Origin of the sequence: Nonomuraea sp. NPDC049141 (assembly GCF_040648415.1) — a bacterium.
Classification (GTDB): Bacteria; Actinomycetota; Actinomycetes; order Streptosporangiales; family Streptosporangiaceae; genus Nonomuraea.
This window is the reverse complement of sequence record NZ_JBEZDR010000001.1, coordinates 1-230,686: the sequence shown is the minus strand read 5'-3', so window position 1 is coordinate 230,686 and position 230,686 is coordinate 1. Positions and strand designations below refer to the sequence as shown.

The following is a 230,686-nucleotide window of genomic DNA, read 5'->3' as shown; positions in this document are numbered from 1 at the left end:
TGAACAGCATGAGCACGACCACGGCCGACGCCCCGCTCAGGATCGCCGGCGTCACCCGCAGCCCGGGGCGGGACTGCTGGGTGGGAGCGGTGTGCCGCACGGCCGCGGTCGGGAAGTCCTGCTGCTGGTAGTCGTTCATCTGAATGGTGGCGCGGAGACCCGGTCCGTCAGGGCCGGGAGGAAGCGCCATCCCTCCTTTCGAAAACAGTATGGAAAGTCTCGGTCACGTTCGGTAATGTGTGCGGTGGGTGAGGGTGTTGTGACAGGAGGTGCATGATGGCGATCCGCCGCTCCGCCACCAAACGGCACGGCCTGCCCACGGTCGTGCAACTGCGGCTCACGCCGACACCGGCCCAGGCCGACGCGCTGGCGGCAGCGGTGTTGTGCAATCAGGCGGCCACCGTCGTGTCCCGCCTGGCGTGGCAGCACCGGATCTTCGCTGTGGTGGAGTTGCATCGGCTGGCCTATTACGAGGTGCGGGCGCAGGTGGCCGGGCTGGGTGCGCAGGCGGCGGTGCGGGCGATCGCCCGGGTCGCCGGCGCGTATGCCAACCGGCGCGCCAGCAAGAAACGCGCTCACATCTTCCGCCCGCAGGGCGCCGTTCCTTATGACGCCCGGTTGATGAGCTTCAACCGTGACGCCCGCACCGTGTTGCTGTGGACCCCCACCGGCCGCGTCACCGTCCCCTACACCGGCCGACCAGAAGACCTCAAAGCCGTGGAGACGCTGCCGCTCGGTGAGGCCGATCTGGTCTGCCGGCGCGGGGTGTGGCTGCTGCAGGTCTCCCTCGCCCTGCCCAAGCCGGTGGCGCGTGAGCCGGTCGGCGGCTTCGTCGGGGTGGATCAAGGGGTGGCGAATCTGGCGGTCACCTCCGATGGCGCGGTGCTGCCTGGCCCGGCGTTGGCCGGTCCGATCGGCGGCAACGGTCATGTCCGCACGCTGCGGGAGCGGCGGCATCGCCAGCGTCGCCGGTTGCAGAGGAAGGGCACGTCGGCGGCGCGGCGGGTGCTGCGCCGTCTGTCCGGGCGTGAGCACCGGATGATGACCGACCTCAACCATCAGATCAGCAAGTTCGTGGTGCGTGAAGCCGAACGCACCGGCCGTGGTGTCGCCCTGGAGGATCTGCAGGGTATCCGCGGTCGGGTCAGGGCTCACCGGCTCCAGCGACGCACCCTGCACACCTGGGCCTTCGCCCAGCAGATCACGTTCACCCGCTACAAGGCCGCCCGTGCCGGGGTCGCGTTTGTTTTGGTCGACCCTGCGTATACGTCGCAGGCGTGCCCGGGGTGCGGGTGTGTGTCCAGGGCGAATCGGCCGGCGCGGGGCCGGTTCGTCTGCACCGGGTGTGGCCTCGCTGGGCACGCCGACCACATCGCGGCCCGCAACATCGCCACACGCGGCATTGCGGGCTGGGCTGCCATCAACCAGCCACACGCTACCGGCCTCCCTTCAGCCAGACGGGACTGCGAGAGCAAACCACCGGCTTCAACCGGTGGTAGTTGATTGCGCCTTCTGAAGGGTGTCGGCCACTGCGCGGGCGGTCTTGAGAGCGGTGTCCCGGAGCTGGGGGGTCACCTTCGTTCGCTTCGGATGGCTGACCTCCACCTGGATGATCACGTTGCTGATCCGCATCCATATGGTGGTGGTCGAGGTGTGGGTGATGCCGGCTTCCTTGTCCTGGGCGGCCGCCTCGTCGCCCGCGCTCACCTTCCTGATGTGCGAGGTCGTCACCGTCTGCTCGCTGCCGGCCGCCCCGTCGCGAGCCCGTACGGCCTGCGTGAAGGCGCGTTCGGCGGCCTTGACCTCGCTGGAGTGCTTGACCTTGAGGTTGATGGACGTGGTCTCGAGGAGCCCGCCGAGCCCGACCGACCAGTAGCACTCGCTCTCGTCGTAGAGGCGGGGCTGCCGGGAGCGAGAGCCGGGCAGGACGCGCCGCGCCTGCTCGTCGGTCAGGAGCGAGCACGCCTTCGGCGGGCGGCCGAAGGCGCCGTCGCCCCTGGCCGGATTGGTCGGCGGCGCCGTGCTCGTCGTCGGAGCGGGCGCCGCGGTCGAGGCGGGCTGGGCGACGTGGGTGGCCGGCGTCGTGACGGCGGGGGAGCCCTCGGAGCCGCCGGAGCCGTTGAGGAGCACGACCGCCGTGACCACGATGGCCGTACCCGCCGCCAGTCCGCCCAGCACGTATGGTGTGCGGCGGCGTGGGCGCGCCCGCACCGGGACCGTGGCGGGCGCGGTCTCACGCGGCCGGACGGGCAGCGGGACCGCCAACGACTCCAGGTGCGCCCTGATTCCCTGCGGGTGCGGCCGGGCGGCCGGGTTCCGGTCGAGCATCGCCAGGAGCAGGCCGCCGAGCGGGCCCGCGTTGACGGGCGGCGGCGGGGGCATCGTGAGCACGGCCGCGACGATCGCCATCGCCGAGTCGCGCTCGAACGGCGCCCGGCCTTCGGCGGCCAGGTACAGGGTGGCGCCGAGCGACCACAGGTCGGCCATCGGGCCCGACGGCTCGCCGCGCAGGTGCTCGGGCGCGATGTAGCCGGGGGAGCCCGCGACGCCGCCGGCGTGCGCCGCGGCGGCGGCCGTACCCGCGCCGGGGACGTCACCCGTGTGCGCGGCGATGCCGAAGTCGGTCAGGACGACCTCGCCGAGGTCGGTGATCATCACGTTGCCCGGCTTCACGTCCCGGTGCAGGATGCCGCGGCGGTGGGCGGCCTCCAGCGCGTCGAGCACGCGCAGGCCGATCGTGGCGACGTGGCCGGGCGGCAGCGGTCCGCGTTCCTTGACCAGATCGCCCAGGGACCTGCCCGCGAGCAGGTCCATGATGATCCAGGGCTGGCCGCCCTCGGAGATCACGTCGTGCACGGTGATGATCGACGGGTGGTTCAGCGCCGCCGCCGCCCTGGCCTCGCGCAGCGTGTCGACCAGGGCCCGCTGCTGGTCCTGGCCGGGCGGCAGCCGTACCTCCTTGACCGCGACCTCGCGGTGCAGCAGCTCGTCACGCGCCCGCCACACCGTGCCCGCGCCGCCCGCCCCGAGCGGGGCGAGCAGCTGGTAGCGTCCGGCGATCACGCGCATGGTCAGGAGGCCTTGGCGTCGAGGTTCGCGGCGAGGAACTTGGCGGCCTGCGCGGCCTTGTCCCGCAGGGCGGCGTCCTTGGCCACGTCGTGCACGAAGCGGAACTCGCCCACCATGTTGCCGGTGCGGAAGAGCACGTGCACCTCGACCTCGTGCTTGTTGCTGAACTTCACCCTGGAGATCTCGTACGCGATGGCCTCCTCGCCCGCGCCGGGGATCTCGAAGACCTCGCCCTGCTTCTCACCCGTGCCGCCTCGGCCCGCCTTGTCCTCGGCCTCCTTCTTCGCCCCGGCGACGTGCTCCTGCGCGAGCGTGGTCTCGTAGCCGTCGCCCTGCGGCGGGTACAGCCAGAGCGTCAGGAAGACGCTCAGCTGCTTGCCCGCCGGCGGGAAGCCCGCCGTCGCCCACGTACATCTGAAGGTCGGGTCGGTCGACGAGGTGAGGAACGTGCCGACGAGCCGGGTCGCCTGCTCCTTGGTGAGCAGCTGGCAGGGCCGGGGCATCTTGGAGAACTTCCCGGCCGGCAGCGTGGCCGCGGGGGAGGAACTGGCCGACGCCGAAGCCGAAGCTGACGCGGTCGGCGCCGCGCTGGTCGGGGCCTTGCTGGGCGCCGGTTTCGTGGTACGCGCCGCCGCCGGGGTGGGCCGCGGCGACGGCGTGGCGGAGGACCCCGTGGTGAGGATGAGCGTGACCGCGACGACGAACGCCACGACCACGGCCGCCGCCGAGCCGTACGCGGCCGCGCGCGAGACCACCCACGCGGGCGCGGGCGTTCTGACGGTGGCCGCCGCGTGGCCCGCGACCCGCTCCAGCCCCCGGCGCAGCGCGCGCACGTCGGGCCGGTGGACGGGGTCCTTGGCCAGCAGGCCGAGCAGGAGCGGGGCGAGTTCGCCCGCGCGCTGCGGCGGCCTCGGCGGCTCAGTCATCACCGCGCCGAGCGTGGCCATCGCGGTGTTGCGCTGGAACGGCTGTACGCCCTCCACCGCCGTGTAGATCGTCGCGCCGAGCGAGAAGAGGTCGGACGGTGGCCCCGGCGCGACGCCCTCGGTCAGGCATTCGGGCGCGGTGAAGCCGGCCGTGCCCACCGGTACGCCACCCTGTTGGGCGGCCGCACCCGTCGGAGCGGCGATGCCGAAGTCGGACAGCAGGATGCGGCCGTCATCGGCGAGCAGCACGTTGCCCGGTTTGACGTCGCGGTGGAGCAGGCCGCGCGTGTGCGCGGAGGCCAGCGCCGACAGCACGAACAGGCCGACGGAGGCCGCCCACGCCGCCGACATCGGTCCGCCGGTCTTGACGGCCTGGTCGAGGGAGCGCCCGCGGACCAGCTCCATGACGATCCACGGCTGGCCGCCGTCGTCGATCACGTCGTGGATGCCGACCACCGCGGGGTGCCGGATCCCGGCCGCCGCGCGGGCCTCGTGCAACGTACGGTGGCGCAGCGCGGCCTGGTCGGCGGGGGAGAGGTTCGGCGGGATCAGCACCTGCTTCACCGCCACCTCGCGGCCGATCATCGTGTCGTGCGCGCGCCAGACGATGCCCATGCCGCCGCGGCCGAGCTGTTCGAGCAGCTGGTAGCGGCCGCCCACGAGTCGCGGTTGGTTCATTGCCTCACTCCTGGCGGTTCAATGCCTCGGCCAGCCGGCGCGCGGCGTCGCGCGCTCCCTTGCGCAGGGCGGCGTTGTTGCCGATCTTGTTGACGTTGACATAACCGATCTCGACGTTCACGTTGCTGAGCCGGAAGATCACGGTGACGTTCTCGGCGTTGCCCTTGGGGCTGACCAGTTCGTAGCCGAACGCCTCGTCGCCGATGCCCTTGATGTCCTGGACGTTCCGGCGCTGCTGTTTGATCGGCTTGGCGAGGCCGATCTCCGGCCAGGACCACGTGATCTCCGCGTCCTGGCCGCGGAGATTGCGCAGGTTGACGTAGTTCTCCTCGGCGTCCTCCGGAACCGCGCTCCACCTGTCGGTCCCGCTGGAGTCGGTCAGCACCGCTGCGGACAGCCCCGTGCCGCGGGTGGTCCACTCGCACGAGTCACCGTCGCGCCTGCCCTTGCCCACGCCGGGCGCGAGCTTGGCGACCTGGGCGGGGGTGAGCAGGGTGCACAGGTTCACGGCGGCGGTGAACTTGGGCGTCTTCTCCGGCTCCGGTTCCCTGGTGGGGGTGGGAGCGGGGGTGGAGGCGGCCGACGTGGTCGGCGCCTGCTGCTTCACGGGCTCCGCCACGGGTTTCGCGGGCGTGTCCGCGGGCCGCAGGGCCACGAACGCGACAGCCGCCACCGCCGCCGCGACGACCGCGCCGCCGACGACGATCGGCAGCCGGCCGGCGCGCCTGGCCATCGGCTGCGTGGCCGCCAGCGCCGGCCCGCCCTCCGCGACCCGCCGCAGCAACTGCTCGGCCGCCTGCGGGACGGGTCTCTGGTACGGCTCGCGGGCCAGCATCAGCATCAGCACCGGTCCGAGGTTCCCGGCGCGCTGGGGCGGCCGGGGCGGCAGGGTCAGTGCGTCACGCAGCACCGACATGGGAGAGGTGCCGACATAGGGAGCCTGGCCCTCCACGGTCGCGTAGAGCGTGGCGGCCAGCGACCACAGGTCCGACTCGGGCCCGCCGCGCTCGCCGCGTAACCGCTCCGGGGCGATGAACCCGGGCGACCCGATCAGCAGTCCCGACTCGGTGATCGTCGCCTGGTCCTCCAGCTTGGCGATGCCGAAGTCGGTCAGCACCACCCGGCCGTCGTCGGTCAGGTACACGTTGGCGGGCTTGACGTCGCGATGTTGGATGCCGTGCGCGTGGGCGACGGACAGCGCCTCCAGCACCCGCAGCCCGAGCGCCGCGGTGCGCTCCGGCGACCACGGCCCCTCGGCGGCCACCGCGTCCTTCAGATCGCGGCCCCGCAGCAGCTCCATGACGATCCACGGCCGCCCGTCCTCGGACAGCACGTCGTGAATGGTGATGATGCCCGGATGCCGCACCTGGGCAGCCGCCATCGCCTCGCGCATGGACCGCTGGAGTGCCTCGGCCCGCTCGGCCGGTGCGAGGGACTGCGGGAGCAGCACTTCCTTGATGGCGACCTGGCGATCGAGCAGCTCGTCGTGAGCGAGCCAGATCGTGCCCATGCCACCCTGGCCGAGCGCTCGTAGCACCCGATAGCGGCCTGCGATTTTGGAATCCCCCAGACCAGGCACGCTGGAGACCATAGTGTTCAGCACTTTCGGTTCGCTATATTTCCGTCCCGTACGCGGTAACAGCAGCCCATTTGTAATGATCGTCGAGTTTAGGGGTGGCCATGATCCAGGGCCCGCAGGCACCGCAGGCGCCACCCGTACCTCCGGCCTCGTACTGGCCGGATGGGGGCGGCGAGCGGCCCGTCACGTCGAAGGCGCCAGGCTGGGCCAAGGCCGTGCTGGCGGGGGCCGCGACGGTGGCGGTGCTGGGCGGAGGGCTCATCGCGGTACGGAACGTCGGCCAGGAGGCCGCTCCTGTCGCGCTGCCGACCCCCTCGTTCGACCTGCCCTCCGACCTGCCTTCCACGTTGCCTTCCACGCTGCCGTCGTCGCTCCCCTCGTCGTCCGGGTTGCCCTCGGCGGCGCCCTCGTCGGACGCGGCGGAGACGCCCGCGGCTACCTCCACCTTCCCGCCGCTGAAGGCGGTGCCCGAGGTGTGCGACCTGCTGCCCGCGAGCCTGACCACGCGGCTCGCGCCCAAGTCGCAGTCCGAGCCTGGCGTCCAGAAGGACGGGTATGGCGCCCTGCGCAAGGGCTGCGAGTGGACGCAGAAGGCCAAGAACATCAGGAACGGCATCCTGGAATCGCGGACCATCTTCCTGGCCGTCAACGTCTGGCCCAGCGTCGAGGACGCGCGGGAGGACGCCGACTTCAACTTCGACTCGATGAAGGACATGGCCGGCACCAAGGAGGACAACCCCGCCCTGCGCTTCCTGAGCACGTACGGCGAGATGAAGGACCTCGACGGCATCGGCGACGAGACCCACGCCATGTACACCCAGAACCTCAAGGGCACCACGAACGTCTGGGCGTACATCGTGATGGGCAACACGACGATCAACGTCCGCTACTTCGGCACCGACAACAAGGACGGCCAGATCACCGCCCAGGGCGCGAACACCAAGCCGGTCGCCGAAGACGTGCTCATGAAGGGCGCCCAGGAGGTCGCCGAACAGACTGTCAAGGCGCTGACACGCTGAGGTGATTGGACGGCGGCCACGCGACGACTTAAGGTCGTACGACATGACGTCAGACGATCTCCACATCAGGAGAGCGGAGGAGGCCGACGCGGACGAGCTGTTCGCCTTGGCCAGGGAGTTCGGGCTGACCTTCAGGCCCGAGCGCAAGGCCTTCGACGCGGCGCTGCCGCAGCTGCTGCGCGACGACGACGTCATGCTGATCGCGGCCGTGGTGGGCGGGCGGGTCCAGGGTTACCTGCTGGGGTTCGTGCATCTCACGCTGTTCGCGAACGGGCCCGTCGCCTGGGTCGAGGAGGCGATGGTGCAGAGCGGGTCGCGCCGGCAGGGCATCGGCCGGGCGCTGCTGGTGGAGTTCGAGGCCTGGGCCCGCTCCAGGGAGGCCGGTTACGTGGCCATGGCGACGCGGCGGGCGCCCGAGTTCTACCACGCGCTGGGCTACGAGGCCTCGGCGACCATGTTCAGGAAGGTCCTCCGCTAACTGCAGGTCCCGCGGTCGTTTTCTGTCGCCGCCGGATGGCATTCTTGGGGCGTGAGCATCCATGCGGTGAGTCCGCTGTTCGTCGGCCGCGCCGCGGAGCTGGGCGTGCTCGACGGAGCCCTGGCCGGTGTCCGGACCGGCGCGGCGGCCACCGTGCTGGTCGGCGGCGAGGCGGGGGTCGGCAAGACGCGCCTCATCAGGGAGTTCGCCGATCGGGCCGGCGAGGCGATGGTGCTCGTCGGCGGCTGCCTGGAGCTGGGCACCGAGGGTCTGCCGTTCGCCCCCTTCACCGCGGTGCTGCGTGGCCTGGTGCGCGAGCTCGGCCGCGACGGCGTGGCGGCCTTGGTGCCCGGCGGCACCACGCGCGGCCTGGCCCGGCTGCTGCCCGAGTTCGGCGAGCCCGACGGCGACGGCCCCGAGGCCCGCGCCCGGCTCTTCGAGCAACTGCTCGGCCTGCTGGAGCGGCTGGCGGAGGACCGGCCGGTCGTCCTGGTCATCGAGGACGCCCACTGGGCCGACCGCTCCACCCGCGACCTGCTCTCGTTCCTGGTCCGCTACCAGCGTTCCGACGTACGGCTGCTGATCGTCGTCACCTACCGCTCCGACGAGCTGCACCGCACCCACCCGCTGCGCCCGCTGCTTGCCGAGCTGGGCCGCGTCGACTGGGTGGCCAGGCTGGAGCTGCGCAGGCTCACCCGCAGGGAGGTGGTCGAGCAGGCGGCGAGCATCCTGGAGCGCGAGCTGTCCGACCTCGACCTGGACCTGGTCTACGCGCGCAGCGAGGGCAACCCGCTGTTCGTGGAGGCGCTGCTCAGCGAGTCCGGCGCCGGCGAGGCGCTGCCGGAGTCGCTGCGCGACCTGCTGCTCGCCAGCGTCGAGCGGCTGCCCGACGACACCCAGGAGCTGCTCCGCGTGGCCAGCGCGGGCGGCCAGCGCATCGAGCACGACCTGCTGTCCGCCGTCGCCGGGATGGACGACGGGGCCCTGTCCAACGCGCTGCGGCCCGCCGTGGCCGGCAACGTGCTCGTCGTGGACGGCGAAGGCTACTCCTTCAGGCACGCGCTGATCCGCGAGGCGCTCCACGACGACCTGCTGCCGGGCGAGCACACCCGCCTGCACACGCGCTTCGCCGAGGCGCTGGAGCACGACCTGTCGATCCTGCCCGCCCCGCGCGGCGCGATCGAGCTGGCCCACCACTGGCACGCCGCCCACGACACCACCTGGGCGCTGGTCAGCGCCTGGCACGCGGCCGCCGCCGCCCGCCGCTCCACCGCCTACGACGAGCAGCACAGGATGCTGTCCCGGGTGCTGGAGCTGTGGGATCAGGTGCCCGACGCCGCGGAGCGCATCGGCATCGACCGCGTCAACGTGCTCCGGCAGACGGCCACGGTCGCCCACCTGACGGGCGAGTACGAACGCGCGATGGGCCTGGCCAGCGCCGGGCTCGCCGAGATCGACGAGGCGGCCGAGCCCGCCACGGCCGCCAGGCTGCTGCGGCAACGCGGTCTCACCGGCTACGACCTCAGCCGCCCCGGACACGTCGACGATCTGCGCCGTGCGGCGTCGCTGGTGCCCGACGACCAGCCCGGTCTGCGGGCCCAGGTGCTGGAGACCCTGGCGCGCATGCTCTACGACGGCTGGCAGGAGAAGATCTCCACGGCCCGGCTGGCCATGGAGATCGGCCACGAGGTGGGCGACGCCAACACCGAGGCGCACGCGCTGATCACCATGACCTGGGCGCGCTGCCAGTTCTCCGACATCGAGGCCAACCTGGGCGGGTTCGCCGAAGCGCGCCGCATCGCGGCCTCGGCCGAGGCCTACAACGCGATGCTGCGCGGCGCCATCTCCGAGTCCGACGTGCTGGAGGGCGCGGGGAGGCACGAACGGGCCGCCCAGGTCGCCCGCGACGGCGTCGCCGAGGCCGAACGCTACGGTTTGGCGCGCACCTCGGGCACGTTCCTTTCGATCAACCTGGCGGAGCCCCTGATGTCGCTCGGGCGCTGGGACGAGGCGCTGGAGGTGATCGAGCACGCCCTGGAGCTCACGCCGCCGCCGCCCTACCGGGCCAGCCTGCAGGGGATCGCCTCCGACATCGCGCTCGCGCGCGGGCGGATCGATCAGGCCGAGGAGCTGTTCGCGGCCTCGCGCAGCGTGCTGATGCGCGGGCGGTTCCGTGACCAGAACGTGCTGCCGCACGCCTGCAGAGAGGTTGAGCTGCTGCTGGCGCGGGGGCGCCTGGACGAGGCGCGGGAGGCGGCGGCTCGGACACTGCGCGAGCAGGATCTGCTGGCCAGTCCGCGATACGCGTGGCCGGTGCTGGTGACGTTCGCGCGGCTGGGCGGGGAGATCGGGGCGGAGCTGCGGTCGGTCGCGGGGTGGCTGGAGGCCGCGGGCGACTACCAGCGGGCTCTGCGTCTCACCTACCTGGCTTTGGCGGGCCTGTCCGAGGCTGACCTGGAGACCGGCGCCAGCTCAGGTGCAGGGCTCGGCGCGGGGCCGGGTCCTGGCTCGAGTGCTGGGCTCGGCGCGGGGTCGAGTCCTGGCTCGGGGGCTGGGCCCGGCGCGGGTTCCGGTCCTGGGAGTGGTGACGGCTTCGGCGGCGGATCCGCGGCGGATTCTGGGGCCGGTCTCGATGACGCGCGGGTCAAGGCGTGGGACGCGGCTGCGGAGGCCTGGGCGGGGCTGCGGCAGCCGTACTCCGAGGCTCAGACGCTGGAGGGCGCCGCCCGTGCGGCGCTGGAGGCCGGTGATCGGCAGGGGGCGGGGGTCAGGCTGGCCAGGGCCCGTGAGCTGGCCGAGCAGCTCGGTGCGACGCCGCTGGTCGAGCGGCTGGACGCGGTCGCCCGGCGAGGCCGGGTCGCCGTCGCCGACGAGCCGGCGCCCGACGGGCTGCCGTTGGGGCTGACAGCGCGTGAGCTGGAGGTGCTGCGGTACGTGGCCGAGGGGCGTAGCAATCGGGAGATCGCCGGGGAGCTGTTCATCTCGGTCAAGACCGTGAGCGTGCACGTCTCCAACATCCTGGCCAAACTGGGCGTCGCCTCCCGTGGCGAGGCCGCCGCCGTGGCCCATCGGATCCGGCTCTTCGCCGGGGCGTGATCGCCTTCACGAAGGCCGCTGGGCCGCGACGTCAACCGGCCGTGGTTCCGCCGAGGCTCTGCGGCATCAACCGACTGTGGGTCCGTTGAGACTCTGCGACGTCAACCGGCTGTGGGTCCGTTACGGCCTGGCGACTTCAACCGGCCGTCGGGCCGCTACGGCCCGGCGGCGTCGGTCGTGCGGTCAGCCGGTGAGCTGGGCTTCCAGGCGGTAGCCGTCGACCGTGACGTACACCTGATCGCCGGCGCGGGCGTTGAGGCGCATGAGGACCGGCTGGAGCGAGTCGAACACCGGTTGGTGGCCCTGCCAGACCAGCACGATGGCGTTGTCTCCCGGGCCCGTGACCGACAGGAGGGTGCCGGGGCGCATGCCGAGCTGCGTGGCATACCCCTCGGGCACCGGGACCGGGCCGCCCCGGAGGTGTTCGTTGGTGACCTCGATGCGCTGCCAGCGGCGCGGGTCCGACGACGGGCCCGGCAGCGGGGGCGGCGGGGTGGCGGGAGTGCCCGCGAGCGTGCCCGGCAGCATGGCGGACCGGCCGCCCGAGAGAGCGGACAGCGTGGCGAGGGCCGCCGAGGGGTCGATGGACTTGCTCTCGGCCGCGGGGATGGGCTGGCCGCCCCGGTGGTGGTGGCCGTTGGCTCCGGGGGTACGGCGGGGAAGCGGCTGGGCCGGTGACGGCTCGGACGCGACGGGGTCCGACGTGTCCGGCAGCGCGTCGAACCAGGCCTTGGCCGAGTGCGCGCGGATGCCCAGCTCGCTGAGCAGTTCCACGACGTCGGCGTCGGCGGGCTGGCCGGCCAGCAACTGCCTGGTACGGGCCTGCAGGCCGTGCAGGTCGCCGACCACCAGCCAGCCGTCCTGGAGGCGGCGGTCGGGCATCAGCGTCACGAGCACCCGCCAGAGCGGCGTACGCAGCGAGGGGACCATCACCGGGTGGGCCGGGTCGGCGCCGATGAGCTGATCCTGGGTGGCGGCGGCGCCGAGCCACTCCGTCAGCCGGAACATGTGCCCGGTGACCGGCGCCGACTCCGACGAGCGCAGCCAGTGCAGCACGCGTTCCTCGGCCGTCCGCTGCGCCTGGGAGAGGATGTCCCGGTCGACGAGCATCTTGTGGGCGAGCGTACGCAGGCTGACGGGGTCTTCGGCGAACAGGCGGTGTACGGCCACCGCGAGGGCCAGCTTGTCCAGGCTGCGGAACAGGCTGTCGACGACTCGGACCATGGCGTGGTCGGTCTCGGAGGGGGCGGGCGTCGCCGGTGTGGCGTTGGCGGCCGGCGCGGGGGCGCCGTACGCGCTGCCGTTGCCCGGAGCGCCTGCCGCCGGGACGGGGCCGGTGTGGGTGTCCGCGTTCGGGGTGCGGGGCGTTTTGCCCAGGTCGCCGGGGAAGCCGCCTGTGGTGGGTGATCCGTTGCCTGCGGGCGTTCCGGTGCCAGGCTTGACCGCGGGGAACTGCCCGGTGCCTGTGACAGATCCAGGGGCGAACAGTCCGGCGGCCGGGAGCGGCCCGGTTTGGGGCTTCCCGCTGGGTTCGGCGCCCGGGAGGGGACCCTGCTGGGTCGTTGCGTCAGGACGGTCGGCGACGGGCCCGGTGTGCGGGCCGCCAGGGGTGCCCGGGCCGCCAGGGGTGCCCGGGCCGCCAGGGGTAAGCGGGCTGCCAGGGGTGCCAGGGCCGACAGGGGTAAGCGGACTGCCGATCGGCGTTCCGGCCTGAGGGCCGGCGGTGGGGTGCGGACCGGTGTGCGGGCCGGCGGTGGGGTGCGGGCCCGTGTGCGGACTGGCAGCAGCGTGCGGGCCGGCGGCGGCGTGTGGGCCGGTCCGATCAGGGCTCGCGTTGCCTGGGGCGTTGGCGCTCGGAACCCCGGGGCCGGGGAGGCCGGTGCCCGGGAAGCCGCCGCCCTGCTGGCCGGCCGCGGGAGGATTGGCGCCTGAGGGGTTCGTGTCCTGGCGGGCCGCTTGGGGGCCGGACTGGGGCTGCGGAGCGGCCAGCGGCTGCGCGCCGGTCGTGGGCTGCGCGCCGCCCTTGTTGTTCTGCGCCGGGAACGAGCCGGTCTGAGGCGGTCCGCCCGGTGCGGGGGATGAGCCGGTCTGGGCAGGTCCGCCCGGCGCCGGGAATGAGCCGGTCTGAGCCGGTCCGCCCGGCACGGGGAACGAGCCGGTCTGGCGGGGGGCCCCGCTCTGAGCGGCGAAGGAGCCTGTCTGGGGTCCGCCTTGGTCGGCGAAGGGACCCGTCTGAGCAGCACCCTGGCCGGGGAAGGAGCCGGTCTGGCGTTGAGCGGTGCCGTTCTCGTGCGCCACGGGCTGCGGGCCGGTGTGCACCGGGCTCTGGGCCGGGCCTCCGTCGCGCTGGCCGGGTACCGTGCCGCGCTGGAGCGGGCGGGTCACCTCTGGGTGGCCCTGGACCGGCTGCTGTCCCGGGTGCGCGCCGGGCCGGGCCTGCGGCGGGCCGGGCTGCTGGGCGGACTGGCCGGGTTCGCGTTGGACCGGGATGCGGCTGAGCACCTCGCGGAACACCGAGCCGATCACCACTTCAGGCGTGGCCGACGGGGTGCCCAGGTCGCCGGGCGAGAGACGGCGCAGTCGCTGCCAGCCGCCCAGGCCGGTGATCGCCGTCCTGGTGGCCTCCGGCCAGCCGGGCAGCGCCGGGTCGATGTGGTGCACGGTCAGCGCGGGCAGCAGGTCGGCGAGGGCCATGTGGTCCCAGCGGGACGAGGCCAGCAACGCGAGCCGGTCGCAGATCCAGTCGAGTCCGGCCGTACTGAGAGCCCTCGACAGGGCGACGGACGACCACCACCCGGCGGGCAGGCGCGGATCGCCCAGCGCCTCCGCGACTTGCTGGGGACGGCTCCAGCGCAAGGCAGGGACCAGGTCGCTCAGGCAGATCGATGACTCGACTTCCATCGGCGGACCTTATCCTCCCCAGTGAGCCGCGTGTTGCTACTCAATACGCATGTGGTTAATGGTGCAGCCTACGCGGCAAGCTATCAATCGGTGTGAATAGGGTAAAGAAGGTTCAGCTCCAAACCGTACCGTGGCCGACCGCCCACCAGGGCCACACACTCGGCTCCGGCCCGGCATCCGGCCTCCAAAGACTGCCCTTCACCGGCACCGTTCAATCTTGCTGTGAGATATCCCGCAGCGAACGCGTCGCCCGCTCCCGTCGAGTCCACGACGTTCGCTGGAACCCCAGCTGTCGCAGCCGTCACCGTGCCGTCCGAAGCTGCCAGAGCGCCTTGGGGTCCCAGCTTGACGATCGCGGTGCCGTACCTCTCGCTGAGCAGTTCGGCGGCGCGCTGAGGGGTCGGCGCTCCGGTGAGCAGGAGGGCCTCGTCCCGGTTGGGGATGATGAGGTCGGCGGGCGCGGATTCGCGCAGGAACCGGTCGATGCCGAACTCGTGCAGGAAGCCGGTCGAGGCGGGATCCATGCTGACGGCCACCCCGGCGGCGCGCGCCTCGGCCATGGCGAGCCTGGCCAGCCGGAGCCCCGGCTCGGCGAAGAGCGTGTAGCCGGACAGGTGCAGGCGGCCCACGCCGTCGAGCAGGGCGCCGTCCCAGTCCTCGGCGGAGATCCGGCCGCCCGCGCCCCGGTTGGTGAGGAACGATCGTTCGCCGGTCCGGTCCACCATCGCGATCACGATCGCCGTCGGATGGTCGGGGTCGACGCGTACGTGCGGGCGCACCCCGGTCTTGATCAGCTCGGCGGTGTGCCACTCACTGCTGTCGTAACCGAGCCTGGCCAGCAGCCGTACGTCGGCGCCCAGGTGGGCGGCCCAGGAGGCGGTGTTCGCGCCCGAGCCGCCGGGACGGAGCACGATGTCGGCGGCCGTGTCGGTGCCCGACATGACCGGTGTGTCGTGCAGGGCCACCACATCGGTGACGACGTCGCCGATGACGAGGAGGCCGGTGCCGGTCACGCTCGTGACCAGGAGAGCGCAATCTGGGCCGCGAGGGTGACGTTGCCGCGGACCGCGGCCAGGTTCGCCTCCAGGGAGGCACCGCCGGTGCCGTCCACCAGATAGCCGAGGAGGAACGGGGTGATCTTCTGCCCGGTCACGCCCTCGCGGTCGGCGGCGGCCAGCGCCTCGCTCAGCACGCGGTCGTGCAGGGCCGGGTCGAGCTGCTGCTCCACCGGGATGGGGTTGGCGACGATCAGCGCGCTCTCCTGGCCGCCGAACGCGTCCTGGCCGCGCATGATGGCCGCGGCCTCGTCGGCCGACTCGATCCGCCAGTCGATCGGCTCGCCGGAGGAGTGCAGGTAGAAGCCGGGGAAGGTGTCCGTACGGTATCCCGCCACGCTCACGCCGCGGGTCTCCAGGCGCTGGAGGGTCGCGGGCACGTCCAGGATCGACTTGACCCCGGCGCACACGATGGTGATCCGGGTACGCGCGAGCGTGTCGAGGTCGGCCGACTCGTCCTGTTCCTGGATCCAGCCCCGGTGCACGCCGCCGAGCCCTCCGGTGGCGAAGATCCGGATGCCCGCGCGGGCCGCCAGGAACGAGGTGGCCGACACGGTCGTCGCACCGCTCGCCTTCAGCGCCGCCGCCACCGGCAGGTCGCGCTGGCTCAACTTGCGCAGGTCCGACTCGGTCGCGATGCGTTCGAGCTCCACGTCGTTCAGGCCCACGTGGGCGACGCCGTCGAGCACCGCGATCGTGGCCGGTACGGCACCCGCCGCCCGGACGATGCCCTCGAGCTCCCGGGCGACCTCCAGGTTGCGCGGCTGCGGCAGACCATGCGAGATGATCGTGGACTCCAGGGCAACGACGGGAGCGCCGGTGGCGAGGGCTTCGGCGACCTCGTCGGACGGCCGGAGGATGGGGTCGGCGGCGCGGTGCATGCGGGTTTCGTGCTCCCTTGTATGGCGGCTTAATGGAACGGTCTACTTTACGTAGTTTGTTCAGATTAAGCACGTTACGGAGGGACGGGCCGCGCGTCCACCGATGATCACACGAGGAGCATGACACCCGCGAGCGAGACGGCCCCGACCAGGCCGGTGGCAATGGCGCCGAGCAGCAGCGCGCGCCCGCCCTTGACCAGTATGCGGGCGTCGATCCCCGTACCGAGGCCGAACAGGGCGGCGGCCATGAGAATGTTCGTGACCTGGGGGATCGCGGTGGTCACGGCGCCGGGGACCAGGCCGGTGCCGCGCAGCGCCACCATCGCCAGGAACCCGGCCACGAACAGCGGGATGATCGGCGGCCGCTTGCTCCGGCCGGGGGCATCGGTCCCGGCGTGGCGGCGGCGGTACGAGGTCAGGGCGACGATCGGGGCGAGCAGGATGACGCGCCCCAGCTTGACGGTGACGGCGGTGACCAGCACACCCGAGGCGGCCCCGATCGCGGCCACCTGGGCCACCTCGTGCACGGCGGCCCCGGCCCACACGCCCAGCTGCGTCGGTGACAGCCCGAGCCAGGACGCCGCCAGCGGCAGGAGGGCGATGGCGGTGGTGCCGTACAGGACGACCACGCTGAGCGCGCTGGCCGCGTCATCGTCGGAGGAGTCGTCGGTGCTCTCGCGCATGGCCGCGATCGCGGCGGCGCCGCAGATCGAGACGCCGGTGGCGACCAGCAGTGACGTGCCCGGCGAGAGGCCGAGGCGGCGGCCGATCAGCGGGGTCAGCGTGAACGTGACGCCGGTCGCGAGCACCACGACGGCCACCGTCCGCCACCCCAGCGCCAGCACCTGCGGCACCGCGATCTGCAGGCCGAGCAGCACGATCGCGGTACGCAGCACCCGCTTCGCGACGAACCGCAGACCGGGCTTGAGCCGCTCGCCGACGCCCACCAGGTTCGCCAGCGCCGCGCCCGACACGACGGCGACGACCGCGGGGCTGAGTATGGGCACGAAGTGGTTCACGACCAGCGCGAACACCACCGCCACCGCCGCCGCGCCGACACCAGGCAGCCGGCGCTCACTGCTTGGGTCGCCACCCAGGGGACGATCACCGGGCGGACGATCGTGCGGCAGGCGGGCGGTGAAGGTCATGATCCCAGTGTTCTGAGTGCCGGGAGGGCTCGGTAGCCATCCGTTGCCTGGGAGGTCATAGCCTGTGGCTATGAGTACGCTGCCGGATCTCGACTCGCTGAAGCTCCTGGTCGACGTGGGCGAGCTGGGCAGCCTGGGGCAGGCGGCCAAGGTCGCGGGCATTGCCCAGCCGTCGGCCAGCAAGCGGATCGCGCACCTGGAGCGCCGCCTGGGCCTGCCGCTGCTGGAGCGTACGCCGCGCGGGTCCACGCTGACCGCCGAGGGCAAGATGGTGGCGGGCTGGGCCGCTCAGGTGCTCGCCGCCGCCCAGGAGCTGATGCGCGCCGCCCAGGCGGTACGGCACAGCGGAGCGGCCCATCTGCGGGTGGCGGCGAGCATGACGGTGGCCGAGTACCTGGTGCCGCGCTGGCTGGGCGAGCTGCAGAACCGCGAGCCTGGCGTCCAGGTCGGCCTCGATGTGGTGAACTCCGCCGACGTCGCCGCCCGGGTGCTGGCCGGGGAGGTGGAGCTGGGCTTCGTCGAGGGGCCGAGCGTGCCCGAGGGACTGGCCAGCCGCGTGGTGGGCACCGACCGGCTGGTGGTCGTGGTGGCGCCGGGGCATGCCTGGGCGCGCCGCCGTACCGCGCTCAAAGGGGCGGAACTGGCCGCCACGCCGCTCGTCGTGCGCGAGCCCGGGTCGGGCACGCGGGAGACGCTGGACGTGGCGTTCAGGAGCCTGCACCGCGCCAGCCCGCGGCTGGAGCTGGGCTCGAACTCGGCCGTCAAGGGCGCCGCCCAGGCCGGGTCGGCGCCCGCGGTGCTCAGCGGGTACGCCGTGGAGGCGGAGGTGGCCACGGGACGGCTGGTCGAGGTGCCGCTCGCGGGCCTGAACCTGGTCAGGAGCCTGCGCGCGGTGTGGCGCCGCGGCCGCTCACTCGCCGCCCCGGCCGCGACCCTTCTGGCGATCGCCAGCCGCCCATGAGCCGTTTTGCCGTTATGGCACGGGAAGTTGTCCATCCATCGAACACCGGCTGATGCTGTCCCGTCCCCGGCAGGAAAGGCCCTTTCGATGCATGTCTTCGTCACCGGCGCGAGCGGATACATCGGCGGCACCGTCGCCGCCCACCTCCTTCAGGCCGGCCACCTCGTCACCGGCCTGATCCGCGACCCGGCCAGAGCCGAGGAACTCGCCCGGCTGGGCATCCAGCCGGTGGTGGGCACCCTGGACGACACGGCTGTGCTCGCCGAGCAGGCCCACCGCGCCGACGCCGTCGTCAACGCGGCCAGCAGCGACCACCGCGGCGCCGTCGAAACGCTCATCGCCGCACTGGCCGGGTCCGGCAAGGCCCTGATCCACACCAGCGGTTCCAGCATCGTGGCGGTCGGCACCCAAGGCGAGGCGTCCGAAGAGATCTTCAACGAGGACGTTCTCGATGCGGGCTCCGCCTGGGAGCCCGACCATCCCATCCGCAAGGCCCGCGTCGCCATCGACCGCTTGGTCCTGGGCGCCGCGGAGCAAGGCGTGCGCTCCGCGGTCCTCTGCGACAGCCTGATCTACGGACCCGGACGAGGCCTGGGCCGCGACAGCGTCCTGATCGCGGCACTTGTCCGCCAGGCACGTTCCGGCGGGGTGGTCCGCCACGTCGGGACCGGCCGCAACATCTGGTCCAACGTCCACATCGACGACATGGCCGCGTTGTATCTCCTCGCCCTGGAGAAGTCGCCCCCCGGTACCTTCTATTTCGTCGAGAACGGTGAGGAGTCCTTCGCCGCGATGACCGGCGCCATCGCCCGCTCCCTCGGCCTCCCCGGCCCACAGCCCTGGAACCCCGCCTCCCCGGACAACGTCTGGGATCCCCAGTTCGCCGGCCACGCCCTGGGCTCCAACAGCCGCGTGCGCACCACCCGTACGCGCGATCTCCTCGGCTGGAGCCCGCGGCACCGATCCGTCACCGACTGGATCACCGGCACCGACCTGGTAGTAAGGGACGAGACGAAGCATCCGACAGAAGAGGCGCGCTCATGACGAGTCAGTTCACCGGCTTGAGGATCGCGGTGACCGGCGTCACCGGCAACCTCGGCGGGCGCGTCGCCCGGCGGCTCGCCGCCGCCGGCACCCCGCAGACCATGGTGGTCCGCGACCTGGATCGGGCCCCGCGACTGCCCGGGGCCACCGCGGTTCGCGGCGGGTTCGGCGAGCGTGACGCGCTCCTGCGGGCCCTGGACGGCGTTGACCGGGTCCTGATGGTGTCGGCCTCGGAGACGCCCGACCGCCTCCAGCAGCACCGCACCTTCGTCGACGCCGCCGCCGAGGCCGGTGTCGCCCACCTGGTGTACATCTCGTTCTACGGCGCCGCCCCCGATGCCACGTTCACCCTCGCCCGTGACCACTGGGCCACCGAGCAGCACATCCTGGCCAGCGGCTTGGCCTTCACCTTCCTGCGCGACAACCTCTACGCCGACTTCCTGCCGGCCATGGTCGGTGCCGACGATGTCGTCCGGGGCCCCGCCGGACAGGGGCGAGCCGCGGTCGTCGCGCAGGACGACATCGCCGATGCCGCCACAGCCGTACTGCTCGATGCTCCCGAGCACGCCGGAGCCACCTACGACCTGACCGGCCCGCAATCCCTCACCTTGGCCGAAGTCGCCGCGATCCTGTCGCAGGCGACCGGCCGCGTCGTCACCTACCATCCCGAGACGGTGGCGGAGGCCTACCGATCCCGCGCCTCCTACGGCGCCCCTGACTGGCAGGTCGACGCCTGGGTCTCCACCTATACCGCCATCGCCGCCGGCGAACTCGACGGGGTCAGCGACGCCATTCCCCGACTGACCGGCCGGCCCGCCACCCCGCTGGCCGAGGTCGTTCGCGCCTCTTAGCTACAGCTTTCGCATGGCGCTGAGGGCCCGACGCCCACCTCCCGGCGGTCTCCTCCAGGACGGCGGCCCCGACGCCGTCGGCCTCGACCTTGCCGCCGACGCCGCTGAGCACGCCGGGCGCGTGGGCCTCCTGATCGCCGCGCCTGATCAGCAGCCAGCGGCCGTCTCGTTCCAGGAAGACCTCGACGTTCACCACGAAAGCCGGGCGTCCGCCTCTGGTGACACAGGCCGTGTGATCGTTCGTCATGCCTCGGCACCTTACGGCGGCGATCAATCGGTATGGTGCGGATATGGGGTCCTATGACGTCGTTGTCGCGGGTGGCGGGCACAACGGGCTGGTGGCGGCCGCCTACCTGGCGCGGGCCGGGCGGCGGGTGCTGGTGCTGGAGCGGCTCGGGTACGTGGGCGGCCTGGCGATCTCCGCGCGGCCCTTTCCGGGGGTGGACGTACGGCTGTCGCGCTACTCCTACCTGGTCAGCCTCCTGCCCACCGAGATCGTCCGCGACCTGGGGCTCCGCCTCGACCTGCGCCGTCGCCGCTACTCCTCCTACACGCCCCACGGCGACACCGGCCTGCTCGTCGACGACGGCGACGAGGGTGCCACCGCCGCCTCGTTCAGGGCCGTCACCGGAGGCGACGCCGACCGTCGGGCGTGGGAGGAGTTCTACGGACTGACCGCCGAGGTGGCCCGGGTCCTGGCGCCCACGCTGCTCGAACCCCTGCGTACCCCCGCCGAGATCGAACGCCTGGTGGGCGCCGAGGCGTGGCGGGACATGTTCCAGCGGCCGATCGGGCAGGTCGTGGACGAGCGGTTCCGCGACGACACCGTGCGTGGCGTGGTGCTGACCGACGCGTTGATCGGCACGTTCGCCGACCCCGCCACGGACCTGCTGGCCAACCGGTGCTTCCTCTACCACGTGATCGGCGACGGGACAGGCGACTGGAACGTGCCGGTCGGCGGGATGGGCGCGGTGTCCGGGGCGCTCGAAGCGGCCGCCAGGCAGGCGGGGGCCGAGATCAGGACCGGGGCGGAGATCATCGGGATCTCGCCGTCGGGTGAGGTGGCGTTCCGCACGGACGACGGCGAGCACACGGTCACGGGGCGGCACGTGCTGGTCAACCTGCCGCCGGCCGTCCTCGACCGGCTGCTCGGCGCGACGCCGGAGGTGCCCGAGGGTGCCCAGCTGAAGGTCAACATGGTGCTGAGCCGGCTGCCGCGGCTCAAGGACGCCTCGGTGGACCCGCGAGCGGCCTTCAGCGGTACGTTCCACATCAACGAGAGCCGCGACCAGCTGGCCAGGGCCCACGGGCAGGCGGCCCGGGGGCGGATCCCGGATCTGCCGCCCGCTGAGGTCTACTGCCACTCGCTGACCGACCCGTCGATCCTCGGCCCCGAGCTGCGGGGGCGGGCGGAGACGCTGACGCTGTTCGGGCTGCACATGCCTGCGCGCCTGTTCCGGGAAAATCCGGATAAGGCGAGGGATGAGGCGCTCAAGGCCACCCTGGCGTCCATCGACAGCGTGCTGGCCGAGCCCATCGAGGGCTGCCTCCTGCGCGCCCCTGACGGCACGCCCTGTATCGAGGCCAAGACGCCGGTCGACCTGGAGAACGAGGCGGGCCTGCCCGGCGGCCACATCTTCCACCGGGACCTGAGCTGGCCGTACGCGGAGGAAGGCGGCTGGGGGGTGGAGACGGCGCACGAGCGGATCCTGCTGTGCGGCGCCGGCGCCCGGAGGGGCGGCGGCGTCAGCGGCATCCCCGGCCACAACGCGGCGATGGCCCTACTGGCCTGAAGCCTCTTGGTCCGAGACCAATCGGACGGCCACGGTCATGGCCGCGGAGGCCAGCTCGGCCGGCGGCAGGTCCATGCCGAACAGCTCCGGCACCGTGGCCAGGATCAGCGCGAACACCGCCAGCCGCGCCTCGAACTGCACGACCGCGTCACCCCCCGGCCGGCTCAGCACCGACAGCAGCGTGATGATGCGCTCCTGCATCCGGTCGCCCACCGACGTCTCGGCGAACACCCCCTGGTTCACCTGCGCGAACCGCATCAGCGGCCGCCACCGGTCGTCCAGCAGCCCGGCGATCCGCCGCAGGATCTCCTGCCGGGCCTCGAACGTGTCCGGTTGCGCCCGCGCCCACTCCCCGAGTTCGTCGAGCGAGGAGATGAACCCGTCGGCGATGCTGGCGAGGATCTCCTCCTTCGTCCGGAAGTGGTAGTAGAGCGCCGGCCTGGTGATCTCCAGCCGCTCCGCCACCTCCTGCAACGTGGTCTTGTCGTAGCCCCGCTCGGCGAACAGTTCCATCGCGACCCGCTGGATCCGCTCACGTGTGTCGGTCCGCCGCCCTGCCATTCCACTCCCGTCCACTTGACGGCCGGGCCCCGCATTGCTTACTTTCACGTAAGTAAGCAATGCGAATCCGGCTTTGTAGGGAGCAAGACTATGACCCAATCCTTCCCTGTCCCGCGCACCTGCCCGTATGCCCCGCCGCCCGAGTACGAGCGGATGCGCGAGGAGGCGCCGCTCGTACGGGCCTCCCTGCCCAACGGCGACGTCTGGCTGGTCACCAGGTACGCCGAAGCCCGGCAGGTACTGAACGGCCAGGGCATCAGCACCAGCCCCGCCACCCCCGGCCACCCGAACAACGCGTTCACCGCCGAGGAACCGACCCAGGAGCAGCGGGAGGTCATGGAACGGTTCAGGGTCGGCCAGTTCATCGACATGGACCCGCCTGAACACGGCCGCTACCGGCGGTTGCTCATCCCCGAGTTCACCGTCCGGCGCGTCAAGGAGATGCGGCCCGGCATCCAGCGGACCGCCGACCTGCTCATCGACGACATGCTCGCCAAGGGCCCGGACGCCGAACTGGTCGCCGACTTCGGGCTGGCGCTGCCGTCGCTGGTCATCTGCCAGCTGCTCGGCGTGCCGTACGCCGACCACGAGTTCTTCCAGTCACGTACCCGCACCATGGTGTCCAGCGACAACCCGCAGGCGGGCTTCGCCGCGATCCTGGAGATCAAGGGCTACCTCGACGATCTCGTCACGGAGGCGGAGAAGCAGCCCAAGGACGACCTGCTCGGGCGACTGATCACGGCGGGGGAGGTGAGCCACGACGAGATCGTCGGCATGATCTCGCTGCTGCTCATCGCGGGCCACGAGACCACCGCCAACATGATCCCGCTCGGCGTCCTCACCCTGCTGCGCCACCCCGGTGAGCTGGCCCGGCTGCGGGAAGACCCGGGACTCTGGCCGATGGCGGTCGAGGAACTGCTGCGCTACCTGTCGATCGTCGACTGGGTGGCCTTCGACCGGGTGGCCGTCGAGGACCAGGAGATCGGCGGTCAGCTCGTCAGGAAGGGCGAGGGCATCTTCGTGCTCGGCGCCTCGGCGAACAGGGACGAGCGGGCCTTCGAGCGGCCGGACGAGTTCGACATCGACCGCGGCGCCCGCCACCATGTCGCCTTCGGTTACGGCGTGCACCAGTGTCTCGGCCAGAACCTGGCCAGGGCCGAACTGGAGATCGCCTACCGGACGCTGTTCGAGCGCATCCCGTCGCTGCGTCTCGCGGTGAACGAGGAGGAGGTTTCGTTCAAGTACAGTCAGGTCATCTTCGGGGCGAATGCCATGCCCGTCACGTGGCGGGACTCATGAAACATCCCCGAAATCGTTCATAGCGTTTTCATGATGGGGCCTTAGCTTAAGAGCATGAGTGAGCCTGCACGGTTGCTGGTGGTGGACGACGAACCCGCGTTGCGCGAGGCGTTGCAGTCGAGCCTCGAATTCGAGGGCTACAAGGTCGTCACAGCGAACGACGGGCAGGCCGCGCTCGACGAGCTGGCGCGCGAGACGTATGACGCGGTGCTGCTCGACGTCATGATGCCGCGCCTCGACGGGCTGACGGCCTGCCGCAGGCTCAGGGCCACGGGCAACCACATTCCTGTACTCATGCTGACCGCCCGCGACGCGGTCGGCGACCGGGTCTCCGGGCTCGACGCGGGCGCCGACGACTACCTGGTCAAGCCGTTCGAGCTCGACGAGCTGCTGGCCAGGGTCCGCGCCCTGCTGCGGCGGGGCGCGCTGCACACCGGCGCCCCTGAGGTCACGCTGAGCTACGGCGACCTGCGCATGGACCCCGACACCCGCGAGGTGACCAGGGGCGAGCGGCGGCTGGACCTCACCAGGACCGAATACCTGCTGATGGAGCTGTTCCTGTCGCACCCGCGCCAGGTGCTGACCCGAGAGCAGATCCTGGGCGAGGTGTGGGGGTTCGACTTCGAGCCGACGTCCAACTCGCTCGACGTGTACGTGATGTACCTGCGGCGCAAGACCGAGGCCGGTGGCGAGGCACGGGTGATCCACACCGTGCGCGGGGTGGGGTACACGCTGCGAGCGGCGCCGTGAGGAAAGGCAGTCTGCGCTCCCGGATGACCATCCTGGTCGCGGCGGCGGTGGCGATCGCGGTGGCGATCTCGGCGGTGGGCTGCTGGTACATCGTCCGCAGGGAGCTCTCCTATCAGCTCAACGAGTCGCTGAAGCAGATCCACCCGCCGTGGAAGGCCATGAACGACGCGGCGCGGCATTGCTCGGACCAGCCCGTGGACACCGGGGGGCCCGGCGACGGCGGCCCTGCTTGGGCCGAGCCGATGCAGCTCGTCCTCGCCAACGGCACCCGCTGCGTCATGGGCAACACCGCGATCAAGGTCACGCCGCACGACAAGACCATCGCCACGTCGTACCCCAACTCGCAGGAATTCTACGACGGCTACTACGACGACGGCACCCCGGTGCGCGTGCTCGCCACCAACGTCGACAAGGGCGCGGCGCTCGTGGTGGCCAGGCCCCTGGCCGAGCTGAACGGCACGCTGCGCAATCTGGTGCTCATGCTCGCCGGCGTGGCGGCGCTCGGCGTGCTCGTCGCCGCCGGAGCCGGCCTGCTCGTCTCGCGTACGGCCTTGCGCCCCGTCGGCCGCCTCACCAAGGCTGTCGAGCACATCGCCAGAACGGAGGATCTCAATACCCGCATCCCGGTGCGGGGCAATGACGAGATCGCCCGCCTGAGTGCCTCCTTCAACGCCATGACCACCGCGCTGACCGGATCGCGTGAGCGCCAGCAGCAACTCGTCGCCGACGCCGGCCACGAGTTGCGGACCCCGCTGACCACCCTGCGTACCAACATCGACCTGCTGCTGCGCAGCGAGCAGACCGGCCGCAGCCTCGACCCCGGCGCCAAGCAACGGCTGCTCGTCAACGTCAAGGCCCAGTTCGCCGAGCTGTCCACGCTGGTCGGCGACCTGCTGCAGTTGGCCCGCGGCGACACCGACCACGAGCCGCACATCGAGCTGGAGTTCAGCAACGTGGTCCGGGCCGCGGCCGAGCGGGCCCAGCTGCGCGGGGCCGCGGTCGCCACCGATCTGGCCCCCTGGTACGTCGTCGGCGGTCCCGCCTCGTTGGAACGTGCCGTGCTCAACCTCATCGACAACGCCGCCAAGTTCAGCCCGGACGGCGAGGTCCAGGTGACCTTGCGCCAAGGCGAGCTGACCGTACGCGATCACGGTCCCGGCATCCCCGAAGAGGACCTGCCGCATGTCTTCGAGCGCTTCTGGCGTTCGCCGGCGGCGCGTGGCCTGCCCGGCTCCGGGCTCGGGCTGGCGATCGTCGCGCAGGCCGTGGCCGAGACCGGGGGAAAGGTGCGCCTGGAGAACGCCCCCGGCGGCGGCGCGATCGCGATCGTCGAACTGCCCGGGAATCTCACCCCGCACTCATAATCGGCTAAGTCGCGTTAAAGACCCGAACGAGAGATTCGGGTCATGCACACAACACTCAAGACCCGCCTGGTCGAGGTGGTCGTCCCGGTCTACAACGAGCAGCGGGCCCTGCGTGACAGCATCGGCCGGCTGCACGCCTACCTGTCGGGGACTTTCCCGTACGACTACCGCATCACGATCGCCGACAACGCCAGCACGGACAACACCTGGCAGCTGGCCATCGAACTGGCCGCCGAGCTGCCCCACGTGCGGGCCGTACACCTGGACGGCAAGGGACGCGGGCGGGCGCTGCGCCAGGTGTGGTCGGAGAGCGACGCGGACGTCGTCAGCTACATGGACGTCGATCTGTCCACCGACCTCGACGCGTTCCTGCCGCTGGTGGCGCCGCTGCTGTCGGGCCACAGCGACCTGGCCATCGGCACCAGGCTGGCCAGGGCGTCGCGGGTGGTGCGCGGGCCGAAGCGCGAGTTCATCTCCCGCTCCTACAACCTGCTGCTCCACCTCATGGGCGCCAGGTTCTCCGACGCACAGTGCGGGTTCAAGGCCGTGCGCACCGAGATCGCGCAGGCGCTGCTGCCCGCCGTCGAGGACGAGCAGTGGTTCTTCGACACCGAGTTGCTGCTGCTCGCCGAGCGGCACGGGCTGCGCATCCACGAGGTGCCCGTCGACTGGGTGGACGACCCCGACAGCCGGGTGGACGTCTTCCAGACTGCCAAGGACGACCTGCGCGGCCTGTTCAGGGTGGCTCGAAAGACGTTGTCCGGCGCGGCCCGCATCCCGGTGCCCGCCCGGGTGTCGCAGGCCCAGCTGCCGCGCGGCATGGCCGCGCAGCTGCCCAAGTTCGCCGTCGTGGGCGCGGTGAGCACGCTGGCGTACCTGCTGCTGTTCTCGGGGCTGCGGCAGATGATCCCGGTGCTTCTGGCCAACGCGATCGCGCTGCTGGTGACCGCCGTGGCCAACACCGCCGCCAACCGCCGCTTCACCTTCGGCGTGACCGGGTCTGCAGGGGCCATGCGGCACCAGTTCGAGGGCCTGATCGCGTTCCTGGTCGGGCTGGTGCTGACCACCGGCGGCCTGGCGCTGCTGCCCGACACCGTCTCCCACGGCGTGGAACTGGTCGCGGTCGTCGTGGCCAACGCGCTGGCCACGCTGGTCCGCTTCCTCCTGCTGCGGGTCTGGGTCTTCAATCCGAGCCGGAGCACGTCATGACCATGACCCTCGACCACCGCCGCTCTGTTTGGCGCGCCGCTGTTTGGCGCGGCGCCCCGGAAGATCCTCGCTGGTCCCGGCCCGCGCTCTGGATCGTCCTGGCCGTCGCCTTCGTCCTTTATACGTGGGCGCTGAGCGGCAACGCCAACGAGTACTACTCCGCGGCCATCCTGTCGGGCACCAAGAGCTGGAAGGCGTTCTTCTTCGGCGCGCTCGACTCCGGCTCGTTCATCACGGTCGACAAGCCGCCGCTGGCTCTGTGGGTGATGGGGCTGTCGGCGCGGATCTTCGGTTTCAACACGTGGAGCATGCTGATCCCGCAGGCGCTGGCCGGCGTGGCCTCCGTCGGGCTGGTCTACTCGTCGGTACGGCGTGCCTTCCCCGTTCTTCGGCCCGCGTCTGCCCACTCGGAGGTAGGGCAGGCGCATGTGGCCGCCCTGATCGCGGCCGTCGTCATGACGCTCACGCCTATCACGGTGGCGATCAACCGCGACAACAACCCTGACACCATCCTGGTGTTCCTGCTCGTGCTGGCCGCGTGGTTCTGCCTGGAGTCGCTGCGGACCGGGCGGCTGCGGTCGCTGTTGGTGTGCGCGTTGTTCGTCGGGCTGGCGTTCAACGTCAAGATGCTCCAGGCGTACGTGGTCGTGCCTGCCTTTGTCCTGGCGTACCTGCTGTGTGCCCGGGTCTCCTGGGGCAAGCGCGTGGGTCACCTGCTGGCCGCCGGGGCCGTGATGGTGGTGTCGAGCGCTTGGTGGATGGTGATCGTGGACCTCCTGCCTGCGGACTCGCGGCCTTATATCGGTGGTTCGACCGACAACTCCGTCTGGGACCTGGTCATCGGGTACAACGGCCTCGGGCGCATCTTCGGTCAGGGTGGCGGCGGGCCGGGTGGCGGCGGTGGCGGTGCGGGCGGGTTCGGCGGCGGGGGTGGGGCCTCGTTCGGCGGTGCCGCCGGGGCCGATCGGCTGTTCAACGAGACGATGGCGGGTCAGATCTCCTGGCTGCTGCCGTTCTGCGGGCTGGCCCTGGTGTTCGCGCTGACCGCGCGGTGGCGACGCGCCAAGCTCCTTGCGCCGCAAGGGGCCAACACCGCCCAGTGGCGACGCGCCAGGCTCACTGCGCCGCAGGGGGCTGACACGGACACGAACGCCGTCGCAGTCGCCGTCGCTGAGCCATGGGCCGCTGCGGGCGCGAGCACCGCCGTCAAGCCTGAGGCGACCAATCTTGAGGTGACCACGCCTTGGGTCGGCCTGGTCACGCCCGAAGGCGGCACCGCGTCCGAGGTTGGCACCGCGGTTGGCGCCGCGCCCAAGGTCGGCGCCGCGCCCAAGGTCGGCGCCGCGCCCGAGGTCGGCGCCGCGCCCGAGGTCGGCGCCGCGCCCGAGGTCGCTGCCCCGCCCATAGCCGTTGGCGCTTCGGGGGCCATCGGCACTTCGGGGACCGCCGGTCAGCCCGGGGCAAGCCTCGCCGCGTGGCTGGTCTGGGGTGGCTGGCTCGTGGTGCATTTCATGGTGTTCAGCTTCGCCAGCGGCACCTTCCACCCCTACTACACGACCGCCATGGCGCCGGCCGTCGCCGCCATCACCGCTTTCGGTGGGCTGGCCATGTGGGACGCCTACCGGCGCTCCTCCCAGGTGTGGGCCTGGGCGCTGCCGCTGGGGGTCGCCGTCACGGGCGTGTGGTCGTTCGTGGTGCTCCGCCGTACTCCCGACTTCGTGCCGTGGCTGGCCTGGGCAGTGCTCGCCGCGACCGTGGTCGCGGTGGCGGGACTGGTGCTCGCCAAGTTCCGCAAGGAGATCGCGGTGAAGGCGGCCGCGGTCGCGCTGGTGGCGACGGCGATCGCCGGGCTCGCCGGACCAGCCGCGTTCGCGGTGTCGCCCCTCGGCTCGCAGGTCAACGGCAGCAACCCGACCGCGGGACCGTCCAGCGGCGGAATGGGCTTCGGCCCCGGTGGCGGCGGCTTCCGCGGCCAAATGCCGTCGGGCGAGATGCCGCAGGGCCAGTTCCCGCAGGGGCAGATGCCGCAGGGGCAGATGCCTCAAGGCCAGATGCCGCAGGGCCAGGACGGGCAGGGCCAGGTCCCGCAGGGTCAGGTCCCGCAGGGCGACGGGCAGGGCCAAGATGGCCAGGGCCAGAACGGGCAGGGGACGGAGCGGCGGTTCGGTCGGATGGGCGGCGGCGGTCCCGGTGGCGGGATCAGCAGTTCCATGGTCTCCTACCTGGTGGCCAACCAGGGCAAGGCCGAGTGGCTCGTCGCCGTGAGCAGCGCCATGCAGGCGTCCTCGACCATCCTGTCCACTGGCAAGCCGGTCCTCGCCATGGGCGGCTTCACCGGCAGCGACCCCGCCATGACCGTCACCAAGCTCAAGGACCTCGTCTCATCCGGCAAGCTCCGCTACGTGATGGCCGGCGGCGACGACCGCGGCGGCCCCGGCAGAGGCAACAGCGAGGTCACCACCTGGGTCCAGGCCAACTGCAAGGCCGTGACCGGCCAGGATGGGCTCTACGACTGCTCTTCGTGATCCAGTCAAGGGGCGCCGCGTTTTGCAGCGACGCGGCGCCCTAGAACAGGTCTTCAAAGGGACAGAGAGAGCTTCCAAGGGACCGACGCTCTGTCGTCGATCCGCCGGCCTACGGGATCTCGGCCTCGTCTACACGGTGAACAGCATGAGGATCCTTATGCGCCTGTATGTGACCCGTCGCATCAGACCAATCCTTGGCTGGATCCCGAAAGCGGGTCTCGGGTAGCGACTCATCGGCCCGAACCGGCAATCGGCCTGTCCTGAACGCACCCTCTGTCCGGCGACTGCACGATCTATCACTCCATGGACCCCTGCATGCGCATATGTCGACATGTAGTACGGATCATGCGGTAAGTCGCATTCCGTCACTCTTGATCACGAAAATCGATCTTGTTTCCGTTTTATCTGGAGCTTACGCTCGGTCCGTTTGGCAATCTTGCTCCGAACCGCACGGTCGGGGGCCTTCGGGCTCGTGCCGGGTGAGCTGGGGCTTCGTCCGGTGCCGTGAGGTGCCTCGCGTGGTTCGGAGTGTGACGGCGTATGCGCCGCTTGCTGTCATGGCCTTGTGCTGTGCTGGTTCTTGCCGCCCTGCTGCCCGGCTTGTTGTCGCTTGCCGCCTTCCCCGTGGCCGCGCAGGCGCGGGTGATCAGTGAGACGGCGGATGCGCAAGCGAAGCTGGTCACGCCGAAGCAGCTGATGGGCTCAGGCACCCATGTGCCGAAGTCCGTACGTACCTCTGCCGACCAGCCTCCCAGGGGAGGTGCTTCCGCTGAGCGGCGGGAGCGCGTGCGGGGTGCGCTGCCGTTGGAGGTGCGTCCTGCGGTGCGGCAGCAGGCGGCGAAGTCAGACCTTCCGGCCGGAGTGCAGCGTGCGGAGCTGGCGGATCAGCAGACGTCCGGTGACACCTGGCCGCTGATCGATGACACCTATCCGGAGACCGGGTCGTTGGTGAGCGCGACGCCGCTGCTGGTGCTGGAGTACACGAAGATCGGTGTGGGGTCGGTCAACGACAAGGGTTTGAGCGTCTCGTTCAAGATCTGTGACATTCCGGAGGAGCCCGACCCGATTCCGCCGTTCCCCGCCCCCACGCCGACATGTGTGGAGTCCGGTGAGCTGGGGTGGGTGCATTCCTGGCGGGTTCCGGCGGGCGAGCTGAAATGGGGCAAGGAGTACAAGTGGTCGGCTCATGTGCGCGACCTGGACAGCGGCAGAACGGCCGACAGCGCCGAGATGCTGGTGACGACCGGGGCGCGGCAGCCGTTGACCAGCCCGCATCTGGGGGAACGGGCCAGCGAAGGCCAGGAGTTCGCGCCGATCGTGGGCAACTACACCTCCAGCTTCGTGGACGCGAAGGTGGCGGTGGCCGGGCCACCGCTGTCGGTGGCGCGCACCTACAACAGCCTGGACGCGCGTACCGATGGAATCTTCGGGGCGGGCTGGTCGACGCAGTGGGACATGAAGGTCCTCGCGGAGCGGCAGGGTACGACGGTGACAAGCCTGCTGGTCACCTATCCGAACGGGCGCCGGGTGCGGTTCGCCAGCCGGGGCAACGGCACCTATCAGCCGCCGCCGGGAATGCATGACGCGCTGGCCGACGTGACGGGCGGCGGCTGGCGGTTGATGGACGCGTCGTCGAACACCTACACCTTCGATGCGGCAGGCCGGCTGACGAAGATCGCCGATCGGCGGGGACGCAGTCAGACGCTGACGTACGCAAGCGATGGCACCTTCAGCCAGATCACCGGCGCCGGCGGTCGAGCGCTGCATTTCACCTGGAACGGGCCGAGGGTGGCGACGGTGTCCACCGATCCGGTCGATGGCCAGGCGTTGACGTGGTCGTACACCTACGTCGGTGGCAATCTGTCCACGGTGTGCGCGCCAGTGGCGGCGCCGAACTGCACCAGCTACAGCTATGCGGATGGGTCGCGGTATCGCAGCCTCGTGCTGGATTCAGAGCCGGTGGGGTATTGGCGGCTGGGCGATGGCGAGTATGAGGGCGCCGAGAATTTGGGCAGCAGCGGCGGGACCGGCGTGTACTACGGCGTCACGGTGGGGCAGCCGGGTGCGCTGGAGGGCAGCACGGACACGGCGGTCGGGTTCACCAAGTCTGCGATGGAGCTGCCGTTCTACGCGCTGTCGCGGGCACGTGATCAGGTGTCGGTCGAGGGTTGGTTCAAGACCTCGCAGAACGGCATCATCTTCTCCGCTGGCCAGTCCAGCTCCCCGTCTGGCGCCACCGGGCCGGTGCTGTATGTGGGCGTGGATGGCAAGCTGCGCGGCCAGCTGGGTGAGATCATGAACAGCTCCGGCGATTACGTGTACACGCCGATCACCTCGGCCGCGCCGGTCAACGACAACCAGTGGCATCACGCGGTGCTGACCGTGTCCGGCCAGCAGCAGAAGCTGTACCTGGACGGCCAGGCCGTCGGCCAGGTGAGTGGACAGATGTATGAGGAACATCGCGAGTTTGCCTATGTCGGCAGTGGTGATCGTGCCAATTCCTGGTCGGAATTCCCGGGCGGGCAGACGGCTTCGGGCGCGTTCGCGTTCAAGGGGTCGATCGATGAGTTCGCCGTCTATGACAAGCCGCTGACCGACGCGGAGATCTCCGCGCATTGGGCGGCCCGGACCAAGGTGGCCAACAAGCTGACGCAGACCACGCTGCCGTCGGGCCGGATCTGGGCGAAGAACACCTACGACCAGGCCACCGACCGGCTCAAGACACATATCGACCGGAACGGCGGCACCTGGCAGCTCGGCGAGTCCGAGATCGACTGGCTGACGCGGGAAACCAAGATCACGGTGACCGACCCACGCAACGGCACTCTGGACTACGTCTATGACCCCGGACGCGGTGACCGGCTGGTGTACGAGCAAGATCAACGCGGCGCCAAGACGAGCTACGAATACGACACCGGCGGCTTCGTGGCGAAGGTGACCGACGGTAATGGCAACGTCTTCCAGCGATGGAATGACAAGCGCGGCAACCCGATCCAAGGCAACTCCTGCCGTACAACGACGACCGACTGCCAGAACGCCTATGCCAGCTATCACGTCAATGAAGACGACGAGTTCGACCCACGCAATGACCAGATGCGCGTCTACCGTGATGCTCGTTCGGACGACGCTGACAGCGACACCTATGCCACTAAGTGGGAGTACAACCAGTATGGCGAGCAGCTCAAGGAGACAACTCCGGCCACCTCGGACTTCCCCAACGGCCGCTCGACCAGCGTGGCGTATACCAACGGGAGCGAGGCCGCGATCGGTGGCGGCACCACTCCGGCAGGCCTGATTGCCTCGCAGACCGACGCCCGTGGCAACGCCTGGACCTACCGCTACACCGCGGCGGGCGACCTGGCCGAGCAAACCAGTCCAGCGGGCCTGCTGACCAAGCTGACCTATGACGCCCTAGGTCGCGTGCGCGAGAAGTCCGAGGTCTCGCAGGCGAACCCGGACGGAGTGAAGACCACCTTCACCTACGACGGGCAGGGCCGTCCATTGACGCAGACGGAGCCTGGCGTCAAGAACGAGGTCTCCGGGGTCACGCACACCAAGCGCACCACGTACGCCTACAACCCGGACGGCAACAAGCTGAGCGAGACGATCGCCGACCTGACCGGCGGCGACGCCGAACGCTCGACCATCTATACCTACGACGGTCTCGGCCGGGTGGAGACGATCACCGACCCGGGTGGCGGCGTGGTCCGGCAAACCTGGAACACCCTCGGCAAGCTGGGCACGGTGACCGATGCGCGGGGGGCCGTGGTCGACTACGGCTACAGCGAGCGCGGAGAGTTGCTATCGCGCACGCTGAAGGGCTGGACCGATAGCCCGGTCAACCCGAAGCCGGCTACGGACGTGGTGCTGGAGTCGTTCACCTACGACGACGGCGGGCGTCTGGAGTCCCAGGTCGACGCGATGCTCCGCACGACCACGTTCAGGTACTTCAAGGACAACCTCCTCGACCAGAAGATCGCCACCGGCGTCAAGCTGAACGATCCGACCAACGCCCCGCAGGATGTGGTGCTGGAGGACCACACCTACGACGCGGCGGGCAACGAGCTGACACTGGTCACCGGCGGCGGCGAGGCCATCACCACCGACTACGACTACGACGCCGCCAGTAGGCTGACCTCGCAGACCTTCGACCCCGCCGGTCTGGCCCGTAAGACGGCCTTCGTCTACGACGCCAACGGCAACGTGCTCAAGACGACTCGTACCGGCACCGGATCCAGTCGCGCTGAGATCACCGAGTACGCCTACAACAAGGTCAACCAGCTCACCAAGACCACGGTGGAGAACGGTGATCAGGACCTGGTCTCCACCACCACCTACGATGACCGCGGCCTGGCCATCGCCAGCACCGACCCGCGCGGCAACGCCACCGGCGCGAACGCGGCCGACTTCACCACCACCATGCGCTACGACGCGCTCGGCCGCCTGATCGAGGCGAGCGGCCCGCAGGTCAAAGTCGATAAGGCCGGCACGTCCAGCGACGCCCACCCCACCGCCCACGTCGGGTACGACGTGCTGGGAGCCAAGACTCACGAGACCGACGCCGAGGGCCGTACGGTCACCTCGGTCTTCGACAAGGCCGGACGGCTGACCAGCCAGAGCGCCCCCAGCTACACCCCGCCCGGCGGCACCGCCGTCACCCCCACCACCGCACATACCTATGACACGGCCGGTCAGCTGATCACCACCACCGACCCGCGCGGCTACGTCACGACGTTCGAGTACGACAAGCTCGGCCGCCAGGTCCGCATCACCGACCCCGCCCCGGACGGCCAGACCCCCGGCCGGTCCATCATCGAGTACGACATGGCCGGCGAGAAGCTGGCCACCGTCGACCCGACCGGCGCCCGCAGTGCGGCCACCTATGACGGGTTGGGCCGTCAGATCACCCAAACCCAGATCGAACGCAAGCCCACCGCGGCCGTCTACACCACCGACCTGACCTACAACCAGGCGGGCTTCCTCATCAAGACGGTCGCCCCCGGCACCAAAACCGTCACCACGGACTACACGCCGAACGCCGCCGGCGAGGTCGAGAAGCAGATCGTCGCGCAGGGCACGGCCACGGCGACCACCACCACGATGAAGTACGACCTGGCCGGCCGCCTGATCAAGACCGCCGACCAGCGAGGCAGCTCCACCACCACCGAGTACGACCTGGCCGGCCGCAAGATCGCCGCCAAGGACCTGGAAGGTTCGACCATCCGGCGCACCACCAGCGCCGGCTACGACCCGGCCGGCAACCAGACCAGCCTCACCTCCGGCGAGGGCCACACCACCCGGCAGACCTTCGACGCGCTCAACCGAGTCACCTCACTGATCGAGCCGACCTCCGCCACTGACTCGATCACCACCAGCTTCGGCTACGACGCCGCCGGCGCCCGGACCCGCCTCACCGACGGCCGCAGCAACGCCACCTGGACCAGCTACAACAGTCTCGGCCTGGCCGAAACGGTGACCGAACCGGCCACCACGGCCCACCCGGCCGCCGCCGACCGTACCTGGACCACTGGATATGACGCGGCCGGCCATCCCAATGTGGTCATCCAGCCCGGCGGGGTGCGCATCGACCGCACCTTCGACCACCTGGGCCGCCTCACCAAGGAAACCGGCGCGGGTGGCGGCGCGGCGAGCGCTGAGCGTACCTTCGGCTACGACCTGGCCGACCGCCCCACCACCATCGGCGACCTGACCGTCGACTACAACGACCGCACTCTGCCGCTATCCGTCAAGCGCGGCGCCACCCAGTTGACCGGCTACGCCTACGACGGCCTCGGCAACCCCCGCCAGCGCGTCGATGCCGCCGGCGCCGCCACCTTCACCTGGGACGCCAACAACCGCCCGGAAACCGCCACCGACCCGGTCACCGGCCGCAAACTCACCTACGCCTACGACGGCGCCAACAACCTCGCTTCCCTGACCGCCACCACCGGTACCACCACCGTCGACACCCAGATCTTCACCTACGACTACCTGAACCGCCCCGAATCCCAGACCTTGCGCAAGGGCAGCAGCACCGGCACCCAACTCGCCAAGATCACCTACGGCTGGGACAAGGACGACAACCTCACCACCAAAACCACCGCAGGGTTGGCCGGAGCGGGCACCAACACCTACGGCTATGACCACGCCGGCCGCCTCACCTCCTGGACCGCACCCGGCGGCGCCATCACCGCCTACGAGTGGGACAAGTCCGGCAACCGCACCAGGGCCGGCAACAAGACCTACACCTACGACGAACGCAACCGCCTGACCACCGGCGACGGCACCGACTACGCCTACACCCCACGTGGCACCCTGGCCAGCCAGACCAAGGCCGGCGTCACCAACCAGCTCACCTTCGACGCCTTCGACCGCCTCATCGCCGACGGCGACTCGCTGTACAGCTACGACGCCCTCGACCGCGTCACTTCCCGCATCAAAGGCGCGGCCAAGCAGAATTTCGCCTACGCCGGACTGAGCAACGACCTGGCCGCCCTCACCGACAGCAGCGGCGCCATCCAGGCCAAGTACGGCCGCGACGCAGGAGGCACGCTCCTCGGCCAGCAAGAGGGCACCAACCCCGCCCTGGCCACGCTGACCGACCTGCACGGCGACCTAGTTGCCACCTACAACACCACCGCGCTGGCCACTACCACCGCATACGACCCGTTCGGCACCGTCACTGCCCAAACCGGCGTCAAGACCACCATCGGCTACCAGGGCGAATACACCGATCCGGACACCGGCAAGGTCAACATGCACGCTCGCTGGTACCAACCCGGCACCGGAGCCTTCCCCAGCCGCGACACCGCCACCCTCAACCCCAGCCCCTCCGTTCAGGCCAACCGCTACACCTACGCCAATGCCTCACCAATGACCGGCATCGACCCCACCGGCCACGAAAGCATCATCATCTCCGGCGACGCGGTCGGCGGCACCTGGAACTCCCCCTACACGCCAGGCATCGACTACCAAACAGCCGTCGACTACTACGCCCAGCACGGCATGATGATTGGAGGAGGCGGCACAGGAAGCGGACTGTGCATCGGCAGCTGCGGCTCCATCGGCAACTACTCAGGAGGAGCCATCGCCTGCGACATCTGGGGATGCGCAGGTGCCGAGGTCGATCCGAGCTGGGCCCGGATGATCGAACTGGAGAAGGAGAAGAAATTCTGGTTCGGTGACGACGAACTTGCGAGGCTGGGCTGGAAGGTCATGCATAACGGCAGGCCAGTCGAGAAGGGCGTGCCTTATTGGAAGATGTCGAAGGAAGCACAAGACTACTTCCTGGAGCTCTACGTGCCTTACTTCGAGTCCGCTGATGAATATCAAACCCTTGCAGGACTGGCAATGCTGGCAGCTGGCGACCTCGACCAATACATAGTGTCCGGCCCGGCTGCGGGGGATTTGACGGCGAAAAGGGCAGGAATCCCCGAATGGCTCAAGGGCGTATTCAACAGCATGCAGAACGGAGTAGGGGCTGCCGTCCAATTCATCAAAGATCTCGGTGCCAAGGCGATCGAGATCGGAGTAAAAGCCTTCCGTAAGCTCTACCCTTACATACCCAATAACATCGTCGCCGCTATGTTCGCCAATAGCAACCTCAGGGAAGTGGAACGCGACGTCATAGCCTGGGCTGATTCGGTAAAGGGAAATTGCGGCACACATCGGGGGATGTTGATGTGTACTGGGATGCCGGATAAGTATATCCCGAACGGGCGTAGCGGTTATACGATCGCCGGTGTATTCGTCACCAGGCTATGGTCAAAGGACATCGATGCGGACCTTGCCAAACACGAGAAGATTCATCGCGACCAGTGGTACTACTATGCCAATCAAACCGGATACTGGTTCGCCTTTCCCATTCTCTATGCGGCCGCCGGATTCGACGCATGCAAGAACCGCTTTGAAATAGAAGCGGGCCTGGGTGACGGCCAGTACCGCTGTTGACATACCGTAACGCTGTCGCGAGGATCCATAGCATGAAGAGGACCATAACCTTTCTGGCGCTCAGCTTCCTGGTGGTGGCCTGTGGCTACGGAAGCCCGGCGCAGATGGGCGCGACCGGGGTCACCGTGACTGCCAACGGGCAGCTCGTGATGGTGACGTCCTGGTGTGCTGGGAGCGCCCCGGACGGCGTGCAGGTCTACCGTTACGACTCTGCTGGCGAACTGCAGGACCAGGCAGACATCAAGGCGCCGTCGCTGACCGGCGGCAGCGCCTCCCTGAACTTGGAGGAGATACCCGCCGGGTGGTCTCTCCGGGAAGGAAACCTGAAGTTCGAGGACGGGGTGAAGTATAGGGTTGCCGCCTATTCCTCGAAAACTAATGCCATGTTCAGATCTGTTGATTTCACGACCAAGGTGAAGAAGGATGTTCCGCTCGACAGAATTTTGATCCAGGATTATCTGCCCGACCGTGACAAGAATGTCCTTCTGACTGACGGCGAGTTCAAGGCGCGGGCGCGACTCTATTGCTGAGCAAAGTGTGCTCACGAAAAGAGGCTACAGGGGTCTCGCATCGCGTCACCTTGGTGGCGACCTCAATGCCGTGCCGGCGGGTCATAACAGCTTGGGCTTTCTTCTCCACTCTTGCGGCGCCTGCGCCTGCCACGCTTGATGCGCTTCTAGCGTTTTCGCTCGTTCGTCAGTAAGAGGACTCTTCCTCGTTTCTTCCGAGGGTAGGGCTGGTTGGTGTGCCGCGATTGAGGAGCGCCGTAGTCTGGCATCATCTGACTTGCCCTTTCGGACCAAAAAGAAGGGCGCACGCAGTGATCGATCTTGGGCCGGGCATCCCGCTCTGGTTGAGCGGGATCCTCGCCGTCACGGTTCTCCTTGGGTGGCTGGGCGTCGCTGCCGCCAAGGTGATCAAGGAGTTCATGCCGAGCGGCAGCAGGGATCGCATGGAGCTTTGGTACACGTTTCTTGAGCACCGCCGAGCCCAGGGCCCCGGCGTTGATTCGATTTGTCGAGTTCCGGCATGTTGATCAGATGTTGTAGACGGCGAAGGCGGCATTGTGATCGAGCAGGTCACGGCGGGCATGGGCGATGTTGGCGCGGTCTGCCAGGCGCATGGTGCTGATGACCAGGTTGCGGAAGCTGGCCAGGACTCGGGGTACGGCACCGGTCCTGACCTGGGGAATGGTCCTCGCGGAAGGTGACGTCGCGGACCCAGTGGAGACGATTTTCCACGGTCCAGTGCGCGCGTTCGTAGTGGTTGAGGTGAGCGTACGGCAGGTAACTGATCGCCGACTTCATCATCGGTGACACCTGCCTGGACGGGACCGTGGTGCCCCGCAGGCGGGCAAGCCCCAAGAGTGATCTTCAAGCTCCATTCCTCTGACCGCACGCGAATTGGGGCGGAGCCGGCGGTCGGGGAACCTGGAGTCCAGGTTCCCCGTCGCCTAGAGCGTTCGATCAGGCGATGTCGAATTCGCCGTCGTTGACGCCTGCGAGGAAGGCGGTCCACTCCGATGGGGTGAAGATCAACGGTTTGTCGGAGCGGTGCCGGGAGTTACGGACCGCGATCACCCCTGGCAGGTTGGTGGCGACCTCTACGCAGTTGCCGCCGTCCCCGCCGCTGTGGCTGCTCTTTCGCCATTCGGCGTGCTGAAGGTTGAGGGAGTCACTGTGGGCCATGCGTCATCACGTCCTTGATGATGTTCAACGATAGATGGTGCGGGTAGGCCTCCGAGCGGACGCAATCGTAACGCCGCAGGACGCCGGAGATAATGGCCCGATCCTCATACGCTCGGCCGTGTGGTTGCGATTCCACGTACACCGTCGATGGTGTCCCGTGTCGCTCGGCGATGATCAGCCCGCCGAGCAGCCCCGCGTATGCCCCGGCGTTGTACGGCACGACCTGTACGGAGATCTGGCGATGTTGAGCCAGTTCCAGGATGTGGGCGAGCTGGTTTCGCATCACCTCAGCGCCCCCGACCGGCCTGCGCAGGACTCCCTCGTCCATGATGGCGGTGACCGTCGGCGGCTTGTCCCTGGTCAAGACTCTCTGGCGTTGCATGCGGGCTTCGGTGCGTTCGTCCACCTCCTTGGGGGTGATTCCGGGTTCGGCGGCGAACAGTGCGCGGGCGTATGCCTCGGTTTGCAGGAGTCCGGTTACCAGCATCGGCTCCCAGCTGCGTAGCGCTGTGGCCTCCTGCTCCTCATCGAGCCAGGCGCGGAAATGCTCGGGGCTGCCGGCCCAGGTCGTACGCACATATAGCTGTCCGAAGTCCTCGACGCCGAACTCGGTGTCGAGGAGGTCGGCGAGGTGCTGCGTCGGGCGGCGCCGACCCTGTTCGATCATGCCGATCTGGCTTTCGGAGTAGCCGAGCCGGTCGGCCAAGTCGCGTTGTGTCAGTCCGCCCGTGGTGCGGAGCCGCCGAAGGAGGTAGGCGAACGCGGCTCGCGGGCTCTCGTCTGGGTTAATCTCCTCGGTTCTGGACATGGACCTCCGATCGTAACTCTCCGCGCTGAAATGGATACGCAGCGAGCCTACAAAGAGTGTGGTGTGACTGTGGGGTGATTTTGCTGTCACTCTCTGTTCGCGATCGTCATTCTGGTGAGGGCCAGCCCAGCCGGAGAGCGAGGTAAGAACGTGAACGCCCACAAGCCCACCGTCCAACCTGTGGGCGCGCAGCCGACCTCCTCACTCGCGGATGAGTTCGCCGCCGAGCTCATCCAGGCCCTTGCTCGGCGGCACAACATCCCTGCGTTCGCTCTGCCACTACGAGGCGACCAGGTCACCATCTCGATCTACATCGGCCTGCTGGTCCACACCGACGGGACTCGGCTCTGGTGGCTCGTTCCCAACGCCCGTGAGCGCCCAGCGCCGCTATGGACGTACGCCGTCACTGTCCAGGCCGCAGCGGAACGGCTCGCCGCCCATTACCACGAACTGGGCAGCCGCCCCTTGGCCGAGTTGCTACCCGCAACCGGCAGGGAGATATGGCGCGGAGCCGCCTACTTCGCCCACAGCCCGCGCCCCTAGACACCGACAGGCCCCTCGTTGGGCACGCGGACGCCCCCGTGGTTACCGCATGCCTGACGGGGGGGCTACCAGCGCACCTATTCACAGCCACCGAACGGTACGTGGTCATGGCGTTCACACTCAGCTTCCTCAAGCGCTTCTGCAGGTCTTTCCGCACGTCAGATGCCGCGCCCAAGTACCTTTACTACCCGCCGACGTGGTCACCGGGCGGCCTGATGGAGAGCCCCGCGCATGTCGAGCAGGCCCTGCACTGGGACCTGCCCGATGATCCAGTCATCATCGGGCAGGCTCGCGATCTGGTCCGCGACACCCTCACCGCATGGAATCTGCACGACCTGATCGACGACATCACCCTGGTCATCAGCGAGTTGGTCACCAACGCGCTGATCCACGGAGCTCCTCCGATCAGGCTGTGCTTGGACCTAACCCCTGAGGCGGTGACTGGGCACGTCTATGACCAGGGCGCTGGACGACCTCGATGTCTCACGGTCCGGCACGATTCAGACCACGGTCGCGGCCTGTCGATCGTGGCTGCTCTCACGGACGAATGGCGGTACGAACTGGCCCCCTGCGGTGTGGGGAAGACCATCTGGTTCAGCCGCAGTCTCGAACCCGCATCCCCGCCACCACATTCCACGTGAGAGTCCGGCGGCAGAAGAGGACATGCCCCGAGCCGGTCGTGTTCGGGTCCGTCGAGGAGGCACGGAGCGCCGGAATCGAGATCGTCTATCAGGACCTCGCGCCCTGCTGACCGATCGCGCGCCTATCAGCCGGTGATCGGCGCGTTCACGGTCAGTGTCTCCTCGCCGGCGGGCCCGTTCAGCCGGATCGAGAGCTCCCAGACGCCGGTCATCGGGAACAGCTCGCCCTCGGCAACGAAGTGGCCGGGCTCCGGCTTGCGGGCGGTGATCTCTGGCATGGCGTGGCCCATCGCGGGCATCACCACGGACACGGCCACGCCGTCCGGATCGCCCGAAGTCAGCCGTACGTCCACGGTGACGCGTCCCGTGGTTGGCCGGTCGATCGAGACGGTGCCGACGTAGCGCGTTCCCGTGATGGGCTGACGCAGCGGGTCGGGGGCCGAGTTTCTGCCCACGATGAAGAACGCCGCCACCGCCACCGCGAGGACCGCGACGGCCACGGCCGCCCGCCTCACGACTGGCTCTCCGACGCCGTGACGTCCCGCCTCATGACGGACTCCCCGATGCCGTGACGTCGACGGTGAAGGGCACAGTCACGATGCGGTCGCCCGTCGCGTACTGGGCCCAGGCGAAGTACCGTCCCGCCGCCGGAAAGCTGAAGGTGAAGTGCAGCCGGGGGCCGGGTGAGCCCATCTCGTGTACGTGTCCGAGGAAGGCGCCGTCCTGGCTGCGTACGATCAAATGGCCGGTCATGCCCAGCCAGGGACGCACAGTGCCCGACGTGCCGAATTCGATCGTCGTTGGGCGGCCCACGACGGGAGCGGCGGGTCGTAGGAGCGGCGGGGCAGCATCAACGGGCGGTTCGGCCACAACAGACGCGACAGGTTCGCCGCCGACGCGGAACTCCCCGGTGACGAGTTGTCCGCCGGAGTCCTCACGCTCCAGCTCGGCATAGGCCAGATACCGGCCCGGCCGGTCGACTCGCATCATTACCTCCAACCGCCCCGGCGCCGTGCGCAGCGGGTGCACGTGGCGGAAATAACGCCCGTCTTCGCTGGTCACGATTACGTGGGCGAGGGCCTCGTGGTGGAGGACGAGATCGTCCACAGGCCGTCCGGTGGATCCGTCGATGAGGTCGAACCGCAGCGTGAACTCCTCTCCGGAGGCTGGGCGAGCCGGGGCCGTCACCACACGGCCCTGCGCGAACGGGCGCCCGCCGGTCAGCGCCCCGGCCGCCGTCCCCGCACTCGCCGCCACCGTGGGCGCGGCGCCGTCGGGCGGGGGTGCGGGCAGCATCGGCTCGAAGATGACGGTCACGGCGGCTACGGTCAACCCGATCGTGGCGCCGCCGGCCAGCAGCATCGCCGGACCGGGCCGGGCCAGTGCCCCGGTGAGCAGGCCGCCCACCATCAGCAGGGCCGCCACGAGCAGGCCGCCGTAGATCAGCAGCTCTCCGGCCGACCCGCGGTCCACCAGGACGCGGAACGGCAGCACGGCGACCTCGTTCCCGGCCCGCAGCGTGAGCTCGTGCGGGCCGGTCGTGTCCACTTTGAGCTGGATGTACTGAGGGTCCCGTGCAGCCCGCGCCACGCCCGTCACCGTACGGCCGTCCGCGACCGAGCGCACCTCCAGCCCGACCGGCAGGTCGGTCACCGGCTGGAAGGCGATGACACCGATCAGCAACGGCCCGGGCACCCGCTTGCTCCCCTTGATCACGACCGCGAGTTCCGTGCCGGCGATCGTCTGGGCGATCCGCAGATCCGCTCCGGCTGAGACATTGTGCGCGGCGGCCGGAGCGGCGCCCGCCAGCATCAGGACGGCGGCGAGACAGAGGACCCGGAGGACTCGGATCATGCCCGGTCGGCGTCGGCCGCGCTGGTCGGAACCGGCCCGGCGTCGGCCGCGCCAGAAGGAATCGGTTCGGCGTCGGCCGCGCCGGACGAAACCGGCTCGGCAGCGCCCCCGCTGGCCAGAACCGGCTCGGCGGTGACCGCGTTGGGCAGGAACAACGCCCCGAGCGCCAGCCCGATCAGCCCAGCCACAATCGGCGCCCCGGTCCACAACTCGGGAACAGCAGGCAGCCCGCCGGCCGCCACCGACGCGGCCCCGATGTACATCGACCACGTGAGGAACCCCGACAACCCGGCGAACGCCCAGTAAGCCCCCCGTCGCCCACCCGAAGGCCGCAGCCACCGGATCAGCAGATCGCTCACCAGGCCCGCAGCCACGAACGTCAGCAGAATCGACAGGTTCTCGAACGCGGTCTGCGCACCCGACATCAGAATGCCCACCGCATGCAGCAGAGTGACACTGCCGAACGGCAGACTCCACCGACGCGCCAGCAGCAGCACAGGAGCGAGCGTGACAACGTTGCTGATGACCATGGCACTGGCGATCCGATCGGCACGCGTGCCCTCCACGGAGGAGAAAGCGTCGACGATGCCCGGCCCGCTCCACTGCAGCGCATCGGCATACCCCAGGAACAGCGACACCAACGTGGTCGCGAACGCCAGCCCGACCAGCGCCGGGAGCAGCCGGCCGAGCGAGGGCCGCGGGCCCAGGTCGGGGGCCTTCCACGCGGAGCGGAGCGGGGTGGTGATGATGAGCATCATCGTCACGATCAGCCCGAGGTGCGAGGGGCTGAACAGGATGTCGATCGTGGTCTCGATGCCGAGGAAGGTGTGCCACATCAGGTCGAAGAGACCGAAGACGGCGAACGCGGGTATCGCGAGCAGCCCGGCCAGATAGCCCATGGGCACCGCCGCCACCCCCTGGCGGCCGGTCCGGGTGTTACGCCATACCTGCCAGATGATCCAGCCGGCGACCGCGGCGAACCCCGAATAGAACGCCGCGTGCCACGGCGTGAAGAACGTCTCCAGCTGCGTCAGGTTCGTGTGCGCCCAGGCGTCGATCATCAAACCGATGCCGAACCAGACCCCCAGCAGGGCGGTGACCAGGTCCGTTCTGGGTGACACCCACCCGCGCTGCTCCCCCGAGTCCGCGAGTAATCGCCGTATTCCGGCGTTGGCCATAGCCATGTCGAGGCTCCTCTCTTCTAGATCAAATCTTGGCAGACATAGCTGGGAGTCGCGAAGATCGGGGATTGACAACGATGTCAACCCAAGCGCTTGATAGTCCTATGTCGTCGGCACCACTGCTCGAAGCCCGGGAGATCGTCAAGAGCTACGGCCAGGTCGAGGCGCTGCGCGGCGCGGACTTCACTCTGTCACCCGGCGAGGTCGTGGCGCTGATCGGCGACAACGGAGCGGGCAAGTCCACGCTGGCGAAGATCCTCTCAGGCACCGAACGGCCGGACTCGGGGGAGATCGTCTTGGACGGCGAGCCGGTCGCGTTCGGGTCCGTCGAGGAGGCCAGGAGCGCCGGGATCGAGACCGTCTACCAGGACCTCGCGCTCTGCCCGGACCTGAGCCCGGCGGGCAACTTCTTCCTCGGCAGGGAACTGCTCAAACCGGGCCTGCTCGGCCGACTCGGCTGGCTCGACAACGCCGCCATGCGCGGCCGTACCAAGGAGGCCTGTGAACGGCTCGGCGTCCAGCTCAAGTCACAGGTCGCGCCCGTCTCCACGTTGTCGGGCGGGCAGCGGCAGGGTGTGGCGGTGGCGCGCGCGGTGACCTGGGCCCGGCGGGTGGTGTTCATGGACGAGCCGACCGCCGCGCTGGGCGTCCTGCAGACCCAGCGGGTGCTCGACCTCATCCGTGGCGTCCGCGACTCGGGCGTGGCCGTCGTGCTGATCAGCCACAACATGCAGGACGTGAAGGCCGTCTCGGACCGGGTAGAGGTGTTGCGGCTGGGGCGCCGGGTGGCCAGGTTCGACACGGCAAGGGTGTCCATGGAGGACCTGGTCGGCGCCATGACCGGCGCGATCGAGCACGAGAACGGCAGGTGAGCGCCGTGGAGCGGGTAGAGGCGGGCGACCAGGCGCGGCTGGGGACCAGCAGGTGAGCGCCATGGACCGGGTACGGCTGCGGGACCGGCAGGTGGTGTGGATCGCCGCCGTGCTGGCGGTGCTGCTGGTGACCTTCTCGGTGCTGCGGCCGGGCAGCTTCGCCACCTCCTTCAACCTGCTGAACCTGGTCAGCGACGCCGCCATCCTGCTGCTCCTGGCCACCGGCATGACGTACGTGATCATCACGGCGGGCATCGACCTGTCGGTCGGCGGGGTGCTGGTGTTCTCGGCCGTGGCCGCGACGAAGATCATGGAGGCCACCGGCTCGCTCCTGCTCGGCGCGGCGACCGCCGTACTGACCGGTCTGGTCTGGGGCCTGCTGAACGGCGTCCTGGTCGCCAAGGGCCGCATCCCGGCGCTGATCGTGACGCTCGGCACGCTGGGCATGTCGCTCGGCGGCGCGCTGCTGCTGACGGGCGGCGTGGACCTGCGCGCGCCCGGCGACCTCAACCTCGGCCTGGGGCTGGCGCGCTGGCTCGGCGTGCCGCAGATCGCGTGGATCTGCGCCGCGATCACCGCCGTGCTCGCCGTCGCGCTGGCGCGCACCCGCTTCGGCCGCCACACGTACGCGATCGGCTCCAACGCCGAGGCGGCCCGCCGCGGCGGCGTGGCCGTGAACAGGCATCTGATCAGGGTGTACGGCCTGGCGGGGCTGCTGGCGGGCCTGGCCGGATACCTGTCGCTCGCCAAGTACGGGATCACCGGCGTCTCCGCCCACTCCACCGACAACCTCCAGGCCATCGCGGCCGTGGTGATCGGCGGCACCTCGCTGTTCGGCGGCGTCGGGACCGTGGTCGGAACCGTCATCGGGGTGTTCATCCCGGTGGTGCTGCAGAACGGGTTCCAGATTCTCGGGGTGCGGCCGTTCTGGCAGCAGGTGGTGGTGGGCGCCGTGCTCGTCGCCGCCGTCTATGTCGACCAGTGGCAGCGCGGCAGGCGCGACCAGTAAGGAGACGACCATGCGCAAGGCTTTGGCACTCGCGACGCTGTTGTTCACCGTCGCGGCCTGTGGTGGTGGTGGGACGACAACCCAGAGTGAGCCCATCAAGATAACGCTCATCCAGGGCCTGGCGGGGGAGGAGTTCTACGAGACCATGGCGTGCGGCGCCAAGGCCAAGGCCAAGGAGCTGGGCGTGCAGCTCGACGTACAGGGGCCGCAGAAGTTCGACCCGACGCTGCAGACGCCGATCGTCAACTCGGTCATCGCCGGCAAGCCCAGCGCCATACTGATCGCGCCGACCGACGTGAAGGCCCTCATCGCGCCGCTCACCCAGGCCAAGCAGCAGGACATCAAGATCATTCTGGTGGACACGGTGGTCGAGGACCCGAGCATCGGCCTGTCCAGGATCAGCAGCGACAACGTCAAGGGCGGCGCCGCCGCCGCGAAGGCGCTGGCCGAGCAGATCGGCGACAAGGGCAAGGCGCTGGTCATCTCCACCGACCCGGGCGTCAGCTCGGTGGACGCCCGGATCAAGGGCTTCGAGGAGGAGATCAAGGCGAACCACCCGGGGATCTCCTACCTGGGCGTCCAGTACTCGCACAACGACGTCAGCGAAGCCTCCAAGATCGTCAACGCGGCGCTGGCCAAGGACCCGGACCTGGCCGGGATCTTCGCCACCAACCTCAACTCGGCCACCGGCGCCGGCTCCGCGCTCCAGCAGGCGGGCAAGCTGGACAAGGTGAAGATGGTCGGCTTCGACGCCGGCCCCGCACAGGTCAAGCAGCTCCAGGACGGGGTCGTGTCGGCCCTCATCGCCCAACTGCCCGGCGAGATCGGCGCGAAGGGCGTCGAGCAGGCCGTCGCCGCGGTGAAGGGCCAGCAGGTCACCGCCTCGATCCCGACCGACTCCACGATCGTCACCAAGCAGAACCTGAACAGCCCCGAGATCCAGAAGGTGCTCTACAAGGCAGGCTGCTGAAGGCCGATAGGCTGGCCCGGTGCGGAGTACGAGCCGGGCCGAGCAGGCTGACCATCGCAGGGCGGAGCTCCTGGAGGCCACCCGCAAGGTGGTCCTGGAGCGCGGCCTGGCCAACACCCGGATCGCCGACATCGCCAAGTCCATCAACGTCAGCGGCGGCCTGATCCACTATCACTTCGCCACCAAGGAAGAGCTGATCACCGCCATGCTGCGGGCCACCCTCGACATCGAGGGCGCCCGCCTGGCGGAGCTGGCGGCCGGCCCCGGCACCGCGATCGACCGTCTGGACCGGGTCCTGCGCTACTACATCCCCGAGTCCCGCTCCGACCAGAGCTGGCTCCTGTGGATCGACGCCTGGAACACCGCCCTCCGCGAGCCGACGGTCAGCGAGATCATGCTGGACCTCGAATCGGCCTGGCTGGCGGCCCTGACCCAGGTTCTCGCCGAGGGCACGGAGTCGGGCGAGTTCAGCTGCGCGGACCCGGCGGCCTCGGCCGAACGCATCGACGCCATGCTGGACGGCCTGATCATCCGCTACACCCTCCATCCGGAGGTGCTGACCCGCGCGCGCCTGCTGGACCACGCGCGTACGGCGGCGGCCAGAGAAGCCGGCATCGAGCCGACGGCCTTCGCATAGGGAAGGCGCTTTCCCGGGTGGCCTAAAAAAAGCGCCTAGGCCGGCAGCGCGGCCAGGAGGAAGGCAAGGCGCGCGGCGGCACCTTCGACGTCGTCCGTCGTGCCGAGCCGGTAGCCCCACGAGGTGATGAAACTTCCACTCTCGGAGAGGGTGACGGTCTCGGCGAGGGTGGCGGAGAAGCGGTTGCGCACCGACACATAGGCGGGGTCGCTGGAAAGAGCGAGATTCTGTACCGCCAGGTCGGCGTGACGTCCCGCGTACCAAGCGAACTGCTCAAGGTTGAGCGCGGTATCAAGCATCATCCGTCACCTCCGCAACGTCTCCGCGACAGAATTGCACGATCTTGTGGCGGGAGGCAAGCAATTGCGGCGGTTAATGTGAGGATTGTTTTCGATAATCGTCAAGAATGCTGATGATGACGTCCCGGCCGCCCTCGTCGAACTCCGCGCACTTGGCGTAGTCCTCGAAAGCCCGCACGTAGAAGGCGATGTCGTCGGGGTCCCGCAGCACCAGGTCCTTCGTCATGGTGGCCAGGCCGATCATGGCCTCGTTGTAGATCCAGAACCCGTTGATCGGCGACGAGGGGATCTCGGTGGTGAACGGGATCACCCCGAACTCCACGTTCGGCAGCGTGCTGACCGCCAGCAGCCGGTCGAGCTGGCCGTGCATGACGTCGAGCGGGGCGATCCGGGTGCGCAGCGCCGACTCCGTCACCACGAACCTGAACGTGCGGCTGCGGTCATAGAGGATCTCCTGGCGCTGCATCCGTACCCGGACCGCCGCGTCGATCTGGTCGGCGGCGCTGTAGAGGCGCTTGACCTTGCGGAACACGTGCCGGGCGTACTCGGAGGTCTGTAGCAGCCCGATCACGATCGACGGCTCGAACACCCGGAAGAGCTTGGTGCGCGCCTCCAGGTCCCGGATGTCCTCCTGGAGCGCGGCCAGGCCGCTGCGGTGCCGCTGCTTCCAGTCGTCGTGCCGCTCCAGCAGCGCGATGGATTGCCTGATCAGGTCGTCCGCCGTGTCCGGAGGCGCGTTCACGGCGGCCGCCCAGACGACCACGTCGTCCTCTGTGGCGGTCTGCCGGGCGTTCTCCAGGCGCGACACCTTCGACGGCTGCCATCGCAGCCTTTCGGCCAGCTCTTTGCCCGAAAGGTGAGCGGTCTCGCGCAGCTGGCGTAGCTGGCTGCCGAGGTCGATGCGCGCCTGCTGAAACGACGTCACCGCATGAGGCTAGACGGGGTTGCGTGGATCATGCCAGACCCGGTTTGCAATTGTGATCAATCGATCGCGAAGGGTTTGCTGTCGCTGCTGGGGAAATCGGTTGCCGGAGTTTCGGACAGGACCCGGCGGGCGATTTCGGTGATGAGTTCGCGGGGGACCTCCACCGCCGTCTCGCCGTCGAGCACGTCACGGAGATCCGCGAGCGCTTCTTTGTCGGTGAGTTCAAGACCCTGGATGACGATCGTGCCCCGATCCGTCTCGTACAGGGTGGGGCAGGCGCCCGCCTCCGATGTGGAGCCGAGGAACCGCATGCGCATGACTATCCTTCCCCGAGTATTGCAATTGCGCGCAATTGTACGACTCGGGAGGATATATGTGATCGTTTTGGGAAAAATAGGTATTTAGGGACGGTCGAGAAGTCCTCCCATGAACTCCTGAGCCCTCGCGAACAGGGCCAGCGTGGTGGCGTGCAGCAGGTCGCCGATGTCCCTGGGCGCCTGCCCGGCGCAGGCCCTGGCGTGGCTGCCCTCCAGCACGATGCCCAGCTTGAAGCAGGCCAGCACGGCGTACCAGTCGATGGCCGACAGGTCGCGCTCGGACAGCGCCGTGTAGTAGGCGACGAGTTCGCCCGGTTGCGGCAGCCCCGGGACGTGGTCGTTGTTCGACGGCCAGGTGGCCAGCAGCCAGCCCAGGTCGAGCAGCGGGTCGCCGATCGTGCACATCTCCCAGTCGACGATCGCCGCCACGCGCGGGCCGTCGTGGGCGAACATCAGGTTCGCGAAGTGGTAGTCGCCGTGCATGACCCCTGGCGTGAACGTCGCGGGCCGATGTTGCTCCAGCCACTCGGCCGTCTCGGCGAGATGCGGGATGTCGGGTCCGGGGTAGCCGTCGAGCCGGCCGTAGGAGTCGAGTTCCTTGAGCCAGCGCGGCACCTGCCGTTCCAGGAACCCGTCGGGCCGGCCGAAGCCGGGCAGCGCGGCGGGATCGACCCGACCCAGCTCGGCCAGCGCGGCCGCCGCCTCCAGCCCCATCCGGTGCCGGATCGCCGGATCGGCGGCGTGCGGCTCGGGCAGCCCGGTCGACGGGTTGAACCCGTCGACCGGCTCCATCAGATAGAAGACCGGCTCGTCCGCCGTCTGCGCGGCCACCAGCCTCGGCGCGGGCACCGGCGTGTCACGCAGCACCGCGAGCACCCGCGCCTCCCGGCGCAGCACCTCGTTGCTCTTCTGCCGGGCGTGCAGGGGAGGTCTGCGCAGGATGTACGGGGTGCCGCCGCGCTCGAAGCGGACCATGACGTTCTGCGTGCCGCCGAGGACAGGGACGGCGCCGCTGATGACACCGCCCGTCAGGCCCTGGGCGTCCATCCAGGCGCCGAGCGCGCCGAAGTCGATGACGCCGACGTCGATGTGGGTGGAGGTCATCGCCGCCCTCTTGTAGAATGATGTTCTAGTACCCTATGAGACCCCCGTTCGAGCGGTCAACCGAGCGCCTGCATGAACGGCAGGAACTGACGGCTCCTGTCGCCAGGCAGGTCCCCGCCCAGCACCATGAGCGAGACCTGCCACGGGTCGCCGATGCCGTGCTCACCAGCCCATCTGACCAGGCCGTCCTTGGCCAGGTCGAGATCCAGTCGCACGACGCCGCCCACGTGCAGGGCCAGATCGCCGATCAGCGCCTCGGCGGTCTCCTGGTCCCGCGCCACGACCGGGCCGATGACGACGTTGTCGTCGTTGCGCCACGCGTGGCCGAAACCGCCTTCGGTGATCCGCACCTGCTCCCCGAAGCCGAACATCCGGCGCAGCAGCGCCGACCTGTCCGTGCCGAACACCTCCGCGTCCAGCGCCAGAACTTCGTCGAGGTCCGCCGCCGTGGCGGGCCGGGTCCTTCCGGAACGCTCGCCCCGGAATACGCCGGTGTGCTTGGCGACCCTGCCGACGGTACGGAAGCCGAGCCGCTCGTACAGCGGGCGCCCGTTCTCGGTCGCGTGCAGCGACACGACGCGGTCTCCCGCCTCCCGCAGCGCGTGCTCCATCAGTTTGCCCGCCAGCCCCTGCCTGCCGTACCGGGAGGCGGTGAGGACCATGCTGATCACGGCGTGGTCTCGGCCGTAGCGGGTCAGGATGGTCGTCGCGGCCAGGCCGTCCCCGTCGGGCGCGTCGATCCCGTACACCTCGCCGACCTCGAACAGCAGCCCCCACTTGTGCCGCTCGGGCGGCCAGTCACGGTCCTGGGCCAGCCGGGTGCAATCGTCCAGGTCGGTGGGGGAGAGCAGGCGCGGGTTCATGCGGGACATCTTCCTGGTCCCCGGCCGGTCGTTCAAAACGATTTACTGAGCGTGTGGATTGTGTTGTGGCGGTGGATGTGGGTGGGACGACGATGAAGGGCGGACTCGTCGGCCGTGACGGGGCGCTGTTGTACGTGGAGCGCCGGGCCACGCCGCGTGCCGAGGGCCCGGAACGGGTGGTCGCCGCTGTCTCGGCCTTCGTCACGGACTTGTCCCGTCCGCGCCCAGTCGGCTCGGACGGTGCGGTTCTGGAGCCTGTCGCAGTGGGGCTGGCCGTGCCGGGGCTGGTGACGGCGACGCACGCGGTGTTCTCCGCCGCGCTCGGCTGGCGTGACGTCCCCGTGGAGGCGTTCACCCAGGTGAGCCTGCCGGTCGCACTCGGCCACGACGTGCGCTCGGCGGGGGAGGCCGAACTGGCGTACGGCTCCGGAACGGGCACGATCGCCGATGCCCGCACGGGCTCGACCAGCGGCACCGACACCGGCACCGGAGCGGGCGTCGATGCCGGTGCCGACGCCCGCTCCGGTGCCGGTGATGTGCTGTACCTCCCCATCGGCACAGGTATCGCGGGCGCGGTGGTCCTTTCCGGGCGTCTGTACGGCGGGGCCGCCGGCTGGGCGGGCCAGATCGGCCACATCCCGGTATGGCCCGACGGCGTCCTCTGCGCCTGTGGCCAGCGCGGCTGCCTGGCGGCGTACGCCTCGGCCTCGGCCATCGCGGCCCGCTGTGGCGAGGACTCCGCCGCCGACGTGGTCGCCCGCGTGGCGACGGGAGACGCCCAGGCGACAGAGGTGTGGAACGAGGCAGTGGAGGCGCTGTCCCTGGCCCTGGCGACGTACACCCTGCTGCTCGACCCCGCCCTGGTCGTCATCGGCGGCGGCCTCTCGCTGGCGGGCGACACCCTGATCGCACCCCTGCGCACCCGCCTGTCGGCCCGGCTCACCTTCCGCCATCCGCCCGCCCTGCGCGTCTCCACTCTCGGCGTCCACGCGGGCCTCATGGGCGCGGGCCTCATGGGCTGGCGCGCCCACGAAGACCACGTATGAACTGCTGAGTGCGGTCGGCGAACGCCGCGCTACCGGTCACCATGAGCGTCCGGGAAACGTGCTTGATCACGGTTTGGTGTCGCGCGACCGGCCGATCTTGACGTGGGAGCACCCATGAGACGTTATTAGAACGTATGTTCCCATTTATCTAGGAGGTCCTCGTGCGCCACCGACTGGCTCGCCGATTAGCCGCTTACTGCGGCGCCGCCGGCCTGATCACCGGCCTGCTCACTGTCGCGGCCCCCGCCGCCTCGGCGGCCGACACCACGACCGACCTCGGGGTGACCTTCGACTCCTACACCGCCGACCTGGCCGTCGGCGGCGGCCAGGTGTTCGTCCCCGCCGACGACCGGATCATCGTGGCCGACACCGAAGGAAACCTCACCGGCGGCGTCGTCACCGGCCTGTCCGGCGTCCGCGAGCTGGCCATGAACGCGGACGACACCCGCCTGTACGCGGCGCTCACCGGCTCGAACGAGGTGGCCGAGATCGACACCGCGAGCCTCGCCGTCATCCGGCGGATCGACCTGTCGGCCCACCCATGCCCGTCCACCCTGGCATTGCTGGGCGAGCGGCTGTGGGTGGGGCACGGGTGCGACAACGGCCCTGGCGGCGTCGTCAGCCTGGATCTGAGCGCGGCCACACCGGCGCCCGTGGCGGTCGGGGGCGAGCACCTGCGCGCTCCCGTGCTCGCGGCCGCCGGCGACACGCTCGTGGCCGGCCGAACCAGGCTGCACCACGCCGACATGCTGGTATACGACGTCGGCGGCGGCACCCCGGAGCTGCGCGGCACGATCGACGGCAAGCAGTGGCGCATGGACTACCTGCGCGACCTCGCCCTGACCTCCGACGGCACCACCCTGTTCGCCGCGGCCGACACCCCCGGTCACTTCACCAGGTACGACACCAGGACCCTGGCGGCGACCGGCACCTACGGCGACGGCTGGGACGGGTACCCGTCCGCCGTGGCGCTCGGCTCGGACGGCGCGTACGTCGCGGCCGGACGCCAGTGGGGCAGCACCGACCTCACCCTCTACGACGCCGCGACGGGCGCGGAGCTGTTCGCGGCCGACCAGCCGGACGCCGAACTGCTCCCGGACGGCGTCGCGTTCTCCGGCACGGACGTCTTCGCGCTGCTGCGCAGCTCCACGGATCGGCTGCTGCTGTGGCGGGTGACGGGCGTCGCGCTACCGGCCACCAAGCTCACGGTGACGGCCCCCGCGGATGCGTACGCTGGCTCGCCGATCACCGTCGAGGGGCGGCTCACCCGCGCCGACGGCGAGGCGCTCGGGCTCAAGTCGCTCACGGTGATCCAGTACCTGCCCGGCTGGACGAAACTGCCGATCACCGGCGTGACGACGCGGCAGGACGGCACGTTCACCTTCCAGGACACGCCCGTCTTCGAGCTGCCGCCGTACGTCGGCGAGGTGATCTACTGGGTGTTTTGGGACGGCGACGACGGCCACCGCCGCAGCAGCGCCTCCGTCACCGTGACGGTCAAGCACGAAGCCACGCTCACCCTGACAGGGCCGCAGTCCGGCGTCGCCGGCACGGCCGTGGAGCTGAGCGGCGTCCTGACGGCGGGCGGCAGGCCGCCCTCTCCGGGGTCCACGCTCACCGTGCAGCGCACCCTGTACGTCAAGGGCACCAGCGGTAAGGCCGTCAAGCTCCCGCCGGTAAGGGTGAACGCCGACGGCACGTACACATTCACCGACACGCCCGCCATCGCCGGCAGGTACAGCTACCTCGCGTTGTGGTCAGGGGACGCCGCGGCCGGCCCGGCCAAGGCCACCCATCAGATCATGGTCGAGTGAGCTGACGGCCATGCCCGGCCATCGGGCCGGGCACAGGGAATCCGTCACGGAAACTGGGATCCTACGGGTCAGCCCACGACACGCTCTGGTGTGTCCAGCCAGATGCGCTGGCCCTCGGGGGTGACCGTCATCCCGAAGCGGTCACGACCGGGCTCACCCCAGCTCACCCACTGGAAATAGGCGTCCACGGCCTCCTGCCATACGGCCCGGTCGCCGATCTGGAAGGCCTCGTACTCCTCACGCTTCGGTTCCCAGGTCGCCGCCGCCCACTGGTCGCTGCCGCCGATCACCCACATGCGGAAGAAGTCATCACGCCGGTAGGTGGCGGAGCGGAGCCCGGTCAGCGCCGAGATCGCCAAGTCGGCTCCGGCAGGGGCGTGAGCGATGGCGCGCGGATCGATCCTGGTCTGGAACTCGCGAGCGGTCGCGGGGTCGACGTCGCTGAGTTCGGCTGGGCGCTGAGAGCGCATCATCATGTACGAGGCGAACCCCGGGAAGCGGCCGGTCGCCGTACCGTCCGGACCGACCACCAGCCGAAGCGCGTGGTCGGTGCCGAAGCCGGGGCAGTACGGAGCCACGATCACCGCACTGGGCCGGGACTGCTCGACCCAGGCGTAGGGCACGGTGTGGATGCCGCAGGTGACATGCACCCGGTCATAGGGGCCGCCGTCAGGCAGGCCGTCGGCCCCGTCGCCGGTGATCAGGCGCGGCTGCACCCCGGCGGCGGCGAGGTTCTTGGCGGCTCGCTCGGCGACGGCGGCATCCACCTCGATCGACGTCACGCTGCCCTGCTCGCCGACCAGGTGAGACAGCAGGGCGGCTGTCCAGCCGGTGCCGGTGCCGATTTCCAGGATCCGATTGCCAGGGTCGGGGTCCAGGAGCTCCAGCAGGTGCGCGACTGTGCTGGGAGCCGAGGACGACGACGTGTACTGCCTGGACGCGGCCCTGATGTCGGTCTTGCCGTCGTCGAGCTGGGTGACGATCGAGTGCTTGGAGTAGACGGTCTCCCACCACCGGCCGGGATCGGCATCACAGTCGATGATGAACGGCTCGTCTTCGTCTGCGGCGGCCAGCGCCACGGCTGGGATGAACAGGTGGCGGGGCACCGCGCGGATCGCCGCCTTGACGGGCTGCCCGATGTCCCCGCACACGTCGGCGTGATCGATCAGTCGCTCGATCCGCTGAATGGTGTCGTCGTCCATTACTTCTGGCCGTCTTCAGGGTCCTCGGCATGTGAGCCGCCGGGCTTGCGCAGCTGGTCGAAGTTGCCTCCGGGATCGGGCTTGAACGGCTCGTCCTTGGGGCTCTTAGGGTCTTCGTGCTTGCCCACGTTGATCTCCTTCTCCGGACTGGCCATCCCGTCGTAACCGTACGACTACAGACTGAGACCAGACAAGCGGATTCCGCCATCAGGGCAGCAGCGTCGCCGGTACGTCGATCGGCTGGACGCGTAGCTGCTCGCCGAGGGCCTTGGCCTGGGGATCCATGCGGGGGCTCGCCGCCACACCCCTGCCCAGCAGGCCGTGGACGACGAAGTTGAGCGCGTGGAGGTTCGGCAGCTCGTAGCGGGTGATCCGGTAGGCGGCCAGGCCGGGGAGGAGCTCCTTGAGGCGGTCCGTCGTCAGGTGCGCCGCCAGCCAGTCGTACCGCTCCGCCGTGTCGACCCAGACGCCCAGGTTGGCGTTGCCGCCTTTGTCTCCCGAGCGGGCGCCCGCGATGCGGCCCAGCGGGGTGCGAACAGTGAGCGGAACGTCCGAGGCCCCCATGTTGGTGGCTCGCTGTGCTTGCGCGGGTGGGGGTATCTCCTCGCGGTCCGCGAACGATGGCGCCTGCTCGTCGTCCACGGGCAGCGGCACCTCCTCTCCGTCCAGAAAGACGCGGGGACGCACCTCCGAGGCCGGTACCAGGACCGGCCAATACACCCCGTACGGCGACGCGTTGCCCGGCGGGGTGAGGCCGTAGAAGCCGGGGTAGCTGGCCAGCCCCGTCTCCACCACGGCTGAGGAGAAGGCCCGGCCGGCGCGGCGCTGGTCGGCGTCCATCACCGTGATCCGCAGCAGCCCCCCGTCCTCCAGCGTGACGTCCACCGAGTCGAACGACTCCCGGGGGATCCTGGCCCAGAGTGCCTCCTCCGCCAGGCGGGCCTTGGCCTCGAGGTCCAGGCCCGTCAGCACCAGCGTCATCGTGTTGCGGTATCCGGCCAGGTAGTTCACCGCGACCTTGAGCGTGCCGGGCGGCGGCTCACCGCGTACGTTCGAGACGCGGACCCGGTCGGGGCCGTCGTCCGACAGGGTGATGGTGTCGAAGCGGGCCACCACGTCCGGCCCGAGGTAGCGGGGCCCGGCGATCTCGTAGACGAGCTGGGCCGTCACCGTGCCGATCGAGACCAGGCCGCCCGTCCCCGGGTGCTTGGTGATCACCGAGGAGCCGTCGGCGTGCAGTTCGGCGATGGGGAAGCCGCAGTGCGCCAGATCCGGTACGTCCTGGAAGAACGCGTAGTTGCCGCCCGTGGCCTGGCAGCCGCACTCGATGATGTGGCCCGCGACCACCGAGCCCGCCAGGGGATCGAGGTCGCCGGGCCCCCAGCCGTACCGCCAGATGCCGGGGCCCGTCACCAGGGCGGCGTCCGTGACGCGGCCCGTCACCACGACGTCGGCGCCCGCCGACAGGGCCGTCGCGATCGGGCGCCCGCCCAGGTAGGCGTTCGCGGTCAGGGGTGGGGCAGGCGCCTTCTCGCCGGTGTCGGCGTTGGTCAGGTCCAGGTCGCGGCCGATGAGGTCGTCGCCGGTGACGTGGGCGACCCTGGGGGACAGACCGAGGCGGGCGGCGAGCTCGTGTACGGCGGCGGCGCACCCGGCCGGATCCAGCCCGCCGGCATTTGTCACGATTTTTATGCCTTTATCGAGACAAGTGGCCAGGACCTCTTCGAGCTGCGCCAGGAACGTCGGCGCGTAGCCGGGGCGGCCCTTGAGGCGGTTCCCGGCCAGGATGAGCATGGTCAGCTCCGCCAGCCAGTCGCCCGTGAGCACGTCGATCGGCCCGCCCTCGACCATCTCCCGCGCGGCCGACAGCCGGTCACCGTAGAAGCCACTGCAGTTGGCGATGCGCAATGTCATGTGCCGGGAACCCACTTGGCCGGGCGCTTCTCCATGAAGGCCGCGATGCCCTCCTGGCCCTCCTCGGAGGTGAAGCGCTGGGCGGAGAGCGCGCTCATCTGCCGCAGCCCCTCCTCGAACGACACCCCCGGCAGGTCCCTGACCAGCCGTTTCGTGATGGCCAGCGCCTCCGGACCGCCCTTGAGCAGCATTCCGGCGTAGTGCCGCACCGCCGCGTCGAGCTCCTCGGCGGGCACGGCCCGCGTCAGCAGCCCGATCTCGACCGCCCTGGCCGCGTCGAACACCTCGCCGGTCAGGAAGTATTCGGCGGCGGCCCGGGGATCGAGCCGGCGCAGGACCGGCACGGAGATCATGGCGGGCACGACGCCGAGCCGTACCTCCGAGAACGCGAAGGAGGCCGTCACCGGCGCGATCGCGAAGTCGCACGCGGCCACCAGGCCGAGCCCGCCTGCGCGTGCCGTGCCGTTGAGGCGGCAGATGACCGGTTTCGGGCTCTCCCAGATCAGCGCGAGTATCTCCGGGAACGACGCCGTCACCGGTGCGTCGCCGACCCCCGAAGCCGGCTCGACGCGCTGCTCCTTCAGGTCGGCGCCCGAGCAGAACACCGGGCCCGCGCCGGTCAGCACGATCACCCGCACGTCCGGCTCGGTCAGCGCCCAGTTCAGCCGCCGTTCGAGGTCGCCGAGCAGCCGTACGGACAGCGCGTTCCGGTTGGGCGGCGAGTCCAGCGTGATCGTCGCGATGCCGCCGGCCAGCTCCTTGTGGACCAGGCTCGTCATGCGTTCCCCTCCTGGATGATCGCCAGCACGGCTCCCGCCTCGACCTGCTGCCCCTTCTCGACGTGTACGCCGGAGACGACCCCGTCGGCGGGCGCGGCGATCTGATGCTCCATCTTCATCGCCTCCAGCACCAGCACCGCCTGGCCCTTCACCACGCGGTCACCCGGCTCGACCTCGACCCGCAGCACGCTACCCGGCATGGGGGCGAGGAGGGAGCCGGGCGCGACCTGCTCGACGGGCTCGGGCAGGCGGGGCGCGGGCGTCAGCTCGACGGAGCCGCTGGGGGAGTCGACGCAGACCTTCCCGTCGTAGTGGGCGATCTCGAACGCATGCCGTACGCCGCCACGTTCCAGGACGATCCTGGACGGCTCTGCGGTGATCAACTCGATGCCGTCGGGGAGCGGCTGGTAAACGGCCTCGGCCTCGTGGAAGACGGCCCGCAGGGGCTGCGATCGGACATTCCGCCAGCCGGAGGGCAGGCTGCGCAGGACCGGCGCGGCGGCCCGGTTGGCGGCGGCCTGCGCCAGGGCGGCGGCCAGCACGGCCAGCTCGTCGATGGGGCCGGTGCCGCTCAGGTCGTGCTCGTCGAGGAATCCGGTATGCGTGTCGCCTGCCCTGAAATCCCGATTTTTCAGTACCTTCAGCAACAAATCGCGGTTGGTGGTGAGGCCGTGGATCTGTGCGTGTCGCAGCGCCGTCGTCAGCTTCCGTACCGCCTCCTCCCGAGACGAGCCATGAGCGACCACCTTGGCGAGCATCGCGTCGTAGTGAGGGGAGACGACCGACCCGGCCTCCACCCCCGAATCAACCCGTACGTCCCCGGGCACCTCGAAGCGGCGCAACGTCCCTGTCTGAGGAAGATAGTCCCCGTCCTCCGCGTACAACCGCACCTCGACCGCATGCCCCTTGGGCACGGGCGCGGAGCCGGACAGAGCCTTCCCCTCAGCCACCTCGATCTGCAGCCGCACCAGATCGACCCCGTAGACCAGCTCGGTGACCGGATGCTCGACCTGGAGCCGGGTGTTCATCTCCAGGAACGCCACCTGATCCCCCTTGACCAGGAACTCCACGGTGCCGGCGCCGACGTACCCGATCTTCCTGGCCGCTCTGACCGCCGCCGCGCAGAGCTCGTCCCTGATCCGCTGGGTGATGCCCGGCGAGGGGCACTCCTCCACGACCTTCTGGTGCCGCCGCTGGATGCTGCACTCCCGCTCGCCGAGCGCCCACACGGTCCCGTGGCGGTCGGCCAGGACCTGCACCTCGACGTGCCTGGCCCCTTCGAGCAGCGGCTCGACGAACACGGTCCCGTCACCGAACGCCGCCTCGGACTCGCGCCGCGCCGACGCGATCTCCCGATCGAGCTCGCCGGCGTCGCGCACCACCCGCATGCCCCGCCCACCGCCACCGGCGGACGCCTTCACCAGTACGGGAAACTCCGTGACGGCCGCCGACAACGATGGCAGCACCGGCACTCCGGCCTCGCTCATCAGCCGCTTGGCCTCGATCTTCGACCCCATGGCCGCGATGGACTCCGGCGGCGGGCCGACCCACACCACCCCGGCATCCAGCACGGCCTGGGCGAAGTCCGCGTTCTCGGACAGGAACCCATATCCCGGGTGCACGGCGTCGGCGCCCGCCGCCTGGCAGGCCGCCACGATCCGCTCGATGTCCAGGTAGGTGTCCGCGGGTTTGGCACCGCGCAGCCGTACCGCGAAATCGGCCTCGGCCACGTGCGGTGACCCGGCGTCGGCGTCGGAGAAGACGGCCACGGTCTCGATGCCGAGCGACCGGCAGGTGCGGAAGACGCGCCGGGCGATCTCGCCCCGGTTCGCGACGAGCAGACGGGTGATCACGGGCGGAACACCCCGAATCCCGCCGCCTCGGGCACCGCGGCACTGTTGATCGCCGACAGGCACAGCCCCAGCACGGTCCTGGTGTCGCGCGGATCGATCACCCCGTCGTCGTAGAGCCGCCCCGACAGGAAGAACGGCAGCGACTCCGCCTCGATCTGCGCTTCCACCATGGCCCGCATGGCCGCGTCGCCCTCCTCGTCGTACACCTGGCCCCGGGCCTCGGCGGACGCCCGCCCGACGATCGACAGCACCCCGGCGAGCTGGGCGGGCCCCATCACCGCGGACTTGGCGCTCGGCCACGCGAACAGGAACCGCGGATCATAGGCCCGGCCGCACATCCCATAGTTGCCGGCTCCGTAGGAGGCGCCCATCACCACGGTGAGGTGCGGCACGGTCGAGTTCGACACCGCGTTGATCATCATCGCGCCGTGCTTGATGATGCCGCCCTGCTCGTAGTCCTTGCCGACCATGTAACCGGTGGTGTTCTGGAGGAACAGCAGCGGAGTACGCGACTGGTTCGCGAGCTGGATGAACTGGGTCGCCTTCTGCGATTCCTCACTGAACAGCACCCCTCGCGCGTTGGCCAGGATCCCGACCGGATAGCCGTGCAGCCGCGCCCACCCCGTCACCAGCGAGGCCCCGTACAGCGGCTTGAACTCCTCGAAGTCGCTCCCGTCCACGATCCGCGCGATCACCTCGCGCGGGTCGAACGGCACCTTCAGATCCTGCGGCACGATCCCGAGGAGCTCCTCCGCCGGATATCCGGGCTCTTGTACGGTCAGCGGGGCGGTGCCGAGCTTGCGCCAGTTCAGCGACCGGACGATCTGCCGCCCGATCCGCAGCGCGTCGTGCTCGTCGAGGGCCAGGTAGTCGGCCAGGCCGCTGGTGCGGGCATGCATACCGGCCCCGCCGAGCGACTCGTCGTCGGACTCCTCGCCGGTCGCCATCTTGACCAGCGGCGGTCCGCCGAGGAACACCTTGGCCCGCTCCTTCACCATCACCACGTAGTCGCTCATCCCGGGCACATAGGCCCCGCCGGCCGTGGAGTTGCCGAACACGAGCGCGATCGTCGGCACCCCCGCTGCCGACATTCGCGTCAGGTCACGAAATATCCGCCCGCCCGGGATGAAGATCTCCTTCTGCGTCGGCAGGTCCGCGCCACCGCTCTCCACCAGATTGACGTACGGCAGGCGGTTGCTCAGCGCGATGTCGGCGGCCCTGAGCGACTTCTTGAGCGTCCACGGGTTCGACGCGCCGCCCCTGACCGTGGGATCGTTCGCGGTGATCACGCACTCGACGCCCTCGATCACCCCGATCCCGGTGACCACGCTGGCGCCCACCGGGAAATCGCTGCCCCACGCGGCCAGCGGCGACAGCTCCAGGAACGGCGAGTCGGGATCGACGAGCAGCTCGATCCGCTCGCGGGCCAGCAGCTTGCCTCGTCTCCGGTGCCGCTGCACGTACTTGTCGCCGCCGCCCGCGACCGCCTTGGCCTGCTCGGCGTCGAGCTCTTCCAGCTTGCCCAGCATCGCCGCGCGCCGCTCCCGATAGTCGGCGCCGCTGGGATCGAGCCTGCTCCGGATCACACGCCCTCCTGTTGCCAACCTGACGCCGACGTCAACCCGATGGCCCTGGCCCAGAGCTTGGTGAGCAGCTCCACGGCCGTCCGCTCGTCCGCGCGTTCGCCCAGGTCAAGCCAGACGTGGGCGAAGTGCTCCACCATCCCGCCCAGCATGACGGCCGTCAGCCGGGGATCGAGCGCAGGGTCGGCCAGACCCTGCTCCTGCAGCCGCCTGAGCCCCTCGGCGCCGCGTCGTACGAACACCTCGCGCAGTTCCAGAAGCAGCCCGCGCAGGCTCTCCTCGGCCGTGGCGGCCTGTTCGAGCATCCGGACCAGCCGCGAGTTGGCCGCCCAGGCACGCAGGTAGAGCCGGTTGGCCGCCTCGATCCGCGCGTACGGGTCGCCGGGCACGCCGGGACCCACGACGCTGGCCGTGAACATCTCCCCGACCACCGCCGCCGCCACCTCGCCGAACAGCGCTTCCTTGGAGTCGAAGTAGGTGTAGAACGTGCCGTGCGAGACCCCGGCCCGCGCGCAGACGTCGTCGATGCGCACGGATTCGTAGCCGTGCTCGTCGAACGCGTCCCGGCCCGCCCGCACGAGCGCGTCCCTCGTACGCCGGCCTCGCGCGGTGAGCTCGGACTTGACGATCACGTCAACTAGCGTAACCCGCCGCCCTGGCACGCGAAAAGCCCTCCGCGACGATCCTTTCCGTCGTGGAGGGCTTGATTCGGCTATGTCAGGTGCAGTGGCTCCAGCCGGACTTCCAGGACGCGGTTCCCCAGGATCCGCCCCAGATCACGCACTTCTTGACGGCCGCGACTCTGACCGGGCCCGCGTAGGCGGTGAACTTGCCCGGGTTGCCGCCGCTGCCACCGTTCTGGACCTGGAGCGTGGCGTTCATCGAGACCTTGCCGGGATACACCAGCTTGGACATCGTCACCACGCAGTTCTTGCCGTTGCCGTACAGCAGGTAGATCGTCGCAGAGCTGCCTAGTGCGTGGCTGTCGATCACCCTGTAGCCGGAGCCGCAGACCGCCGTCGCGTTGTAGGGGTTGGGCTTGGGCTGGACGGTCGGCTTCACCGTCGGCTTGGGGGTGGTCTTCGTCTTGGTGGCGGTCGGCTGGGGGAGGCTCTCGGTCGGACCCTCGGTGGGCTTGGTCGTGGGATCGGGGTCCGGGTCCACCATGTCGGTGGGCTTGGCCTTGGTGGGCTTGGTCGTGGGCTTCGGCTCCGGCTTGTGGGTCGTGGGCCTCGACGTCTGCGGGACCGTGGGGACGGTGACCGGGACCTGGTTGCTCGGGTCCTGGATCACCTGCTCCTTGGTCTTGGTCTTCGTGGGCTCCGGCTCTTCCAGGGTCGGGACCGGCTGGGAGACGACCGGGCTGTCCTCCGTCAGGGGCGGCTCGACCGGCTGGCCGGCGCCTGAGCCGTCGGTGGGGGTGGCTTCGGAGGCGGCTTCCACGTTGATGACCTTTTGCGCGGGGTTGCTGTTGGCCTGCACCACGACCGCGCCACCCACGACCAGCAGGGCCGCCGCGGCCGCGCCGGTCAGGGCGAAGGTCAGGGTACGGCGCTGCTTCGCCGAACCGGCGTCAGCCGCCTGCGGCCCCTGCCCCGGACCGCCTGGACCACCCGCGTTTGGCCCGCGACCGCCGGGGCCGTATGCCGGGCCGCCCGCGCCGAACCCCGGAGCGCCGCCCTGTGCCGGCACGCCGCCCATAGGCTGCCCCGGAGCGCCCGCTCCCTGGGGCATGGGGCCCTGCCGCATCGTCGGACCGTTGGGTGCTCCCTGGCTTCCGGGAGGCATGCCTTGGCCGCTCGGCCCGCTGCCCTGCGGGCCGCCCTGGCCGCCCTGGCCGTACTGTCCGCCCTGCCCGCCCGGAGCGCTGCCCTGGGGGCCGCCCTGGCCGCCCGGCGTGTTGGCGTACGGCCCGCTCTGACCGCTCGGCGCAGTCCCGTGCGGGCCGCTTTGAACGTTCGGCGGGTTGCCAGGCATCCCAGCCGAACCGGCGGGCATGCCCTGGCCGCCGCCGGGCATCCCAGGGCCGGTCGGGCCGGTGCCGTGCGGCGTTCCAGGTGCGGCGGCCGGGCCGGTCGTCGAGGGGCCGCCTGCCGCCGCCATGGGGGCCGGGGCGCCGCTCTTCGTCGCGCCGGGGTGGCCGAAATGGCCGATCTGACCCGTCTGAACGGGCTGGGAGGCGGAGCCGGGCTGCATCCAAGGGCCGGGGTAGGAGTCCTGCGGGTTGGCTCCCGGCTGCGGCCCCGTACCCGCCTGGGCGCCCGCGACGGCGCTCATCCGGGCACCCGTGGTCAACGGGTCCACGGCCGCCGGAGGCGCCGGCTGCCCCGTCAGGCGCACGATCAGCTCGTCCGCGCTGGGCCGCTGCGACGGGTCCTTGGACAGGCACGCCGCCACCAGCTCGCCCAGCGCACCCTCCATCGCGCCCAGCTCCGGCTCCTCGTTCAGGATCCGGTTCATCACCACGGGAATCGAGTCGGCGCCGAAGGCGGGCTTGCCCGTCGCCGCGAACACCATCGTGACGCCCCAGGCGAACACGTCCGCCGCCTCGGACACAGCGGCTCCGCTGAGCTGCTCGGGCGCCAGGTACGACGGCGTCCCCATGGCCATGCCCGTCGCCGTCGCCCCAGGGGAGTCCAGCGCCCTGGCGATGCCGAAGTCGATCACGACGGGACCCTCGGGCCCCATGAGGACGTTCGCGGGCTTGAAGTCGCGGTGCAGGATGCCGGCCCGGTGGATGGCCGCCAGCGCGGTCGCCGTACTGATCGCGAGCCGCTCCAGCGCCGCTCCCCGGCGCGGGCCCTCGTTGATCACCATCTCCCGCAGGGACGGCCCCGGCACGTACTCGCTCACGATGTACGGCCGGCTGCCCTCAAGGTCGGCGTGCAGCACCGGAGCCGTGCAGAACCTGGCCACCCGCTGCGCGACCGAAACCTCGCGCAGGAACCTGGTCCTGGCCTCGGCGTCGGCCACCAGCGCGTTGTGCAGCAGTTTGACCGCCACCTGCTCGCCGGTGTCACTTTGGCCGAGGTACACGATTCCCTGGCCGCCCTCACCAAGCCGGGCGACGAGGTCATAGGCCCCCAGCCGCCGCGGGTCGTCCGCCGCCAACGGCTGGTGCTGATTCACGCTGTACCCCCAAGACCTCGCATAACAAAACGATAGATGGGGCAAAAGCTACCAGCGTGACCCTTGGGGCGTTGCCCAGACCTGTCAGATGTTTCCCCTTTTGACGCGACATGTCAGTGTTTTCGGGCAGGTCGTGTCCACATTGACCCTGCTAGGTCACGGCTTGGTGAACTCAGATCGCTTTGCCCGGGTTGAGCAGGCCGAGCGGATCGAACACCGCCTTGATGCCCTGCTGCATCTCCTGGGCCACCGGTCCGGTCTCCAGCGCGAGCCAGCGCCGCTTGAGCAGGCCGACCCCGTGTTCGCCGGTCAGCGTGCCGCCGAGCTGCAGAGCGTGCTTGAAAACGTCGTCCGCCGCGGCCCACACCTCGGGCGGCGGCTCGACCGTACCGTGCTCGAAGATGAAGACCGGGTGCAGGTTCCCGTCACCCGCGTGCGCGACTGTGGCGATCCTCACACCATGCCGTACGGCGGCCGCCTCGATCGCCATGATCATGTCGGGCAGCACCGAACGCGGCACGCAGACATCCTCCACCAGGCACGCGCCGAGGCGCTCCTTGGCGTCGTAGGCCATCCTGCGCAGCCCGATCAGCTCCTCGGTCTCCTGCGGGCTGGAGGAGACCGCCACGAACGACGAGCCGTTGTCGACGCACAGCTGCTCCATGCGCTTGACGACGGCCTCGCTGTCCGACGCGTCGGACTGGCCGATCAGCATGGCCATCGTCCCCGGCTCCAGGCCGATGTTGCGCCAGTCGTCGATCGCCTCCAGTGTCGCCCGGTCGAGCAGCTCCATCAGCGACGGCTGGCATCCGGCGGCCATGATCGCCGACACGGCCGCACCCGCCTCACGCAGCGAGCCGAACTCCGCCGCGAACGTGGCCGGCGGCGCCGCGGGCGCCCTGCGCAGCCGTACCGTCGCCGCGGTGATCACGCCGAGCGTGCCTTCCGAGCCGACGAACAGCCCGGTCAGGTCGTACCCGGTGACGCCCTTCATCGTGCGGCGGCCCGTCTGGAGTATCCGGCCGTCGGCCAGCACCACCTCCAGGCCGAGCGCGGAGTCGCGGGTGACGCCGTACTTCACGCAGCGCAGCCCGCCGGCGTTGGTCGCCAGGTTGCCGCCGATCGTGGAGATCTCGTACGACGACGGGTCGGGCGCGTACATCAGCCCGTGCTCCCTGGCCGCCCGGTCGAGGTCGGCGGTGATCACGCCGGGCTCGACCACGGCGATCTCGTCGGCGGGGGAGAGCTCCCTGATCGCCGTCATCCTGGCCAGCGAGAGGATCACCGACCCATCGCCGGCGGTGGCGGCGCCCGCCAGTCCCGTACCGCCGCCGCGCGGCACCACAGGGACCCGGTGCTCGGTCGCCCACCTGAGCGTCGTGACCACGTCGTCACGCGAGGTGGCGAGCACCGCGGCCAGCGGCTTACCGGGTTCGAGGAACGTCCGGTCGCGGGCGTAGGAGTCGATCACGTCGGAGTCGGTCAGGACACGGCCCTCAGGCAGGGCGTCCACCAAGGCATCAAGAGGTCTCACATGGGAAACCTTACGGTTTGCGCCTACCGCGGCTAAAGGCCAGACTGCCCAGGTGGAAGTGATGTGCCCGGTATGCAGCCAATCTGACCAGGTCTCCGCGGTCCCTGGAGTGGTGGCGGCGGGCACCACCTACCGGATCGGCCGCGTCCGGATGGCCGGCACGCGCGACATCGTGGACCTGCCGATGGCGGCCTCGCTCGGCGCCTCGAAACATCTCATGAGCCGTACGCAGCTGGCGGTCTGGCTGTCGTTCCCCAGCCGCCACTTCACGGCATGGACCAGGAACCAGGGGTACATCCTGCTCGGCGTCGCCGCCCTGGTCCACCTCGTGGTCGCGCTGGTGATCGCGATGGGCAAGGACGCGAACTGGACCGAGGTGCTCCTCGCGCCGTTCTGCCTGACGGGGTTGTTCTGGGGGTTCGGGCTGCTGTTCGTGCTGGGGTCGTACGGGGCGCGCAAGCGCGACCTGGCCGAGGCCCCGGCCCGGGTCCAGGCGCTCGCGGTGTGGGAGAGCCTGCGTTACTGCGCGCGGGACAACGTGGCCTACGAGCCGGGGGTCGGGGTGTCGTTCCACCCCAGCGAGACCCGTGAGTACATCTTCGGCTTCCGCCAGAGCCGGACCGCCTCGCAGTGACTTCCGGTACGGCAGGTGGGCCGTACCGGAAGTCACTGGATGGGTGTCAGGCGCGCTCTTCGGCCACCGCGCGGACGCAGACGGCCAGGCCGGTGATGGCCTGCTCCAGCTCGTCCAGGTCGGGATAGGTGGGGGCGATCCGGATCGTCCGGTCGTCGGGGTCCTGGCCGTAGGGGTGGGTGGCGCCCGCCGGGGTCAGCGCGATCCCGGCCGCCTTGGCCCTGGCCACCACCTCGCCGGCATGCGACACCTCAAGGCTGATGAAGTAGCCGCCCTGCGGGCTCGTCCAGGTGCCGAGGTCGCCGAGCTCCTTGGCCAGCACCCGGTCGACGAGCTCGAACTTGGGCCACACGAGCTCGGCGTGCTTGCGCATGTGCGCGGCCACACCCTCGGCGTCGCGCAGGAACTCGACGTGCCGCAGCTGGTTGAGCTTGTCGGGCCCGATGGACTGCTTGGCGGTGTTGGCCAGGAACCACTTGACGTTCGCCGGCGAGGAGCCGAAGAACGACACCCCGCTGCCCGCCATCGTGACCTTGGACGTGGAGCCGAACACGAAGGTCCGGTCGGTGTTGCCGTGCTCAGCGCACAGGGACAGGAGGTCGGCGAGCTCGGCCTGCGTGTCGGTGAGGTGGTGGACCGCATAGGCGTTGTCCCAGAAAATCCTGAAATCAGGCGCCGCAGTGGACATGGCGGCCAGCCGCCGGACGGTCTCGTCGCTGTAGGTGACACCGGACGGGTTGCTGTACTTCGGCACACACCAGATGCCCTTGACACTCGCGTCCTCGGCGACGAGTCGCTCGACGACGTCCATGTCGGGGCCTTCGCCGTTCATCGGCACGGGCACCATCTTGATCCCGAACCGCTCGCAGATCGTGAAATGCCGGTCATATCCCGGCACCGGGCACAGGAACGTGATCTCCGGCTCCTCCACCCACCGCCGCTCGGCCCCGGGGACCTTGGTGAGCAGCGCGTGCACGATCGTGTCGTGCATCACGGCAAGACTGGAGTTGCCGCCGACGACCAACTGCTCGGCGGGCACCTGCAGCAACGGGCCGAACAGCTCCCGCAGCTCCGCCAGCCCCTGCAGGTTGCCGTAGTTACGCCCATCGGTGCCGTCCGCCGCCTTGTAGGACGTCGGCAGTTTGAGCATGTCATTGGCGAGATCCAGCTGTCGCGGCGACGGCTTCCCCCGGGTCAGGTCGAGCGAAAGGCCACGCTGGACGAGGTCGGCGTAGTCGCGCTGAGCGTTCACTGGTATCTGCTCCTCCGATCGGGTCGGATACGAAGGATAGAAGACGTACGGCCCTGAGCAGGAATCGGTCCGCGATATGGATGCCCGGCGGCGCAGAAAGGACGTCCGTTATTTGGGGGAACGCCTGCAGGAGAGGATCTTGGACTATAGCTTCGCGGCATGCGTGCGCGATCAGCGATGTTGAGCAGCGAAGTGCCCTCCTCGTCCCGGATCATGAACTTCACGTTGGTCGAGACCGCGGCTGGGCCGCTCGTGGTCTGCGCCGACTCCAATTACGGAGGAGTGTGGACCTGGGATCCCCTGCGAGATGTGTGGCAGGAGCGGCCGCTGGCCTTCGCCTGCGGTGGGGACCCGCTGGCCGCCCAGTATCCCGATGCTGCGAACGACATTCATTCGGTAGCCGCGGTCATGTCCGGCGGCCGCGTGGTTCTGGCGGCGGGAGGCGACGAACAGGGAGTCGCCTTCTGGGACTTGGAGAGCGGCGAACTGATCCGGGGCGCACGTTTCGATGACCCCTATCTTGCGGCCATCACCGAGGTACGAGGCGAAGGGTCGCCGCTGTTCGTGAGCGCCACGCAGTACGCGGAAGAGATCCTGGTATGGGGGCCGTCCGCGGAGGCGCCCGTGGAACTGCTCAACGAGGTCGGTCGCATCGCCTGCCTCACTGCCTCACACGGCCTTGGCTTCTCGCTGGCGGCGGCGGGTGGGATGGACGAAGGGGCGGCGGTGTGGGGTCTGCCGGCGGGTGGGGAAGTGCGGACGTTCGACACCGACGAGAAACGTGTACTGGCCGTCTCGTTGACGAAGCTGGCTGGTGACCCGCTCCTGGTGGCGGGGATCGAGGACGAGATCCACGTGTGGAGCCTGGCCGACGAGCACGGGGACGATCCCATCCATGACCCGCTGACCGGCCATGAGGACGCCGTCCTCGCTGTGGACACGGCCGTGATCGACGAGCGTGTCCTGGCAGTGAGCGGGGGCGACGACGCGACAGTGCGTCTCTGGGATCTGGCGACCGGCACGCAGCTCGGCGATACTCTGATCGGCCACGGGGGAAGCGTTGAAACGGTCCAGACCGCCATCCTCAATGGGCACCACGTCGCTTTGAGCGCGGGCCGGGACGGCCGAATCAATATCTGGGACCTACAAGCCATAGCGCGGTAGAGGACCCATGCGGATCTGCTCGAGTGCTCACGCCCAGGTGACGGACCGAGAGCAGTCCTGCGCCCTGGGCACAGCAGCGGCAGCGGCTCGGAGTTGATCGAACCGCTACCGGATGAAGCTGCCCGAGATGAGAAAGCAACTCTTTATGCGTGATCAAGGCGGTCCGCTCGAAGGCCTGTGGAGGGCGGTGATTGACGCCCGCCCACCTTACGACCTCGTGGCGACGCCAGGTGGTCGTTGAGTCAGCAGCCGCCGATGCTGCAGAGCTTGGCGGCCATCTTCGTGGCGTCCGCCTGGTGCTTGGTCAGGGTTCTGATAGCCGGGGCGTCGTTGTGCAGGTCCCAATAAATAGCCACAGCCGCACCCTTGCGTACCGCGACGAACTGCTGGGTCTGGGGTACGGGATTGGACTTCGTCTTCTTGGTGGCCCTTGAGGCGCCCACCGAGTCGTCACCGATTTTCGGGTCGATTACCTTGACCAGATTGCCGCACTTGGTCAGGCGGGTGCGGAACTCGGTCAGCAGTTTCTCGGCGGCGGCAGCCTTCGCGAAGAGGAAGACCTGCTCGCCGCGTTCGGTGCTGCGCTTCTCGTCACCGTCCATTCGCGGGTCATAGGTGAGGTCGCGGCGGGCGATCCAGTCCTTCTTCAGCTTGGCGTTCGAGCACTGGATGTTTTCCACCTCGATCAGATTGCTGCCCTCGTTGAGGAGCCAGTGCTCATGCTTGGTGTCCTTACGGGCCTCCTTTTCGTACAGGAGGAAGTTCTTCGGGATCGACGGCGCGGCCAGTGCCGCCGCCGGCGGAAACAGCAGGGCCGTAATCAGTGCGCCGCCGGTCAACAGGGTGATCTTCTTTGTGTTCATGCGGAGTTGGATGCCGGCGAGCGGGGAAAGGTTCGGGACTTAAGTGAGGAATTCGGCTGGGGCGTTTTGCTGGACGAAGGTTTCCAGCTCTGCTAAGGACAGGCCCGGAGGAGTGGCCACGATGAGCCGGTCCACGCCCAGGTCGGCGTACGCCTGGACGGTGGCGGCGTCGAGGCGGCGGGCCGGGGTCACCGAGATGTGCAGGGGTCTGGTCGACACGGCCCTGAGTGACTCCAACTGGGCGGCCGTGCCGCGCAGACCCAGCATCCAGCCGTACCAGCCGTCGGCCAGTGCGGCGGCTCGGCGGTGGGCGGCCGGGGTGTGGCCGCCGATGACGACGGGGACCGGGCGCTGGAGGGGGCGGGGGTAGGCGTCCACGTCCTTGAAGGAGACGTGCCGGCCGTCGAAGGCGGGCTTGTCGTCCTGCCAGAGGGAGCGGATGGCCGCCAGGTGCTCCTCGACGCGGGAGCCCCGGTCGGGCATGGGGACGCCCAGGGCGCGCAGTTCGGGCTCCAGGTAGCCCGCGCCCACGCCGAAGATCAGCCGTCCGCCGCTGAGGACGTCCACGCTGGCGAGCTGCTTGGCGAGGACCAGCGGGTCGCGCTGGGGGAGGACGATGATGCCGGTGGCCAGCAGGATGCGCTCGGTGTGGGCGGCCAGGAAGGCCAGCGAGACCACGGCGTCCAGGAGTGGCGCGTCCGGCTCCAGAGGGGACCCGTCCACGCGGGGGCTGGGCAGGACGACGTGGTCGGCGGTCCACAACGACTCGTAGCCGAGGCTTTCGGCCAGCTTCGCCACGCGGGCGGCACCCTGGCGGTCGGCGGCGGCGAAGCCATTCGGCATGTGCAGGCCGATAGAGGGGGACATATTGCGAAAGGCTAGGGGAGTGGGGGTCGATCCACCACAGACGATCTCGCATGGGTTCCATGCGTGACATGCATGCCGTACGGACCGGAAAAGGCGCGCCAGGCAAAGACGTGTGCGACGAATGTTGAAGAATTGCTTCCCGTATGGCAATCGTTGGCGTGGAATTGGAGGATCGGGGGCAGGCCACACTCCGCATAGGAGGGAGCACTCGTGACGACTGTTCGCGAGACCTCGATCGAGCAGGTCAGGCGCCGGCGCATCGGGACCGTCATCGTGTCCTGGCTGTCGACGACCGACCACAAAGTCATCGGGTATCTCTATCTGATCACCTCGTTCGTGTTCTTCCTCGTCGCGGGTGTCATGGCCATGGTGATCAGGGCTGAATTGGCGCAGCCGGGGATGCAAGTCGTGAGCCAGCAGCTCTACAACCAGCTGTTCACCATGCACGGCACGATCATGCTGTTGTTGTTCGCCACGCCGCTGTTCGCGGGATTCGCCAATGTGGTGATGCCCTTGCAGATCGGCGCGCCTGACGTCGCGTTTCCCCGGCTCAATGCGGTCGCCTACTGGATGTTCCTGTTCGGCGGGCTGATCGTGCTGGCCGGATTCATCACGCCGGGTGGGGCCGCCGAGTTCGGCTGGTTCGCCTATACGCCGTTGTCCACCGCCACTTATACGCCGCACATGGGCGGCGACCTGTGGATCATGGGGCTCGCGCTGTCGGGACTCGGGACCATTCTCGGCTCGGTCAACTTCATCACCACGATCATCGGGCTGCGGGCGCCCGGCATGACGATGTTCCGGATGCCGCTGTTCACCTGGAACACGCTGCTGACCAGCATGCTCGTGCTCATGGCGTTCCCCGTGCTGGCCGCCGCGCTGCTGGTGCTCGAATCGGATCGCAAGTTCGGCACGCACGTCTTCGACGCCGCCAACGGCGGGGCGTTGATCTGGCAGCACCTGTTCTGGTTCTTCGGGCATCCCGAGGTGTACATCATCGCGCTGCCGTTCTTCGGGATCATCACCGAGGTGATCCCGGTGTTCAGCCGCAAGCCGATTTTCGGGTACGGGGGGCTGGTCGGGGCGACGATCGCGATCGCCGGACTGTCGATGACCGTGTGGGCGCACCACATGTTCCCCACGGGTCAGGTGCTGCTGCCGTTCTTCTCGTTCATGACGTTCCTCATCGCGGTGCCGACCGGGGTGAAGTTCTTCAACTGGATCGGCACGATGTGGCGGGGCCATCTCAGCTTCGAGACGCCGATGCTGTTCGCGATCGGGTTTCTCGTGACGTTCCTGCTGGGTGGCCTGACCGGGGTCATCCTGGCGTCGCCGCCGCTCGACTTCCACATCAGCGACACGTATTTCGTCGTCGCGCACTTCCATTACGTGGTGTTCGGGACCGTGGTGTTCGCCATGTTCTCCGGGTTCTACTTCTGGTGGCCGAAGATGACCGGGCGGATGCTCGACGACCGGCTGGGGAAGGTGCATTTCTGGACGCTGTTCATCGGGTTCCACACCACGTTCCTGATCCAGCACTGGCTGGGGGCGATCGGCATGCCCAGGCGGTACGCCGACTACAGCGTGGCCGACGGCTTCACGGGGCTGAACGAGATCTCGTCCGTCGGGGCGTTCCTGCTCGGCGCCTCCACGCTGCCGTTCCTGTACAACGTCTGGAAGACGGCCAGGCGGGCGCCCAAGGTGACGCTCGACGACCCGTGGGGCTTCTGCAACTCGCTGGAGTGGGCGACTTCCTGCCCGCCGCCCCGGCACAACTTCACCTTCCTGCCGCCCATCCGGTCGGAACGGCCCGCGTTCGATCTGCACTATCCCCACCTGCCTGCGGAAGAACTCGAAGACAAGCCCGAGGAGGAACTCGAAGACAAGGAAACCGAGGAGAAGCCCGGCTGACCGGTACCTGCCACCAAGGCCGGCAAAGCCGGGCCTTCTCCGAAGCAGGTCGTGGTGCTTGTGTGGAGATGACGTTTCGCCCATCTAAGGAGATCGGCGATGACAGGCACAAAAACGCCCTTCACCCCTGAGACGGCCCCCTGCGGCAAGAAGTCCGCCGGTGAGCGCCTCATCGACGACGACGGTTACGGCCTGGTGATCCGCGACCAGCTCTTCGACTGCGGTTGCCGCAGGATCCGCCACGAGTACCACGACGGCAGCATCCATCTCTCCGCCATCCGCCATGACGGCAAGCGGGTGAAGGACCCGATACAACCCGACCACGGGAGCTGATCGCACATGATCGACGTGCTCATCGTCGGAGGAGGCGGAGCGGGTCTGCGCGCGGCCATCGCGGTCGCCGAGACGGACCCCGAGCTCACGGTGGCGGTCGTGTCGAAGGTCTACCCGATGCGCAGCCACACGGTCTCCGCCGAAGGCGGCGCCGCCGCGGTGATCGGCGTCGGCGACACGCTCGACGAGCACTGCTACGACACGATCTCCGGCGGCGACTGGCTCTGCGACCAGGACGCGGTCGAGGCGTTCGTCCAGGAGGCGCCCCGCGAGCTGATCCAGCTGGAGCACTGGGGCTGCCCGTGGAGCCGCGAGGACGACGGCCGGGTGGCCGTCCGTCCGTTCGGCGGCATGAAGCGGATGCGCACCTGGTACGCGGCCGACAAGACCGGTTTCCACCTTCTCCACACCTTGTTCCAAACAACACTGAAATATCAGGACATCGTGCGGTACGACGAGTGGTACGTCACCAAGCTCATCGTCGACGACGGCCGCGTCCACGGCGTCGTGGCCGTCGAGCTCAGGACCGGTCGCATCGAGACCATCGCCGCCAGGACCGTCATCCTGGCCACCGGCGGGTGCGGCCGGGTCTTCCCCTTCACCACGAACGCGGCGATCAAGACCGGCGACGGCATGGCCCTGGCCTACCGGGCGGGCGCGCCGCTGAAGGACATGGAGTTCGTCCAGTACCACCCGACCGGCCTGCCGTTCACCGGCATCCTCATCACCGAGGCGGCCAGGGCGGAGGGCGGCTGGCTGATCAACAAGGACGGCTACCGCTACCTCCAGGACTACGACCTGGGCAAGCCCACCCCGACGCCCAAGCTCCGCAGCATGGAGCTCGGCCCGCGCGACCGCCTCTCCCAGGCGTTCGTGCACGAGCAGGAGCTGGGCCGCACGGTCGACACCCCGTACGGCCCGGTCGTGTACCTGGACCTGCGCCACCTGGGCGAGGGCAGGATCGACGCCCGCATCCCGTTCGTCCGCGAGCTGTGCAAGAGCTACCAGAACCTCGACCCGGCCACCGACCTCATCCCGGTCCGCCCGGTCGTGCACTACATGATGGGCGGCGTCCACACCGACCTCGACGGCGCGACGCCGATCACCGGGCTGTTCGCCGCCGGAGAGACCGCGTGCGTCAGCATCAACGGGGCCAACCGGCTCGGCTCGAACTCGCTCCCGGAGATCCTCGTCTTCGGCCGGAGGGCGGGCCTGGCCGCCGCGAGCTTCGCGAAGGAGCATCAAGAGAAGAGCGAGCACCAGGCCGTACGTACACAGGGTGATGACGAGCGGCGGCGGCTGGAACGCGTGCGGGACGGATCGGGCAAGGGCGAGCGGATCGCCGACCTGCGCGAGGAGATGCAGCACACGCTGGAGGGCGCGGCCGGGATCTACCGTACGGGCGGTGTGCTCGCCGCGGCCGTCGACACCCTCGCCGAGCTGCGCGAACGTGCGGCGGATGCGCTCGTCGACGACTCCAGCACGACGTTCAACACCGAGCTGATCAACCTGCAGGAACTGCACACCATGCTCGACGTCGCGCAGGCCATCGTCGCCTGCGCGCTCAACCGGAAGGAGTCGCGCGGCGCGCACCAGCGCACCGACTTCTCCGTCAGGGACGACTCGGCCTATCTCGCGCACTCGCTGGTGCACCGCGCGCCCGACGGCACGCCGTCGGTCGGCCTGCTGCCCGTGACGATCACCCGCTGGCCTCCGGGGGAAAGGGTCTATGGACGTGACTGACACCGAAGAGTCCGTACGGCAGGCGGCGGTCACCCGCACGATCCGGCTGGAGATCGCCCGCTACCGGCCGGGGCAGGACAGCGAGCCGGTGTTCCAGGGCTACGACGTGCCGCTGACGACCGACTGGGCCGTGCTCGACGGCCTGAACTACGTCAAGGACCGGCTCGACGGCAGCCTGTCGTTCCGCTGGTCGTGCCGGATGGGCGTCTGCGGCTCGTGCGGCATGACCGTCAACGGCGAGCCCCGGCTGACCTGCGGGACCTTCCTCACCGAGTACGGCGACGGCCCGATCAGCATCGAGCCGCTCAAGGGCTTCCCGGTGATCAGGGACCTGATCGTGGACATCGACGACTTCCTGGCCAAGCTGTCGTCGGTGCGGCCGTGGCTCATCAGGGAGGGCGAGGAACTGCCGCTGACCACGGAGTACGCGCAGACACCCGAGCAGCTCGACGCCTACAAGCAGTACAGCATGTGCATCAACTGCATGCTCTGCTACTCGGCCTGCCCGGTCTACGTGCTCAACCCCGACTTCCTCGGCCCGGCCGCCATCGCGCTGGCCCAGCGCTACAACCTCGACTCCCGGGACATGGGCGACCGGTTCGACGTGCTCAACCTGGAGGACGCGGTCTGGGGCTGCACGTTCGTCGGGGAGTGCACGCGGGCCTGCCCCAAGCACGTGGACCCGGCCGAGGCGATCCAGCGCTACAAGCTGACCGCGGCCCTGCGCTCGGTGCTGCCCTGGAGCAAGCGATGACGAGACCACCGCCCTGGAGGAAGCGATGACGAGCACGTATCGCCCGCCGCGGGACGCGTTCTGGTTCGCCCGTACCCGCAACTACACCCTCTTCGTGCTGCGCGAGCTGACCAGCGTGCTGGTCGCGTGGACGATCGTCTTCCTGCTCCTGCTGGTCGGCGCGCTGCTGGGCGGCACCTTCCAGGACTTCACCGCCCTGGCCGCGCAGCCCTGGATGATCGCCGTCAACGTGGTCGCCCTGCTCGCGACCGCCTTCCACGCCGTCACGTTCCTGAATCTCGCTCCGAAGGCCACGGTGGTGCGGCTCGACGGCTGGCGGGTGCCCGCCTGGATGATCCAGGGCGGCAATCATTCGGCATGGCTGGCGCTGTCCGTCCTGATCGCCTACTTCATCATGAGGTCACCGTGAAGCGGACGATCGAGCCGTACCTGTGGCTGCTCTTCAGCGGCGGGGGAGTGGCCGCAGCCCTGGTGCTGCCCGTGCTGGTCCTGCTGTTCGGCGTGCTCATGCCGCTCGGCGTGATCGACTGGCCGACCGTCGGGCACCTGCGCGCGCTCCTGGACAGCGTCCTGGTACGGCTGGCGCTGCTGGTGGTCATCGTGCTCTGCCTGTTCCACGCGGCGCACCGGATCCGCTTCACCAGTGAGGAGCTGTTCGGCATCGCCAGGTACGACTTGCTCATCGCGGTGCTCTGCTATGGCGGAGCCATCGTGGGCGGCGTTACCGGCGCATTGCTTTTGTTCTAGTTTCATCACATTTCAACAGGGCTCTTTACGTTGGCTTTACTCACCCTCTAAATTCGCGCATTGCACCCTGTGGCAATGCGCCCGGCGATCCCGGGCAGAGAGGGTTATCAGTGCCCAGCAGAAAGCGCCTGTTAGCAGCATTCCCCGCGGTCGCCCTTCTCAGCGCCGCTCTGACCGGTCCCGCCGCCCCTGCCTCCGCCGCCAGGTACGAGCCGGGCGCGTCCGACTTCTACATCAACTACGCGCCGCCCAGCGTCGAGGAGACGCCCGACGAGCCCCTCCTGCCCAACCAGAAGGCCCGCTCGCTCAACCCCGCGCAGAAGGTCGACCGGAAGTTCGTCAGCGGTAACCCGGCCGCCGCCCGAGTGCTCGCGGCCCGCGAGAACGAGGCGATCAGGACCGGGCTCAACCCCGCCGACTTCATCTTCAAGAAGTCCAAGCAGACCCGCGTCGCCAAGCTGCTGACCGTCCTGGTCGAGTTCAACGAGCAGGCCAACGACGACTTCTCCGGCTACAACCGCCTGCGCACGGTCAACAGCGCCCCCGGCGACTGCGTGGTCGAGCCGGCGGGCACGGTCAAGAACGGCCCGCTGCACAACAACATCCCCAACCCCGCGACGTTGCCGCACAAGGACAACAACAGCTTCTGGGTCAAGGACTTCAGCACCTCGCACTTCAACACGATGCTCTACACCGACAAGGGCATCACCGAGCGCGTGCGTCCCGACCTGAAGGACCCGCGCGACGGCCGCGCCGGCATCGACATCTCCGGCTTCACGATGAAGAAGATGTACGAGGAGATGTCCAAGGGCGCCTACTCGGTCACCGGCTCCGCGGTCGGCTGGATCAAGGCGCCGCACTCCGAGGCCTGGTACGGCGCGGCGGCCTGCGGCGGCGCGCCCCAGGACATGACCGGCCACCCGGACAACCCGCTCGGCGCGGGCCAGCTCGCCATCGACACGGTGGACGCGCTCGCCAAGAGCCAGCCGAACTTCCCGTGGGCCGACTACGACGTCGAGGACGTCTCCGACGCCGACGGCGACGGCAACTTCAGCGAGCCCGACGGCGTCATCGACCACCTGGTCCTGGTGCACGGGGGCAAGGACAAGTCGTCCGGCGGCGGCGCCGAGGGCACGTACGCGATCTGGGCGCACTCCAGCGCCGTGGCCGGCGGCTACAAGATCCCCGGCAGCGACAAGAAGATCTCCAACTACATCGTGCAGCCGGAGGACTCCGGCGTCGGCGTCTTCGCCCACGAGTACGGCCACGACCTCGGCCTGCCCGACCTGTACGACACCTCGGGCGCGGCCAGCTCCGCCGTCGACTTCTGGGACCTGATGTCGAGTGGCTCGCACTCCGGGCCGATCTTCCAGTCCATGCCGACCCACATGGGTCTGTGGGACAAATGGGTGCTCGGCTGGGCGAACCCGAAGGTGTTCGAGCCCGGCGACGCCGCCAAGCTGGTCACGGTCGGCCAGTCGTCGCGGACGCCCAAGCTCACCCAGGACGGCGTCCGGGTGAACCTGGCCTCCACGCCCCTGAAGATGGTCGACCCGCACAGCGGCGCCAACGCCTGGTGGACCGGGCTGGACCAGGAATGGGCCAACGTCCACCTGGCCCGTGACGTGGCCGTACCCGCCGGGACCGACCTGCGGTTCTGGATGTGGAACAACTACGAGATCGAGCAGGACTGGGACTTCGGCTTCGTAGAGGTGTCGACCGACGGCGGCGAGACCTGGACCCAGCAGAAGGTCTACGACGAGGCCGGCAACGAGGTCACGACCCCCGACGGCTACCCGGACCCGAACAAGAACCTCAAGACGTTCGGCGACAAGAAGTACGGGCTCACCGGCAACACCGACGGCTGGCGGCACGACTACGTCAACCTGACCGCGTTCGCCGGTAAGACGATCAAGCTGCGGCTCACGTACAACACCGACGCGGCCTTCACCCCGCGCGGCTGGCACGCCGACGACTTCCAGCTCACCAACGGCGGCGCCGCCGTGTGGAGCGACGACGTCGAGGGCGGCGACAACGGCTGGAAGGCCACCGGCGGCACGTTCACCAACACGAGCGGCCAGGGCTGGACGATCAACAACGGCTCGCGCGAGGTGTCCCGGTTCTACCTGGCCGAGTGGCGCAACTTCGACGGCTTCGACAAGGGCCTGCAGTACGCCTACGACACCAACTACTCCCGTGACGGGGCGTGGAAGGTGGAGAAGGTCAAGTACAACGCCCCCGGCCTGCTGGTGTGGTACCGCGACTCGACGTTCACCAACAACTCGATCGCGAACAACCTCAGCCTCCCGCCGAGCATCGGCTCGAAGGGCAGCCTGCTGATCGTGGACTCGCACTTCGACCCGCTGCGCCGCACCGGCACCGCCGCGCAGAAGGACCCGTCGAGGCATAAGAACCTCGACGGCCGTACCCAGACGTCCAACGCGGCGTTCTCCTTCGGCAAGACCTATCCGCTCAAGGAGTGCCTGGAGGCGGCGGACGAGCCGTTCAGCGAGTACTGCACGGACATCCCGGCGCTGAAGGGCGTGCCGAACTTCACCGACGCCAAGACCTGGTACCCAGGTCTGGAGGTGCAGAACGGCAGCCTGTTCTACCGGGACTTCGACGCGTCGACGGTCGTGCCGTCCAAGGGCGACCAGCCCTACAGCACCCGCGTCGTGAACCTCGACGGCACCCCCGCCACCGAGCTCTACGGCACGGACCTGGGTGGCGGCCAGGTGGCCGGCTCCGGTAATCCAGGCGACGAGGGCAAGGCGCTCGGCGTCCAGTTCAAGCTGGTCTCCCCGCTGCCCGGCAATCTGGGCGCCATCGTCCAGGTGATCCCGCCGAAGAAGTGAACAAAAGGGGCCGCCGGTTCACCCGGCGGCCCCATTTGATCGACCACAGGTAGGGCCCTCTGCACCTAACATTGGTGACCATGAGCGAACTGCGTACCAAGGCCGCGCACACGGAGGCGATCCTCCAGGACCGCCGGGTGGCGGTGGTGGTCAACACTCGCTCACGCCGGGGCCGCCGGCACTACTTCGAGGTGATCGACCAGATCCACGCCCTCGGCTTCGAGCCGATGGCCGAGCTGTCGGTCTCCAACCCCAAGCGGCTGCGCAGCCTGCTCGACCAGGCCCTCGAAACCCAGCCCGATCTGCTGATCGTCGGCGGTGGCGACGGCACGTTGTCGTCGGCCGTCCGCCATGTGGCCCACCGTGACGTGGCGCTCGGCGTGCTGCCGCTCGGCACCACCAACAACTTCGCCCGCAGCCTCGGCCTCCCGCTCGACCTGGCCGGGGCGATCGGGGTGTTCGCCACCGGCAAGGTGGCCGACATCGACCTCGGCATGGCCGGTGACCGGCCGTTCGCCAACCTGGCCAGCTTCGGCGTGTCCGTCGAGGTGGCGGGCACGGTCAAGCCGTGGCTCAAGCGCATCCTCGGCCGCCCCGCCTACCCGCTGACCGCGCTCCGCGTTCTGCCCGGCCACCGGCCGTTCCGCGCCTACATCACGGTCGACGGCAAGCGCCACGAGCTGTTCACCCACCAGCTCAACATCGCCAACGGCCGCTTCCACGGCGGCTGGCAGCTGGCCAAGGACGTCAGCATCGACAACGGCATGCTGGTCGCCTACCAGCTCGGCTCGGGCAAGAAGCTGCGGCTGCTCGGCGAGACGCTCGTGCGCGCCACCACCGGCCGCTGGCGCAGCCTGGCGGGCGGGCCGTTCGTGATGGGCAGGGAGATGCTCCTGGAGACCGACCCGCCGATGGCGGCCGACGTCGACGGAGAGGTACGCCTGCTCACCCCGATCCAGCTCCGCGTGGTGCCGAACGGCGTACGCGTCATGGTCCCCGGCGACTTCGACGACCGCTGACCCCCAGCCGGCCGCATTTTCCACACCTACCGCTCCCTCACCGGCACCGCGAGCTCCCCCGGAAGGCCCCGAGCGATCGCGGCTCCCATTCCCCGGAAGGCCCCATCGCGGCTCCCGTTTCCCAGAAGGACCCCAGCCGAAGTACGGCGGGGAGTGCGGAAACATGGGCCAGCGGCATCGCGACCGTCACTCGCCGAGGCGGCGGTACGCGGCGGCCAGCGGATCCCCCAGGTCACGCGGCGGCGGAAAGACGCGCGGCAAGAGGTCGGACGCCACCGCGGCGGAACGGCGTTCGGGCCGGTGGGCGGTGGCACCCGGGGCGTAGAAGTCGGCCAGCCGGTCAGCGAACGGCACATCCCGCACCAGAACCGGCTCCGGCTCCGGCTCCGGCGAGGCCAAGGATCCGAGCAACTGGTCGCGGCTGCGCCCGCGCCAGGCCAGCACCAGGAACGGATCGTCGTCGAACGACTCCGCCAGCAGGTACAGCACCGCCGACAGATGCTTGCACGGCATCCCCCAGTCGGGGCACGAGCACGCCATGTCCAGGTCGCGAGGGAACAGGTCGATGCCCAGCGCGGCGAACAGCTCCTCGATCTCCGTCGGCATCTCCCCGGCCAGCAGCTTGGCCCGGTAGACGGCCTGCGCCGCGATCGCCTCCTCGATGGCGGTCCAGCGCTCCTCGTCGTACGCCTCGATCTCGATCGTGATCTCGTACGGCTTCCGCCGCGAGCCCTGCACCGCCGCCCTCACCACGCCGGAGGCGAGGTCGATCGACAGGACCTGGCCCGCACGGGCGTAGGCGCGGCCCCGAGACAGGCGGCCCTTGTCGCAGACGCGCTCCAGGATGTCGATGAAACGCCGCGACCACCAGGTGGAGCCGATCGAGCCTCGCTGCGTGCGCGCCCGCAGGCCGCCCTCGACCCTGATCGGCTTACCGGCCTCGAACCACGCCATTCAGCTCACCGCCTCGGCGGTCAGGCGGAAGACCTCGCGCAACTCGCCGGTGGACAGGTCGGTCAGCCAGTCCTCGCCGGTGCCGACCACGCGTTCGGCCAGCGACTTCTTGCGTTCGATCATCTCGTCCACGCGTTCCTCCAGCGTGCCCGCGCAGATGAGCTTGCGCACCTGTACGTTCTTGCGCTGGCCGATGCGGAAGGCGCGGTCGGTGGCCTGGTCCTCGACCGCGGGGTTCCACCAGCGGTCCACGTGGATCACATGGTTGGCCGCCGTCAGGTTGAGCCCGACGCCCGCGGCCTTGAGCGACAGCAGGAACAGCATCGGCTCGTCATCATGCTGGAAGCGGTCGACCAGCCGGTCGCGCGTCTTCTTGGGCAGCCCGCCGTGCAGCCAGAGCACCGGCCGGTCGAGCCGTTGGGCGAGATAGGGCTGGAGCATCGTCCCGAACTCGGAGTACTGGGTGAACACCAGCGCCTTCTCACCCTCGGCCACGATCTCCTCCGCGAGCTGCTCCAGCCGGGCCAGCTTGCCCGACCTGCCCGACAGGAGCGAGCCGTCCTTGAGCAGGTGGGCGGGATGGTTGCAGACCTGCTTGAGCTTGGCCATGGCCGCCAGCACCAGGCCGCGGCGCTCGATGCCCTCACTGTCGTCGATCTTGCCCAGCATGTCGTCGACGACGGCCTGGTACAGGCTGGCCTGCTCGGGCGTGAGCAGACACCACTCCTTGACCTCCATCTTCTCCGGCAGATCGGAGATGATGGACTTGTCGGTCTTGACGCGCCGCAGCACGAACGGGCCGGTCGCCCGTTTGAGCGCCTGCATGGCCTGCTCGTCCTGGCGGGCCTCGATCGGCTCCTGGAACCGGGTCCTGAACCGCGATCGCGACCCGAGCAGCCCCGGATTCGCGAACTCCATGATCGACCAGAGCTCGGCGAGATGGTTCTCGACCGGCGTGCCGGTCAGGGCCAGCCTCGTGCCCGTGGGGATCGCCCGGACGGCTTGGGACTGCAGGGTGCCGCTGTTCTTGATCGCCTGGGCCTCGTCGCAGACGACCCGCCGCCACTCGACCCCACGCAGCGTCTCCAGGTCCCGCTGGGCCGTGCCGTACGTGGTGATCACCAGGTCGGCGTCGCCGATCGCCTGGGCGTCGCGGCCACTGCCATGGTGCACGTACACCCGCAGCCCCGGCGCGAACCTGGCCGCCTCCCGTTGCCAGTTGCCCACCAGCGACATCGGGCACACCAGCAGCGTCGGCGTCTCGGACCGCTCGTGGACCAGCAGCGCCAGCGTGGTGACCGTCTTGCCCAGCCCCATGTCGTCGGCCAGCACCCCGCCCAGCCCCAGCTCCGACAGGAAGCTCAGCCAGGCCAGCCCGCGTTCCTGGTACGGCCGGAGCGTCGCGTCCAGGCCGGTTGGCGTGGCCATCGGCTGGAGCCGCCGTTCGGCCTGCCCGGACAGCAGGTCGCCAAGCACGCCGTCGGCGTCGATCTCCAGCAGCGGCAGCTCGTCGTCACCCTGGACCACATGACGCAGCAGCTCGGCCGCGGGCAACTCGCCGCTGCGCTCGCCCCCGACGGCCTTCAGCGCGGCTTTCAACTGGCGGTCGTCGAGCTCCACCCACTGCCCGCGTACCCGCACCAGCGGCACCTTCAGCCGGGCCAGCTCGGCCAGCTCCTCCTCGCTGATCGTCTCCCCGCCGACCGCCAGATCGATCCGGAAATCCACCAGCTCGCGCAGCCCGAACCCCTGAGCGGTGGCCGCGCTCTGCGTCTTGGTACGGGTGGTCAGCTTCAGCCCCAGCCTGGTGCGGCCGGCCCAGCGCGGCAACTGCACCCCGAACCCGGCGGCCTGCAACAGCGGTGCCGCCTGCCGCAGGAACCCGAACGCGCCCGCCGTGTCGAGCTCCAGCCCGGTCGGCTCGGCGACCCGAAGAGCCCGGTCGAGCTCGGGATACAGGCGTACGGCACGGCCCAGCCCGGCCAGCAGCTCACGCTCCGGCCTCCTGGGCAGACCGGTCACCGGCTCACCGCTCCACACCCGGTCGGCGGTCACGTAGAGGCTCGGGTCGTCGGCGGCCTGCAACGCGAGCTCCACCCGCCAGCCCCGACCGCTGTTGACGCTCTCCGCGCGGCTGTCGCTCTCCGCGCGACCGGTGCGGTCAGCACCGTCCGTGTCGTCAGCGCGGCCCATGCCGACGGGAAGGTCGGTCCCTGCAGGGGTGGTCTCGGCACGGTCGGTCTCGGCACGGTCCGTCCCAGTAAGGGCGGTCCCAGTTAGGGCGGTCCCGGCAAGAGTGGTCCCGGCAAGAGTGGTCCCCGCCAGGGCGGCGTCAGCAAGGGCGGTGCTGGCTGGGCGGTCGAGGTCGTCGATGGGCTCGAGCAGTCGGAAGCACACCCGGGCGGCTCCGTCCGCGGCGGTCACGGAAGCCCGCCACTCCTCCAGCTCGCGGCGCAGCTCCGGGTTGTCCGGGCAGGTGTCGTCGTCGCCGGTCAGCGCCGCCAGCCACCGCTCCTGGCCCGTGCGGGGGCTGGTGACGAGCGGCTCGCCGAGCGCCGCCCTGACGAGCGCGTCGGTGAACGCGTCGAGCGCCGCCCCGAGAACCTCCACCGATGGGCGCTCGATCTCGGAAGTACGGCAGGCGGGCGGCATGGCGAGAGCGAGGTCCCGGAAGTAGGCGGCATCAGCCCCGCTCAGCACCGCCCGCCACACAGCGCGCCCACCGGCCGCAGCCTGTGCGGGGTCTTCGCCCCAGGGGATGAGCTGGGGGATGACACGACCCCGCCGTACCAGATCGCGGGCGAACTCGGCGACCACGGCCCAGTGCCGGACGGTGGCGGCCCCGGAGTGTTCGGCGAGCACCTGCAGCGCGTCACCGGTGGCAGGGACGACAGCCGGCACCTGCCACAGATGCAGACGCGGCCGGGCAACCCCGGACAGACGCCCAGCCTCAGGCGAGGCCAGCGGCTCCTTGACAGAACCGGGCAACAGCAACCGCAGGTCACGCACGATGTCCTTGGGGAAGGGCGCGAGGTCATCGGGCGAGGTGGCGGAGGCGGGCGCGAGGTCACCGGGCGTGACGGCGGAGGCGGGCGCGAGGTCGAGCAGGTCGATGAGCGCGGCAACGGAAGCCGCGAACGGGTGCGGGCGTGCGGCTCCAACACCCGTCCCAGCTGGCGGACGGGTGATCGGGGCACCAGCACCCGTCCCGGCGGGCGGACGGCCGATCGGGAGTCCGGCAGGCTGTGGGCGTGCGGCGGCTCCAGCGGCTGGACGGCCGATCGGGAGTCCCACAGGTTGCGGGCGTGCGGCGGCTCCAGCGGTTGCCTCGGCGGCGGCGGGTGTCGCCGAGGCTGAGGCAGAGTGCGGGAGGGCGCCGGCGGTTGTCCCGGTGGCCGCGTGGCTGGTTGGGGCGGCAGGGTGCGGGGTGTCGTCGGTTTCCTCTGCCCAGAAGGCGAGTGCGTCTTCTGCCCAGACCCCGTGAACGACCAGCATCTCGGCAGGGTACCTCGCCTAGCGGAAGATCAGGTTGGTGTCGAGCGTCACCGCGAACGGCTCCGGTAGCGGTAGCGGCAGCCCGGCGGCGGCGACGATCGAGGCGCGGTATTCGCCCTCGTCGAGCCCGTAGAGCAGCCTGACCGACGGAGGCGTGGAGAAGTCGTCGAGGACCAACATCATCGGGACGCCCGCCCGGGCGTACTCGGCCGGCTTGACGTCCAGATCGTCGTCCCGGCTGTCGGAGGACACCACTTCGACGACCATCAGCGTGCCGTATCCGTACGCCTGGTTGTCGTCGAACTCGGGGCTGTCCGGTGGTGTGATCAGCAGATCGGGCAGCCGTTTGTCGCCTCGATGGGGCGGGATGTGAACCGCCCAGGTCTGGTAGAACTCCCAGCCGTTCTTCCGCTTGACGTCGTAGAGCTGGTCCGACAGACGGTCGACCAACACGCAATGCCGCATCTTGGCCCGGGGACTCACATAGATCCGTCCACCGACGATCTCCGGTCTCAGACCCTGACCGACGAGCTTCTCCCACACCTGTTCGCGATGGAGCTCGTCTTCCGTGGGTCCTGATGCCCCCCATCCCGGCCCCCACGTGGGTGCGGCGGCCGCCGGGTGCTCCGGACCCAGGGCGGCGCCGTGCCCGGGCGTGATGCCGGTGGCCATGGCGGTCATCCTTTCGCTCGCGTCATCGAATGTGCCCAGACCCGGCAGCCCGGCGAGGGCGCCTGGCCTAGAGGAAGATCGGACCGGTGTCGAGGGCGATCCCGAACGGCTCCGGCAGCTTCAGCTGCTCGCCCTCATCCACCTTGGTCATGCTGCGATATTCGCCGTCGCGCGGATCCGACAGCAGGGTGACCGTGCGAGGCTCGGCGAATTCATCGACGATCAGCATGAGGGGGACGCCCGCCCGGGCGTATTCGGCGGGCTTGACTTTCAGATCGTCGTCCCGGTTGTCGCAGGAAGTGATCTCGACGGCCAGGATCGTGCCGTCGCCGTCGGCCTGGTTGTCGTCGAACTCGGGGCTGTCCGGTGGTGCGATCAGCAGATCAGGGATCCGTTTGTCGCCTCGATGGGGTGGGATGTGAACGGCCCAGTTCTGATAGAACTCCCAGCCCTTGTCGATCGCGAACTCGAAGAGCTGCAGCTGAACGCGATGGACCAACTGCGCATGGCGCCTCTTCGTTGAAGGGCTCACTATGATCCTTCCACCGATGATCTCGGCTCTCCAGCCGTCTTCGATGAGGGACTGCCAGAGCCGTTCGCGCTTGAGCTCGGTCTGGGTCGGTCCTGACTGTCCCCAGCCTGGACCACGACCAGGCCAACGCTCAGGCGCGGGCGCGCGCCCACGTGACTTTCTGCGCGTCGTGCTGGTGGCCACAGCGGTCATCCTTTCGCTCGCGTCATCGAAAATACTACACTGCGTGACCGTTCATTGACTGTATGAAAGGGGCTCATGATGGGGTTCTCGGCAGGCGAGAAAAGGTGGCGCGAGCGGCTGGGCAGCCTGCGTGACGTGGTCAGGCAGGAGCTGGTGAGCCGTCAGCTGGCGGCCCATCTCCCGCCCGCCCCGGCCGGAGTGCTGGACGTGGGATGCGGGCAGGGCACCCAGGCGCTCAGGGCCGCCGCCCAGGGGCATCGCGTGACCGCGCTCGACGCCTCCGGCGATCTGCTCGGGCTGCTGAAAGAGCAGGTCGAGCCGGGGATGGCCATCGACGTCGTACAGGCGCCCGCCGAGCGGCTGGGTGAGCTGTTCGAGCCGGGGAGCTTCGACGTGGTCCTCTGTCACGGCGTGCTCATGTACTTCGACGACCCCGACCCGCTCCTGGCCGCCATGGCGGGCCTGCTCGCGCCCGGCGGGCTGCTGTCACTCCTTGTGCGCAACGGCGACGCGCTGGCCATGCGGGCCGGGCTGAGGGGGGACTGGGCGGCGGCCCGGGAGGCGTTCGACGGGAGCGGCTACACCAACCGTCTGGGCGTGGTGGCGCGGGCGGACCGGCTCGACGACCTGACGCGGCGCCTGGCCGTACAGGAGCTGGGCGTTCTGGAGTGGTACGGCGTGCGGGTGTTCGCGGACCTCGCGGCCGACGACGCGCCCCTTCCCGATGACCTGGACCTGCTGCTGGAGTGTGAGGAGCGGGCCGGGGCGAGCGAGCCTTATCGGCGGGTCGCTCCGTTGGTCCACGTCATCGCGCGGGCCGGTCATGCCAAGTAGAGTAAAGGTATGAATCCTCCCGGATCATGGTGCGAGCGGCCTAAGCCGCAGGCTCCTTCGTGTGAGCTGCCCTCCCCGTGGAGCAAGCCGAAGAAGCCCGACAACTGGTGCGAGGTTCCTAAGTCCCCGGTCCTGTCGGTCGTCGACTTCCTGCTGCGGGCCGCCAAGCGGTGATAGAAAGCCAGTTCGCTGGGTAGTCGCCTCCTCGGCAGAGGAGGTGACGTGAACGACACCCACAAGCTGGTCAATGATCTCTCCGAGCAGGTCTCCCGGCTCGTGAGGGATGAATTGCGGCTGGCCCGGCTGGAGCTCACGCGGAAGGGCAAGCGGGCGGGATTCGGCGCGGGCCTGTTCGGGGCGGCGGGAATGGCCGCGTTCTTCGGTGGCGCGACCCTGGTGGCCACCGTCATTCTGCTTCTCGCTCTGGTGATGCCGGCATGGGCGGCTGCCGCGCTCGTGGCCGGAGTCCTGTTCATCGTTGCCGCGGTTCTGGGACTCATCGGCAAGAACCAGGTGAAACAGGCGACGCCGCCGCTGCCGGAAGAGGCGATCGCCAGCGTCAAGGCCGATATCGACATGGTCAGGGAAAGGGCCCGGCGATGAGCGAGACGGACCCTGAACACAGCGACCAGGGATATGTCGAGCAGCACGCGGGGGACGTGGGTGCTCGCCGGACGAGGGTCGGCATGCCGACGGACCACGAGTCCGTCAACGTGCCCCCCACCAGACCGGGCGCGGCGGAGAACGCGCTGAAGGCGGAGGCCGCCCGCCGGGAACACGAAACATTCATCCCCGAACCCCCCATGGCGGACGACCGGACCGAGGCGACGGAGGCCCGGGAAGGTGAGACGGAGTCGCTGGGGGCGGGGTCGGACGACGATGACGACGAGGAAGAGGACGACGTGCGAAAAAACATCAAGGACACCCGCGAGGAGCTCGGCAACACCGTGGCGGCTCTGGCCGACAGGACGGACGTGAAGGGACGGGCGAACGACGCGGCCGAGGCGGCGAAGGGCAAGGCCGCCGAAGTGGCCGAGGTCGCCAAGGACAGAGCGGTAGAAGTGGCCGAACTGGCGAAGGACAAGGCCGCCGTGGTGGCGGATGTCGCGAAGGACAAGGCCGCCGCGGTGGCGGACGTCGCGAAGGACAAGGTCACCGAAGTGGCCGACAAGGTACGAGACGTCACGCCCGACCAGGTCAAGGACGCCGCCGACAAGGTCGCCACCGAGGCCAGGAAGCGCCCCGTGCTGGCCATCGCCGCCGCGGCCGGCATCGTGGCCCTGCTCCTGCGCCGGATCATGAGGCGCGGCAGGGCCAAGTGAGCCCCAGAGCCCGATAGCCTGCCTCAGTGATTCGTCGAACGGCCGCCACCGCACTGCTCGCCCTGCTCGTGATGGGGATCGGCACGAGTTGCGGCGCGGGGTCGGCCGTCAGCGACTACGGCCAGATCTTCAAGGGCGCCAAGGGCTCGACCGTCAACGTGGAGGTCGGCACGGGCCAGCGGTTCTCGCTGGCCGTCGCCGACAACCCGTCCACCGGCGACCAGTGGCGCCTCCTGGCGGTGCCGGACGCCAAGGTGGCCTCGTTCATCAGCAAGGAGTACGTGAGCGAAGGCGGCGGGCCGGGCTCGGGCGGCACCAGCTACTTCGTGTTCAACGGCAAGCAGCCGGGCACCACCGAGATCAGGCTCCAGAACTGCTGGCGCTGTCCGAGTGCCACGCCGAGCCCCACTCCGGTCGACGCCCAGAGCAAGGAGCAGTCGGGCGAGGCGATATTCTCGGTGATCGTCAAGTAGGGCAACCGCTGGGGAGAGCTGTGGATTTCTTGCGAGTACGCGCCTCCACCGACGGCGCGGAGACGATCTCGTGGTGGACCGGCGACGTCTACGGCTGGCAGCAGGACGACGGTCCCCACCACCTGTTCGGCTTCGAGGGCGTCAACGTGGCCAGGGCGGTCGAGGTCGATGGCGGCTGGCAGCTGCTGACCAGGGAGGCGGCGGCCTACCTCGACCCGAAGTCCCGCGAGATCCTCACCACCTGGGACAACCCGTTCACCGAAGAGTCCGTCGAGGTCCAGCACGTCTTCAACGACCCGGTCAACCAGCGGTTCGGCGCCTACCCCGTGCCCACCACCAGGCTCGGCGACCAGGTCGTCTACAACGCCGACATCCGGCTGGCCTACCCGTCGCCGCTCAAGGTCGCCGACTATCCCGACAACTCGGCCAGTGACACCTACCGGGCGCTGGAGCTGTTCCAGTTCTTCGCCTCGGCCAAGGAGCTCGACTCCGGCGTGCCGAGCGTGCCGAGCGTGTTCTCGTGGTGCCGGGTCTCGCCGTGGCTGCCGTGGATGGCCATGGGGCAGCGCCAGGGCGGCCTGGTGTACCACTGCCGGGGCCACAAGACGACAGAGGTGCCCGACCGGCTCCGCGCGCACGTCGGTGAGCACTTCCTGCACGCGCCCGCGGAGTGGTCGGCGCCCAACGTGACCAGCTGGACCGCTTTCGCGGCCAAGGCCGCCCAGTAGAGCCGAGAAGCCGGCCCGATAGGTAGGGTCGGTCGGTGAGCAACGACCTGTTCTGCGAGATCGTCGCGGGCGAGCGGCCCGCCCACATCGTCCACTCCGACGAGGTCGTGGTCGCCTTCCTCGACGCCCGCCCGGTCTTCAAGGGCCACGTGCTGGTCGTACCGAGGCTCCATGTCGAGACGTTCGGCGACCTCGGCGATGTCGGCCCGTTCTTCGAGCGGGTCCAGTTGGTGACCCGCGCGGTCGAGGAGGGGCTGGAGGCGGCGGGCACGTTCGTCGCGATGAACAACCGGATCAGCCAGAGCGTCGCGCATCTGCACGTCCACGTGGTGCCGCGCAACCCGAAGGACGGGCTGCGCGGTTTCTTCTGGCCACGCACCAAGTACGCCTCGGAGGAGGAGGCCGGCTCCTACGCCGAGCTGATCGCTAAAGCGCTTCCTGCGGGATGACCTGCTCGGCCTTCGGCGGCCGGGTGACGAGCGGCAGCACGATGGCCACCAGCGCCATGATCCCGATCACGGTGAACGCCGTCGTGTAGTTGTCGCCCGAGATCAGCGCGGCCGCGAGCAGCGGCCCGACGATCCCGCCGACGCTCCACGCCACGATCATCAGCCCGTAGATGGCTCCCGCGTTGCGCAGGCCGAAGAAGTCGCCCGCGGTGGCGGGCATGGTGCCGAACCCGCCGCCGTAGCAGAGGTAGACCACCGCCGACAGGATCGCGAACACCGCCACCTGCGAGGCGTGGCCGAGCAGCAGGAAGCAGACGCCCTGCAGGCCGAGCATCCCGGCGAAGGCGAACATCCGCCCGGTCCGTTCCGAGAACCAGCCCCAGAAGATCCGCCCGGCGCCGTTGAACAGCCCCATGACGCCGGTCAGCGTGGCCGCGGCGGCCGCGGTGTAACCGGCGATGGACGTGGCGGCCGAGCTGATCACCGAGATGAGCGCGATGCCCGCCGTGACGTTGAGGCAGAGGATGGCGGCCAGCAGGTACCACTGCGGTGTACGCAGCGCCTCACCCTGCGTGTACTCGCGCCCGCTGGCGGCGATCCGCCCGGCCGCGGCGACCTGGTAGCCGGCCGGCGGGTTGCGGAAGAAGAACGAGCCGATCAGCGTCATCACCAGGTACGCGACACCCAGCGTGAGGAACGCCCTGGTCGGCACCGCCGCGTTGGCCTCGACCAGCCGCTGCGCGACGGGCGAGGTCACCACGGCGCCGAAGCCGAAGCCGCCCACCGCGATCCCTGTGATCAGGCCGCGCTTGTCCGGGAACCACTTCTGCAGCATGGCGATCGGCACGATGTAGCCGAGCCCGAGGCCGAAGCCCGCGATGACGCCGTAGCCGAGGATGAGCAGCCACAACTGCGCGTGGTCGGTGGCGAAGCCGGCCAGCAGGATGCCGATCGAATAGAGCACGCCACCCGCCATGGCGACCGGCCGCGGGCCGCGTACGTCCTGGATCCGGCCGCCGATGTAGGTGCCCAGGAAGATCATGCCGATCGTCACCGAGAACGGCAGCGCGGCCTCGGCCTTGGTGAGGTCGAAGTCGCTCACCTTGGCCTGGAGCGCCTTGGAGAACACGCTCCAGGAGTAGACGGCGCCGAGCGCGAGCTGGAAGAGCACCGCGGCGCCCGCGAGTAACCAGCGATTCATACGACTCTCACCACCGCGTTGTAGTCGGGGATGCCCGCCTGCGGCGAGCGCTTGTGCCGGTCGATGAGCACCTCGCCCTCCGGCCAGTGGACCTGCAGGTTGCCCGGTGCGACGGGGGCGTGCACGACCCGGCCGGTCAGCTCGCCGGTCTCGCTCCTCAGCCGTACCGGGTCGCCGTCCTTCAGGCCGAGCCGGTCGGCGTCGAGCGGGTTCATCAGCACGGCCTCGCGGGTGGCGCCGGTGAGGGAGTCGCGCTTCTCGTACACCATGGAGTTGAACTGCTTGCCCCTGCGGGTGGTGACCACGAACGAGCCGTCGGGGCGGTTCAGTGGCGGCACCTCGACCACCGAGAAGTGCGCCCGGCCGTCGGCGGTGGGGAACTTCCAGCCCACGCAGAGCAGTGGGCCGCCGTACTGGAGGTTGTCGCCCTTGGCCTTGAGGTCTTCGATGCCGGCGTAGGAGGGGACGGAGCGGGCGATGTCCTCGCGGATCTGCGGGGTGCCGGTATAGCGCACCTGTTCTGAAATTTCGGGACGTGTGCGGGCGGCCAGTTCGGTGGTGATCTTCCACTCCGGCCACGCCTCCGGCACGCGCGGGCCGGGGATCTCGGGGGAGAAGATGATCCGCCGCTCCGTGGAGGTGGCCGTGACCCCGCCGATCATCTCGTACCGGGTCTGGGCGGGCAGCAGGAGCACCGCGGCACCGGGCTCCACCAGCATCTGGCTCGACAGGCAGATGTCGATGTGCACCCGCAGCGGGATCCGGGCCAGCGCCTGGCGGCAGGAGGCCGGGTCGGGCAGGACCTCCAGGAAGTTGCCGCCGCTGGAGATCAGCACGTCCAGGTCGGCCGCCAGCATCTCGGGCGCGGTACGGCCGGGCGACGAGGGCACCTCGAAGCCCCACAGTGCCGCGAACGTCGCGGCGTTCTCCGGGGTGACGGCCAAGCCGCCCGGCAGTGCCGTGCTGTAGGCGCCCATCTCGGCGCCGCCCTGCACGCCGCTGTGACCGCGAATCGGCATCAGCCCGGACTTCTCGCGGCCCACGAAGCCCTTGCTGAGTCCCAGATTGATGATCGACCGGACGTTGTCCTCGCCGAACTCGTGCTGGGTGATGCCCATCGACCACACCAGCACGGCGGTCTTCGCCTCGAAGAGCATCTTGGCCAGCTCGCGCATGTCGTCTTCCGACGCCCCGGAGACCGCGCTCAGCTCCTCGAACGAGCGCTTGCTGAGGGACTCGGCCAGCTCCGGGTAGCCCGCGGTGTGCGAGTCGACGAACTCGTGGTCCACCCAGTTGTTCTCGATCATCATCTTGAGCACGCCGCTGAGGAACGCGATGTCGCCGCCCACGTTCACCAGGAAGAACCGGTCGGTGATCCTGGTGCCGAAGACGGCGCTCTCGATGTTCGACGGCACCCAGTACTTGTCCATGCCGGGCTCGCGATAGGTGTTGACCACCGCGACCTTCGTGCCCTCCTTCTTGGCGTGGTAGAGGTACTTCATCGCGACCGGCTGGTTGTTGGCCACGTTCGAGCCGATGAAGACGATCAGGTCGCTGCCGATCCAGTCCGTGTAGGAGCAGGTGGTGGCCGCCACGCCGAGCGACCCCTTCAGCGCCACGGTCGACGGCGAGTGGCAGATCCTGGCCGCGTTGTCGATCGAGTTGCCGCCCAGGGCGCGCACGGCCTTCTGCGCGGCGAAGTAGTTCTCGTTGGGTTCGCCGCGGCTGGTCATGTAGAGGCCGAACTTGTCCGGGCCGGCCTGCCGGAGCCGGTCGGCGGCCAGGTCCAGCGCCTCGTCCCAGCCGATCCGCCGGAACCCGGCGTCGCCGCTCTCGCGCAGCATCGGGTACGGCAGCCGGCCCAGGTCGCGTAACTCGGCGCTGCTCATGGCCGACAGCTTCGACACGTCGGACAGCAGCCCGCCGTCCAGCGGCGGCATCGTGTTGAGCCGCAGCAGCCGCAGGCGGATGTTGCACAGATGGACCTCGTCCATCGTCCAGTCGCGCATGCCGGTGGTGCCGAGCGCGCAGCCGTCACAGGCGCCGTCACGCAGGATCCGCCAGGCATACCGCCGTTGACCGCGGTTCTCGCGGACGGCCTTCCAGATCTCGAGGTAGTTGTTGGGCTTCTGCTCGCCGAGCCCGAACGGTTTCAGGCCGGCCCAGTTCTTCGGATCGAGGCCCATGACAGAACTCCTTGCCGTTTGTCGGAACGTAGATCCGGACTGTCAAAGCGTCAAGGTGGCCAGTAAGCTCCGGCGGCGTGGAGTACCTGGTCGGATTCGCCGTGGTGACCGTGCTCGTCGGCGTGCCCGCGATCGTGCTGTGGCGGGTCCTGCGCGGCCGGCGTGAACTGGGCACCAGCCCGGCGGAGCGGGCCACGTTCGAGACCCTGCACACCGCGTCCCTGGCGGGGCCGCCGCTGCGCGCCGGGCTGACCGAGGAGGGCGCGCAGAAGGCGTCGCGGCACCTGCGTACGCTGCTCGGCTCGTCGGCGCTGGCGATCACCGACGGCGAGCGGCTGCTCGTCTACGACGGCGCGGGCGAGCACCACGCGAGGCAGGCGTTCGAGCACGCGGGAGCGACGCTGAAGGATGGCCGCATCCAGGTGCTCGCCATCGAGTGCGAGCTGCTCGAATGCCCGATCAGGCACGCCGTGGTCGTGCCGCTCAGCACCGACGACCGGGTCGTCGGCGCGCTGGCGGCCTACGGTCCGCACGGCTCGGCGGGGCTGGTCAAGGCCGCCCAGGTGGTGGCCGGGTGGGTGGACTCCCAGCTGGAGCTGGCCGAGCTGGACCGCTCCCGCACGCTCCTGATGGAGGCGGAGGTACGGGCGCTGCGGGCGCAGATCTCGCCGCACTTCATCTACAACTCGCTGACCACGATCGCGTCGTTCGTCCGCACCGACCCGGAACGCGCCCGCGAGCTGCTGCTGGAGTTCGCCGACTTCACCCGCTACTCCTTCCGCCGGCACGGCGAGTTCACCACGCTGGCCGAGGAGCTGCGCTCGATCGACCGCTACCTGATCCTGGAGCGCGCCCGCTTCGGCGACCAGCTCCAGGTGACGCTCCGTATCGCCCCCGAGGTGCTGCCCGTGGCGGTGCCGTTCCTCTGCCTGCAGCCGCTGGTGGAGAACGCCGTCCGCCACGGCCTGGAGAGCAAGAACGGCGTCGGCCGCATCACGATCGTCGCCGAGGACGCCGGAGCCGAGTGCCGCATCGGCGTCGAGGACGACGGCCTCGGCATGGAGCCCGACAGGCTGCGCCGCATCCTCGCAGGTGAGGTGGCCCCCGCGGGCGGGGTGGGGCTGGCCAACGTGGACGAGCGGCTCCGCCAGGTGTACGGAGACGAGTACGGACTGGTCGTCGAGACGGGCCCCGGCGCGGGCACGAAGGTCAACATCAGGTTGCCGAAGTATCACCCCGGCGTCTCAGCCCGTTGACCTCGATCTTTGTTGTCTGTTTTATCACTGTCTATGGCACAACTCCGGGTCCTCGCCGTTGACGACGAGCTACCCGCTCTGGAAGACCTGTCGTACCTACTCCGCGCCGACCCCCGCATCGGGGAGGTGGCCACCGCCAGGGACGGTGCCGCGGCGCTGCGGCTGCTCGACCGTGCCATCGCCGACGGCCGGCCCATCGACGCCGTCTTCCTCGACATCCGCATGCGCGGGCTGGACGGGGTGGTGCTCGGGCGGCTGCTGTCGCAGTTCGCCAATCCGCCGCGGGTCGTGTTCGTCACCGCGTACGAGGAGCACGCGGTCGACGCCTTCGAGATCAAGGCCGAGGACTACCTCCTCAAACCGGTGCGCCCGGAACGGCTGGCCGAGGCGATCAGGCGGGTGGCCGTCTCGGCCGACATGCCGGTCGAACTCGGCGAGTCCGACACGATCCCGGTCGAGCTGGGCGGCGTGACCCGGTTCGTGTCCAGCGCCGACGTCGTGTACGTCGAGGCGCACGGCGACTACGCCCGCCTGCACACCGCCACGGGCAACCACCTGGTCCGCATCCCGCTGGCCACGCTGGAGGAACGCTGGGCCTCGGCCGGGTTCGTCCGGGTGCACCGCAGCCATCTGGTCGCGGTCAAGCACATCGAGGAGCTGCACATCGACTCGGGCAAGTGCACGGTCCGGGTGGGCGACACCGAGATCCCGGTCAGCCGCCGCCACACCCGCGAACTGCGCGACCTGCTCGTCCGCAGAGCCAAGAGAGGACGGCTGGAGTGAGCCCGGAACCCCGCCCCGCCCGCCGGGTGCCGCTCGCCCGCCACGACACGGCCCGCCGGGTCACCGTGACCAGCCCCAGGACCGCCGCCGCGCGCCGCCCGCGCTACCCGGCCACCCGCGAGATCGACGAGCAGACCCATGTCGGCGAGGTGTACATGCGTTCGCTGCTGCGTACCCAGTTCCGCCTCGCCCTGTTCGTCTGCACCGTGTTGGGGTGCGTGGTGGGTGGCCTGCCGCTGCTGTTCCTGGCCATTCCGGAGCTGCGCGAGGTGGACCTGCTGGGCATCCCGCTCCCGTGGGCGGTGCTCGCCGGCCTCATCTATCCGGCCTTCGTCGTGGGCGCCTGGCTCTACGTACGCCAGGCCGAACGCAACGAGCGCCACTTCGCCGACCTGGTCGAACGCCCATGAGCCTGATCGCGGTCGTCGTCGTGGTGGTGGCGGCCGTGCTCATCGGGGCGTTCGGCATCCGGTTCTCCCGGACGACCTCAGACTTCTATGTCGCCTCCCGCTCGGTCACCCCGCTGTGGAACGCCTCGGCGATCGGCGGCGAGTACCTGTCGGCGGCGTCGTTCCTCGGGGTGGCGGGGCTGATCCTTTCCTTCGGCGCCGACATGCTGTGGCTGCCCGTCGGCTGGACCGGTGGCTACCTCGTGCTGCTCGTGCTGGTGTCCGCGCCTTTGCGCCGGTCGGGGGCGTACACGCTGCCCGACTTCGCCGAGGCCAGGCTGGAGTCGATGACCGTACGCCGGACGGCCAGCGTGCTGGTGGTGCTCATCGGCTGGCTCTACCTGATGCCCCAGTTCCAGAGCGCGGGCCTGGTGCTGCGGACGGTCACCGGGGCGCCGGTGTGGGTGGGCGGGCTGCTGGTGGCGGTCGTGGTCGCGGTCAACGTGCTGTCGGGCGGCATGCGGTCGATCACGTTCGTGCAGGCGTTCCAGTACTGGCTCAAGCTGACCGCGCTGGCCGTGCCGCTGGTGTTCCTGGTCATGGCCTGGCACGCCGACGGGCGGCCCGCGGTGAGCGCGGCCGACGCGGTCACCTGGCAGGTGCCGCTCGCCGGCGGCAAGGAGTACGGCCTGTACTCGACGTACTCGCTGATCCTGGCCACGTTCCTGGGCACGATGGGCCTGCCGCACGTGCTCGTCCGCTTCTACACCAACCCGGACGGCCGGGCCGCCCGCCGCACCACGCTCGTGGTGCTGACGCTGCTCGGCGCGTTCTACCTGCTGCCCGCGCTGTACGGCTGGCTGGGCCGGATGTACGCGCCCGACCTGGTGCGGACCGACGCGGTCGTGCTGACCCTGCCGGGACGGATGATCGGCGGCACCCTGGGCGACCTGCTGACCGCGCTGGTCACGGCGGGGGCGTTCGCCGCGTTCCTGTCCACCTCGTCGGGGCTGACCGTGTCGGTGGCCGGAGTGATCGCCCAGGACCTGCTGAAGGGCGGCGTCCGCTCGTTCAGGGCCGCGACGCTGATGGCGGTCGCGGTGCCGCTGGGCCTGGCGCTGTGGGCGCGGGCCCTGCCGGTGGCGGACGTGGTGGGGCTGGCGTTCGCGGTGGCGGCCTCGTCGTTCTGCCCGCTGCTCGTGCTCGGCATCTGGTGGCGCCGGCTCAGCACCACGGGCGCGCTGGCCGGGCTGTTCGTGGGCGGCGGCCTGGCCAGCGCGGCGGTGCTGGCCACGATCACCGGCGGCCCGTACGACGGGATCGCCGGCGCGCTGCTGGCCCAGCCGGCCGCCTGGACGGTGCCGATCGCGTTCGCGGTGATGGTGTCGGTGTCGTTCCTGACGCCGCACCGGGTCCCGGCGGGCGTGGCGCGGACCATGGTCCGGCTGCACACACCCGAGAACCTCGACCTGGACCGCGGCGACTGGCGGCCCCGTTCGTCCTAAGGGGGCAGTTCGCCGGACCCCCGGGCGACCAGTTCGACCGGGACCTCGACCCGCCGCGGGGTGTCCGAGCGGTCCAGGAGCAGGTCCACCGCGCTGCGCCCCAGCCGCGTCACGTCGTAGCGCACCACCGTCACCCCCGGGTTGAACACGTCCGCCAGGGCGAAGTCGTCGAACCCCACGTACGCCGGGCGTTCGGGCCGCTCGCGCAGCGCCTGGAGGATGCCGATCGCGGCCCGGTTGTTAGTGGCGAAGAACGCCGTCGGCGGGTCGGCCAGCTCCAGCAGCCGCGTCACCTCCTGCCCGGCCCGCCACGGATCGAACACCCCCCGCACCACCAGCGACTCGTCCACCGGCACCCCCGCCTCCCGCAGCGCCGCGCGGTAGCCCGAGGCACGGTCGTGGACCGAACTGAACGCCTCGTCGTCGGAGATCAGCCCGATGCGCCGGTGCCCGCGCGCCAGCAGGTGCTCTGTCGCGATCCGCCCGCCCCTGACGTCGTCCAGCAGTACCACGTCCGCCTGCTCCAGGCCGTGCGGCACCCGGTCCACGAACACCGTGGTGAGGCCGCCGTGCTCGCCGAGCCAGCCGTGGTCGGCGGCCGACGGCACGATGATCAGCGAGTCGACCCCCCGGGCGTACATGGACTCCACGAGCATCCGCTCCCGCTCCGGCCGCTCCTCGTACGAGCCGAAGACCACGAGCGCCTCGTGCTCGGCCGCCGCCGCCTCCACCGCCTTGGCCAGCCGGGAGTAGAACTCGTTGGAGATGTTCTCCATGATCAGGCCGAGCGTCAGCATGGTGGCGCGGCGGGCCAGGCGGCTGGCCGCCTCGTTGCGGCGGAAGCCGAGCGCGCTGATCGCCGCCTGCACCCGCTGCTGCACCGGGGCGCTCACATGCGGCTCCTGATTGACCACTCGCGAGACGGTCTTCAGGCTCACCCCCGCATGCCGAGCCACGTCAGCCATGGTCGGTTTGGCTGTCATATGGTGCCCCCATGGATGATGAATGGATCTGTGGCCGGCTGGGCGAGGACGAACCGTGGATGCTGGGCGCGGTCAACCCGCCGGTGTTCGAGAACTCCCTGTTCACCTTCGAGACGGCAGGTGAGCTGGGCGAGGCCATCAAGAACGAGGACGAGCGCTACGTCTACTGGCGGGGCACCAACCCGACAGTCGATCTGGCGCAGCGCAAGCTCGCCGCGCTGGAGCGGGGGGAGCGGGCCAAGTGCTTCGCCTCCGGCATGGGCGCGATCGCCGCGACCATCTCCTCGCTGGTCAAGGCCGGTGACCACGTGCTGGTGCTGGGCGCGGTCTATGGACCGACCACGCAGTTCCTGCGTTACCTGGAGAAGTTCGGCGTCACGCATACGCACGTCGACGATCTCGAAGGCTGTGACAGCGCTATCAGGGCGAGCACCCGCCTACTCTACTTCGAGTCTCCCTCCTACATGGCCTACGCGGTCGTGGACATCGCCGAAGTGACCGCGTGGGCGCGGGAGCGCGGGCTGGTGAGCGTGATGGACAACACCTGGTCCACGCCGATCTTCCAGAAGCCGCTGACGCTCGGCGTGGACCTGGTCGTGCACTCGCTGTCGAAGTACATCGGCGGCCACAGCGACCTGGTCGGCGGCGTGGTGGTCGGGCCGTCGCGGCTCATCAGGCCGCTGGCGCTGACCGAGTACCAGCTCTACGGGGCGGCCATGTCGCCGCACGACGCGGCCAAGGTGATCAAGGGGCTGCGTACGCTGCCGGTGCGGATGGCGGCGCACCAGGAGCGGGGGCTGGCGGTGGCCGGGTTCCTGGCGGAGCATCCGGCGGTGCGGACGGTCAACTATCCGGGGCTGCCCTCGCATCCCGGCCATGCGCTGGCACTGCGCCAGATGTCCGGCTTCTCCAGCCTGTTCAGCCTGGAACTGGCCACCGACTCCCGGCCAGCGGTCGCAGCATTCATCGATTTGTTGCGATATTTCAGGATCGGTGTGTCTTGGGGAGGGTTTGAGAGTCTGGTCAACGCGCCCGCGCTCTCGACCGAGGAGAGCGTACGCGCGACCATGGGCATCCCGATCGGGCTGGTCCGCCTGTCGGTCGGGCTGGAGCCTGCCGACACGTTGATCAAGGACCTCGGTCTAGCGCTGGAGGGTGTCGGTCCCCTAGCGTGATTGACAGCGCTGTCGTACCTCTCTGGAGGCTCAGATGAGAACCCCCCTGCTTGCGGCCTGCACCGCCGCGACCCTGATGCTCGCGGGCTGCGGCTCCGGGTCGTCCTCGGGAGAGGTACGGCTGCGCATGATCGAAAGCCTGACCAGTCCCGAGCGGACGAAGCTGATCAAGACCTTGATCGCGGACTTCGAGAAGGCGAACCCGAAGATCAAGGTGGAGCTGATCTCGCCGCCGCTCGACAGCGCCGACCAGAAGATCACCCAGATCCTGCAGACGAAGAAGGGTCTGGACGTGCTGGAGGTCCGTGACCACACGGTCAAGTCCTTCTCCAACAACGGCTGGCTGGCCGAGCTGCCGACCACGGACTGGGCCGGCTGGCCGGACCTGACGGAGCTGGCCCAGAAGAAGGCGGTCGAGGTCGGCGGCAAGCCGTACCTCATCCCGTACGGCTTCTACGAGCGCACGCTGTTCTACCGGACCGACTGGGGCATGACCCAGCCGCCCACGACCTGGCAGGAGCTCTACGAGGCCGGCAAGAAGATGACCTCGGGCGACAGGTTCGGCTACTCCTTCCGGGGCGGCAAGGGCGGCGCCGACTACGTGGTCCAGATGATCAGCGCCTACAACGGCGAGGCACTGAACCCCGAGAAGTCCTTCTTCCTCAAGGACAAGCGGACGATCTTCTCCACTCCCGAGGCCGTCCAGGCCGCGGACCTGTTCGTGAAGATCTTCAAGGAGACCTCGCCGCCCGACTCGGTGTCGTGGGGCTACCCGGAGATGGTCCAGGGCTTCACCTCGGGCGTCACCGGCATGCTCATCCAGGACCCCGAGGTGATCAAGACCGTCGAGGAGAGCGCGGTCAAGGCCTGGTCCACGGCCCCGATTCCCAAGGGCCCGTCGGGGTACGCCTTCCAGCCCGTCGGCTACGCGGGCTGGGGCGTGACGTCCTTCAGCGAGCACCCGAAGGAAGCGGTCAAGCTGGTGCAGTTCCTCTCGGAGGCCAAGCAGAGCATCGCCTTCGCCAAGGGCAACTCGCTCATCCCGATCTCCAAGCAGGCGCAGAGCGACCCGCAGTTCTCCCAGGGCGCCTGGAAGGCCTACCTCCAGGCGCAGCAGGACCCCAAGCAGGTGATCACGATCCGGCCGGTCGACTACCCGGGCTGGAGCCAGTTCCTGGTCGACTCCGACCGTGACGTGCAGGCGCTGCTCACCGGCAAGAAGACCACGGCCGAGGTGCTCAAGTCGTGGGACGCGTTCTGGACGGACCAGGCGAAGAAGGTCTCGTGAGCGTGGGATCGGCCAGACCCGCGTTCTCCGCCCGCAAGGCCAGGTTCATCGCGCTGTGCCTGCTGCCCGGCGTGGTCTTCGTGGCACTCTTCACGTACTACCCGGTGATCCGCGGCGCGGTGATCGCCTTCCAGCGCTACAACCTGTTCGACCTGACCTCGACGCCGTTCGTCGGCCTGGAGAACTTCCGGGCCGTGCTGGCCGAGGACCGGTTCTGGACGGCGCTCCGCAACACCGGCACGTGGGTGGTCGTGTCGCTGTTCTTCCAATTCGTCCTCGGCTTCGGGTTAGCGCTGTTGCTGCGGCGGCACTTCCGCGGCCGGGGGCTCTACCAGGCGTGGGTGTTCTTCCCTTGGGCGATGTCCGGCTTCCTCATCGGGCTGCTGTGGCGGTGGATGTTCAACGGGCAGTTCGGTGTGATCAACGACCTGCTGCTCAAGACCGGGATCATCGAGCACCGCATCGGCTTCCTCGCCTCGCCCGGCTGGGCGATGACCTCGGTGATCGTCGCCAACGTCTGGTACGGCGTGACGTTCTTCGCCATCATGATCATGGCGGCCCTGCAGTCGGTGCCCCGTGAGCTCTACGAGGCGGCGGACGTGGACGGGGCGTCACGGCTGCGGCAGTTCTGGCACGTGACGCTGCCGCACATCCGGCCGACGCTGGCGCTGATCGTGCTGCTGCGGATCATCTGGATCCTGAACTTCCCCGACCTGATCTACTCCATGACCGGCGGCGGGCCCGCGGGGAGCACCGACATCATCACCACGTTCCTCATCCAGCAGGTGATCGGCGGCGACTACGGCCGAGGGGGCGCGGTCGGCATGCTCATCCTCGGCCTGCTGCTCGCCTTCACCGTCTTCTACCTCAACGCCACCCGATTCGAGAAGGCCCGATGAGACGCCTGGCCAAAGCGATCGTGCTCGGTGTCTGGCTGCTGATCACGCTCTTCCCCCTCTACTGGATCGTCATCACCTCGCTCAAGCCCAAGGCCGAGATCTTCTCGTTGCCGATCAGGTACTGGCCGGGCACGGTGACGTTCGAGCACTACACGGAGCTGTTCTCGTTCGCCGACTTCGGCGTGTACCTGCTCAACAGCCTGCTCGTCTCGCTGGTGGCCGCCGGGGCGGTGACCATGATCGGCGTGCTCGGCGGCTACACGCTGGCCCGCTTCACCTTTCCCGGGCGCGGAGCGCTCATGCTGGCGTTCCTGGTCACCCAGATGCTCCCGCTGTTCATCGCGCTCGGCCCGCTCTATCTGCTGATGTCCGACCTCGACCTGCTCAACCGGCTCGCCGGGCTCATGCTCGTGTACGTCGCCATGCTGGTGCCGTTCGCCACGATCATCATGCGCGGCTTCTACGAGCGCATCCCCGTGGCGCTCGAGGAAGCCGCGCAGGTCGACGGAGCCTCCCGGCTGGTCGCCATGGTCCGGGTGGTGATCCCGGTCATGCTGCCGGGCATCGCCGCGACGTTCATCTTCGCGTTCGTGCAGTGCTGGAACGAGCTGTTCCTGGCGATCACGTTCATCGACAGCGAGGACGCCAAGACGATCCCGGTCGCCATGAACTCCTTCATCACCCAGTACGACATCGACTGGGGCTCGATGGCCGCCGCCACCGTGGTCTCGGTGCTGCCGACGCTCGTCCTGTTCGCCGCGATCCGCCGCTACATCGTCGAAGGGCTCACCGCGGGCGCCGTCAAGGGGTGACCTGCGGTTTCAGGCCGTGAGCGCGGCCATGAGCTCGTCGCGGCCGCTCGCGCCGGTCTTGCGGAAGACCGCCTTCAGGTGGTCGTTGACCGTGTGCACCGACAGGTCCAGGCGGCGGGCGATCTGCTTGGGGGCCGCGCCGTCGTGCAGGAGCTCGACGACACTGCGTTCGCGGGGCGTGATGCCGTACCACTCGCAGAACGACGGGAGCAGCAGCGGGCCGGTCGCCGCCTGGATGACGATGGCCACGTCGCCGTCGCCGTCGGGGGAGAGAGGCTGGCCCTCGATCACTGTCCAGCGGCCGAAGATGGCCGCCGGCGCGCAGATCCGTGGCCGCCAGGAATCCGGATCGCGGGCGTATGTCCGCGTGTCGAGTGACAGGCATTCCATCGACGTGTCGGCCAGCCAGTCGGGCAGGTCGCACCGGCCGGGCGTCCACATCTGCGCCAGCCACGCGCGCGCCTGCGGCGTGACCGCGCGGACTGCGTGGTCGGCGCCTATCACGATCAGGCCCGCGGGCAGCGCCGGGAACGACGGGGTCAGCGGCGCGACGGTCACATAGCGACGCAGCGCGGCCAGCAGCGCCGGGGCCAGCCGTACCGCTCTGTCCGCGTCCTCGGCGCCGAACGGCCGCCCGCCCTCCGAGCGGATCAGCCCGAGCAACCCCCACACACCGTGGGAGTCGCGCAGCAGCAGCCGGAGTTCGCAGCCCGCACCGTGCGCCAGCAGCACCTCCCGCGTCAGCCGGTCGCCGTGCAGGTCGCACGGCCCCTCGCCGTGCTGCTTGCAGCGGCTGCCGCCGCTGCCCGCGCCCACCAGGCCCACCGGCACGGGCAGCCGGGCCAGCGCGGCCGGGCGGCACGGATCGCCGTCGAGGTAGCGGCTCATCGCGAGCGCGCGGATGAGCGCCGGCTCGTAGCGGTGCCAGAAGCTGAAGGACCCGAGCCCCAGACCGGTCGCCGGGCTGGTGCCGACCAGTCGCAGCGCGTCATGACTCACCCACCGCGAGACGGCGCGCGAGATCGCCTCGCCCAGCTCGTCGGGGCTCGCACCCTGCCCCATCGCCGCGTAGAGCTCGCGGGCCAGCCGATCCTGCGATGGAATCACGCGGATCAGATCAGCATGCTGTTAGGTCTCACGACAATCGCCGCTCAGGGTAGTCATTTGAGTACGCAGAGTAAGGTCAGAATCTCCCGGTTCAGTGCGGGCCGGAACTGTCCCGAACCGTTCATCGCGTGGAAAGGACCTTTCATCGCATCCCCGCCCCAACTAGGCGCTGAGCTGCGGCGGCTCGTCGAACCACATGTCCCCGGGCCTCCACGCAGGGTAGGTTGCGCTCCTATCTTGTGCGTGATCCGCATCACAGTGGAGGGCTCGTGACGACTAAAGAACATGACGCATCCGTCTATGAAGACATCCAATCAAGCGCTGAGTTCCAGGACCTGAAGCGGCGCTTCCGGCGGTGGACGTTCCCGATGACCGCGGCCTTCCTGGGGTGGTACCTGCTCTACGTGGTGCTGTCCGGGTGGGCGCGTGACTTCATGGGGATCAAGCTGTTCGGCAACATCAACGTGGCGCTGGTCTTCGGCCTGCTGCAGTTCGTGTCGACGTTCGCGATCGCGTGGGCCTACTCCAGGCACGCCGAGAAGCGCTTCGACCCGATCGCCGACAAGCTCCGCCACGAGGTCGAGGAGAAGATCAAGTGAAGTCGGAGACCCTGGCCACCATCCTGTTCCTGTCCTTCGTCGCGCTGACGCTGGGCATCACGTTCTGGGCCAGCAGGCAGACCAAGACGGCCGCCGACTACTACGCGGGCGGCCGGTCGTTCAGCGGCGTGCAGAACGGCCTGGCGATCGGCGGCGACTACATGTCGGCCGCGTCCTTCCTCGGCATCGCCGGCATCATCGCCCTGTCCGGCTACGACGGGTTCCTCTACTCCATCGGCTTCCTGGTGGCGTGGCTGGTCGCGCTGCTGCTGGTCGCCGAGCTGATGCGTAACTCCGGCAAGTTCACCATGGCCGACGTGCTGGCCTTCCGGATGAGCCCGCGCCCGGTCAGGACCGCCGCGGGCGTGTCCACGATCACGGTCAGCATCTTCTACCTGCTGGCGCAGATGGTGGGCGCGGGCGCGCTGGTCGGCCTGCTGCTCGGCATCACCAGCCCCTCGGGCAAGGCATGGACGATCGTCGGGGTGGGCGCCCTGATGATCGTGTACGTGGTGTTCGGCGGCATGAAGGGCACCACCTGGGTGCAGATCGTCAAGGCCGTGCTGCTGATGACCGGCGCCGCCCTGATCACGATCCTGGTCCTGGCGCACTACGGCTTCAACCTGTCGTCCCTGCTGGGCGACGCGGCGACGCAGAGCGGCAAGAACGGCAGCTTCCTCATCCCCGGCCTCAAGTACGGCACGGCGGCGCAGGGCCTGGCCGGCAAGATCGACCTGATCAGCCTCGGCCTCGCCCTGGTCCTCGGCACGGCGGGCCTGCCGCACATCCTGATCCGCTTCTACACGGTCCCGACCGCCAAGGACGCCCGCAAGTCGGTGCTCTGGGGCATCGGCATCATCGGTGTGTTCTACCTGCTCACCCTGGTCCTCGGCTTCGGCGCGGCGGCCCTTGTCGGCAGCAAGGCGATCGCCGCCTCGGACAAGGCGGGCAACACGGCCGCCCCGCTGCTGGCCAAGGCCATCGGTGAGACGTTCCTCGGCTCGGCGGGCGGCACGATCCTGCTGGCGCTGATCGGCGCGGTGGCCTTCGCCACGATCCTGGCCGTGGTGGCCGGGCTCACGCTGGCCTCCTCCTCCAGCTTCGCGCACGACCTGTACGCGCACGTCTTCCGGCGCGGCAACGCCACCGAGCGCGAAGAGGTGCTGGTGGCCCGCATCTCGGCGTTCGTCATCGGCGCGGTCGCGATCGGCCTCGGCATCCTGGCCCAGGGGCAGAACGTCGCGTTCCTGGTGGCACTGGCGTTCGCGGTGGCCGCCTCGGGCAACCTGCCGGCGATCCTCTACAGCCTGTTCTGGAAGAGGTTCAACACGGCGGGAGCGGTCAGCGCCATCTACGGTGGTCTGGTCTCCGCGCTCGTGCTGGTCATCTTCTCGCCGGTGGTGTCCGGGTCGGAGACGGCCCTGATCAAGGATGCCGCCTTCAACTGGTTCCCGCTGAGCAACCCGGGCATCATCTCGATCCCGCTGGGCTTCCTGTTCGGCTACCTCGGCACGATCATGAGCAAGGAGTACAACGCGGCCAAGTACGCCGAGATCGAGGTCCGCTCGCTCACCGGCGTCGGCGCCGAGCAGGCGACCAAGCACTGACGCTCGCTGTTGGAGGGCCCGGCTCAGGCCGGGCCCTTCTGCCTGGCACCGAGCAGGTACAGCAGGGCGCCCACCAGGAGCGAGGCCAGGGCGATGCCGCCCACCAGCCAGAACCACGTGCCGTAGGAGATCCGCGCCCCGAACAGGGCGAAGGAGCCGGCGTCGTTGGAGATCAGCGGCGTCCACGAGCCCGACAGCGTGGCGACCACCCCCACCAGCGAGGCCAGGGCGCCGACGATCGAGGCCACCCAGAAGACCGCGGGCGAGGCCAGCCGCCGCGCCTCGAACTGGGTCCGGTAGCGGCGCACGATGATGAGCACGTCGATGAACAGCACCACGATCGACAGGCACCAGATGACCGTGACCGCCGCCTGCAGCACGTTGTAGACCTCGGTCTGCGCGTCGGCCGGCGCGGCCGCCGCGAAGGGCACCACGACGAACGCCACCACGGTGAAGAGCGCGGCCAGCACCGTCTGGATCCACACCGCCACGTCCGGCACCTTCTGCGCGTTGACGTGCGAGACGGCCTGGGGCAGCCGCCGGTCGAGCCCCGAGACGAAGATCAGCCGGGCGAAGGAGTAGTTGTAGACGACGGTGATGATGAAGAACATCGCCGCCAGCAGGAGCGCCACCAGCTTGCCCGCCCACTCGCCCAGCCCGATGCCGACCGCGGCCGCCACCGAGGTGATCTGCGCCGACCGGTCCGCCGGGACCGAGACCATCACGCCCCAGGTGGCGGCGAGATAGGCGATCATCACGGCGAGCGAGCCCCACAGCAGGTAGCGGGTGACCGCGCGGTCCTGCCGGATCTCCACACCCATGTTCAGCGGCACCTCGACGCCGAGCAGGGCCAGCACCGCCAGGCCGAAGAAGCTCCAGTTGGCGAAGTTGATCCCGTGCTCGGCCGACGGGCTCCAGGCCGCGAAGTCCCACGGGTTCGTCGCCGCCGCGTTCCCCTTCAGCAGGTGGGCGACTCCGGCCGCGAAGATCAGCAGGATGGCCAGGCCGTACGCGAGGAAGACGACGTTGACCACGTTCTGCGTCAGCCGGAACCGCAGCACGGCCAGCACGGCGGCCAGCACCAGGATCGCCACGATCAGCCCGCCCTGCGCCTGCACCGGCAGCCCGCCCACGGCGGGGAACACGAAGCCGAGGAACGAGATCGTCAGCGTGCCCGTGGCCACCATCACCAGCACGCCCGGTCACCACGCGCAGAACCCCGCGAAGAACCCCCAGAACGGCCCGAAAGCCTTGCTGGTCCACAGGTAGATCGAGCCCTCGCCGGGGAACATGGCGCCGAGCTGCCCGGTCACGATCGCGCACGGGATGAGGAACAGCGCGAACGCGATGATCCACCAGCCGAACGCGGCCGGACCGGCGCTCTGGATCACCGCGGCGTTCGTGATGAACAGCACGATCGCCACGAAGATGGCGACCATGTCGAACGTGGTGAGCACCTTCGGCAGGATCCCGCCCGCCACGCGCTCGGACAGCAGGTCGTCGCCGGACGTCGACATGAGCGCCCCCTCAGCAGCGTCTACCTGCCAAGATCCGCCGCGCCCCGACAGGCGTCAAGCAGCCACGTGGGCTCCACACGGAGTGTTTGACGCTTAGGTCGCTTCCTGGGGGCCGTCGTGATGGCGTCAGGAGCGAGAGGCTTCGTCCAGGAGGTGCAGTTCGTCGGTGGTCAGGGTGAGCGCGGCCGCCGTGAGGAGCGGCTGGAGCTGCCTGACGTCGCGGGCGCTGGCGATCGGCGCGGTGATCGTGGGCTGGGCGGCGAGCCACGCCAGCGCCACCGCCGCCGGTTCGACGCCCCGCTCGGCGGCCACCTTGGTGAGGGCGTCGATCGCCCGCGGCCCGTGCTCCGTCTCCAGGTACGAGGCCGCCTGTCCCGCCCGCGGGCTGTCGACCGTGGTCCCCGGCGTGTACTTGCCGGTCAGGAAGCCGCGGGCCAGCGAGAAGTATGGCGTGCTTGACAGCCCCTCCCTGGCCACCACGTCCCGTAGCTCACCCTCATAGCCGCGCTCAACCAGGTTGTACGGCTGCTGGAGCGCGACGTACCTCGGCAGGCCCTTGTCGCCGGCCACCCGCAACGCCTCCGCCAGCCGGTCGGCGCCGTAGTTGGAGGCGCCGATGTGGCGGATCTTGCCCTCCTCGATCAGCGCCCCGAACGTGGCCAGCGTGTCCGCGAGCGGGGTGTCGCGGTCATCGACGTGCGCCCAGTAGAGGTCGATCCGGTCGGTACGCAGTCGGCGCAGAGAGTTCTCGACGGCGGTGCGGATGGTCGCGGGCGCCAGGCCCTCCAGACCCTTCAGCATGCCGACCTTGGTGGCCAGCACGATCGAGTCGCGGTTGCCGCGCTCCGCCAGCCAGTCACCGATGATCATCTCGGAGGTGGACTCGCCGGTGGCCCAGTAGGGATAGACGTCGGCAGTGTCGATGAAGTTGCCGCCGCCCTCGACGTACGCGTCGAGCACCGCGAAGGACGCCGCCCGGTCGGCGGTCCAGCCGAAGACGTTGGTGCCAAGACATATCGGGAACACGGACAGATCCGTGGTGGCGATTGATCTCATCTTCGCTATTATCCGCGCACCGAAAAGGAGACTGCGGTGGCATCCCGATTGCGCGGCTGCCTGGTCGGCGCGGTCTCCTGCTTCATCGTGAGGGCGAGCCCGCCACTCAGCCGGTTTCGGCCGAGGTGGTCGGGGAGAAGCGGCTCGACGAGCGCAGGGTGGAGCTGACGATCAGGTCACGGGCGCCGGCCGACACCACGAAGGTGCCCCGAGCAGCGCGCCGTGTGGTGCGCCCACAACCTCTACGACCAGGTCGGGAAGCTCAAGGGGGTCGAGCTCTACGTGGCTGCGGGTGCGGGCGACCTGGTCGAGAACCTCGCCAACCGGGCCGCGCGGCTTGCGGGGCTGGGGATTCCCGTACGGACGCATTTCTACCGAGGCGGGCACGACCACGCCTCCTGGCGGCGGGAGCCGCACCGGGCCTACCCCATGCTCACCCGGGCCATCGGCGCCCCATGAGGTCCGCACGTACGAGGCTCTCGCCTTCACGGCATTACCGGGGGGTTATAGGTGGCGCTAGGGTGCGGCTGTGGAGGTCGGCGACGCGCGGACGCGCATCCTGGACGCGGCGGAGGAACTCTTCGCCGGTGGCGGTTACGAGGCCACGCCGACCGCGCTCATCGCCAGGCTGGCCGCGGTGCCCAAAGGGCTCATCTTCCACTACTTCCCGCGCAAGATCGATGTCCTGGTCGCGCTGATCGACGAGCGCACCCTGGTCGAAGAGGGGCATGACGTCGACGCCGTGCCCGGCGACCCGGCGGGCACGCTGTCGCGGCTGGCCCGCAGGCTGCCGCTGCACGCCTCACCGGCGATGCGGCGCATCCTGTTCCGTGAGGCCGACACGCACGGTTCGGTCAAGGAGCGGCTCGGCCGCCTCAACGGCGAGCTGATCAGCCGGGCCAGGTTCGCGCTCGAACTGGCGCTGCCGGGCGCGCGGGGCGGGGCGGCCCGGCTGGAGGTGGCGGCGGCCACGTTCGCGGCCGTACTGCTCTACCAGGAGAACCTCTGCCAGCTAACCGGCCACCAGATCGACCCCGACGCGGTCGCGGAACTCATCGCCCACTCGCTCATCTGACAGCTCGTCGAGGGCCGACTTCAGGTGGGCGAGCAGCCCCCAGACGTCGTCCATCCGCTCAGGGCAGGCCACCACGCCGAAGTCGAGCATGCCGTCGTAGGAGAAGCAGGTGATGTTCACGCCGCCGCTCAGGTCGGTCAGCACCGACAGCGGATAATACGACAGGATCCGTCCCCCGCACAGGTACAACGGGAACTGCGGCCCGGGCACGTTGCTGATGATCAGGTTGATCGGCGGGAACGTCACCGACGCCAGCCGGAAGATCATCGGGGTCGCCAGGCTGGTGATGGGCGCGGGCAGCAGCGAGCAGAGCTCGTTCAGCCAGGCGGGCGGCGCCAGCGCGAAGCGCCGCTTGGCCGCGCTCATCGTGGCGCCGACGGTCCGCAGCCGTCGCACCGGATCGGCGACGTTCGTGGGCATCGGGGTGACCATGGCGGCGATCTGGTTGCCCACCACCTCCCCGGCATCGGCCGTACGGACCGCGACGGGAACCGCGACGATCAGCGGCTCGTCGGGCAGAGCGTCACGCTCCTCCAGCCACGACCGCAGCGCCGACGTGCACAGCGCCATGACGATGTCGTTGACGCTCATCCCGTTGGCCTTGGCCACGTTCTTGACGTCCTTGAGCGAGACAGAACCGAACGACAGGTGCCGGCGTCCGCTGATCGGCCCGTTGAACGGCGTGCGCGGGACGGTCAGGCCGGGGAGTTCGGGGCGGCGCTTCCCGTCGCGGGCGAGGAACCTGGCCGCCTTGGCGATCAGCCGCGAGCCGGGGATGGTGGCGGCCAGGGGGATCGCGTCGAGGTCACCGGCCGCCTTGACGGCCGAGCGGAGGGCGCGTACGGGGTGGGTCGCGGTCTGAACGGCGGCGCCCGACAGCATGCTCACCAGGCTGGGGGCCTGGTCTTTCGCGGATCGGCGAGCCGCGTCCGGTGCCTTGTCCCAGACTTTGTCCACGACCTTGCCCGTCCCGCCCGTCCCGAGCGTCCCGTGGGCCCCGCCGGTCCCGCCCGTTCGTCCTGTCGGGCTGATCTGGCCCGTCTGTTCCGTCCGGCTTATCTGGCTTGGCGGCTGGCCCGGCTTGCAGGTGAGTGGGAGTGCATGGCGGGCGTTGGGGGAGAGGTCGAGCAGCGTGGCGAGCGTTTCCGCGCCTGAGACGCCGTCGATGGCCGCGTGATGCACCTTGGTGTAGACACCGATCAGACCGCCGGCCAACCCGTTGATCAGGTGCATCTCCCACAGCGGATGGGCCCGGTCGAGCCGGCGGGCGTGGATGGCGGCCACCGCCTCGGCGAGCTGCCGCTCACCGCCGGGCGCCGGCAGCGTCATCTCGAACAGGTGGTTGCCGATCTCGAAATCGGGGTCGGGCACCCAGTAAGGCCGGTCGAGCCCGAGCGGCACCTCCGCCAGCCGCAGGCTGAGCGCGGGTGATAGGTGCAGCCGCTCCAGCAGCAAGGCCGCGAGGTTGTCGCGGGTCACGTAGCCGTCGGCTGGATCAAGGATCGCCAGGCCCGCCACGTGAGCGGCGGTGGTCGCGGACTCGACATTGAGGAACTGGGCGTCGAGGGCGGTGAGCTGGCGCATCTGCTCTCCCTTTCTCGGAATGTGGCTACCATCACACGCGAGGATTGCCGCGACGTTTCCGCGAGAGTCTTTCAGATGAATTCGGGTAGGCCGTACGACCCTTTAGTCAATGCGCAGCTCACACCGGATCGGTGACAATTATCTATCCGTGGACAACGGAAATAGGGTGTCGTACGACGGCGCCGAAGTGATATCCGAACGGGTGGTGCGGTGTGGTCAGCGGCTGCGTCACGCCTGTCTCGTCGGTCGCCCGCGCCATCAGCTCGTACGCCCCCGCCGGCTTGGGCGCCCACTCGATGTGCCACGGCAGCCAGGCGCTGACCAGGTGCCGGCCGTGGTGTTCGGCCTGGTGCCAGCTCCGCCCACCGTCGATGCTGACCTCGACCTGGACGATCCGTCCCTGTCCCGACCACGACCTGCCGTGCAGGATGTACGGTCGACCGGCCGTCAGCCGCGCATTCCATGCGAGTTCGAAAGCGCTCTTCACCGGCTGGGTCGTTACGTCGCGGTAAAAGACGGTGTTCCACGGTGAAGTGAGCTCGCGGGTCGCCACTTCGATGTCACCCAGCCATTTGATGGACGCTATTCCCACCCATCCCGGCACCACCAGGCGTACCGGAAATCCGTGGTCGGGCGGGAGCGGCTGACCGTTCATCTCGTAGGCGACCAGCACGTCGTCCATGGCCTTGCCGACGGGGAGCGGCCTGCGTACATGCCCGTGGTCCTCGAACGGCGCGTCGAGACCGCTCGGCAGCAGATCCACGGCGTCCCGCCGCAGGCCCGCGTGCTGGAGCAGGTAGCTGAGCGGCACCCCGCGCCACCGCGCCACCCCGATCCCCCCCAGTCCCCACTGGGTGCCCGGGGCCGGATTGTGCTGCTGCGTCCCGTACAGTCGGCGCCCGTTTCCGGCGCACTCGATCGCGGCGTCGACGGTCCGTGACGGCATGGCACGAAGCTGGTCGTAGGTGTACTCGCCAGGACATCGCAGCCCCGGGCCGTGGAGCCGGAGCCGCCAGGTCGTGGGGTTGATGTTGGGGGTGTACGTATGATTCCGCACGAAAAATCGGTCTATTGGGGTGTGGTATCCCTGCCCAGCCATGGCTTCCCACCGCATCTCGGCGCTGCCGTCGTGGACCCTGAACAGGTGGGCGGGCAACGGCTTGACGATCGTCGCGAGAGCTTGCTCCATGGGGCGTCACCTCCATAGTCCGTATTTCCTACTGGGAAACCATTTAATCGCGACTCGGAGCTTCTCTCCAGCTGGTCCGCATGAGAACATGCCCGCGATTCAGACGGTGGCACATGGCGACGGGGCCATGGAGGCATGCCAGCAAGGCCGCGAAAGGTGACCGGCAGCCGGCTGACGATGGGGCTATAGACGCCTGCTGGCGAGGCCGCAAGAGGTGACCATTCGGTGGGCGACTCCTTAGCGGTCGGCAAGAGGGGGCGGTGGGTGGTGTCTGGTCGCCATGGTCAAGGAGCGACAGCAAGTTTTGGACATGGCATGGGGCCCTGACATCTCGACCTTCACGGGCGGGCTCCTAGCGTGGATCTGAGGGACACAGCGAGGGGGCCGCGATGTTCATCCAGGTGATTCAGGGACAGATCACGGACACCGGCGAGATGCGTACGGCGTTGGATCGCTGGCATGCCGAGCTCGCGCCGGGAGCGGACGGCTGGCTCGGCACGACCGCCGGCGTTACCGACGACGGCATGTTCGTGAACACGGCGCGGTTCGAGTCGCAGGAGGTGGCACGGCGCAACAGCGAGCGGCCAGAGCAGGGTCAGTGGTGGGCCGAGACCGCCAAGCTCTTCAGCGGTGAGGTGGCCTTCCATGACTGCACCGAGGTGTACATGTACTTGGAGGGCGGGTCAGATACGGCGGGATTCGTCCAGGTGATGCAGGGACGGATCCGGGACCCGCAGCGCATGCACGAGATCATCGTTCGGGGCGAGCGGGGCTTGGCCGAGGTCCGGCCTGACCTCATCGGTGGGTTCGCCGCCCTGCATGGAGACGGCGGATACACAGAGGTCGCGTACTTCACCTCCGAGCAGGCGGCCAGGGAAGGCGAGGGCAAGCCGCTCCCGGCCGAGATGCGGGAGCTCTTCGAGGCGTGGAAGGGAATGTTCGAGGGCGAGCCCACGTACTTCGACCTGCGCGACCCGTGGCTGTACTCGCCGCCCCCTAAGACCGCCTAAGGCTTCCGCAGGGCGGGGCTGACGGGACTGCTTGCGCGGATCACGTTCGCTGTGAGGAGGGTGCGTGATGCCCTGCTTGCGCGGGTCGTGTCCGGTCTGAAGAGCGTGGTGGACGTCGTGATCGTGCGGGTCACGCTGCGCTCCTAAGAGCCGGGTTGACAGCCTGTTTGCGCGGGTCGCGTTCGCTGTGAGGAAGGTGGTTGATGGCCTGTTCGTGGGGGTCGCGTTTGCTGCGACGGTCTCACAGGGCATCGTCCTCCTCCCGGTCCGCTGGTCGGGGCGCTCGTGGGCGAGGTTGAGCTGCGGGTGAATGGGCGGGAGCTCAGTTGGGGACGAGTGAGTCGAAGGGCTTGCCGGCGTTGAGGTGCTGGATGAGGGACTCTAAGCCCTGCCGGTCCCCGTTGGTCCGGAGCCAGCGGTCTACTTGGCAGGCGGCCTTGGCATACGTGTTCGGCTCCTTGCTGGCCGTGCTCAGCCACTCGTCCAAGGAGACCGGTAGTGGCGCGGTCGGTGGGACCAGGCAGCGGTCGCCGGTCGTTCGCGGGGCGAGGTAGCGGGGGTCTTCGGAGACGACTACGGCGAGGCCCTCGTCGAACCATTGCGGGATCTCTGCCCCGGAGGTGACGCGGGTGTGGAGCTCGACGTGGGACATCTCGTGTGACGCGATGACCGTGTCGAGGCCGCGGGGTGACAGCATCACCGAGCGGTCCAGGACGGCGATGCCGCGCTCCTGGTGGCCGCCGATGTGCTGGTAGCACTCCTCGGTGGTGCAGATGAGCAGGCTGGGTGAGCTCTTCCTGCCGCCGTAGAAGGTGTCGACTCTCTTGGTGGCGGCGTCGACCGTCTGGCTGACCTGTGATCGTTGCTGGGGCGATAGGTCGTGCTCGGTGTAGACGCCTGGGCGGAGCTCTGTCAGGCCATAGCAGCCGGGGCAGGTCGTGGCGGCCACGGACGGGTAGGCCACCGCCACGCCGACGATGGCGGCGACGAGCAGCACGGCCAGCGCCGCGAGAGCCCGGGTCCAGATCTTGCGGGCCCTCGGCAGGGCTCTCGATCGTTTGGGCGCCGGTGGCATGATCGCCGTCCTTTCGTGGGGGTGATGGTGGGGATTACTTTCTCGTATTTGGCTGGGGAACCACATCAACCTGTGGGTGGTCATCCTCGGGGATGACATGGGGGATGACCGGTGGGCGGGTTGGGCCGTGGCGGCATGTCGTTCGTGGGGACCGGCTTCGTGGGGATCGCCTTTGGGGGACCGGCTTCGGGGCATCGCCTTCGGGGGACCGGCTTCGTCGGGATCGCTTTCGGAGGACCAATTCCGTGGGGATCGCCTTCGTGGCGTAGCCGGATGGGCCTTCGTGTGATGAGTTTTGAGGCGCCGGGCGGTCTTCATCGGGGCCGAAAGCGACCACGAGTGGCTGGAGGAGCTACATGGGTAAGGTCATCTTCTCGATTTCGATGTCGCTCGACGGTTTCATCGCCGCGCCGAACGACGAGCCTGGGCGGGGGCTCGGGGAGGGCGGGGAAGTTCTGCACGACTGGGTGCATGGTGGCGAGTGGGGCAGCTTCGGGCCTAAGGGGATCGATGCGGAGATCCTGGGCGAGCTGGCCGCTGAAGTGGGGGCGATCATCGTCGGGCGGAGGACATTCGACATGTCGGAAGCTTGGGGCGGTCATTCGCCGGGCGGACTGCCCTGTTTCGTGATGACTCATCGGCCGCCGGAGGAGTGGGTCAGGGAGGGCTCGCCGTTCACGTTCGTCACCGACGGCGTTGAGAGCGCGTTGGCGCAGGCGCGGGCGGTGGCGGGAGATCGGGGCATCGCGATCGGCGGCGGGGCCGATGTGGGGCGGCAGTTTCTCCGTGCCGGGCTCGTCGACGACCTGCAGATCCACCTGGCGCCCGTGCTGCTGGGGGAAGGGATCAGGTTGTTCGAGATCGGGGGCGAGCAGGTCCGGTTGCGGCGGACTCGGGTGTTGGAGTCGCCGTTCGCCACGCACCTGAGGTTTGAGGTGGCGAAGAATTGACGCGCTCCCCGGGATGAGTCCCGGGGAGCCGGCGCGTTCCGCGCGGGGCGATCGGACGATGGCCGCGCCGCCCAGCCGGGAAACGCGGAGGGCTGCGCCTACCGGCCGAGGAATGCCAGCAGGCGCTCCAACGGCCAGGTGTTGATGACGTCCTCCGTGGTCAGCCACGCGCGCTGGGCGATCCCGATGCCGAACCGCTGGTTCGTCAGGTGGGGAATGGCGTGTGAATCGCTGTCGATCGAGAACTTCACCCCATGGTGCTTCGCCAGCCGTACCAGGTCGGCGGGCAGGTCGGATCTGTCCGGGAAGGAGTCGATCTCCATGGCCGTCCCGGTGCGGCCGGCCGCGCGGAAGACGGCTTCCCAGTCGGCGTCCACCTGCGGGCGTTTGCCGATCTTGCGGGTGGTCGGGTGGCCGATGATGTCGACATAGGGGTTTTCGCAGGCGGCGATGAAGCGGCGGGTCATTTCATCCCGGGACATGCTGAAGTGCGAATGGACCGAGGCCACGCACACGTCGAACTCGCGCAGGATCTCGCCGGGCCAGTCGACGGAGCCGTCGGGGGCGATGTTGAGTTCGGTGCCGTGCAGGAGTCGCATGTCGGGATATTTCTGTTGCAGGTCCGCCACCTGCTGCCGCTGCTCCAGCGCCTTGTCCAGGGTCATCCGCTGCATGGCCAGGTCAGGGGCGTGGTCGGTGACCGCGTAGTAGACGTAGCCGCGGGCGTGGCCCGCCGCCACCATGTCCTCCAGCGAGGCGATGCCGTCCGTCAGGTTGGTGTGCGTGTGCAGGTCGCCCTTGAGGTCGGCGAGTTGTACGAGGGCGGGCAGTTCGCCGCGGAGCGCCGCCTTCACCTCGCCGCCGTCCTCGCGCATGGGCGGAGGTACGAACTGCATGCCGAGCGCGGCGTAGATGTCCTCCTCGGTCTCCGAGGCGATCACCCTTTCACCCTCGAACAGCCCGTATTCCGAGAGCTTCCACCCCTTCTTCACCGCCATCTCCCGGATGGCGACGTTGTGCTCCTTGGAGCCGGTGAAGTACTGCATCGCCGCGCCCCACGACTCGGCGGGCACCACGCGCAGGTCCACCTGGAGGCCGGATGTGGTGCGTACCGACGTCTTCTTGTCGCCCGCCGCGATGACCTCCGCCACATAGGGCTGGGCGCGGAACTCCGTCATGATGGACTCGGGCGCCACGGCCAGGATGTCGATGTCGCCGATCGTGTCCTTCATCCGCCGCAGCGACCCGGCGTAGGCGATGCGCTCGGCCTTCAGCGACGTCATCACCTGCTCGGCCAGGGACATGGCGACGCCGATGTGCACCCTGCGGCCCGACTGTTCGAGCTGCTCGATGCCCTTGAGCAGGTTGGCGAGGGTTTTCGGGCCGAGCCCCTTGACGCCGTCGAGCCGCCCGGAGGTGATCGCCTCGCCGAGTGCCGCCGGGGAGTCGATGCCGTAGTCCTCGAACAGCATGATCGCGGTCTTCGGCCCCAGGGTCGGCACGCGGGTCAGCCGCCGCACCCCTTCGGGCACCCGGCCGCGCAGGTCGTCGAGCTGGCGGAAGCTCCCGCGCTGCAGGAACTCCTCCATCTTCTTGGCGATCGCCTCGCCCACACCCGGCACCCCGCGTACGTCGGCCACCGAGATGTCCTCGGGGAACCCGGCGATCGCCTTGGCGGCCTTCTGATAGCTCCGCACCCGGAACGCGTCGCCTCCGGTCAACGCGAACAGCTCCGCGTATTCGGTAAGCGCCGCCGCCGCATCATCGTTAGCCCTAGCCATGGAGCCAGCTTAGGGATCCACTCCGACAAACGGCGAGCGCGGGGCCAGGCACGGACGGAGCCGGTATGAGGCCCCGGAGCCGTCCAAGAAGCCCAGGTGACATAAAGGTGATACGCGACAGTGACGGGTCGGACGCGTACAGTGTCCAGGGAGGCCCATCGGGATCGGACGAGAGGGCCGACCGTCCAGGCGGCCGCGAAACGACCACCCAGATGGTCAAGAACACGCACGTAACGGCGCCCGACCACCTCCACCGGAGGAGCGTTCCCCTGGAGAGACCCCAGCACCGCAGGGTGGGTGGGTCCTCCCGTGCCGGCCGTAAAGAAAGCCGTGAAAACAACTCACATACGGACCTCGCGGGGGCGGTACGGGTCGGCGAGGGAGGCCAGGTTCTTGTCGGACAGGGACACGGACAGCGCGGCGAGCGCGTCGTCCACGTGGCCCGGCTTGGTGGCCCCGACGATCGGAGCGGTGACGGTCGGCTGGCGCAGCACCCAGGCCAGCGCGATCTGGGCCGCCGGCAGCCCGTGCTCCCGCGCGACCTCCGCCACCCGGTCCAGGATGAGCCCGTCGTTCGCGGGATCGTAGAGGGCGTCGATGCGCGAGTCGGAGCCCGCCCTGGTCGTCGATTCCGACGCGCCCGCGCGGGCCAGGACGCCGCGCGCCAGCGGGCTCCAAGGGATCACGCCCACGCCCTGGTCCGCGCAGAGCGGGAGCATCTCCCGCTCCTCCTCGCGGTACAGCAGGTTGTAGTGGTTCTGCATGGACACGAACCTGGTCCACCCGTTGTCCTGCGCCACGTGCTGCGCCTTGGCGAACTGCCACGCCCACATGGTCGAGGCGCCGATGTAGCGGACCTTGCCCGACCTGACCACGTCGTGCAGCGCCTCCATGGTCTCCTCGATGGGCGTCTCGTCGTCCCACCGGTGGATCTGGTAAAGGTCCACATAGTCGGTGCCCAGCCGGCGCAGCGAGGCGTCGATCGAGTTGAGGATGTGCTTGCGCGACAGGCCCCGGTCGTTGACCCCCTTGCCCATCGGGAAATAGACCTTCGTGGCCAGCACATAGTCCTCGCGCCTGGGGAAGATCTTGCGCAGGATGTTCCCCGTCACGACCTCGCTCGCGCCGGCGCTGTAGACGTCGGCCGTGTCGAAGAACGTGACACCGCCGTCGGCGGCCCGGCGGACGAGCGGCTCGGCCTCGTCCTCGGGCAGCGCCCATTCCTGCCTGGCCGGATCGCCGTAGCTCATCATGCCCAGGCAGATGCGCGAGACCCGCAGGCCGGTGTCACCAAGTCGTCTGTAATCCATACCGGTAACCCTAGGACCACGTCGCACGGCGTAAGTCAGGCGGGGGCGGGCAGGGAGTGGTGCTCGATGTAGCCGGGAAGCTTTACAGAATCCACGTGGGAAAGACGGTTGGTTCGGTGCTCGCGACGCAGCGTATCGGGGGACGAGTGAATGGTTTGGAAAGCCAGCCGGTTCCCCGGCTGCGCTTACTCGGCATTGTTCCCGCGTCCCCCATGAACATGGCCTGGCTGGCCTTCACGGCCGGGCTCCTCGCCCTGACGGTGCCGGTGCAGTGGGGGTTGGCCGGTTCCGGATCCTCGCTGACGGCCTCGGTGACGTTGCTCGCCCTGCTGGCCGTCCACGCCCAGTTCGTGCTGGGGACTCTGGCGCGCGGGTCCGCGGCGTGGTGGCTGGTCGGCGTGCAGGCGTGGCTGACGTACCTGCCGCTGGCGCTGTTCGGCGCGGCGTGGACGCCGATGTGCGGGCTGCTGGCCGGCGCGCTGCTGCTGGTGGCCGAGCGGATCCGGTCGACGGCGCTGGTGGCGCTGGCCGTGTGCTGCGGGCCCGTCCTGCTCGCGGCTCCCCGCGAGGCGCTCACGGACCGGGGGTGGGCGCTGGCCGGCCCGGTGCTCGGCCTGATGGAGTTCGCCCTGGTGAGCCTGGCGGCGCGGGCGCAGCAACTGGCCGCCGCCAGGACCGACACCATCCGTACGACCGTGGCGCTGGAACGGCGCCGCTTCAGCAGGGACCTGCACGACCTGGTGGGCCACCGGCTCACCGCCCTGGTGCTGAAGACGCAGCTCATCGAGCGGCTGGTCGAGGAGGGCAACGACAAGGCGAAGCTGGAGGTGGGCGAGACGCTCGAACTGCTGCGCACCCTGGCCGGGGACGTGCGGGCCGTCGCCCACGGCGAGCGGCGCTCCTCGCTGGAAAGGGAGATGAGCTCGGCCCGCGCCCTGCTGGAGTCGGTCGGGGTGCGCTGCCAGATCCGGGTGAGCTGCCGGGAGCTGCCCGGGGACGTCGCCGACACGCTCACCCACGCCCTGCGCGAAGGCGTGACCAACGTGCTGCGTCACGCGGAGGCGCGGCACTGCGCCATCCAGTTGCTCGAAGGCGACCAACTGGTCCGGCTGTCGATCAAGAACGACGGCGTCCGCCCGGTACGCAGAGCGGGTGAGCCCGGCCAAGGGCTGATGAACCTCACCGAACGGGTGTCCGGACTGGGCGGCTGGCTGGAGATCACCGCGGTGCGCAGCGGCCAATTCACCTTTTCGGTTTATGTTCCTCAGATAAACAAACGTGTAAAACGCACAAATGCCTATGAGATAAGCACACCTTAGTAATGTTGTGTGTTACTAGACGCCTTCTTCGCGAGTTGTCATTCTCTAATTGACAACGCACGGGAGGTCGCGTCAGATGGACCAGTATGAGCTGTACTGCCTCGCGGACGGTCGTTTCTACGACACCCTCGAGCACAGCACCGCCGAGGACGCTGATTTCCCCATCGTGCGCCGGCCGGTTCCCGAAGGATGGCTGCACGAGGTGACCGAGACCTGGTGCTATTACGCGCCGGGCGGAGCGGCGCCCCTGCCTTCCCAGGGCTGGAAGATTCACGTGTCGGCCCGTGTGGACGACGCCGAACGGGCCGTGGAGACCGTCTGGGACTACTGCATGCCACGCGGGATCGCGTTCAAGTTCCTGCGCGGTGTCCCGGTCCACGTCATGCTCAACTCCAAGGCGGCCTCGCGGGCGTCGAGCGGCAAACTGATCACGATCTACCCCCGCGACGAGGGCCAGCTCGAACTCGTCCTCAAAGAGCTGGACGAACTGCTGCGCGACGTGCGCGGCCCGTACATCCTGAGCGACCTGCGCTACGGCGAGGGACCGCTGTTCGTCCGCTACGGCGGCTTCGCCGAGCGGCACTGCCTGTCCGGCGGCGGCGAGCGGGTGCTGGCCATCGAGGACGGCGGCGGGCAACTCGTGCCCGACGTGCGGGGCGCCACGTTCTCGGTGCCTGCCTGGGCGACGCTGCCCGAGTTCCTGGAACCCCATCTCGCCGCGCGCAACGCCGTGACCACGACCGGCCTGCCGTACGAGATCGAGAAGGTGCTGCACTTCTCCAACGGCGGCGGCGTCTACCTCGGCCGTGACCAGCGGACCGGCGACCGGGTCGTGCTGAAGGAGGCCAGGCCGCACGCCGGGCTCGACACGGCGGGACGCGACGCGGTGGCGCGGCTGACGCACGAGCGCGACATCCTGCGCCGCCTGGCCGGGCTGCCCGCGGCGCCGGACCTGCTCGGCTACTTCACCCTCGGCGAGCATCACTTCCTGGTGCAGGAGTTCGTCGACGGGACCACGCTGCAACGGCGCCTGGTGCACAGGTACCCCCTGACCCGGGCGACCTGTACCCCGGACGACCTCGCCGGCTACACGGACTGGGCCCTCGACACCCTGGACCGGGTGGAGCAGGCGCTCGGGTCGCTGCACGAGCGCGGCGTGGTCTTCGGCGACCTGCACCCCGACAACATCCTGCTGACCGAGAGCGGCCGCGTCGTGCTCATCGACTACGAGGTCGCCACGCTCGCCGAGGAGGGCGGTCGCGCCGCGCTGGCCCACCCCGCGTACGTGGCGCCGGCCGACCGGCAGGGCGTCGACGTCGACAGGTACGCGATGGCCTGCCTGCGGCTCGGGCTGTTCGCCCCGCAGTGCACCATCATGCTGCCGTTACACCGGGCCAAGGTCCGGCACCTGGGCGAGATCGTGGGCGACACGTTCACCCCCGAGATCGCGCCGGCCGTGTCCACGATCGCGGGCGACGAGCGCGACGACGGTGAGATGCGCGCCCTGCCGATGCCCGGGAGCGCCCCCTGGCCCGAACTGCGTGCCGCCATGTGGCGGGCCGTCCGGGCCGCCGCGACACCCGAACGCGACGACCGGCTCTTCCCCGGTGACGTGGCCCAGTTCCAGCCGGGCGGCGGCCTCAACCTCGCGTACGGCGCCGCCGGCGTCCTGTACGCCCTGGAGGCGACCGGAGCCGGACGCTTCCCCGAGTACGAGAACTGGCTGCTCTCCCGGGCCAAGCGTCCGGCGCCAGGCTCCGGCCTCGGCTTCTACGACGGCCTGCACGGCATCGCCCACGTACTCAACCTGCTCGGCCACCGGCAGGACGCGCTCGACGTGATCGAGATCAGCCTGCGCGAGAAGTGGGACCGCCTGGAATCGGCGCTCTTCTCCGGCCTGTCCGGCATCGGACTGAACCTCTTCCACCTGGACGAACCCGAACTCGAACAGAGCGCGCTCCGGGCCGTCGACATCTGCGCGGACCGGCTCGGCGGCGCCGACGACGTCCCCGAGCTCAGCGGCGGCACGAATCCACGGGCCGGGCTCATGTACGGCTCCTCGGGACCGGCCCTGCTGTTCCTGCACGCCTACGAACGCACCGGTGACACGGCGCTGCTCGACCTGGCTGCCGTCGCGCTCCGGCAGGACCTGCGCCGCTGCCGCGCGGCCGAGGACGGCTCGCTCCAGGTGAACCAGGGGTGGCGGCTGCTGCCGTACCTGGACGAGGGGTCCGTCGGGATCGGCCTGGTGCTCGCCCGCTACCTGGCGCACCGGGAAGACGAGACGTTCGCGGCCGCACTACGAGATCTGCGGCTGGTCGCGCGTTCCGGGTTCTTCGTCCAGCCGGGGCTGTTCACCGGGCGCGCGGGCATCGTCGCCGCCCTCGGGTGCGGGCTTGGCGGGCCGGCCGACGCCCAGGTCAAGGGCATGCGCTGGCACGCGTTGCCGTACGGCGGCGGTCTGGCCTTCCCCGGCGACCAACTGCTGCGCTTCTCCATGGATTTCGCGACCGGAACGGCAGGCGTCCTGTTCGCCCTCGGCACAGTGATGGGCGAACAGCCGCGACGCCTGCCCTTCCTTGAGGCCGCCGCCGAACGGCGGCCTGACTCCCACCAGTCCCGGAAGGAGGTGTAGAACATGGTACTTCTCGACCTGCAGGGTCTCGAGACCCCGGCCAGCAGCGACGTCGCCAGCGGCGGCAGCACTCTGACCGCTCTGACGTGTCAGTCAGGCCACCCGAGCAACCTCAGTGTCGCACTTTGTCACTGATAAAAGGCGCCGATCCCCGCGCCGCTCATCGCGGCGCGGGGATCGCTCTCTTTTTATTCGTCGGTGTCTTTTTGTGGAGGGAGACCGTCGTGCGGGCCGGAGACCGGCTGGTAATGGACGCGGTACGCAAAAGCGGCCCGTGGCCCGTCGTTCTGGCGGTCACGGCGATCGCGGGAGCGGCCGGAGAACTGGCACTGCCCTACGCGGCCGGCCGGACCGTCGACGGCTTCGTCTCCGCCCGGCCCGAGACCACTTCCTGGCTGACGGCCTGTGCGGTGATCGTCGTCGGGATCATCCTCTGCGAGAGCGCCGGGGTCTGGGCGCGCGGCGCGAGCAGCGCGTACGCGGCCGCCCGGCTGCGTCTGTCGGTCCTGCGCCACGTGCTGGGCGTCGGTCCGGCCGCGATCCGCCGCTTCCCCGAAGGCGAGCTGGTCACCCGGGCCGGCCTGAACGCCGAGGAGGCCGGCCGGGCCCCCGAGTCCGTGACCGGCGCGCTGGCGCTGCTCGTCCCCACAGTGGGCGCGCTGGTGGCACTCACGCTCATCGACCCCGCGCTGACCGCGACGCTGGTCGCCGGGATCGCGCTCATCCTGCTCGTCCTGCGGGCCTTCCTGCGTGCCACGACCACGATCGCGGGCGGCTACCAGGAGGTTCAGGGCGAGATCGCCGCCCGGCTGGTGGACGCGCTCGGCGGCGCCCGTACGATCGCCGCCGCCGGGACCGCCGACCGCGAGACGCGCCGGGTCCTGGGACCTCTGGACCGGTTACGGGCTCACGGCATGGAGCTGTGGCGGGCGAACGCCTCCGCCGGCATCCAGGCGGGCCTCATCGTGCCGCTGGTGGAGGTGGCCGTACTCGCCGTGGGCGGGCTCCGGCTGGCCGCGGGCGACCTCACGATCGGCGAACTGTACGCGGCGGCGAGGTACGCGGTGCTGGGCGCGGCGCTGAGCACCGCGCTCGGCCACATCGGCGGCCTGGCCCGGGCACGCGCGGCAGCCGGCCGCGTCGCCGAACTCCTCGCCCTGCCCCCCACCCGATACGGCACCCGCCACCTCCCGGCCTCCCACGCGACCCCGGCCCCTCACACGGCTTCGGCCTCTCACGCAGCTTCGGTCCCCCAGGCGGCTTCGACCCTTCACGCGGCTTCGACCCCCCATGCAGCGGCCCCCCATGCAGCGCCGGGCGCCGACGCGCGGCCCGGCGGGCGCGGCGTGGTGGAGCTTCGGGCGGTCACGGCGGCCGGTCTGGCCGTGGACGAGCTGGTGCTCGCCGGGGGCTCCGTCACCGCCGTGGTGGGGCGTTCCGGTTCCGGCAAGTCGCTGCTCGCCGCCCTCGTGGCGCGGCTGGCCGACCCCGCCGGGGGAACGGTGCTGCTGGACGGCGTACCGCTGCCTGAGCTGGACCGCGCCGAGCTGCGGCGGGCCATCGGGTACGCCTTCGAACGGCCGGTCCTGGTCGGCGACACGGTCGGCGAGGCCATCGGACTCGGTACGGACGACCACGGGACCGTGCCCGCGGCGGCGACGGCGGCGTGCGCGGACGGGTTCATCCGCCGCCTGCCCGACGGATACGCGACCCCCATGGCGGACACCCCGCTCTCGGGCGGCGAACGGCAGCGGATCGGCCTGGCCAGGGCGTTCGCGCAAGGAGAACGCCTCCTGGTGCTCGACGACGCCACCTCCAGCCTCGACACCGTCACCGAACGCCAGGTCGGCAACGCCCTCACCGCCGAGTCCCGGGGACGTACCCGGCTCATCGTGGCCCACCGGCTGACCACGGCGTCCCGCGCCGACCGGGTCGTCTGGCTGGAGGACGGCACGGTGCTCGGCCACGCGCCGCATCACGAACTGTGGCGGGACCCGCGCTACCGGGCCGTGTTCCAGGGAGACGTCTCATGAGGCCGCTGCTGTGGCGGGCGCTGCGGCGCCGGCCGTACGCGCTGGTGCGCATCTGTCTGTGGTCGGTGCTGGAGGCGGGGCCGGCGTTCCTCATCGGGCACGCTGTCGCCCGCGCCATCGAGGACGGCTTCGCGGTGGCCCGCCCCTCCGTGGGGCTGGCCTGGCTGGCGGCGCTCGGCTGCACGTGGCTGGTCGCCGCGGTCGCCGCCCGGCAGGTCATCCTCGCCGTGGCGGCGGTCGCCGAGCCGTTCCGGGACGATCTGCTCGCTCACGTCGTCGGTGGGGCCATGCGCCGCGCCGCACACTCGATGTCCGCCCGCCCGGACACCGCCGCCGTCACCCGGGCCGGGCTCCAGGTCGAGCTGGCCAGGGACGCGTTCGCGGCGGTGGTCACCACCGTGCGCGGGTTCGCGTTCACCGTGGTGAGCGTGGTGCTGGGGCTGCTCACGCTGGCTCCGGCCGCGGCGCTGCTGGTGTTGCCGCCGTTCGCCGCCGGGCTGGGGCTGTTCCTGGTGTCGCTGCCCGCCCTGGCGCGGCGGCAGCGGGCGTTCCTGATGGCCGACGAACGGCTCGCCGAGTCGATGACGGGGATGGCCGGCGGGCTGCGCGACATCGTGGCCTGCGGCGCCGAGGACCGCGTGGGCGCCGCGCTGGCCGACCGGGTCGAGGCACAGGCGTCGGCGGCGCGCGGCCTGGCCCGCCTGACCGCCGCGCGCACGATCGCGCTCGCCGTCGGCGCCTGGCTGCCCGTGGTGCTGGTCCTGGGCGGCACGCCCTGGCTGCTCAGCGGCGGCGCCGGCGCCGGGGTCGTGGTGGGTGCCCTGGCCTACGTCACGCAATCCCTGGCCCCCGCCCTGAACGGCCTCGTCCAGGGCCTCGGCGTCAGCGGCGTCAGCCTGGTGGCCACCCTCCGCCGCATCGCCACCTCCGGACCCCTGGTCCCGTCCGTGGCCCCCTCAGGGGGCGCAGGGCGCTCGCCTGAGGTCCAGGTCCGGGCGGCGGGAGCGAGGCAGGCGCCCGCAGCCCCCATGGCGGGTCCGGGGCAGGCGTCTGCGGGCCTTCTGGAAGCAGCCCCCTCGGCAGGCGTGGAGCGCTTGCCTGAGGTCCAGACCCGGACGGTGGGAGCGGGGTGGTCGTCGATGGGTGGTGTGCGGTTGAGGGGGGTTACGTTCGCCTATGGGCCGCACTCCGAGGCGGTGATCGATGGTCTCGATCTTGACATCCCCGAGGGTGATCATCTGGCGGTGGTCGGCCCGAGTGGTGCCGGTAAGTCCACCCTGGCAGCTCTGATCAGCGGCCTGCTCCAGCCGGACGCCGGTGACGTCCGGATCGGCGGGGTCCCCGCCGCCGACGTGTCTCCCGCCGCGCGGGTGCTGATCCCTCAGGAGGCGTACGTCTTCCGCGGTTCGCTGCACGAGAACCTCACCTACCTGAGCGACGCGCCACCCCGCCAGGTCGAGGCCGCCATCACCGCGCTCGGCGCCACCGGCCTGACGGCGGGCCCGGCAGAGCTCGATCCCGGCGCCCTGTCCGCCGGGCAGCGGCAGCTGATCGCCCTCGTGCGGGCCTACCTCGCCCCGGCGAGCCTGGTCATCCTGGACGAGGCCACCTGTCATCTCGACCCCGCGGCCGAGGCGCGGGTGGAGGCCGCGTTCGCGCGGCGGGGTGGCACGCTGATCGTCGTCGCCCACCGACTCACCTCGGCCACGCGCGCCCGCCGCATCCTGCTCATGGACGCCGGCCAGGCCGTGGTCGGCACGCACGACGAGCTCGTCCGTAGCTCACCCACGTACGCCGACCTGTCCGGCCATTGGCAACCGGAGCCCGTGTCATGAAATATCCGGACGCAGCACGCCTGTCGTTCGTCGAGGACCTCCACGGCCACCTCGTCACCGACCCCTACCGGTGGCTGGAGGACGCCGCCGATCCCGCCACCCGTACCTGGCTGGCCGAACAGGACCGGCTCTGGCAGCACCACGCCACCCGCCTCCCCCTCCGCGAACACTTCCAGAAGCGCCTGACCGAGCTCAGCGTCACCGGCATGAGCACCCCGCCGGTGTGGCGCGGCGACCGGCGCTTCCACCTGTCCCAGTCCGCGGGGCAGGAGCACCCGGTGCTGTACTGCGACGACCGGCCCCTGCTCGATCCCATGGAGCTCGACGCCACCGGACTCACCACGCTGGACGACTGGCAGCCCGACTGGGAGGGGCGTCTGCTGGCGTACCAGCTGTCGAGGAGCGGGGACGAGCGGGCGGACCTGTACGTCATGGACGTCGCCACCCGCGAGATCGTCGACGGCCCGATCGGCGGCTGCCGCTACTCGCCGGTCGCCTGGCTGCCCGGTGGCGGGGAGTTCTTCTACGTCCGCTTCCACCAGGGCGTACACCTGCGCAGGCCCGGCGGCGACGTCCAGGTCTTCACCCGCGGAGCGGTCTCGTACGGCCTGCAGATCAGCGCCGACGGGCGCTGGCTGGTGATCTCGGCGGGCACCCCCGCCCGGAACGACCTCTACCTCGCCGACCTCTCCGCAGGCCCGCCCGAGCACCTCGAGCAGAAGGTGATCCAGGAAGGAGTGGCGGCGCGCAGCGCGGCGGCGGTGGGCCCGGACGACCGCCTGTACATCGTCACCGACCACGAGGCACCCCGGCGCCGGCTCTGCGTCGCCGACCCGGCCACGCCCGCCGCGTGGGAGGAGCTCGTGCCCGAGGATCCCGCGGCCGTGCTCGGGGCGTTCACGCTGCTCGACGGGGGCCGGCTCCTCGTCGCCAGGACCCGCCACGCCGTCGGTGAGATCGCGCTGCACGACGCCGCCACCGGCGAACGCCTGGGCACGGTCCCGCTGCCCGGCAGCGGCTCCATCGCCTCGCTGACCTCCCGCCCCGGCGGCGGCCACGAGGCGTGGTTCGCCTACACGGACGCGGCCACCCCGGTGGAGGTCTGGCGCTACGACGCCCGCGAGGGAACGACCACCCTCTGGTCATCGACCGCCGACGAGGCGCCGGCCGTGAGCGGTGTGGTGCGGAAGGGGTCTCGGGTGGAGAGTCACCAGCTCGAGTACGACTCCACCGACGGGACCCGGGTCCGCATGGTGGTCGTCGCGCGCCCGCACTCCGGCGGCCCCCGGCCCACGATCCTGACCGGTTACGGCGGATTCGGGATGTCGCTCACCCCCGGGTACGCGGCCGACTCCCTCGCCTGGGTCGAGTCCGGCGGCGTGCTGGCCGTCGCCAACCTGCGTGGCGGCGGGGAGGAAGGCGAGGCGTGGCACCGCGACGGCATGCTGGACCGCAAGCAGAACGTCTTCCAGGACTTCATCGCCGCCGCCGAGAAGCTGATCGACGACGGATGGACGACGCCCGACCGGCTCGCCGTCTGGGGCGAGTCGAACGGCGGGCTGCTCGTGGGAGCCGCCATGACGCAGCGGCCCGGGCTGTTCGCCGCCGTCGTGTGCTCCGCGGGGCTGCTGGACATGGTGCGGTACGAGAGGTCCGGGCTCGGGGCGACCTGGGCCGGTGAGTACGGCTCCGCGGACCATCCCGGGGAGCTGGGCTGGCTGCTCGGCTACTCGCCCTATCACCACGTCGGCCAGGGGGTCGACTACCCGGCGACGCTGTTCACCGTCTCCGGCGCCGACTCCCGGGTGGATCCGATGCACGCCCGCAAGATGTGCGCGGCCCTGCAGTGGGCGACGGCGGGAGAACGGCCGATCCTGCTGCGCCACGAGCGCGACGTCGGCCACGGCGCGAGAGCGGTCAGCAGGTCGATCAGCCTGGCCGCCGACGTGCTCGCCTTCGCCGCCGCCCACACAGGCCTGAAACCAACGCCATAAGCATTAGATCCAGCCGGACTCGCGGGCGATGCGGATCGCGTCGATCCGACTGCGCGCCCCCAGCTTCGCCGTACTGCGGTAGAGGTAGTTTCGGACCGTTCCTTCCGCGAGGAACAGCGAGGCGGCGATCTCGGACACCGTGGCCCCCTCGGCCGCGGCACCGATCACGTCCAGCTCGCGCTCCGTCAGCGGCGCCTCCGGCGGGCTCATCGCGGCGATCGCCAGCTCGGAGTCGATGACCCGCTCCCCGTCGGCCACCCTCCTGATGGCGTCGGCGAGCTGACCGGGCGGCGCGTCCTTGGCCATGAACCCCCGCACGTGCACGTCCAGGGCCCGCTTCAGCAGCCCGGGAGTGCCGACGCCGGTGAGGATGAGCACGCCGCACTCCGGCAGGTTGTCGTGCAGCTCGCCGGCGGCCTCCAGCCCGTCCTTGCCGGGTAGCGCGATGTCGAGCACCGCCACGTCGGGCCGGACCGTCTTGGCGGTGCGGAGGATGTGATCACCCCGGTCGACCTCCGCGACGATCTCGATATCCTCCTCATAGGCCAGCAATGCCACGATCGCTCCTCGCACCAGATGCATGTCTTCAGCGAGCAAGGTTCGGATCACTGTTGTCCTCACGGTCAGCCAGCAAGCCTGTGAGTCCCAAGTCTGACCTATCCGGCACCGGCTGCAAAGCGGCCGGCGACGTACCAAGCGGCCGGTCGGACACCTACAGGGGAAAGCGGGGCGTGATCATCGTCACGCCGGGCACGCTGCCGATCGAGGCCAGGGCCTTGCCCGCGTCGGCGAGCCCGATGGTCCTGGTGATGAGCTGGTCGGGGTGCAGGATCCCGGCCCTGATCATCTCCATCATCGGCGCGTAGGCGTGCGCGGCCATGCCGTGGCTGCCGAGCAGCCGCAACTCGTACCCGATCACCCGGTCCATCGGCACCGGCGTCGCCCCGCCGGGCAGCAGCCCGACCTGCACGTGCCGGCCGCGGCGGCGCAGGCTCTCGACGGAGGCCACGCAGGTCTGGGCGCTGCCCAGCGCGTCGAGCGACAGGTGCGCCCCGCCCCTGGTCAGCTCCCTGACCTGGGCGCCCGCGTCTCCGGCCGAGCCGTCGACGAAGTGCGTGGCGCCCGCCTGCTCGGCGAGTTGGAGCGCGTCGGTGCTGATGTCGACGGCCACCACGCGCGCTCCGGCCGCGGTGGCGATCATGATGGCGGACAGGCCGACGCCGCCGCAGCCGTGTACGGCCACCCATTCGCCCGGACGCACCGCGCCCACCTGCGCGATGGCGCGGAAGGCGGTGGCGAAGCGGCAGCCGAGACCGGCCGCGGTCACGTAGGCCATCTCCTCGGGGACCGGGATCAGGTTCACGTCGGCGTGGTCGATCGCCACGTATTCGGCGTAGGAGCCCCAGTGGGTGAAGCCGGGCTGGGTCTGCCGCTCGCATACCTGCTGCTCGCCGGCCGCGCAGGCGCTACAGGATCCGCAGGCGCAGACGAACGGGACGGTGATCCTGGCGCCGGGCAGCCAGTCGCGCACGTCGGCGCCGACCGCCTCCACGACGCCCGCGAGCTCGTGCCCGGGTACGTGGGGCAGGACGCGGATGTCGGGGTCGTGGCCCTGCCAGCCGTGCCAGTCGCTGCGGCACAGGCCCGTCGCCTCGACCCTGATCACCGCCCCGTGCGGCGCCGGCGACGGGTCGGGCAGCTCGCGCAGGTCGAGTTCCCCACCGAACAGGTCAAACGCAACGGCTCGCATCTCATGAGCTTAGGGTCAACTGCCGCAACTCGCGCAAGGCCTGGTGGGCGGCGGAACCGGGTTCGGTCGTGTAGAGGATGAGCCGCAGGTCCTCGCGCTCGGGGATGGACAGGACCTGGCAGGTCGTCTCGATGACGCCGACCGCGGGATGGGAGATGCGCTTGCGATGTTCCCTGCGGATCTGCACCTCGTGCCTGGCCCACAGTTCGGCGAACTCGGGGCTCAGCGCCAGCATCTCGGCGACCAACGCCTGGATGCCCGGGTCGTCCGGGTAGCGGCCCGCCGCGGCGCGCAGGTCGGCCACGGAGCCGCGGGCGAAGCGGCCCCTCTCCTCGTCGATGATGCGCTCGGCGATGTCGGGGTCGCGGAACAGCCAGCGGATGACGTTGAGGTCGTCGCGCGAGCGCGAGTCGAGGTCGCCCAGGAGCAGGCCCGCGAGCGGGTTCCAGACCAGGATGTCGTACTTGACGTCGACCACGTAGGCGGGCAGCTCCTCCAGGAAGGCGATCAGGTGCCGGACGCCGGCGGGCACGTCGCCTCTCATCCGCGGCGTCTCCAGCGCCTGGCCCGCCAGGTTGAACAGGTGAACGCGCTCGTCCTGGCCGAGCATGAGCGCCCTGGCCAGCGCGTTCAGCACCTGACGCGACGGGTGCGGGCCGCGGCCCTGCTCCAGCCGGATGTAGTAGTCGATCGACATGCCCGCGAGCTGCGCGACCTCCTGCCTGCGCAGGCCCGGCGTGCGGCGCTGACCGCCACTCGGCAGCGCGACGTCCTGCGGCGTGACGCGGGCGCGCCTGCTCCGGAGGAATTCGGCGAGTTCGGTGCGGTTCATACGTCCATCTTCCGTCAGGTTCCCGCCTGCTCGGGGAGCCGTGGGTGGTACCGCCGATCCCAGGTTAGGGAGGTCTCTCACGCTCCGGCCCGGCCCGCGTGAGGGTTGAGGCATGACGACAACAGCCCTCATCACAGGTGCCAACAAGGGAATCGGCTTCGAGATCGCGCGGCTGCTCGGTGAGCGCGGCGTCACCGCCATCGTGGGGGCGCGCGACGAAGAGCGTGGCAAGGCGGCGGCCCAAAAGCTCGGCCAGCCGTACGTGCGGATCGACGTGACCGACGCCGACAGCGTGCAGGCCGCGGCCAAGTGGATCGAGCAGGAGTACGGCAAGCTCGACATCCTGGTCAACAACGCGGGGATCGTGATCTGGCAGGAGGACGGGCGGCCCAGCGCCACCGGGGCGGAGACGCTCAGGGAGGTGTACGAGACCAACGTGTTCGGTGTGGTCACCGTGACCAACGCGATGCTGCCCCTGCTGCGCCGGGCCGAGGCGGCCAGGATCGTGAACATGTCGAGCGAGCTCGGCTCCCTGTCCATGGCGATGGACCCGGACGGGCCCATGTGGCCGCACAACTACATGCCCTACAACTCCTCCAAGAGCGCGCTCAACATGGTCACCGTGTCCTACGCCAAGGAGCTCTGGGACACGCCCATCAAGGTGAACGCCGCCAACCCCGGCTACTGCGCCACCGACCTCAACGGCCACTCCGGCCACCGTACGGCCGAGCAGGGCGCGGCCATCGCCGTCCAGTTGGCCACCCTCGACGCCGACGGCCCGACCGGCGCCTACCTCGACGATGCGGGTCCGCTCAGCTGGTGAGGTGTGGACGGGATGTCTCCGGACAGTAGGGAGGCATGGGACAAGATCTGGACAAAGAGCGATTCTCCGAGGCGGAGTACACCCGCTTCGGGGAACGTCTCCATGAGCAGCTCGCCGTGCTGCGCGAGCTGCTCGATAGACCGGGCTTCGGTGAGGGGCCGACGACGATCGGCGCGGAGCTGGAGCTGTTCCTCGTCGACGAGGCGGGCCGCCCGCTGCCGCGCAACGCGGAGACGCGCGACGCGCTCGGCGACCCCCGCGTGGTGCTGGAGCTCGGCCGCTTCAACCTGGAGGTCAACCTGACCCCGCTGCCGCTGGAGGGGCGCCCGTTCGAGCGGCTGGCGGCGGAGGTGCAGGAGACCCTGACCAGCGTGGACCGGGCGGTCGAGGGCGGCGGGGCGGTACCCATCGGCATCCTGCCCACGCTGAGCCCCGACGACTTCACCAAAGAGGCCATCAGCGACCAGAACCGCTACCGGGCGATGAGCCGGGGGCTCCGGCGGCTGCGGCTGGAGCCGTTCGTGGTCAAGATCGACGACCTGGAGCTGGCGGTCGAGGACGTCATCCTGGAGAGCGCCAACACCTCGTGGCAGGTGCACATCCGCACGCCGCCGGACCGGTTCGCCCGGCTGTTCAACGCGGCGCAGCTGGCCACCGGGCCCGTGTTGGCGGCCTGCGGCAACTCGCCGTTCTTCCTCGGCCGGGAGCTGCGGGAGGAGACCAGGATCGCGTTGATGGAGGAGGCGGCCGACGACCGGGACGTGGAACGGCGCTATCGGAAGGACGGCCGGGTCACCTTCGGGTCGGACTGGGTGCGCGAGGGGGCCTATGAGCTGTTCGAGCGGTACGTACGGGACTACGACCCGGTCCTGCCCGAGCTGACGGACAACACCGACCCGCTCGACGTGCCCGAGCTGCGGCTGCACCAGGGCACGGTCTGGCACTGGAACCGGCCCGTCTACGACCCGTCCGGCGGCGGCCACCTGCGGATCGAGATGCGCGCCCTGCCGGCCGGTCCGTCGTCCGCGGACATGGCGGCCAACACGGCGTTCCTCATCGGGTTGACGCTGGCGCAGTCGGAGCGGGATCTCACCGAATACCGGTTCGCCGAGGCGTACCAGAACTTCTACCGCGCCGCCATGCACGGGCTCGACGCCAAGCTGTCCTGGCCGGGCAGGGACGGCGAGTTCGCGGCCGCCGACCTGGTGCTCGACCTGCTGCCCGAGGCCAGGGAGGGGCTGCTCGCGGCCGGGGTGACGCCGTCCGACGCCGACAACGCGCTCGACATCATCCGGCAGCGAACCCGGCTGCGCCGTACCGGATCGGTCTGGCAACGTGAAACGCTGGCCACGTTCGGTGGAGATAGGGAGCAACTCGTACGGCGCTACCGCGAGCTCGCCCTATCGGGGCAACCCGTGCATACCTGGAGTTAGCCGAACTTTCTCGCCCCCCTGTCCGTCGAACACACCACGTGTTGGACGGAGAAGCGAGGAAGGCATGGCTGCAGCGGGGATGGTTCCGATCGACAAGACGCCCTTCACCTTGCGCAGGGCGACGGGCACCTTAGCCGAGGGGGCGGCCAAACTGGCCAGCGGCATCGGCGCCGTCTCCGTGGAGGCGGTGCTGGCCCAGGCCAACAGGACCGGGGTGCACAAGGGGGCGTCGGGGGCGCTGGGCTCGATGAACCCCAAGCCGGTCGACTGGTACGCCTTCGACGCCAAGGACCAGGACACGACCGACTGGTATCCGCAGGGCCTGACCTGCGGCGAGGACTCCGGCTCGGCAGGGGTGCCGGTGTTCGTGGCCACCTGGTACTTCAAGCCGTCGCCACCCGTGGTCGAACGCGGGATCAGGGTGAGCTTCCTCAGCCCGCGGACGCTCAAGTACCAGCACGCGCTGCTCGTCGAGGCCAAGCCGGACGGGTCCTACGGAGCGATCGACATCCACGCGGGCGGCGTGGCCTGGCACGGCGACCTGCTCTACGTGGCCGACACCTCCAAGGGGCTGCGGGTCTTCGACCTCAAGCACCTGCTCGACCTGCGCACCGCCCAGAACGATCTGGGAGATCCGGCGCGGATCGGCCGCCAGGGCGGCAAATACCACGCGTTCGGCTACCGCTACGTCATCCCGCAGAGCGACTCGTGGCGCGTCGTCACCAGCGGCCCCACCTTCTCGTTCGTCTCCATCGACCGCGGCACCACCCCGCACACCCTCATCTCCGGCGAATACCGGGAGAACGACCCCAACGGCCGGGTCGCCAGATGGGACCTGGAGCTCGGCGACGGGGCGCCCAAGGACGCCTACGTCATGGGCCTGCCGAAGATCCAGGGCGCGGTCTCGGCCGGCGACAAGTGGTACCTGAGCCAGGCGGCCGACGGCAACACCAACGGCAAGCTGCACGTCAGCACCCCGGGAAAGCTCGTCACCCGGCCCTATCCCATCGGGCCGGAGGACCTGACCATCCAGGGCGGCAGGCTGTGGAGCGTCACCGAGTTCAGGAACAAGCGGATCATCTTCGCCGTCAGTCTGTGAGGTGCTGGTAGAGCAGCTCGCGGTAGCGGCGGTCGAAGTCGTCGTACCGGGCGCGGAGCCGGCCCCCCGGCCAGTCGCCGGGCAGCAGCTCCTCGGGCAGCAGCGGGTCGGCCAGCAGATGGCGCACCACCGCCGCCGACAGCAGGAACCCCTCTCTCAGGTCCCCGGCCCGGTCGAGCGCGCTCTCCAGCCGGCGCGCCTCGGCCGCCCAGCCGCCGAGGTCCCACAGCAGAGGCGTGGGGTCGTCGTGCGGGCGGCCGTCGATCAGCGTGCACTGCGCGGTGACGCTCTCCGGCCACTCCCGCAGCAGGTTGGCCGGGCGCAGCCAGGTGCCCTCGCGCAGCTCGGCCAGGCGCAACGCGGTCATCGTGTGCCGGAACGCGGCCCGGTCGGCGGGGGCGCGGCGCTCGGTGGTGACGATGGCGATCTCCCAGGTGCCGCCCCACGGCCTGGTGTGCGGGTCGCGGCTCTCGTCCTGCCTGCCTTGGCGCTCGATGAGGCGATGGGACAGCGTGTACCGGCCGCGGGACTGGACCAGGTCACCCGCCGCCACCATGCGCGACAGCGCCACCCGCACGGTGCCCTCGGCGATGCCGAACAGCGCGCCGATGCGCACCAGATGGCGGGCGGCCAGCTGCGGCGGATGGCTGCCGAGCAGCGCGCTCAGCACGGCCGACCGGGCACTGAGGTTGTTACGCTCTTCCATCGCGTGTCGAGTATATGTAATGTCCGAAGTATGGGGCGCTATCTCATCGAATCGTTCGACAGCAGCGACCGTTACGCGACCGAGCGCTATCAGGGCGCGGCGGGGCGTAACTGGTGGAGCTGCGATCCGACGCTGCAACTGCTCATGCGGCGCCACCTGGGCGACGGCTTCGCCTGGGCCACGCCGTACCTGGAGAAGCTGGGCGCGCTGATGGGCGGCACGGTGGCCGAATGCGCGGAGGCGACCGACCGCAACCCGCCGCGGCTGGAGAAGTACGACAAGTGGGGCAGAGACGTCAGCCAGGTCGTCATGCCGCCCTCCTTCCACACGGCCCGGAACGCACTCATGGCGAACAACTTCACCTCCCCGGCCTTCGCCGACGAAGCCCGGGCGAACGGCGCGAACCCCGCTGCCCTCGCCGCGGCCTGGACGTACCTGCTCGACCAGGCCGACATCGGGATGGGCTGCGCGCTCGGCACCGGCGGTGACATGGTGGTCTCGCTGGCCGAGCGGCACGCGCCCGACGACGTGCGGGAACGGGTGCGGGCGATCTTCGCCGACGGGTTCTACTCCGGCGAGGCCGCGCAGATGTTCACCGAGCGGACCGGCGGTTCCGACCTGGCCGCGCTGGAGGCGACGGCCGTGCCCGACGGCGACTCCTGGGTGGTGTCCGGGTTCAAGTGGTTCGCCTCGAACGCCAACGGTTCCGCCTTCGTGGTGCTCGCCCGGCTCCCCGACGGCGCCGTCGCGCCGTTCCTGGTCCTGTGGGAGCGCCGGGACGGCTCACGCAACGGGGTGCGGATCAGGCGGCTGAAGGACAAGCTGGGCACCCGTTCTGTCGCGTCGGCCGAGGTGGAGTTCGCGGACGCGGAGGCGTTCCTGCTGGCCGGGAGCGGCTCCGGCTCGGGGCTCGGCACGATGATGAAGCTGACCAACGCCTCCCGGCTCGGCGTGGCGATGATGGGGGCCGGCGTGGCCAGGCGCGCGCTGGTCGAGTCGCTCTGCTACGCCAGGGCCCGCGAGGCGTTCGGCCGGCCGCTCATCGAGCAGCCGCTGATGCGCCGCAAGCTGGCCGAGCTCATCGTCGAGGTCGAGGCGGTCCAGGCACTCGTCTTCGACGGCCTCGTCGGCCCGCGCCTGCGCCTCGCGCCCGCGCTGATCAAGCTACGGGCGGCCCGGCTCGGCGTCACGGCGGCCAGCGACGCGATCGAGGTGCACGGCGGCAACGGCTACATCGAGCAGTGGCCGGTGGCCAGGCTGCTCCGCGACGCCCAGGTCAACCCGATCTGGGAGGGTGGCGACAACATCCTCTGCCTCGACGTACGGCGGGCCATGGTGCGCGAGCGGGCCCATGAGCCGTTCCTTGACCGGTTGGCGGCCGCTGTCGATCACGGCCCGGCGGGCGATTCCGCGACCGTGGATCTGGTTCGCGGCGGGATCGATGATCTGCGGAAGGCGATCACCGCTTGGTCTTCCCTGGATGCTCCGGTGGCCGAGGCGCGGCTCTATCCGCTGGCCCAGCTCATGGCCGATGTATACGCGGCGGCTGTGCTGCTGGAGCAGGCGGGGTGGGAGGAACGGGCCGGCTTCGGCGACCGGAAGGCTCTGGTGGCTCGGCAGTACGTCGAAACGCACCTTGTTGACAAGGGTCCGCTGCGCGGCATCGACCGGCCGACGGAGGATCTGGAGCGCTTCGACGATCTTCTTTCGGGGACGTTCATGGGCTGAGATCGGGTCGTCAAATAGCCTTCTTGCGGTGCGCCACATCCAGCGTAGGACCATCGGCGGGGTTGTGCTGCTGGCCGGGATCGCGGCCGTCGTCTCGTTCCGTCACATGCATGAATTGTGCTTGCGTCATGGTGAAGATCATTTCGCGGCGGTGCTCATCCCGCTCGCGGTGGATGGCGCCATCGTCGTCGCTTCGATGTCCATCCTGCTGGCCAACCGGTACGGTTCCCGCGGTGGCGTACTGGCCTGGAGCCTTCTCGTGGTCGCCAGCCTGGCCAGCCTGGGTGCGAACATCGCGGTGGCCGAGCCCAGCGTGATCGGCCGGATCATCGCTGCCTGGCCGAGTGTCGCTCTGATCGGCAGTTATGAGCTGTTGATGTCCCAAGTCCGTCGGTTGTCAGCGACCTCGAGCCGTGTACAGGACCGCGAGGAGACGCTGTCGGCCGGAGGATCGGACGTCTCCGAGGCCGGAGACGAGGTCTGTGGTGATCTGGCCCTGCCTGTGTACCGAGCTGGGCGCCCTGACCTCGAGATCGTGAGTCTTCATCGCTCTGCTTGGCGCTGGGCGCAGGAGAACCGACGTCCGGATGGAGCTCTTCCGTCTGGGAGGGTCATCGCTACGCAGTTCTCGCGTAGTCCTCGTTGGGGACGCTGGATCAAGAACGCTGGTTTGGCAGGGGACCTGGGCTGAGGTTGCGTCGATCATGGGCTGTGCCAGCGGATCCGGCTCACCCCCCACAGGCGTGGGGAACGGTGCTCCAGCAGCGCGATGCGCGCCTCCAACGTCGGCTCACCCTCACGTGGGGGTGAACCGGCGTACTGCCTCAGCTGATCTTCGGCCGCTCCGTGCTCCCCACGCCCGTGGGGTGAACCATCAAGCACGGGGTGCGGAAGGATGGAGCTGTGGTCAGCCGTGACCCGTCCGGTGCCGAGCAGTCGATCACCGTGAACCGCATCGTGGCCGCGACGGGCTACCGCCCCGACCACTCCATCGCCTCCGAGCTGCGCCTGGACACCGACCCGATCCTCGGATCGACCCGGCAGCTGGCCCCGCTGATCGAGCCCAATCAGCACTCCTGCGGCACCGTACCGGCGCACGGCGTCGACGAACTGTCCCACCCTGAGCCCGGCTACTACGCCGTCGGCGTCAAGAGCTACGGCCGCGCCCCGACCTTCCTGATGGCCACCGGCTACGAGCAGGTCCGCTTGGTTGTCGCGGCCGTCGCGGGCGACTGGGAGGCGGCCCACGACGTGCAGCTCGACCTGCCGGCGACCGGCGTGTGCTCGTCCAATCTGGCCGAAGCGCAGGAGCAGCGTGTCGGCCTGGCCACTGGAATCAGCGGAGGCCTGCTGGCCACCCCGCTGCCGCCGGCCACTGTCGGCGCCTCCGACGGTGGCGGCTGCTGCGGCTGAAAGCAGGGATCGATATGTCGGACGGATACCCCACCGCCGCCCAGAAGGAAGCTTTGCGCCTCATCTGCGACCACGGCCGGTTGCACACAGAAGAGCTGGGCCGCCGGTTGGTCAGCGCCCGGCGATCCAGCACCAACCCGGGATTCGCGCCGACCATCGCTCGCATGGCCGGCACTCTGGCCTGGCGGCTGCAGGCGCAGGGCTTCATCGCCGACGTCGGGGATGAGTGGACGACGACCGCGGACGGTCGCCGCCTGATCTCGTGCTCCACCGAGCCGGAGTGAGCTCCACCACCGACACCGCCGCCCCGCAGATCAGGGGCGGCGGTCAGCCGCGTCCCGGCCACGGATGGCGGATCGTCGCCGCGCTGGCCGTCACCCAGACCATCGGCTACGGCGTGCTCTACTACGCCTTCTCCGTCTTCCTCGCGCCGATGGCCCGCGACCTAAGCGCCACCAACGCCCAGATCGCCGCCGCGCTCACCCTGTCGATCCTGATTGCCGCGCTGTGCGCGCCACTGGTCGGCCGCCGACTGGATGCCCGCGGCGGTCGTGGCCTCATGACCGCCGGATCGATTCTTGGTACGACAGCCGTGCTGGCGTGGTCGCGGGTAGAGAGCCTGTGGCAGCTGTACGCGGTGTTCGCCGCGATGGGCCTCGCCTGCGCCATGGTGCTCTACGAGTCCGCCTTCGCCGTCATCGTCAGCTGGTTCGACGGCCCCACTCGGGAACGCGGCCGGGCCAACGCCCTGCTCGCGCTCACGGTCGTGGCCGGCTTCGCCTCCTCGATCTTCCTGCCGCTCACCGGGCTGCTGGTGGAGTGGTACGGATGGCGCCAGGCCCTAATCGTCCTGGCGCTGATCTACGGCGTGGCCGATCTATACCTGCGTCAGCCAGTGGCGCGCCGCATGCTGAAGGGCCTCCCAAGAACGACGCAGGCACGAAAGCAGAAATCGCGGGATACGCGACGCCGAAGACCAGGGTCCTCGTGCCGCCGTGACGAGGGCCGCACCACGTACTGCAGGCCCTTCGTGAGGAGTGCGGCCGGTAAGACGCTGGCGCGGTGCGCGCTGCCGTACATCACAGCCATCCCCACCGCTTGAACACCAGGAAGAGCACGGCGGACGCCAGCACCATCAGGACCAGCGCCGACGGGTAGCCGAAGGCCCACTGCAGCTCCGGCATGTGGGTGAAGTTCATGCCGTAGACGGTGCCGACGAGTGTGGGCGCGAAGAAGATCGCTGCCCACGCGGAGATCTTCTTGATTTCCTCGTTCTGGGCGTAGCTGGCTTCGGTCAGACGTTGAACTTCCGCGGTGTGCGCCTGGCCGACCAGCGTGGCTTTGATGGTGAGGGTGGTCTGGTAGAACTCGATCACCCCTTGGAGGTATTCCCTTTCCCCGTCGGCCACAGCGCGGACACGGTCGAACTGGTCGGCCATGTCGGCCACCAGCCGTTGCCCTTCAGCCGAGATGCGGGTGAGATTGGTCATCCTCCCGTAGATCGCGGCGCTCAGCGCGCCCATGGTGCGCACGGCGAGCAGCCCGTGGCGGGCACGGAACAGTTCATTGAGAAACTCCTCGGGATCGCCGACGTTTCCGCCCGTGACCCGCTGCTCCAGTTGCCACACGTCGCTGGTCATCGTCTCCACGTAATTTTCCTGATTACGGGTCAGGGCGGAGACGATCGCATAGGACAGTTCGAACGGCGTGGCGGGGTGCAGGCGGCCCGCCTCGATCCGGGTGAGCACCTCGCGGGTCTCGCGCAGAGCGGCCACTGGGTCGACCGCCGGGTTGATCGGCCCGTGGACGGTGACCAAATAGTTCCGGCCGATGAACTGGTCGAGTTCGAGGTAGTGCACGTGGCCGCGCTTCCCTCGTTCGGGGGCGTGCAGGACGACGAACACGTGGTCTGGGTAGGCGTGCACCTTGGGCACGCGGTTGCGCTCGACGCAGTCGCGGACCGCCATCTGATGGAAGCCGAAAACCTCCGCCAGCACGCGCGCGGCTTCCTTGTCACAGCTGGAGATGTCGACCCACACCAGACTGTCTTCATCGTCGAGCAGCGCCTTCAGTTCTTCAACGGGACGATCTTCAACGCCCTCATCGTTGATCAGTCGAATGTCCATTTGGTTCACCCCTCGGGCGATTCCTGTGGGTAGCCGGTCTGTGGGTGGCCGGTCCACCGAAAGCCGCCCACTCGTACTCCCACCCTCCAATGATCTCGCAACGCCAGCCATGGCGAACATCGGCAGCAGCGCCCACCCCTGAAATCTGTGCACACACGCGACCTGGCCTCCCGGCCCCGGCCGAGACGGTGCGCCGTCAATGTCGCGTCAGTATTTCCGGGCCGCGCGTCGAGATTGCGTAGCGATCAAGGGATTTCTCCAGCGACGGATCTAGCGTCCGTCATGTACGGCATTTCGCTGGAAGGAAGCAGATGTCAGAGCCCCGATTGTTCGTCCCCGTCCGGGTGGGTGCATGCGCCTCGGCCCTGCGGCTGTTTCGCACCGCTTCGGGCAAGCGGACGGTGGTCGCTTTCTCTTCGCCGCTCAGGCTGGCCAGGGTGCTCGGGACGGGTCAGCAGTGTGTTCACGGCGCCGGCAATGCGCGGCATGATCGCCGAGCTGGACGTCATCGGCATTGTCATCGACCCGGCGGGCACGATGGCCAGGCCCGCGAAGCAGGTGGCGTGATATGCGTTCTGCGGCAGGACCGGGCGCGGCAGGAGCCGCAGCCCGTCGCGGGGCCTTGGTCGGCTCGCGTGCACCGGGGGCGTGCCGCTGCCTGCGGACATCAGGCCGGGTGACGTCATCGCGGTACCGGCCACCGGCGCTTACCGCTACTCGATGGCCTCCACCTACAACCTCACCGGTCGTCCACCCGTGATCGCGGCCGCTGACGGGGCGGCCAGGGCGGTCGCCGCCGATCTGTCCATCCCGGTCCGGCTCCTCGACGGCGATCTGGCACGGCTGCCGGTGCCCGACGCCTCCTGTGACGTCGTTGTCTGCTCCCTCATCCTGTGCTGTTCCTCCCGGGTCACCGGGACGTTCCGGGAAATCCGGAGTGTGCTGCGCCCGGGTGGTGAGCTGCGTTTCTACGAGCATCAGCGCTCGAACAGGTGGCCGGTCGCGTTGTTGAGCGGCCTGGTGACTCCCCTCTGGTCGCGCGCTGCCGATGGGTGCCATCCCGCTCGCGACATCCTGGCGGAGGTGGAGCGGGCAGGGTTCGGAGTCGAGAGTTTGGACCGGTTCGCCTTTCGCGGCTTCGACCATGTCGTAGGAGTCGCCCGGCCCCGCTGACATCCCATCGAGACGCATCCATACGTTTTCTTGACGCCCTCACCAGGTCAAATAGCCCTTGACCGTCAGTAGGGTGCAATGCGTATTTATGCGGTCTTGACGGAGGGGTGACCGGGATGGTGCTGGCGAAACGGCCGGCCGAGACGGAAGGGACTCTGCGTTCTTGGCTGCTCCAGGGCCTGCAGACCGACCGCAAGCAGATCGAGCATGGTCCCCATGTGAAGCATCCGTGGTGGCGGGTGATGTGCCTCACGGGTGTGGACTACTTCTCCACGCTGGGCTACCAGCCGGGCATCGCCGCGCTGGCGGCCGGGCTGCTGTCGCCGATGGCGACCCTCCTGCTGGTCGGGCTGACGCTGTTCGGCGCGTTGCCGGTCTACCGGCGGGTGGCTGAGGAGAGCCCGTACGGGCAGGGCTCGATCGCGATGCTGGAGAAGCTGGCGCCGCAGTGGTGGGGCAAGTTCTTCGTGCTGGCGCTGCTCGGGTTCGCGGCCACCGACTTCGTGATCACGATGACGCTGTCAGCCGCCGACGCCACCGCGCACATCCTGGAGAACCCGTTCGTGCCCGACTTTCTGGCCGGACAACGGGTGATCGTCACGTTGGTGCTGCTGGCGCTGCTCGGCGGGGTGTTCCTGATGGGGTTCAGCGAGGCGATCGGCATCGCCGTCCTGCTCGTCTTCGCGTATCTGGCACTCAACGCGGTCGTGATCGCGATCGCGCTCGTGCACGTCCTGCAGGCGCCGCAAGTGGTCGTGGACTGGGAGCACGCACTGAGCGTGAACTTCAGCAGCCCGCTGGCGATGATCGGGTTGTCGCTGCTGGTGATGCCGAAGCTGGCGCTGGGCCTGTCCGGGTTCGAGACCGGTGTCGCCGTGATGCCGGTGGTCAAGGGGGACATCCCGCAGCGGATCAAGGGCACCAAACGGATGCTGACCGTCGCCGCACTCATCATGAGCGTGTTCCTGATCTTCTCCAGCTTCGTGACCACCGTGCTCATCCCGCACCAGGAGTTCGAGGAGGGCGGCAAGGCCGGCGGGCGCGCGCTGGCCTTCCTGGCTCACCAGTACCTCGGTGACTGGTTCGGCACCGCCTACGACGTCAGCACGATCGCGATCCTCTGGTTCGCCGGGGCCTCGGCCATGGCGGGCCTGATCAACCTGGTGCCGCGTTACCTGCCCCGGTACGGCATGGCGCCGGAGTGGACGGGCGCGGTCCGGCCGCTCGTGCTGGTCTTCTCGCTCATCGCGTTCGCCATCACGATCATCTTCGACGCCGACGTCGACGCCCAGGGCGGCGCGTACGCCACAGGCGTGCTGGTGCTCATGCTGTCCGCGGCCGTGGCAGTGATGCTGTCGGCCCACAAGAAGCGCCAGCACAAGGCGGCGGCTGGGTTTGCCGTGATCACGGCGGTGCTGGCCTACACGCTGGTGGACAATGTGATCGAGCGGCCGGACGGCGTGAAGATCGCCTCCTTCTTCATCGCGGCCATCATCGTCACCTCGTTGATCTCCCGCGCGACCCGCTCGACCGAGCTGCGGGTCACCGAGGTGCACCTGGACCCGCTGGCCGAGGAGTTCGTCAACGGGGCGAGCGGCGACATCCACCTGATCGCGAACGAGCCGCACCAGCGCGACCAGAACGAGTACAACGACAAGCTGCGCGAGCAGTGGATCAACCACCGGCTGCGCAGTGCCGAACCGGTCCTGTTCGTCGAGGTGACGGTGCCCGACGCCTCGGAGTTCGAGACCGAGCTGCACGTCAAAGGCGAGGAACGCTACGGCCATCAGATCCTGACCATCGACAGCTCGGCCGTGCCCAACTCGCTGGCCGCGCTCCTGCTCCACCTGCGCGATCGCACCGGTAGGGCCCCGCACATCTACTTCCACTGGACCGAGGGCAATCCAGTCGTGGCGATGCTGCGCTATCTCGTCTTCGGTGGCGGCGACGTGCCTCCGCTGACCCGCGAGGTCCTCCGCAAAGCCGAGCCGGACCTTGAACGCCGACCGCACGTCCACGTCGGCTGACCTTGGTGGCGTGCCGCGTACTAATCGCGTCAAGAATCGCGCCACGCCCGTATGGATGACGTCAAGAACGGCAAAACGGGCTTATTTCCGGGTTTTCCTTGGTCGTGAACCGCTCATCTCGGGCGGCAGGCAAGGTGTTCCGGACTGAGGAGTGGGGATGGCAGACGTCATCTTCGTCGCCCTGACGATCGCGATCTTCGTGGTCTTCGGGTTCGTCGTGAAGGCGGTGGAGCGCCTGTGAGCGCGATCAACGCCATTGGTCTCATGGTCGTCGTGGCTCTGGTGGTCTTCATGGTCGCGGCTCTGCTGTTCCCGGAGCGTTTTTGATGAGCGCGACCGCCGCAGGGATGATCTTCATCGTCTCCCTGATCGCCGCGCTGGCCTTGGTGCACAAGCCATTGGGCGACTACATGTACCGGGCCTACACGAGCACCAAGCACAACCTCGTGGAGCGTGGCATCTATCGGCTGCTCGGCGTGCGTGCCGATGCCGAGCAGAGCTGGAGCGTGTACGCGCGCAGCCTGCTGGCGTTCTCGGTGATCTCGATCCTGGTCGTGTACGGCATGCAGCGGTTGCAGGACAAGCTCCCGCTGAGCCTGGGCATGAAGCCGGTCACCGATCACATCGCCTGGAACACCGCGATCAGCTTCGTCACCAACACCAACTGGCAGGCGTACTCGGGTGAGTCCACGATGGGCTACCTGGTGCAGATGTCGGCGCTGGCGGTGCAGAACTTCGTGTCCGCGGCCGTGGGCATGGCGGTGGCGATCGCGCTGGTGCGCGGCTTCGCCCGCCGCAAGTCGGAGACGATCGGCAACTTCTGGGTGGACCTGGTGCGCGGCTCGCTCCGCGTCCTGCTGCCCATCGCCTTCGTCGGCGCGCTGGTGCTGGTGGCCGGCGGGCTGATCCAGAACTTCTCCGGCCTGCACGAGGTGACCACGCTGACCGGCGGCACCCAGTCGATCACCGGTGGTCCGGTCGCCTCGCAGGAGGCCATCAAGGAGCTGGGCACCAACGGCGGCGGCTTCTACAACGCCAACTCCGCCCATCCCTTCGAGAACTCCACCAACTGGACCAACTGGCTGGAGATCTTCTTTCTCCTGGTGATCCCGTTCGCGCTGCCGCGTACCTTCGGCAAGCTCGTCGGCCAGGTCAAGCAGGGCTACGCCATTCTCGCCGTGATGGGCGTCATCGCGCTGACCAGCGTGCTGCTCACCAATGTGTTCGAGTTGGGTGGCAACGCCACCGTGCCGCAGGCGGTCGGCGCGGCGATGGAGGGCAAGGAGGTCCGCTTCGGCGTCTCCGACTCGGCCACTTTCGCCGCCTCGACCACGCTCACGAGCACCGGTGCCGTGAACTCCTTCCACGACTCGTTCACGCCGTTCGGCGGCATGATGACGATGTTCAACATGATGCTCGGAGAGGTCGCGCCCGGCGGCGTCGGCTCCGGCCTGTACGGCATGCTGATCCTGGCCGTGATCACGGTGTTCGTGGCCGGGCTGATGGTCGGCCGGACCCCGGAGTATTTGGGCAAGAAGATCGGCGCCCGGGAGATCAAACTCGCCTCGCTGTACTTCCTGGTCACGCCGGTCCTCGTGCTGATCGGCACGGCGTTCGCGATGGGTTCGGCGGAGCAGCGCGCGAGCATGCTCAATTCGGGGCCGCACGGTTTGTCCGAGGTCCTGTACGCCTTCACCAGCGCCTCCAACAACAACGGCTCGGCGTTCGCCGGCATCACGGTCAACACGCCGTGGTATGACGTGGCGCTCGGTTTGTGCATGGTGTTCGGCCGGTTCCTGCCGATCGTGCTGGCGCTGGCGCTGGCCGGTTCGCTGGCCCGGCAGGCGCCTGTGCCTGAGGGTGCCGGCACGTTGCCGACGCACCGGCCGCTGTTCGTCGGCATGGTCGTCGGCGTGACGGTCATCCTGGTCGCCCTCACCTTCCTCCCGGCGCTCGCGCTCGGCCCCATCGCAGAAGGACTGTCCTGATATGTCAACCCCAGTGCTCGAAGCGCCGGGCAAGGCTCCCACACCCAAGCGGAACGGTCGGGTCGGCGGCGGCCTGCTCGACCCCAAGCAGCTCCTGACCTCGCTGCCGGACGCGGTGAAGAAGCTCAACCCGGTCACGCTGTGGCGCAACCCCGTCATGTTCATCGTCGAGATCGGCGCGGTGTTCACCACCCTCCTGGCGGTGCTCGACCCGTCGTTCTTCGCCTGGGCCATTGTGGTGTGGCTGTGGCTGACGGTGGTCTTCGCGAACCTGGCCGAGGCCGTGGCCGAGGGCCGGGGCAAGGCTCAGGCGGCCACGTTGCGCGCGGCCAAGCGGGACACCACCGCGCGCCGTCTGAAGAGCCGCACCTCTGCGGACTGGGACGTCGTCGGCGCTCCCGAGCTGAGGCAGGGCGACTTCGTGGTGGTGGAGGCGGGGGAGATCATCCCGGGCGACGGCGACGTGGTCGAGGGCATCGCGTCGGTGGACGAGTCGGCCATCACCGGCGAGTCCGCGCCGGTCATCCGCGAGTCGGGCGGGGACCGCTCGGCGGTGACCGGCGGCACGAAGGTGTTGTCGGACCGGATCGTCGTCGAGATCACCCAGAAGCCCGGCGAGAGCTTCATCGACCGCATGATCGCCCTCGTGGAGGGCGCGGACCGGCAGAAGACGCCGAACGAGATCGCGCTCAACATCCTGCTGGCCGCCCTGACGATCATCTTCCTGGTCGCCACCGCCACCATGCAGCCGCTGGCCATCTACTCCAAGGCGATCAACCCGGGGGTGCCGGACTCGCTCGCGCTGAACGCGAACGGGGTCACCGGTGTGGTGCTGGTGTCGCTGCTGGTGTGCCTGATCCCGACCACGATCGGCGCGCTGTTGTCGGCGATCGGCATCGCCGGGATGGACCGCCTCGTGCAGCGCAACGTGCTGGCGATGAGCGGGCGCGCGGTCGAGGCCGCGGGCGACGTCTCCACGCTGCTGCTGGACAAGACCGGCACGATCACGCTGGGCAACCGGCAGGCGTCGGAGTTCATGCCCGTGCCAGGGGTCAGCGAGCAGGAGCTGGCCGAGGCGGCGCAGCTGTCCAGCCTGGCCGACGAGACGCCCGAGGGCCGCTCGATCGTGGTGTTCGCCAAGCAGCGCTACGGCCTGCGCGAACGGCAGCCGGGCGAGCTGGCGCACGCCGAGTGGGTGCCGTTCACCGCTCAGACCCGGATGAGCGGCGTGAACCTGGACGGCCGCGAGGTGCGTAAGGGCGCGGCCACCGCGGTGATGAAGTGGGCGCGCGACCAGGGCGGGCACCCGACCGACGAGGTCGGCCACCTGGTGGACGGCATCTCCGGCTCCGGTGGCACGCCGCTGGTGGTGGCCGAGAAGGGCCGGGTATTGGGGGTCATCCATCTCAAGGATGTGGTCAAGCAGGGCATGCGGGAGCGGTTCGACGAGATGCGCCGGATGGGCATCCGGACCGTGATGATCACCGGGGACAACCCGCTGACCGCCAAGGCCATCGCGGACGAGGCCGGGGTGGACGACTTCCTGGCCGAGGCCACGCCCGAGGACAAGCTGACGCTGATCAGGAAGGAGCAGGAGGGCGGCCGGCTGGTCGCGATGACCGGCGACGGCACCAACGACGCCCCGGCGCTGGCCCAGGCCGACGTCGGCGTGGCGATGAACACCGGCACGTCGGCCGCCAAAGAGGCGGGCAACATGGTCGACCTCGACTCCAACCCGACCAAGCTCATCGAGATCGTCGAGATCGGCAAGCAACTCCTCATCACGCGCGGCGCGCTGACGACGTTCTCGATCGCCAACGACATCGCCAAGTACTTCGCGATCATCCCGGCGATGTTCGCGGCGGTCTACCCGGGCCTGGACGCGCTCAACATCATGCGCCTGGCCAGCCCGCAGTCGGCCATCCTGGCGGCGGTCATCTTCAACGCCCTGGTGATCATCGCGCTGATCCCGCTGTCCCTGCGCGGCGTGCGCTACAAGCCGGCCAGCGCGGCCAAGCTGCTGTCGCGCAACCTCTACCTGTACGGCCTGGGCGGCATCATCGCGCCGTTCATTGGCATCAAGCTCATCGACCTGCTGATCCAGTTCCTTCCGGGGATGTCGTAATGGAACGTCTACCTAGCTTGCTGCGCCAGCATCTCGCCGCGATCAGGGCGGTCGTCGTGCTGACCGTGCTGCTCGGCGTGATCTATCCGCTGGTCACCACCGGCGTCGCCCAGGCCCTGTTCAACGGCAAGGCCAACGGCTCGATCCTTCAGGCCGGCGGCAAGGACGTCGGCAGCGCGATCATCGGCCAGAACTTCACCGACAAAGACGGCAACCCGGTCAAGAAGTACTTCCAGTCTCGCCCGTCCGCCGCCGGTGACGGCTACGACCCGACCTCGACCAGCGCCAGCAACCTGGGGCCCGAGGACATCGTGGACACGCTGCCGGTGCCCGGCGCCAAGGACGAGGAGGGCAACCCGGACGAGGGCAAGCAGTCACTGCTCACCCAGGTCTGCGCCCGCTCCAAGGCGATCGGCGAGCTGGAGGGCGTCAGCGGCGCCCGCCCGTACTGCACACCGGACGGCGTGGGCGCGGTGCTGAAGGTCTTCCCCGACCACGCCGTCAGCGTCAACCAGGCCTGCCCGGCGGCTCCGTTCGTGGCCACCTACCAGGGGCTGAAGGTGGAATGCGGCAAGCCCGGCAAGGACTACGCCGCAGGCCGAACCGTCCCGGTCAGGGGAGACGCGGGAACCCCCGCCGTACCGGCCGACGCGGTGACGGCCAGCGGCTCCGGGCTCGACCCGCACATCTCGCCCGCCTACGCCGAGCTCCAGGCGCCACGTGTGGCCAGGGAGCGCGGGATCGCGCTCGACAAGGTCAAGCAGCTCATCGAGGCGAACACCACCGGCCGGACGATCGGCTTCATGGGCCAGCCCGCGGTGAACGTGCTCGAACTCAACCTGGCCCTGGACAAGGTGTGACATGAGGGGGCGGCTGCGGGTCTACCTCGGGGCGGCCCCCGGGGTGGGCAAGACGTACGCGATGCTCTGCGAGGGCCGCAGGGGGCTGGAGCGCGGCCGGGACGTGGTCGTGGGTTTCGTCGAGACCCACGACCGCGCCCGCACCGCCGCCCTCCTGGAGGGCATGGAGGTGATCCCGCGCAAGACCATGACGCACAGGGGCGCGAGGTTCACCGAGCTGGACACCGAGGCGGTGATCGCCCGCGCGCCCGCCGTGGCGTTGATCGACGAGCTGGCGCACACCAACGTGCCGGGTTCGCGCAATGTGAAGCGCTGGCAGGACATCGACGACATCCTGGACGCCGGGATCGATGTGATCTCCACGGTGAACATCCAGCACCTGGAGTCGGTCAACGACGTGGTCCAGGAGATCACCGGCGTGCCGCAGCGCGAGACGGTGCCGGACGAGGTCGTACGCCGCGCCGATCAGATCGAGCTGGTCGACATGTCGCCCGAGGCGCTGCGCCGCAGGATGGCGCATGGCAACGTCTACGCCCCGGAGAAGGTCGACGCGGCCCTGTCGAACTACTTCCGCGTCGGCAACCTCACCGCGCTGCGCGAGCTGGCCCTGTTGTGGGTCGCGGGAAAAGTCGATGACCAGCTCGATCGCTACCGCGCCGAGCACGGCATCGCCAGCACCTGGGAGGCGCGCGAGCGCGTCGTGGTCGCCCTGACCGGCGGCCCCGAAGGCGACACGCTGGTACGCCGGGCTGCCCGCATCGCCGCCCGCACCAAGGGCGCCGACCTGCTGGCCGTACACGTGACCAGCGCCGACGGGCTGGCCGGAGCCGATCCGGCCAGCCTGGCCCGCCAAAGGTCGCTGGTCGAGGACATGGGCGGCACCTACCACCAGGTCGTCGGCGACGACATCCCGGGCGCGCTGCTCGACTTCGCCCGCGGCGTCAACGCCACCCAACTCGTGCTTGGCGCTTCCAGAAGGGGCCGGTTCGCCCAGCTCTTCTCCCGAGGTGTCGGGGTGGAGACCACCGCCCGATCGGGCTCTATCGACGTCCACATGATCACCCATGACGAGGCCAAGAAGGGCCGCCGGCCGCCGGCCCGCTCACGCGCCGCGCTTACCCGCACGCGCCGGTCTGTCGGCTGGGTGATGGCGGTGGCCGGGATGCCCGTGTTGACGGCCGCGCTGTCGCCGTTCAGGGACGTGCTGTCGCTGCCCAGTGAGATCCTGTTCTTCCTCTGCCTGACCGTCGGGGTGGCGCTGGTAGGCGGTATGTGGCCGGCCATCACCGCGGCCGTCGGTGGATCGCTCCTGCTCAACTGGTTCTTCACGCCCCCGATCGGCCAGTTCACCATCAGCGACCCGGAGAACTTCTTCGCCCTGGTCGTGTTCGTCCTGGTGGCCGCTGCCGTCAGCACCATCGTGGACATCGCCGCCCGCCGCACCAGGCAGGCCGCCCGCGCCAGCGCGGACGCCGAGCTGCTGTCGACCCTGGCCGGGCACGTGCTGCGCGGCCAGGCCGCTGTGCCGTCCCTGCTGGAGCGGATGCGCGAGACGTTCGGCCTGACCTCGGTCACCCTGCTCGAACGACGGCCCGGGGCCGCCCGCACACCCGACTACCAGTCGGATCCGGACGCGTGGCGGATCGCGGCCACCTTCGGCGGCGCCCCGCCCACCTGCCCCGGACAATCCGACACCGACGTGGTCATCGACGACGACATGATCCTGGCCGCCCAGGGCGGACCGCTGGACGCCGCCGACCGCACCGTGCTGGAGGCGTTCGCCGCCGAGGTCGCCGTAGCGCTCCGCCAGGAACGCCTCCAGCACGAGGCTGAGCAGGCCCGACCGCTGGCCGAGGCCGACAAGATGCGCACCGCGCTGCTCGCCGCCGTCAGCCACGACCTGCGCACGCCGCTGGCCTCGGCCAAGGCAGCGGTGGAGAGCCTGCACAACACCGACGTCGCCTGGTCAGAAGAGGACCGGGCCGAGCTGTTCGCCACCGCCGAGGAGTCGCTGGACAAGCTGGATCGGTTGGTGGCGAACCTGCTCGACATGAGTCGCCTGCAGGCCGGGGTGCTCGGCGTGACCCCGCAACCGCTGGCCCTGGAGGAGATCGTTCCGCGCGCCATCGACGATCTCGGCCCGTTGCGCGACCGAGTCGAGGGCGACATCTCCATCGATCTGCCCGAGATCCTCGCCGACGCGGCCCTGCTGGAGCGGGTGCTGGTCAATCTCATGTCCAACGCGGTCCGCTACAGTCCGCCGGACAAGACGGTACTGATCACCGCGAGCTGGCACGGCGACCACGTGGAGGTCCGCGTGATGGACCGCGGTCCGGGCATCCCGCCCGAGGCGCACGACCACGTCTTCCAGCCGTTCCAGCGGCTCGGCGACCGCGACAACCACTCCGGCGTCGGCCTCGGCCTGGCCCTCTCGCGCGGCCTGACCGAGGCGATGGGCGGCACCCTCGTACCCGAGGAGACACCAGGAGGAGGTCTCACCATGACCCTCACACTGCCCATTTCCAGCAGGGCGGTGACGGAATGACCAGGATCCTCGTGGTCGATGACGAGCCGCAGATCCTGCGCGCGCTGCGCATCAATCTGGCCGCCCGCCACTACGAGGTGGACATCGCCGCCGACGGCGCCGCGGCCCTGCGCGTGGCCGTCGACAGCTCTCCGGACCTGGTCATCCTCGATTTGGGGCTGCCCGACCTGGACGGGATCGACGTCATCCACGGCCTGCGCGGCTGGACCACCATCCCGATCATCGTCCTGTCCGGCAGGGCCGGCAACCAGGACAAGATCGAGGCCCTGGACGCCGGCGCGGACGATTATGTGACCAAACCGTTCGGCATCGACGAACTGCTGGCCAGAGTGCGAGCCGTCACCCGCCGCACCTCCTTCCAGGAAGCCGAGCTGGCCCGCATCCAGATCGGCGACCACGTGATCGACCTGACCAACAAGACGATCTCCAGCGATGTGCGCCTCACCCCGACCGAGTGGCAGATCCTGGAGATGCTGCTCCGCCACCCCGGCAAGCTGATCAGCCAGCGGCACATTCTCACCGAGGTGTGGGGCGCCCGCTTCGTGAAGGAAACCCACTACCTGCGCCAGTACATGGCCCAGATCCGCCGCAAACTCGAACGCGACCCGGCCCACCCTGCCCACCTGATCACCGAACCCGGCATGGGCTACCGCTTCAAACCATGACCCCGCATCCGCCGTTGCCCGCACCTGACGGCCTGGCAGGCAGCACCACGGTCTTCAGCAGGTCGACGGCCTGGCGATAGCGTTCCAGCGCGGCCTGGGGCGGCTGGGCCGCGGCGGTCCGCGGATCGTCGCCCGCAAGTAGATCAAAGCCTGTTCCAGCGCCCAGGACCAGCGCGGGCGGGCAAGAGGCGAACAGGATTCCCAGCGGCAGGCCGCGGGCCCCGCCGCACCGAACTCTTTTCGGCGAAGTCATGGCGGCCGGCGGATCCGTGTGCCCGCCCGGCACCGCGCGTAAGCGGGAAGGCCTTTCTACGATCGATGACCCCACTCTGACCATTTCCCGACGTTCCAGGCAATGGCTTTGACGCGCTCACCGCGCGTAAATAACGCGTCAGTGGCCGTAGTGAACGCGTAGGAATGTCGTAAGGAACGGCGCTCCCCGTACGCCAGGTCGTGTTACATGAAATCGTTCCCGCCGGAAAGGATGGTCGATGCGCGGGCGTCCTCTGGAAGTGCTGATTCCGGCCGGATTCGTCTGCGCGGTCGGCGGCTGTGTGATGGCCGCGATGACCGTCTCCCAGACCACGGCACGCGTCATCCTGGTGGCGGTGGCCGTCGGCCTGTTCGCGATCTGGGCGAGGCACTACCTCGCCGCGCTCGCGACGGGAGCGATGGCCTGGTGTTTTGTGACCGGCTTCTTGGTACACGCCGAAGGGGAGCTGGCGTTCGGGCCCGACGACCTCGTCAGGCTGGCGGCGCTGGCTGCCGCAACGCTCGCGGGCTACACCTACGGGCATGTGCTTCATGTCCGGCGCTCGCGTCGCCGGCTTCGCCGTCTGATGCGGGCGCGGGCAGACGCCCGTCGTGTTCCCGTGCTGCGGGTACGGTTGCATGCGCGTGCCGAAGGTGTCCGGTATCAAGCACGTTAGAAAGAGCACGAAGAGCGTTCCGGACGACCCCCATGGCTCCGTAGAGTTTTTCGACCGTTCATTTCCTGATCATGAAGAGATTCAGGCACACCCCTTTGCAACTGCCTGTCCGCGGAACCGCCTTCGCGATTCCGAATTGGCGGGCACGCCGCGTCAGGCCGCTGCGCCGGGTGCCTACCGATCCGGTGCCGGCGGTCAAGCTCGGGGCGCTCGGGTTGTGGCGGCCGCTGGTCTACCGCAACCCGGTACTGCCTGAGGGGCAGATCGACAGAGCGGCGTTCGTGCTGTGCGCGCTCATGCATCTGGATCAGGCGCTGCGGCGGCCTCCGTCGGGAACAGGATCATGCTCAGAAGGTGAGGGCTGCGGCCGGACGCGGGTCTGTTGCCCGCTCTGGAGGCTAGGACGTCGCGCAGCTCGCCGATCATCTCGGCGAGTTCGCCCGGGGTGAGCCAGACGGTGCCCTGCCGGTAGCCCACGGAGTCGGCGGTCGGGTCGGCTCCGTCCCGGTCGAGGTAGGCGTTGAACTCGGCGTGCAGGGCAGCCATGGCTGCGGCGAACCCGTGACGGTGCTCGTCCAGGGACATCGACGCGGCCATGTCGGCGTCGATTCCCGCATGCTCGCGGCGCAGCCGGTAGTGGCGCTCGACGGCGCCGTGCACGCGCTGCTCGTCGACAACCTCCAGCACTCCCGCCTCGACCAGCAGGCCGACGTGCCGGTACACCGTGGTCTTGGGGACGTCGGGCAGGCCGGCGCACAGGTCGGACGTGGTGCGGGTGCGACCGCCGGACATGGCGTGCACGATGCGCAGCCGGACCGGGTGCAGGAGCAGATCAAGGGTGTCCACGGCCCTACGATCCCATATCTGGTACCGTTCTTAAAATTGGGAATGCAGGTGCCGGTGGCATAGCGATGGGTGGCGACCCCGAAAGGCGCACTCTCGTCTCCGCCAAGTCGGCCCGCCGACAGCCAAGGAGTCAGCGATGCAAGGTCAAACGGCCGAGACAACGCCGCCAGTAGGACGGCACTACCAGGTCAGGGATCGGAGACTGTTCCTCCACCGCTCGGGCAGCGGGAGCCCGGCGGTGGTGTTCCTGCCCGGGGCCGGCTCATCCGGCATGGACGGCTTCATCGTTCAACAACGGGCTGCTGAACTCACCACGAGCGTGCTCTACGACCGGGCCGGAACGGGGTGGAGCGACCGGGCCGAGCTGCCACGCACCTCCACCCAGGTCACCGATGAGCTGCGCGAGCTGCTGCGGGTCGTCGGCGTGCCCGCTCCCTACGTGCTGGTCGGTCATTCTCTCGGCGGCCTCTATGCACGCCACTATGCGCAGCGTTTCCCTGACGAGGTGGCGGGGTTGGTCCTGGTGGAGCCCGAGCACGAGGACTACGACTCCTACATGCCCAAGGAACTGAACGAGCTGTATCAGGCATGGGACCCCGGCGAGGCGGTGCCTGACGAGTTGCCCGACGAAATCATCCAGTTCTACCGCGCCCTGTTCGCCCGGGAGATGGCCGACTGGCCGGAAGAGATCCGCGAGTCGCTGATTGAACGTCACGTCAGCCCGGAATGGCTGAAGATCGGCGGCCAAGAGGCGGCCAACCGTTATCAACTCCATGACGAGGTGCGCAACGCGGGACCGATGCCCGACGTTCCGCTGATCGTGCTCACCGCCACGGCGATCGACCCCTTCAAAGAAGCGGTTACCCAGGGCATACCCCCATCGCTCCTCCACGAGGAGGCCGAAGCCAAGACGCGGCTCTACACCGCGCTGGCCAAATCGGTTGCGCATGGCGAAAACCGCGTTATCGACGACGCCGGACACGTCTCCGTCATATTCCGCCGTCCCGACGCCGTTCTCCAAGCGATCCAAGACCTCCTCGGCAACTGATCAGGACAGCGGCTCCACGGCAGCCTCGATTCCGGCCCGGAGCTGCCTGGAAATACGGCGTAGACCCTGGCTGTGTAAGTGAGGACTCCGTGTGGCGAGGGGACCCCGATGGCTGGCAAGGGCAAGGCTGAGCTGTTCGCGGCGATCCGCCGGGCCTCGCGGGGGCTGTGTTGGCCACGTGATCCTTTGCGCTTGGGCGGCGTCGGGCTGGGTCCGGTTGGGCTGGGTGGGGCCGCGTGAGTCGAGAGTCTGGTGGGCTTGATGGCAAGGCTGGGGTGTTGGGGTCGACTGCGTCGTGATTCGGCGGACGATCTCAGTCCGGCCGTGCACGTCAGCGGATTTACAGTTGGGGCGGTTGCTCCGCACCTGGTGTGGCTTGGGCGTCCTCTTCCTCCACCCGCACATAACCCACGGAATGAACGGCCACACCCAAGATCGTGCCAACCAGGATCGCGATCCCGGCGATCGTCATGATGTGCCAGAAACCGGCGACCACCCCGGCGAACCCGAGCCCGAGCGCAGCCTGCTGCGCCACCAGCACGACAACGGAACTCGTCATGCGCCGACGATAGGTTTCATGCCGGTTCAACATGATAAGAGCGGACAAGAGCGGGATGGCCAAGGAGAAAGCGACCACGCAGATCTGGGCGGACAGATCAAGAGAAGCGGCTCCCGGGGTCAGGAACGGCTGCACCAAGACGACTCCGATACCGATCAAGCCGGCGTACATCAGGTTGTTCTGCCGAAGGGTCTCCTCCTGCTGTCCTGCAGCCCGTTTCTTCCACCATTCCCCTTGTGCGGCAGCTTGCCGCCTCCACCAAGCTTCGTCCGCGATGTTCCCGTCCATGGCGACCATTGTGCAGATGATGCGAGCCTGCCTCCACCGGCCATTGCCCCGGCATGGTGATGAACCGGCCAGGTTGCGGGTGCGACAGCGGCCGGACGCAACCGGCTGACGGGCCACTTCCAGGTGGCGCTGGAGATCGCCGCTGCGGACGGTCGTCATCTTGAGCTGCCGGTCTCCTCTCGCAGGTCAGAGCGAGAGGATCTTGTCCGGCGCGTGAGGCATGTTGGCTGAGCTTCAAGACATGGCTGGCCAGGTCGAGGGTGGGGCGATCGGTGCCGTGCTCGGGAAGTCATGTGTACGGTCGCGACCACGCTGGCCGCGACCGTACACGAATGTCGATCTTGCTGCTACTTGATGGACGTGCCGGTGACCAGCGGCAGCGAAATCGACGTGCCGACCAGGTCGACGGTGACCCTCGCCCCGGTGCCGGGTTCGACGTCGGTCCCGGTGCCGTTGCCGGTTTCGTCGAGGTTGAAGTCGTCGTTGGTTCCGGTCAGCACCAGGCCCAGCCGGTGCCCGGCCTTGAACTCGTAATCCTGCGGCAGTATCTTCCAGGTGATCTGGTACGACTTGCCCGGCGTCAGCGGTGTCGAGCGGCTGAGCGACTTGTGGTTTTGCGCGTCCAGGATTCCTCGGGTGACCACGTTGAAGCCGGAGGTCGCCGTGTTGTCGCCGGCCTTGAAATAGCAGCCGTCGTCATCGGCTGTGCTCGGGCCGACGCAATCTTCGCCGCCGATGAACTTGAGGCCTTGCGAGGCCGTCGCGGTGGTCTCGCGGTAGTTGATGCGGGTGTCCTGGCCGTAGTCGACGAGCAGGACACCCAGGTTGGCGGTCGGCTTGTCCAGCTTGACCTTCAGGTTCACCGACGGTGTTCCGGACAGTCGCGTCGAGTTCTTCAGCGGCGGGGTCAGGAAGGCCAGCCGGTTGGGGTTGGTGGTGGCGGGGTCGGCGGCCATCGCGATCTCGGTCTGGGCGGTGTCGAGGTAACTGCCGGTGCCACTCGAGGGCGTGCGGCCCAGGGAGCCGTCCTGCTGCGGCCGCAGGGTCGTCGTTCGCGCCGCGCGTGCCGGCCAGTCGGTCTGGGTGATCCAGCGGTCCGGGCCGAGCTGCACGTCGACGCGCGGCCGGCGCATGATGTCGTTGGAGATGCCCATCAGTTCGTGGTCGAACCACTTGTTGAGAGTGTTGAGCCACACCTCGCGGCGGGCCCAGAACGGGTCGAGATGCCCATACTGCGTCACCCACGCCTTGCGCTGCACACCGCGGGGCAGCTTGGCCCACCACTCGGAAAACTGGCTGCCCACCACGTTGCGGTCCTGCATGCCCATCACCGCGAAGACACTGGCGCGGACGTTGCGCGCCTTCGAGATCGGCCCGGTCCGGTAGTTGCGTTCGTCCCAGTAAGCGTTGTAGTTGCCGGTCTCATCGTCGGATTCGGTGTCCATCCGCTGGCGCATCGCCTCACACTTCTCCGCCGGATCCTTGTCGACATGCTCGGACTGCCACCTCGCCCCGCCCTTGAACCAGGTGAGGACGCCGTTGGCGTGCCCGTTCTCGTATCCGCTGGTGTAGGCCGCGAGCGGCACGATCGTCTCCAGCCCTTCCACGCCGGTGCCCGCGACGCCTACACCGAGCGCTCCCTCGTACGAGTGGCCGATCATCCCGGTACGCCCGGTGGTCCAGGAGGCTTTGACCGGATCGCCCTTGTCGTCGTAGGCGGTCGCCCGGCCGTTCAGCCAGTCGACGACCGCCTTGCCGCCCAGCACATCGGAGGCGCCATAGGAGGCCGGGCAGCCGTCGGACAACCTGGTGCCGATCATGTCGACGGACACGAACGCGTACCCGCGCGGCACGAAGTAGTTGTCGTAATACATCGGGAACTTCGTCACGTGGCCGTTCGCGTCGTACTTCTTGTGTTCAAGTTCGAAGCCGACGCCGGGGTTGTCGTAATACGGGCTTTCCTGCATGATCACCGGGACCTTGAGCCCGGAACCGCTCTCTTCCGGCCGGATGATGTCCACCCGGACCAGATCTTTCTTGCCATCGCCGTCGCTGTCGACCGACGACTGCACCCGGACGTGCTCACGGATGGCGTCCTGGTAGGAGAAGACCGGCTGCGTGAGCCCGCCGGAGACCTTGATCTCCGACTTCGCCGTCGCGGACGCGGCGGGAGCCCCGGCGATCACGAGTGGGGTTGCGAGTGCGACTGCGGCGACAAACCCTCGCCGTTTCCAATTGGACGTGGACATGGTGGCGTGCTCCTAAATCTGTTAGAAAGCTCAATTGAATGGACGGATGGTGGAATGCGGTCCTATTGGTGCCCGGCGTATCGAGATCGGGTGCCACCGGAATCCGGTAGAAATGGGCCGCGCGGTACCGGGCCCGGTCCGGTCAGCCTCGGTGGCGGGGGTCGCGGCGTTCTTGCCGGCGGGTAGGGGCGTCGGGTGAGACGCGGTGTAGCGGGCCAGGCTCTGTGTAGGCCGGGAGCAAGCCGGTGCTGGTGCCGTTCGCGGCATAGCGGGTGAGCGACGAACGGCGGCGGGAGACTATCGCCGCCATCGGCAGGGCACTGCGGCGTGGGATGGACGGGAGTCGTTCCGCCTGGTCGGCCCGCATGCCGCGGCCATGATCCGGTATGCCATCCTGCACGGCGTCGCGGACGCGTTCGCCGCAGGCGGGCAACCACAGTGGGGGCGGCCGTACGCGACCTTGTCCGTCGCCGGCCGGCGGGTCACGCGTCCCAGGTGACCGGGAGGCTCTTGACCCCGTAGATGTCCGCGGCCTCCGGGCGCAGGGCGACCTCGTCGGCCGGTACGGCCAGGCGCAGGGTGGGGAAGCGGTTGAGCAGCGCGGGGAAGGCGACGCGCATCTCGACGCGGGCCAGTTGCTGGCCCAGGCACTGGTGGATGCCGTGGCCGAAGGCCAGGTGCCCGCCGTCCTGCCTGCGCAGGTCGAGCACGTGAGGGTCGGTGAAGCGTTCGGGGTCGCGGTTGGCGGTGTTGAGAGACAGGATGACCGTCGTGCCGGCCTTGATGGTGTGGCCGCCCAGCTCGACGTCCTCCAGCGCGACCCTCTGGAACTGCTTGGCAACGCTCAGATAGCGCAGCAGCTCCTCGACGGCCCCTTCGGTGAGCGCGGGGTCGGCGCGCAGCGCGGCCAGCTGCTCCGGGTTCCGCAGCAGCGCGAAGGTGCCCAGCGCGAGCATGTTCGCGGTGGTGTCGAACCCGGCCGACAGCAGGAGCAGGGCCATCCCTTTCAGTTCCTCGTCGGTGAGGTCGCTGTCGAGCAGGTCGCTGAGCACGTCGTCGGTGGGGTTCGCGCGCTTGGCGGCCACCAGCTCGGCGAGGTACTGCTGGGTCGCGGTGTAGGCCGCGATCAGCTCCTCGTCGCTCACCTCCCCGCCGAGGAACTTGTCGATGTTGTCCTGGAAGGAGCCCCGGTCCTCGTACGGCACGCCCAGCAGCTCACAGATGACGATGGCGGGGATGGGCTTGGCGAACGCGGTCACCAGGTCCGCCGACGGCCCGGCCTTCTCCATCGCGTCCAGGTGCTCGGCGGTGACCTGCTCGACGCGCTCGGTGAGCAGCCGCATCCGCCGTACGGTGAACTTGCCCACCAGCGGTTTGCGGTAGCGGCCGTGCTGCGGCTCGTCCATGAGCAGGAACTCACCGGGCGGCGCCGGCGGGACCTCGAAGCCGCCGTAGTCGATGGTCGGGTGGTGGCCCATGAGCTCCTTGCGCGAGCTGAACCGCGAGTCGGCCAGGACCGACCGGACCAGGTCGAAGCCGGTGACCAGCCAGCCCTGATGTCCGTCGGCGAAGGGGAGGCGGCTGATCGGGCTCTGCTCGCGAGCCTGGATCAGCTCCTTCGGCGGGTCGAAGGGACAGCCGGACTGACGCGCCGTCGGCATCGTCTCGACGGTGTGAAGGGATTCGTTCATGACTTTCCTCATTTCGCTGGAGTACGTGCTCTCCTGAGGTTGCGGTGAATGGCGGCGCGGCCGCCGCGCCGCGATCTACCTGTCCGGCGCGCTGATCTGGGCCAGGACGGGCTCGTCCAGCAGAGGTCAGGAGATCTTACGGCGGTAGGTGATCATGGCGAAGACGTAGGCGACGACGAGGATGCCAACGCACCAGGCCAGCGCGATCCAGATGTCGGTGCCGACCGGCTGCTGGGTGAACAGGGCGCGGATGGCGTTGACGATGGAGGTCACCGGCTGATACTCGGCGAAGGCGCGTACCGGGCCGGGCATGGTGTCGGTGGGCACGAAGGCTGAACTGAGGAACGGCAGGAAGATGAGCGGGTAGGAGAACGCGCTCGCGCCTTCCATGGTCTTGGCCGACAGGCCGGGGATGACGGCGATCCACGTCAGTGCCAGGGTGAACAGGATCAGGATGCCGGCAACCGCGAGCCACGCCGGCACTCCCGCCGCCGAGCGGAAGCCCATCAGCAGGGCGACGAGCACGACCACCACGAGCGAGATCACATTGGCGACCAGCGAGGTCAGCACGTGCGCCCACAGCACGGACGAGCGGGCGATCGGCATGGACTGGAAGCGCTCGAAGATGCCGCCCTTCATGTCCATGAACAGCCGGAACGCGGTGTAGGCGATGCCCGAGGCGACGGTGATGAGCAGGATGCCGGGCAGCATGTAGTTCACATACGAGTCCGACCCTGTTTTGATCGCGCCGCCGAACACGTAGACGAACATCAGCATCATGGCGATCGGCATGATCGCGGTGGTGATGATGGTATCCGGGCTGCGTGCGATGTGGCGCAGGGATCGTCCTAACAGGGTGGCGGTGTCGCCGAGGAAGTGCTTGGTCATCGTGATTCCTTATGCCTTCGTGCCGACGAGAGTGAGGAAGACGTCCTCGAGGGTGGGCTGTTTTTCGACATATTCGACCTTGGCGGGCGGCAGGAGTTGCTTGAGCTCGGCCAGGGTGCCATTGACGAGGATCCGGCCCTGGTGCAGGATCGCGATCCGGTCGGCGAGGTGTTCGGCCTCGTCCAGATACTGCGTGGTGAGCAGCACCGTCGTGCCCTGCCCGGCGAGTTCCTTGACGGTCTGCCACACCTCGATGCGCGCCTGGGGGTCGAGCCCGGTCGTCGGCTCATCGAGGAAAATGACCGGCGGATCGCCGATGAGGCTCATCGCGATGTCGAGGCGGCGGCGCATGCCGCCGGAATACGTGGACGCCTTCCGCGCGCCCGCGTCGGTCAGTGAGAAACGCTTGAGCAGGTCATCGGCGATCTTGCCGGGATCCTTGAGGTGCCGCAGCCGGGCGACCAGCATGAGGTTCTCGCGCCCGCTGAGGATCTCGTCGACGGCGGCGAACTGCCCGGTGAGACTGATCGACTCGCGCACATTCGCCGCCTGCGTGGCGACGTCGAAGCCGTTGACGCCGGCCGTGCCCGCGTCGGCCTTGAGCAGCGTGGACAGGATTTTCACGACCGTGGTCTTGCCCGCCCCGTTGGAGCCGAGCAGGGCGAAGATGCTGCCGCGCGCCACGGCGAAGTCCACACCGCGCAGCACCTGCAGTTCCTTGTACGACTTCTCCAGGCCCTGCACGTGGATCGCCGGGGTTTGCTGTGTTGTCATCAGAGTGTCCTGTCTTCTTTTCCGGTGTTCTCGCCGGCGGCGTGCGCGATGGCGCTGGCGAAGCGTTCTCGCTCCCGGCGGATGTAGCTCCCCACGGAGTAGTTCTGCATGAACGCCTCGACGAACTCCACGGGGTCTTCTCCGAAGATCTCGCGGATCGGGGTTCCGTCCGCCGCGCTCTGCTCGAACAGATCGGCGAGGTCCTCGAACATCGACGCCGCGTCGGCGCCGTCCCCCGGCCCGAAGTGCATGAGGTACCGCTCCAGCGCTTCGACCGCCGTGCGGTAGTTCTCGGGAAGCGCTTTGACGCGCGCCTTGTACTGCCGCCAGCGCCTCTTGTCCTCCAGCGATCCCGTGACCACCTCCAGGTACTGCCGGGCGCGGCTCTTCGGCTGGTTCGACCCTGTGTCCATTGCTACTTGCCTCCTTCGCGGAGCTGTTGGAGCCGTTCGGTGAGGAAGCTCCAGGTCCTCCAGAACTCGTCGAGGTACTCGTGTCCCTGAGCGTTCAGGGAGTAGACCTTGCGCGGCGGCCCCTTCTCGGACGGGACCTTCTCCACGTCGACGAGGCCGCGCTGCTCGATCCTGATGAGCAGCGCGTAGATGGTTCCCTCGGCGATGTCGGAGAAGCCCTGATCCCGCAGCCACGCCGTGATCTCGTAGCCGTACGCGGGCCGGCCGGACAGGATCGCCAGGACGATGCCCTCCAGCGTTCCCTTGAGCATCTCCGTCGCCTGCTTGCCCATGGAAGCACCCCCATTCGGCTACTCGGTGCTGCTGACTACTGGTATAAAGTAGCACTGACTACCGGTACATAGCAACACCGAATAGCTGAGGTACAAGCCGAGCCCACAAGCGTGTGGGTGCAGGCGACCTGATCACTGCTCGTGAGTGAGCCCGCCGCCACCCCCTATGAGAGAAGACAGGCTGCGTCAGCCCACCGGAGATGTCGACCGCTGGCTTCGCCGCCGCGGACGCGGCGGGAGCACAGGCAACCACAAGCGCAGCCGCGAATGTTGCAATCGCTGAACACCCCATGGCCTCCACCATCGCCGACCACCCTGATACCGGGCCGTCGCCGTACTGACGCGGCCGCTGACACGACACGCAGCAGACCTGCCAGCGTCAGCAAGTGCGGCGACGGGCGGTCGGATCGGCTTCGGCTGGTGATGCGGGCGGAGGACTTCTCCCCGAGTCGGACGTAGCGGCCGAGGCTCTCGAGGTGCTGGCGGCGGGATTTGGCCTGAAGCTCGGGAGCGGTTCGTCCGTCAGCGGCCAGGTGCTGGAGAGCGGAGTGGCGCAGCCGGTGGAAAGCGGCGGGCCAGGAGCCGGACGGTGCCGGTGGTCCCTCACCTGCGGATCAGGGAGGCGATGTCGCGGAACAGCCGGTCGTGGGCGGCGGCCGCCTCCGGGGAGGTCAGATCCATGTTCTGGATGAAGCCGTGCACCAGGCCAGGCTCTTGCCGGTGCGTCACCCGTACACCCGCCTGTGCCAGGCGATGGGCGTAGGCGTCGCCCTCGTCGCGCAGCGCGTCGTGCTCGGCGGTCACGATCAGGGTGTCGGACAGGCCGCGCAGGTCTGGCGTCATCAGCGGGCTGGCGAGGGCGCGGGTGGCGGGATCCGATGCCCATTGCGCGATGGCCCAGGAGAGGAAGTCGGCGTCCAGCGCGTGTCCGGTGCCCTTGTCGACGACGCTGGGTTGCGAGAGTGTCAGGTCGGTGTTGGGACAGATGAGGATCTGTACGGCGGGCAAGAGATCACCCGCGTCGCGCGTCCTGGTCGCCCGCTGCCACGGGCTGATCCACGATTCGGAGGAGCACTTCACCCGGGCACTGAACCTGCACCAGCTGGCGGACCAGCCATACGAGCAGGCCAGAACGCACCTCGCCTACGGCGAGTGGCTGCGCCGCCGTCGCCGCAAGGCCGAGGCGCGCCCGCACCTGCGCCACACCCGGGAGGCCTTCGAGCGCCTGGGCGCCCGGCCCTGGGTTGATCGGGCAGTCGCCGAACTGCGCGCTGCCAGTGAGGCGACGCCTACCCGCCGCCGCGTCGATCCCGGCGCCCAGCTGACCGCCCAGGAACTGCAGGTCGTGCGGCTGGCCGCGACGGGAGCCACCAACCGTGACATCGCCGCCCACCTGCTCCTCAGTCCGCGCACTGTTGGGCAGCACCTCTACAAGGCCTTCCCCAAGCCGGGCATCTCCTCCCGGACGGGGCCGGCCCGGCTGAGTCTCGACCAGCTCTAGCGTTTCGTTCTCTTTGAGCGAGTTTCCGCAGATCGAGCGCAGATGCGGGTCAAGCGGGCTACGTTGTCACCCTTCGCCATTCTCCAGCGCGGATGCGTGCGGATCGGCGGCCGCCGCCAGGGCGGCGGCGATCTTGTCGGCCATGCGTTCCATGACCGCTTCGACGAGGGCCCGCTTGGAGTAGAAGTAGTGTCATCGTTCGTCTTGCTCTGCGGGGTAAAGGCAGGAGGCCGGAGTTGGCGCTGGTGGCGGCACGGGATCTGCGGGTGGATTTCCGGGATTGCCCGTTCGGCTGCAATTCCGAGCGGATCAGGTGGACGTTGCGCCTCCGGATCCAGTCCCGGTCGGCACTTGGAGTGTCCGGAGGCCGGTCGCAGGGAAGGGAGCCGGCCACTTGGGGCTTGTTATCGCAGGGTCTAACGTTGGCCAGTCCACAGGTCCCTTCAGAGCGAGGTCGGAGAGGCGGATGAGCGGCACGGGTGAGCTGGCCGTCCCGGAAGTGCCAGTCGCGGCGAGCAGGGACTGACCGCTTCGGCGCATCACTCGCCGCCTCACAGCCCCGTCCGGCGCGGACCAAGTTCCGACTTCAGCGGCTACCCGACCCTACTGCTGCTCTATTGCGCAGCCCAGCGCCCGCCGGTGCCTTGGGTCGACGGGTGTTACTTCTCGGCCGTGCCGGGTTCCCCTCTGATGGACTCCTGATAGATGTCTGCGTAGGTGCGCGAGTCCTTGACGAGGTCGTCGCAGAAGGCAGCGACGTCGTTGCCGATGAGTTCCAGGACTCCCTTGCCGGCCGCGACGCCCTCCTCGAAGAAATCGACGATCCCTGAGAGCAGGCGCCCGTCAAGCAAGTCGATCGGTCCAACCTTGAAGAAGTACCTCTGAATCTCCTTGTAGACGATCTGGTAGTCCGGCGGGAGCGCCTTGACCCGCGCCATGTGCGCCCGCCACTGCTTCTTGCCCTCGATGATGTCTTGGATGCCCATGTCAGCCTCCTAGCCGGCCCAATTTCCTTGCGACGTTCCTGTTCAACTGCTCGCGCCACCGGTCGCGATAGCTCCGAGCCCCTTCTCCGCCGGCCAGCGCCGCGCAGAAGCCCTCGATGTCGTCACCCAGCACCTCGTGAATGCTCTGCTCATCGGCCGCTGTCTCTTCGAGCAGCCCCAGAGCACCGTCGAGAATCGGCATCAGGTTTCGGCCTGTGAAGTCCGCGTAGAGAGAAAGATGACCCTTGATCTCTTCCCACGCCGCCCGGTAGTCGGCCGGCAATGCCTCGGCCCGCGCTTCGAACGTCTTCCATTCCCTGGTGAGATCGCTGCCTGTGATGGTCTCCCAGAAGTTCATCTCCCGCCCTCCTTGAGCTTGTCGATCCGTGATGTGATGTACTCCCATTTCGCCCAGAACGTCGCGAGTTCTTTGCGCCCCGCGTCGTTGAGCGCATAGAACTTGCGCGGCGGGCCCAGCCCGGACGGTCGTTTCGTCACCTGGACGAGCCCGTTCTTCTCCAGTCGCAGCAGGATGGTGTAAACCGTCCCCTCGACGACGTCGGCGAAGCCGAGTTCGTTCAGCCGACGCGTGATGGCGTAACCGTAGGTCTCCTCGCTGCCGATGATTTCAAGCACGCAGCCCTCAAGCGTGCCCTTCAGCATCTCCGTCAGGCCGTCCATCGTGTGTCCTCTTCGGTCTCCTGGTACTCCGTAGTAACGAGTACCACTATAAAGTATCACAAGGTAGTGGATAAATGTCCAGCAAGCGGCGAGCACAGACCATGGAAGCGATTCGAACGCGTCCAGCCGCGCCGCCGTCGACGATTCCGACCTGGTCCAGCTGTGGGAGGCCGCCCACGCCGGGGTGCGGCGCGACCTGGTGGCCTTTGCGCCTCAGGGACCCTGACCGTAGTCATGATGTCGAGGAGGCAGGCGCGACTCCAACCCGGCAAGGAGGGTTTGGAGTCCGAACTCGAAAGGGTCTCCAGGCGGGGAAGCGGTGGCGGAGCCGATGCGGGCTCGCAGTCGGGGGAAGGCCCGGGCGATCTCGAATACCTCGGCGGTGACCTCCCGGAGTTCCTTGTCCTGATCGGCGCCGCTCCGCCGCAGGCGGGCCCGCCAGGCCGCCTGCGCCGCCTCGCCCTGCGCGGCGCCGATCACGAACATGAGCACGGTCGCAGCCGCCTGATCGGCTTCGCCTTCGGTGAACCCGGCCGACTCGTAGACCGTCAGGGACTGCTCGTCGAAGCGAGCCTTGTTGGGTCCGTAGATGAGGTGCGTGCTCATCGCCGGGATCAGCCAGAAGTGCCGTACGACCATCGCATACGCTCCCCGTGCCAGCGCCGCGGCAGCTTCCCGCCACCCGACCCTAGCCGTGTCGGGCAGCGGGATCTCGCCGAACACGTAGTCGGCGGCGAGGACCACCAGCTTGTCCTTGCTCTTCACATAGTGATACATCGCCGATGCAGCCGATCCGAGGTGTGTGCCCAAACGGCGCATGTTCAGCCCGTTCACACCTTCGGCGTCGAGCACCTCGACGGCGGCGCGGACGATCTGCTCCTTGGTCAGCATGACGCTCAGCCTAGCCAGCGTTGAACTTAGTTCAAACCGTGAGCTATGGTGTTGAACTAAGTTCAATATGTGTTGAGGAGGTCCGTGCTCATGGTTGTCGCCCTTCAGTTCCTGCTGGCCCTGACGTACCTGATCGTTCCGCTTGTCGGCCACCGCTACGGCACCGCCGCCCAGCAAGCAGCCGATGCCGAGATCCGGCGTCAGGGCCATGATCCCGCCGTGCTGGTCAAGCACGGCCTCGACTTCACCGCCAGCACCGCCAGCGTGGTGGTGTCCGTGGCGATTGCCGTGGGCCTGGCGACGCTTGCCGTGCTGAACCTCGGTGACCAGCCGCTGCTCACCTGGGTCCTCCAGCCCGTCCTGCTGATCGCCGGCGGCTTCATCACCACCGCTCAGGTTTTCGTCGTCCGGTACGTGGAGGCCGCCCTCCGCAAGTCCGGCACCACGGACATCGACACCAAGGCGCTGATCGGGGCAGCTGAGGTGGTCTTTCCCGGCTGGTTCCGCCCCCTTGTCGTGACGCGCTTTCTCCTCACGACCGCGGGCTCACTGGCCATCCTCCTCTTGCTGGCTGTTTCCTGACCTGGCAAGCAAACAGGTCTTTGCACTGTCCCGGAGGTCGGGTGTTGGCGATGACTGCGGCGCCACGCTAGGCGTTCACGGTCCCGCGAGCGGTGTTGTGATCGGCGAGGAGGAATGCACGTATCTGGGCGGCGATGGCGGGATAGTCGGAGCTGAACCAGATCATGTGGCTGTCGGCGTGGCTTTCCACCAGTTCGGCGCGTGGTATCGCCGCGGCCAGGGATTGGGCGTGGGCGAAGGGCACCGAGCGGTCGTTGCGGGTGGCGATGACCAGGGCAGGCTGGCCGACGCGGGCGGTGCAGTCGGCCACCGGGAGCATGTCGGCGACGAAGCCGCGGCCCGAGCGCATCGAGGTGTACAGGTGGGTCAGCGTGGCGCGGTCGGCGGCGCTCAGGTGCGCCAGCACCTGGCCGACGGGAAGAAGCGACAGGTCGCGGGTGAGCAGCCGCAAGGCCGGCGCCGGCGCGAAGCGGATCGCCGTGCGCAAGAGTGCCCAGGTGACGGCTTCGACCCTGGGATGGAACACGATCCGTCCGCCGATGCGGGTGCGCCGGTCGGGCCAGGGCAGAAAACCGACCGAGCTTTCCAGGATCACCCGCTGCACGAGGTCTGGATGGAAGGATGCCATGGTCAGCGCGGTACGTCCGCCGGCGGAGATGCCGACCACCGCGGCGACCTGGTCGACTCCCAGATCCCGGCACAGGCGCGCAATGACATCGACGAAGTCCGCCACCGTGACTCCCGAGGTCAATGGTGTACGCCCGTAGCCGGGACGCGAGGGAATGAGCACCCTGAATCCCGCATCGGTGAAGACTTCCTCGCCCAAGGCCAGCTCCGCCCGCACATGACCGCCGTGGAACACCAGGACCGTGCCGGGGCCGTCGCCGTGCATCCGGTATTCCACCGTGTCCGCCCCTACGCGGGCCAGGATCAGATCCCGCTCTCCCGTAGGGCTGGGCCGATGTGAAGACCTGCCCGTTTCCGTCGCGAAAGCGTCTGTGGTCTCGTCTGCACGGTGCCGTCGCGGGAAACCGGTCATCTGCGCCTCCGGGGTCGATAGTCGTGTTAGACCTCTTGCCGACCAGACTTCCCGGCGCACCACGACCACCGTACAGCCGCTTCACCCATCGAAGGAATACGATGCACCACCCCCATCACAGGTGCTCTATGTACCCGGCGGCGACGTCGTCCGGCGGGTTGGTATACAGGTGCCGATACGGTCGTTGGCGTGGCCGAGGCGGCGCCTCAGCTCGGCCCGGTATGGCCGGAGGCCTGCGACAGCTGGAAGGCGAAGGTGCGACGGGCGTCGTGCCCGCTTGAGTAGGCCCTGCTGTTCGAGGAAGGCGACGGTCTGCGAGATCGACGCGGGGCTGACGCGAAGCCGCTGGACCAGGTCAGCGACGGTGAGAGTGCCGGAGTCGGTGACATACAGGCAGGCCAGCACCCTGGTCGCCATCCGGGGCATCCCCTACTGCTCGAGGAGCGTGGCGAAGGATTCCGTCATCTTCTGGACCGCCTGGGGGTCACTCCCATGGCTGTCTCGAGGTGCGAGCGTTGGAAGAGGGATTGATCGTCGTCGGCTGGCATGAGGTGGGGGACCTCAGCCGCTTTTCAAATCGGGACGAGCTGGCCGAGGCCCTACGCAACGCTTTCCTGACGGTCAGTCCCAATGTCATCGCCAACGGGAGAGGACAGCTCTGGAGATTCGCCACCGAGATCCAACGAGGAGACCTGGTGGTCATGCCGCTCAAATGACACCCAGGCCACATTGCCGTCGGCGAAGTCACAGGACCCTATGAACACCTTCCGCACGAGCCTGTTGAATTCCAGCAGGTGCGGAAGGTCGGTTGGCTCCGTCGGGATGCGCTGCTTGATGCGGTCAAGGACGACCTGCGCGCCAGCTTGAGCTCGATGCTCACGATATGCAGACTGGCTCAAAATGAGGCCGCGCGCCGGATCACCACGATGGCCGCAACCGGGACCGACCCCGGCATGACGGAGGAGGATGCTGTCAGCGTCGATAAGTTGCCGGAAGAGGTGGCCTTGGAGCCTGACGGCGATCCGCAGCCGCCCGGTGGCGGATGACAGGGAGCCGTCACTTCGGCGCCTGTCCGCTCCAGCCCTCGGAACCTTTTGGACCTCGGCGAGGGTGCCGCTGGAGGCGCGTACGGCTGCAAAGTGCGTTCAGGCAACCCGGATCGTTCGTGTGAACAACTACGTCCGGGGGACGGCCGCGAATCTGGAGCCGCAGGCCGAATCGGAGCGGTATACGGGCCTGCCCACTGGGGAGTGGTACTCCGCCCACATGCCGAGCCTGCCCTCCGGCGCCCTCCCTACGCGTGTGGAGCCCGCGGGTGATCAGTCGGCCTTCGACCTGAACGGGTTCTTCGAGAGCGGCCTGCAGCTCCTACCGTAGGAACGCGCTTCGCGCGGTCGCCGCTGGTGCGCGGCACGATCGCGTCAGGCGCAGGTCTTCTCCTGCGGGCTGCAGAACGTGATCTCGGGATAGGTCGCTGAGGGCTTGTTCAACAGGGGCTGGGGCTTGCCGCGCAGGTGCTGGTCGAAGAAGGCCGTGACGTACCTGCGGGTGATGTTCATGGCGCGGGCGCCGGCGATGTCGGAGCCGATGTCGATGCCGACCTGGTCGACCAGTACGCCCAGGTCGGTGAAGGACAGGTGCACGGCTCCGGTCATCAGCAGCCAGCGCTTCCAGCCGGTCAGCCCCGTCCAGACGCGCTCCCACGAGGCGGCCTCCGTACTCTTGCCCGGCGTGTAGGTCGCGGGTTTGCCCAGGAAGAGGAACGGGCGGGACAACCCGGATGCGGGGAGGATGCTCTCCACGGTTCCGTCCATGTCGATGCCGGCGCGCAGCCGGGAGTCCGCCAGCATGGCGGCGACGGCGCTCGCGCCGCCGACCGATTGACCGGCCATGGCGATCTTCGACGTATCGATCAGGCCGGCGGCTTTCCACTTCGGGTGCGCGCCGGTCAGCTGGTCGAGCACGAAGGACACATCAGCGGCCCGGCTCTTCTCCAGCTTCGCCCACCAGTCCTTGTCCTTGGTGATCTCGCACGTGACACAGGTGGTGACCCGTCCGTCCGGGAAGGTCGTGGCGACGTTCTCGTAGGTGTGGTCGATGGCGGCCACCACGTAACCCCGGCTCGCCAGTTCCTCAGCGAGGCCCGTGAGCTCGCTGCGGGGCTTGCTGTGCCCGGGAGAGAGCACCACGAGGGGCAGGCTGTGTCCGCGACCGGCGGGACGGGCGTCGGTGAAAGCGTTGGTGCGCGTCTTGCTCAGCGTGTCGGACGGGATGGTGGTGATCTTTCCGTCCTTGAGCAGCAGCTCGGACTCCTTCGCCGTCATGTACTGCGCTCGCTTGTGGCCTGGAGACTTGGCCGGGTACCACAGCGAGACCATGAGTTCGCGGTACTTGACGGTGGGAACCCAGGGGTCGGGACGCGAAGTGTCCTTCATGTACAGGGATGTGGTGCCCACTGGCTGGGAGCCGGTCGGGGCGGGCAGGAATGGCGTGACCGTCCGGGACGCTGAGGCCGGCAGGGCCTGGACGAGTCCGGCGGCGGCCAGGACGGTGACGAGTCCGGTGATGATGGCCAGTCGGCCACGCCTGCGGGGTACGCGCGGCTCGCCATGGCCGTCGTCCGGCGTGGCCAGGTTCGGGGATTCGATCATGCGGATGGACTATACACTGCGGATATATTCTCAGGGCATAAAAAGTGAATCCGCATGGAGCGCATGGATGTCAGGAGTTGCCGGGGGCCGCCGTATGCCGCAGGCGCTGGGGCGCTGGCGTGACCTCCGGTGCCGCCGTACGCTCACGTTCCGGCGACCACCCATCACGGAGGCAGCCATGACCGTACGCATGGAGCGAGCAGGCCAGGTCACGACCGTAGTGCTGAGCAGGCCGGAGGTCCGCAACGCGGTCGACCGCAAGACCGCCGACGCGCTGGTCGACGCGTTCAGGGCGTTCGAGGAGTCCGATGCGGCGGTGGCGGTGCTCTGGGGCGAGGGCGGCACGTTCTGCTCGGGCGCCGACCTCAAGACGCTCGACAACCACGTCGGCGAGGACGGCGACGGGCCGATGGGCCCGACCCGGCTGCGCCTGTCCAAGCCGGCCATCGCCGCCGTCGCCGGGCACGCCGTCGCGGGCGGCCTGGAGCTGGCGCTCTGGTGCGATCTGCGGGTGGCCGAGGAGGACGCGGTGTTCGGCGTGTTCTGCCGGCGCTGGGGCGTGCCGCTCATCGACGGCGGCACTGTGCGGCTGCCGCGGCTCATCGGCGCCTCCCGAGCGATGGACCTGATCCTCACCGGGCGTCCGGTCGGCGCCCGCGAGGCGTACGAGATGGGCCTGGCCAATCGCGTCGTCCCGGCCGGTACGGCCAGGCGGCAGGCCGAGGAACTGGCCCGCGACATCGCCCGCTTCCCGCAGACCTGTCTGCGCGGCGACCGGCTGTCGGCGCTGGAGCAGGACGGGCTGCCGGAGCGGGACGCGATCAGGAACGAGCTGCGCCACGGTCTGGTGTCGCTGCCCGACGCCGTCGGCGGCGCCGCCCGCTTCGCGGAGGGCGCGGGCCGGCACGGCGAGTTCTAGCGACCCGCCCCAACGCCGGTCCTCGCGCCCGTGCGGTCCTCGTGCCCGTGCCGGTCCTCGCGACAGCAGGGGTGCTCATGCCAGCACGGGGAAGTTCGCGCGGATCACGCCGTGCGGGTCACGGGTCCGCTTGAGGTCGCGTAGCCGGGCCAGCGTGCTCGCCGGGAAGGCCGACGCGGCCTGCTCTCCCTGGGCCAGCATGGTGTACGGCTTGCGCCCACTCGTGTACGGCACCAACTCCTTAGTCAGGCCCGCGATGCGCTCGGCCGTCTCCCGCGACGGCAACCCGAACATATAGACGGAGTACGGCTCGGCCACCCGCCCCGCGGCCCCGCCACCCTCGGCGGGCCGGGCCAGCGCCCCGCCCAGATGCCTGACCTGGACGCTGATCAGCGGGTCGATCGGCGCGCCGAGCAGCACCTCCGCCACCCCGTCCAGCCCCGTGAGCAGCTCGAACCGCCCCGTCCCCGCACTGGGATCGGTGGGCTCGGCGCAGATCGAGCCCAGCTCGGCCACCGGCATCGGCCGCCGGGTGTCGCTGATCGTCCCGCCGATCCGGTCGAAGCGGCGCAGCAGGTCGCCGGGGTGCTCGCCGAGGAAGGTGGAGTCGATGGCCACATACCCCGGCCCGCCGGGGAACTTCAGCAGGTCGAACCAGACCGTCAACTCCTCCGGCGCCTCGGCGGTGGTCTCCGCGAAGGCCTCGAACACCTCCCGGGCCCGCTCGACCGGCCACATCATCCGCCCGCCGTACAGAGAGGGGGCCGGACGCAGGTCGAACTCCACCGAGGTGACCAGCGCGAGGTCGCCGCCACCGCCCCGCAGCCCCCAGAACAGCTCCGGATCCGACGCAGCCGTCACCCTGACCCGGTCACCGGTGGCGTCGACCGCCTCGAAGGCCCGGACACTGTCGGCCGCGAAGCCGTACTTGCGCCCGAACCAGCTCAGACCGCCACCGAGCGTGTAGCCGGTCACGCCCACCACCGGCGAACTGCCCGCCAGGCCGGTGAGGCCGAGCGGACTCGCGGCGGCCAGCACCTCGCCCCACTTCACGCCCGCGCCGGCCCTGGCGATCCCGTCCTCGACGGTCAGGCCGTCCATGCGTGCGGTCTTGAGGAGGATCGTCCCGTCGGTGTCGCCGGAGGCGCCGTGGCCGGTCGGCTGGGCGGTGACCGCCAGCCCGTTGAGCCGGGCGTAGCTCACCGCGGCGGCCACGTCGTCGGCGTCGGCGGCCTCGATCACCGCTCGTACCGGCTGGTCCACGGCCAGGTTCCAGGGCTTGCGGGCCTCGTCGAAGCCCGCGTCGCCGGGGAGCAGGACCTTGCCGTTGATGTTGATGGTGTTCATGAGGTCAAGTGTGCGTTTTCCCATTTGAGGGGGACTTGGGGTTGACTTGGGGTTTGTGGATGTACGTCTGTTCGGCCCGCTTGAGGTTGACTCCGGTGATGGCGTTCGGCTCGATCTCGGCACGCGCAAGCAGCGGGCCGTGTTCGCCTTGCTGGCCCTGTCGCCGGGGCGCGTGCTGCCGCTCGACCGGCTGATCGAGGAGCTGTGGGCCGGGGAGGCGCCGGCCAAGGCGACGGCGACCCTCCAGGCGTACGTCTCCCACCTGCGCCGGGTGCTGGAACCCGGCAGGAAGCCGCGCACGCCGCCCCGGCTGCTGCTCACCCGCGAGCCCGGTTATCTGCTCGACATCGTGCCCGGACAGGTCGATGCCGGCCGCTTCGCCGCGCTGGCCGAGGACGGGCGCCGCGTGTTGAAGGGCGGCAGGTACGCCGAGGCGCTGGAGGTGCTCGACCGGGGGCTCGGGCTGTGGCGGGGGGCGCTGCTGGGAGAGTTCGCCGACCTGGACTTCGCGCGGCGGGCCGTACACCGGCTGGAGGAGCTGCGGCTGGGGGCGGCCGAGGACCGGTTCGAGGCGCGGCTGGCGCTCGGCGAGGCCGGGCTGCCGGACCTAGAGGCGCTGGTCGAGGCGCATCCCTACCGGGAGCGGGCGTGGGGGCTGCTGGTGCTGGCGCTCTACCGGGCGGGGCGGCAGGCGGACGCGCTCGGGGCGCTGCGCCGCGTACGGTCGCTGCTGGACGGCGAGCTGGGCATCGAGCCGGGGCCGGAGCTGAAGCGGCTGGAACAGGCGGTGTTCGACCAGTCGCCCGACCTGATGACCCTCACCGCACCCGGCCTCACCGCCCCGACCGCCTTCACCACCCCGGCACCCGACTCATGGGGCGCCGCCGCTCGAACCGGTACATCAGCGGACGGCCCGTTCAACGGTGACGGGACAAAGGCGGCCGGTGAGTGGCTCGTCGCGCGGGACGATCAGTTGCGGCTGGTCGAGGAGCTGCTGGCCGACGCCCGCCGGGGGAGGGGCGGCCTGCTGCTGGTGACCGGCGAGGCGGGCATCGGCAAGACGAGCCTGGCGCGGGCCGCCGCCGAGGTGGCCACCGCGCGGGGCTTCCAGACGGCCTGGGGACGCTGCCTGGACGGCGAGACGGCCCCGTCCTTCTGGCCCTGGACCCAGGCGGGGCTGATCCCCGCGCAACCGCAGGCCGAGCTGTTCGACCTGTACGACGGCGTGGTGTCGCGGCTGCGTGGCGGCCCGCTCCTGCTGGTGCTGGAGGACGTGCACTGGGCCGACGTCTCGTCGCTGAAGCTGCTCGGCCACGTCGCCGGTGAGCTCGCCCGTACGTCCGCGCTCGTCCTCGTCACGCTCCGGCCCGAGCCGGGCGAACACCCCGAGCAACTGCGCGAGACGCTGGGCGCGCTGGCGCGGGAGAGCCACCGGGTGCCGCTGGCCCCGTTCGACGCCGCCGAGGTGCTCGACTACCTGCGCCTGCGCCGGGTGAACGCGGATCCGGTGGCGATGCTCGACCGCTCGGGCGGTAACCCGTTCTACCTGACGGAGCTGCTCCGCCTGCCGGAGAACGAGCGCGACCTGGTCCCGGCCGGGGCCCGCGACGTCATCGACCGGCGGCTCGCCCGGCTGCCCGCCGCCACGCAGGACCTGCTCAGAGCCGCCGCGGTGGCGGGCAGAGAGGTGACGCTCGACCTGCTGGCCGCGCTGACCGAACGGCCGGTCGAGGAGGTCATGGCCCTCGCCGAGCCGGCCCTGGCCGTCGGCCTGCTGACCGAGACGGCCGAGCCCGCCCTGGCTCTCGGCCCGCTGAGAGAAACGACCGTGCCCGCCGCCCTGGCCGTGGGCGAACGGACCGGAAGCGCTCAGGCCGCCGACTACCGCTTCTCGCACGCCCTGGTACGGCAGGCGCTCGACGCCGGACTCACCCAGCTGGCCAGGGCCCGCCTGCACCTGCGGGCCGGTACGTACCTCGAGACCCTCCCCGGCACCGACCCCGCCCTGCTCGCCCGCCACTTCGCCGCGGCCGCGAAGCTGGGCGGCGCGGACCGTGCGGCGGCCTACGCCGTCGCCGCGGCTCGGGAGGCGGTCGCCCGTCACGGCTACACCGAGTCGGTCATGTTCTGGGAGCTGGCGGTCGCGCACCTGCCGCCCGGCGACTCGGCCGACCGCTGCCACCTGCTGACCGAGCTCGGCCAGGCCCGTCGTACCGTGGGCGACGCCGACGGCGCCCTGCATTACCTGACGGAGGCGATCGCGGCGGCCAAACGGCTCGGCGACCGCGACGCGCTGGTGACGGCGGTCTCTTCGTTCGGTGGGCTGTCGGTGTGGAACTGGCGGCCGTACGGCGTGGTGGATGAGGAGATGGTGTCCGTCCTGGAGGACCTGCTCGCGGGCCCGCTCGACGACCACGCCAGGGCGACGCTGCTGGGTACGCTCGGCGTCGAGCTCCACTACGGCCCCCGCCGCGCCGAGGGCGAACTGCTCGCCGCGGACGCCGTGGAGCTGGCCCGCGCGCTGGGCGACCCGGCGCTGCTGGCCAGGACGCTGAACAACTACCTGATCGCCGGGTTCGTCATGGGTAACAACCCCGCCCGGCTGCGCGCCGCCGACGAGATGCTGGCCATTCCGGGGCTGACCAGGGAGGCCCGGCTGGTGGCAGGGGGGCTGCGGATGTCCTGCCTGCTCCGCGCGGGAGATCTGGCCGAGTGGGAGCGCGAGCTCGCCCGCTGCGAGCGGGTCCTGGAGGAGGTACGCCGCCCCGAGCTGGAAGCCATGGTCCGGGTCGCGCAGACGGGCGGACACACCCTGCACGGCCGCTGGGCCGAGGCGGAGGCGCTGGTCGCCGACTTCCCCGACCTCAAGTACGGCGCCAGCCCGTGGGGCGCGGAGGCCCGCAGACTGGCCACGCTCTACACCTGCAGACGTGGCCAGGGCCGGGTGGCCGAGATCGTCGACGACCTCATCGCCGCGAGCGACCTCCCGCAGATGGTCCCGATGCGGCCGCTCGCCATCCTGGCCGCCCTCGACGTGGGCAAGGAGGAACTGGCCAGGGCGCTGATCGCGCGGTGGGGCACGGAGCTGCGGGACGACTGGTCAGGGGGTTTCCTGTTCCCGATCTGGGGCCTCATCGCCGCCCGGCTCGGTACGCCGGACCCGGAAGAGCTGTACGAGCTGCTGCTGCCGGTGGCCGACCAGCTCATCGTCATGGGCATGGGCAGCGGCGCCTGGGGCTCGGTCCGCGACGTCCTCGCGGCGCTGGCCGCCCGGCTGGGCCGTACGGGCGAGGCGGACGAGCACCGGCGGGTGGCGATCGATACGCACCGGCGACTCGGCCTGGCCTTTTGGGAGGCCAGGAGCCTCGCGTGAAGTGTCGGAGGCCCCGCGTATCGTGACCTCATGCCTGACATCGAGGTCGCCGGGCGCGACGTGCGCATCACCAACCCTGACAAGGTGGTGTTCCCCGGCAGCGGGCACACCAAGCTCGACCTGATCCGCTACTACCAGGCGGTCGGTGAGGGCGCGCTGCGCGGCGTCCAGGGGCGGCCGATGGTGCTCAAGCGGTTCGTGCACGGCATCGAGGAGGAGGCGTTCTTCCAGAAGCGCGCCCCGGCCAAGCGACCCGACTGGGTCGAGGTGGCCGAGCTGCGCTACCGCTCCGGGCGCAGCGCCGAGGAGGTCGTCGCGACCGAGCTGGCCCACGTCGTGTGGGCGGTCAACCTGGGGTGCGTCGACCTCAACCCGCACCCGGTGCGGGCCGCCGACCTGGCCCACCCCGACGAGCTGCGCATCGACCTCGACCCGGTGCCGGGCGTGCGATGGGGCGACGTGCTGCGCACGGCGCAGGTCTCCCGCGAGGTGCTGGCCGACCACGGCCTGACCGCCTGGCCGAAGACGTCGGGATCACGGGGCTTCCATGTCTACGCCCGCATCGAGCCGCGCTGGACGTTCGCCGAGGTGCGCCGGGCGGCCGAGGCGGTGGCCCGCGAGGTCGAGCGGCGTGCCCCCGAGGTGGCCACCAGCCGGTGGTGGAAGGAGCAGCGGCACGGCGTGTTCGTCGACTACAACCAGAACGCCTACGACCGCACGGTCGCCTCCGCCTACTCGGTCAGGCCGGTCGCCGACGCCCGCGTCTCCACGCCGCTGACCTGGGACGAAGTGCCGGGCTGCCGGCCGGGCGACCATACGATCGACACGGTGCCCAAGCGGTTCGCCGAGCTCGGTGACCCGTGGGCGGACATGGACCTGCATGTGGGCGGCCTGGAGTCGCTGCTGGAGCTGGCCGAGTCGCAGGGGCCCGCCCCCGAGCGCGAAGACCTGCCCGTCGTCGAGATCGCCAGGGCGCAGCACAAGGAGGAGGCGCAGGCGGGGTTCGAGCGGTGGCAGGCCCGGCATCCCGAGGTGGCCGCCTGCCTCCAGCCCGCTGATGTGCTGGTCGACGGCATGCGCGGGCGCAGCAGTGTGTGGTATCGCATCCGGGTCAACCTCCAGCACGTCCCGGAGGATCAGCGGCCCGGTCAGGAGCCGTTGGAGGTCGACTACGACCCGTGGACCTAGCCGATCAGAGGCGGGTCGGGCGTTCGTAGCCCTCGTCGCCGCCGTACACGTGCGAGTTCGGGTCGAGGTCCGGCTGGGTGGCCGGGCTGGTCGGCGAGGCGGTGTGCTCGATGGCGAAGTCGTCCGACGGCTCGGGCGGGTCGGGGAAGAGGTGCTCGTGCCAGCTGATCCGCCCCAGCGGCGTGGCGTCCGTGATGTGCCAGCCGGCCCGCTGGGCGGCCCACCTGCCACCCGGATAGCGCATCGGCAGCAGCATGCGGTGCAGGTGCCTGGCTCGCAGCCAGAGCCTGATCACCTCGTCCATGCCGATCACCTCCGGCCCCCCATACTCGATCACCCCCCGCTCCGGACCCGCGGCGACCAGGTCGCTCAGGCACGCGGACACCTCGGAGGTGCAGACCGGCTGCCAGGGGATCGAGCGATCCACCGGGATCGCGGGGTAGGCGGCCAGCTCGTGAAGGAAGACCTCGAGGTGCTGGTGGAACGTCGTGGAGCGGAGGATCGTCCAGCCGATCCCGCTCTCCCTGACCAGCCGCTCGGCTTCGAGCTTGTCCTCCAGGTAGCCGGTCGCGGCCTGGTCGGCGCCGACGATCGAGACGTACACCAGGTGGGGCACGCCGGCGTCCCCGGCCGCGTCGAGCAGCCACCGGGTGCCCGCGAGGTCGACGGAATCGGCTCGGTGACCTTTGCGGGCGAGGGTGGCGAGGTGGATGATCGCATCGACGCCCCGCACGGCGCTGAGCACGCCTTTGCCCCAGGCCAGGTCGCCCCACACCCATTCGATGTCCTGGCCTGGGTGCGATGCGCGGCTGAACGCCCGCACCGAGTGCCCTGTCCTGACGAGTGTGGGCACCACGGCTCTGCCCAGCGTGCCGGTTGCCCCCGTGACCAGAATGTGCATTCCCCGCCCATACCCTCAGCCTGGGAATTCTCCCGAATTGACAACGAAATTCATCGCATGCTTGGTCAAAGGGTCTGTCTCCGCCGCCTTGTTCAGGGACCGGATTCTGCGGCTCGGCGACCGGCCAGGTGCTCCTCGATGCGCTCGGTGCCCCACCAGCCGGTCGCCAGCACGATCCGGTACCGGCGGGCGATCGTCTCGCCGCGCGCCAGCTCGAACTCCCGGTGGAACGCCCACGACGGGTTGACGGCGGCGAACGGGACACTGCGCACGAACCAGTGCGACTCCGGCCCCGGCTCCGGCACGAACACCAGCGTGGAGGACCGGTCCACCTCGTCGTGCCGCCCCTGGAAGGCCAGCCAGCGGGCCCGCTGGCCCATCATCTCCTCGCCGCCGAGCCCGTCGGGGCCGAGCACCTCGCCGCCGGTGAACGAGCGCGGGCCGCGCCAGAACAGGCCGCTGTAGCCGGCCAGGGGCCGGCCGTGCGTGGTGGGGCTGCCGAAACGCAGCGGTTCGTCGCGCAGGCCGGTGAGCGTCGTGTGCCAGACCAGCTCCCAGGAGCCGTTCGCCGGATCGACCGCCTCGATGGTGAGCTCGCGCCGCTCCTCCACCCAGGGCTCGCCCCGCGAGCTGCGCCAGGTCAGCCGCCCCGACAGGCCGTCCTGGCGGACGTCCAGGGTGTCGTGGCGCATCGTGCCGTTGTTGTCCAGGTCGATGTAGCGCTGCTCTTCGCGGACGTAGGTGCCGCCGCCCCAGAAGTTCTGGCCGGAGACGTGTGAGGCGGTCAGTTGCAGGCCCTTGTGCCAGCGGTGGTCGTGCGGCCGGTAGGAGGTCACCACGTCACCGGCCAGCGTACGCAGCGGGTGGACGTACGGCTTGGGCGCCTCGAACGGCTGCGGGTCGGGCTCGTGGACGTAGCGCATCAGCTCAACGCCGTGCGCCTCGAAGATGATCGCGCTCATGAGGGGCTCCAACCGGGGGTGTCGCCGTGCAGGCTGCGGTAGAAGGGATCGCCGGGGCCCACCTCGCCCGCGCGTACGGTGCCGCCGGTCAGCGCCGCCTTGTACATCGCGGTGATCAGCTCCAGTGATCGGCGCCCGTCCCGCCCGCTGGCCCGGGGCCGCCGGCCGGCCCGCCGGTCCGCGACCAGGTCGCGTAGCTGCTTCAGGTGCGAGGTGGGCACGTCCTCAGCCGGCGGCCAGTCGATCTCGCCGGCGTGCTCGGCCGGGGTGCAGGTCCAGTCGTCGTTGGCGTAGCCGTACAGGTGGGTCAGCTCCAGCGTGGCGTCGGCGAGGTCGATGCGCAGGTGGCTGACCTGCCGCGGCGACAGGACGCTGTTGACCACCGTGGCCAGCGCGCCCGACTCGAAGCGGACCAGCGCGGTCGTGACGTCGTCGGTCTCGACGTCACGCGCCAGCCTGGCCGCCATGGCGCGGACTTCGCTCCACTCGCCGAGCAGCTCCAGCAGCAGGTCGATCTGGTGGATGCCGTGGCCCATGGCGGGTCCGCCGCCCTCGGTCTCCCAGCGCCCGCGCCAGGGCACGGCGTAGTAGGCGTCGTCGCGGAACCAGGTGGTCTGGCAGTGCGCGACGTACGGGGCGCCGAGCGCGCCTTTGGCGATCAGCTGCCGCAGGTGCTGCGCGCCGGAGCCGAACCGCTGCTGGAACACGATCGCCGCGTACGGCCCGCCCTCCTGCTCGGCCGCGGTCATGGCGTCGTACTCGGCCAGCGACAGGCACGGCGGCTTCTCGCACCACACCCACGCGCCCGCGCGCAGCGCGGCCGCCACCTGGGCGGCGTGCAGCGAGGGCGGGCTGCAGACGGCGACCAGGTCGGGGCGCACCTCGGCGAGCATGCCTTCGAGATCGTCCGAGGCGTACGCCAGGCCGAACCGGTCGGCGAACGCCTGGGCCAGCTCGGCGGTCGCGTCCACGACGGCGACCACCTCGATCTCGTCAGGCAGCGCCTGGAACGCGGGCATGTGCGCGAAGCTCGCGATCGCGCCACCGCCGACGACGGCGACGCGGAGGGGGGACGGCACGGGCGGCCTCCTTTGGAAAGCGCTTACCGGTGCACGCTATGGTGCCGGGGCACGCTTGGGCAAGTGTTACGCCGCCGCGGCGCAGGCCCTGCCGATCCCGTTCGCGGCGTTCAGCAGGGGCTCGACCAGCCGGGGGAGCTCGCGGGCGCGCCTGGCGGCCAGCACGATGCCGAGCGCCGCGATGGGCCGGCCGCCGACCAGGATCGGGGCCGCGGCCGAGCAGGAGCCGAGCGTCATCTCCTCGTACGTCAGCGCGTACCCCTGAGCGCGCACCGTGGCCAGCTCGCGGGCCAGCCGTCCCGGCTCGGTGATCGTGTGCGGGGTCGGCCGTTCGAGCACGCGGTCCAGGTAGGAGCGGACGAACCAGTCGGGCTCGAAGGCGAGCAGGGCCTTGCCGACGCCCGTCGGATGCATGGGCAGCCGCCCGCCCGTCCTGGACACGATCGGCACGGCCCGCCGACCGGCCACCTTGTCCACGTACAGGACTTCCAGGCCGTCGCGGACGGCCAGGTGAACGTTCTCGCCGGTGCTCGCGAACAGCTCCTGCAACCAGGGATGGGCCAGGTCCTGGAGCTTGGCGGGCGCGAGCTGGCCGAGCTCCCACAGCCGCAGCCCGATGCGGAGCCGCCCGTCGGGCGCGCGGCTCAGCGCCTGCCACTCCTCCAGCTCGCCGACCAGCCGGTGCACCGTGCTCAGGGGCAGGCCGCTGCGCCTGGCCAGGTCGGTCAGCGTGAGCTGCGGATGCGTGGCGTCGAACGCGCCCAGGATGGCGAGCACCTTGGACGTCACCGTGCGCCCCGCCTCGCGGGATCCGCCTGCCATGCCGCAATCTTGCATAATTCTTCCGCTGAGTGGAAGGGGTTGCTCGGATAATCGGCCGCCTAAGCAGGATGCTTCCGTCATGCGCACTCAGGTAGGGATCATCGGGGCGGGCCCCGCAGGCTTGCTCCTGTCCCATCTGCTCCATCTGCGCGGCATCTCCTCGGTGGTGCTGGAGCGGCGCAGCCGCGCCTACGTGGAGCGCCGCGTGCGCGCCGGCGTGCTGGAGCAGGGGACGGTAGACACGCTGGTCGAGGCCGGCGTGGGTGAGCGGCTGCTGCGCGAGGGCCTGCCGCACCAGGGCATCGAGCTCAGGTACGACGGGCAGAGCCACCGCGTCGCCTTCGAGAAGCTGGTGCCCGGCCGGTCCATCACCGTGTACGGCCAGCAGGAGGTGGTCAAGGACCTGATCGCCGCCAGGCTGGAGGCCGGCGGCGACGTGCGGTTCGAGATCGAGGACGTGGCCGCGCACTCGCTGGAGGCCGAGCCGTACCTGACGTTCGGCGGCGAACGGCTCGACTGCGACGTGATCGCCGGTTGCGACGGCTTCCACGGCGTGTCCAGGCCGTCGATCCCGCCGGGCGTTCTGCAGGTGTTCGAGCGGGAGTATCCCTTCGCCTGGCTCGGCATCCTGGCCAGGGTGGCGCCCTCGTCCGAGGAGCTCATCTACGCCAGGACCGAGCGCGGCTTCGCGCTGCACAGCATGCGCTCGCCCACGGTCAGCCGCTTCTACCTGCAGGTCCCGCCCGACGCCGGCGTGGACGAGTGGCCCGACGAGCGGATCTGGGCCGAGCTGAAGGCGCGGCTGGAGACCGTCCCCGGCTTCACGCTGGAGACCGGCGAGATCTTCGAGAAGGGCGTCACGCCGATGCGGGCCTTCGTCGCCGAGCCCATGCAGTACGGCCGGCTCTACCTCGCCGGCGACGCCGCCCACATCGTCCCGCCCACCGGGGCCAAGGGCCTGAACCTGGCCGTGGCCGACGTGCGCGTCCTGACCGAGGCGCTGGACCGGTTCTTCGCCACCGGCTCGGCCGACCTGCTCGACTCCTACTCCGAGTCCTGCCTGAAGCGGGTCTGGCGGGCTCAGCACTTCTCCTGGTGGATGACGACCCTGCTGCACACGTTCGACTCCGACGACGCTTACGGCAGGCGGCTGCAGCTGTCCTACCTGGACTACGTGACCTCCTCCGAGGCGGCCGCGACAACACTGGCGGAGAACTACGTGGGACTGCCATGATCAACTTCGAAGGACGGCCATGACCCATCCTCCCCACCTGAGCCCCGGCTACCGCAGCACGGTCCTCCGGGCGCCCGCGCGGCCGCCGGTGGCCTTCAAGGACGATCCCGACGCGATCGAGCTGACCGGCCCGGTCTTCGGCCACCACGAGGTCGGCGCGCTCGACGCCGACCTGACCAGGCAGCACGCCGGGGAACCGCTCGGCGAGCGCATCTCCGTCACGGGCCGCATCCTGGACTCCTCCGGCAGGCCGATCCGCGGCACGCTGGTGGAGCTCTGGCAGGCCAACGCCGCCGGCCGCTACGCCCACGAACGCGACCAGCACCCCGCCCCCCTCGACCCGAACTTCACCGGCGCCGGCCGCTGCCTCACCGACGAGGACGGCCGCTACCGGTTCGTCACGATCAAGCCCGGCGCCTACCCCTGGCGCAACCACCACAACGCGTGGCGGCCGGCGCACCTGCATTTCTCCGTGTTCGGGCGGGCGTTCACCGAGCGGCTCGTCACCCAGATGTACTTCCCCGGCGACCCGCTGATGCCCTTCGACCCGATCCTCCAGTCGGTCCCCGACGAGGCGGCCAGGCAACGGCTCGTCTCGGCCTTCTCCATGGAGCTGACCGAGCCCGAATGGGCGCTGGGCTACTCCTTCGACATCGTGCTCGGCAGCACCCCCATGGAGTCGTCATGAACCTCACCCCCTCGCAGACCGTGGGGCCGTTCTTCAGCCACGCGCTGCCGTACCCGCACGACTGGGAACTGGTTCCTCCCGGGCATCCGGGCGCGATCACGCTGACCGGGCGCGTCCTGGACGGCGCCGGCGAGCCGGTGCCGGACGCGCTGCTGGAGCTCTGGCTGGGGCGCGCCGGCGACCGCGGCGCGCTGCTGCGCGGCGACGGGCAGGTGTCCGGCTTCGGGCGCTGCGCAACGGCTCCGGATGGTTCGTTTAGGTTCCGTACGGTACGGCCTGAGGGGGCTTATCTGTCGTTGCAGGTGTTCGCCCGGGGGCTGCTGAGGTCGTTGCTGACCCGTGTGTACCTGGAGGATCGGCCTGATCCCCTGCTGGACGGCTTGGAGCCGGAACGACGGGGGACACTGATCGCGACGGCGTCGGGGGAGTCGGACCGGTACGAGTTCGACGTGCGGCTGCAGGGGGATGGGGAGACGGTGTTCCTTGACTTCTGACAGCGGGCTGCTGGCGCCGGTGCGGGCCGGTACCCGGGTAGAGGCGGCGACCTCGGACGCGGCCTGGCTGCGGGCCATGCTGGACGCCGAGGCGGCGCTGGCCCGCGCGCAGGGCCGCGCGGGGCTGATCCCCGGCGGGGCGGCCGCGCTGATCGACCGGGTGGCGACGGGGTTCACCCCCGACCTGCCGGACCTGGCTCAGCGCGCCCGGCAAGCCGCCAACCCCGTCGTCCCGCTGGTCGCCGACCTGCGAAAAGCCGTCACCGCCGCCGAAGCGACCGCCGCCGAAGCCACCGCCGAGTTCGTGCATCGGGGGGCCACCAGCCAGGACATCTTCGACACGGCGGCCATGCTGGTCGCCGCGCGTTCCGTCAGGCTGATCACGGCCGATCTGGACGCGGTCATGGGCGTGCTCGCCGGGCTGGCGGAACAGCACCGCGACACGCTGATGGCGGCTCGCACGCTGGGCCAGCAGGCGGTGCCGACGACGTTCGGGCTGAAGGCGGCCGGCTGGCTGTCCGGCCTCCTGCGCGCCCGCGACCGCCTGCGCGGCCTGCGACTCCCCGCCCAACTCGGCGGCGCGGCAGGCACCCTCGCCGCCCTCGTTGAAACCGCCCGCTCCACCGACGCCAAGCCCGTCGGATCGCCTGGTGGTGGCGTCGGCTCTGCGGGACCGCCCGGCGACAGCGCCGAGCCGACGAGATCACCTGAGGTCGGCGTTGAGCCTGCTGGGTCTTCCGGCGGTGGTGACGCGGCCGTCGGAGCGTTCGGGGGCGAGGTGGCTCGGGATGCCGAGGGTGCACAGACGCGGGTGCTTCGGCTGGTCGAGTTGTACGCCGAGGAGCTCGGGCTGGCCGCCCCGCTGGCGCCGTGGCATGCCGAGCGGTCCGTGGTCGCCGAGCTGGGCGCGGCCCTGGCCGGTACGGCGGGTGCGCTCGGCAAGGTGGCGACCGACGTGATCCTCATGGCGCAGACCGAGGTCGGCGAGGTGGCCGAGTCCTCCCGAGGCAACTCCTCGGCCATGCCGCAGAAGCGCAACCCCGCCCTGTCGGTGCTGATCCGGTCGGCGGCGCTCCAGGTGCCCGCGTACGCCCAGCTCCTGGGAGCGGCGGGGGAGCACGAGCGGGCGGCGGGCGCCTGGCAGGCGGAGTGGCTGCCGCTGCGCGAATGTCTCCGGCTGACCGGTGGCGCGGCGGAGACGGCGGCCGAGCTGGTCGCCGGGCTCCAGGTGTTCCCCGAGCGGATGCGTGACAACGCTTGCCTGACCGGCGGGCGCATCGTGTCGGAACGGCTCGCGCTCCACCTCGGCCGCGCCGCCCTCGACGAGGCACTGAGCCGTCCTGGCCCGCTGGAGGGGCCGGACGAGTTGCTCGACCCCGAGGGCTATCTGGGCGCCGCGCCGGAACTCGTCGACCGTATCCTCGCCGACTACCGGAAGCGATCATGAGCATGAAGCTGCATCACCGCGTCGACGGTCCCGCCGGAGCGCCGTTGCTGGTGCTCGGGCCGTCGCTCGGCACCACGCTCGACATCTGGGAGCCGCAGCTGAGCGCGCTCACCGAGGCGTGGCGGGTGCTGCGGTACGACCTGCCGGGCCATGGCGGCTCGGCCCCCGCAGCCTCCGGGCTGACGATCGACGACCTGGCGCGGGCCGTACTCGATCTGGTGGACGACGATCACGACGACGAGTTCGCGGTCGGCGGGATCTCGCTCGGCGGCGCCATCGCCACCGCGATCGCCGCAGGAGAGCAGGCAGCGGCACCACGACGCCGGGTGCGGAGTCTGGTGCTGTGCTGTACGTCGGCCCGGTTCGGTGAGCCGGGGCCGTGGCTGGAGCGGGCGGCGCTGGTGCGTGCCTCCGGCGTGGCCCAGCTCGCGCCGGCCCTGGCGGCCCGCTGGTTCACCGCCGGCTACGACGGCCGCTGGGTGACGGACATGCTGGACGGCGTGGACGCCGAGTCGTACGCCGCCTGCTGCGAGGCCATCGCGTCCTGCGACCTGACCGGACGCCTGCCCGCCATCACCGCCCCCACCCTGATCGTCGCCGGGGCCGACGACCCGGCCACCCCGCTCGGCCAGGCTCTCACGCTGGCCCAGGGCATTCCGGGGGCGCTGCTGCGCGTGGTGCCCGGCGCGGCGCACCTGGCCAGTGTGGAGCGGGCCGACGCCGTCACGCCCGCGATAGTCCAGCACCTGGGCGGCGATTCGAGTCACGCGGCCGGGATGCGTACCCGGCGTGAGGTGCTCGGAGACGCCCACGTCGACCGCGCCGTCGCCGCCACCACCGGCTTCACCCGCGACTTCCAGCACCTCATCACCCGCTACGCCTGGGACGAGATCTGGAACCGCCCCGGCCTCGACCGCCGTACCCGCAGCTGTGTCACCCTCACGGCGCTGGTCGCGCGTGGCCAGCTGGACGAGCTGGCCATGCACGTGCGCGCGGCCCTGCGCAACGGCCTGACGCCCGACGAGATCGGCGAGGTGCTGCTGCAGACGGCGATCTACTGCGGGGTTCCGGCCGCCAACGCCGCTTTCGCCGTCGCCCAGCGCGTCCTGTCCCAGGACTGATCCCCGGCTGCAACGAATCTGCAATGCCGCTTGGCAGCATCTTGAGCGAAATTGTCCGGCTCAAGAAAAGGATCGATCGCATGCCCAGACTGACCCAGGAACAGGCCGACCGGATCGTGGCCGGCTGGCGAAGCGGCACCGAGCTCGTCGAAGGCTGGGAGAACCCGGCGGGCCCGCTGTTCGCCAGCGGTGAGTACGCGGAAGCGGACATCACCCTCGAATCCATCCTCGCCGCGTCGGGCTGCAACCCGCCTCCTCCTCCCCCCGACCAGACCGTGGGCGGCTGCGGTACGGCGTGCACGGCCTCCGCCGGGCGCTTGTGCTGCTGACCTGACATGGGGGAGTACACCGTAAGCGACACCGTGCTGGACCGCCTGCTCGAACCATCACTGGAGCGGCTGGCGGCCCGGCTCGGGTCCGTCGCGGGCCTGGCGGAAACGGAACGCCGGGCCGTGCACGCGGGCGCCGCCAAGGCGCTGCTGGACACCGTCCGCCTGAGGACCAACCGGGTGCTGCTCCTGGAGCTGAACGCGGCCAGGATCACCGGCAGGCTCACCGGCGACGACCCGGAGGCCAGGTGGCGGGACTGGGAGTCCCAGGCGGCGAACCAGGAGTTCTGGGAGTCGCTGGGCGGCCACTATCCGACCCTGCTCCCGCGCCTGCGCCGGCTGATCGCCAACAGGTGCGCGGCGGCGATGAGCCTGGCCCGCCGCTTCGCCGCGGACCGGCCCTTGGTCACCACGCTGCTCCGGCCGTTCGAGGGGGATGAGCCGGGGGAGCTGGTGAGCGTCGAGTTCGGCGCGGGGGACAGCCATCGCGGCGGGCAGAGTGTGGCGATCCTGAGCTGCGTCGCGGGCAAGGTCGTCTACAAGCCGCGGTCCGTCGCCGTGGATCTCGCCGTGACGCGGCTGCTGAACCGGCTGCTCGCCGACGAGCCCGCCGACACGCGGATCAGGGTCCCCGACGTGGTGAACGGCGACGGTTACGGCTGGGCCGAGCACGTCGCCCACCGCTACTGCGCCGACGAAGAGGAGCTGCGCTGCTTCTACCGCAACCTCGGGCACTGGCTGGCCGTGATGCGGTTGATCGGCGGCACCGACCTGCACGCCGAGAACCTGATCGCCGCGGGCCCGATCCCGACCGTCGTGGACTGCGAGACGCTGTTCACGCCCCAGTCGCCGCCGCGCGAGTCCGGGTACGGGCTCGCGCCGGACCGGGCGGGGCGGCTGATCGGCGGCTCGGTGCTGGGCACCGGGCTGCTGCCGGGCCGGGGGCTGGCGCTCGGCTGGCGCGGCGTCGACATGTCGGCCATCGGCTCGCTGCCCGGCCAGCAACCGGTCACGGAGCTGCCCGTCATCCTCGGCGTCGGCACCGACGAGGCGCGGATCGGACTCGCGCCCGTACGCGTCCCGCTCTCGCTCAACCACCCGAGCCCGGAACCCGTGCTGATCAAGCACTGGGACCTGGTGGTGGACGGGTTCGCGCAGTTGACCAGGCGGCTCAGGAAGATCGACGAGGGCGGCGAACTGCAGGGGTGGCTTGAGGAGTTCGCCGACCTGCCGATCCGGTTGGTGCTCAGGTCCACCGAGAGCTACGCCGAGCTGCAGCGGATGCTCTGGCACCCGCAGGCGCTGCACGACGAGCCCGTCGCCCGGCGGCGCGCGGCGGACCTGCTCGCCAAGCAGGCGGCCAACGCGCCCGGCCGGCCGGACGACCCCGTGGTGATCGAGGCGGAGGTCGAGGAGCTGCTGGACGGCGACGTGCCGTTCTTCGCCACCACGCCGCGCCGCGGCCGGCTCACCGGGCCGCGTGGCACCTTGTGGGGTCCCGCCCAGGACCTGATCGCCGGGACACTGAGCCGGTGGCGGTCGGCCGACCTCGGACTGGAGCGGCAGGTGATCCAGTCCGCCCTGGTCAGCGCGTACCTGAACGAGGGCGGCGTGCCCACCCAGCGGCGCCTGCTCCCGGCTCGCCTGGACACCGACGGCCTGGACCGCAGGCGGCGGGCGCTGGCGGCCGGCATCGTGCGATCGCTGTCCGACGCCGCCGTACGCGCCGAGGACGGCACGGTCACGTGGATCGCGCCGGTGCTCAACCCGACCGGATGGGCGGTGCTGCCGCTCGGCCTCGACATGTACGGCGGGGCGGCGGGTATCGCCGCGCTGCTGGCCGGCTACCTGCGCGAGATGGAGGCGGGCCGGGCCGACTCGGTGCCGGACGTGGGGCCGCTGCTGGACGCCGTGCTGCGTTCCGTGCGGATGGCGGAGGCGCAGTGGGAGAAGGACCGGGTCGAGATCAAGACGCGCCGGCCCGCGCCCGTCGGCGGCTACCTCGGCCTCGCGTCGCGGATCTGGGGCTGGCTGCTGCTGGTCCGGCTCGGCGTGATCGAGCCGGCCGAGGCGTTCTCGCGGTCGGCGGACATCGTCCGCGAACTGCCCGCGGCCCTGGACTCCGAGCCGTCAATCGACCTGGTGAGCGGTATGGCCGGAGCGGTGGTGCCGCTGCTGCGACTCCACGAGAGCGCGGGCGACGCCGACGCGGGAAAACTGGCCGGGGAGATCGGCCGCAAGCTGGTGTCGGCGGCACGCGTACGCGGCGACACCGCGTGCTGGACGGTCGACGGCTTCCCGGACGGGATCGGCGGCCTGGCGCACGGGGCGACCGGCATCGGCTGGGCGCTGGACCGGCTGGCGGCGGCCACCGGCGACACCGACTGCGCCACCGTTGCCGAGGCCGCCTTCGCCTACGAGGAGACCCTGTACGTCCCGGAGACCGGAAGCTGGCGCGACCTGCGCGGGCCGGACCAGATCGGGGCGGCGTGGTGCCACGGCTCCGTCGGGATCGCGGCCGTCGCCGCCGACCGGCTCATGGCCGGTCGCGGCGACCCCGAGCGGCTGCGTGACCTGCTGCGGCGCGCGGCGCAGTCCAGCCAGGCCGACGGCATCGGCTGGAACCACACCCTGTGCCACGGCGACTTCGGGGCCTGGGAGGTGCTGGACCTCGCCGTCACCGCCGGGCTCGGCGCGGGCGGGCTGGACCGGCCCCGGCTGGAGGCCCACCTGCTCGGCAGCGTCGAGGAGCACGGGCCGGTCAGCGGGTTCGCCCGGGACGCCTTCGTCCCGGGGATCATGCCGGGCCTCGGCGGGGTCGCGTACCAGTTGCTCCGCATGCATCCCGAATGCACGCTGCCGTCGGTGCTGCTGCCCGATCCCGGTCCGGTGAAGGCGTCTTGAGCGCCTCCGCCGACGCCTCCGCCGACGTCCAGATGGTGTCGCCGTACTGGCAGCTCGACGACGCCGGCGACATGGGCGTCTGGCGGATGTGCCGGCGGCTGCCGGCCACCAGCCGGGCGGTGCTCGCGATCGTGGCGCGGGCGGCGCCCCGGCAGGCCGTCACGGTCTTGCTGCTCCAGCTCGTGTCGGGCGCCGCCACGGCCTTCGGCCTGCTCGCCACCACGGGGGCGCTGGAACGGCTGCTCGCCGCCGGTCCCACCGTGGAGGTGGTGGCGGCCGCGCTGCCCATGCTCGTGCTCGTCGCGGGGGCGTACGTGCTGCGGGGCGCGGTCGAGACGGCCATCGCGGCCGCCTACGCCCGGCTGACGCCCGAGGTGCGCCGGATGGCGGAGGGTGAGCTGTTCGCGGCCGGGCTCCGCGTGGAGCTGGCCGCCTACGACGACGCCGGTTTCTACGACCGGATGCAGCGGGCGCGCGACCGCGGTCTGTTCCATCTCGCGCGGGCCGTGGACAACCTGGTCGACCTCATCGGCGCGGCGCTGGCATTCGCCGCCGCCGTCACCGGCCTGGCCGTCCTGCACGCCGCGCTGCTCCCGGTGCTGGTGCTGGGCGTGTTCCCGTCGGCCTGGACGGTGCAGCGCTCGGCCCGGCTGGCGTACGCCCACATGACCCGCACGGTCACCCTGAACCGCCGGGTCCAGATGATCACCGAGCTGGGCACGCAGCGCGAGCCCGCCCCGGAGATCCGCGCCTGCCAGGCCCAGGACTTCCTGCTGCGGGAGTACGCCGAGGTGGCCGACCCCCTGCGCGACCAGGAGGTACGCGTACAGGCCGCCCACATACGCGTGGGCACCGTCGGCCGGGCGCTCACCGGGCTCATGGCCGGCATCACGTTCACCGTGCTCGGCCTGCTGCTCCAGGCGGGCTGGATCCCGCTGGCGGTGGCCGGCGGGGCGGTGATAGCCGTGCGGACCGCGAACGCCGCGCTCAGCCGGCTGGTCCACTCGGCGCACCAACTGCTGGAGCAGGGCATGTACGTGGCCGACTACCAGGAGTTCGTCGACGACGCCGCCTCCAGGAGCCCCGCGGCGACCACCCGGCCGGCGCCCGCCGCACCACAGGTGATCACGCTCAGCGGCGTCGAGTTCGGCTACCCGGGCGGCACCGGCGACGCGCTGCGCGGCATCGACCTCACCGTCCGCGCGGGCCAGACCATCGCCCTGGTCGGCGAGAACGGCTCCGGCAAGACCACGCTCGCCAAGATCATGGCAGGCCTCTACGAGCCGACGGGCGGCCAGGTGAGCTGGGACGGCGTGGACATCCGCGAGCTGGACCCGCACAGCGTCGGCGACCGGATCATGATGGTGCTCCAGGACCCGATCCGATGGCCGCACACCGCCCGCGCCAACGTCAGAGCCGGCCGTTACGACCGCGACGACCCTGGCGACCTGGCGCTGCGCGCCGCCGCCGAGCTGGCGGGCGCCGACACCGTGGTGGCGGACCTGCCCCACGGCTGGGAGACGCTGCTGTCGAAGTACTTCCGCGGCGGCCGCGAACTGTCGGGCGGGCAATGGCAGCGGCTGGCCGTCGCCCGCGGCGTCTTCCGCGACGCGCCCGTGCTGATCTGGGACGAACCGACCGCGCCGCTGGACGCCAAGGCCGAGTTCGCGGTGTACGAGTCGCTGCGCCGCCTGGCCACCGGCCGGATCGTCATCCTGATCACGCACCGGCTGGCCAGCGTACGCAACTCCGACCGGATCTACCTCCTGCACGAGGGCGAGCTGGCGGAGCAGGGGACGCACGACGAGCTGATCGCCCGATCCGGCCGGTACGCGGAGCTGTACGAGTTGCAGGCCCGGATGTACGCCGACGAACTACCCCTCAGCGGCGGTTACAGCTCCGGCCATTGACCACCGGCCAGTCGCGGCGGCCGAGCAGCTCGGCCGCACGGCGGCGGTAGACCAGCCGGGTCGGGGCGGGTGTAACGGAGTAAAGAGCCTCCCGCGTCAGCTCGTTGGCGAACTCGTACCTGCTGCCCACCACCACCAGCAGCCCCACCCGCAGCGCGCGCTCGCACTGCTCGGCCGCCACCTGCGGCGAGAGGCCGAGCAGCTCGCCCAGCAGCGCCGGATCGAAGGGGCGGCGGAGCACGGAGGCGGCCCGCAGCAGCCGCTCCACCAGCGGGCCCATCCGGCGGACCCGCGCGAGCACCGCCGCGCGCAGCGCCTCCGGCACCCCGCGCTCGCCCGCCGCCAGGCCGCGCAGCAGCTCGACGACGAACAGCGGATGGCCACGCGTCCGGCGGAGGACCTCGTCGGCCCAGTGGCCCAAGCCTGCCGCCACGGCCAGCCGCGCGACCGCCTGCGCGGGCAGCGGCCCCAGCTCCAGCCGGACGGCCGCGCGCCCGAGCGCGTCCATCGCCGCAGAGCCGTCCACCGCGCCGTCCGCTGGGCCGTCCACCACGCCCTCCGCCGGGCCCTCCGCCGGGCCCTCCGCCGGGCCCTCCGGCACGCCCTCCGCTATGCCCTCCGCCGGGCGGGCCGTCGCGACGACCAGCAGGCGGGCGCCGGAGACCCGGCGGGCCAGGTAGTGCACGAGCTCGACGGTCGCCGTCCCGGCGAGATGCAGGTCCTCCAGCACCAGCAGGACCGGCTTCCCGGCCGCCAGGGCCCGCAGGAACGCGACCACCGCCTCGTACACGGATCTGCGCCCGCCCGCCCCGTTGCGCCCCTGCCACAGCGCCGGCGCCGCCTCCGGGATCAGCCTGGCCAGCGCCTCCGCCCCATCGCCCACCATGTCGCGGAGCACGGGCCCGGCGAGCCGGGTGACCTGCGGCGCCAACGCGTCGGCGAACGGCTGGAGGAAGAGCGAACGCTCGATCTCGTGGCACTGCGCCCGCAGGACGATCCCGCCGGTGGCCCGCGCGACCCGTACCGCCTCCTCGGCCAGCCGGGACTTGCCAATGCCCGCCTCGCCCGCGATCAGCAGCACGGCGGTCCGCCCCGCCACGGCCGCCGCCCAGGACCGGGAGATCCCGGCCACCTCCACCGCCCGCCCCGGCAGCACGGCGCCCCTTTCCCGCGCGACTCCGGCCAGGGGAGCGGCACCCCCTTCCCTCGCGGTTCCGGTCAGGCGAGCGGTCGACTGTTCGCGCAGGATCGCCAGGTGCACGGCCCGCGTCTCGGCAGCCGGGTCCGTGCCCAGCTCGGCCGCCAGGATGTCGCGCAGCCGCTCGTAGGCCAGCAACGCCCGCGCGGGCTCGCCCGCCGCGGCATGCGCCCGCATCAGCAGGCGCTGCGCGGCCTCGTCGAACGGGTCCGCGGCCACCGCCGCTTCGGCCGCCCGCAGCGCCCGCCCCGGCTCGGCGATCCGCAGCGCCGCCGTAGCCGCCACGTGGCGCGCCTGCCGGAGCAGCCCGGCCGCCTCGCCCCGCGCCGCCGCCGCCCAAGGGGCGTCGGATTCCCCATCCAGTACGGCACCGCCGTCGAGCAGTTCGATCGCCCGCGTCGCCGCGGCGACGGCCACGGCCGCCTCGTCCACCGCCAACCGCCCCTCCGCCTCCGCGATCAGCGCGGTCGCCTCGTCGAGGTCCACGCTCACCGCCGGCGGCTCGCCCAGCCGGTAGCTCCGCCTGCCGCCCGTCACGGCCTGCGGGCCGAGTGTCCTGCGCAGCCTGCTCACCAGCGTGGCGACGTTCTCCACCGGCCGCTTCGGCGGGCGGTCGCCCCACAGCGCCTCCACGACGCGGTCGGTGGGCACGGCGTGGCCGCGCTCGACCGCGAGCAGTTTCAGGAGCGTCCTGGCCCGGCCGCCGACCGTCCCGCGCAGGCCGTCCCGCTCGACCGTGAACGACCCCACCAGCCGGATCAGCACTCTGCTCTCGCGTCCGCCAGTCCCATCGATCATGGTGTTCCCGCCGCCTCCCGTCTCCCCACCTAGGAGGCGTGACAGGATGTTCCACGGCGTGCGCACCTCGGTCGCCGTCAGCTGCCGGGGCTGTGTGCCGCCAGTCTCGCGTGCGCGATCGCGGTGGCGGCTTCGACCGTGGTGATGTGCTCGCGGTCCGCCCGCTCGAAGACGTCGGCGACGATCCCTCCCACGCGCTTGACCCGCGCGGTCGAGCGGGCGTCGTCGTGACCGAGCAGCCGGCCCTCCAGATACACCAGCCCTCCGGCGTTGGCGAGGAAGTCCGGCGCGTACAGGATGCCTTTCCCGGCGAGCGCGTCGGCGAGGCCGGGTTCGGCGAGCACGTTGTTCGCGCCTCCGGCGATGACGCGGCATCGCAGCCGGGGGAGCGTCTCCTCCGTCACCACCTCGCCGAGAGCACAGGGCGCGAACACGTCGCAGGAGGCCGAGACGATGTCCTGTGGTGACATCCGCCGCGCGCCGTACCGTTCGGCCACGTCACGGGCGCGTTCGCCGACGAGGTCGGCGATCACCACGTCGGCGGACTCCGCGCGCAGGAGGCGGGTCAGGTGGGAGCCGACGTTGCCGGCTCCCTGAACGGCCACGGTCGTTCCGGCGAGCTCGCCGGAGCCTCGGGCGGCGCGCAGCCCGGCACGGATCGATTCCAGAACCCCCAGCGCCGTGTACGGAGAGGGATCGCCTTTGTCGCAGACGGGCGCGGTCTCGCGGCCGATGACCTCGATGTCCGCCTGCCCGGTTCCGACGTCGTTGACCGGGATGAACCGGCCGCCCAGCGTGGCGATCAACCGGCCGTGGGCGCGCAGCAGGGCTTCGGACTTGTCGCGTGCCGGATCGCCGACGACGATGGCGGCACCGCCGCCGAGGCCGAGCCCCGCGGCCGCGGCCTTCAGCGTCATGGCCCGCGCCAGGCGCAGGCCGTCGGCGAGCGCCTCCGCCTCGCTCGCGTACGGCCACATCCGCACCCCGCCCAGTGCGGGGCCGAGCGTGGTGTCGTGGATGACGATGATCGAGCGCAGCCCGGTGGCCGGGTCGCTCCCGAACACCACCTGTTCCGCGCCTTACTCCTCGATGCGGTCGAACATCGCGGACGGAGAAGGGCGTGTTTTCGGCACACCGCGACCCTAGTCGGCGCTCCACGTATCCCAACCGGCGAACGGAGTTTCCACATCGGCCATCCAGGCGCACGACTGCGCCTCGTCGCCGGGCACCACCTGGATCCCCGGCGACTGGCCGAGCACCCATGGATCACCTTTCCGCCGCGCCCCGGCGAGGCCCGCGGCGGCGGCGCGAATGCCCTCCTGAAGCGCGGTCAGAGAGCCAGCGGCACGGGGTGAATCTCGTCGGCGGGGTGGCCCGACCGCTGGTGGATCCGCTGTACGGCCTCCGCGCTCGGCGCGTCGGACAGGCAGTAGATGAGACCTTCGTCGGGATCCGCCCAGGCCTGCACGAAGGACACTCCCTCCTCTCCCTGGATCGCGAGGTCGGCCTCGTGCGCTTCACGGAACTGCTCGTCGGTGATGCCCACCATGTTGTGGTGGACGTCCATGAACCTCGACATGGGTTCCTCCTGCTGGAGACAGCTGGCGAAATCCCTCCAAGCCTAAATCCGACATACGCCATTAATCATCCCAAGATTCATCAAATGGCATGTCAGGAAATGGTCGCTTATCCGGGTTTAGGGGCCCGCTTATCCCCTCAAAACCGCGCCTCCCTCACCTTTCCGGCATATGATCATCAACACTGTTTCCGACCTCGCGAGGAGTCCACCGTGACCGACAAGTCGGACTTGTGGGCAAACGGCATCGACACAACGCGGCCCAGCATCGCCCGGGCCTATGACGTCGTGCTCAACGGCAAGGACAACTTCGAGGTCGACCGCGCCTTCGTCGCCGAGATCGTGAAGGTCGTCCCGGAGATCTACGATGTGGCCACGTACAACAGGCAGATTCTCGGCCGGGGCGTGCGCCTTCTCTCCGAGCGTGGCATCACGCAGTTCATCGATCTCGGCTCCGGCCTGCCGACAGTGGAGAACACGCATCACGTCGCGCAGCGCGCCAATCCGGAGTCGCACGTGGTCTACGTCGACAACGACCCGATGGTGCTGGCCCACGGCCGGGCGATCCTGGCCGAGAACGACCGGACCGGGGTGGTCACGTCCGACCTGCGCGACCCGGCGGCGATTCTGAGTGACGAGACGGTCAAGCGGCTCATCGACCTGGGCCGGCCGGTGGGCCTGATGCTGGTCGGCATCCTGCACCACCTGCATGACAGCGAGGACCCGAAGGGCATCGTCGATGCCTACATGGCGGCGATCCCCTCGGGCAGCTACCTGTTCATCACCCATTTCTGCTCCGCCACCCAGGACGCGCGCGACGCGGAGAAGAAGTTCCTCGCGCTGCTCGGCACCGGCCGCTTCCGGACCCCCGAGGAGATCACCGGGTTCTTCGACGGGTTCGAACTGCTAGAGCCGGGAGTCGTCCCGCTGCCTCTGTGGCGTCCCGAGGACACCGTCCCCGAGGTGCTCAGCGTCGGTCAGCGCCTCATGTACGGCGGCATCGCCAGGAAGCCCTGACCCGCTAACGCCCGGAGCTCCGCGGGCCGGTGATGAGGAAGACCGCGAGCGCGGCCAGGCAGAGGAACCCGGCGGCGCCGAGACTCGCCACGTTGAAGCCGTGAACGGCCGCCCGGGCGGCTGCCGTGGGATGCGTGCGGAGATAGCCGGCGGCGACCGTCCCGGCGATCGTGCTGAGCAGCGCCGTGCCGAGCGAGGCGCCGATCTGCTGCGAGGTCATGACCATGGCCCCGGCCACGGCGGTGTCGGCCCCCGCGCCGAGGGTCGCGGTGCTGTTGGCGGCGACCAGCACCCACCCGGTTCCGAGGCCGACCAGCGCGAACACCGGGAGCACGTGCGCCCAGTAGCCGCTGTCGACCTGTAGGAGACCGAGGAGCGCGAGGCCGGCGGCGATCGTCAGCAGCCCAGGGCACAGCAGCGATCGCACCGGCGCCCGCATGAGGAGCGGGCTCACCAGGCGTACGCCCAGCATGAGCCCGGCGGTGAGGGGCAGGAAGGCCAGACCCGCCCGGACCGGCGAATAGCCGAGCACGTTCTGCAGATAGAAGGTGAGGAAGAACAGCGCGGCGAACATGCCCACCGCCAGGCTGAGCACCGCCAGATAGGACCCGCTCCGACGCCGGTCGAGGACCACCCGCAGCGGCAGCAGCGGCCCGGCGACCCTGCTCTGCACCCAGACGAACGCGGCGAGCGCCAGGACGCCGACGGCCAGCGCCCCGAGGGTGCTCGCCCCGCCCCAGCCGTCCGGTTCGGCTCGGGCGAAACCCAGGACCAGGGCCATCAGGCCGATGGTCGCCAGCAGCGCCCCGGCGACGTCGACGCGTGCTCCCGCCGCGCGGGGCACGGGACGGACCGCGTAGAGCACACCGGCTCCGGCGACGAAGGCGATCGGCAGGTTCACGTACATGCACCAGTGCCAGTCGAGGTAGTCGGTGAGGACCCCGCCGAGCACGACGCCCACGCCGGAGGAACTGCCCATGACGGTGCCGTAGATCCCGAACGCCTTACCGCGCTCCGCGGGCGTGGGAAAGGTGGCGGCGAGCGTCGCCAGCACGGACGGAGTCACCAGCGCCCCGAAGACACCCTGCAGAGCCCGAGAGGTGAGCAGCATCGCCGGGCCGATCGCCGCACCGCCGATCGCGGAAGCCAGGGCGAACCCGGTCAACCCGATCATCAGGCTGCGCCTGCGGCCGAGGAGATCCGACAGACGGCCGCCCACAAGCAGCAGCCCGCCGTACCCCAGAGCGAAGATCGTGATCACCCACTGCCGGTCCGGATCCGACAGATCCAGTGATCTCTGTACGGACGGCAGCGCGATGTTCATGATCGTCAGGTCCAGTCCGATCATCAGCTGGGCGGTCGCGACCGCGGCCAGCGCCCACCAGCGCCGGGGGACCGGGGCGGCGGGGTCGGAAGGAAGCCGGGAGGAACCGACTGCTGTGGACATGTCACACCTCGCGAAATTGATTGGCTCGGCCAATGTTTGTCGGGCAAACGGTAGCAGGGATCGTGGGGAGCGCCAACGGATTGGCTAGACTTTCCGCATGGAGACAGCCCCCAGCCGCCTGCGCGGGAAAGCAAGCTGGCTGATCAACAAGACCTCGCTGCACGCGCACCGGCTGCTCACCGAGGGGCTGAGTCCGATCGACGCCCGGGGCTACCACTTCGCGATACTCGCCGCGCTGGAGGAGTTCGGCCCCGCGAGCCAGGCGAGCCTCAGTCAGCGCTGCGGGATCGACCGCAGCGACACCGTCGCGATGGTCAACGAGCTCGCCGACCAGAAGCTGGTCGTACGCGCTCCCGATCCGGACGACCGGCGGCGCAACGTCATCACCATGACCCCGGAGGGCCGCCGGCGGCTCGATCAGCTCGACGCCGTACTGGGCGAGGTCCAGCGCGACCTGCTCGCCCCGCTGTCACCCGCCGACCGCGAGCGGCTGGTCGACCTGCTGGGCCGCGTCCTCGACCACCACACCCGCTCGGCGGACTGACAGGGTGGCGTGTCGGCCCATCGGCAGGGGTCACGTGCTATCCTGAACTCAGTTGCAGTTCTGGTACCCAATGAACTTTGTGTGCGCCTGACGGGACGTAGCCCCCTCAGGCGCATTTTGTTTGCCGGTCATTTCCGGATGGGTCATTTCGGCGACGTGGAGCCCGTGACGTGCGGGTTCTGACTACTGCGCCTATCCAAGAGGAGATCGACATGGCGACTGGCACCGTGAAGTGGTTCAACGCAGAAAAGGGCTTCGGCTTCATCGAGCAGGACGGCGGCGGCGCTGACGTCTTCGCCCACTACTCCAACATCGCTGCCCAGGGCTTCCGCGAGCTGCAGGAAGGCCAGAAGGTCAGCTTCGACATCACCCAGGGCCAGAAGGGCCCGCAGGCCGAGAACATCGTTCCCGCCTGACGTTACGCACAACGAGCCGGGGTTCGCACCTGAAGAGGTGCGGGCCCCGGCTCGTCGCGTTGCGGGGCCGAGTCGCGGGCGCGGCGCCCCGTGAGCGTTAATGTCGGCGAAACCGCACGTCACGTGGCCGCGAAACAGCCGGCTGCCATCCTGCCTCCATGAGCGATGCGAAAGATGTAGATCGGGCGCACACTCCTGAGCAGGCCACCGCCTCGTGGAAGCGTGAGGTCGTAGAGCTGGCGGTGCTGTTCGTCGCGGTCGGTCTGGCCCACCTGTTCGCCACTCTTATGGGGCACTCCGCCCCGGGCCCCGCGGTGCTGATCGCCCTCGGTGCGGGGCTGATCGTCTGTGCCTTCGTCCACAAACGGCTCGGCACGCGGCGCGGAACCCGGCGTCACGCCGCCGAGGTGATCGATATCGAGGGAGGCCGGCCCATGAAGCTGTGGCGTATCCGCACTCGGGTGGTCGACCGTCCGGGCCGGCTGGCGGAACTGGCCGCGGCGTTCGCCAGGCTGGACTGCAACGTCCTGGCCCTGCACATCGCCGCGACGGGCAGTAGCGCGATCTCCCCGTCCGGCTGCGACGCGCTGGACGAGTTCGTGGTCGAGACGCCCGCTCAGCTGAGTGAGAAGGACCTGCGGTCGGCGGTCGGAAAGGCCGGCGGGCTCGACATCGTCATCGTCCGCGCGTACGTCAAAGACCTGGTCGATCCCGGAGTCCAGGCCCTCGTCCTGGGCCACGCCGTCAGCGAGGATCCGGAGCAGTTGCCCCATGCGATGGCGGAGCTCCTGCGCGCCACGGACGTCCAATGGCGACTTCCCGGAGACACCGTCGCCGGCGGCGGCGAGTCCGGCACCACCATGGTGATCTCCGTCCATCCCGAACGGGCGCTCCTGGTCAGCCGCCCCGCGTTGCCGTTCACACCGACGGAGGCGGCCCGAGCCGCCGCGCTGGCCGCCAGCGTGAGACAGCGGCGCTACTCCGACTGAACGCCGCAGCCCATGATTACATATAGTCATCATATGATCACAAAGAGTTGATAGATGCTTGCTCGGGCCGTTTCGGGCGGGTGATCGCGGAGCAGGATGAGATCACCCGGGAGCGCATCCAGACAGGACGCCGGGTTCTACGGAAGGAATCGGCAATGTTCAAGAGCTGTCTGCGCCTCCCGCTGGTCGGTGCCGCCGGTGCGCTGGCCGCCACGATGGTGGCCCTTCCCTCGCAGGCCGAGGAGTGCCCGGACTCGACCACCTGTCCCACCACGGTGACCTTCACCGTGACCGCCGAGGACGGCCTGAAGGTCAGCGTGCCGGATTCCAAGCTCATCGGAGATGGCGCGGGGGGCCAGCAGATCACTGCAGTTCTTGGCCCGGTCACCGTGACCGACGAGCGGGCCGCGCTCGTCGCCACCTGGGTGTCGTCGGTGGACGCCTCGGCGGGTGGCTTCACGACGGGCGGTGGCACCCCCGCGGAGACCATTCCCAACACGGATGTTCTGTACTGGTCCGGCACCGCGAGCGCCACCACTGGTACCGGCACCTTCGTCCCCGGCCAGGTCAACGCGGCGGCCGCGCAATCGCTGAACGTATCGCGCACCGCCTACAGCAAGGTCACCGGCTCCGGTGACAACTCCTGCACATGGACCCCGTGGCTCGTCATCAACCTCCCCGCCCAAGCGGTGGCAGGCACCTATACCGGCACGGTGAACCACTCCGTCGCCTAGCTCATATGCCTACCTCGCTGTTGCGCAGGCCCGTCTACACGACGCTGATGGCGCTCCTGCTGCATGTGGTGATCAGCGCTCCCGCGGTCGCGGACTCGGGGAGCCGGGACGGGACGGGTTCGGGCGGCAGGGACGGCATCGGCATCAAGCTGCTGGAGGTCCCCGCCAACCGGATGGACGACCCGCGTTCGCGCGTCTTCATCGTCGACCATGTCAATCCGGGCACCACCTTCACCCGGAGCCTTGAGGTCTACAGCACCTCACGCGAGCCTCAGCACGTGGAGTTGTACGCGGCCGCCGCCGGTATCAGGGGTGGCCGCTTCACCTTCGCGCCGGACCGCACCTCCAACGAGCTGAGCGAGTGGGTCAGGCTCAACCGTTCGTCCGTCGACCTGCCGGCGAACGGCAGGACGCGGGTGAAGGCCACCGTCGCCGTGCCGCAATGGGCCAGCAAGGGAGAGCGGTACGCCGTCGTATGGGCACAGGTCTCCTCCGACAAACCTGGAGCGAAGGGAAACGTGAAGCTCGTCCATCGCGTCGGGATCCGCTCCTATCTCGATGTGGGCTTGGGCGGGGAGCCGCCCTCGGACTTCGAGATCGGCGAGGTGGTGCCGGGGCGAACCGAGGACGGACAGCTGAAGATCGTGGTGGACGTCTCCAACACCGGCGAACGCGCGCTCGACTTCGGCGGAGAGCTGTCGCTGTCGGACGGGCCGAGCTTTCTGCGCGCCGGCCCCTTCCCGGTCAACCGCGACACCACCCTGGCGCCCGGCGACCAGGGAAACGTCGTCGCACTGATGGGCGACGACCTGCCCGCCGGGCCATGGAGGTTCCACCTCACCCTGCGCAGCGGCCGGATCAGCCATACGGCGACCGGAACGCTCACCTTCCCCGAAAAGCCCGGAACGTCGGGCCTGCCGGGGTCATTGGACTCCCCGTGGACGCTGGCCCTCGCGGGCGCCGGGCTGGTAGCCCTCATCGCCGGGGCGGTCCTCCTCGTCGCGTTCCGTCGCTTCCGCGCGCGCCGGCCGAGTCCGACGCGAGGTTCGGCATGACTTCCCGTAATTGATGAGTGCCATTGTTTGTTTTTAATTGCCGCGGCGTCCAGCCCGACTAATCACTTAGGTGGCTTATAGGAGAGATGTCCGATCACCGTGGTGTCGGATTGGTGATGATCCTCTGTCTATGAACATTCTTGTGGCTACAGCGCCTGGCTCACGTTATCTTGTCACGGCGGATACTTCTGTGGACCGGTAGCTCAAGATCGGCAAAGGACGTCGGCTGATGAAAAGCAAGCGCGCCTGGCAGGTCATGCGGAGTTTCGCCGACAAGGCGCTCCTCAACCTGCCCGTCACGGCACTTCTTGGAATGGCGGTCCCGGGCCTGGGGGTCGCGGTCACACTTGTCGATGATCAGGCTCGCGATGCCGTTGTCCTGGCTTTATTGATTTGCGCGGCGCTCGGCGGACTTTCGATATGGCTGAGGCACACGAGCGATGGCGGCTACAAAGAGATCGCCGCGCGAATGGCTCGGACGCTCTCCGGTGGAGGCCTCCCGGTCATTGTCGCCCTCGGCCGGCTGTGCAGTAAGAACGACGCGCTCCAGGCGCAGGCCGCGGCCGATATTCTGATCCACCAGATCGTCGCCGCGGCCAGGCGTACCTGCAGTCATGCCAAGCAACCGAGCTTGACTCGGGCCGCTTACTATAAGTTCGGGCAGGATGGGTATCTACAACTGGTAAGCGCGCTTTGGGGAGTCGGCTCGCCGCGGAGCAGGTTGGGTGTCGATGGTGATCACGATAAAGATCTCCTGCAATTCGCATCGAACCATCTGCGGGTGAAGCGCGTAGATGATATTAGCGGGGAAGATTGTTTCCTCGACGTCCTGGAGATGGGGAAGCCCCGGTATAAGAGCTGTATCGCCAGCTCTGTCGGCGTCAAGGAGGCCGGTCTCAAAGAAGGGCTGCTCGTGGTGGTCTCGCCCGAGGCGAAAGCGTTCGAAGATTCGGATGTAGAAGCGCTCAGACTGCTCGGCGGAGCGCTGGCCGCAGGTCTGGCGCATGTTCGTGCTCTGTGAGACTTTGATGGCAGCGCATCGAAGGGGCAGTCAATGCAGGGAGGGAGCCTAAATGGAAAACGGACCTACTGTGAGTGACGAAGTCATCGAAAGAGCCGAGCAGGTCGCGGACGAGCGGCTTGATGTGGACGAGTATTACACCGACGTCGAACGACGCGCCGTCCTGCTGGTGGAGAAGGAAGCCAAGAGGCGCCGCGCGAGACTTGGACTTCGCTGGCGGGCGACCGGAGCTTGATCGATGGAAGTTCCCCGGGCGGCGGCGCCTCCGTGGATTCAACGGGTATGACTACGCAGCGCAGCCAGTTGCGGACCGTACGTTTGAGGTTGACTCACCTTGGGTCCGGTCAGCCGTTCTGCTCTTGGAACACGTCGGTCACGGCGGCTCCGCGCCGGATTCGCGCTGACCGGCGTCCGCCGTGGCGGGTGCCTCTGAGCTGCGCAGACCCGCGGCGGCGACGGCGATGAAGGCGCAGATCCCGAGCATGGTCGCCCAGACGCCGTGATAGGCGCCGATCACGCCGACGCGGTGCCCCGACAGGACCAGCACGAGCGCCGACACGCCGATGACCGCGCCACAGGCCCGCGAGGTGACGGACAAGGCGGTGCCGGTGGCGAGCCGCGCGGGCGGGATCTCGGCGACGGCGGCTCCACTGAGCGACGTGACCAGCACGGCGATGCCCACCCCGGTGACGACGACCGCGGGGAAGACCACCGTGAGGTAGGCCGGGCCGCCTCCGGTCGCGACCGCCAGGCAGGCCGTGGCGAGCGACAGCAGCACGACACCGCACAGCGCCAGCCTGCGATGCCCGGTTCTCGCCGCCAGCCGTCCGGCGATCGGTGCGGTGAGGACCTGCGCGACCGCTCCTGGAGTGACGGCGAGCCCCGCCTGGGTCTCGGAATATCCCCAGATCCTGGTCAGGAACAGGATGTTGGCCAGCGGCAGGGCGAACATCACCAGGCCGAGCAGGAACATCGCGAGGTTGGCCCGCTGCGTACTCCTGGCCCGGAGGATTCTCAGGTCTACGATGGGAGCGGGGTGCGAGCGGGCCCGCCGGACGAACAGCACGCCGAAGGCGACGCCCGCGACCAGGGCGGTGATCGTACCCGGGCTGCCCGGCCCCCACGCGTCACTCTGCACGATGGCCAGGGAGGGCAGGCCGATGGCCGCCACCAGCAGGATCAGGCCGACGATGTCCGGCAGCCGGGACGGGGTGGACGGGGGCGTGCGGGCCAGGGTCCGCCACGCGCCGGCCAGCACGACGAGCCCGACCGGCAGGTGCAGGAAGAACACCGTGCGCCAGTCCCAGACGCCGACCAGCAGCCCGCCGAGCGAGGGCCCGGAGGCGGTCGCCACCGACTGCGTCGCGCTCCACAGCCCGATCGCCGTGCCACGCCGCTCCGGCGGGTAGTACGGCAGGATCAGGGCCAGGGTCAGCGGGGTGATCACGCCGCCGCCCACGCCCTGCACGACCCTGGCGGCGATCAGGATGCCGGCCGAGGGGGCGACCGCGCACAGGGCGGCGCCGATCACGAACACTGTCAGACCGGCGAGGAAGACCCGGCGATAGCCGAACCGGTCGGCCAGGCCGCCCGCCGGCAGCAGCGCCGCCGTGAACGTGATCGCGTAGCCGTTGAACACCCACGACAGTTCGGGCAGCCCGCTGCTCGGAAAGCTCCGGAGCATGTCGGGGAACGCGATGTTCGCCAGCTGTACGTCGATCGCACCGAGGAAGGCGCTCCCGCACAGCACCGCCAGCGGGAGCGCGCGGGATCCGCGCATCTCAGCTGGACGCCGCGCCGAACCGCTCCCGGAGCTCGACCTTTCGGATCTTGCCGGTGAGGGTCCGTGGCATCGCCTCGACGAGTTCGAGGCGCTCGGGCCAGAACCAGCTGTTCACGCCGGCGTCCTCCAGGTGGGTCCGCAGGTCCTCCAGCGTAGGCGGCTCACCCGACGGCGCCACCACGGCGCACACCAGTTCGACCAGTTTGGGGTCCGGGATGCCGATGAGCGCGATGTCGCGGACGGCGGGGTGCCGGCCGAGCAGCGCCTCGATGTCGCTGACCGGCAGCTTGAGACACATGTTCGCGATGATGACGTCCTTGGTCCGGCCGGAGATGCGCACGCCGCCGTAGCCGTCGTCGCGGGCCAGGTCGCCGGTGTCGAACCAGCCGTCCGGCGTGACCGACTTGGCGTAGATGTCGTCGCGCCGGTAGTAGCCGAGGCATTGGGCCGCGCCGCGTACCTGCAACGCGCCGATCTCTCCGGCCGGGACCGGCTGGTTCTCCTCGTCGACGATGCGCGCCTCCATGCCGGCCACGACGGTGCCGTCGCTCTCGCCCGCCCGCTCCGGCGGGTCTTCGGGCCGGGTCATGGTGACGCCGCCGTTCTCGGTCATGCCCCACAGCGCGTACACCCGTACTCCGAGGATCTCGCTCACCTGCTCCACCAGGTGCGGCGGTACGGGCGCCGAGCCGGACACGAAGATCTGCAGAGTGGGGATCTTCCGCGGATTGGCCTTCTGCTCCTCGCTGATCTCCCGGGCGAAGGGCGGCGTGCCGTAATACATCGTGACGCCGTGCTCGGCCATGAGGTCGAGGTAGACGCCGGGGTTCCAGAGGTCGGCCGTGACCGCGGTGCCGCCCAGCATCAACGCCTGTAGGTACGTCATCACCAGGCCCACATAGTGCATGGAGGTCTGCGCCGTCATGATGACCAGGCTGTCGTCCAGGCCGTACGCGTCCCCGTAGCCGCGGATGGCGGCATGCAGGGTGTTCTGGCTGTGCAGCGCGCCTTTGGGCTCTCCGGTCGTCCCCGAGGTGAACAGGATGAGGAACGGATCGTCCGGGCCCAGCGCGCGCCCGGCCAGGTCCGCGGGGTCACCGGGTTCGGGGTCGAGCAGGTGCTCCTCGAATCCGAGTGACCCGGCTGGGCCGTCGCCGCCGAGGACGACGACGTGCTCCAGGGTCGGGATCTCGCTCGCGAGCGTCATCGCGGTCTCCGCGGTCGGCAGGTCACCGAGGCGGTTCACGGTGATGAAGACGCGCGCCTCGGTCAGCCGGATCATGAAGTCGAGCTCGCGATGCCGGTAGATGGGGAACTGCGGCGCGATACGCGCGCCCACTTTGATGCAGGCCAGCGTCAGGGGCAGCATCTCCCGGCGATTGGGTAATTGGATCGCGACATAATCCCCGGGCCGCACGCCCAGCCGGATCAGGCCGTGGGCGATTCGGTCGGTCAGCCGGTCCAGTTCCGCGTAGGTGACGACGTCGGTACGGCCATCGGCGACCCGTCGGCTGATCAGCGCGGGCTTGCCGGGAAATGCCGCCACGTTATGCCGAAGGTCATCCAGGAAGGTCGCGTTTCGCCACCAGCCGTTGCGCCGATATTCCTCATGTGTGTCCGTCACGGCCATCCGCCTTTCGTCAGGCGCCCCGCGGACGCCTTTGTCTCCTCATTGCCATGAAATTCAAAGTACGGCATATAGGGCGATTCATCGCCGGCCGTTTGATCAGTGTTTCTCCGCAGGGGTGACGAGGAAGAACAGCGTCGGGAGATGGACCGCGACTCCCTCCCACACCTCCGCGCAGACGGCCACGCCCGGCCGGGCGAACGTGCCGGGCGGAGGTTCGGCCACGCGGATCACCGAGCGACGTCCGTCGAGGAGCCTGGCCGCCACGGAGATGTCACCGACGAGGGCGGACCCCGGGCTGATCCACCGGTTGCGGCAGATCTTCATGCCGTTGCCCGTGGCCAGGTCCGTCAGCAGGCCGTTGCGGCCGACGAGCCAGTGGTAGTAGTCGTTCGGGTTGATGATCATCGCGTGCGGCGTGGCGCCTGACTGTTCGACCTCGTCACAGGCCGCCAGGACTCCGGCGACGTAGTCGGTGTCGTAGGGGAGCCGGGCGATCTCCGGGTGGTCGAGCAGGAGGTTGGTCAGCGCGAGGTTCTCCGCGGTGGCGAGCCGTACCAGGAGCCGGTAGTCGAGGAAGGTGGCCAGCGCGGCCGGGTCGTCGGCCAGCCCGTCGGGGATCTGGACCCATGCCCGGATCGGGTGCACCCCGGCCTCGGCCATGCCGAACCTGAACGCCGCCTCGCGGCGGACGTCGGAGTCGCGTACCGCCTTCCGCTCCTCCTCGCTGGGCCGGGACTCGGTCCAGAACCGGGCGACGTCGTCGGCCGGGCGGACCTTGAGCAGGTTGCGCACGGTCAGCCGGGGCCGGTCCTTGGTCGGCTCGTGTGCCTCGGTGATGGTGTAGTCGAAGGTCACCTCCGCGTGGCTGGGATCGGCCGCGAACGCCCGCGCGAATGCCTCGCCCGGGGACTGCTTCACGGTCGGCGCGCCGGCTGGGGCTGTGTCCGTTGACATGGGTGCTCCCGGTCAGAAGTCGTGCTGGATGAGCCGCTGGTAGAAGGGCAGATGGTGGTCGTAGAACGCCTTGAGGGCGGGGTGGTTGTCGACGGTGTCCGGGTAGGTGTTCCGGCGGTCCTCGAAGCCGGCGCTGCTGCTTGCGTCGAGATGCCATCGGCGGGTTCGCCGCCACTCGGGCCGATCCCCTGAGTCCCACGAGAGCGCCCCGGGGAGGAACGGCAGGCCGGCGTACTCGCAGAAGACCTCGGCCACCTTCGCCGGCTCCCGCACCAGCCGTTCCGTGCGGATGACGAGCGGCCTGCGCCCGGTGGCCGACCAGACCAGCTCGAACAGCCGGTGCAGGCGCTCGTAGCCGATCTCCGCGCAGGTCACCGCCGGTTTGATCGCGTAGTGCGAGCTGATGGTCGGCTTGGGGTCGCGGACGATGAAGGTGTGGACGATCCCGGCTAGCTCGCCGGGGTGGTCGAAGAGGTAGGGGTACTCGTAGTCGAGGACCTCCTTGACGAACACCGGCCGCACGCGGGCCAGCTCTTTGAGGCCCATGAGAAGGTCCTTCTCCGAGCGTGCCATCGCCTGGCCGCCGAGCGGGACCGCTCCTTCCTCGGTCAGGGCGAGGAACGGCTCGTGCAGGACGGTCACATCGCCGCGCTCGATCATCATGCGCAGGAACGCCGTCGAGGCGGAGCGGGAGTGCGCCCACATGATGATCACCGGGTTCACCCCGACCACCAGGCCGGGACGCGGTCCCAGCGGTGCCCGCGGAGCTCCTGGAGCAGCGCTTCATCGAGCGGCCGGCCGTCGCTGACCGCGAGGTTCGCCCGTACATGTGCGGGTCGGCGCATGCCCGGGATGACCGTGCTGACCGCCGGATGGTTGAGGATGAACCGCAGGGCGAGTTCGGGGAGCGACGTGCCCTCGGGGACGGCCGCCTTGAGGCGCTCGGCCCGTTCGACGCTCGGCTGGAGGTTCTCCGCGCAGAAGTAGGTGCTGCGCCAGTCCTCCTCCGGCCAGGTGCTTTCGGCGGTCAGCGTGCCGGTGAGCGTGCCCTCGTCGAACGGGACGCGAGCGATGATCCCGATGCCGTCGCGCAGCGCGCGGTCGAACAGCTCGTCCTCGGGCGCCTGGTCGAAGATGTTGTAGATCACCTGGATGACGTCGATGAGACCGGTGTCGAGGGCGGCGAAACAGTTGGCCGGTTCCCACCGGTTGACGCTGATGCCGACCGCGTCGATGACCCCTTCACGCTTGAGGTCGGTGACGGCCTCCTGCCAGCGCTCGTCGGCCGCCCACCGGTCCTCCCAGGTGTGGAACTGCATCAGGTCGATGCGCGCCACTCCGAGGTTCTCCAGGCTTCTGTACGTGTACTCCCTGATGTGGTCGGCGGGGTAGGCGTCGTCGAGGGTGTCGTCCGGTCCCGGCGGCCATTCGCGGTTCTTCGGGGGGATCTTCGTGGCGACGTACAGCCTCCGGTCGGGATGGCGGCGGAGCAGCGCGCCGAGCAACTGCTCGCTGATCCCTCGCCCGTACACCCAGGCCGTGTCGAAGAAGGTGCAGCCCAGCGCGACTGCCTCGTCGAGGCAGCGGGGGGCGACGTCGTAGTCCCAGCCGGTGAAGTTGCCGGGGCCGCCGCCGATGCCCCACATGCCGTATCCGACCTCGCTGACTTCCCAGCCGAGGTTTCCCATCTTGCGGTGTCGCATCCCTTGAACCCTCTTGTTCTCAGCCGGTGGGGACCTGTCGATGTCCTTTCACCGCGCGGCCGCTCGCCAGCCGGGCGTGGTACGCGGTGATCGAGCCGTCCAGGCTGCCGTCGTCGAGCTGCCACCGCTGTTCGAGCCGGCGGCACTCGTCCTTGCGGAACAGCGCGGGGTTGTCGGTCAGCAGGCCGGCGAACGCCTGCTTCAGTCCGTCCTCGTCCGCGCCCCGCGGGGTGGGCAGGAGCGAGGCGAGCGTGGTCAGCTCACGGTCAGCGGTCGTCCGGCCCGCCTCGCGGACCAGCGTCACGAAGTCCCCGCACGGGATCGGCGCGATGGCCGCGCCGGCGCGCGCCAGGACGTCGTCGAAGCAGACGCTCTCCGCGCGGAAGACGTGCAGGGTACGGCCCCAGACGGCGCGGTCGCACACCGCCGCCGCCACCCGGGCCGCCACATAGTCGACCGGGGTGTAGTCGGACCGCGTGGCTACGTCCGGCCGGACGCCCAGCCGCAGGAAGGCCGACAGCAGCAGATGGGTGAACGCCACTGGATTCGGATATCCGTTGTCCGCGCTCGGCATCACCTCGCCGAGCCTGAGCACGGTGACCAACGCGCCCCGGCGCCGGGCCTCGGCGAGGTACCGTTCGGCGATCCACTTGGACCGGCTGTACCCGCCGGCGGGCGTCCTGGCCAGGGACGGTTCGTAGTCCTCGGGGAGCCGGTCGTCGTGCCGGAGCGCCTCGTCCTGGAGCGCCGCGAGCGTCGACACATAGTGCACCGGTACGGGCCGGTAGGCCATCGCGAGCCGGACCAGCTCGATGGTGCCCCGGACGTTGACCTGACGATGGGCGCGGTAGTCGAACAGGAAGTTGACCAGGGCGCCGTTGTGCAGCACCAGGTCGCAGGTGCGTGCCAGGTGTTCCCAGGTACGGGCGGACAGCCCGAGGCCCGGTAACGCCAGGTCGCCCGCGTACCCCTCAAGCCGGTCGGCGAACCGCGGCTCCCACAGACCCCGCTCGATGAGCGCGCCGACGACCCGCGCGGTCGCGGCGGCGTCGTCGGCGGCCCGGGCGAGGCAGCGTACCCGCAGGTCGGTGCGGGCCAGCAGCTCATGGACCAGGCGGCTGCCGACGAAGCCGGTCGCCCCGGTGACCAGGACGGTCCGCAGCTTCCCCGACCGGTCGGCGGGCCGGACGGGCTCACTCTCGGGCACCGTCGCGTCGCGGGCCATGAGCACGGACTCGTCCTCGATGGCCACGCCGTCGCGCCGCCGCCGTTCGATCAGCGGCGTCAGCTCGTCCGCGGTGGGGTGGTCGTAGAGATCCTTGACGTCGACCCGTACGCCGCACTCCGCGGTGATCATGTGCACCACGGACAAGGCCTGGATGGAGTCGCCGCCCGCCTCCGCGAAGTGCGCGTCGGCGGTGAGGCCGGGCCGGCCGAGCGCCGACCGTAGCGTCCGCAGGACCTGGTCGGCCAGGGTCGCCGTCGGCGCGCTCTCGGCCAGCCGGGCGGTGTCCTCGGTGAGCCGGCCGTCGAGGACCGCCTGGAGCCGCCCGCGGTCGACCTTGCCGTTGTCGTTCAGCGGCATCTCCGGCAGCAGGAAGAAGTAGCGGGGCATGCTGGTCCTGGGCAGGGTGCGGCCCAAATGCTCGCGAAGTCCGGCCTCGGTGAGGCCGCCGCCGGAGGCGAACAAGGCCAGCGCTTTTGTCCCTGCCTGCTCGGCCACCAGGACCTCGGCCTGCCGGACGCCGGGGCACCTCTCGGCCGCAACCTCGATCTCGCCCAGCTCGATCCGGACACCGTGGATCTTGACCTGGAAGTCCTTGCGCCCGGAGAAGAACAACCGGCCTTCGTCATCCAGATGACCGAGATCGCCGGTGAGATAGAGCCGGTCTCCGGGGATGTCCTCCGGGAACGGATTGCGGACGAACGCCTTGGCGGTGGCGGCGGGGTCACCCAAGTACCCCTCGCCGAGGCAGTCGCCACCGATGACGATCTCCCCGGTGGCGCCCGGTGGCACCGGACGCAGGTCGTCGTCGACCACCACGGCATAGCAGTTGTCGATCGGGCGGCCCAGCGGAATCGTGTCCCCATCTGCGGCGGACACGCGGTGGAAGACCATCCCGATGGACGCCTCCGTCGGCCCGTAGCCATTGGTCACCTGAAGGCCCGGCAGCAGCGCCAGCAGCCGGTGCACCGCCTGCGAGTTGACCGCCTCGCTGCCGACGATGAGCCGCCGGAGCGACGAGAGCTTCCGCAGCGCCTGCTCGTCGCTGTCCACGATGGCCACCAGCGCGTTGAAGACGCTGGAGACGAAGTCCGCGGTCGTGATGCCGTACTCGGCGATCAGGTCGATGGTGTGCTGCAGGTTGAGGAACTCACCCTGTACGGGCAGGACGGTGTGGCCGCCCGTGGTCAGCGGCCAGAACAACTGCCAGAGCGAGGAGTCGGAGGTGTGCCTGCTGTTCTGCAGGACCACGTCGTCACCGGTCGCGGCGAAGTACCGCGTCATGAAGCGAAACCGGTTGGTCAGCCCCGCGTGCCGGTTCATCGCGCACTTCGGCGTGCCCGTGGTGCCCGAGGTGAAGTAGCCGTAGATCAGGTCATCGGGGTCCACCGCCACCGGCGCGCGCCGGGGCGCCGGGTCGATCCGGCCGACCTCGACGGTGACCGCGCGATGCCGTAACTCCCGCGGCAGCGAATCGGCGGTGGCGCACAGGATCGGCCCAGCCGGCAGCACCCCGAAGGTGCTGCGGATCCGGTCCTCCGGCCACGAGGGGTCGAGCGGTACGAAGGCGGCGCCCAGCTTCATCAGCGCCAGGTAGGTGACGGGCAGTTCCAGCGAGTTGACCAGCAGGACCGCGATCACGTCGCCCTTGCCCACGTCGCGCTCGGCCAGTGTGCCCGCCAGGCCGTTCACCAGCCCGTCCAACTGCCGATAAGTGAGCATCCGGCCGTCGAATGTCACCGCCGGGCGCTCGGGATGGCGGTCGACCTGCTCCTCGATAAGCGCCCAGATCGGTTGGAACGTACCGAAGTCAACTGCTTGGCCGGCAAAGCTCTGGAGTCCGGTCATCTCCACCTCTCCCCAAGGAATGCCCCCATGCCGGCCGGGCCCCTTCTGAACCTGGGCCGGTGCCACGCCCCTGCCGCCTGACTCATAGGCGTTCCATGTCGTTCCATGTGCGCAGGTCAAGCAGTGGGCGTTCTGGTGAGAGGTGGGCGTACGCGGCATCCGGCGGTGCGCGCAGCGCCGCCGCGGCGGCGATCCGGCCGACGGCCGGTGCGGTCTGAACCCCGTAACCACTGAGCGCGGCCAGCCAGACGAAGCCCGGCGCGTCCGGTGTCCCGCCGACCACCGGCGTCTCGTCCGCCACCGCGCTACGCAGGCCGGCCCACGCGTGCCGGACGCTGCGGATCTCCAACGTGGTGGCCTGGTGTAATCGCTCCACGGCGATCGCGATGTCAAGGTCATCGGGACGGACGTCACCGGGCGGCATCGGTGTCGCGTCGGCCGGCGAGATGAGCAGCCGGCCCGACTCGGGCTTGAAGTAGAAGGTGTCCGCCACGTCGGTGACCATCGGCCAGCGGGCCGCGTCGACTCCGCCGGGCGGATCGGTGAGGAAGGCGGTGCGGCGTAGTGGCCGCAGGCCGACGGGCCGCACCCCCGCGAGCTCGGCCACCTCGTCGGCCCACGCGCCGGCCGCGTTGACCACGGTCGGCGCGGCGAACTCGCCCGCGTCGGTGACCGCCCGCCAGAGCCCGCCGCGCCGGGACAGCCCCCGCACCCGCGCCGAGGTGATCACCTGGCCGCCGCGCGCCCGGATGCCGCGGAGAAAGCCCTGGTGGAGCGCGTCCACGTCGATGTCCATCGCCGCGGGTTTCAGCATGGCGCGGCTGTACCAGCGGGACCGCACGATCGGGCAGCGCCGACGCACCTCGTCGGGGTCGATCTCACGGACCGGAGTGGGGGCCGACAGCCCGTCGGCCAGCATCTCGGCGAACCGCTCGGCCGCGTCCACCGCGCCGGCCGGGCACAACGTCAGCACGCCACGCGGGGTCAGCAGCGGACCGTCCGTGAAGCCGGGCGGTGGTGTGGTGAGAAACGGGCGGCTCGCGGCGGTGAGCGCTCGTACGGCCTGGTTGCCGAAATACTCGGAGAAGAGCGCGGCGGACCGTCCGGTCGAGTGATAGCCGGGGGCGTGCTCCATCTCGAGCAGCGTCACGCTGCCGGACTCGGCGAGGAAGTATCCGGCACTGGCACCGGCGACCCCGCCGCCCACGATGAGAAAGTCTCTCACGGTGGTAATCGATCATACTTCCGGCTTGACTCGCAAATATTTTCTACATTCCTGACTATTCGTCGATTGTCTGGCGAGAGTCTGGGCGGCGCGGCGGGTATGCGATAAGCGCAGGTCGCGATTATGGCGCATGACATTAAGCAAGGAACGATCTGTCCGAAACTTATTCCGGTCAAATTAGACAAATAACGTGAAGGGCCACTATCTTCCCTGTTTCGGGATATGGACGTCTTTTAGTGGAGTTTAGCGATTGCTGAAAATTCTGGCGTTATGGAGCGTTCCTGGGAACCGTACATCTCGATGGTCGCCGGACTTCATGGGCTCCTACAGACCGAAACCTCCGCGGGCGTGACCGCGGAGGTTTCGGCTGTGCGGAGGGTGGCTTGTGGCCGGGGCGGGGTTCCCGGCGTGGTGTGGGGCGGTGGTCAGGCGGAGGCGACCTCGCGGACCAGCCTCGAGGTCCAGGGGAGCAGGAAGGCGGACGGCGCGTTCTCGGGTGATGATGCCGCGCGGGTGAGGGTGCGCATCGGCTTCCTTCCGGTCGGGCGAGGTCCTCTGCACCGATGCCCGACAGGAAAACTACATAACGTAGCCATTGAACTACAGAATGCTATCGCGATGTGCCAAGTAGGTAGTACCTACGTAGCCAGAAATAGGTAGTGGTATGGGGATTTATCACATCTCGTCGTCGCGGGATGTGAGCGAGGCTGGTGGCCAAAGCACCAGTTCAGCCCGGAAGTGAGGATCGAGGCTCCGCGCCATGTATAAGCATCAGCCCCCCAAAACCGCCCCCCTACGTTCCCGAACGCGAGGCGAGACGCTTCGCCGCCTACTGCTTGGAGCAGGCATGGGGTCTGCGCTGTCTGGGGATGGTGTGCATGGCCGGCACAGGTTCAAGGTCACGGCGGAGGATGACCGCCTCGCCGGAGCGCGGAGGGTGGCCTCATGGAGGCTCCCGCACAAGCCCAGCTCGGTGCCCAAGGCGCGTCATCTGACCCGTGAACTGCTGATCGACTGGGGATACTCCGGTCAGGGCGATGTCGCCGAACTGCTCGTCAGCGAGCTGGTCACCAACGCGCTGAAATACGTGAAGGGGACCGTCGAACTCAGCTTCACCGCTGAGGACGGGCTGCTGCGCATCGAGGTCGAGGACACCAATCCCGAACTGCCGCAGGCGGGTGCGGCACCCCGCCCGGACGACGAGAGAGGCCACGGGCTCCGCCTGGTCGACATGCTGTCGTGCTGCTGGGGCAGCGTCCGCACCGGCCGGGGCAAGGTCGTCTGGTTCGAACTGCCGGCCTGTGCCATCGCCGAGAGCTGAGCCCGCGAGCCCGCATTCCCGAAAGGCTATGAGAGAGATTCCATGCGTCAGATCCGTGTCCGCAAGCGTCCCGTCCGCACCACCGACCATCGGCCAGATCTGCGGACGCCGTCAGGACGGCGGCTGCCGTACTGATCCATGAGCCATGGTGAAACCCCCTCAGAGGAACGCCGGAGCCGATCGGTCACCGCCGAGATCGGCCCGGCGTTCCCTCTGATCTTCGGGCACCGGTCATTCGGTGTCGGACTGCTTGATCGCGTAGGTGATCGCCCGCTCCACCCCGAGCCGCGACCCCTGGCGGAAGACCGCCGAGAACGCCCGTCCACCCAGTTCCGCACGTGCCCGCGCCATGCACTGCTCGTGCCCGCGTACGTGCGGGAACAGCCGGGACGGCGAGGCGCCCATCGCCCGCCACAGCGGGTGGGCGGTGCCGAGTATCCGGGCCGCGCGCTCATACAGGCCCTGCGCGCAGGCGGTCCAGGCCAGGACCTCCAGGCATTGCGTGAGGCCCCACCGGTCGTTGATCAAGCTCCGCAACTCGGCCGCCTCCCTCATCAGGGACTCGGTCCTGCGCCAGTCACCCTGGTTCCACGCGGCGATGCCCAAGGCGAACAGCGCGTACCCGCGTGACACCTGAGCGTGCCGCGTCTCGCACAGCGCGAGGAACCGCTCGCTCAGGCTGATGCCGAGCTCCGGGACCTCGGCCGAGCCATAGACGGCGGCGTAGAAGAGATTGATGCTGGCGGCGTCGATGTCTCCGGCGGCCAGGTGTTCGGCGCGCGCTTTCTCCAGGAGTTCGAGGCCCTGCTTGGGGTCACCTGCCGAGAACGCGGCGATGCCCGACACCTGGGTGGCGAACGCGAGAGCCGACCGGTCGCCCAGCCGCCGGGCCAGGGCATGACATTCCGCGAGCCGCGGCATGGCCGCCTTCAGATCGCCCTGATGGAGGGCCAGCAGGCCGTCGACCCACAGGGCCTTGGCCCGCGTGCTGTTCGCTTCCGGCAGGAGTTGCAGGCCACGCTCCAGCCAGTGCCGGCCTTCGGTGATGGAACCGGCGATGATCCAGAAGACCCACAGCGCCGAGGCGATCTCCAGCCCCACGGCGGCCCGGGCCGCCCGGCCGAAGCACAGGTCGAGCGCCACGCGCACGTTGGGACTGTCCAACTGCAGTGTCCTGAAGCCTTCGAGCTGATGGGGAGAGAGCCGCTCCAGCCGGTGCCGATCGACCACCTGCCGGTAATACTCGACGTATCGGCTGCCCAGCTTCTGCGTCTCGGCGGAGGTCAGCCGCTCACGGCCGTACGCGCGGATGCTGTCGAGCATGTGGTAGCGCACCCCGACCTCTCGCTGCTGCGCGATGAGCACGGATTTGTCCACCAAACCGGCGGTCAGCTCCATGACATCCGGCTGGTCGATCTCCGCTCCCGAGCAGATCGCCTCCGCCGCCTCCAGGTCGACGCCACCGGCGAACATCGACAGCCGGCTCCACAACCGCCGCTCGGCCCCGGAACACAGCCCGAAACTCCAGTCCAGGGTCCCGCGCAGCGACTGATGCCGTGGCAGCGCGGAGCGGGCGTGCTCGGCCGGCACCTCGAAGTGCTGGTCCAGTTCCCGCATCAGCTGCTCCACCGGCGTCGTACGCAGCCGTACCGCGGCCAGCTCGATCGCCAGCGGGATGCCCTCAAGGCGCTGGGCCAGCCGGGCCACGGTCTCGGCGTTGCCCGCGTCGACGGCGAACTCGGGTTGTACCTGAGCCGCTCGCTCCACGAACAGGCGGACCGCGTCGCGGCGGAGGATGTCGCGTACCGCGGTGCCGGAATCAGGCACCGACAGCGGCGGCACGTTCAGCACCTGCTCGCCGTACACGCCGAGCGCCTGCCGGCTGGTCGCCAGGATCCGCAGTCGCGGGGCGCCGCGCAGCAGGCCGCTCGTCAGGCGGGCGCACGCCTCCAGGAGGTGCTCGCAGTTGTCCAGCACCAGCAGCATCCGTCTGTCGGCCAGATAGTTCACCAGCGTGGTCATGGAGGAGGGGGCCATCTCCCGCAGGCCGAGCGCGGCGGCGACGGTCGGCTCCAGCAGCTCGCCGTCCTCGAGGGAGGCCAGCTCGACCAGCTCCACCCCGTGCGCGAACGTCCGCCGCAGGGCCTTGGCCGCCTGCACGGCCAGCCGGGTCTTGCCGACTCCACCGGTGCCCGTCAGGGTCAGCAACCGCGTGCCGGTCAGCATGCGCCGCACAGCCGACAGCTCGTGCCTGCGCCCGATGAGGCTGGGTACGTCTACTGATGGACTCGACATGGTCGGCTCTTGGTGCCTGTCACCACCACATTCACCCCGTGTGGTAGGCGGGTCACCTCATGCTTCGGTAACCGCGCCATCACCACCAGGCTATGTCCACGCCTCCAGATGCACCACCGCGCTCCCGGCTCTGTGCGCAGGAATCGGCCTGGGCATAACCTGGAGAGTGAGAGGCCCGGATATCGCGCTGTGGTGACCTGCTGACGGGCCGACAAGAGGGCGTCGATGGCAACGGTGGTGGCAGGCAACTCCCGGCGGCAGCAGATCGGCTGGCTGCCGGCCGAGGTGACGAGTTTCGTCGGACGTCGGCACGAGGTGGCCGAGGTCAAACAGCTCCTGTCCACATCCCGCGCGGTGACCCTGCTCGGCGTCGGTGGGGTGGGCAAGACCCGGCTGGCCTTGCGCGTGGGGATCGAGGTGCGGCGGGCCTTCCGCGACGGCGTGTGGCTGGTCGAACTCGCCGCGCTGACGGATCCGGACCTGCTCGCCCAGGTCGTGGCCGAGGCCCTGGAGATTCGCGATCATACCGTCTGTTCGCCCATGCAGGTGCTCATCAGCCACCTGCGCGACAAGCAGGCGCTGGTGATCCTCGACAACTGCGAGCACCTGGTCTACGAGTGTGCCGTGGTGGCCGAGACGCTCCTTCGTGCCGCCCCTGAGCTGCGCATCCTGGCCACCAGCCGGCACGCGTTGGGGATCACCGGCGAGCAGACGCTGCCCGTGCCGACGCTTCCGCTGCCGGTCTCCGACAGCCCGGGGATGCCCATCGAGGCGCTCATGCAGTGCGACGCGCTGCAGCTGTTCACGGAGCGGGCCCGGGCGATCCTGCCGGCGTTCGCCATCACCGAGGACAACCGGGACGCCGTGCTGCGGATCTGCCGCCGGTTGGACGGTCTGCCACTCGCCATCGAACTGGCGGCCGTCCGGCTGCGGGCGCTGTCGGTCAAGCAGCTGCTCGACCGTCTGGACGACCGGTTCCGGCTGCTCACCGCGGGGTCGCGGGCGACGCTGCCCCGCCACCAGACGCTCCGCGCGATGATCGACTGGAGCTTCAGCCTGTGTTCGGAGCGGGAGCGGCTGCTGTGGGAGCGCGCGTCGGTGTTCGCCGGCAGCCTGGATCTGGAGGCGGCGGAGGCGGTCTGCGCCGGCGAGGGCATCAGCCGCGATGAGGTCATCGACCTGGTGATCGGCCTGGTCGACAAGTCCGTCTTCCTCCGGGAGGAGCAGCGTCCCGGCGTGAGGTACCGGCTCCTGGACACGATCCGTGAGTACGGCCGTGAACGGCTCATCGCCGCGGGCCAGGAGATGGCGCTGCAACAGCGACACCGTGACTATTACCGGGCACTGGCGGCGCGGGCGCGGGCGGAGTTGTTCGGGCCGTCGCAGGTGACCTGGTTCACCCGGCTGCAGCTCGAACACGCCAACCTGCGTACCGCGATCGAAAGCTACTACGGCGACCCGGCGGAGGCCGGGGCCGGCCTGGGCATGGCCGCCGACCTGCTCTATCACTGGATCACCAGTTACTACCTCGCCGAGGGCCGGCGGTGGCTGGACCGGGGGCTGGCCCTGGACACCGAACCGAGCGAGGTACGCGCCAGGGCGCTGTGGGCCAACAGCTGGCTGGCCATCATCCAGGCCGACATCAACTCCGCCACGACCATGCTGGACGAGAGCCGGGTCCTGGGGGAGCAACTGGGGGACGAGCTGGTCCGCGGCTACGTCGCGCTCTATTCGGGCATGATCGCCATGTACAGCGGTGACACCGAATCGGCGATCGGTCTCTACGAGGAGGCGGTGACGCGGCACGGCACCACCAAGGACCCCGTCGGTCTGGCCCTGGCCCTCATCCGGCTGTCCCTCGCGCACTCGTACCTGGGCGACTCGGCGCAGGCCATCTCGCTGGGCGAAGAATGCCTGGCCGTGTGCGACGCCCACGGGGAGGGCTGGCACAAGGCGTACACGATGATGGCGCTCGGCGTGGAGGTGTGGCGGCAGGGAGACCTCCAGCGCGCGACCGAACTCGAGAAGCAGAGCCTGATCTTCAACCGCTCGCTCGACGATCCGCTGGGCGTCGGGGTCAATCTCGAGGTGCTGGCCTGGATCGCCGCGACGGAGAAGCACTACCAGCGGGCCGCCCGGCTGCTGGGGATCCTGGAGACCGTCTGGCGGTCGATCGGCGCGCCGCTGTCTGGATTCGGGCACCTGGTGCGCTATCACGATGAATGCGAGAGTCGTACGCGCAATGCTCTTGGAGACTCGGCCTTCGACTCCGCGGTCAGGAAAGGGGGCCGGCTCTCCTACGACGAGGCGCTCGGCTACGCACTACAGGAGGACACTCCTCCCGACGAGAAGGCACAGACGGAGCCGGCGCGGCTCACCCGCCGTGAGCGGGAGATCGCCGCGCTGGTCGCCCAGGGGATGACCAACAAGCAGATCGCCGCGGCGCTGGTGATCGCCCAGCGCACCGCCGAGGCGCACATCGAGCACATCCTCAACAAACTCGGCTTCAACTCACGCGCCCAGATCGCCGTGTGGTTCGGGGATCAGGCCCGAGCCGCGGATGAAGAGTCCGGAGACGCACGCGGGTGACCGAATCTGGTGGTTCGTCGGCCCCTGGGGGGTTTCGGGTCACCTGTCCGCAGCGTAGCTTGCTGTCGTTGGGCATAATCAAAGAGCTAATCGACCGGTGGAGGATGCAACGCATGAGTGACGAGGCCCGGTGGTCCGCAGGTATCGATTCCAGCACACCAAACCTCGCCCGGATGCATGATTACTTCATCGGTGGCAAGGACAACTTCGCCGTCGACCGGGAGGCGGCGGAGGCGGTGCTGGCCACCGCGCCGGAAGTGCGCGTCATGGCGCAGGAGCATCAGGCGTTCCACGTACGCGTGATCCGGTTTCTCGTGGAGCAGGGCATCACCCAGTTCATCAACCTGGGCTCGGGGCTCCCCAGCGACCTCAACACGCACGAACTGGCCCGATCCCTCACCCCTGACGCCCGTGTGGTCTATGTCGACACCGACCCGGTGGTGCTCACTCACGGCAGGGCGATCCTCGCCAAGGGGCCCAGGACGGCCGTCGTCAAGGGCGGCATCACGCATCCCACCGAACTGCTCGCCGACCCCGATCTGCGAGAGGTGATCGACCTCGATCGGCCGGTGGCGGTGCTGCTGTTCGGCGTCCTGCAGTACATCCCGGACAGCAGCCACCCTTTCCAGCGCGTGGCCGAGCTGCGGGACGCGTTACCGGCTGGCAGCCACATCGTCATCACGCATGTCGTCTTCGACTCCCGCCCGGAGGCCGCGGAGCCGATCGTCAACGTCTACCGCAAGATGCTGGGCCACGCCGATGGCGGCGCCCGTACCCGCGAGACGGTGCTGCCCTTCTTCGACGGACTCGACCTGGTCGAGCCCGGTCTGGTGTACGTCCGTGAGTGGCGGCCCGACAGCCCCTTCCTGTCCGAGAGGTCGGACAAGGCGTGGGTGATCGTAGGCGTCGGCCGCAAGGCCGGGCCACCGCCTCGCCCCTAGTTCAGCGCCGGTCGAAGGTCAGGTGCAGCTCGGCCGGGCTGCCGAAGGGCACGCCGGCCTGACGCGGGATGTCGGCGCCCTCCTCAAGCCGGAGGTTCGTCGCCTGCTTGAGCAGTTCCTCGAAGGCGATCATCAGTTGAATCCGGGCGAAGTGCTGGCCGAGGCAGCGATGCACACCCGCCCCGAACGCCAGGTGCGGGTTGAGGTGCCGGTCGAAGACCAGTTCGTCGGGGCGGTCGAAGCGCGCGGCATCGCGATTGCCCGAGTAGAACTGCACGACGACCCGATCTCCCGGTTTCAGCGGGGTCCCGGCGAGTTCGGTGTCCTGAGTCACCGTTCGGGCCATGAACGCCACGGTCGTCTCGAAGCGCAGGAACTCATCCAGCGGCCCGCGCCACCAGTCCGGGGTCCGCAGGATCGGCTCGACATCCTCGCGGGTGGCCAGATGGTAGGCGATGTTGACGATCGCGCCACGTGTCGTGTCCAGGCCGCCGAGCAGCAGCGTGGTGACGATCGCCACTTGCTCCCCGGCGGTCAGGGGGCGCCCGTCGATGCTCGCCCCGGCCAGGGCGCCGAGGACATTCCGGTCGTCCGCCGACCGGTCGCCTGCCTCGGCGACCGCCTCTATCGCGAGCAGGGCGACCGCTTCGAACGTCTCGGGCGTGCTCTCTAACGCACACCGCTTGACCGCCGCCACCCCCCGCCTCATCAGCTCCAGGTTGTCGGTGGCGAAGACGACCCGCGCCAGTGACCCGGCGATGAAGGGCACCGCGTAGTCACGCGCCATCTCCACCCGGCCGTCGCCGATGAATCCCGCTATGGCGTCCCGGGCGATCTCGCGCAGCTGCTCCTCGTGGCGGAGCAGGAACGAGCGCGAGAAGTACCGGTCGAGGAATCTGCGGTACTGACGGTGATCCGGCGGGTCGACGTCCAGCGGGATCAGGCGGACCGGTACGCCGCGCAGCCCCGGCTGCGCCGAACTGAAGATCGCCGGTCGCAGGCAGACCGTGCGGACATCCTCGTAGCGGGTGACCAGGTAGTAACCACCGTCGCTGCGCGTGTGCACGACCGGGCATTCCTTGCGCGCGACGGCCAGCGCCTCAAGGAGATGCTCGCGCTGGTCATCGGCGAACAGATCGATGTTCGCCAGGACGTCCGCTGCCGATGCGGTCATCTTTCCTCCACAAGGCGCAGGCTCACACACCCGTCATTAGACCGCGTAGCGACCATTTGACCAAGTGCGTGAATCGACAACCATGTACGGCCCGGCGGCATCTAAAGCTTCGGACGATCTACCTAAACACCAACGAAAGGCTGCAACGTGCGCACTCTTTCCAGGACTCTCGCCACCGGAGCGCTCGTCACCGCACTGTCCGCCGCGGTCGTGGTACCCGCCTCCGCTGCCGCCGCTCCCGGCCGCCAGCTCAAGAACGCCGCTACCGGACTATGCCTGGCCGTCGGCAAGAGCGAGGTGAAGAAGGGGAAGCGGGTCATCCAGTGGTCGTGCAACGGGCTCAAGGACCAGCAGTGGATCTACTCGCACCACAAACTCGTGAACGCCAAGACGGGCATGTGCCTCGCGATCGCCCACGGTGACCGGCGGAAGGGCAAGTACGTGATCCAGTGGCCGTGCACCGACGGCGGAATCGAGCAGGAATGGGCCTACGACGACTACCAGCGGTTCCAGAACAGGGCCACCGGATTGTGCCTGGCCATCGGCAAGAGCGAGGCCAGGAAGGGCAAATGGGCGATCCAGTGGACCTGCAAGACCATCGCCGACCAGGCCTGGTACATGCAGTAGCCTGACCGGCCGCCCGGTTGTAGTGGGCTTAGGGACGCCCTAGAGGGGAAGACCGGACGCACGGGGCCCGACAATCAGTCAGCGGGGGCGTCATGGTCACTTCGCGAGGCGTCTTCAGACGCAAACCGGTGGAACAGATCGCCACCGAACACGAGGGCGAACTGTCCAGGTCACTCGGCCTGTGGCAGCTCACCGCCATCGGGGTCGGCGGCATCATCGGGGCGGGGATCTTCGCCTTGGCGGGCGCGGTCGCCAACCAGACCGCTGGACCGGCCGTGCTCGTGTCGTTCCTCATCGCCGGGGTCGCCAGCGCCGCCGCGGCGCTCTCGTACGCCGAGTTCGCGGGAATGATCCCGAAGGCGGGGTCCGCCTACACCTACGGCTACGCGGTCCTGGGGGAGATCGTCGGCTGGTTCATCGGCTGGGACCTGCTGCTGGAGTACACCGCGATCGTCGCGGTCGTGGCCATCGGCATCTCCGGCTACTTCGGCTTCCTCGTCCAGCAGTTCGGGTTCCAACTGCCCGCGTGGATGCTCGGTGCGCCCGGCACCGGTCAGGGGCACGTGGTGGACCTGTTCGCGGTGCTCTTGTGCCTGCTCATCGCCTGCCTGCTGAACCTCGGCATCAAAGCCGCGGCCAGGTTCGAGACGATCGTGGTGGGCATCAAGATCGCCGTCGTGCTGCTGGTGATCGTGGTCGGCGCCCTCCACATCAACCCCGCCAACTACCACCCCTTCTTCCCGTTCGGGGTAGGCGGGGCGATCACCGGGGCCGCCACCGTGTTCTTCGCGGTGTTCGGCTACGACGCGATGAGCACCGCGGCCGAGGAATCGCGGGACGCGCGGCGGCACATGCCGAAGGCGATCGTCTACTCGCTGATCATCTCCATGGTGCTGTACGTGCTGGCCACACTCGTGCTCACCGGCATGCAGAACTACCGGGACATCGACCCGGAGAGCGGCTTCTCCTCGGCGTTCGCCTCGGTCGGGCTGTCCGGGCTGGCGTCCCTGATCGCGGTGGGGGCGATCATCGGCATCCTCACGGTCATGTTCACCTTCATGCTCGGCGTCACCCGGGTCTGGTTCTCGATGAGCCGGGACGGGCTGCTGCCGCAGTGGTTCGCCAAGCTGCACCCGGTGCGGCGGGTGCCGTCGCGGGTCACCTGGATCGTGGGCTTCGCCTCGGCGGCGATCGCCGGGTTCCTGCCCATCCGGGAGGCGGCCGAGCTGACGAACATCGGGATCCTGCTGGCGTTCGTGGTCGTCTGCGTGGCGGTGATCGTGCTCCGCTACCGGCAGCCCGACCTGCCCCGCGCGTTCAGGACGCCGGGAATGCCGGTGACACCGGCCGTCGGGGTGATCTTCAGCATCTGGCTGATCACTTTCCTGGAGCCGGTCACGTGGCTGCGGTTCCTCGTCTGGTTCGTGATCGGGCTGATCGTGTACTTCGCTTACGGCCGCCGGCACTCTGTGCTGGAGTCGCACTAGATCACATCAAACAGCCCCGGACTCAGGTGAGTCCGGGGCGGTGAGAGCGTGGTGGACGATACTGGGATTGAACCAGTGACCTCTTCCGTGTCAGGGAAGCGCTCTCCCGCTGAGCTAATCGTCCATATCGAGTTAGAAAACTCCGAGCGGAAGACGGGATTCGAACCCGCGACCCTCACCTTGGCAAGGTGATGCTCTACCACTGAGCCACTTCCGCGTGGCGCCACACTTAACTTTAGCGGACCCGGGAGGGTCCGCTGTCCTGCGACCGAGGTGGAGACGGGATTTGAACCCGTGTAGACGGCTTTGCAGGCCGCTGCCTCGCCTCTCGGCCACTCCACCAGGAGATTGCACTCCGAGCGGAAGACGGGATTCGAACCCGCGACCCTCACCTTGGCAAGGTGATGCTCTACCACTGAGCCACTTCCGCGTGTTTCCGGCGATGACCGGCCACGGGAAAACCATATCGCCTTCGGAGAGTGCACGTGCGCGGTGCGCGGGCGCGCGGGTGAGATTCAGCGGGTCACTCGGACATCCTTGGCCATGACGTACATGACCCGGTGGCCGAACTGGATCTGGTGGTAGCGGATCTTGCCCTTGACCATGACGTGCCCGGCCGGGTTGAAGGATTTCGCCGCTTGGTAGGAGCCGTGCAGCGTGAGGCCGAGCGAATAGTACTGGCCGGGCTGGATGACGTAGGTGAGCGGGGTCGGGGCCTGGTAGGTGACGCCCCTGCGGCGATAGGCGGGTTCGCCGGGGTAGGCGAGGCCGTACACCTTGACGTGCTTCCTGAGGGGAGTGACCAGCGGGCCTCTCGCCGGGATGGCGTTGGGGGCGGAGTCGGGGTTGTAGAACCAGGCCTTGCCGCCCAGGTACCAGATGGCCGTCCAGTCGCCCGCCCGGCCGGCCACGGCGTAGCGCTGGCCGGTCGAGGCGCGGGCGCTGTGATCGTAGACGCTGTACGTGCTGGGCTTGCCGACGCGTTTGCCGATGTCGTCGACGAGCGGGGCGTCTTCGCGGGGCTCCGTGCGCAGCCATACCGAGGAGGCGCCGTGCGGGGGACAGGGCTTGCCGGCCTTGGCGGGCTTGGTGGCGCAGCCGGTGAACTGCGGCTGATTGGCGTCGTAGCTGGGGCGGATGATGACTGAAGTGCCCTTCTTGGCTGCTTTGAGGGGGCTGCCCAGCAGGTCGAAGTAGTGCGCCCAGTCCCAGTACGGGCCCGGGTCCTCGTGCATGGACGAGAGTGTTGTCGGGTTCGAGCCCGGTACGTTGTCGTGGCCGAGGATGTGTGCGCGGTCGAGTGGAATGTGGTGTTTGGCGGCCAGATATTTCACGAGTTTGGCCGACGCGATGTACATGGCCTCGGTGTACCAGGTGCCGCCTTTGGCCAGGTAGCCCTCGTGTTCGATGCCGATGGAGCGGGCGTTGACGTCCCAGTTGCCGGAGTGCCAGGCGATGTCCTTTGTGCGTACGTGCTGGGCGACATGTCCGTCGCTGGAGCGGATCGTGTAGTGCCAGCTCACGTACTTCGGGTCGTGCACCATCGACGGGACGCCCGCGTAGGTGCCCTCGGTGTCGTGGATCACGATGTAGTCGATGCGTCTGGGGTGGTTCAGGGTGTCGTGGTTGCCGTAGCCGCCTGTGTCGGTGCGTTTGTAGGCGGCGGGCATCCACTCGCAGGCCAGTGAGGCGGGGCATTCGATGTTCGGGTTTCTGGGTGGGGTGGGGGAACTCGCGCGGCCCTCGCCTGCCGTCGGCTCGTCCGCGTCCGTTTCGGGCGGCGGGGTTGGGTCGCCCTGGGATGCGAACTGCGTCAGGCCGACGGGCCGCCCCGAGCCGGCCGGGGGGCGCGTCTGGTCGGTCGTGGATCGCCCCGGGCTGGTAGCGGGCCGGGGCTGGTCGGTGGTGGGCTGCGCTGGGTCGGCTGTGGGCCGCGTCTGGTCGGGAACGGGTTGCGCTGGGTCGTGTGCTTCGGGTTCGGGGGGAGCTGAGGGGTCTCTGTCGGTTGCGGGTGACGTTGAAGGGGCCAGGTCCGCTGTGCGGCGGGCTGCCGAGCGGCTCGTGACTGTGCCGAGAGTGCTGGGGTCGAGAGTGCTGGGGTCGAGAGTGCTGGGGTCGAGAAGGTTGGGACCGAGCGGGCGGGGGTGGAGCGGGTGGGGGAGCGCGGGTGGGAAGAGGGCGGGGATGGCCGCCAGCCGTACCGGTTGCCCGTCGTCCGTGCGGCGGGTGGCTCCGGTGCGGATCACCGCGAACACCTCGTCGGTGAAGGCGCGAGCCGCCTGCGGGCCGGGCGCGCCCGAGTAGCGGGCGACCGCGTCGTACCAGTCGGCGGGGTTCGCGCTGGGCCGTCGCTGGTAGGAGGCGAGCACGGCGGCGCCGCCCCGGATGTTCGCGGCGGGATCGGTACGCAGTCGCGCGGCCGGCAGCCCGGTGAGCCGCTCCGCGAGCCGCAGCGGCGCGTCCACGAGATGCATCGGCCCGTAACCTCCGGCCACGCTGGGCGCCCCGGCGTTGGCGTCCCACCGGGACTCCAGGTACGACACGCCCAGCAGCACACTCTCCGGCACCCCGTACTCCCGCGCCGCCACCGCGAAGTCACCCTGACGTCTCGCGCCGACCTGATGTCTCGCGTCGCCTCGCTTCGTCGCGTCGGTCTCATACCCGGCGTCGACCTGATGCCCCGCGTCGGTCTGACGTCTCAAGTCGGTCCGATGCTCCACGTCGGCCTGAAGCCCCAGACCGCCCTGGCTCGGCAGCCCAGGAACGGCGACGGTGGACGCGGTGAGACTCACGACGACCCACAGCAACATGGCGACCCCCACGGAACGGCACAGCGACGCTACTCACCGTAACCATTCCCTGTTAAGGGTGTGTCAGACGGGGCGGATGATACGGACGAGGTCGGCGAGGTCGGCGGCGAATTCGGCGTCCAGATCGGTCGGCGAGTCGAGATGGGCCATCAATCGCTGATGCGCGGGAAAGTCGCCCCGGGCCCGGCGTGACCGGATGCCGTCACCGGACGCCGAGAACCGCCCGTTCGCCTCGGACGTCGCGAAACCGAGCACGAACGTGGTGATCAGGCGCTCGATCCTCGGTACGTCGGCGTCGGGCACACCCGCGTCGATCAGCGCCTGGTAGATCAAGTCCACCACCGCGACCGCGTCCGGCGTGATCGAGGGCCGGGCGAACAGCAGCGGGAAGACGCCGGGATGCTCGCGGGCCAGCCGCCTGGTCGCCCAGGCGAACGCCCCGAGCCGCTGATCCCACGTCTCGCCCGGCAGGCCCTGCGGGAGGCTCGTCAGCAACCGCCCGACGAGCCCGTCCAGCAACTCATTCTTGTTGCGGAAATATCCGTAAATGGCCATGGGCGTCACGCCGATGCGCTCGGCGACCGCTCGCATGGTCAGGGCATCGAGCCCGCGCTCGTCGGCGATCGCGAGGGCGGCGTCGAGAATTTCCGGTTGCCGTTCGGTCTTGAGTTTCCGCACCGCGTCAGTCTACGTTGTAGAGCAGTCTACAACGTAGACCAACGGATCAGTCTACAAAGTAGACCGAGAAGGGCAGGGACATGCTCAAGGCGACGGCACTCGTCAAGCGCTTCCATGAGGTGACCGCGCTGGACGGCTTCTGCCTGGAGGTGGAGCCGGGGGAGATCGCGGGCCTGGTCGGCCACAACGGCGCGGGCAAGACGACCTTCTTCGAGATCGCCTCAGGCCTCCTCAGCCCCGAGTCCGGAAATATCGTGGTCAAGGGTCAGGTGGGGGTGGCGCCGCAGCAGCTCGCGCTCTACCCGAGCGTCACCGTCCGCGAGACGCTGCGCTTCTTCGGCGGCCTGGCCGGGCTCCGCCGTACGGCGCTCAAGCAGGCCATCGACCGGATCGCTGAGGAACTGCTGCTGACGGGCGAGCTCGACCGGCGGGTGGGCGTCCTGTCCGGCGGCCAGCAGCGCCGCGCCCAGGCCGCCACCGCGCTGGTCGCCGACCCCGCCGTACTGCTGCTGGACGAACCGACGGTCGGCGCCGACCCTGAGACGCGAGCCGCCCTTCTGGCGGCCGTCCGACATCGGGCGAGCAACGGCGCCACGATCGTCTACGCCACGCACTACCTGCCCGAACTGGCCGAGCTCGGCGCCACGGTCGCGGTCGCCAAGAACGGCCGGGTGATCGCCAGAGGCACCGGCGAAGAGCTGCTCAAGGGTCTGCCGGGCGAGGTGCGGGTGACTCTCGACGGCGACGAGGAGCTCGCCGTCACCACGGTCGACCCCACGGCCGCGCTCGCCGAACTGCTGCGCGGCCTCGACCGGCCGATACGCGCCATCGACATCCGCCAGCCCTCGCTCGACGACCTCTACAAGGAGCTGTCCGATGTCGCGTGACTCGCTCCATCGCATCGCGGTGCTGGTCAGGCACAACGTGCTGCTCCGCAGGCGGGACCCTGCCCACCTGGTCAGCTACCTGGTGATGCCGATGGTGCTCATGCTGGTCTTCAAGTCGATGCTCGGCCGGCCCGTGCAGGTGGTCACCGGGATGCTGGTGATGTTCTCGGTGCTGTCGATGGCCGACGTGGCGACGGCGGTGCTGACCGAGCGCGTCTGGCACACCTGGGACCGGATCAGGGCGACCAGGGCGCGCGTGCCCGAGCTGATCATCGGCAAGACCCTGCCGGTCTTCGCGATCCTGGCCGCCCAGCAGGTCGTCCTGCTCGGCTACGGGATCCTCGCGGTGGGCATGCGGCCCGCGGGGCCGCTCTGGCCGCTCGGGCTGGCCGTCGCCGCGTGGTGCTTCGCCCTGCTCGGCGTGGGTACGGCACTCGCCGCGGTGGTCCGCAGCCACGGCGAGCTCAGCACACTCTGCAACATCGGCGCGTTGTCGGTCAGCGCGCTGGGCGGGGCGCTGGTGCCGTTCGCGCTGATGCCGTCATGGGCGCAGGCCATCGCGCCGTTCTCGCCGGGCTACTGGGCGACGACCATGCTGCAGGCCGCGGTACGCGGTGACGTGCCCGGCACGGCGGGCCCCGCGGCCGTCCTCATCGCCCTCGGCACGGCGGCAGGAGCCTTCGCCTGTCGGCGCCTGGGCCGAGGATGGGGCCGTTCGAGCATGCGGTAGCGCATATCCTGCCCGATTCCGGGCAGGATATTGGCATGTCGCATCCCGGCTGCGTAGTGTCCTCGTCTGTGTCCCCCGCACGTCATCCCTACGAAGACCTCGTCGCCCATCTCGTCAGGACCAGCGGTCTCGGTCCCGGTGAGGCGGCGCGCGTGGTCGCCGACGTGCTGTCGTACTTCTCCGAGCCGGTCGAGGAGTTCGTCCGGCGGCGTCACGGCGAGCTGAAATCCCGCGGCCTCACCAACGACGAGATCTTCCCCCGGGTCGCCGCGGAGCTGCGCGGGCGCCGGGTGGCACCGCCGGAGCTGTCGCTCCGGCAACTGCGCCGGATCGTGTACGGATAAAGGCGCACCGATAAAGACACACGGTAGCTTAAAAGCTACTAAAAGCGCATAAAAGCGAATAAAAACGGACAGAGGAGAGCGTCGGATGTGCGGAATCGTGGCCTATGTCGGTTCGAAGGACGCGGCGCCTATCCTGCTGGAGGGCCTGCAACGGCTGGAATACCGAGGCTACGACTCGGCCGGCGTCGTCGTGTCCAACAAGGGACTCAAGGTACGCAAGGTCAAGGGCAGGGTCGCCGACCTGGCGAAGGTCGTACCCCCGAGGTTCAAGGGCGGTCTCGGCATCGGCCACACGCGGTGGGCCACCCACGGCGTGCCCAGTGACGTCAACGCGCACCCGCACCTGTCGTCCGACGAGCGGATCGCGGTCGTGCACAACGGCATCATCGAGAACGCCAACGAGCTGCGCGCCAAGCTGACCGCCGACGGGGCGGTGTTCGTCTCCGAGACCGACACCGAGGTGCTCGCGCACCTGATCGCCCGTACCGCCGAGGAGACCGACACGCTGGAGGAGGCCGTCAGGAAGGCGCTCAAGAGCATCGTCGGCACGTACGGCATCGCGGTGGTCGACAGCGAGCGGCCCGGCGAGGTGGTGGTGGCCCGCAACGGCAGCCCGATCGTGCTCGGCATCGGCGAGAAGGAGATGTTCGCCGCCTCCGACGTGGCCGCGCTCGTCCGCTACACCCGCCAGGTCGTGCACCTGGAGGACGGCGAGCTGGCCGTGCTCAAGGCCGACGGGTTCCACACCTTCGCCAGCGACGCGCGCGAGACCGCCAAGGAGCCGCTGACCGTCGACTGGGACGCCGGGCACTACGACACCGGCGGCTACGAGCACTACCTGCTCAAGGAGATCTCCGAGCAGCCCGACACGGTCTCGCGCACCATGAGCGGCCGCCTCGACGAGCGCTTCCACATCGCCCACCTGGGCGGCCTGAACATGGACGCCCGCGAGACCCGCTCGTTCCGCCGAGTGAAGATCATCGGCTGCGGCTCCGCGTACTACTCCGGCCAGATCGGCGCCCAGCTCATCGAGGAGCTGGCCCGCATCCCGGCCGACGCCGAGCCGGCCAGCGAGTTCCGCTACCGCAACCCGGTCGTCGACCCCGACACGCTCTACGTCGCGATCAGCCAGTCGGGCGAGACGTACGACACGCTCGCGGCCGTGCAGGAGCTCAAGCGCAAGGGCGGCCGGGTCATCGGCATCGTCAACGCCGTCGGCAGCGCCATCGCCCGCGAGGTCGACGGCGGCGTCTACCTGCACGCCGGGCCCGAGGTCTCGGTCGCCTCGACCAAGGCGTTCACCTCGACGTCACTGGCGTTCGCACTGCTCGCGCTGCACTTCGGCCGGGTGCACGACCTCTCGCCCGCCGACGGCCGCCGCGTCTGCGAGGGCCTGCGCAGGCTGCCCGGCCAGATCGAGGAGATCCTGGCGCAGAGCGACAAGATCGCCGAGCTCGCGCAGAAGTACGCGAACTATCCGAGCATGATGTTCGTCGGCCGGGTCCGCGGTTATCCCGTGGCCCGCGAAGGCGCGCAGAAACTCAAGGAGATCTCGTACGTGCACGCCGAGGCCTATCCCGCCAGCGAGCTCAAGCACGGGCCGCTCGCCCTCATCGGGCCGGAGATGCCGACGGTGGCGATCGTCCCCGACGACGAACTGCTCGACAAGAACCTCACCACGCTCGGCGAGATCCGCGCCCGCGGCGGCAAGGTGCTCATGGTGGGCCACCGCGAACCCGACGCCAAGCTGGCCGACGACGTCATCGTGGTGCCGAAGAACGAGATCGAGCTCGACCCGATCCTGCTCACGATCCCGCTGCAACTGCTGGCGTATCACGCCGCCGTGGCCCTCGGCCGTGATGTGGATAAGCCACGCAATTTGGCTAAGAGCGTCACAGTCGAGTAACTGCTACGACACGGCGGCAACAATAGGCACATAGCCCGTGATAAGTGGACCGGCAGGACTTAAGATCGAAACTGTGCCTGAGTTCCATGCTCACACGCCAAATCTCGCACGAATGTACGATTACATGCTCGGTGGCACAGACAATTACGCCATCGACCGTGAGGCGATCGACCGGCTTGCGGCGCTGATCCCGCAAGCCGTACCCCTCGCGCGTGCCAATCGGGCCTTCCTCCAGCGCGCGGTCCGCTACCTGGTGGACACGGGCATCCGCCAGTTCCTCGACCTGGGCAGCGGGCTGCCCACCCAGGGCAACGTGCACGAGGTAGCGCCGGAGGCGAAAGTCGTCTACGTCGACCGTGACCCGGTCGTCGCCACGCACGCCAGGGCGCTGCTGGAGCAGGCGGGCCGGGCCGTCTTCGTCCAGGCCGACCTGCTCGACCCCGACGAGGTGCTGGCTCAGGCCGCCCGCTTCCTCGACCTGAACGAGCCGGTGGGCGTGCTGCTGGTCTCGATCCTGCACTTCCTCCCGGACGCCCGCGACCCGGGCAAGATGGTGACCAGGCTGCGCGAGGCGGTGGCGCCCGGCAGCCATCTGGTGCTCACCCACGCGACCTCGCGGGGGCGGTTCGACGAGGGCACGGCGGCGCTCTACCGGCCCACGTCGGCCGGGGCCGGCACCGACCGGACCCCAAGGGAGATCCGGGCGTTCTTCGGGGACTTCGAACTGGTCGAGCCGGGCCTGGTGCACGCCCCCGACTGGCGTCCCGACCGGCCCAGGCTGGTCAGCGAGCCCTCGCTGCCCTCGTACCTGCTCGTCGGCGTCGGCCAGAAGCACTCCTAGAAGCAACGCCGTTCAGTTAGGGCGGGGCTCTGTTCGTCAAAGCCTGTGAACGAGGGAGCGGAGCTGCTGTAGAAGAGGTCTGTCACTCCAAGACATCCTCACTACAGGAGCTCCGCTGTTGGAACAGGTTGCCATAACCAGGACGGTCCGGGTAGCGGGTGGGGCTTTTGCTCCGGGACATATCGGGGAGCTGACCCGGATCATCCCGTTTGAGATGGTCGATGAGGTGCTGGGGGCCGCTGGGGCGATGCAGCGCCGGGTCCGGCTGGTGCCGGCACGGGTCACGGTGTATCTGCTGCTGGCTGGTGCGTTGTTCGCCGGGCTGGGCTATCGGCAGGTCTTCGACCGGTTGTGCGCCGGTCTGGCGGGGCTGGCGCCGGTTCGCCCCAGTGGCAGTGCTCTTCGGCAGGCTCGTCAGCGGCTGGGGGTGGTGCCGTTGAAGGCGCTGTTCGACCTGGTGCGTGGCCCGGTGGCCACGATCGCTGCCGCCGGGCGATGGCGGGGGCTGAGGGTGGTCGCGGTCGATGGCACGCTGCTGCCGGTTCCGGACAGCCCGGCCAACCTCGCGGTGTTCACCCGGCAGCGGTGCAACAACGGGACCTCGGGATATCCGCAGCTGCGTCTGACCGCGCTGGTGGCCTGCGGGACACGGGCGGTGATCGGGGCGGTGTTCGGGGCGGTGTTCGGCCCGGCCACGCTCGGTGAGCTGGAGTACGCCCGCCGCCTGGCCACCGATCTTCGGGCCGGGATGCTGCTGCTGGGCGACCGGAACTTCGCTGCCGTCGACCTGTTGAACCATCTGGCCGCCACCGGTGCCGAGCTGCTGGTGCGCTGCAAGTCCGGCCGGTTGCTGCCGCCGGTGGCCCGCTGCCGCGACGGCTCGACGCTGGCCCGC

202 protein-coding genes and 4 tRNA genes (1 of these 206 cut by a window edge) are annotated in these 230,686 nt (G+C 69.5%); 113 read left to right on the top strand and 93 right to left on the bottom strand.

Annotated features, from left to right (window positions below; translation table 11 throughout):
- Positions 1–190, bottom strand: the 5' portion of a protein-coding gene (locus AB0B91_RS01030; protein ID WP_358313029.1) for a hypothetical protein. It extends 629 nt beyond the left edge of the window; the window shows 190 of its 819 coding nt (coding positions 1–190); its start codon is at positions 188–190; the stop codon falls past the left edge of the window.
- Between the two features lie 83 nt (positions 191–273).
- Here AB0B91_RS01030 and AB0B91_RS01025 point away from each other — a divergent pair, with 83 nt between their 5' ends.
- Positions 274–1,503, top strand: coding sequence for a transposase (locus tag AB0B91_RS01025; protein ID WP_358313026.1), 1,230 nt, complete (start codon positions 274–276; stop codon positions 1,501–1,503).
- Here AB0B91_RS01025 and AB0B91_RS01020 read toward each other — a convergent pair.
- From AB0B91_RS01020 to AB0B91_RS01010, 3 genes are read right to left on the bottom strand one after another with little or no spacing between them, the layout of a single operon-like run.
- Positions 1,486–3,069, bottom strand: coding sequence for a protein kinase (locus AB0B91_RS01020; protein ID WP_358313022.1), 1,584 nt, complete (start codon positions 3,067–3,069; stop codon positions 1,486–1,488). The two genes, AB0B91_RS01025 and AB0B91_RS01020, sit on opposite strands and share 18 nt — an antisense overlap.
- A 2-nt stretch (positions 3,070–3,071) precedes the next feature.
- Complete coding sequence (locus tag AB0B91_RS01015; protein WP_358313019.1) at positions 3,072–4,673, bottom strand: serine/threonine-protein kinase; 1,602 nt, start codon at positions 4,671–4,673, stop codon at positions 3,072–3,074.
- Between the two features lie 4 nt (positions 4,674–4,677).
- Positions 4,678–6,264, bottom strand: a complete 1,587-nt coding sequence (locus AB0B91_RS01010) for a protein kinase (protein WP_358315653.1) — start codon at positions 6,262–6,264, stop codon at positions 4,678–4,680.
- An 89-nt stretch (positions 6,265–6,353) separates the two neighbouring features.
- Here AB0B91_RS01010 and AB0B91_RS01005 point away from each other — a divergent pair, with 89 nt between their 5' ends.
- The 3 genes from AB0B91_RS01005 to AB0B91_RS00995 are packed head-to-tail and all read left to right on the top strand — an operon-like array spanning position 6,354 to position 10,845.
- On the top strand, positions 6,354–7,271 hold the full coding sequence (locus tag AB0B91_RS01005) for a hypothetical protein (RefSeq protein ID WP_358313017.1): 918 nt from the start codon (positions 6,354–6,356) through the stop codon (positions 7,269–7,271).
- Positions 7,272–7,314: 43 nt separating this feature from the next.
- Positions 7,315–7,749 carry a GNAT family N-acetyltransferase gene (locus tag AB0B91_RS01000; RefSeq protein ID WP_358313014.1) on the top strand — a complete coding sequence of 145 codons (435 nt, stop codon included), beginning with the start codon at positions 7,315–7,317 and terminating at the stop codon, positions 7,747–7,749.
- Positions 7,750–7,800: 51 nt separating this feature from the next.
- Entirely contained in the window at positions 7,801–10,845 is a 3,045-nt protein-coding gene (locus AB0B91_RS00995) for an AAA family ATPase (protein ID WP_358313011.1), read from the top strand.
- Between the two features lie 183 nt (positions 10,846–11,028).
- Here AB0B91_RS00995 and AB0B91_RS00990 read toward each other — a convergent pair whose 3' ends face one another.
- The 4 genes from AB0B91_RS00990 to AB0B91_RS00975 all read right to left on the bottom strand — a co-directional run bounded on the left by AB0B91_RS00990 (position 11,029) and on the right by AB0B91_RS00975 (position 16,830).
- Entirely contained in the window at positions 11,029–13,746 is a 2,718-nt protein-coding gene (locus tag AB0B91_RS00990) for a hypothetical protein (protein ID WP_358313008.1), read from the bottom strand.
- A gap of 83 nt (positions 13,747–13,829) precedes the next feature.
- Positions 13,830–14,759 (bottom strand): sugar kinase, encoded by a 930-nt coding sequence (locus AB0B91_RS00985; protein ID WP_358313006.1) that lies wholly within the window; start codon positions 14,757–14,759, stop codon positions 13,830–13,832.
- Positions 14,756–15,682, bottom strand: a complete 927-nt coding sequence (locus tag AB0B91_RS00980) for a pseudouridine-5'-phosphate glycosidase (protein ID WP_358313003.1) — start codon at positions 15,680–15,682, stop codon at positions 14,756–14,758. Before AB0B91_RS00980 ends, AB0B91_RS00985 begins: the two co-directional genes overlap by 4 nt.
- A gap of 107 nt (positions 15,683–15,789) precedes the next feature.
- Positions 15,790–16,830, bottom strand: a complete 1,041-nt coding sequence (locus AB0B91_RS00975; RefSeq protein ID WP_358313000.1) for a putative sulfate exporter family transporter — start codon at positions 16,828–16,830, stop codon at positions 15,790–15,792.
- A gap of 70 nt (positions 16,831–16,900) precedes the next feature.
- On the opposite strand from AB0B91_RS00975, the gene AB0B91_RS00970 reads away from it, so the two are divergent.
- The 4 genes from AB0B91_RS00970 (at position 16,901) to AB0B91_RS00955 (ending at position 21,479) form a co-directional block, all read left to right on the top strand.
- The gene (locus AB0B91_RS00970; protein ID WP_358312997.1) at positions 16,901–17,791 is read left to right on the top strand and encodes a LysR family transcriptional regulator; all 891 of its coding nucleotides are present in this window, start codon (positions 16,901–16,903) and stop codon (positions 17,789–17,791) included.
- Positions 17,792–17,878: 87 nt separating this feature from the next.
- Complete coding sequence (locus tag AB0B91_RS00965) at positions 17,879–18,835, top strand: NAD-dependent epimerase/dehydratase family protein (RefSeq protein WP_358312994.1); 957 nt, start codon at positions 17,879–17,881, stop codon at positions 18,833–18,835.
- Positions 18,832–19,686 (top strand): SDR family oxidoreductase, encoded by an 855-nt coding sequence (locus AB0B91_RS00960; protein ID WP_358312991.1) that lies wholly within the window; start codon positions 18,832–18,834, stop codon positions 19,684–19,686. The genes AB0B91_RS00965 and AB0B91_RS00960 overlap by 4 nt, the downstream gene beginning before the upstream one ends.
- Positions 19,687–19,976: 290 nt before the next feature.
- Entirely contained in the window at positions 19,977–21,479 is a 1,503-nt protein-coding gene (locus tag AB0B91_RS00955; protein WP_358312988.1) for an NAD(P)/FAD-dependent oxidoreductase, read from the top strand.
- Here AB0B91_RS00955 and AB0B91_RS00950 read toward each other — a convergent pair.
- On the bottom strand, positions 21,468–22,040 hold the full coding sequence (locus tag AB0B91_RS00950; RefSeq protein WP_358312985.1) for a helix-turn-helix domain-containing protein: 573 nt from the start codon (positions 22,038–22,040) through the stop codon (positions 21,468–21,470). The two genes, AB0B91_RS00955 and AB0B91_RS00950, sit on opposite strands and share 12 nt — an antisense overlap.
- Positions 22,041–22,130: 90 nt before the next feature.
- On the opposite strand from AB0B91_RS00950, the gene AB0B91_RS00945 reads away from it, so the two are divergent.
- From AB0B91_RS00945 to AB0B91_RS00915, 7 genes are all read left to right on the top strand, one after another.
- On the top strand, positions 22,131–23,339 hold the full coding sequence (locus AB0B91_RS00945) for a cytochrome P450 (RefSeq protein WP_358312982.1): 1,209 nt from the start codon (positions 22,131–22,133) through the stop codon (positions 23,337–23,339).
- Positions 23,340–23,393: 54 nt separating this feature from the next.
- A complete protein-coding gene (locus AB0B91_RS00940) occupies positions 23,394–24,089 on the top strand; it encodes a response regulator transcription factor (RefSeq protein ID WP_219539017.1) in 696 nt (231 codons plus the stop codon).
- A 23-nt stretch (positions 24,090–24,112) separates the two neighbouring features.
- Entirely contained in the window at positions 24,113–25,453 is a 1,341-nt protein-coding gene (locus AB0B91_RS00935) for a HAMP domain-containing sensor histidine kinase (RefSeq protein ID WP_358312979.1), read from the top strand.
- A gap of 42 nt (positions 25,454–25,495) precedes the next feature.
- Positions 25,496–26,662, top strand: a complete 1,167-nt coding sequence (locus tag AB0B91_RS00930; RefSeq protein ID WP_358312975.1) for a bifunctional glycosyltransferase family 2/GtrA family protein — start codon at positions 25,496–25,498, stop codon at positions 26,660–26,662.
- Positions 26,659–29,187, top strand: coding sequence for a glycosyltransferase family 39 protein (locus tag AB0B91_RS00925; protein ID WP_358312972.1), 2,529 nt, complete (start codon positions 26,659–26,661; stop codon positions 29,185–29,187). Before AB0B91_RS00930 ends, AB0B91_RS00925 begins: the two co-directional genes overlap by 4 nt.
- Positions 29,188–29,757: 570 nt before the next feature.
- The gene (locus AB0B91_RS00920) at positions 29,758–37,137 is read left to right on the top strand and encodes an RHS repeat-associated core domain-containing protein (RefSeq protein WP_358312969.1); all 7,380 of its coding nucleotides are present in this window, start codon (positions 29,758–29,760) and stop codon (positions 37,135–37,137) included.
- Between the two features lie 32 nt (positions 37,138–37,169).
- Positions 37,170–37,667, top strand: a complete 498-nt coding sequence (locus AB0B91_RS00915; RefSeq protein WP_358312966.1) for a hypothetical protein — start codon at positions 37,170–37,172, stop codon at positions 37,665–37,667.
- A gap of 936 nt (positions 37,668–38,603) precedes the next feature.
- On the opposite strand, the gene AB0B91_RS00910 is transcribed toward AB0B91_RS00915, so the two are convergent.
- Both AB0B91_RS00910 and AB0B91_RS00905 read right to left on the bottom strand, forming a co-directional pair.
- A complete protein-coding gene (locus AB0B91_RS00910) occupies positions 38,604–38,825 on the bottom strand; it encodes a DUF397 domain-containing protein (protein ID WP_358312963.1) in 222 nt (73 codons plus the stop codon).
- On the bottom strand, positions 38,812–39,633 hold the full coding sequence (locus AB0B91_RS00905; protein WP_358312960.1) for a helix-turn-helix transcriptional regulator: 822 nt from the start codon (positions 39,631–39,633) through the stop codon (positions 38,812–38,814). Before AB0B91_RS00905 ends, AB0B91_RS00910 begins: the two co-directional genes overlap by 14 nt.
- A 150-nt stretch (positions 39,634–39,783) precedes the next feature.
- Between AB0B91_RS00905 and AB0B91_RS00900 the strand changes: the two genes are divergently transcribed.
- On the top strand, positions 39,784–40,176 hold the full coding sequence (locus AB0B91_RS00900; RefSeq protein ID WP_358312957.1) for a hypothetical protein: 393 nt from the start codon (positions 39,784–39,786) through the stop codon (positions 40,174–40,176).
- Between the two features lie 107 nt (positions 40,177–40,283).
- Positions 40,284–40,817 carry an ATP-binding protein gene (locus tag AB0B91_RS00895; protein WP_358312954.1) on the top strand — a complete coding sequence of 178 codons (534 nt, stop codon included), beginning with the start codon at positions 40,284–40,286 and terminating at the stop codon, positions 40,815–40,817.
- Between the two features lie 125 nt (positions 40,818–40,942).
- Here the strand turns inward: AB0B91_RS00895 and AB0B91_RS00890 are convergent, their stop codons facing one another.
- Genes AB0B91_RS00890 through AB0B91_RS00880 form a run of 3 tightly spaced genes read right to left on the bottom strand, consistent with a single transcriptional unit; the run spans position 40,943 to position 43,855 of the window.
- A complete protein-coding gene (locus AB0B91_RS00890) occupies positions 40,943–41,332 on the bottom strand; it encodes a hypothetical protein (RefSeq protein ID WP_358312951.1) in 390 nt (129 codons plus the stop codon).
- Between the two features lie 31 nt (positions 41,333–41,363).
- Positions 41,364–42,671, bottom strand: coding sequence for a hypothetical protein (locus AB0B91_RS00885; protein ID WP_358312949.1), 1,308 nt, complete (start codon positions 42,669–42,671; stop codon positions 41,364–41,366).
- On the bottom strand, positions 42,668–43,855 hold the full coding sequence (locus AB0B91_RS00880) for a hypothetical protein (RefSeq protein ID WP_358312946.1): 1,188 nt from the start codon (positions 43,853–43,855) through the stop codon (positions 42,668–42,670). The genes AB0B91_RS00885 and AB0B91_RS00880 overlap by 4 nt, the downstream gene beginning before the upstream one ends.
- Positions 43,856–43,956: 101 nt before the next feature.
- On the opposite strand from AB0B91_RS00880, the gene AB0B91_RS00875 reads away from it, so the two are divergent.
- The 4 genes from AB0B91_RS00875 to AB0B91_RS00860 all read left to right on the top strand — a co-directional run bounded on the left by AB0B91_RS00875 (position 43,957) and on the right by AB0B91_RS00860 (position 47,340).
- On the top strand, positions 43,957–44,724 hold the full coding sequence (locus tag AB0B91_RS00875) for an ATP-binding cassette domain-containing protein (RefSeq protein ID WP_358312943.1): 768 nt from the start codon (positions 43,957–43,959) through the stop codon (positions 44,722–44,724).
- A gap of 61 nt (positions 44,725–44,785) precedes the next feature.
- Positions 44,786–45,733: an ABC transporter permease gene (locus AB0B91_RS00870; RefSeq protein ID WP_358315651.1), complete on the top strand. Its 948-nt coding sequence runs from the start codon at positions 44,786–44,788 to the stop codon at positions 45,731–45,733.
- A gap of 10 nt (positions 45,734–45,743) precedes the next feature.
- Positions 45,744–46,703, top strand: a complete 960-nt coding sequence (locus tag AB0B91_RS00865) for an ABC transporter substrate-binding protein (RefSeq protein WP_358312940.1) — start codon at positions 45,744–45,746, stop codon at positions 46,701–46,703.
- 19 nt (positions 46,704–46,722) lie between these two features.
- Positions 46,723–47,340: a TetR/AcrR family transcriptional regulator gene (locus AB0B91_RS00860; RefSeq protein WP_358312937.1), complete on the top strand. Its 618-nt coding sequence runs from the start codon at positions 46,723–46,725 to the stop codon at positions 47,338–47,340.
- 35 nt (positions 47,341–47,375) lie between these two features.
- On the opposite strand, the gene AB0B91_RS00855 is transcribed toward AB0B91_RS00860, so the two are convergent.
- The 5 genes from AB0B91_RS00855 to AB0B91_RS00835 all read right to left on the bottom strand — a co-directional run bounded on the left by AB0B91_RS00855 (position 47,376) and on the right by AB0B91_RS00835 (position 50,848).
- A complete protein-coding gene (locus AB0B91_RS00855) occupies positions 47,376–47,642 on the bottom strand; it encodes a hypothetical protein (RefSeq protein WP_358312935.1) in 267 nt (88 codons plus the stop codon).
- A 70-nt stretch (positions 47,643–47,712) separates the two neighbouring features.
- Positions 47,713–48,564 carry a helix-turn-helix transcriptional regulator gene (locus tag AB0B91_RS00850; protein ID WP_219529548.1) on the bottom strand — a complete coding sequence of 284 codons (852 nt, stop codon included), beginning with the start codon at positions 48,562–48,564 and terminating at the stop codon, positions 47,713–47,715.
- A 56-nt stretch (positions 48,565–48,620) separates the two neighbouring features.
- Positions 48,621–48,881, bottom strand: coding sequence for a hypothetical protein (locus tag AB0B91_RS00845; RefSeq protein WP_358312913.1), 261 nt, complete (start codon positions 48,879–48,881; stop codon positions 48,621–48,623).
- Between the two features lie 84 nt (positions 48,882–48,965).
- On the bottom strand, positions 48,966–49,985 hold the full coding sequence (locus tag AB0B91_RS00840; RefSeq protein ID WP_358312910.1) for a phosphotransferase family protein: 1,020 nt from the start codon (positions 49,983–49,985) through the stop codon (positions 48,966–48,968).
- A 56-nt stretch (positions 49,986–50,041) separates the two neighbouring features.
- Positions 50,042–50,848, bottom strand: coding sequence for a GNAT family N-acetyltransferase (locus AB0B91_RS00835; protein ID WP_358312907.1), 807 nt, complete (start codon positions 50,846–50,848; stop codon positions 50,042–50,044).
- Between the two features lie 53 nt (positions 50,849–50,901).
- Here AB0B91_RS00835 and AB0B91_RS00830 point away from each other — a divergent pair, with 53 nt between their 5' ends.
- Positions 50,902–51,894: an ROK family protein gene (locus AB0B91_RS00830; RefSeq protein ID WP_358312904.1), complete on the top strand. Its 993-nt coding sequence runs from the start codon at positions 50,902–50,904 to the stop codon at positions 51,892–51,894.
- Between the two features lie 161 nt (positions 51,895–52,055).
- Positions 52,056–53,708 carry a hypothetical protein gene (locus AB0B91_RS00825; RefSeq protein ID WP_358312901.1) on the top strand — a complete coding sequence of 551 codons (1,653 nt, stop codon included), beginning with the start codon at positions 52,056–52,058 and terminating at the stop codon, positions 53,706–53,708.
- 68 nt (positions 53,709–53,776) lie between these two features.
- Here the strand turns inward: AB0B91_RS00825 and AB0B91_RS00820 are convergent, their stop codons facing one another.
- The 9 genes from AB0B91_RS00820 to AB0B91_RS00780 form a co-directional block, all read right to left on the bottom strand.
- Positions 53,777–54,910, bottom strand: coding sequence for a methyltransferase domain-containing protein (locus AB0B91_RS00820; protein ID WP_358312898.1), 1,134 nt, complete (start codon positions 54,908–54,910; stop codon positions 53,777–53,779).
- Entirely contained in the window at positions 54,910–55,038 is a 129-nt protein-coding gene (locus tag AB0B91_RS00815; RefSeq protein ID WP_358312896.1) for a hypothetical protein, read from the bottom strand. Before AB0B91_RS00815 ends, AB0B91_RS00820 begins: the two co-directional genes overlap by 1 nt.
- Positions 55,039–55,117: 79 nt before the next feature.
- A complete protein-coding gene (locus tag AB0B91_RS00810) occupies positions 55,118–56,824 on the bottom strand; it encodes an acyclic terpene utilization AtuA family protein (RefSeq protein ID WP_358312894.1) in 1,707 nt (568 codons plus the stop codon).
- Complete coding sequence (locus AB0B91_RS00805) at positions 56,821–57,603, bottom strand: enoyl-CoA hydratase-related protein (protein ID WP_358312892.1); 783 nt, start codon at positions 57,601–57,603, stop codon at positions 56,821–56,823. Before AB0B91_RS00805 ends, AB0B91_RS00810 begins: the two co-directional genes overlap by 4 nt.
- On the bottom strand, positions 57,600–59,456 hold the full coding sequence (locus tag AB0B91_RS00800; RefSeq protein WP_358312889.1) for a biotin carboxylase N-terminal domain-containing protein: 1,857 nt from the start codon (positions 59,454–59,456) through the stop codon (positions 57,600–57,602). The genes AB0B91_RS00805 and AB0B91_RS00800 overlap by 4 nt, the downstream gene beginning before the upstream one ends.
- The gene (locus tag AB0B91_RS00795) at positions 59,453–60,985 is read right to left on the bottom strand and encodes a carboxyl transferase domain-containing protein (protein ID WP_358315649.1); all 1,533 of its coding nucleotides are present in this window, start codon (positions 60,983–60,985) and stop codon (positions 59,453–59,455) included. The genes AB0B91_RS00800 and AB0B91_RS00795 overlap by 4 nt, the downstream gene beginning before the upstream one ends.
- 53 nt (positions 60,986–61,038) lie before the next feature.
- Positions 61,039–61,671, bottom strand: a complete 633-nt coding sequence (locus AB0B91_RS00790) for a TetR/AcrR family transcriptional regulator (protein ID WP_358312834.1) — start codon at positions 61,669–61,671, stop codon at positions 61,039–61,041.
- An 85-nt stretch (positions 61,672–61,756) separates the two neighbouring features.
- Positions 61,757–64,168, bottom strand: a complete 2,412-nt coding sequence (locus AB0B91_RS00785; protein ID WP_358312831.1) for a protein kinase — start codon at positions 64,166–64,168, stop codon at positions 61,757–61,759.
- 172 nt (positions 64,169–64,340) lie between these two features.
- On the bottom strand, positions 64,341–65,702 hold the full coding sequence (locus tag AB0B91_RS00780) for an FAD-linked oxidase C-terminal domain-containing protein (RefSeq protein ID WP_358312827.1): 1,362 nt from the start codon (positions 65,700–65,702) through the stop codon (positions 64,341–64,343).
- A 52-nt stretch (positions 65,703–65,754) separates the two neighbouring features.
- Here AB0B91_RS00780 and AB0B91_RS00775 point away from each other — a divergent pair, with 52 nt between their 5' ends.
- The gene (locus AB0B91_RS00775; protein ID WP_358312759.1) at positions 65,755–66,336 is read left to right on the top strand and encodes a hypothetical protein; all 582 of its coding nucleotides are present in this window, start codon (positions 65,755–65,757) and stop codon (positions 66,334–66,336) included.
- A gap of 46 nt (positions 66,337–66,382) precedes the next feature.
- On the opposite strand, the gene AB0B91_RS00770 is transcribed toward AB0B91_RS00775, so the two are convergent.
- Positions 66,383–67,588 carry an aminotransferase class I/II-fold pyridoxal phosphate-dependent enzyme gene (locus AB0B91_RS00770; protein ID WP_358312756.1) on the bottom strand — a complete coding sequence of 402 codons (1,206 nt, stop codon included), beginning with the start codon at positions 67,586–67,588 and terminating at the stop codon, positions 66,383–66,385.
- A gap of 180 nt (positions 67,589–67,768) precedes the next feature.
- Between AB0B91_RS00770 and AB0B91_RS00765 the strand changes: the two genes are divergently transcribed.
- Positions 67,769–68,752: a hypothetical protein gene (locus tag AB0B91_RS00765; RefSeq protein WP_358312753.1), complete on the top strand. Its 984-nt coding sequence runs from the start codon at positions 67,769–67,771 to the stop codon at positions 68,750–68,752.
- Positions 68,753–68,994: 242 nt separating this feature from the next.
- Here AB0B91_RS00765 and AB0B91_RS00760 read toward each other — a convergent pair whose 3' ends face one another.
- Together AB0B91_RS00760 and AB0B91_RS00755 are read right to left on the bottom strand one after the other, a co-directional pair.
- A complete protein-coding gene (locus AB0B91_RS00760; protein ID WP_358312750.1) occupies positions 68,995–69,615 on the bottom strand; it encodes a hypothetical protein in 621 nt (206 codons plus the stop codon).
- Between the two features lie 39 nt (positions 69,616–69,654).
- Positions 69,655–70,482: a TIGR03619 family F420-dependent LLM class oxidoreductase gene (locus AB0B91_RS00755; protein ID WP_358312746.1), complete on the bottom strand. Its 828-nt coding sequence runs from the start codon at positions 70,480–70,482 to the stop codon at positions 69,655–69,657.
- A 210-nt stretch (positions 70,483–70,692) separates the two neighbouring features.
- On the opposite strand from AB0B91_RS00755, the gene ctaD reads away from it, so the two are divergent.
- The 8 genes from ctaD (at position 70,693) to AB0B91_RS00715 (ending at position 79,844) form a co-directional block, all read left to right on the top strand.
- Complete coding sequence (gene ctaD / locus AB0B91_RS00750) at positions 70,693–72,393, top strand: cytochrome c oxidase subunit I (protein ID WP_358312743.1); 1,701 nt, start codon at positions 70,693–70,695, stop codon at positions 72,391–72,393.
- Positions 72,394–72,492: 99 nt separating this feature from the next.
- On the top strand, positions 72,493–72,726 hold the full coding sequence (locus AB0B91_RS00745; RefSeq protein ID WP_358312740.1) for a hypothetical protein: 234 nt from the start codon (positions 72,493–72,495) through the stop codon (positions 72,724–72,726).
- 6 nt (positions 72,727–72,732) lie between these two features.
- Positions 72,733–74,469: a fumarate reductase (quinol) flavoprotein subunit gene (gene frdA / locus AB0B91_RS00740; protein ID WP_358312737.1), complete on the top strand. Its 1,737-nt coding sequence runs from the start codon at positions 72,733–72,735 to the stop codon at positions 74,467–74,469.
- Positions 74,462–75,223 carry a succinate dehydrogenase iron-sulfur subunit gene (gene sdhB / locus AB0B91_RS00735; protein WP_358312734.1) on the top strand — a complete coding sequence of 254 codons (762 nt, stop codon included), beginning with the start codon at positions 74,462–74,464 and terminating at the stop codon, positions 75,221–75,223. The genes frdA and sdhB overlap by 8 nt, the downstream gene beginning before the upstream one ends.
- A 25-nt stretch (positions 75,224–75,248) precedes the next feature.
- Positions 75,249–75,632 carry a hypothetical protein gene (locus AB0B91_RS00730; RefSeq protein WP_358312731.1) on the top strand — a complete coding sequence of 128 codons (384 nt, stop codon included), beginning with the start codon at positions 75,249–75,251 and terminating at the stop codon, positions 75,630–75,632.
- Complete coding sequence (gene frdD, locus AB0B91_RS00725; protein ID WP_358312728.1) at positions 75,629–75,970, top strand: fumarate reductase subunit FrdD; 342 nt, start codon at positions 75,629–75,631, stop codon at positions 75,968–75,970. Before AB0B91_RS00730 ends, frdD begins: the two co-directional genes overlap by 4 nt.
- Before the next feature lie 110 nt (positions 75,971–76,080).
- The gene (locus AB0B91_RS00720) at positions 76,081–78,825 is read left to right on the top strand and encodes an immune inhibitor A domain-containing protein (RefSeq protein WP_358312725.1); all 2,745 of its coding nucleotides are present in this window, start codon (positions 76,081–76,083) and stop codon (positions 78,823–78,825) included.
- 80 nt (positions 78,826–78,905) lie between these two features.
- Positions 78,906–79,844, top strand: coding sequence for a diacylglycerol kinase family protein (locus AB0B91_RS00715; RefSeq protein ID WP_358312722.1), 939 nt, complete (start codon positions 78,906–78,908; stop codon positions 79,842–79,844).
- Positions 79,845–80,030: 186 nt separating this feature from the next.
- Here the strand turns inward: AB0B91_RS00715 and AB0B91_RS00710 are convergent, their stop codons facing one another.
- From AB0B91_RS00710 to AB0B91_RS00695, 4 genes are all read right to left on the bottom strand, one after another.
- Complete coding sequence (locus AB0B91_RS00710; protein WP_358312719.1) at positions 80,031–80,798, bottom strand: hypothetical protein; 768 nt, start codon at positions 80,796–80,798, stop codon at positions 80,031–80,033.
- The gene (locus AB0B91_RS00705; protein WP_358312689.1) at positions 80,799–84,293 is read right to left on the bottom strand and encodes an SNF2-related protein; all 3,495 of its coding nucleotides are present in this window, start codon (positions 84,291–84,293) and stop codon (positions 80,799–80,801) included.
- Positions 84,294–84,311: 18 nt separating this feature from the next.
- Positions 84,312–84,965: a Uma2 family endonuclease gene (locus tag AB0B91_RS00700; RefSeq protein ID WP_358312686.1), complete on the bottom strand. Its 654-nt coding sequence runs from the start codon at positions 84,963–84,965 to the stop codon at positions 84,312–84,314.
- A gap of 67 nt (positions 84,966–85,032) precedes the next feature.
- Complete coding sequence (locus AB0B91_RS00695; RefSeq protein ID WP_358312683.1) at positions 85,033–85,680, bottom strand: Uma2 family endonuclease; 648 nt, start codon at positions 85,678–85,680, stop codon at positions 85,033–85,035.
- Positions 85,681–85,758: 78 nt separating this feature from the next.
- Between AB0B91_RS00695 and AB0B91_RS00690 the strand changes: the two genes are divergently transcribed.
- From AB0B91_RS00690 to AB0B91_RS00660, 7 genes are read left to right on the top strand one after another with little or no spacing between them, the layout of a single operon-like run.
- Complete coding sequence (locus AB0B91_RS00690; RefSeq protein WP_358312680.1) at positions 85,759–86,514, top strand: methyltransferase domain-containing protein; 756 nt, start codon at positions 85,759–85,761, stop codon at positions 86,512–86,514.
- Between the two features lie 9 nt (positions 86,515–86,523).
- A complete protein-coding gene (locus AB0B91_RS00685) occupies positions 86,524–86,688 on the top strand; it encodes a hypothetical protein (protein WP_219529574.1) in 165 nt (54 codons plus the stop codon).
- A gap of 48 nt (positions 86,689–86,736) precedes the next feature.
- Complete coding sequence (locus AB0B91_RS00680) at positions 86,737–87,117, top strand: phage holin family protein (protein ID WP_358312676.1); 381 nt, start codon at positions 86,737–86,739, stop codon at positions 87,115–87,117.
- On the top strand, positions 87,114–87,836 hold the full coding sequence (locus AB0B91_RS00675) for a DUF3618 domain-containing protein (RefSeq protein ID WP_358312673.1): 723 nt from the start codon (positions 87,114–87,116) through the stop codon (positions 87,834–87,836). The genes AB0B91_RS00680 and AB0B91_RS00675 overlap by 4 nt, the downstream gene beginning before the upstream one ends.
- A gap of 26 nt (positions 87,837–87,862) precedes the next feature.
- The gene (locus AB0B91_RS00670; RefSeq protein ID WP_358312670.1) at positions 87,863–88,309 is read left to right on the top strand and encodes a protease inhibitor I42 family protein; all 447 of its coding nucleotides are present in this window, start codon (positions 87,863–87,865) and stop codon (positions 88,307–88,309) included.
- 20 nt (positions 88,310–88,329) lie between these two features.
- The gene (locus tag AB0B91_RS00665; RefSeq protein ID WP_358312667.1) at positions 88,330–89,037 is read left to right on the top strand and encodes a DUF1838 family protein; all 708 of its coding nucleotides are present in this window, start codon (positions 88,330–88,332) and stop codon (positions 89,035–89,037) included.
- Positions 89,038–89,072: 35 nt separating this feature from the next.
- Positions 89,073–89,486: an HIT family protein gene (locus AB0B91_RS00660; protein WP_358312664.1), complete on the top strand. Its 414-nt coding sequence runs from the start codon at positions 89,073–89,075 to the stop codon at positions 89,484–89,486.
- Here AB0B91_RS00660 and AB0B91_RS00655 read toward each other — a convergent pair.
- A complete protein-coding gene (locus tag AB0B91_RS00655) occupies positions 89,464–90,687 on the bottom strand; it encodes an OFA family MFS transporter (protein WP_358312661.1) in 1,224 nt (407 codons plus the stop codon). The genes AB0B91_RS00660 and AB0B91_RS00655 overlap by 23 nt on opposite strands.
- Positions 90,684–92,873, bottom strand: a complete 2,190-nt coding sequence (locus AB0B91_RS00650) for an FdhF/YdeP family oxidoreductase (protein WP_358312658.1) — start codon at positions 92,871–92,873, stop codon at positions 90,684–90,686. The genes AB0B91_RS00655 and AB0B91_RS00650 overlap by 4 nt, the downstream gene beginning before the upstream one ends.
- Positions 92,874–92,950: 77 nt before the next feature.
- Between AB0B91_RS00650 and AB0B91_RS00645 the strand changes: the two genes are divergently transcribed.
- From AB0B91_RS00645 to AB0B91_RS00630, 4 genes are read left to right on the top strand one after another with little or no spacing between them, the layout of a single operon-like run.
- Positions 92,951–94,129: a histidine kinase gene (locus AB0B91_RS00645; protein WP_358312655.1), complete on the top strand. Its 1,179-nt coding sequence runs from the start codon at positions 92,951–92,953 to the stop codon at positions 94,127–94,129.
- A gap of 33 nt (positions 94,130–94,162) precedes the next feature.
- On the top strand, positions 94,163–94,912 hold the full coding sequence (locus AB0B91_RS00640) for a LytTR family DNA-binding domain-containing protein (RefSeq protein WP_358312652.1): 750 nt from the start codon (positions 94,163–94,165) through the stop codon (positions 94,910–94,912).
- On the top strand, positions 94,909–95,322 hold the full coding sequence (locus AB0B91_RS00635; protein WP_358312649.1) for a hypothetical protein: 414 nt from the start codon (positions 94,909–94,911) through the stop codon (positions 95,320–95,322). The genes AB0B91_RS00640 and AB0B91_RS00635 overlap by 4 nt, the downstream gene beginning before the upstream one ends.
- Complete coding sequence (locus AB0B91_RS00630; RefSeq protein ID WP_358312646.1) at positions 95,319–96,806, top strand: cation acetate symporter; 1,488 nt, start codon at positions 95,319–95,321, stop codon at positions 96,804–96,806. The genes AB0B91_RS00635 and AB0B91_RS00630 overlap by 4 nt, the downstream gene beginning before the upstream one ends.
- On the opposite strand, the gene AB0B91_RS00625 is transcribed toward AB0B91_RS00630, so the two are convergent.
- A complete protein-coding gene (locus AB0B91_RS00625; protein ID WP_358312643.1) occupies positions 96,803–97,771 on the bottom strand; it encodes a LacI family DNA-binding transcriptional regulator in 969 nt (322 codons plus the stop codon). The genes AB0B91_RS00630 and AB0B91_RS00625 overlap by 4 nt on opposite strands.
- 29 nt (positions 97,772–97,800) lie before the next feature.
- Here AB0B91_RS00625 and AB0B91_RS00620 point away from each other — a divergent pair, with 29 nt between their 5' ends.
- The 4 genes from AB0B91_RS00620 to AB0B91_RS00605 are packed head-to-tail and all read left to right on the top strand — an operon-like array spanning position 97,801 to position 101,963.
- A complete protein-coding gene (locus AB0B91_RS00620; RefSeq protein WP_358312640.1) occupies positions 97,801–98,964 on the top strand; it encodes a PLP-dependent aspartate aminotransferase family protein in 1,164 nt (387 codons plus the stop codon).
- Positions 98,965–98,998: 34 nt separating this feature from the next.
- Positions 98,999–100,252: a sugar ABC transporter substrate-binding protein gene (locus AB0B91_RS00615; RefSeq protein ID WP_358312637.1), complete on the top strand. Its 1,254-nt coding sequence runs from the start codon at positions 98,999–99,001 to the stop codon at positions 100,250–100,252.
- Complete coding sequence (locus AB0B91_RS00610; protein WP_358312634.1) at positions 100,249–101,151, top strand: sugar ABC transporter permease; 903 nt, start codon at positions 100,249–100,251, stop codon at positions 101,149–101,151. The genes AB0B91_RS00615 and AB0B91_RS00610 overlap by 4 nt, the downstream gene beginning before the upstream one ends.
- Entirely contained in the window at positions 101,148–101,963 is an 816-nt protein-coding gene (locus tag AB0B91_RS00605) for a carbohydrate ABC transporter permease (protein WP_358312631.1), read from the top strand. The genes AB0B91_RS00610 and AB0B91_RS00605 overlap by 4 nt, the downstream gene beginning before the upstream one ends.
- Positions 101,964–101,972: 9 nt before the next feature.
- On the opposite strand, the gene AB0B91_RS00600 is transcribed toward AB0B91_RS00605, so the two are convergent.
- A complete protein-coding gene (locus AB0B91_RS00600) occupies positions 101,973–103,070 on the bottom strand; it encodes a helix-turn-helix transcriptional regulator (RefSeq protein WP_358312628.1) in 1,098 nt (365 codons plus the stop codon).
- Positions 103,071–103,339: 269 nt separating this feature from the next.
- Between AB0B91_RS00600 and AB0B91_RS00595 the strand changes: the two genes are divergently transcribed.
- Both AB0B91_RS00595 and AB0B91_RS00590 read left to right on the top strand, forming a co-directional pair.
- A complete protein-coding gene (locus AB0B91_RS00595) occupies positions 103,340–103,669 on the top strand; it encodes a DUF485 domain-containing protein (RefSeq protein WP_358312625.1) in 330 nt (109 codons plus the stop codon).
- Positions 103,666–105,276, top strand: a complete 1,611-nt coding sequence (locus AB0B91_RS00590) for a cation acetate symporter (RefSeq protein ID WP_358312623.1) — start codon at positions 103,666–103,668, stop codon at positions 105,274–105,276. The genes AB0B91_RS00595 and AB0B91_RS00590 overlap by 4 nt, the downstream gene beginning before the upstream one ends.
- Before the next feature lie 23 nt (positions 105,277–105,299).
- Here the strand turns inward: AB0B91_RS00590 and AB0B91_RS00585 are convergent, their stop codons facing one another.
- From AB0B91_RS00585 to AB0B91_RS00575, 3 genes are all read right to left on the bottom strand, one after another.
- On the bottom strand, positions 105,300–106,472 hold the full coding sequence (locus AB0B91_RS00585) for a hypothetical protein (protein ID WP_358312620.1): 1,173 nt from the start codon (positions 106,470–106,472) through the stop codon (positions 105,300–105,302).
- A gap of 6 nt (positions 106,473–106,478) precedes the next feature.
- Positions 106,479–106,793 (bottom strand): amino acid permease, encoded by a 315-nt coding sequence (locus tag AB0B91_RS00580; protein ID WP_358312617.1) that lies wholly within the window; start codon positions 106,791–106,793, stop codon positions 106,479–106,481.
- A gap of 126 nt (positions 106,794–106,919) precedes the next feature.
- Positions 106,920–107,849, bottom strand: a complete 930-nt coding sequence (locus AB0B91_RS00575) for an aldo/keto reductase (RefSeq protein ID WP_358312614.1) — start codon at positions 107,847–107,849, stop codon at positions 106,920–106,922.
- Between the two features lie 222 nt (positions 107,850–108,071).
- On the opposite strand from AB0B91_RS00575, the gene AB0B91_RS00570 reads away from it, so the two are divergent.
- The gene (locus AB0B91_RS00570; protein WP_358312611.1) at positions 108,072–108,308 is read left to right on the top strand and encodes a hypothetical protein; all 237 of its coding nucleotides are present in this window, start codon (positions 108,072–108,074) and stop codon (positions 108,306–108,308) included.
- 70 nt (positions 108,309–108,378) lie between these two features.
- On the top strand, positions 108,379–108,924 hold the full coding sequence (locus AB0B91_RS00565) for a helix-turn-helix domain-containing protein (protein ID WP_358312608.1): 546 nt from the start codon (positions 108,379–108,381) through the stop codon (positions 108,922–108,924).
- On the opposite strand, the gene AB0B91_RS00560 is transcribed toward AB0B91_RS00565, so the two are convergent.
- Together AB0B91_RS00560 and AB0B91_RS00555 are read right to left on the bottom strand one after the other, a co-directional pair.
- Complete coding sequence (locus AB0B91_RS00560) at positions 108,862–110,508, bottom strand: wax ester/triacylglycerol synthase family O-acyltransferase (RefSeq protein WP_358312605.1); 1,647 nt, start codon at positions 110,506–110,508, stop codon at positions 108,862–108,864. The genes AB0B91_RS00565 and AB0B91_RS00560 overlap by 63 nt on opposite strands.
- 142 nt (positions 110,509–110,650) lie before the next feature.
- Positions 110,651–111,697, bottom strand: a complete 1,047-nt coding sequence (locus tag AB0B91_RS00555; protein WP_358312602.1) for a sulfite oxidase — start codon at positions 111,695–111,697, stop codon at positions 110,651–110,653.
- A gap of 389 nt (positions 111,698–112,086) precedes the next feature.
- Between AB0B91_RS00555 and AB0B91_RS00550 the strand changes: the two genes are divergently transcribed.
- Complete coding sequence (locus AB0B91_RS00550) at positions 112,087–112,707, top strand: hypothetical protein (RefSeq protein ID WP_358312599.1); 621 nt, start codon at positions 112,087–112,089, stop codon at positions 112,705–112,707.
- A gap of 322 nt (positions 112,708–113,029) precedes the next feature.
- Here AB0B91_RS00550 and AB0B91_RS00545 read toward each other — a convergent pair whose 3' ends face one another.
- A complete protein-coding gene (locus AB0B91_RS00545) occupies positions 113,030–113,782 on the bottom strand; it encodes a hypothetical protein (RefSeq protein ID WP_358312596.1) in 753 nt (250 codons plus the stop codon).
- A 356-nt stretch (positions 113,783–114,138) separates the two neighbouring features.
- On the opposite strand from AB0B91_RS00545, the gene AB0B91_RS00540 reads away from it, so the two are divergent.
- On the top strand, positions 114,139–114,732 hold the full coding sequence (locus AB0B91_RS00540) for a dihydrofolate reductase family protein (RefSeq protein WP_358312592.1): 594 nt from the start codon (positions 114,139–114,141) through the stop codon (positions 114,730–114,732).
- A 98-nt stretch (positions 114,733–114,830) separates the two neighbouring features.
- On the opposite strand, the gene polX is transcribed toward AB0B91_RS00540, so the two are convergent.
- Both polX and AB0B91_RS00530 read right to left on the bottom strand, forming a co-directional pair.
- The gene (polX, locus tag AB0B91_RS00535) at positions 114,831–116,513 is read right to left on the bottom strand and encodes a DNA polymerase/3'-5' exonuclease PolX (RefSeq protein ID WP_358312589.1); all 1,683 of its coding nucleotides are present in this window, start codon (positions 116,511–116,513) and stop codon (positions 114,831–114,833) included.
- Between the two features lie 341 nt (positions 116,514–116,854).
- A complete protein-coding gene (locus tag AB0B91_RS00530) occupies positions 116,855–117,823 on the bottom strand; it encodes an aldo/keto reductase (protein WP_358312585.1) in 969 nt (322 codons plus the stop codon).
- 212 nt (positions 117,824–118,035) lie between these two features.
- Between AB0B91_RS00530 and AB0B91_RS00525 the strand changes: the two genes are divergently transcribed.
- The 6 genes from AB0B91_RS00525 (at position 118,036) to AB0B91_RS00500 (ending at position 127,639) form a co-directional block, all read left to right on the top strand.
- Positions 118,036–119,142 (top strand): histidine kinase, encoded by a 1,107-nt coding sequence (locus tag AB0B91_RS00525; protein WP_358312582.1) that lies wholly within the window; start codon positions 118,036–118,038, stop codon positions 119,140–119,142.
- A gap of 76 nt (positions 119,143–119,218) precedes the next feature.
- On the top strand, positions 119,219–121,777 hold the full coding sequence (gene lanKC, locus AB0B91_RS00520) for a class III lanthionine synthetase LanKC (protein WP_358312579.1): 2,559 nt from the start codon (positions 119,219–119,221) through the stop codon (positions 121,775–121,777).
- A gap of 3 nt (positions 121,778–121,780) precedes the next feature.
- A complete protein-coding gene (locus AB0B91_RS00515) occupies positions 121,781–121,912 on the top strand; it encodes a SapB/AmfS family lanthipeptide (protein WP_214639519.1) in 132 nt (43 codons plus the stop codon).
- An 89-nt stretch (positions 121,913–122,001) separates the two neighbouring features.
- A complete protein-coding gene (locus AB0B91_RS00510; RefSeq protein ID WP_358312565.1) occupies positions 122,002–123,810 on the top strand; it encodes an ABC transporter ATP-binding protein in 1,809 nt (602 codons plus the stop codon).
- On the top strand, positions 123,807–125,645 hold the full coding sequence (locus AB0B91_RS00505) for an ATP-binding cassette domain-containing protein (protein WP_358312562.1): 1,839 nt from the start codon (positions 123,807–123,809) through the stop codon (positions 125,643–125,645). The genes AB0B91_RS00510 and AB0B91_RS00505 overlap by 4 nt, the downstream gene beginning before the upstream one ends.
- Positions 125,642–127,639: a prolyl oligopeptidase family serine peptidase gene (locus AB0B91_RS00500; protein ID WP_358312559.1), complete on the top strand. Its 1,998-nt coding sequence runs from the start codon at positions 125,642–125,644 to the stop codon at positions 127,637–127,639. The genes AB0B91_RS00505 and AB0B91_RS00500 overlap by 4 nt, the downstream gene beginning before the upstream one ends.
- Before the next feature lie 3 nt (positions 127,640–127,642).
- On the opposite strand, the gene AB0B91_RS00495 is transcribed toward AB0B91_RS00500, so the two are convergent.
- The 3 genes from AB0B91_RS00495 to AB0B91_RS00485 all read right to left on the bottom strand — a co-directional run bounded on the left by AB0B91_RS00495 (position 127,643) and on the right by AB0B91_RS00485 (position 130,221).
- Positions 127,643–128,248, bottom strand: a complete 606-nt coding sequence (locus AB0B91_RS00495; protein ID WP_358034121.1) for a response regulator transcription factor — start codon at positions 128,246–128,248, stop codon at positions 127,643–127,645.
- 103 nt (positions 128,249–128,351) lie between these two features.
- The gene (locus tag AB0B91_RS00490) at positions 128,352–129,389 is read right to left on the bottom strand and encodes a zinc-dependent alcohol dehydrogenase family protein (RefSeq protein ID WP_358312556.1); all 1,038 of its coding nucleotides are present in this window, start codon (positions 129,387–129,389) and stop codon (positions 128,352–128,354) included.
- Position 129,390: 1 nt separating this feature from the next.
- The gene (locus AB0B91_RS00485; RefSeq protein WP_358312553.1) at positions 129,391–130,221 is read right to left on the bottom strand and encodes a helix-turn-helix transcriptional regulator; all 831 of its coding nucleotides are present in this window, start codon (positions 130,219–130,221) and stop codon (positions 129,391–129,393) included.
- 112 nt (positions 130,222–130,333) lie between these two features.
- On the opposite strand from AB0B91_RS00485, the gene AB0B91_RS00480 reads away from it, so the two are divergent.
- From AB0B91_RS00480 to AB0B91_RS00470, 3 genes are all read left to right on the top strand, one after another.
- Positions 130,334–131,044 carry an SDR family oxidoreductase gene (locus tag AB0B91_RS00480; protein WP_358312551.1) on the top strand — a complete coding sequence of 237 codons (711 nt, stop codon included), beginning with the start codon at positions 130,334–130,336 and terminating at the stop codon, positions 131,042–131,044.
- A 35-nt stretch (positions 131,045–131,079) separates the two neighbouring features.
- A complete protein-coding gene (locus AB0B91_RS00475; protein WP_358312548.1) occupies positions 131,080–132,477 on the top strand; it encodes a glutamate--cysteine ligase in 1,398 nt (465 codons plus the stop codon).
- 64 nt (positions 132,478–132,541) lie between these two features.
- Positions 132,542–133,576 carry a hypothetical protein gene (locus AB0B91_RS00470; RefSeq protein ID WP_358312545.1) on the top strand — a complete coding sequence of 345 codons (1,035 nt, stop codon included), beginning with the start codon at positions 132,542–132,544 and terminating at the stop codon, positions 133,574–133,576.
- On the opposite strand, the gene AB0B91_RS00465 is transcribed toward AB0B91_RS00470, so the two are convergent.
- Positions 133,566–134,282, bottom strand: a complete 717-nt coding sequence (locus tag AB0B91_RS00465) for a PaaX family transcriptional regulator C-terminal domain-containing protein (protein WP_358312542.1) — start codon at positions 134,280–134,282, stop codon at positions 133,566–133,568. The two genes, AB0B91_RS00470 and AB0B91_RS00465, sit on opposite strands and share 11 nt — an antisense overlap.
- A gap of 30 nt (positions 134,283–134,312) precedes the next feature.
- Between AB0B91_RS00465 and AB0B91_RS00460 the strand changes: the two genes are divergently transcribed.
- The 5 genes from AB0B91_RS00460 (at position 134,313) to AB0B91_RS00440 (ending at position 138,525) form a co-directional block, all read left to right on the top strand.
- On the top strand, positions 134,313–136,010 hold the full coding sequence (locus AB0B91_RS00460; protein WP_358312539.1) for an acyl-CoA dehydrogenase family protein: 1,698 nt from the start codon (positions 134,313–134,315) through the stop codon (positions 136,008–136,010).
- A 28-nt stretch (positions 136,011–136,038) separates the two neighbouring features.
- Positions 136,039–136,701, top strand: a complete 663-nt coding sequence (locus AB0B91_RS00455) for a DUF2637 domain-containing protein (protein WP_358312536.1) — start codon at positions 136,039–136,041, stop codon at positions 136,699–136,701.
- A gap of 212 nt (positions 136,702–136,913) precedes the next feature.
- Positions 136,914–137,423: a hypothetical protein gene (locus AB0B91_RS00450; RefSeq protein WP_358312530.1), complete on the top strand. Its 510-nt coding sequence runs from the start codon at positions 136,914–136,916 to the stop codon at positions 137,421–137,423.
- A gap of 14 nt (positions 137,424–137,437) precedes the next feature.
- The gene (locus tag AB0B91_RS00445; RefSeq protein WP_358312528.1) at positions 137,438–137,707 is read left to right on the top strand and encodes a hypothetical protein; all 270 of its coding nucleotides are present in this window, start codon (positions 137,438–137,440) and stop codon (positions 137,705–137,707) included.
- Positions 137,704–138,525 carry an MFS transporter gene (locus tag AB0B91_RS00440; protein WP_358312525.1) on the top strand — a complete coding sequence of 274 codons (822 nt, stop codon included), beginning with the start codon at positions 137,704–137,706 and terminating at the stop codon, positions 138,523–138,525. The genes AB0B91_RS00445 and AB0B91_RS00440 overlap by 4 nt, the downstream gene beginning before the upstream one ends.
- On the opposite strand, the gene AB0B91_RS00435 is transcribed toward AB0B91_RS00440, so the two are convergent.
- Positions 138,503–139,549, bottom strand: a complete 1,047-nt coding sequence (locus AB0B91_RS00435) for a magnesium transporter CorA family protein (protein ID WP_358312522.1) — start codon at positions 139,547–139,549, stop codon at positions 138,503–138,505. The two genes, AB0B91_RS00440 and AB0B91_RS00435, sit on opposite strands and share 23 nt — an antisense overlap.
- 648 nt (positions 139,550–140,197) lie before the next feature.
- Here AB0B91_RS00435 and AB0B91_RS00430 point away from each other — a divergent pair.
- The 8 genes from AB0B91_RS00430 (at position 140,198) to AB0B91_RS00395 (ending at position 150,932) form a co-directional block, all read left to right on the top strand.
- Complete coding sequence (locus AB0B91_RS00430) at positions 140,198–140,722, top strand: methyltransferase domain-containing protein (RefSeq protein ID WP_358312519.1); 525 nt, start codon at positions 140,198–140,200, stop codon at positions 140,720–140,722.
- A gap of 116 nt (positions 140,723–140,838) precedes the next feature.
- Entirely contained in the window at positions 140,839–142,749 is a 1,911-nt protein-coding gene (locus tag AB0B91_RS00425) for an amino acid transporter (protein ID WP_358315647.1), read from the top strand.
- Between the two features lie 237 nt (positions 142,750–142,986).
- The gene (gene kdpF, locus AB0B91_RS00420) at positions 142,987–143,076 is read left to right on the top strand and encodes a K(+)-transporting ATPase subunit F (protein WP_358312516.1); all 90 of its coding nucleotides are present in this window, start codon (positions 142,987–142,989) and stop codon (positions 143,074–143,076) included.
- On the top strand, positions 143,076–144,737 hold the full coding sequence (gene kdpA / locus AB0B91_RS00415) for a potassium-transporting ATPase subunit KdpA (protein ID WP_358312513.1): 1,662 nt from the start codon (positions 143,076–143,078) through the stop codon (positions 144,735–144,737). Before kdpF ends, kdpA begins: the two co-directional genes overlap by 1 nt.
- Before the next feature lies 1 nt (position 144,738).
- Positions 144,739–146,862, top strand: coding sequence for a potassium-transporting ATPase subunit KdpB (gene kdpB, locus AB0B91_RS00410; RefSeq protein WP_358312510.1), 2,124 nt, complete (start codon positions 144,739–144,741; stop codon positions 146,860–146,862).
- Positions 146,862–147,722 carry a potassium-transporting ATPase subunit C gene (locus tag AB0B91_RS00405; protein WP_358312507.1) on the top strand — a complete coding sequence of 287 codons (861 nt, stop codon included), beginning with the start codon at positions 146,862–146,864 and terminating at the stop codon, positions 147,720–147,722. The genes kdpB and AB0B91_RS00405 overlap by 1 nt, the downstream gene beginning before the upstream one ends.
- 1 nt (position 147,723) lies before the next feature.
- The gene (locus tag AB0B91_RS00400) at positions 147,724–150,267 is read left to right on the top strand and encodes an ATP-binding protein (RefSeq protein WP_358312505.1); all 2,544 of its coding nucleotides are present in this window, start codon (positions 147,724–147,726) and stop codon (positions 150,265–150,267) included.
- On the top strand, positions 150,264–150,932 hold the full coding sequence (locus AB0B91_RS00395) for a response regulator (protein WP_358312502.1): 669 nt from the start codon (positions 150,264–150,266) through the stop codon (positions 150,930–150,932). Before AB0B91_RS00400 ends, AB0B91_RS00395 begins: the two co-directional genes overlap by 4 nt.
- Here the strand turns inward: AB0B91_RS00395 and AB0B91_RS00390 are convergent.
- Complete coding sequence (locus tag AB0B91_RS00390) at positions 150,922–151,185, bottom strand: hypothetical protein (protein ID WP_358312499.1); 264 nt, start codon at positions 151,183–151,185, stop codon at positions 150,922–150,924. The genes AB0B91_RS00395 and AB0B91_RS00390 overlap by 11 nt on opposite strands.
- 238 nt (positions 151,186–151,423) lie before the next feature.
- Between AB0B91_RS00390 and AB0B91_RS00385 the strand changes: the two genes are divergently transcribed.
- Positions 151,424–151,861: a hypothetical protein gene (locus AB0B91_RS00385; protein ID WP_358312496.1), complete on the top strand. Its 438-nt coding sequence runs from the start codon at positions 151,424–151,426 to the stop codon at positions 151,859–151,861.
- A gap of 294 nt (positions 151,862–152,155) precedes the next feature.
- Here the strand turns inward: AB0B91_RS00385 and AB0B91_RS00380 are convergent, their stop codons facing one another.
- On the bottom strand, positions 152,156–152,707 hold the full coding sequence (locus tag AB0B91_RS00380) for a helix-turn-helix domain-containing protein (protein WP_358312493.1): 552 nt from the start codon (positions 152,705–152,707) through the stop codon (positions 152,156–152,158).
- 238 nt (positions 152,708–152,945) lie between these two features.
- On the opposite strand from AB0B91_RS00380, the gene AB0B91_RS00375 reads away from it, so the two are divergent.
- Positions 152,946–153,755: an alpha/beta hydrolase gene (locus tag AB0B91_RS00375; RefSeq protein ID WP_358312491.1), complete on the top strand. Its 810-nt coding sequence runs from the start codon at positions 152,946–152,948 to the stop codon at positions 153,753–153,755.
- 340 nt (positions 153,756–154,095) lie between these two features.
- Here the strand turns inward: AB0B91_RS00375 and AB0B91_RS00370 are convergent, their stop codons facing one another.
- The 8 genes from AB0B91_RS00370 to AB0B91_RS00335 form a co-directional block, all read right to left on the bottom strand.
- Complete coding sequence (locus tag AB0B91_RS00370) at positions 154,096–154,602, bottom strand: hypothetical protein (protein WP_358312489.1); 507 nt, start codon at positions 154,600–154,602, stop codon at positions 154,096–154,098.
- Between the two features lie 347 nt (positions 154,603–154,949).
- Entirely contained in the window at positions 154,950–156,851 is a 1,902-nt protein-coding gene (locus AB0B91_RS00365) for a CocE/NonD family hydrolase (RefSeq protein WP_358312486.1), read from the bottom strand.
- Positions 156,852–157,333: 482 nt separating this feature from the next.
- The gene (locus AB0B91_RS00360) at positions 157,334–158,542 is read right to left on the bottom strand and encodes a cytochrome P450 (RefSeq protein WP_358312484.1); all 1,209 of its coding nucleotides are present in this window, start codon (positions 158,540–158,542) and stop codon (positions 157,334–157,336) included.
- A gap of 126 nt (positions 158,543–158,668) precedes the next feature.
- Complete coding sequence (locus AB0B91_RS00355; protein ID WP_358312481.1) at positions 158,669–159,430, bottom strand: ABC transporter permease; 762 nt, start codon at positions 159,428–159,430, stop codon at positions 158,669–158,671.
- A 9-nt stretch (positions 159,431–159,439) separates the two neighbouring features.
- Complete coding sequence (locus AB0B91_RS00350) at positions 159,440–160,204, bottom strand: ATP-binding cassette domain-containing protein (RefSeq protein ID WP_358312478.1); 765 nt, start codon at positions 160,202–160,204, stop codon at positions 159,440–159,442.
- Positions 160,204–160,617, bottom strand: coding sequence for a DUF1048 domain-containing protein (locus AB0B91_RS00345; protein WP_358312475.1), 414 nt, complete (start codon positions 160,615–160,617; stop codon positions 160,204–160,206). Before AB0B91_RS00345 ends, AB0B91_RS00350 begins: the two co-directional genes overlap by 1 nt.
- A gap of 2 nt (positions 160,618–160,619) precedes the next feature.
- Positions 160,620–160,949 carry a PadR family transcriptional regulator gene (locus tag AB0B91_RS00340; RefSeq protein WP_358312473.1) on the bottom strand — a complete coding sequence of 110 codons (330 nt, stop codon included), beginning with the start codon at positions 160,947–160,949 and terminating at the stop codon, positions 160,620–160,622.
- Between the two features lie 603 nt (positions 160,950–161,552).
- The gene (locus AB0B91_RS00335; protein ID WP_358312470.1) at positions 161,553–161,957 is read right to left on the bottom strand and encodes an alpha/beta hydrolase fold domain-containing protein; all 405 of its coding nucleotides are present in this window, start codon (positions 161,955–161,957) and stop codon (positions 161,553–161,555) included.
- On the opposite strand from AB0B91_RS00335, the gene AB0B91_RS00330 reads away from it, so the two are divergent.
- Positions 161,935–162,450 (top strand): helix-turn-helix transcriptional regulator, encoded by a 516-nt coding sequence (locus AB0B91_RS00330; protein ID WP_358312467.1) that lies wholly within the window; start codon positions 161,935–161,937, stop codon positions 162,448–162,450. The genes AB0B91_RS00335 and AB0B91_RS00330 overlap by 23 nt on opposite strands.
- 659 nt (positions 162,451–163,109) lie before the next feature.
- Here the strand turns inward: AB0B91_RS00330 and AB0B91_RS00325 are convergent.
- The 4 genes from AB0B91_RS00325 to AB0B91_RS00310 form a co-directional block, all read right to left on the bottom strand.
- A complete protein-coding gene (locus AB0B91_RS00325; protein WP_358312464.1) occupies positions 163,110–163,436 on the bottom strand; it encodes a DUF1048 domain-containing protein in 327 nt (108 codons plus the stop codon).
- A gap of 1 nt (position 163,437) precedes the next feature.
- On the bottom strand, positions 163,438–163,794 hold the full coding sequence (locus AB0B91_RS00320) for a DUF1048 domain-containing protein (protein ID WP_358312461.1): 357 nt from the start codon (positions 163,792–163,794) through the stop codon (positions 163,438–163,440).
- Complete coding sequence (locus tag AB0B91_RS00315) at positions 163,791–164,117, bottom strand: PadR family transcriptional regulator (protein ID WP_358312458.1); 327 nt, start codon at positions 164,115–164,117, stop codon at positions 163,791–163,793. Before AB0B91_RS00315 ends, AB0B91_RS00320 begins: the two co-directional genes overlap by 4 nt.
- Positions 164,118–164,330: 213 nt before the next feature.
- The gene (locus AB0B91_RS00310) at positions 164,331–165,008 is read right to left on the bottom strand and encodes a TetR/AcrR family transcriptional regulator (protein WP_358312455.1); all 678 of its coding nucleotides are present in this window, start codon (positions 165,006–165,008) and stop codon (positions 164,331–164,333) included.
- Positions 165,009–165,098: 90 nt separating this feature from the next.
- On the opposite strand from AB0B91_RS00310, the gene AB0B91_RS00305 reads away from it, so the two are divergent.
- Positions 165,099–165,590 carry a hypothetical protein gene (locus tag AB0B91_RS00305; protein ID WP_358312452.1) on the top strand — a complete coding sequence of 164 codons (492 nt, stop codon included), beginning with the start codon at positions 165,099–165,101 and terminating at the stop codon, positions 165,588–165,590.
- Between the two features lie 67 nt (positions 165,591–165,657).
- Here AB0B91_RS00305 and AB0B91_RS00300 read toward each other — a convergent pair whose 3' ends face one another.
- On the bottom strand, positions 165,658–166,494 hold the full coding sequence (locus tag AB0B91_RS00300; RefSeq protein ID WP_358312449.1) for an alpha/beta fold hydrolase: 837 nt from the start codon (positions 166,492–166,494) through the stop codon (positions 165,658–165,660).
- A gap of 261 nt (positions 166,495–166,755) precedes the next feature.
- Positions 166,756–167,046 carry a MarR family transcriptional regulator gene (locus tag AB0B91_RS00295; protein ID WP_358312415.1) on the bottom strand — a complete coding sequence of 97 codons (291 nt, stop codon included), beginning with the start codon at positions 167,044–167,046 and terminating at the stop codon, positions 166,756–166,758.
- Positions 167,047–167,144: 98 nt separating this feature from the next.
- Between AB0B91_RS00295 and AB0B91_RS00290 the strand changes: the two genes are divergently transcribed.
- From AB0B91_RS00290 to AB0B91_RS00280, 3 genes are all read left to right on the top strand, one after another.
- Positions 167,145–167,345, top strand: a complete 201-nt coding sequence (locus AB0B91_RS00290; RefSeq protein WP_358312412.1) for a hypothetical protein — start codon at positions 167,145–167,147, stop codon at positions 167,343–167,345.
- A gap of 78 nt (positions 167,346–167,423) precedes the next feature.
- Positions 167,424–167,675, top strand: coding sequence for a hypothetical protein (locus tag AB0B91_RS00285; protein ID WP_358312409.1), 252 nt, complete (start codon positions 167,424–167,426; stop codon positions 167,673–167,675).
- A 121-nt stretch (positions 167,676–167,796) separates the two neighbouring features.
- Positions 167,797–168,006 carry a hypothetical protein gene (locus AB0B91_RS00280; RefSeq protein WP_358312406.1) on the top strand — a complete coding sequence of 70 codons (210 nt, stop codon included), beginning with the start codon at positions 167,797–167,799 and terminating at the stop codon, positions 168,004–168,006.
- Between the two features lie 44 nt (positions 168,007–168,050).
- Here AB0B91_RS00280 and AB0B91_RS00275 read toward each other — a convergent pair whose 3' ends face one another.
- Entirely contained in the window at positions 168,051–169,280 is a 1,230-nt protein-coding gene (locus tag AB0B91_RS00275; protein ID WP_358312404.1) for an alpha/beta hydrolase, read from the bottom strand.
- A 178-nt stretch (positions 169,281–169,458) separates the two neighbouring features.
- On the opposite strand from AB0B91_RS00275, the gene AB0B91_RS00270 reads away from it, so the two are divergent.
- Positions 169,459–170,199 (top strand): crotonase/enoyl-CoA hydratase family protein, encoded by a 741-nt coding sequence (locus tag AB0B91_RS00270; RefSeq protein WP_358312401.1) that lies wholly within the window; start codon positions 169,459–169,461, stop codon positions 170,197–170,199.
- 75 nt (positions 170,200–170,274) lie between these two features.
- Here the strand turns inward: AB0B91_RS00270 and AB0B91_RS00265 are convergent, their stop codons facing one another.
- Complete coding sequence (locus AB0B91_RS00265) at positions 170,275–171,546, bottom strand: FAD-binding oxidoreductase (RefSeq protein ID WP_358312398.1); 1,272 nt, start codon at positions 171,544–171,546, stop codon at positions 170,275–170,277.
- A 55-nt stretch (positions 171,547–171,601) separates the two neighbouring features.
- Here AB0B91_RS00265 and AB0B91_RS00260 point away from each other — a divergent pair, with 55 nt between their 5' ends.
- Positions 171,602–174,919, top strand: coding sequence for a BTAD domain-containing putative transcriptional regulator (locus tag AB0B91_RS00260; protein ID WP_358312395.1), 3,318 nt, complete (start codon positions 171,602–171,604; stop codon positions 174,917–174,919).
- A gap of 30 nt (positions 174,920–174,949) precedes the next feature.
- A complete protein-coding gene (gene ligD / locus AB0B91_RS00255; RefSeq protein ID WP_358312392.1) occupies positions 174,950–176,107 on the top strand; it encodes a non-homologous end-joining DNA ligase in 1,158 nt (385 codons plus the stop codon).
- A gap of 4 nt (positions 176,108–176,111) precedes the next feature.
- Here the strand turns inward: ligD and AB0B91_RS00250 are convergent, their stop codons facing one another.
- The 4 genes from AB0B91_RS00250 to AB0B91_RS00235 form a co-directional block, all read right to left on the bottom strand.
- Positions 176,112–177,008, bottom strand: a complete 897-nt coding sequence (locus AB0B91_RS00250; protein ID WP_358312389.1) for an NAD(P)H-binding protein — start codon at positions 177,006–177,008, stop codon at positions 176,112–176,114.
- A 92-nt stretch (positions 177,009–177,100) separates the two neighbouring features.
- A complete protein-coding gene (locus AB0B91_RS00245) occupies positions 177,101–177,970 on the bottom strand; it encodes a PmoA family protein (RefSeq protein WP_358312386.1) in 870 nt (289 codons plus the stop codon).
- Complete coding sequence (locus AB0B91_RS00240; RefSeq protein WP_219529620.1) at positions 177,967–179,049, bottom strand: Gfo/Idh/MocA family oxidoreductase; 1,083 nt, start codon at positions 179,047–179,049, stop codon at positions 177,967–177,969. Before AB0B91_RS00240 ends, AB0B91_RS00245 begins: the two co-directional genes overlap by 4 nt.
- Positions 179,050–179,115: 66 nt before the next feature.
- The gene (locus AB0B91_RS00235; RefSeq protein WP_358312383.1) at positions 179,116–179,871 is read right to left on the bottom strand and encodes an IclR family transcriptional regulator; all 756 of its coding nucleotides are present in this window, start codon (positions 179,869–179,871) and stop codon (positions 179,116–179,118) included.
- Positions 179,872–179,950: 79 nt separating this feature from the next.
- Here AB0B91_RS00235 and AB0B91_RS00230 point away from each other — a divergent pair, with 79 nt between their 5' ends.
- The 8 genes from AB0B91_RS00230 (at position 179,951) to AB0B91_RS00195 (ending at position 189,998) form a co-directional block, all read left to right on the top strand.
- Complete coding sequence (locus AB0B91_RS00230) at positions 179,951–181,105, top strand: 4-hydroxybenzoate 3-monooxygenase (protein ID WP_358312380.1); 1,155 nt, start codon at positions 179,951–179,953, stop codon at positions 181,103–181,105.
- A gap of 19 nt (positions 181,106–181,124) precedes the next feature.
- Positions 181,125–181,793 carry a protocatechuate 3,4-dioxygenase subunit beta gene (pcaH, locus tag AB0B91_RS00225; RefSeq protein WP_358312376.1) on the top strand — a complete coding sequence of 223 codons (669 nt, stop codon included), beginning with the start codon at positions 181,125–181,127 and terminating at the stop codon, positions 181,791–181,793.
- Complete coding sequence (gene pcaG, locus AB0B91_RS00220; RefSeq protein ID WP_358312373.1) at positions 181,790–182,287, top strand: protocatechuate 3,4-dioxygenase subunit alpha; 498 nt, start codon at positions 181,790–181,792, stop codon at positions 182,285–182,287. The genes pcaH and pcaG overlap by 4 nt, the downstream gene beginning before the upstream one ends.
- Positions 182,277–183,734: a lyase family protein gene (locus AB0B91_RS00215; protein ID WP_358312370.1), complete on the top strand. Its 1,458-nt coding sequence runs from the start codon at positions 182,277–182,279 to the stop codon at positions 183,732–183,734. The genes pcaG and AB0B91_RS00215 overlap by 11 nt, the downstream gene beginning before the upstream one ends.
- Entirely contained in the window at positions 183,731–184,855 is a 1,125-nt protein-coding gene (pcaC, locus tag AB0B91_RS00210; RefSeq protein ID WP_358312367.1) for a 4-carboxymuconolactone decarboxylase, read from the top strand. Before AB0B91_RS00215 ends, pcaC begins: the two co-directional genes overlap by 4 nt.
- Before the next feature lie 80 nt (positions 184,856–184,935).
- Positions 184,936–185,184, top strand: a complete 249-nt coding sequence (locus AB0B91_RS00205; RefSeq protein ID WP_358312365.1) for a DUF6229 family protein — start codon at positions 184,936–184,938, stop codon at positions 185,182–185,184.
- A gap of 6 nt (positions 185,185–185,190) precedes the next feature.
- Positions 185,191–188,088, top strand: a complete 2,898-nt coding sequence (locus AB0B91_RS00200) for a type 2 lanthipeptide synthetase LanM family protein (RefSeq protein ID WP_358312362.1) — start codon at positions 185,191–185,193, stop codon at positions 188,086–188,088.
- Positions 188,085–189,998, top strand: coding sequence for an ABC transporter ATP-binding protein (locus tag AB0B91_RS00195; RefSeq protein ID WP_358312359.1), 1,914 nt, complete (start codon positions 188,085–188,087; stop codon positions 189,996–189,998). Before AB0B91_RS00200 ends, AB0B91_RS00195 begins: the two co-directional genes overlap by 4 nt.
- Here the strand turns inward: AB0B91_RS00195 and AB0B91_RS00190 are convergent.
- The 3 genes from AB0B91_RS00190 to AB0B91_RS00180 form a co-directional block, all read right to left on the bottom strand.
- Positions 189,970–191,994 carry an AAA family ATPase gene (locus AB0B91_RS00190; RefSeq protein WP_358312356.1) on the bottom strand — a complete coding sequence of 675 codons (2,025 nt, stop codon included), beginning with the start codon at positions 191,992–191,994 and terminating at the stop codon, positions 189,970–189,972. The two genes, AB0B91_RS00195 and AB0B91_RS00190, sit on opposite strands and share 29 nt — an antisense overlap.
- Positions 191,995–192,071: 77 nt before the next feature.
- On the bottom strand, positions 192,072–193,061 hold the full coding sequence (locus tag AB0B91_RS00185; protein ID WP_358312353.1) for a Glu/Leu/Phe/Val dehydrogenase dimerization domain-containing protein: 990 nt from the start codon (positions 193,059–193,061) through the stop codon (positions 192,072–192,074).
- Between the two features lie 263 nt (positions 193,062–193,324).
- A complete protein-coding gene (locus AB0B91_RS00180) occupies positions 193,325–193,573 on the bottom strand; it encodes an SCO4226 family nickel-binding protein (protein ID WP_358312350.1) in 249 nt (82 codons plus the stop codon).
- 210 nt (positions 193,574–193,783) lie between these two features.
- Between AB0B91_RS00180 and AB0B91_RS00175 the strand changes: the two genes are divergently transcribed.
- Positions 193,784–194,587: an SAM-dependent methyltransferase gene (locus AB0B91_RS00175; RefSeq protein ID WP_358312348.1), complete on the top strand. Its 804-nt coding sequence runs from the start codon at positions 193,784–193,786 to the stop codon at positions 194,585–194,587.
- A 4-nt stretch (positions 194,588–194,591) separates the two neighbouring features.
- Here the strand turns inward: AB0B91_RS00175 and AB0B91_RS00170 are convergent, their stop codons facing one another.
- Positions 194,592–196,034, bottom strand: a complete 1,443-nt coding sequence (locus AB0B91_RS00170; RefSeq protein WP_358312345.1) for an MFS transporter — start codon at positions 196,032–196,034, stop codon at positions 194,592–194,594.
- 97 nt (positions 196,035–196,131) lie between these two features.
- On the opposite strand from AB0B91_RS00170, the gene AB0B91_RS00165 reads away from it, so the two are divergent.
- From AB0B91_RS00165 to AB0B91_RS00135, 7 genes are all read left to right on the top strand, one after another.
- A complete protein-coding gene (locus AB0B91_RS00165) occupies positions 196,132–196,578 on the top strand; it encodes a MarR family transcriptional regulator (RefSeq protein WP_358312342.1) in 447 nt (148 codons plus the stop codon).
- 212 nt (positions 196,579–196,790) lie between these two features.
- Positions 196,791–196,994, top strand: coding sequence for a cold-shock protein (locus AB0B91_RS00160; protein WP_030475722.1), 204 nt, complete (start codon positions 196,791–196,793; stop codon positions 196,992–196,994).
- A 158-nt stretch (positions 196,995–197,152) separates the two neighbouring features.
- Positions 197,153–197,983: an ACT domain-containing protein gene (locus AB0B91_RS00155; RefSeq protein ID WP_358312339.1), complete on the top strand. Its 831-nt coding sequence runs from the start codon at positions 197,153–197,155 to the stop codon at positions 197,981–197,983.
- Between the two features lie 80 nt (positions 197,984–198,063).
- Positions 198,064–198,717 (top strand): hypothetical protein, encoded by a 654-nt coding sequence (locus tag AB0B91_RS00150; RefSeq protein ID WP_358312336.1) that lies wholly within the window; start codon positions 198,064–198,066, stop codon positions 198,715–198,717.
- A gap of 5 nt (positions 198,718–198,722) precedes the next feature.
- Positions 198,723–199,772: a hypothetical protein gene (locus AB0B91_RS00145; protein ID WP_358312333.1), complete on the top strand. Its 1,050-nt coding sequence runs from the start codon at positions 198,723–198,725 to the stop codon at positions 199,770–199,772.
- A gap of 229 nt (positions 199,773–200,001) precedes the next feature.
- The gene (locus AB0B91_RS00140) at positions 200,002–200,793 is read left to right on the top strand and encodes a hypothetical protein (protein ID WP_358312330.1); all 792 of its coding nucleotides are present in this window, start codon (positions 200,002–200,004) and stop codon (positions 200,791–200,793) included.
- A 70-nt stretch (positions 200,794–200,863) separates the two neighbouring features.
- The gene (locus AB0B91_RS00135) at positions 200,864–201,028 is read left to right on the top strand and encodes a hypothetical protein (RefSeq protein WP_358312327.1); all 165 of its coding nucleotides are present in this window, start codon (positions 200,864–200,866) and stop codon (positions 201,026–201,028) included.
- A gap of 138 nt (positions 201,029–201,166) precedes the next feature.
- On the opposite strand, the gene AB0B91_RS00130 is transcribed toward AB0B91_RS00135, so the two are convergent.
- The 7 genes from AB0B91_RS00130 to AB0B91_RS00100 all read right to left on the bottom strand — a co-directional run bounded on the left by AB0B91_RS00130 (position 201,167) and on the right by AB0B91_RS00100 (position 211,161).
- Positions 201,167–202,573, bottom strand: a complete 1,407-nt coding sequence (locus AB0B91_RS00130) for a DHA2 family efflux MFS transporter permease subunit (protein ID WP_358312324.1) — start codon at positions 202,571–202,573, stop codon at positions 201,167–201,169.
- A 1-nt stretch (position 202,574) separates the two neighbouring features.
- The gene (locus AB0B91_RS00125) at positions 202,575–204,200 is read right to left on the bottom strand and encodes an AMP-binding protein (RefSeq protein WP_358312321.1); all 1,626 of its coding nucleotides are present in this window, start codon (positions 204,198–204,200) and stop codon (positions 202,575–202,577) included.
- Between the two features lie 102 nt (positions 204,201–204,302).
- On the bottom strand, positions 204,303–205,160 hold the full coding sequence (locus AB0B91_RS00120; RefSeq protein ID WP_358312318.1) for a family 3 encapsulin nanocompartment shell protein: 858 nt from the start codon (positions 205,158–205,160) through the stop codon (positions 204,303–204,305).
- A 12-nt stretch (positions 205,161–205,172) separates the two neighbouring features.
- Positions 205,173–205,883, bottom strand: a complete 711-nt coding sequence (locus tag AB0B91_RS00115) for a sulfotransferase family protein (RefSeq protein ID WP_358312315.1) — start codon at positions 205,881–205,883, stop codon at positions 205,173–205,175.
- Complete coding sequence (locus AB0B91_RS00110; protein WP_358312312.1) at positions 205,880–206,863, bottom strand: aldo/keto reductase; 984 nt, start codon at positions 206,861–206,863, stop codon at positions 205,880–205,882. Before AB0B91_RS00110 ends, AB0B91_RS00115 begins: the two co-directional genes overlap by 4 nt.
- Positions 206,864–206,882: 19 nt before the next feature.
- Positions 206,883–209,936: an amino acid adenylation domain-containing protein gene (locus tag AB0B91_RS00105; RefSeq protein WP_358312309.1), complete on the bottom strand. Its 3,054-nt coding sequence runs from the start codon at positions 209,934–209,936 to the stop codon at positions 206,883–206,885.
- Positions 209,937–210,018: 82 nt separating this feature from the next.
- On the bottom strand, positions 210,019–211,161 hold the full coding sequence (locus AB0B91_RS00100) for an FAD-binding oxidoreductase (protein ID WP_358312306.1): 1,143 nt from the start codon (positions 211,159–211,161) through the stop codon (positions 210,019–210,021).
- 937 nt (positions 211,162–212,098) lie between these two features.
- Here AB0B91_RS00100 and AB0B91_RS00095 point away from each other — a divergent pair.
- Positions 212,099–212,482, top strand: coding sequence for an ATP-binding protein (locus tag AB0B91_RS00095; protein WP_358312303.1), 384 nt, complete (start codon positions 212,099–212,101; stop codon positions 212,480–212,482).
- 231 nt (positions 212,483–212,713) lie between these two features.
- Here the strand turns inward: AB0B91_RS00095 and AB0B91_RS00090 are convergent, their stop codons facing one another.
- Positions 212,714–214,777 (bottom strand): NB-ARC domain-containing protein, encoded by a 2,064-nt coding sequence (locus AB0B91_RS00090; RefSeq protein ID WP_358312301.1) that lies wholly within the window; start codon positions 214,775–214,777, stop codon positions 212,714–212,716.
- A gap of 225 nt (positions 214,778–215,002) precedes the next feature.
- Here AB0B91_RS00090 and AB0B91_RS00085 point away from each other — a divergent pair, with 225 nt between their 5' ends.
- Complete coding sequence (locus tag AB0B91_RS00085) at positions 215,003–217,366, top strand: LuxR C-terminal-related transcriptional regulator (RefSeq protein WP_358312298.1); 2,364 nt, start codon at positions 215,003–215,005, stop codon at positions 217,364–217,366.
- A gap of 104 nt (positions 217,367–217,470) precedes the next feature.
- The gene (locus AB0B91_RS00080) at positions 217,471–218,307 is read left to right on the top strand and encodes an SAM-dependent methyltransferase (RefSeq protein ID WP_358312295.1); all 837 of its coding nucleotides are present in this window, start codon (positions 217,471–217,473) and stop codon (positions 218,305–218,307) included.
- 1 nt (position 218,308) lies between these two features.
- On the opposite strand, the gene AB0B91_RS00075 is transcribed toward AB0B91_RS00080, so the two are convergent.
- Positions 218,309–219,481 carry a cytochrome P450 gene (locus AB0B91_RS00075; protein WP_358312292.1) on the bottom strand — a complete coding sequence of 391 codons (1,173 nt, stop codon included), beginning with the start codon at positions 219,479–219,481 and terminating at the stop codon, positions 218,309–218,311.
- Between the two features lie 147 nt (positions 219,482–219,628).
- On the opposite strand from AB0B91_RS00075, the gene AB0B91_RS00070 reads away from it, so the two are divergent.
- Positions 219,629–220,108 carry an RICIN domain-containing protein gene (locus AB0B91_RS00070; RefSeq protein WP_358312289.1) on the top strand — a complete coding sequence of 160 codons (480 nt, stop codon included), beginning with the start codon at positions 219,629–219,631 and terminating at the stop codon, positions 220,106–220,108.
- 128 nt (positions 220,109–220,236) lie between these two features.
- Complete coding sequence (locus AB0B91_RS00065) at positions 220,237–221,595, top strand: amino acid permease (protein ID WP_358312286.1); 1,359 nt, start codon at positions 220,237–220,239, stop codon at positions 221,593–221,595.
- A gap of 49 nt (positions 221,596–221,644) precedes the next feature.
- On the opposite strand, the gene AB0B91_RS00060 is transcribed toward AB0B91_RS00065, so the two are convergent.
- The 6 genes from AB0B91_RS00060 to AB0B91_RS00035 all read right to left on the bottom strand — a co-directional run bounded on the left by AB0B91_RS00060 (position 221,645) and on the right by AB0B91_RS00035 (position 225,083).
- Positions 221,645–221,719: transfer RNA gene (locus tag AB0B91_RS00060), tRNA-Val, on the bottom strand.
- Positions 221,720–221,740: 21 nt separating this feature from the next.
- A tRNA-Gly gene (locus tag AB0B91_RS00055) sits at positions 221,741–221,812 on the bottom strand.
- Between the two features lie 54 nt (positions 221,813–221,866).
- Positions 221,867–221,937 (bottom strand) — tRNA-Cys (locus AB0B91_RS00050).
- 16 nt (positions 221,938–221,953) lie between these two features.
- Positions 221,954–222,025 (bottom strand) — tRNA-Gly (locus tag AB0B91_RS00045).
- An 85-nt stretch (positions 222,026–222,110) separates the two neighbouring features.
- Positions 222,111–224,405 (bottom strand): N-acetylmuramoyl-L-alanine amidase, encoded by a 2,295-nt coding sequence (locus tag AB0B91_RS00040; RefSeq protein ID WP_358312283.1) that lies wholly within the window; start codon positions 224,403–224,405, stop codon positions 222,111–222,113.
- 63 nt (positions 224,406–224,468) lie between these two features.
- On the bottom strand, positions 224,469–225,083 hold the full coding sequence (locus AB0B91_RS00035) for a TetR/AcrR family transcriptional regulator (RefSeq protein WP_358312280.1): 615 nt from the start codon (positions 225,081–225,083) through the stop codon (positions 224,469–224,471).
- Positions 225,084–225,163: 80 nt separating this feature from the next.
- Between AB0B91_RS00035 and AB0B91_RS00030 the strand changes: the two genes are divergently transcribed.
- The 6 genes from AB0B91_RS00030 to AB0B91_RS00005 form a co-directional block, all read left to right on the top strand.
- A complete protein-coding gene (locus AB0B91_RS00030; protein WP_358312277.1) occupies positions 225,164–225,970 on the top strand; it encodes an ABC transporter ATP-binding protein in 807 nt (268 codons plus the stop codon).
- Positions 225,960–226,700 carry an ABC transporter permease gene (locus tag AB0B91_RS00025; RefSeq protein WP_358312274.1) on the top strand — a complete coding sequence of 247 codons (741 nt, stop codon included), beginning with the start codon at positions 225,960–225,962 and terminating at the stop codon, positions 226,698–226,700. The genes AB0B91_RS00030 and AB0B91_RS00025 overlap by 11 nt, the downstream gene beginning before the upstream one ends.
- Positions 226,701–226,735: 35 nt before the next feature.
- Entirely contained in the window at positions 226,736–227,044 is a 309-nt protein-coding gene (locus tag AB0B91_RS00020; RefSeq protein WP_358312271.1) for a hypothetical protein, read from the top strand.
- Between the two features lie 85 nt (positions 227,045–227,129).
- Positions 227,130–228,950: a glutamine--fructose-6-phosphate transaminase (isomerizing) gene (gene glmS, locus AB0B91_RS00015; protein ID WP_358312268.1), complete on the top strand. Its 1,821-nt coding sequence runs from the start codon at positions 227,130–227,132 to the stop codon at positions 228,948–228,950.
- 37 nt (positions 228,951–228,987) lie between these two features.
- The gene (locus AB0B91_RS00010) at positions 228,988–229,791 is read left to right on the top strand and encodes an SAM-dependent methyltransferase (RefSeq protein WP_358312265.1); all 804 of its coding nucleotides are present in this window, start codon (positions 228,988–228,990) and stop codon (positions 229,789–229,791) included.
- Positions 229,792–229,909: 118 nt separating this feature from the next.
- A partial coding sequence (locus AB0B91_RS00005) for an IS4 family transposase (RefSeq protein WP_358312262.1) occupies positions 229,910–230,686 on the top strand: 777 nt, incomplete at its 3' end.

Bases quoted from the DNA above. Each gene is read 5' to 3' on its own strand.
- AB0B91_RS00395 (WP_358312502.1), top strand. From the start codon at position 150,264: ATGACCAGGATCCTCGTGGTCGATGACGAGCCGCAGATCCTGCGCGCG.
- AB0B91_RS00760 (WP_358312750.1), bottom strand. From the start codon at position 69,615: ATGAACACAAAGAAGATCACCCTGTTGACCGGCGGCGCACTGATTACG.
- AB0B91_RS01025 (WP_358313026.1), top strand. From the start codon at position 274: ATGATGGCGATCCGCCGCTCCGCCACCAAACGGCACGGCCTGCCCACG.
- AB0B91_RS00515 (WP_214639519.1), top strand. From the start codon at position 121,781: ATGGTACTTCTCGACCTGCAGGGTCTCGAGACCCCGGCCAGCAGCGAC.
- AB0B91_RS00190 (WP_358312356.1), bottom strand. From the start codon at position 191,994: ATGATCGATGGGACTGGCGGACGCGAGAGCAGAGTGCTGATCCGGCTG.
- AB0B91_RS00390 (WP_358312499.1), bottom strand. From the start codon at position 151,185: ATGACTTCGCCGAAAAGAGTTCGGTGCGGCGGGGCCCGCGGCCTGCCG.
- AB0B91_RS00970 (WP_358312997.1), top strand. From the start codon at position 16,901: ATGAGTACGCTGCCGGATCTCGACTCGCTGAAGCTCCTGGTCGACGTG.
- AB0B91_RS00465 (WP_358312542.1), bottom strand. From the start codon at position 134,282: ATGGAAGAGCGTAACAACCTCAGTGCCCGGTCGGCCGTGCTGAGCGCG.
- AB0B91_RS00845 (WP_358312913.1), bottom strand. From the start codon at position 48,881: ATGCGCATGCGGTTCCTCGGCTCCACATCGGAGGCGGGCGCCTGCCCC.
- AB0B91_RS00810 (WP_358312894.1), bottom strand. From the start codon at position 56,824: ATGACATTGCGCATCGCCAACTGCAGTGGCTTCTACGGTGACCGGCTG.
- AB0B91_RS00405 (WP_358312507.1), top strand. From the start codon at position 146,862: ATGGAACGTCTACCTAGCTTGCTGCGCCAGCATCTCGCCGCGATCAGG.
- glmS (WP_358312268.1), top strand. From the start codon at position 227,130: ATGTGCGGAATCGTGGCCTATGTCGGTTCGAAGGACGCGGCGCCTATC.
- AB0B91_RS00755 (WP_358312746.1), bottom strand. From the start codon at position 70,482: ATGTCCCCCTCTATCGGCCTGCACATGCCGAATGGCTTCGCCGCCGCC.
- AB0B91_RS00705 (WP_358312689.1), bottom strand. From the start codon at position 84,293: ATGCTGGTCGTTCACGGGGTCTGGGCAGAAGACGCACTCGCCTTCTGG.
- AB0B91_RS00250 (WP_358312389.1), bottom strand. From the start codon at position 177,008: ATGCACATTCTGGTCACGGGGGCAACCGGCACGCTGGGCAGAGCCGTG.
- AB0B91_RS00480 (WP_358312551.1), top strand. From the start codon at position 130,334: ATGACGACAACAGCCCTCATCACAGGTGCCAACAAGGGAATCGGCTTC.
- AB0B91_RS00130 (WP_358312324.1), bottom strand. From the start codon at position 202,573: ATGCGCGGATCCCGCGCGCTCCCGCTGGCGGTGCTGTGCGGGAGCGCC.
- AB0B91_RS00235 (WP_358312383.1), bottom strand. From the start codon at position 179,871: ATGGCAGGCGGATCCCGCGAGGCGGGGCGCACGGTGACGTCCAAGGTG.
- AB0B91_RS00325 (WP_358312464.1), bottom strand. From the start codon at position 163,436: ATGGGCATCCAAGACATCATCGAGGGCAAGAAGCAGTGGCGGGCGCAC.
- AB0B91_RS00555 (WP_358312602.1), bottom strand. From the start codon at position 111,697: ATGGAGCAAGCTCTCGCGACGATCGTCAAGCCGTTGCCCGCCCACCTG.
- frdA (WP_358312737.1), top strand. From the start codon at position 72,733: ATGATCGACGTGCTCATCGTCGGAGGAGGCGGAGCGGGTCTGCGCGCG.
- AB0B91_RS00690 (WP_358312680.1), top strand. From the start codon at position 85,759: ATGGGGTTCTCGGCAGGCGAGAAAAGGTGGCGCGAGCGGCTGGGCAGC.
- AB0B91_RS00640 (WP_358312652.1), top strand. From the start codon at position 94,163: ATGGCACAACTCCGGGTCCTCGCCGTTGACGACGAGCTACCCGCTCTG.
- AB0B91_RS00820 (WP_358312898.1), bottom strand. From the start codon at position 54,910: ATGGACGACGACACCATTCAGCGGATCGAGCGACTGATCGATCACGCC.
- AB0B91_RS00490 (WP_358312556.1), bottom strand. From the start codon at position 129,389: ATGCGAGCCGTTGCGTTTGACCTGTTCGGTGGGGAACTCGACCTGCGC.
- AB0B91_RS00975 (WP_358313000.1), bottom strand. From the start codon at position 16,830: ATGACCTTCACCGCCCGCCTGCCGCACGATCGTCCGCCCGGTGATCGT.
- AB0B91_RS00120 (WP_358312318.1), bottom strand. From the start codon at position 205,160: ATGTCAACGGACACAGCCCCAGCCGGCGCGCCGACCGTGAAGCAGTCC.
- AB0B91_RS00935 (WP_358312979.1), top strand. From the start codon at position 24,113: ATGACCATCCTGGTCGCGGCGGCGGTGGCGATCGCGGTGGCGATCTCG.
- AB0B91_RS00980 (WP_358313003.1), bottom strand. From the start codon at position 15,682: ATGCACCGCGCCGCCGACCCCATCCTCCGGCCGTCCGACGAGGTCGCC.
- AB0B91_RS00925 (WP_358312972.1), top strand. From the start codon at position 26,659: ATGACCATGACCCTCGACCACCGCCGCTCTGTTTGGCGCGCCGCTGTT.
- AB0B91_RS00170 (WP_358312345.1), bottom strand. From the start codon at position 196,034: ATGTCCACAGCAGTCGGTTCCTCCCGGCTTCCTTCCGACCCCGCCGCC.
- AB0B91_RS00435 (WP_358312522.1), bottom strand. From the start codon at position 139,549: ATGGACATTCGACTGATCAACGATGAGGGCGTTGAAGATCGTCCCGTT.
- kdpB (WP_358312510.1), top strand. From the start codon at position 144,739: ATGTCAACCCCAGTGCTCGAAGCGCCGGGCAAGGCTCCCACACCCAAG.
- AB0B91_RS00080 (WP_358312295.1), top strand. From the start codon at position 217,471: ATGCAACGCATGAGTGACGAGGCCCGGTGGTCCGCAGGTATCGATTCC.
- ligD (WP_358312392.1), top strand. From the start codon at position 174,950: ATGCCTGACATCGAGGTCGCCGGGCGCGACGTGCGCATCACCAACCCT.
- AB0B91_RS00085 (WP_358312298.1), top strand. From the start codon at position 215,003: ATGGCAACGGTGGTGGCAGGCAACTCCCGGCGGCAGCAGATCGGCTGG.
- AB0B91_RS00245 (WP_358312386.1), bottom strand. From the start codon at position 177,970: ATGAGCGCGATCATCTTCGAGGCGCACGGCGTTGAGCTGATGCGCTAC.
- AB0B91_RS00305 (WP_358312452.1), top strand. From the start codon at position 165,099: ATGGTTGTCGCCCTTCAGTTCCTGCTGGCCCTGACGTACCTGATCGTT.
- AB0B91_RS00575 (WP_358312614.1), bottom strand. From the start codon at position 107,849: ATGAGATCAATCGCCACCACGGATCTGTCCGTGTTCCCGATATGTCTT.
- AB0B91_RS00910 (WP_358312963.1), bottom strand. From the start codon at position 38,825: ATGGCCCACAGTGACTCCCTCAACCTTCAGCACGCCGAATGGCGAAAG.
- AB0B91_RS00855 (WP_358312935.1), bottom strand. From the start codon at position 47,642: ATGATGCTTGATACCGCGCTCAACCTTGAGCAGTTCGCTTGGTACGCG.
- pcaH (WP_358312376.1), top strand. From the start codon at position 181,125: ATGACCCATCCTCCCCACCTGAGCCCCGGCTACCGCAGCACGGTCCTC.
- AB0B91_RS00500 (WP_358312559.1), top strand. From the start codon at position 125,642: ATGAAATATCCGGACGCAGCACGCCTGTCGTTCGTCGAGGACCTCCAC.
- AB0B91_RS00160 (WP_030475722.1), top strand. From the start codon at position 196,791: ATGGCGACTGGCACCGTGAAGTGGTTCAACGCAGAAAAGGGCTTCGGC.
- AB0B91_RS01015 (WP_358313019.1), bottom strand. From the start codon at position 4,673: ATGAACCAACCGCGACTCGTGGGCGGCCGCTACCAGCTGCTCGAACAG.
- AB0B91_RS00370 (WP_358312489.1), bottom strand. From the start codon at position 154,602: ATGGACGGGAACATCGCGGACGAAGCTTGGTGGAGGCGGCAAGCTGCC.
- AB0B91_RS00955 (WP_358312988.1), top strand. From the start codon at position 19,977: ATGGGGTCCTATGACGTCGTTGTCGCGGGTGGCGGGCACAACGGGCTG.
- pcaG (WP_358312373.1), top strand. From the start codon at position 181,790: ATGAACCTCACCCCCTCGCAGACCGTGGGGCCGTTCTTCAGCCACGCG.
- AB0B91_RS00155 (WP_358312339.1), top strand. From the start codon at position 197,153: ATGAGCGATGCGAAAGATGTAGATCGGGCGCACACTCCTGAGCAGGCC.
- AB0B91_RS00030 (WP_358312277.1), top strand. From the start codon at position 225,164: ATGCTCAAGGCGACGGCACTCGTCAAGCGCTTCCATGAGGTGACCGCG.
- AB0B91_RS00020 (WP_358312271.1), top strand. From the start codon at position 226,736: ATGTCGCATCCCGGCTGCGTAGTGTCCTCGTCTGTGTCCCCCGCACGT.
- AB0B91_RS00625 (WP_358312643.1), bottom strand. From the start codon at position 97,771: ATGGCTGACGTGGCTCGGCATGCGGGGGTGAGCCTGAAGACCGTCTCG.
- AB0B91_RS00205 (WP_358312365.1), top strand. From the start codon at position 184,936: ATGCCCAGACTGACCCAGGAACAGGCCGACCGGATCGTGGCCGGCTGG.
- AB0B91_RS00650 (WP_358312658.1), bottom strand. From the start codon at position 92,873: ATGGGCCTCGATCCGAAGAACTGGGCCGGCCTGAAACCGTTCGGGCTC.
- AB0B91_RS00930 (WP_358312975.1), top strand. From the start codon at position 25,496: ATGCACACAACACTCAAGACCCGCCTGGTCGAGGTGGTCGTCCCGGTC.
- lanKC (WP_358312579.1), top strand. From the start codon at position 119,219: ATGGACCAGTATGAGCTGTACTGCCTCGCGGACGGTCGTTTCTACGAC.
- AB0B91_RS00965 (WP_358312994.1), top strand. From the start codon at position 17,879: ATGCATGTCTTCGTCACCGGCGCGAGCGGATACATCGGCGGCACCGTC.
- AB0B91_RS00485 (WP_358312553.1), bottom strand. From the start codon at position 130,221: ATGAACCGCACCGAACTCGCCGAATTCCTCCGGAGCAGGCGCGCCCGC.
- AB0B91_RS00460 (WP_358312539.1), top strand. From the start codon at position 134,313: ATGGGGCGCTATCTCATCGAATCGTTCGACAGCAGCGACCGTTACGCG.
- AB0B91_RS00870 (WP_358315651.1), top strand. From the start codon at position 44,786: ATGGACCGGGTACGGCTGCGGGACCGGCAGGTGGTGTGGATCGCCGCC.
- AB0B91_RS00360 (WP_358312484.1), bottom strand. From the start codon at position 158,542: ATGAACGAATCCCTTCACACCGTCGAGACGATGCCGACGGCGCGTCAG.
- AB0B91_RS00835 (WP_358312907.1), bottom strand. From the start codon at position 50,848: ATGAACCCGCGCCTGCTCTCCCCCACCGACCTGGACGATTGCACCCGG.
- AB0B91_RS00605 (WP_358312631.1), top strand. From the start codon at position 101,148: ATGAGACGCCTGGCCAAAGCGATCGTGCTCGGTGTCTGGCTGCTGATC.
- AB0B91_RS01000 (WP_358313014.1), top strand. From the start codon at position 7,315: ATGACGTCAGACGATCTCCACATCAGGAGAGCGGAGGAGGCCGACGCG.
- AB0B91_RS00990 (WP_358313008.1), bottom strand. From the start codon at position 13,746: ATGGAAGTCGAGTCATCGATCTGCCTGAGCGACCTGGTCCCTGCCTTG.
- AB0B91_RS00945 (WP_358312982.1), top strand. From the start codon at position 22,131: ATGACCCAATCCTTCCCTGTCCCGCGCACCTGCCCGTATGCCCCGCCG.
- AB0B91_RS00730 (WP_358312731.1), top strand. From the start codon at position 75,249: ATGACGAGCACGTATCGCCCGCCGCGGGACGCGTTCTGGTTCGCCCGT.
- AB0B91_RS00355 (WP_358312481.1), bottom strand. From the start codon at position 159,430: ATGACCAAGCACTTCCTCGGCGACACCGCCACCCTGTTAGGACGATCC.
- AB0B91_RS00700 (WP_358312686.1), bottom strand. From the start codon at position 84,965: ATGGCCACCGGCATCACGCCCGGGCACGGCGCCGCCCTGGGTCCGGAG.
- AB0B91_RS00330 (WP_358312467.1), top strand. From the start codon at position 161,935: ATGAGGATCTGTACGGCGGGCAAGAGATCACCCGCGTCGCGCGTCCTG.
- AB0B91_RS00025 (WP_358312274.1), top strand. From the start codon at position 225,960: ATGTCGCGTGACTCGCTCCATCGCATCGCGGTGCTGGTCAGGCACAAC.
- AB0B91_RS00805 (WP_358312892.1), bottom strand. From the start codon at position 57,603: ATGACGAGCCTGGTCCACAAGGAGCTGGCCGGCGGCATCGCGACGATC.
- AB0B91_RS00540 (WP_358312592.1), top strand. From the start codon at position 114,139: ATGGGTAAGGTCATCTTCTCGATTTCGATGTCGCTCGACGGTTTCATC.
- AB0B91_RS00145 (WP_358312333.1), top strand. From the start codon at position 198,723: ATGCCTACCTCGCTGTTGCGCAGGCCCGTCTACACGACGCTGATGGCG.
- AB0B91_RS00880 (WP_358312946.1), bottom strand. From the start codon at position 43,855: ATGGCTATGGCCAACGCCGGAATACGGCGATTACTCGCGGACTCGGGG.
- AB0B91_RS00180 (WP_358312350.1), bottom strand. From the start codon at position 193,573: ATGTCGAGGTTCATGGACGTCCACCACAACATGGTGGGCATCACCGAC.
- AB0B91_RS00615 (WP_358312637.1), top strand. From the start codon at position 98,999: ATGAGAACCCCCCTGCTTGCGGCCTGCACCGCCGCGACCCTGATGCTC.
- AB0B91_RS00525 (WP_358312582.1), top strand. From the start codon at position 118,036: ATGAACATGGCCTGGCTGGCCTTCACGGCCGGGCTCCTCGCCCTGACG.
- AB0B91_RS00040 (WP_358312283.1), bottom strand. From the start codon at position 224,405: ATGTTGCTGTGGGTCGTCGTGAGTCTCACCGCGTCCACCGTCGCCGTT.
- AB0B91_RS00885 (WP_358312949.1), bottom strand. From the start codon at position 42,671: ATGATCCGAGTCCTCCGGGTCCTCTGTCTCGCCGCCGTCCTGATGCTG.
- AB0B91_RS00110 (WP_358312312.1), bottom strand. From the start codon at position 206,863: ATGCGACACCGCAAGATGGGAAACCTCGGCTGGGAAGTCAGCGAGGTC.
- AB0B91_RS00865 (WP_358312940.1), top strand. From the start codon at position 45,744: ATGCGCAAGGCTTTGGCACTCGCGACGCTGTTGTTCACCGTCGCGGCC.
- AB0B91_RS00950 (WP_358312985.1), bottom strand. From the start codon at position 22,040: ATGGCAGGGCGGCGGACCGACACACGTGAGCGGATCCAGCGGGTCGCG.
- AB0B91_RS00445 (WP_358312528.1), top strand. From the start codon at position 137,438: ATGTCGGACGGATACCCCACCGCCGCCCAGAAGGAAGCTTTGCGCCTC.
- AB0B91_RS00745 (WP_358312740.1), top strand. From the start codon at position 72,493: ATGACAGGCACAAAAACGCCCTTCACCCCTGAGACGGCCCCCTGCGGC.
- AB0B91_RS00140 (WP_358312330.1), top strand. From the start codon at position 200,002: ATGAAAAGCAAGCGCGCCTGGCAGGTCATGCGGAGTTTCGCCGACAAG.
- AB0B91_RS00200 (WP_358312362.1), top strand. From the start codon at position 185,191: ATGGGGGAGTACACCGTAAGCGACACCGTGCTGGACCGCCTGCTCGAA.
- AB0B91_RS00620 (WP_358312640.1), top strand. From the start codon at position 97,801: ATGGATGATGAATGGATCTGTGGCCGGCTGGGCGAGGACGAACCGTGG.
- AB0B91_RS00265 (WP_358312398.1), bottom strand. From the start codon at position 171,546: ATGAACACCATCAACATCAACGGCAAGGTCCTGCTCCCCGGCGACGCG.
- AB0B91_RS00075 (WP_358312292.1), bottom strand. From the start codon at position 219,481: ATGACCGCATCGGCAGCGGACGTCCTGGCGAACATCGATCTGTTCGCC.
- AB0B91_RS00425 (WP_358315647.1), top strand. From the start codon at position 140,839: ATGGTGCTGGCGAAACGGCCGGCCGAGACGGAAGGGACTCTGCGTTCT.
- AB0B91_RS00795 (WP_358315649.1), bottom strand. From the start codon at position 60,985: ATGCTGGGCAAGCTGGAAGAGCTCGACGCCGAGCAGGCCAAGGCGGTC.
- polX (WP_358312589.1), bottom strand. From the start codon at position 116,513: ATGGCTAGGGCTAACGATGATGCGGCGGCGGCGCTTACCGAATACGCG.
- AB0B91_RS00295 (WP_358312415.1), bottom strand. From the start codon at position 167,046: ATGGCGACCAGGGTGCTGGCCTGCCTGTATGTCACCGACTCCGGCACT.
- AB0B91_RS00895 (WP_358312954.1), top strand. From the start codon at position 40,284: ATGGCGTTCACACTCAGCTTCCTCAAGCGCTTCTGCAGGTCTTTCCGC.
- AB0B91_RS00675 (WP_358312673.1), top strand. From the start codon at position 87,114: ATGAGCGAGACGGACCCTGAACACAGCGACCAGGGATATGTCGAGCAG.
- AB0B91_RS00655 (WP_358312661.1), bottom strand. From the start codon at position 90,687: ATGAATCGCTGGTTACTCGCGGGCGCCGCGGTGCTCTTCCAGCTCGCG.
- AB0B91_RS00385 (WP_358312496.1), top strand. From the start codon at position 151,424: ATGCGCGGGCGTCCTCTGGAAGTGCTGATTCCGGCCGGATTCGTCTGC.
- AB0B91_RS00530 (WP_358312585.1), bottom strand. From the start codon at position 117,823: ATGGATTACAGACGACTTGGTGACACCGGCCTGCGGGTCTCGCGCATC.
- AB0B91_RS00270 (WP_358312401.1), top strand. From the start codon at position 169,459: ATGACCGTACGCATGGAGCGAGCAGGCCAGGTCACGACCGTAGTGCTG.
- AB0B91_RS00960 (WP_358312991.1), top strand. From the start codon at position 18,832: ATGACGAGTCAGTTCACCGGCTTGAGGATCGCGGTGACCGGCGTCACC.
- AB0B91_RS00400 (WP_358312505.1), top strand. From the start codon at position 147,724: ATGAGGGGGCGGCTGCGGGTCTACCTCGGGGCGGCCCCCGGGGTGGGC.
- AB0B91_RS00275 (WP_358312404.1), bottom strand. From the start codon at position 169,280: ATGATCGAATCCCCGAACCTGGCCACGCCGGACGACGGCCATGGCGAG.
- AB0B91_RS00320 (WP_358312461.1), bottom strand. From the start codon at position 163,794: ATGAACTTCTGGGAGACCATCACAGGCAGCGATCTCACCAGGGAATGG.
- AB0B91_RS01005 (WP_358313017.1), top strand. From the start codon at position 6,354: ATGATCCAGGGCCCGCAGGCACCGCAGGCGCCACCCGTACCTCCGGCC.
- AB0B91_RS00345 (WP_358312475.1), bottom strand. From the start codon at position 160,617: ATGGACACAGGGTCGAACCAGCCGAAGAGCCGCGCCCGGCAGTACCTG.
- AB0B91_RS00685 (WP_219529574.1), top strand. From the start codon at position 86,524: ATGAATCCTCCCGGATCATGGTGCGAGCGGCCTAAGCCGCAGGCTCCT.
- AB0B91_RS00315 (WP_358312458.1), bottom strand. From the start codon at position 164,117: ATGGACGGCCTGACGGAGATGCTGAAGGGCACGCTTGAGGGCTGCGTG.
- AB0B91_RS00505 (WP_358312562.1), top strand. From the start codon at position 123,807: ATGAGGCCGCTGCTGTGGCGGGCGCTGCGGCGCCGGCCGTACGCGCTG.
- AB0B91_RS00105 (WP_358312309.1), bottom strand. From the start codon at position 209,936: ATGACCGGACTCCAGAGCTTTGCCGGCCAAGCAGTTGACTTCGGTACG.
- AB0B91_RS00580 (WP_358312617.1), bottom strand. From the start codon at position 106,793: ATGTCGACGTCCGGCGACGACCTGCTGTCCGAGCGCGTGGCGGGCGGG.
- AB0B91_RS00365 (WP_358312486.1), bottom strand. From the start codon at position 156,851: ATGTCCACGTCCAATTGGAAACGGCGAGGGTTTGTCGCCGCAGTCGCA.
- AB0B91_RS01020 (WP_358313022.1), bottom strand. From the start codon at position 3,069: ATGCGCGTGATCGCCGGACGCTACCAGCTGCTCGCCCCGCTCGGGGCG.
- AB0B91_RS00630 (WP_358312646.1), top strand. From the start codon at position 95,319: ATGAGCCTGATCGCGGTCGTCGTCGTGGTGGTGGCGGCCGTGCTCATC.
- AB0B91_RS00550 (WP_358312599.1), top strand. From the start codon at position 112,087: ATGTTCATCCAGGTGATTCAGGGACAGATCACGGACACCGGCGAGATG.
- AB0B91_RS00340 (WP_358312473.1), bottom strand. From the start codon at position 160,949: ATGGGCAAGCAGGCGACGGAGATGCTCAAGGGAACGCTGGAGGGCATC.
- pcaC (WP_358312367.1), top strand. From the start codon at position 183,731: ATGAGCATGAAGCTGCATCACCGCGTCGACGGTCCCGCCGGAGCGCCG.
- AB0B91_RS00475 (WP_358312548.1), top strand. From the start codon at position 131,080: ATGGGACAAGATCTGGACAAAGAGCGATTCTCCGAGGCGGAGTACACC.
- AB0B91_RS00470 (WP_358312545.1), top strand. From the start codon at position 132,542: ATGGCTGCAGCGGGGATGGTTCCGATCGACAAGACGCCCTTCACCTTG.
- AB0B91_RS00310 (WP_358312455.1), bottom strand. From the start codon at position 165,008: ATGCTGACCAAGGAGCAGATCGTCCGCGCCGCCGTCGAGGTGCTCGAC.
- AB0B91_RS00875 (WP_358312943.1), top strand. From the start codon at position 43,957: ATGTCGTCGGCACCACTGCTCGAAGCCCGGGAGATCGTCAAGAGCTAC.
- AB0B91_RS00165 (WP_358312342.1), top strand. From the start codon at position 196,132: ATGGAGACAGCCCCCAGCCGCCTGCGCGGGAAAGCAAGCTGGCTGATC.
- AB0B91_RS00230 (WP_358312380.1), top strand. From the start codon at position 179,951: ATGCGCACTCAGGTAGGGATCATCGGGGCGGGCCCCGCAGGCTTGCTC.
- AB0B91_RS00940 (WP_219539017.1), top strand. From the start codon at position 23,394: ATGAGTGAGCCTGCACGGTTGCTGGTGGTGGACGACGAACCCGCGTTG.
- AB0B91_RS00715 (WP_358312722.1), top strand. From the start codon at position 78,906: ATGAGCGAACTGCGTACCAAGGCCGCGCACACGGAGGCGATCCTCCAG.
- AB0B91_RS00710 (WP_358312719.1), bottom strand. From the start codon at position 80,798: ATGGCGTGGTTCGAGGCCGGTAAGCCGATCAGGGTCGAGGGCGGCCTG.
- kdpA (WP_358312513.1), top strand. From the start codon at position 143,076: ATGAGCGCGACCGCCGCAGGGATGATCTTCATCGTCTCCCTGATCGCC.
- AB0B91_RS00560 (WP_358312605.1), bottom strand. From the start codon at position 110,508: ATGCGCCAGCTCACCGCCCTCGACGCCCAGTTCCTCAATGTCGAGTCC.
- AB0B91_RS00840 (WP_358312910.1), bottom strand. From the start codon at position 49,985: ATGACCTCCACCCACATCGACGTCGGCGTCATCGACTTCGGCGCGCTC.
- AB0B91_RS00350 (WP_358312478.1), bottom strand. From the start codon at position 160,204: ATGACAACACAGCAAACCCCGGCGATCCACGTGCAGGGCCTGGAGAAG.
- AB0B91_RS00905 (WP_358312960.1), bottom strand. From the start codon at position 39,633: ATGTCCAGAACCGAGGAGATTAACCCAGACGAGAGCCCGCGAGCCGCG.
- AB0B91_RS01010 (WP_358315653.1), bottom strand. From the start codon at position 6,264: ATGGTCTCCAGCGTGCCTGGTCTGGGGGATTCCAAAATCGCAGGCCGC.
- AB0B91_RS00915 (WP_358312966.1), top strand. From the start codon at position 37,170: ATGAAGAGGACCATAACCTTTCTGGCGCTCAGCTTCCTGGTGGTGGCC.
- AB0B91_RS00090 (WP_358312301.1), bottom strand. From the start codon at position 214,777: ATGTCGAGTCCATCAGTAGACGTACCCAGCCTCATCGGGCGCAGGCAC.
- AB0B91_RS00545 (WP_358312596.1), bottom strand. From the start codon at position 113,782: ATGCCACCGGCGCCCAAACGATCGAGAGCCCTGCCGAGGGCCCGCAAG.